This is a genomic window from Shimia sp., from assembly GCF_039969785.1.
GTDB lineage: Bacteria > Pseudomonadota > Alphaproteobacteria > Rhodobacterales > Rhodobacteraceae > Shimia.
In genome coordinates this window covers 56,402-250,695 of the sequence record NZ_JBDVNC010000017.1, presented here as the reverse complement: position 1 = coordinate 250,695, position 194,294 = coordinate 56,402, and the positions used below count along the sequence as shown (strand labels likewise).

Below are 194,294 nucleotides of genomic sequence, written 5' to 3'. Positions count from 1 at the left end.
AACAAGGCGATCGAGCATGTGCGCCTGCATCGGCCGGTGGCAATCGTAACGGACAAAGCGCAAGCGTACCGGCGCGTGATTCGTGAAATCAATCATCGCTATGATCCGCATTTTGAGAGTATTCGACACATCGATCGGAAGTGGCGAAACAATCTGAACAATCAAACGCGGACACGTAAATCATAAACAGCAAGGCGTAACGGGCGAAATCAAGTTTGTACGCGAACTGTTCGAAGCTGTGTGACCCAATGCATCGCATCGACGAGAATGCGGCCAAGCCTAATTAATGCAACAGTCCCTTGTAAAGTGGTGAGCCGTGATGGGTTCGAACCATCGACCTACTGATTTAAAGTACGTAGGTGACCTCGGTGGACAGTTTGTCCATCGTGCAAAACCCCAACAAAACAAGTGAAAAAGGTCGCACACCCACTGATTAGCGTTGCCTCTCGTGACAAGTCGCGGTACTTAGCCTTGCCCATCGGTTGCCCACCGAGACGATGGCAAAACTGCTACAACGAGGAAAACAAGCAATGACGAAATCCCACAACCAACCGCCAGAACTGTCGGTTCTGATCACCACCGACGGGTACATTGATCCCGACACCATGGTGGAGAACCCCGCCTTTTCGCGCGTGAGCGCAACAGCATCACACCCCGACGGCAGGGTGCAATCAATAGCCCAGGACGTAATCCAGGGCACACAGTTAGACGGCGTAAAATACGCGGCGCAGGCGATCCTCGACAACGACCACCTCGACATGACAGCCGACAGCAAAGTGCAGTGGCTGACAATTTCCGCCCTGTCCGCAGCGATAGCGAAAGAGTACATCGGAGAACGGGGCGACTTCACCTACACACTGACACTCGGCGAAATCATGAGCATGGGGGAAGCGTGATGAAGATCGACATCACAAAACCGCACGCCTTACGCGCAGCCCTGAAAGGAACACCCGAGGGCCAGCCGGTAGAAATCACCGACAAATTGACCGCAGGACTGAGCGCCAGGATACGCATGATCAACGGCGTGCCAGTCGGCCAATGGAACTGCCGCGTAACAATCGGCGGCAAAACAAAGCGCATCAGCCTTGGCAGTGTTGCCGAGATCACCGGAGAGCAAGCCAGACTTGCCGCCCTGCAGGCAAAAGCGACCGCCAAGGGGGGTCAGGCCATCGTGAGCGCAAGCACAGCAGCACGCACCACAGCAGCCGCGCAGGAGAAGCAGGAGAAGCAGGACGCAGTCCACAGCCTGACGTGGGCAGACGTTCTGTTTGCACCCCACGATGGCCCATCTGGCGAACGACAGGAAAGCTATCAGGCGCGGGTTTGGGACAAGAAACGATCCGGACGAGATGCCATCAACAGCATCAAGCGCCTGTTTGGCGACGACCTAAACAAGCCAATGGTGGACCTGACCCGCCACCGGATGGAAGCATTGTATCTGTCGCGCGCTGACACCGCCCCTCATGCCGCCGCGAACGCAGTCCGGTACTTCCGACCAGCATTTGTTCATTACGCCACCAGAGACTACCCCACCAACCGGGATGCGTTGGATTTGGTAGAAAGCCTGATGAAGCCGCCATCACGAGGCGGGCAATACGAGAAACCAACTCGGGATCGCGTTCTGACACCGAGCGATTGGACTGCACTGTGGAACGCAGCGCCAGAAACGCCAGCCGGATGGGCGATGAAGCTGGCAATGATGACAGGGGTCAGAAATAGGGAAGCATGTGCCTTGCGCGTGTCTGAAGTCGATCTGGAAAACCGGATCATCGAACTTCCTGCCACCAGATCAAAGAACAAGTCCCATTTCCGAGTGGTTCTCGGCGACAAAGCCATCGTCATCATCACGACGGCCATGCAGACCAACGCGGACCGGGGAATGGACACGGATTTAGTGTTCACCAACGACGGCACCGCCCCTGTCTGGCTCGGCGACAATGTGAAGAAAGCCATCGATCAGAACATTGATGTTGCCGATTGGCGGTTCCACGACTTCAGACGCGCCATGGCCAGCCATCTGGCCGAAAGTGGTGTTGATGACAGTCTGGTTGATCTGATGTTGAACCACGCAGCCAGCAAGAGCCGCAGCGGCGTGCTGGGGGTCTACAACCTCTCCGAAAAGATGGAGCAACGCCGCGTTGCCATCGCCAAGTGGGAACAGATCACAGACCGATGGATCACCGGCAAGAGCGCCAAGATAGTCAAGATTGGATAGGTCGCATGCCTGCGACTTTCCCACCCACTTAGTCCCAAACAGTGGGCAGGCCAGCAAAGTCAGGGGTGTGCAGGCACACACCTCGACGATGGGCTGAGAATGGGCAGGTTAAACTTCTTAATTCACAGTTTACAGCCGGATTCATGCCCGCCACCTTAGACACACATCAAATCACAGGAGGTTGAAATGAATACTCGAAAATGGACCCATGAGCGCCCGCTCATGGTAGTAGGTTGAGCGCCCCGCTCGAACAGAAAGGAGGGTCGCCACACTCAGACGCGACCCGCTTAGGGATTACCCTAACCCGCATCGAAAAGAAGTTGGAGAGTTTTCCACTTCTACTAGACATTGGCTCCTGCACCGCAGCGGTTAACGCCGTGATGCCGATCAGCGAAAATGTCATGCGCAAAGTGATGCGCGAAGGCAAAGGCGAACTTGTACCGCGCAAGCGATACGGCAAAAAACTCTTCTACAGCCGCGCGTTTATGGCTGGCGTGATCCTCGCGTTGGTTGAAGAAGGCATGTCAGACGTGTTCGTTGGCACCGATCCGGCATACGCCGCAGTGCGAGAGGGGCATTCACTGGCCGAAGCCCTCAAGCGCGGGGTGACGGCATGATTACATTCAGCATCAGCCCCAGAGGCCCAAGACGATGGCGCATTGAAGCGTTCACCGACACAGGCCTGCTTGGCGACATAAAAACCGAAGGCACCAGCATCGCGGCATGCATAAGGTTGGCGCAACAACTGCTGCATCGAGACCGCGTTTCTGTCGATAATCAAGTCAGGCTGCACCCATTGGACGTTCCAATCGGCCACGGCGACGACAACAGCGATCCGCCGGATGAAACGTCCATCGGAGAACTCACCAGCGGGGGCAGTGCGTGACCGCTCCTTGAGCATCACCACCCCTGCGCAATAAAAAAGCGCAGGCCCGAGGGCCCACGCGGAAAACATCAATCACGAGTGCTGAAAGATTAGCACTGCGAGGCCATCGGAGCAAGCGCACCCCCCAAAAAGGGACGCGCCAAATGGACGAAAATTACTTCACCGCCGAACAACTCACCGACAAGCTGGGTGGGCAATGGCAATACAATGTTGGACGGGCACCATGCCCAGCCCACAATGGCACCGACAACAATCTCGCAGTCAGTAACGGCGAAAACGGCATCCCCGTCCTGCATTGCCACAGCCACGGCTGCGACTTTCTGGATATTGTTGCTGCACTCCGCGATCGCGGCCTGAGGCCGGGACGAAATGCGGCGAACTATACGCCACCAACACCAGCGGAACGGCGACAGGCGGCGCAGAGCAAAGCTGACGATGAACAGGCGCGTATCAAGGTTGCCATGGGCCAGTGGAACGCGACAGTGCCGCTGGCAGGGACGCTGAGCGACCGTTACTTGCACCGGACGCGAGGCCGGGACGGCACAGGCGTAAAGGACCTGCGCCATCATCCGAAAATCTATTACTCCAAGACGGAATTCGCCCCGGCGCTCGTTGCAGCTATTCGCAACATCACCACTGGGAAAATCACTGGGGTCCACCGGACATTCCTGACCGAAACTGGCCAGAAGATCACGCGCACCGTGAAAGGCAGGCAAGCCAATGGCGCAATCATGCTCGACCCCATGGACAGTATCTCGACCGGGCTGGCAATTTGCGAAGGCATTGAAGACGGGCTGGCCATTCAGACAATCCAGCGCCCAGTTTGGTGTCTGATCAATAAGGGCGGCATTGCCAAGTTTCCCGTCCTGCCGGGTATCGAACATGTCACAATCTACGCGGACAATGATGAGGCGGGGCGAGGCGCAGCCGATGAGTGCCGATTGCGATGGACCAGCGCAGGCATCGACGTCACCGTCAGAATCGCAAACGGCGGCAAGGACGCAGATGAGGTGCTGCCATGAACAAGCAGCCATTCATCGATGAACACTATGAAGGCCAGCCGCAGGAGCAGACCCAAGTACCTTCAATCAGAAGGCGAAGCAATCGTGTCAGCGGGTTACGTGCCAACTTGGTAATAATGGGCAGTAAGTGGGCAAATAATTAAACTTCACCCAAGATGTAGGCATCCTCCCACACGCGCGGGTAGACTTCACCATCGCACACCGGAGGCCACGATGGCAAAGAAACCCACAGCCGCACAAGTCAAAAGCACAGCACTGAGCAAAGTGCGTGCACCAACACCGTCAGGCCGCTCTGGTTTGCGCCAATACTCTGGCACGGTACGCGAAGATTTCCTGCCAGAACTAACAGGCCGCAAAGGGCGTGAAATCTATTTGGAAATGTCCAGCAACTCTGCCGTGATCGGCGGGGCGATGGGGCTGCTTAAGAACCTATTACGCGCCGCTGATTGGCGTGTAGTTCCAGCCGATAATCAGGATCAGCGCGCGGTTGAAGCGGCGGAACTGATGGACGGCATGATCCACGACATGGCGATATCTTGGCCGGATCAGGTTGCCGCCGTGGCATCGTTCTTTGATTATGGTTTCAGCCTGCACGAAGTCGAATGGAAGAAACGAGAAGGCCGCAAAGCGGCCGGATCGAAATCGCAGCCTTCGCTCATGCAGCACTCTGACCGTCTCGGCTATTTACCGCAATGCAGCAGAAAAAGCGGTCGTTCGTTCTGGATGCAGCAAAATCTGTAGGGTCTATGACCGACATGCGGACATAACCGACCTTCATCAGTGCCCCAATTTTCGATGGTCGCCTCTGTGGCTTCTGGACCAGCTGACTGCATTTCAATACAGCAGTCATGACGATTGCAAATGGGGCAAGTAATGACGACGAAACCGCGCACACAAATTTTCATCAAGTTCTTTCTCCTGTGCGGGATTCTGGTCGGCTATTTTGGGTATCTCAGTTACGAATACGATGTCGCAACGGGTGGTGTGGCCGCACTGCTGACATGGAGTTTCTTTGTCCTGTGCACGCCTGTAGCTGACGCGGGCTTCCTTTTGGATTTCCCGCTTCGATTACTGTTCGGTATTCGCATGATGGTATCAGAGATTGCGGTCTGGATCGTCGCCCTTGGCATAAACGCAGCGACATTGTCTTTTGGTCCGAGCTACTACAAAACCACTATCCTGACCGAACTGCTGCACACTATATTTACGGAGCCTTTCCCGTATTGGGGTGTGATCGTACTATCAGGGTTAGGCACATTCCTATCGATCCGTTTTGGCGATGAGCTAATGGACGTCATGCATCATCGTGACAGAGCATTCTTCCATTCTCACCACTTCAAATATGAGTTGATACTGTTCGCCTTCTTCCTGATCGTAATTTTTGCTTACTACGAACTCATTTCTTCCATTGGGATAGACGCTGCCCTGAAATAATTTGAGCCTAAATCCATTGGCCAGCACTTCTGCTGTGGGCTCGCAGCCGCCTTGCGGCGGTGCGGCAGCATGCAGAAGATCCTCCACGTTTCTAAGCGAAAGCGGAAATCGGACATACATCATCACCGCAAGGCGGATAGCCATGTTGAAGAGTGCGAGATCGCGATGGTTATCAGCAAGTTCGAGGCGAACCCGGATCGCCCAAACATGTTTGGGTTTTAGCGGTAGCTTTTGACCGACGATCCGCCCTTTGTTCCAAGCGGGACGAAGTGCACGAATAGCAGGTAAGTTTGGTATTTCCATGACTGATCCTCCAATCCACCATGCCCACCCACAACGACAACCCGACGTTGACATCGCAACATATCACAAGATGCTGCGGCGCATCTGAAGTCCGGATAGAGCCCATTCTGTCGAATGCTGCACCCTGTACGAATGGATGCGATGTGCGGAAACGCGCCTTTCTTGATCTTTAACGATGCAGACATTGATCTGGCCATTGAGGGTGTCATGGCCAGCAAGTTTCGCAATGGCGGTCAGACATGCGTGTGCGCCAATCGGATTTACGTACAGAGCGGGATTTACGACACGTTCGCAGAACGGCTAAGCGCGCGGGTTGGATCGATGAAAATCGGGGATGGTTTCGGCGAGGGAGTTGAAATCGGCCCGATGATCAACGAGGCAGCAATCGGAAAAATCCAATCACATCTGGAAGACGCCACAAAACACGGCGGCAAAATTTTGGTTGGCGGCAAACGAAAAGACGCCAACTCGCTTCTCATCGAACCTGCGGTTGTTGCCAATGCATCCGCCGCAATGCTGGTTGCACAGGAAGAAACCTTCGAACCGGTTGCGCCGCTTTTCCGCTTCGACACCGAAGAAGAAGTGGTAACCGCGGCAAACGGTACGCCTTTTGGCCTGGCCTCATATCTTTTCACCAACGATCTGTCGCGAAGTTTCCGCGTTGGTGAAGCGTTGGAAACCGGAATGGTTTCGATCAATGTCGGTGGATTTGCCACGGAAGTCGCCCCGTTCGGAGGTGTCAAGGAATCCGGGCTCGGGCGTGAAGGGTCGCGTCACGGTATCGACGAATTCCTCGAGATAAAAACCTTCCACATCGGCGGAATCTGAAACATCTGACAGTTAAATCCCTGATACCAATGATGCCGAAATTCGTGTTAGTTTCATATGAAAGATGCGCCCTTCGCCGCTGTCCCTGAGAAAGAGTGCGAGTTCGCGTCGAAAGTGGCCGAAACAACAAGGAGATACAGATGGATATTCATGAGAAGCGGTCACGCTCCATTGTGGAAACAATGGGCAAAATCAAGAGTGCCCTGAGCGCCGGTTTAAGTGTCGAAGCGCTCAACCAGGCAAAAGCCCACCTCTCAGAGTTGGCGGCACAATCCGAATTATTTTCAGAAACGGATTTCCCCTGGCCGTCGGCTGAGGAAAACAACCACATGTATTGCATCTATCGCGGCGAAAATGGAGATATGGCGCTTTATGTCGACGTGTTACTGCAAGGTGCCGGCAGCACCCCTCATAATCACGGCAATTCTTGGGCGATCATATCCGGTGTTCGCGGGCGGGAGAAACACAACCTATTCCATCGCGTGGACGGCGGAGACGGGCCGGGTCAAGCCAAATTGAAACAGGCCGGGTCGATAACCATTGCAAGCGGCGAAAGTGTTTCTATGCAAGTTGGCGGCATTCATTCCGTTGAGACGGTGGATGACCAATCGGTGTTGATGTTGCATTGCTACGGTCGCGCATTCGAAGATCAAACCGCCCGGCTTGAGTTCGACATAGCGTCCGGCTCGTGTGCCTACGGTACAAGCGCGACGGGAGCAATTTCTGAATTCCCCCTTCATGAAAGTGCGCTGTCTTGAGCGCAACCACGATTTCAATTGAAGCGTTTCGGAATTTGTACGCCGGAAAAGACGAGTTTGCTGTCATTGATCCCCGCGAAGAACTGTTCTTTGCACGAGGTCATCTGTTTGGTGCAACGAACATGCCGCTCAGTCGGATGGAATTGGTGTTCGCAGCAGGGGTGCCAAATAAATCCACGCTAGTGGTCTTATGCGATGACGGCGAGGGTCACGCAGAGCAAGCTTCAGAACGCCTAACAGAAATGGGCTACGATAGCGTCAGCATCGTGGATGGCGGATTGCCAGCCTGGGCTTTGACGGGCGGCGCGGTGTTCAGCGGCGTCAACGTCCCCTCAAAAGCCTTCGGAGAAGTGGTCGAACGCGATCTTAAAACACCCACGCTTTCGGCTCCTGATCTGAAAGAAAAGCTCGATCGAAATGAAGAAATTTTGTTGTTGGATGCCCGCCCATTGGAAGAACACGAGCAGTATTGCATCCCTGGATCAGTCAGCTGCCCGAGTGCAGAAATGATCTTGCGCGCCGCTGAACTCCAGGAATATCGGAACAAAAGTATTGTGGTGCATTGTGCGGGCCGTACCCGCTCGATCATTGGAGCCCAAACGCTGATCGATTCCGGTCTGTTCAAATCTGTCAGGTCGTTGTGCAACGGAACGCCGGGCTGGGAATTCGAAGGTATGACAACAGAAAAGGGTAACCTGCGCGAGGCCGCGCGCCCGGAATTGGCAAGTGACATGGCCGTGTTAGCCGCCGAGGCAATACGAGCCAAATGGGAAATACCGGTTTTGGATGCACAGGCTCTGGCGATTTGGCGTGCAAAAGGGGACACACGTTACCTGTTTGATATTCGCGACGCAGCTGAATTTGCAGCGGGGCATGTAAAGGGCGCGAGACATATCGCAGGCGGCCAGCTGCTTCAAACAACCGATAGATATGTCGTCGTGCAGAATGCCAACATCGTGCTGATTGATGACGACGGAGTACGCGCGACCACCACGGCCATGTGGCTCAGGCGGATGGGATGGCACAAGGTCTCGACCTACCAGATGTTACCAGACACCGATTTATTGGAAACAGGAGTGCCTAAAACTGCACATCTCTCCAGCGCAGAACATGTGAGCGTTGGCGGTACATATTTGGCCTTACAATCGGCAAAAGCCTATATCTGTGATATTCGGCGAAGTTATGAATATCGACGCGGGCACATCCCTCAATCGGCGTATTTAACGCGGGCCGAACTGGAAAATGATCTGATTAAACTTCGGGAACAACGCCCCTTGATTTTAGTCTCAGATGACGATGCCTATGCTGCGTTGATGCTCAACGATCTTATCTCGTTGGGGCGATCTGCCAAAGTCTTGCAAGGGGGTATCACAGCGTGGCGTGCGGCGGGGCACCCAATTGAAACAGGAAATGGTTGGTTGCTGAGCCGCCCAATAGATACCTATTTTGAATCCGATCACTACGACGACTTTCAGGTGCACCTTCGAGAGCATCATGCCTATCTAAATTGGGAAATCGCCTTGATCGACCATATCGTCGGGGACCCGGCAGTGCGTTACGAAATCCGATAGCCATATCAACGTGTCTTCTTCCAGTCAGAGCTCGGAATGATGTCAAAAAAATCGATTTTCGACCACAAGATCAATCGCATCGGAACAGGATGCGAAAAATGGGACCAAATGGAAGGGAACTTTGGTATCCCAACGCCAGATGGGTTGGCAATGTGGGTTGCCGACACCGATTTTCTAGCCCCTGAGCCGGTGCAAAACGCGTTGCAGGCCCTCATGTCGCATGGGGTATACGGATATCATGGCGATGAGACCCAATATCTTGAGGCTGTTGTTTGGTGGATGCAGGAACGACACGGATGGAAGGTTGATCCAGCATCAATTTTTTCTGTGCACGGCCTTGTGAACGGTTTCGCTCTTTGTGTGGATACATTCAGCAACCCTGGAGACGCTGTTGTGTTGTTCACTCCTGTGTATCACGCTTTTGAACGGGTGCTTCAGGCTGCAGACCGCGAGATCACCACATGTCCATTGGTGAATAAAAGTGGACGCTATGAGTTGGATTTAGAAGATGCCGCAGCGCGGTTGACCGGGCGCGAGAAAATTCTCGCGATTTGCTCTCCGCACAACCCTGGTGGGCGAGTATGGCGCAAGTCCGAACTTGAAGCACTTGCGGAATTCGCGCGAAGGCATGACTTACTGATTTTGTCCGACGAAATACACCACGATTTGGTTTTTCCCGGCCATCACCACATTCCAATGGCGACAATCGCTGGTATCAAAGATCGCCTCGTGATGATGACAGCAGCGACCAAGACGTTTAATATAGCAGGTTGCCAATGCGGCAATGTGATCATCGATGCCCCCGAGCTCAGAAAGCAGTTTGCCAGACGATTGGTGGCACTAGGGGTTTCTGGCAACGTGTTTGGTGTCGAGCTAACTCGTGCCGCCTATTCACCGCAATCGCTACAATGGCTTGAAGAACAAATCAGCTATATCGAAGGTAACCGAGAACTTTTTGATTTAGGCGTGAACAAAATCCCCGGGGTGTCGTCGATGCATTTGGAAAGCACATACTTGGCGTGGGTGGATTTCAGCGAGACTGGGCTAAATCCTGACGAAATACGCAAAAAAGTACATGTAGACGCCCGGATTGCAGCAAATACCGGCCCGAATTTCGGACGCGGTGGATCGCACTTCATGAGGTTTAACTTAGGCACCCACAGATCGGTTGCCAGCGAGGCTGTCGATCGGTTGCACTCTGTCTTCAACTGGTGACTATCGAGGGTATCTTGACGCTTTCACCGCATCGTTTTCACACTCCCGGCCCGAGATGTATAAAGCTATGACCGCTTAGGGCTGGGAACGGTCATTTCACACGTCAGAATGAACGGCAGAAAAGTCCTGCAAAGAAGACCTTGGTGCTCTGTGCCGAAAGTGTCAGCAGGAAAGCCGTAATCACCACAATTTGCGGCGAAATTCGCCTTTCGCTGTAAGTATGGTTATGCCAGCCATTCAAATGCGGTGCGGATTTCGCAACACAGATTTCTGTCACGATAGTGCCAACCATAATACGTGGACGACCATGTAAATCACTATCATTGAACCAATAGTGTAGAATGTTGCTCGGGTCTCATGAGACCGCTTTGTCGCATAGGCCACGAAGTGCGCCAATCGCGCCATCACAAATCCATACATCAGCACTTGCGCGAGCCAAAGAGCCGGATCGACAGCAACGAACAACAGACCTGCGGCCAAGAACGCTGGGATGTTTTCAAGGTCGTTTCGGTGCATCCGACGCGAACGGTCGACATAATCGTTGACCTCCAATTGCTCAGGACTGGGATCCTTGTTGATAAGGCCTTTCTGCAAATCCTCGGGGCTGGCCAGGCCCGAATTGCTGCTTAGCATTCGGTAAACGGTCATCCAGCCCTGTAACATCACTTTCAGAACCACAATCGATCCAGCGATCGCATAGACTTCGAAAACCGGGTTTTCCATATTCAGAAGGTTCATTTTCTTCCCCTTTGCTAACAGCGTCAGCTTTCCGGCGACTAGACATCGCACATGGGTGACGAGATTTCGGCGGCACGCGTTCCAGTCTTTACTTACCGGTGGTAAGTGATGTATCTTACCATTGGTAAGTAGTCAATGGTCGTGATTATGCAAGATACAAATACAAATCAGAAAATCCTTATAATCGCACGGGAAATCCTCGCTTCAGAAGGGCTTGGCGCAGTCTCTTTCGACGCGATTGCGCGACGCCTTGAGCGGTCGAAACAAGCGGTTCTTTATTGGTATCCAACCAAGCGCGACCTGTTAGCGGCGATGTTTCTTCCATGGTTAAATGCGGAAATGGAAGCTGCCGAAGACGCAGTTTCCGTGGCCATGAACAGGGACCAAGCGGTCAGTTCCTTTGTCACTGCCATCGCAGGGTTCCATCTCGAAGATCTCGACCGGTTTCGTATGATGTATCTTGTGCCACAGACCATTGGTCAAAAGCCCCAAGGCAGGGCCAGTATGGTGACCGGTGACGAAGTCTATCAGGTCACTAACCGCCTATACGGCGCGTTGGCGGGTCACTTAGACGGAGATAATGAGACTGCACGAAAGGCTGCGGTCGCCATTCACTCTGCTGTTCTGGGGCTGGTTATGATGTTCGCTCTGACCAATGCACTGCAGGATCCTTTGAAACATTCCGAAACGGACTTGATTGAGGCAATGATTGCTTGCCTCATAGGAAGAAATTGACCAACTCGGGCATTGTCTACTGACACAAGTTTGATGGACGCGCCGTTTCGCAAGTTCGTCAAATCAAATCCAGATTTCTAATTCGCAAAGGGAGAAAACAGCAGTTGGAGTGCTTGCTTTGAGTATTCACAAAGTCCCCTTAGCAGCCACTCGTGCTCACAGCAGCGAAAGGCGGCTCTCCGCCCTTCCTGCCGAATGCTGCGGGCGCGAACTCAGAAATTGTGCACTTGCGGCGAACGGCTGGAAGGTCCGCGATCTGTGCGTTCATGCTCCGGGCAGCGAACGGCACGTTTTCCTAGAGCGGACACTTACGACGAGCGCGGCGAAGGTCTCAAGAGAGCCCGAAGCAGCCCGCTCAGATTGCGTGACCCTCGCAGATGCAGCATTGATCTGACAGGCGCCAACGGCCCCAAGCCGCCGCTGGCCAACCGATCTGGTGCCGCGCTGCAGCTTCACCAGACCTGCCATTCGTGCGCCGTGCAGCATTTTCAAAAGGCGAGTGACCGACATGCGGACCTAGTTGTTGTTCGGGACAACTCTCCAGAGGTCTACCTTTGGGGCAATGTGACCTATGGCCTAGTAGTTTCGTGTCCTGAATCCACCACCGGTTTGCGGTCCATGGCGGATCACGTGGAGAACGAACGGCCAGGTTGTTCGACGCGAGCCTGTTGCGACAGCAAACAGGTGTGATTTGCAAAGTTCGACCCAAAACCGCCTGCATTGCTTGTACGGTTCGACTCTTTTCGTCTTGATGTCGATGGCCCCGGTCCCCTTGGCGTTTCATAAACTTTGAGAGCCATTCCAATCTGTTCAGCAAGCCTGGCGTTCATTGCCGTCATTTGGTCAGCCACTATGGTCGTTTCAATCTGCAAACGGGCAGGTGAAGGGCCGCAATACCAAATCTCCTCCGTGAGACATTTATCTTCCCAAAGCTGGAAAACTCGCTACTCTGAATCTGTTAGGTCAGGACCACGAAAAATGTGGCGTTCCTATACTACTGGTTCAGCCAAAGGTGGCGGCGACAGTAAACAAAATGCGGGCATTGAGCTCGACCCAGGGAGGATTTCCATGAAGAGATTTAGCACGATTGCCGTGACGTCTATAATTGCGATGGCGGCAGGCGTATCTGCCGCGCAGGCCGACAAGCTGACGCTGTATTGCTCGGCGCAAGAAGACTGGTGCCAGCTTATGGCGCGTAGTTTTGAAGACGCAACAGGCATAGATGTGAACATGACCCGCAAGTCGTCGGGCGAAACATTCGCGCAGATCAAAGCAGAATCTGCCAATCCAAAAGGAGACGTTTGGTGGGGTGGTACAGGCGATCCTCACCTCCAAGCTGCCGAAGAGAACCTGACGATGGCCTACGTATCGCCGATGCGCGACCAGCTGCATAACTGGGCGATCAGTCAGTCGACATCCGCTGGCGACAAAACAATCGGGATCTATTCCGGCGCGCTCGGCTATGGTTACAACACCGATCTTTTGGCTGCGAACAACCTGCCCGAGCCATCGTGCTGGAAGGACCTTTTAAAGCCTGAGTACAAAGGCCACGTTCAAATGGCGAACCCCAACTCATCGGGAACGGCCTATACAACGCTTGCCTCTATGGTGCAGCTTTTCGGTGAAGACGAGGGCTTTGAGTTCATGAAAGGCCTTCACGCCAACATTAACCAATATACCAAGTCCGGCTCTGCTCCGATCAAGGCGGCTGGTCGTGGTGAAAACACCATCGGTATCGTTTTCATGCACGACGCTGTGAAGCAGGCTGTATCAGGTTTCCCTGTGAAGGTCGTCGCACCCTGTGAGGGGACAGGATATGAAATCGGTTCGATGTCGATTATCGAAGGTGCGCGAAATGAGGATGAAGCCAAGAAGTTCTATGACTGGGCTTTGTCCACTGATGCACAGAACCTTGCGCTGGAAGTGAACGCGTTCCAGGTGCCGTCGAACACTGGGGCCGAGACGTCAGCTTCTGCGCCAGATATGTCGACGATCACGCTGATCGACTATGACTTTAAGACCTATGGCTCGTCTGCCGAGCGTAAGCGTTTGCTTCAGAAATGGGACGAAGACGTCTCGACTTTGCCGCAGTAAAACTTGCGAAACACTTCAAGAGAAACGACCACCCATCCGGCCTTGATCTTTTGGATCGCCGCCGGGTGGGTCGGGTTCTGCCTTTTGCCTTGGTACGGGGTTGAAGACGGATTCTTTACGTTCGAATGGCTGATTGACGGCTATCCCTTTGATGAGGATTACGCGCCTGCGGCGTTTTTGATTGGACAGGGTGAAAAGCTCTGGCTGTGCCCGCTTGTTATCCCGCTGGTCACGTCGCTTTTTGCGCTTCGCCGCAAAAAGAGCGATCCGCTTTATGGAAAAATACTGATTGCGTCCGGGGGCATTGGCTTTGGTTGGTTGATTGCTCAGGGCTTTGGTATCGGCATAAGGGGTTTCAATTTCGAATGGCTTACGGCGCTGTTTGGAGACCTTGGCGACCGCCAGTTCGGTATGGGATACGGCGCGCTTTTGCTCGCGTCGGCGTACCTTTTCCTATTCACACAAGGCATCGCCGCACGGGGAGCTATTAACGGCGATGTCTTTGTAGTCAGCGCGATTGGTGGCGTGATCGTTATCGTCACGGTTTTCGTGTTCTTCCCGATCGCAAAGATGCTTTTGGCCGCTTTCATAACTGAGGAAGGTGGCTACTCTGCTTTTGTCTTTGCGTCCAAGTTTTTTGATGACCGTCTTTGGGGCCTCGGCTGCTTGTCTGGTGGGCGTTGTGGGGCCGCTTGGAATTCGCTTTTCCTCGCCATCACGGTTGGCATCCTGACCACTGTTCTGGGGTTGGTGTTCGCGCTTGTGGTGACGCGCTCGGGCTTCCGCTACAAACGGGCACTGCGAGCGTTGACGGTTCTGCCGATCATCACGCCGCCCTTTGTTATTGGCCTTGCCCTGATCCTGCTGTTTGGCCTGTCAGGGACGGTCACACAATTCTTTGCCGATCTGTTTGGTGTCCAGCCGACCCGCTGGCTCTATGGCATGCCCGGCGTGCTTATTGCACAAACGCTCGCCTTTACGCCCATTGCGTTCCTTGTCCTCATTGGCGTTGTCGAAGGGGTGTCTCCGTCGATGGAGGAGGCCGCGCAGACGCTGCGGGCGAACCGCTGGCAAACGTTCCGGACAGTTTCACTGCCGTTGATGCGGCCGGGGCTGGCAAATGCCTTTTTGCTTGGCTTCATTGAGAGCATGGCGGATTTCGGTAATCCGCTGGTTCTGGGCGGCAATTTTGATGTTCTGTCGACCGAGATATTCTTTGCTATTGTCGGCGCTCAATACGATCAGGGCCGCGCCGCCGTCCTTGCGATGGTGCTTTTGTTTTTCACGCTCTCCGCGTTCTACGCGCAGCGTATGTGGCTTGGCAAAAAGAGCTATACAACCGTTTCCGGCAAGGGCGACGCTGGCGTCCACCCATTGATGCCAAACGGCCTTGCTGTCCCGGTTTTCATTGCGGCGGGCTTCTGGGGTCTGTTCACGGTCGTTGTGTACGGCATGATCCTTTACGGCAGCGTGGTCGAACTTTGGGGCGTCAACAATACGCTCACCTTCAAACACTATGTCACCGCGTTCTCTGTGCGCTTCGAAGAGACAGGCATCCGCTGGACGGGCGCGGCATGGGATAGCTTCTGGACGACGATCTACATCGCTGCGGCCGCTGCGCCGTTGACGGCTGCAGTTGGTCTTATTACGGCATATCTGCTGACACGGCAGTCTTTCGCAGGCAAAAACGCGTTCGAGTTTGGCACAATGCTGAGCTTTGCGATCCCGGGAACGGTTATCGGGGTCAGCTACATTCTGGCGTTTAATGTGCCCCCGATTGAGATCACGGGAACGGGCATTATACTTATTGTGAGCTTCATCTTTCGAAACATGCCGGTTGGGGTCCGCGCAGGCATCGCTTCGATGAGCCAGCTCGACAGATCGCTGGACGAAAGCTCTCTCACGCTTGGTGCGAATTCGTGGCAAACCTTCCGGCGGGTGATCTTGCCGCTTTTGAAACCCGCAATTCTGGCAGCACTGGTTTACAGTTTTGTGCGCGCCATGACTGCGATTTCTGCCGTGATTTTTCTTGTATCTGCAGAGTACGATATGGCGACGAGCTATATTATCGGTCGTGTTGAGAACAACGATTACGGCCTTGCAATCGCCTATTCTACAACGCTGATTTTCGTCATGCTTGCAACGGTCGGCCTGCTACAGATGTTGGTCGGGCGGACGAAAATCGGACGCCGCACGCAATTCGGGGCAAAGGAACAAACATGAGCGAAAAACTTATTGCCAGCAAAGCCGCCCCGGTTCGTTTCGAGAACGTGACCAAAAGCTTTGGACGAGACGTTGTCGCTGTGGACAACATCGATCTGCATGTGGAGGCGGGCAAGCTTGTCACCTTGCTTGGGCCTTCGGGCTGCGGGAAAACGACGACGTTGCGTATGATTGCGGGTCTGGAAATGGCAACGTCCGGGCGCATTCTGATCGGCGACCGCGATGTTACTACGTTGCCTGCGACAGATCGCGATGTGTCGATGGTTTTCCAGTCCTATGCGCTGTTTCCTCATATGAGCGTGCTGGAAAATGTGTCTTATGGCCTGACTTTTTCTGGATACTCGAAATCGGAAGCGCGCGACCGCGCGCTGGCCGGATTGGAGCTTGTTGGGCTGAAGGGGTTCGATACGCGCTTGCCCAGTGAGCTTTCGGGTGGTCAGCAGCAAAGGGTCGCCGTCGCGCGTGCCTTGGTGTTGGAGCCGCAGGTTCTGTTGTTCGACGAGCCGCTGTCCAACCTTGATGCAAAACTGCGCCGTCAGGTGCGCGAAGATATCCGCGCCATTCAACAAGACCTTGGGCTTACGGTTGTCTATGTCACCCACGATCAGGAAGAGGCGTTGGCCGTCTCTGATGAAATCGTGGTTATGCGCAACGCATCCATCGCTCAGATTGGCACGCCGCGCAGCCTGTACGATGCGCCAGTTGATCGTTTTGTTGCGGATTTCATCGGAGAAGCTAACATCCTGCCCTGTACCATCGAGAGCTTGGATGGCGATATGGCGACAATTTCCATTGAGGGCTACGCTCATGTGCTCCCCGCCCGTGGGCTAGCGGTGGGCGCCGCAAAACTTGCTGTTCGCCCGTCCAGATTGGTGATTGGGGCGCAAGATGGATTCAAGGCGACCGTAGCCAAGGCGACCTATGTCGGTGTGCGGATGGAATACACGCTTGAGGCCAGTTTCGGTTCCATGTTCGCTGTCCACGAAGACGTGGAAACGCCGTTGGAAGTTGGCACTGACGTTACCGTCGGGTTCTCTCAAAAAGGGCCGGTCTTGCTGCCGGAGGCTTAATCGGTTTGCTTGAATGCGGTCTTGGAGAGCTCAAGTAGCTGATCAAATACGGCAGGCGTTCCCACAACGACACGTCCGCCATCGCGTATCATGTCGTCCGCGTTCTGCACCTCTACGCAGCCTCCGGCCTCGGCAACAATGAGTTGACCCGCAACGCAATCCCAAGCGTTCATGTGCTCTTCGGAGTACCCCAAAAGCCGCCCCGCTGCGACATAGGCCAAGGACAGAGCCCCCGACGCGTTCCGATAAAACATTGATCCTTCATCAACCAAAGCCGCAACGAGGCGAACAATCCCTTGGTTGTCCACTCGGTTGGAGTATCCGACGCCAACTGTGCCTTCGGAAATCTGCCGTGAACCTTTGAGTTTCAACGGCGCCCCATTCAGCTTTGCGCCTTGGCCTTTTACGGCGACAAACGTTTCGTCGTTTGCCGGATCGTGGATGACCCCGCACTCGGATTCAGCGCCGCGAACGCCTGCGACAACAACCGTCCAAGCAGGAATTCCGTTGATAAAGTTCGTGGTGCCATCGATTGGATCGATGACCCAGGTGAACCCAGAGGTACCAGGGGTCGGAGCGTGTTCCTCACCTACAATGGCATCTTCGGGAAAGGCCTTGGCCAACAGATCGCGCGTCAGCAACTCGACGTCGCGATCTGCCTGCGAGACAAAGTCCTGATGCCCCTTCTGGTCGATCACAAGTGTGTCTTGTTCACGGAAATACTTGAGAGCCAAACGCCCGGCTTGTTTGCAGATATCCTCTAGGACTTCAATTCTTTCTGGCATGCGTTCTACTCTCGCAGGGGAAGACTGGTTTTGCTCGGGCTACCACTGTTCTTGCGGCAAACCCAACATTCATTTTTTGGGGGGCACCTTTTAAGCGGTATTTGAATGTGGCACGGGCAGACACTTCAGTCAAAAATAGCGGCATCAGGCCATCGTAGTTTCCAGTTGGGAAAGGAAATAATTTCACGTCTGAGGTCGATCAATGCGGGCTTTAATTGGGATCGGAGTTTTAGGCGAACTCAGGCGATGAGGCCGTGAATTTGGGGTTGAATCCTTCGTTCGTAGCAGAAAACATTTATGCATTTTTCGGGCTCACAACCGCCTTGCGGCAGCGCAGAGGACACCTCAGTTTCAAGCGAATGTGGGTGTCGGCTTTCAACGTTGCGGTTTGACTAGTTCGCGCTTGCAGCGAATGTCCGCAATCCGCCGATTGTGTTGAAAAACTCCGAATTTCAGATGTCGCGATTTTTCGAAAGGAACCCGTGATACCGAAAAGTCAGATGAGTTTCGCCATGAGGCGCAGTGGGCTGCCACACGAGCAGAAGAAAGCTTATTTGGCCGAACCCCTCGCCTCGAAAAGTTAGTCGCGCTGTACGGACAAAAAATTCACCGATTTCGTCAAAAACGGAGTTTTTCAACAACATCCGCCCTTCCTGCTTCAGACCTCGCCGATGCTGTACTGCGCGCCAATGTCCTGAAAGTGCTGTGGTTTCAACGGGTCGCTGCAACACAGGCTTCAAATTTCTCGGCTGGTGTATGGTATTGCAAGGTCTTTCTGGGTCGTTCGTTGAGTTGGCGCGCGGTTGCGCTGAGTTCGGCCTGACTGAAGCCTGATATATCAATGCCTTTGGGGAAGTACTGTCTGAGAAGTCGGTTGGTATTTTCGTTACTGCCGCGCTGCCACGGAGACTGAGGATCACAAAAATAGACGTCGATCTTTGTGGCCATGGTGAATTTGCGATGCCCTGCCATCTCTGATCCGCGATCCCATGTCAGCGATTTGTAGAGCTCCTTGGGCAGCTTTCGCGCTTGCTTGATGAGGGCGGTAATGACGCTTTGAGTGTCCTTGTTCTCCACTTTCGTCAACATCACAAAGCGGGAATGGCGCTCGACCAGTGTGGCGATGTAGCTGTTGTTTGACCCCACGATTAGGTCGCCCTCCCAGTGCCCCGGCACGGCCCGATCCTCGACCTCAGGAGGGCGTTCGCTGATCGGAACAGCATCCTTGATCTTGCGCAACTTGAGCCCCTTTTGGGTCGCATGGCGCGACCGTCTGATTGCCCGTGGACTGCGCAGGCATTCCTGCAATTCCTTCTTCAAAACCCCACGGGATTGAACGTAGAGGCTGCGATAGATCGTTTCGTGGGACACGCGATTTTGCTCTTCGTCAGGGTGCTCCCGTTTGAGCCAACCGGCGATCTGTTCCGGAGACCACTTCAAACGCAGCTTCCGCGAGATCCAATGGCACAAGGGCGCGTTGAACGGGAGCTTGCAAAATTTGGGGCGTTTTGCGCAGTTCCAGGCACGCTGATCTGAATGTGCAGCGCGATATGCATTCCGTCCACCGTTGCGATGAACTTCTCGGCTGATCGTCGAGGGTGACCGCTTTAAAACCCGCGCAATGGCGCGAAGCGAACGCTTGGCTGAAAGACCACGCGAAATCTCCTCCCTTTCGATCAAACTTAGCGCAAGGCGGGACCTCCTGCGATCAGGTGGTCGGATGCCGCCGGTCGCTGCAAGGTGAGGAAAGACCGATGAAGACGCGCGATCAAAACAACGCCCAATCGAACTCATCGACTCTCCGCGTTGCCAGCGATCCCACATCTCCGACTTCTGTTCATCTGTGTAAAACGTCCGCGTCCGGTACTTCATCATCAACACTCCAACTTTCCAAAAAGATTAAAGTGTTGCGACGATCCGTTGAAACCGCAGCTGAGACCAGCCATTTGACGTGTTGCGCAGGAAGGTCCGCAATGGGCCGGAAGCAGTAGTTGGGCTGGTTCGTTGGTATGGCTGCTAAGTCCCGCGACATGTGAGTTCCTGCACCGTGCGGCGAAAGATCAGTTTGAGATCCGACGTGGGTGACCAGTTTGAACGGCTGCTCTGGTGAAACTCGCTGCACCGCAAAAATTGCGCCGCTGCAACTGCGAACAAATGCTGCGTCAGCAACATGCCCAAACATAAATGTCGGGAAAGTCCGCAACTCTTTCGTTGGCGCGTTGCGCAGCGAAAGTCTGCTTTGTGGCATTCGATGCTCCGAATTTTATAGGTCCAGAGCCCAGAGATATCGTGGGAGCCAAACACAAGACGACGACCATCCAGCGTGCGCGTGCAGTCTGTGTCAAATGCCAGAAGTATTTGGAGAAGACCGCAGGGAACAAATACAAAAACGAGTGGTGCTGCGGCAAAGACGAATGCAAGGCGTCTATCACCCGATGGCAGCGAATGGTCAGGTCAGATTAATATGAAGCACCTTCAAGACATATGAATGACAGCAACGCGCAGACTACGGCCTTCGTGAAGTTGGGTTTCCTGAAGTTCTAACGAGACACGCGGCCCTTACCGGACATCTAATGCACCGCTTGTCGCTGCGATGCAGCTTCCCCGAAGCGGACACAGGCAACAGAGCACAACAAATTGGAGAGCGGGTGAAGGCAAACGGACCAAAATCTGGCGCTCGTTGCTTTAGTACGCCTTGCAGATAGACCAAGCTTTAGCGATTGTAGACACATGACCAAGTTCGAAACTGATCTTGCGGCAATAATTGGCCGCCCGTCGAACCAAAGGCCATTTGTTTGCAAAGGTGATCCATCTGCTTCCGATATATGGATCGTGGGGTATAACGCGGCCACGGCTGGAGGTGATTGGTGGAGGTTTTGGTCTGCCGAGAGTGGTTTTGATTTCGCAGCTTGGCGCATGGATTATGATGGTGAACGGGCATTGCGCGGTAAAAACGCTTCTGCGACTCGATTGCGTATTGATCGGTTTGCAAATGCATTACCAAATATTCTCGAGACTAACATTTACGCAAGTCCATCCACTGCGATGGCGAACATGCCAGTCAGCACAACGGCTGCCTTTGATTTGCTTTTGGAGACTTTCAAACCCCGCGTAATTATTGCCCACGGTGTCCCTGCTGCAGAACATCTTCAAGATTGGTCAGGCGGAAAATTAATAACTTGCCCTCATCTCTCACGGGCAGGATATGCTGTGGTCGATAAAATCATTGAAGAGCTTTTGACGAACTAACAGTTTTCGTGGCGGTTACTCATTCTTGCTTCTGTGCACGCTGTTACTCTGGGTTGGTAGCAACCATTTGCACACCCAGTTGGAGATTTAATTCGGCGCAACTCTCGGCCCATAGCTGCCGAGCAAGAGGCAGCATGTCGCTGCGGTGCGGCTTCCCTGAACCGGTCATCTATGGCGTCGTGCAGCATGGTTGAGCAGGCTAAGGTCAGCAGTGCGAACAATCTGGCCGTTCGCTATTGCAGCAAACCAAATTTTTTATAACAATGGCTTACCTCCCAACTAACAGAACACTCATATATTTGTGAGTTACTTTCCAGCAATGCCAAAAAGCTCAAAAGACCGACGTGGATATCGAAAGACATCAGTGCAAGTTCAAATCGGCGAAAAAAAATTTCTGGATGGTCAATATCCGGTGACGACCCAAGGCCTGTAAAAAACCTGGATGGCAAGCCGTCGAGACGGGTCCGCGATGAGGATTCTCGCGCATACTTTAAGGACATTCAAGGATACTGGCGTCGCACGGACACTAATGTTGATGTCGACTTTGACAACCTATGTGCAGCAACACATGGCCACATACGCAGGTCAATCATATCTGACATAGAGTTTGAAATCTTTCATGATAAAATTCCTGACTGGGTGCACATGGCGGGCATTGAGTCCGAAAGCCGTGTCACGAAAACGCAATTTGAAAAACTAATTGCCGGATCAGCCAGCGATATAATATTGCATAAGTTTTTATACTTGCAAGATGTCCAAGGCCTTCTCACGAATATCCAGCGAACAAGCGCACAAGTCAGTCAAGTTGCCGGTGAGTTTTACGGAACATTGAATGACTGTGCTCCCTACCTCTACTCAAGTGACGAAACAGTTGGTTTACGATCTACAGTTGGCGCTGAGACTTCACTCCTGCATGCACATTTGGAAACCATCTTCGTTCGCATGAGGAGCTTACTGGACTATACTGTCAAAGTTTGGCTGGAAGCGGAGCGAGATGAAATTGATTATTCCAAAATCGTAAAACTTAAAGGTAAATCAAAGCAGTATGGAGACAAAGGATCACTCGCCATGAATGAGCGCGCAGGCACTCTTTTTGTGAAAGATGAACTTATTTGGACGATTTGCTCCATCAGAGATAGGATCGTGCACGACGGGCATTTAGACATTAGCGCTCGCTTGTATGAAAGCTTCAAACGTCACCGATTAGTTGAGCGTTTTGTTCTAATTCCTGACATGGCGGAAGGTCGCTTCGAGGTTTTCAAGAATAGATCAAACTTTTACGGACGTGATCACAAAATAAATCACGACATGCCCAGAATATACGACGATTTTTTTCAACGGATGCTAAATACCATTGGCGCTCTGCACGATCTGTATGCTTCGAAAAAAATTCGCTGAGCATCAAGGTCGTAAATAGGCTGGGCCCGGCCATCCAATGGCCGGGCCTCGATCGGTTTGATTTGACTTTTTTGGTATTTTTCTCTCCTTAACCCAACAGAGATGGGCACGTGCAGCCTAAAAAAGTTGGGAATTCTAGCCAGAACCTCGGCAATCCGACCTGTCTCACCGACCTCTTCGACGGATAACGCACAACAGCACGACCAGACAGCGTGGGACTAGGGGAATTTGGCGGTGATGGATGCAGGTTTGCCCACGCGCATCCATCACACCAGATCGTCTGCTACAACGAACGTGGCCGTTCAGGGCTTGAAACAACCACCTCTGAAACATAGCCCCCGAGAGGGAGAACCGCAATCACCACGGACTGTAACGCTCAACCGGGGTCGTGTGGTAAACGCAGGCCTCCTTGGCAGCATCCGAGTTGATGAACTGCGCCAGCGCATTATTCGCCAAGAGCGGCAACTCCCGCGCGTGTCCGAATACACCGTGCCCCTCAATGCCGCACCGAGGGCACCGCCATCGCACGCCAATGACGGTTCCGGCATGTTCAACGCCAGAATCAGGCGTCCACCAGACAGGGAACCTCTGACACCCCGGCAGGATTTCATCACGGATGGTAGATTGATCATGGATCAAGGTTAGATGGCTCATGGATATCTTTCTGTTCAAACGGCCAACCGGTGTGGCGTTTGAACAGACAGAAGTCAAATCACCCCGACAAATTGCCCGCCCTCTGCCCTTCCTACGATGGGCAGAGGGCAGGATGGGCAATTTAATGCCTAAGCCTTTGAAAAGTGGTGAGCCGTGATGGGTTCGAACCATCGACCTACTGATTAAAAGTCAGTTGCTCTACCAACTGAGCTAACGGCCCACTCTGTGGCGCGGTTACTATGCTGACTGTGGATAGCGGTCAAGGCGATTCTGAATAAAAAATTGACTCTACTGGAAACCGATCTGGAAGAGGCGTATATGCGCGCCATGAACACGCGTCAGGATAACAATTTACCCTTCATGAAAATGCATGGTTTGGGCAACGATTTTGTCGTTGTGGACGCGCGGGCGCGTGCTGTTGCCTTGACCAATCGCCAAATCACTGCAATCGCGCATCGCCACTGTGGGGTCGGGTTTGATCAACTGGCTGTCATCACTTCCGACAGCCATGATGGACACCTGACATTTTACAATGCCGACGGGTCTACATCTGCGGCTTGCGGCAACGCAACACGTTGTATTGCCAGACATATCATGGATGAAACCGGCCAGACCGCATTGCAACTGACCACAGATCGCGGCACGCTTTTGGCGCGGGATGCCGGGGGCGGGCTGACCTCTGTGAACATGGGACAGCCCCAGCTGGACTGGCGGGAAATTCCACTGGCGCAGGATGTGGATACGCGTGAATTGCCCATCGACGGCGCGCCGACGGCGACCGGCATGGGCAATCCGCATTGCACGTTTTTCGTCGACAATGTCGACTCGGTTGATCTGGACGCATTTGGCGCTGTGCACGAACACCACGCGCTGTTCCCGGAGCGCACAAATGTGCAGATCGCTCAGCTGATCGGCGAGGATCATATTCGCATGCGGGTTTGGGAACGGGGTGTCGGAATTACAATGGCCTCAGGGTCTTCGAGCTGCGCCACTGCCGTGGCTGCGGCGCGTCGGGGGCTGACCGGACGCAAAGTACAGATTGATCTGGATGGCGGCACTTTGTGGATTGATTGGGCCGACGATGGTGTCTGGATGACCGGGCCAACCATGCATGTGTTTTCCGGCGAATTTACGCAAAGCTTTCTGGAGTCGGCCTGATGGTCGCCGTGCCGCCAAAATTCACCACCCTTGGATGCCGGTTGAACGCCTATGAGACCGAGGCGATGAAGGCAATGTCTGATGAGGCCGGGCTGGACAATGCAGTTGTGGTGAATACCTGTGCGGTCACCGGCGAGGCCGTGCGTAAAGCCCGTCAGGAAATCCGCCGGCTGCGCCGCGAAAACCCGGATGCACGGATCATCGTGACAGGATGCGCCGCACAGACAGAGCCCGAAACGTTTGCAGGCATGCACGAGGTCGATTCGGTCATTGGCAATTCCGAAAAAATGCGGCCCGAAACATGGGCTGGCATGGCGGCCGATTTTATCGGTGAGACAGAGAAAGTCATGGTCGACGACATCATGTCAGTCACAGAAACTGCCGGGCACCTGATTGACGGTTTCGGCACCAGAAGCCGCGCCTATGTACAGGTGCAAAACGGGTGCGATCATCGCTGTACGTTCTGTATCATTCCGTATGGCCGCGGGAACTCGCGTTCCGTGCCAGCGGGCGTTGTGGTTGATCAGATAAAACGGTTGGTGGGCAAGGGTTTCAATGAAGTTGTGTTGACCGGGGTGGATCTGACCAGCTGGGGGGCGGACTTGCCTGCAGAACCCCGTCTGGGTGATCTGGTTCTGCGCATTCTGAAACTGGTGCCTGACCTGCGACGCTTGCGGATCAGCAGTATTGATTCGATTGAAGCCGATGATGCGTTGATGCAGGCCATCGCCACAGAACCGCGTCTGATGCCACATCTGCATTTGTCATTGCAACACGGTGACGATCTGATCCTGAAGCGCATGGCGCGGCGCCATTTGCGTGATGACGCCATTCGATTTTGCGAAGACGCGCGGAGATTGCGTCCTGATATGACGTTCGGTGCTGATATCATCGCCGGATTTCCAACCGAAACGGATGCGCATTTTGAAAATTCGCTCAAGCTGGTGACAGATTGCCATCTGACGTGGTTGCATGTGTTTCCGTATTCCAAACGCGACGGAACGCCTGCCGCAAAAATTCCCAATCAGGTCAATGGCACCGTCATCAAGTCTCGTGCGGCCCAATTGCGTGCTGCAGGGGAAGCTCAGGTGGAAAAACATCTGCTGGCGCAAATTGGGCGCAACCATCAGGTTTTGATGGAAAACCCGCATATGGGACGTACCGAGCAATTTGCGGAAGTCATATTCGATGCGGCACAGACCGAGGGCTCGATTGTGCTCTCCCGAGTTTCCGGACGGCAGGGGCATCAGTTGACGGTTTAAGCGGCGGCAGGGCTCCCGCCATCTTCGGGGCCTGACGGCCCCTGCCAGATGTTGGGCCGGGCCTCGCTTCGCTCGGCAAAAATGAGTATATATGGCAAAATGAAGATGGGGTTTTGCGCGATGGCCGATGCGGTTCTTTATAGTTTTCGTCGGTGCCCCTATGCTATTCGGGCCCGGTTAGCTGTGGCTGTCGCTGGTGTGGATGTTGAATTACGTGAAATTCTGTTGCGCGATAAGGCACCGGCGTTTCTGGCGACGTCGCCAAGTGGGACGGTGCCCTGTCTTGAGACGGCCGCAGGAGTTCTGGACGAAAGTCTGGATATCATGATCTGGGCCTTGCGTCAGAATGATCCCGATGGCTGGCTGGACATGCCAGAAGCGGGGTACGAATTGATCGACGAAGCCGATGGTCCGTTTAAGCGAGCGCTGGACAGGACCAAGTATCACACCCGGTATATTGGCGCCGACCCGGAAGTACAGCGGAGTTTGGCGATGTCCTTTCTGAACACGCTTGAAAATCAACTCGCCGCGCACCCATGGTTGTTTGGTGATGCACCTCGTTTGGCCGATATGGCGATCTTGCCGTTTGTTCGCCAGTTCGCATTCATTGACAAGCCGCGGTTTGATGCCGAGGCAGGCCCTGGAACACAGCGCTGGCTGAACGAATTCCTGATGTCAGACCTATTTCGGAAAACCATGCTAAAACTGCCTGTCTGGGCAGAGGGCGATCCAATGACCCGGTTGGATGGCGAGATACGACTGCCGCAGGATGCGGGGCGGACAACGTCCGCCCCACACTAAACCTGTGCGCCGTCAGGCGCTCATTTGGATCACGCTACTTCAGGTAACTCTGCTCTGCATCGGAGCAAATCAAGCGCGGCACTGGCCGCTTCACGACCTTTTTCGACAAAATGCGTGCGATAGATGTCGTTGTGATGGTCCGTGTCCTGATAGTGATGCGGTGTCAGCGACACTGACAACACGGGCACATTTGTCTCCAGCCCAGCCCGCATCAATCCATCGACAACAGCCTGGGCGACAAAGTCATGGCGATATATACCGCCATCTACCACAAACGCCGCGCAACAGACCGCTGCATAGCGCCCGCTGGCCGCCAGATTGCGCGCCATCAGTGGCAGCTCAAACGCACCCGGTACGTCGAACACATCAACCTGCGCCTTTGGAATGTTTTCGCAAAACCCATGCAGGGCCTGATCCACAATATCGGCGTGCCATTTCGCTTTGACGAAAGCAAATCGGGTGTGTGTCATATCATAACCTCCTTTAGTAACAGACACGTCACCCAAGGCGATCACGAACAATATGGGCACACCCAGAGGCGTCCCATTTGCACGTTCTCTTCCATCCGGACTATCACCGTCGGCTCCGGCATCTCACCGGATCTGCTGACACCTGGAGGTAGGTCCAGGCCGCTCGCGGGCTCGTGGCAACGTTGCCACATACCGCCGGTGGGGAATTTCACCCCGCCCTGAGAACGGGTTCATCTTGCCAATTTGTGTCGGTCGCTGCAACATCCGATCAAACTTTGGAGCGACCCTGAACATGCACCCGAATCCGGCCTTTCGCGCAGAGACACGCGATACCAATCTGGCCTTTGCCCGAGAGCGCGGCTTTGGCATGTTGACGATGTCGGGACCTGACGCACCGTTGGTGTCACATATCCCGTTTATTCAGTCCCAAGACGGTACAATGGCGGATTTGCACCTTGTCCGCTCAAACCCAATGGCGCGCGAGATTTCCGCGGGCACCCCGGTGCGGTTGGTCGTCAGCGGGCCAGATGCGTATGTATCACCCGACTGGTACGGGGTGGCGGATCAGGTGCCCACCTGGAACTATGTTGCCGTGCATTTGATTGGGACCATTGCGCCGCTGCCCGATGATATGCTGCCAGACCTGCTTGACCGGCTGTCGGCCCAGTTTGAGGCTCTGTTGTTGCCCAAACCGCCCTGGACACGCGGCAAAATGAGTACAGATGCCTTTGAGCGCATGCTGCGTATGATCCGCCCGTTTCGGCTTCAAATCTCGGATGTTCAGGGCACATGGAAGCTTGGGCAGAACAAGCCGCCAGAGGCCCGCAAAAGCGCGGCCATGCATATGAGCGCCGGTCCCGTTGGGGCGGACGTGCGTGTGCTTGCCAATCTGATGCAATCACCAATTTCAGAACCTGAACAAGGAAATGAGTAACCTCATGCAACTGATTTATTCGCCCGCCTCACCCTTTGTCCGCAAAGTTCACGTAACCCTTTTAGAGACCGGGCAGGCCGACGATGTAGAGCTGGTCGGGGTGCATACAACACCGGTGAACACAGCCCCAGAGGCCGCCGCTGCCAACCCGTTGGGCAAAATCCCGGCTTTGTTGCGACCCGATGGTCCGGCGATCTATGACAGCCGGGTCATTTGCCGGTATTTGTCAGCGCGCGCCGGTGCACAGCTTTACCCCGAGGATCGTATCTGGGATGTGCTGACGCTTGAGGCGACGGCGGACGGGCTTTTGGATGCGGCCGTGCTCATGGTCTATGAGCGGCGCGTGCGCCCGGATGAGATGGTATACACACCTTGGATCGAGGCCCAGTGGGGCAAAGTTCAGGGCGCATTGGACGTTTTGAATGAACGCTGGGTGAGCCACCTGATCGGACCGGACACCATGGCGCAAATCGCGGTGGGTTGTGCAATGGGATATCTCGATTTCCGGCACGGCGACCGTAACTGGCGTAAGGGGCGGGACGGTTTGGCCAATTGGTACGCCGATTTTGCGCAACGCGACTCTATGCTGGCGACTGTTCCGTCTGGCTGACACCGGCAACCTGGGCGTCACCAAACTCCTTCAGCCATAATTTTCCGCTCGGCGCGGGTGGAGCTGCAATACCCGCACTGGATGGCAATAGGAGCGTGGCTCAGGTGCTGATCACATGGCGCCTAAATATAGGATGTCATCTTATGATCACGTGCGAAATAGAGCTGCGCATATGTCACGCTCTTGTCGTCCAACCAAGTGGTCCGTTCGATGGAAAACAGAGCTGAATCAACCGGTGTTTTCAAAAACCGGGCGATTTCCTCTGATGCATTATAGGCAGAAAAAACCAGTTCGCCGGTGGTAAAGGGGACTTGCTGCAAGAGCCACTCATTTGGCCCGACATCTTCAAAATCAAAATCCTGAGCCGCCGGAACTACGTCAAGATTGACCCAGCGGTCCTCAAATTGGTACGGTTTTTTTCCGGCATAGTGCATGCATCTGATATGAAGAGTCGGGGCATTTTTGGCGACTTTGATCCGCTCGCGCAACCACGAGGGCGCCGGGATCACTTCGCGCTCTATCAGGCTGTAGGAATATACACCGCCGGCCTGTTCGACTTCTTCACGCACAATCGCAATTGAAAACTGGGCGCGACGGACTGGTGATTGTTTTACCTTGGTACCGGCTTTGCGCTTACGCTCCAGAATACCGTCATCAACCAGATCCCGCATGGCCCGGTTCATCGTTGCACGGGCGCATCCGAACTCTTTGGCCAGTTCGATTTCGCCTGGGAGGTTTGTGCCAAGGGGCCATGTGTTGTTCCGGATGCGACTAAGAATTTCCACTTTAATGTCGCGGTAGCTCGTGCGCATCAGTCAGCCTCAATGCCGTTATTATGTCTATCTATATGCGCAATAATAACCAGTTATGCAAGGATGGGCGGCGGCTCATAAGGTGGGCGAATGCCCGGCATAACTTCTCGATTATTGCGACTGTGACCGCGCTTACCTAATTTTGTGAAAACTGGTTAAAACCAGCTGTTTTGTAAGCAAGTCATAAGGAGACATGCTGTGCCTGAAGATGCTCAAGGCCAGTTAGTCAGAGGTGTGCACAACCTGCTGATCAATTGCGCAGCGTGCCAAAAGGGCGAAACGGTTCTAATTATTTATGAAACTGAAAAAGATGGATATTACGATCCAGAATTAGCACATGAGGTTGCAAGGGTTGCCGCTGACCTTGGATTTAAGCCAGAACTCTATGGTGTCCCGCTGAGTAAGGCGGCCACGGGTGTCAGACCAGATTTGGCGGCAAGAATTGAACAAGTCGACTGCGCTGTTTTTCTGGCACGTCTGGGCGATCAAATTCGATTTCACTCCAAGACTTGCGATACAACACAAGTCATGAGCTACGCGCTGGACCATGAGATGCTGGCCTCCTCATTTGGGGGAGCCAGCTATCTGGCATTTATCGAACTCAAAGCGCTCATTGACACCGCTGTGGCCAAGGCGCGCAACATCCATGTGACGTGTTTTATAAACAAGAAGCGGCGCACCACTTTGACGCTGGAGCGGTGGAGCATTTGGGAACCCGCGCATTTTGCATCTTCACACCTGTGGTGGGTATCCGCCCGGCGAATTCTCACTTAACGTTCTTGATCCGACAATACGCATCGACGGCGTGCCTGTTTGGAACCAAGGCCGCTTAGATCCGAATCTGCGTAAACTTTGATTTTGCACTGCTGTGCGCACACACAAACCAATAGGAAAACTGCGATTCCGCCGTCTGTTGAAAGGGCCGTACCAGTTGCTCGGCCTCAATGGCGTCCATCACCGAGGGGCACCGTCCTATCGCAGCATCCGATGCATTGATCGCCGCCCGAATGACCATATTGGCCTGTCCGAAAGACTGGGTTCCTTGCGGCACCGGCAGCTTGATCCCCAACTCTGTGGCCCAAAACTCCCAGTTTGAAAGATGCTCCGTCGCGACTTGTCCATCCTGCAAAGTGGTGTGATTGGCCAAGTCTTCTGGTGTCTTGATGTCTTGCGCCAGGCGCGGCGAACACACAGGATACATCCGCTCGCCCATAAGTTTTTCTGAATGCAGATTGGGGAAACCACCGGTGCTGTACGCAATGATTACGTCGGCTTCGCTCAACGTCGGGTCGAGGGATTTTGGGTCCGTCGACAGAGAGATTTGGATGCCCGGATGGCGGTCATTAAAGTCGAGCAACCGCGGCAAGAGCCAAACAAAGGCGAATCCCGGTGGGGCGGCAACCAAAAGCCCTTTGTTTGCTGATATTTTTGTATCCCGAAGGCTGTCACAAATGGTCTCGACCATGCCAAAACCGCTGCGTGCGGCATTGGCCAAACGTGTGCCGTTTTCTGTCGGAATGACCTTGGGGTTCTGGCGGATCAACAGCTGATGCCCCAGCCACTCTTCAAGTCGTTTTATGTGTTGACTAACAGCACTTTGCGAGATGTTGAGCTCGTCCGCCGCGCGCCCAAAGCCACGGAGCCTGACAACAGATTCCAATGTCCGAATTGCGTTGAAGGGCAGCGTTTTTAACATGTGTTGTTACTTAAACTAAGAAGCTGGATTGCCATAAAGTCTAAGGTAGACGTTTCCATGTTATGTCTATGCATTTTCAAAGGCAAGCCGTATGAGGCCAAGCCTCAAAACCAACTAATAGAAATGCAACCTGTCATCAGGTCAGCTAAAGTTAAGCATAAACAATAGGTGATGGTGCTACGTTGATCCAAGACCCAACTTGTCGATGACAAGACGCGAAATAGAGTACCCAATATTTCTACGCAATTGCTGGTATGTTGCTGGTTGGAGCAAGGATTACGGCCGTAATCCGAAGGCTCAGAAATTGCTAATTGAGAACGTCGTTTTCTATCGCCAGAATGACGGATCGCCCGTCGCGCTTGGGGACGCATGCCCGCATCGAAAGCTTCCCCTGTCGATGGGACAACTCGAAGGTGACAACGTTGTCTGTGGATACCATGGTCTGACATTTGACTGCACGGGGAACTGCACTGACTCGCCAACTCAGCGCGGCATGACTCCACGCCGGGCGGTGGTTAAATCTTACCCGGTAGTTGATCGCTACCGTTTGCTGTGGATCTGAGTGGGTGATCCTGAACTGGCAAACCCTGACGATATTTTTGAAATCGAAAATTATGACAATCCGGCTTGGGGCTACACCGATGGCGGTATGCTTCCTATCGCCTGCAATTATCTGTGGGTTTGCGACAATTTGCTGGATCCCAGCCATGTTGCCTGGGTCCACGTGACATCCTTTGCCGGGGCGGGCACGGGTGACGCGCCTTTGAAGGTGGAAAAAACGGATCGCGGTGTGATTGTTTCACGCTGGATTCACGGTCAGCCACCGTCGCCTTACTATAAGGATTTGGTGAAATTTAAGGACAACTGTGATCGCAAACAGCATTATGAGCTGTGCGTTCCGTCGACCGCCTTGAATAAATCCATCTATACGCCGGTCGGAACAGGTGGCGAAGACGCCCCCATGACCAATCAGACCTACGTCAACATTTCATACAATTTCATGACGCCGGTCGATGAAAACAACACGCAATATATCTGGTTCCAGCATCGCAACACAGATCCCAACGACGCCGACGTTTCAAAGAAAATGAACGACGGTGCGATTATCGCATTCAACGAAGACAAGGTCATTCTCGAAGCTGTTCACGCCAATATGGCCGAAATGGTCACGCCGAACATTGACCTGGGACTCGACCTTGGCGCCAAGACGTTCCGCAAGAAACTTCAGCGATTGATTGATGCGGAACAGGTTGAAATGGCGGAACCTGCGTAGTCAATGTGGCCGGTATCACCATATAAACGTTTCGACCGCGCAACCCCTGGACATCAAGGGTAGCGTTTTCGTTCAGGATGCCGATCAAAACGGCGCTCAGAAGTCCACCACAGCGCGGATCGATTTGCCAGCATGCATGAGGTCAAAGCCTTCCTTGATGTCCGCAAGTTTGGACTTAAGGGTGATCATCGAGATGATCTTGTTGCGTGGCGCGTCAGCCGAGCGGATGTTGATACAGAAGGGCCATTTTCAGATTTCGTGGATCTGACGCGTATTCTGACCGCGGTCTCGCCAAACGCGATGGATTTGGTCCACGAAACTGGTGTTCTTCATGCGTGTTCACGAAAACCATAGAAATTCGAAGGAAGGCTCTTGGTTCATTCACATTTGATTGACGGTCCGCAGACAGAACTCAATCTCATGTTCGATCCAGAACTGCTCAAGGGCTCGGCCGATGTGCGCCGCATCGCACGACCGGGTCAAGTGCGGAGCGTTTTCTTGTCGGACGACCCGCATACGGCACCGACGTGTTTGATGTTGCTGACAAACTTTTTTAAGCTCTCTGACCAAACCCCGATAGAGCTTGGTCACGACGATGCAGTGCTGGACCTTGTGATTTGTCCAGTGGATCAAAGCGTCGACATCAAGCTCTGCATCGCAGAGCGATAGTTGGCGATGATTTGGTCGCGTTTGATATGTCGGCCACCTTGGACAGCATGACGACCCGCAGACCAGACATCGGTGACAACGCGGTCCCGGCCTGCAAAACAAATCCCATCCAAAAGCTGGTGCAATTGCAACGCGCAGAGCGCCGGGTCGCTGCTGTCGATGGCCACAAGATCCGCCAGCGCGCCTTGAACGATTTGACCGGTGCCCCGGTTGAGCGCCTGCGCACCCCCCTTAGCTGCGCCGCAGTACAGCGTTTCGCCGACAGACCCGTCGCCCACCACCATGATATTGCGTGCGATGTCGCGCAGACGCTGGGAATACTCTAGTGTGCGCAGTTCTTCCGTCAGAGAAATCAGTATATTAGAGTCTGATCCAACGCCAAACGCCCCCCCATGCGCGAGGTAGTCGGGTCCGTTGAACGGCCCGTCCCCAAGGTTCGCTTCCGTGATCGGGCACAGCCCCGCAACCGCACCGGATTGGGCCATGTTCCGGGTTTCGGCCCCGGTCATATGGGTGGCATGGATCAGGCACCAGTTTGCATTCACCTCTGCATTGGCCAATAGCCATTCAACCGGCCGCGCGCCAAGCCAATCCGATATATCGGCAACCTCTTTGGGCTGTTCGGCGATATGAATATGGATCGGTCCGCGTTGGTGCGCCTGCAAAACCGCTGCCATATCATCGGGACTTGTGGCCCGTAACGAATGGGGCGCAATGCCGACCTGACAATCCTGCGAAAGCGCGCCGACAATGCCGCGCGCGCGCGCGGTCAGCTCATTGAACCGGTCAACAGAGTTGCCAAACCGGGCTTGGCCTGCTTCCAGCGGCGCTTTCCCGGCCCCACCGTATGTGTATAAAACCGGCAAATGCGTCAGTCCGATGCCCGTGTCAGCAGCCGCCGCCGCAATACGGCCCGACAATTCGCCAATATCGTCATAGGGTGTGCCGTCTGGCTGGTGATGAATGTAATGAAACTCACCAACACTGGCATAGCCCGCTTCTTGCATTTCCATGAACACAAGACTTGCAATGGCTTCTATTTGCTCGGGCGTCAGATGTTTGGTGAACCGGTACATAAGATCGCGCCAGGTCCAAAAGCTGTCTTTGCCCGCCTTGCGATATTCCGTCATGCCCGCCATGGCCCGCTGAAAACTGTGGCTGTGCAGGTTGGCAAGAGCAGGCAGCAACACATCGACCCGGGTGTCGCCGTCCTTGGGGGATTGGTCCGTGCTTATCTCTGAAATGCGGCCTTCTGCGCATGACAGACGCACATTTTTGGCCCAGCCGGTTGCGATCAGAGCTTGGTTTGCAAAAATCATTTTCGAACGACTCCCGGTTTTATGTATGGACATATAAATTATACGTGCGTACTTAGAAAGGGGCATTGAGGAAACTTGGATGAATTATATGGCCAAAAACACCCTATTCATCAATCTGACAGCGGCCACTATGGCGCATGACACGGCCCCCTATGGGTTGATTGAAGATGCGGCAATCGCGGTGGAAGCAGGTCGCATTTGTTGGGTTGGCCCCAAGGGCGATGTGCCAGCAGAATATAACACAGCAGACATTGTCGATCTTGAAAGGCGTTTGGTGACACCGGGGCTGATCGATTGCCATACCCACATTGTGCATGGCGGTGATCGGGCCGTTGAATTTGAAATGCGCCTGAACGGGGCAAGTTACGAAGAGGTCGCGCGCGCCGGTGGCGGGATCGTCTCAACCGTCAAGGCAACACGCGGCGCAAGCGAAGATACGTTGCTGTCGGATGCATTGCGCCGTGTGGATGTGTTGATTGCAGAAGGTGTGACCTGCCTTGAGATCAAATCCGGATACGGCCTCGATATTGAAACGGAGCTGCGCATGCTGCGGGTCGCGCACGCTATTCCGACACATCGCAATGTTCATGTGAAAACCTCTTTCCTCGGGGCGCACGCCACACCCCCTGAATACGCAGGCCGCGACGAAGCCTATATTGACGAGGTTTGCATACCCGCGCTGCGGGCCGCCCACGCCCAAGGGCTTGTCGATGTTGTCGATGGGTTTTGCGAAGGCATTGCCTTTGGCCCGGATCAGATCGCGCGGGTATTTGATGTCGCGACGGAACTTGGCCTGCCTGTCAAACTGCATGCAGAACAACTGTCCAACCTTGGTGGGGCCAGGCTGGCCGCCAGCTATGGCGCATTGTCCGCCGATCATATCGAATACCTTGACCAGGACGGCGTGAAGGCGATGAAAGATGCAGGCACCACAGCCGTCATCCTGCCCGGCGCGTTCTACACGTTGCGCGAAACGCAGGAACCGCCGATTGACCTGTTGCGCAAGCACGGCGTGCCGATGGCGATTGCCACGGATATCAACCCGGGCTCATCGCCGCTGAACTCGCTGTTGCTGACCCTGAACATGGGCTGCACCCTGTTCCGCATGACGCCCGAAGAAACCCTGCGCGGTGTCACCCAAAACGCGGCCCGTGCATTGGGCATGTCAGACGTCGGCGTTCTGGCCGCTGGCATGCGGGCAGATATGGCCGTCTGGGATATCAAACACCCCGCCGAGCTGTCCTATCGAATTGGCTTTAATCCGCTTCATTCTCGCATTTTCGGAGGCACATTGTGACCACACTGACCCTGACCCCCGGCGCGGTGACCTTGGATGATCTCGCGCAAATCTATTGGGAAGAGGCTTCTGTGCGGCTTGATCCGGCCTGCCGTCCCGACATTGAACGCGCCCACGCGCGTATCGCCAAGGCGGTCGCGGGCAACGACGCGGTTTATGGCGTGAATACAGGCTTTGGAAAGCTCGCCTCGGTCAAGATCGCGCCCAAGGACACGGCCACGCTGCAACGCAATCTGATCCTGTCGCATTGCTGCGGCGTCGGGCCTGCCATTCCACGGTCACATGCGCGTCTTCTGATGGCGCTCAAACTGCTCAGTCTAGGGCGTGGAGCCTCTGGTGTGCGTCTTGAAATCGTTGATCTGATCGAGGCCATGCTGGCCAATGGCGTGACCCCGGTTATTCCCGCCCAAGGTTCGGTCGGTGCCTCGGGCGACCTTGCCCCGCTGGCGCATATGGCGGCGGTTCTGATGGGTCGCGGCGAAGCAGAGCATAACGGTCAGGTCCTGCCCGGCGCCAAGGCACTTGCCGCAGCAGGTCTGACAACTGTTGAGCTTGGCCCCAAAGAAGGTCTGGCACTGATCAACGGCACACAGTTTTCCACCGCGCTGGCTCTAGTCGGTTTCTTTGGCGCGTGGCGCGCCGCGCATTCTTCGCTGGTGACATCTGCCATGTCGACAGATGCGATCATGGGTTCAACCGCACCCTTGCAGCCAGAAATCCACACGTTGCGCGGCCATCAAGGTCAGATTGATGCGGGCACTACAATGCGCGCAATGCTGGCAGGTTCGGAAATCCGTGACAGCCATCGGGGCGATGATGCGCGTGTCCAGGACCCCTATTGCATTCGCTGTCAGCCACAGGTGACAGGCGCGGCGATGGATGTCTTGCGCATGGCGGCACGTTCGCTTGAGATCGAAGCCAACGCGGCAACAGACAACCCGCTCGTGCTGATCGGCGCGGATATGATTGTCTCTGGCGGGAACTTCCATGCCGAGCCCGTTGGTTTTGCCGCTGATATGATCGCGCTGGCGATTGCTGAAATCGGGGCCATTGCACAACGTCGCGTTGCGCTTATCGTTGACCCTGTGCTCAGCTTCAATTTGCCGCCCTTCCTGACTCCCAATCCGGGTCTCAACAGCGGCTATATGATTGCCGAAGTCACCACCGCTGCCTTGATGAGCGAAAACAAACATCTGGCAAATCCCTGTGTGACCGACAGCACACCGACATCCGCCAATCAGGAAGACCACGTCAGTATGGCCGCCCATGGCGCACGCCGACTTGGGCCAATGGTCGAAAATCTCAACCGTATTCTGGGTGTGGAATTGCTGTGCGGTGCACAAGGGATCGACTTTCGGGCCCCCTTGAAAACCAGCGCACCGTTGCAAAATGTGGTGGCCCGTGTGCGCAAGGATGTCGCTGCACTGGAAGACGACCGCTTCCTCGCACCCGATTTGGAAGCCGCTGCACAAATGATTGCCTCAGGTGACATTCTGACAGCTGCAAATATCGACATGCCACAGGTCTCGTTATGACCCCCGTCGAAGTCACCCGGGGCGACAGCCCGATTGTGCTCGGCCTGCCCCACACAGGTACGCATGTTCCCGACGAAATCTTCGCGGCCCTTAATGAACGCGGGCGCGGGTTGGATGATACGGATTGGCACATCCACACATTGTATGATGGGCTTCTGCCTGACGTTACATCCGTGCGCGCCACGTTCCACCGCTATGTGATTGATGCCAACCGGGATCCTTCAGGTGTCTCGCTGTATCCCGGGCAAAACACCACCGGTCTGGTTCCGCTCACCGATTTTGACGGCCACAATATCTGGACAATCGCGCCCGATGACACCGCCGTAAAAGCGCGTCAGGCAGCGTTCCACACACCCTACCATGCGGCCTTGCAGGCAGAGCTTGACCGTGTGCGGGCCACGCATGGGTTTGCCATCCTTTATGACTGTCATTCGATCCGCTCTGACATTCCATTCCTGTTTGAAGGCATTTTGCCCGACTTCAACATCGGCACAAACCTTGGCACCACCTGTGCGCCCGAAATCGAAAGCATCACGCAGGACATCTGCGCCAATGCCCCGGGGTATTCATCCATCACAAACGAGCGCTTCAAAGGCGGCTGGACCACGCGCCATTATGGGCGCCCCTCAGAAGGGTTACATGCGATCCAAATGGAACTGGCCCAAAGCACCTATCTGACCGCCGAGAAAGCCCCATGGACCTATGACAACACCAAAGCGGCAAAGCTGCGCCCGCACCTCGTTTCTATTCTGACAAAACTGGCTGATTTGGCCCCCACCTTGAAAGGCGTATCATGAGCGATCCTCGCAAAAATACCCGTGACATCTTTCCGGCAACAGGGACGGACATCACCGCGAAAAGCTGGCTGACCGAAGCGCCAATGCGGATGTTGATGAACAACCTGCACCCGGATGTGGCAGAAAACCCGCATGAGCTGGTGGTCTATGGCGGCATTGGCCGCGCGGCCCGCACGTGGAAAGACTTTGATCTGATCGTTAGCGCCTTGCGCGACCTGGAAGAGGATCAGACCCTTCTGGTGCAATCCGGCAAACCGGTTGGCGTGTTCCAAACCCACAAAGATGCGCCGCGTGTGTTGATCGCCAACTCAAATCTTGTGCCTCACTGGGCCAATTGGGATCACTTTAACGAGCTCGATAAAAAGGGGCTGGCCATGTACGGCCAGATGACGGCGGGGTCCTGGATTTACATCGGATCCCAAGGCATCGTTCAGGGCACCTATGAAACCTTTGTCGAGGCTGGTCGTCAGCACTACGGCGGCGACCTGAAAGGCAAATGGGTTCTGACAGGCGGGCTTGGTGGAATGGGCGGCGCTCAGCCTTTGGCGGCTGTGATGGCAGGGGCCTGTTGTCTGGCGGTTGAGTGTAATCCTGACAGCATCGATTTTCGCTTGCGCACCCGCTATGTGGACGAGCGCGCCGACACGCTGGACGACGCGTTGGCCATGATTGACAAATGGACAGCAGCAGGCAAAGCCAAATCGGTTGGCCTGTTGGGCAACGCAGCGGACGTGTTTGCCGAAATCGCGGCCCGGGGCGTGCGCCCTGACATGGTAACCGACCAAACCTCCGCACATGACCCGATCAACGGCTACCTGCCGCAAGGCTGGACCATGGCGCAATGGAAAGAAAAACGCGAAAGCGATCCCAAAACAGTTGAGGTCGCGGCGCGCGCCTCGATGCGCGTGCATGTTCAGGCGATGATTGATCTGCAAAAAATGGGTGTGCCGACATTCGACTACGGCAACAACATCCGTCAGGTCGCGCTGGAAGAAGGCCTTGAAAATGCGTTTGATTTCCCGGGCTTCGTACCAGCCTATATCCGCCCGCTGTTTTGCCGTGGCATTGGCCCGTTTCGTTGGGCGGCACTGTCTGGCGATCCAGAAGACATCTACAAAACCGACGCCAAGGTCAAAGAAATCCTGTCCGGGGACAAGCATTTGCACAACTGGCTGGACATGGCGCGCGAACGTATCGAGTTTCAGGGCCTGCCGGCTCGTATCTGCTGGGTTGGTCTGGGCGTGCGTCACAAACTGGGCCTCGCCTTCAACGAAATGGTGCGCACAGGTGAGCTGAGTGCCCCAGTTGTCATCGGTCGTGACCATCTTGATTCAGGCTCTGTTGCATCGCCAAACCGCGAAACCGAAAGCATGAAAGACGGCTCTGATGCTGTGTCCGACTGGCCACTGCTAAACGCGCTGCTTAACACAGCCTCCGGCGCGACATGGGTGTCGTTGCACCACGGCGGGGGCGTCGGCATGGGCTTTTCGCAGCATTCGGGCATGGTGATCTGTTGTGACGGATCCGAAGACGCAGACCGCCGTATTGGCCGCGTGTTGTGGAACGACCCGGCCACAGGTGTCATGCGCCACGCCGATGCCGGATACGACATCGCCAAAGACTGTGCCCGCGAAAACGGCCTCAACTTGCCGGGTATTTTGTAACGTCCGTCAAAAAGGTCAGGTTATGGCATGTACCGTTATCGCCAGTGCCGGACAGTTTCGGACAGATCAGCGTGCAACTCATCCGGGCGGCAAGCGATTGTGCCCCGCCAAAGCTTGCACAAAGGGTCTGTGTCACACCGGTGTCTCCAAGGCACACAGCTTTTGACCGTTGACCCGCCAAATGCGCCACGTGACTATAGCTTGGCAAAAAACTGATCGAGACCGGGAAAGCTGTCGTGGCCTCTGTTGTGGCCGACCCTAAGACTGATCTAAGGACATTACTCTAACGCCAATCGCCAAATGTATGTAGAGGGCCCATGATGACTGATATTGCCCAACGCGTTGATATGCATTCACATTTTTACGGCGGCGGCTTGCTCGAAACATTGATGTCACGCACCGAACGCCCCTATTTGCGCACCCGTGAAGATGGTGCACTAATGATGGTTGCGATGAATGGCGAATTTGAATTCACCGATCATTATCACGACTATCGCGTCGGATTGAACCTTATGAAAGCTTCCGGGCTGACACATCGGTTGCTCACGTTTCCCGGCGCGCTTGGTGTAGAACTCTTGCCAGCCAACGAAATAGCCGAGGCGATCTCGACCTATAACTCCTTTCTGGCGCAACTCACCGGGGAAACCGATGGCGCGTTGATCGGTCTGGCGGGGGTGCCGTTGGCGGATATGGATTTGGCCTGCGCCGAGGTCATTCGCATTCGGCGCGATCTGGGCCTGCCGGGCATTATTCTACCGTCAAATTACTTTAACTCGCTTACCGAGGCAGACGCGCTGCGCCCGCTGCTGCAAGCCGCCAATGAATATGGCTGCCACATCATGTTGCATCCGGGTTTGAAAGTTGACGAAGACCTGCCGCCGCGCCCTGCCGACAATGTGCAATATCGCCTGTCAGCCGTCGAACTGCAATCCAGTGCCTCGCAAATCGCTTTGACCGTGATCCTGTCCGACATGCTCGAAGAGTTTCCCAATATAACCTTTCAGGTGGTCAATCTGGGCGGCACCTTGCCCTTTATCTTTGAGCGCATCGAAAGCATCGCGCGTCATCGCTCTCCTGATGAACCTTTTCCAACAGATCGCTTGCGGCGCCTTTGGTACGATTGCGCCTCACTCGGCCCGCGCGCCTTAGAGGCTGCGGTGCAGCTGTATGGGGCAGATCGTCTGATGCTGGGGTCTGACTATCCAATCTTCAAGGACGACCCTTATGCACATGCCCTTGTGCCCGCAAACCTGAGCCAGGCGGACAAAGAACAGATTCCGTGGAAAACTGCCCATGGTTTGTTCACCAAACTGGACGCGCTGCGCCAGACAAAGCTGCACGGCAGCTGAGAACTGCCTGTGGCATGCACGTGGCCCTTGATGACTGATGAGGCCCGCTTGTCTTTTATGGGGGACATTTGCATTAGCTGACCCATGCCGTTTCAATCTGCTGGTTTTTCCTGCGCGCCCTGACATTCCTTAAGTTTGGTCAATCCGGCGCTGGAACCGGCAAGGTCAAGCTCTTCCTGACCGCCCTTTTCACCAATGATCGTGACTGAATGCCGTCGCCCAAATTCCGATGCAAATTCTGGATTGTTAAAAAACGCATAGCCGCCGGGCACATCATCCTCGATAACGCCGACAACTGCGCCCTGAAAACGTGAGTCGCCAAAATCGAAAATCACGCTGCCCTTGTCGTCCGCTTCGATCTGTGTCCAACCGGGATTAAAGGCTGACATAAAGGCGCCCTCTTCGTTTGGGACATACCCGATCCGCACCATCGTGCCGCTGTCAAAACTGCGCTGCATAAAGCACCCGTTGCCCGACGCTTCGTCAACTCTGACCACCCAGTCACCAGATTCGCCCCATTCGCTAAAAGGCTGGGCCGCGCATGCGCCACCGACAAGAATAATCAGGCTGGACAGGGTCTTAATCACAGTTCTGCTCCCTTAGGTTATCAATACAAGGACCACTATGACCTCTGCCGATCCAATCGCAAAACGCTTTTGATATTCCGCAAATGCCATACATGTCTTTGACGTATCGCCTTGTATGTGTAGCATCAGTTCTATCAAGGGGAGACGGGCGCATCATCTGATGATTGCGCCTCACAAAAGGGCGAACACAAATGCGGGCCATATTACTGAGCTTAAGTATCTTATTGTTCAGCTGGTTTGGGTTAAATTCGCCGGTCCTGTCACAAGAAAAGTCCGAGGCGGAAGCTTCCGAACAGGTTGAACCGACAGACAGCGTGTACTCGCACCCCGTAATTGTTGATGGAGAGGAATTGTTTGTTGTCCGCGGGTCGACAGCTCTCCCGGCGATTGAACGGGCGGAATCCGTTGCAGAACGTATTATTTCGGTCGCCGAAAGCAGCCAAGCTGAACTGGTCAATGTTGATATTCGGCCGGGAGAACTTGGTCGGATGATCTATGCCGACAACATAATGATAACGGTTACAACAGCCTCTGACGCCGAGTTCGAAGAAATGGACATTGTGGTTTTGTCAGAATTACAGGCCGAGGCGATCCGCAACACCATTCTGATGTACCGGACCAATCGCACAGACGAAGCGTTTGCTCAAAGCACGTTTACAGCGTTCGCGTGGTCAGCCGTTTTTGCAATCTATTGCACCATATTGCTGTTGATGCGCAAACGCGTATCCCGGCTGGTCGCGCGCATTGTAGAACGCCGTTTTCACGTTGTTCAGGCCGCAACTCAGGACGTCCTTCAGGCCAAGGCTGTTTCAAATCTCGTCAAATTCTTTGTACGTGTCTTTCTGGATGTACTGCTGTTTACCGGGTTTTATTATTATCTCAGCTTTGTCCTGCACTCGTTTCCAAACACGAAACCTATCGCCGCGCTGCTGATACGCTATGTGACCGACCCGATTTTGGAATTGATGTTGGGGCTGGTTGGGTATTTGCCTAACCTGATCACGATTGCCATCATCGTCGCAGTGACGCGTTGGATCATCAAAGGTGTAAGGCTGTTCTTTGAGAACCTTGATCAGGGCACAATCACGCTCAAGAATTTTGAACCGCATTGGGTTTGGCCAACGTACAATCTGATCCGCCTGTCGCTGGTTCTGACATGTGCGGTGATTTGTTTTCCCTATATTCCCGGGTCTAATTCTGCTGCATTTCAGGGCCTGACCATTATGGTGGGCGTGATGGTTTCGCTTGGGTCAAACTCTGTAATTTCCAACGTGCTGGCCGGTTTGTTCGTTCTCTATAAACGCAGCATGAATGTCGGGGATCGCATCCGCGTTGGCGAACACTATGGCGATGTCATGCAAATCCGGTTGATGGACACTTACCTGAAATCCGTCAAAAACGAACTGATCAGCATTCCCAACGCAACTCTCGTGTCATCCGAGGTGATCAACTATTCCTCCAAGATCGATGGCAAGGGGCTGTTGTTGCACACCACGGTTGGGATTGGCTACGAAGAGCCGCGCAACAAGGTTGAGGCGATGCTGATCGAAGCCGCTCATCGCACCAACGGGCTTAAGAAATCGCCTGCCCCATTTGTGCTGGTAACCGGGCTGGCAGATTTTGCCATGAATTATCAGATCAACGCCTTTACCACTCGCGGCTCTTCACTGCCGCTGATCTTGTCGGACCTTCACAAACATATTTCGGATGTCTTTAATGAAAATGGCGTTCAGATCATGACCCCATCCTACGAAGCAGACACACCTGAACTTAAGATTGCCGAAACCAATTGGGATGGCGAACTGGCTGGCGCGGACAAAGCGTAGGCCTGCCAAGCCCTTGTATTTGAAGACAGTTTTAGAAAGCAATTGACCATGTCCAAAACAATAATCACCGTCGGAAAATGGATCACGATCCTAGTGATCGTACTGGCAGCGATCGCGTGGCTGGTATTGGCCAGTCCTGTGTTCAGCTCGGTTCGTAAATCTATGGTCGAAACCTTACTGAGCAATCAAATTGGTCAGGCTTTTGAAATATCCGGCGATGTGCGCATTACGCCCCGGCGCATCGCGCGGCTTCATATCAGTGAAGCCCAAATTCCCAGCACAACAATCGACGGCGTAATATTGGCGGAACTTGGGTTGTTGGAACTGGACCTTGACTTGCCCGCCATATTGGCCGGACGCATCGGCCTGGACAATCTGGTGATCGATGGGCTGCAAACCAAATTGATCACCACGCAAGACGGGACAACCAGCTGGGTCAAATCACAAGCCACTCCCGATAAACCCGAAGCCGAAACAGAAAAGGGTGAAGAGAACGAAGGATCGATTCTGACGTTTCTCTCGACCAAGACAATCACATTCACCAACCTTGGTCTGCTGATTGAAAATCAAACATCCGGGTTCACATTTGATTTCGCGCTGGGCAATGCCCAGCTGGAACAACAAGAAGGCGGGCAGCTGGCCACGTTCAAGGGGAAGGGGACAGTCAACGAGGAAGAGTTTGAGTTGACGGGGAATTATCCACGCGACGCTCCTTTCACGCATAACGTTTCATTTGGGCAGATTGAGCTGACGTTCAACGGTGAAACGATCCCCGAAACCGAGGGTGGCGGCTATTTCGCCCAACTCGAACTGGACACCGGTGAAATTGGCGAAATCTTCGACATCTTTGGCCTTAAGCGCAGCATTGAGGGCAACGGTGATCTCAGCGCCAGGATCACCCGCCAACAAGGATTGTTAGCAGTCGAAGGCCTCTCATCAAGGTTTGACCTGAGCGAAGGGCAGGAAATCAATATTTCCGGGGACATCGGAAATGTTCATACCCGCGAAAATGTCGATGTCCGCATCGATGCGCGCCTGCACCCCGAAGGCGCGCCACCGGCCAAAGCGGAATCTCTCAAAGACCTCAAGCTGGCTGGCATCAATACACGCATCGTCAGCGACGCCGACGGTCTGGAGTTTGACGAACTTATCATCCTGACCAACGCGTTTGAACAAGGCCTCGACCGTGTGGGGCCAATCACCATCGGCAAGCTCTACCGATCTCCCGACGAGACCCTTGGTGTGCGTGAAATCACGCTTCAGGTGGGTCCGCTGGAGGACCCCTATGTTACAGCAGCCGGGTCAGTTGGCGATGTTTTCAAGTTCAAAGACGTTTCTTTTGACGGCACATTGTCTGGCCCGTCATCCTTGTTGCTCAAGGCGCTTTCCGAAGAAGACGCCGCCCGGTTCGGACGGGTCAGCGCAGAGTTCGCTATTTCCGACGCCTCGGGCGCTCTGGGCCTGGAACAGCTCAGCGCGCGGGCAGAGGACACTGACCTGTGGTCCTTTGAAGCCGATGTGTCAGCTGAAGACGTCGCCAAACTGGGTAAGGTCATCGCCAGCCTCAATTTCGGCATCTCCGATCCCGAAACCTTCCTGACCGCGCTTCAGGTTGATCCGGTCAAGGTCGGCGCGCTGGATTTGGCGTTGGATGTAAAGACAGAAGGTCCAGACATCGATTTCGCAGCAGCGTTTAAGGCCGGAGGCAGCGACATTTCAACTAACGTCTCGTTTGATCTGTCTCAGGACATCAATGTCATTCGCGGCGCCATCGAAAGTGGCCGGATGCAGCTCGCTGACATTCGCGACGGCACCAAGGCCATCGTCGCAATCTCAAAATCAAACGATGCGCGCAAGTCAGAGGAACCTGAGGAGAAGGCAGAAGAACCTGCCCCCGATGATGGCAAACCTCCACTTCAACCGCTTGTGCTTAAAGACGAAGAACAAGGTCTCCTGAGCCCGAAACGAATTCTGACCAAAACCGATCTCGACATCTCCGTAGAGCTTAAGGAATTTGTGGGCGACAAAGGTGTTTCTTCGATGTCCAGCCGTCTGGTTGCGGATCAGGGTCAGATCGAAGCAGGCCCAATGGAGCTGCATTATGGAAACGGTTTTTTCAAAGTTCACGCCGATATGGATGCCGTGAATAATCCAGAGCTTTTGAATATCGACGGCGCCACCAGCGGCTGGGACTTCGGCAATATTCTGGATGCTGTCGGGCTGGGCATTCAGGCAAGCGGCACATTGGGCGCGAGTTTCGATGTGTCCGGGAATATCACATCTGGCAAGCAATTCGCGCGCTCTCTGGCCGGGTCAGCCTCGGTGAATATGGGCAACGGCAAGATCGCGACAAGCCTTTTGGAGCTGGCCGGGTTGGGCGTTTTTCCGTGGCTGTTCTCACAGGAACGTTCTGCCGGGGAAACCGAAATAGTTTGCGTCAGAGCACCGGTTCGGATCAACGCTGGCCGGGTTGGATTTGATCAGGTTGTCGTCGAAACCCGCAGCGTTCAACTTGTCGCGCGTGGCGAAGTGAACTGGGTGGGTGACACCATTTCCGTGCGCGCAGAACCGCGTCGGGTTGGCAAACCGCTATCGCGCAGCGCATGGCCGATTAGCGTCAGCGGCAAGCTTTCTGATCCAAAATTCAAACCGGATGTCGGCGGGTCGCGCAGCAAACGGGCGGATGGCGCGGATCAGATGCCCGACGATCGCAAACCCTGCGTGCCGGACATCTTTCAGTTAGAGTAAAGGCGCTTATTTCGGTGGCGAGTCCGGCTTTTCTTCGGTCTCGCCAACATCGGTCGCTGTCGCCTCGATGACCTCATCATCCCCGCCGATGCTATCTGCGACGTCTTCATCGACAGCTTCGCTCATCTCTTCGGCCTGATCTTCCAGCGCGCCAACAATCAACGGCAGCATTTCCACACCGGTGCCACTGCGCGCTTCTGCTTCCGGCGGTGCGGTCCAGCTGAGCGTGTCAAAGTGATGGCAATTCTCGCAGGTTGGCACCCATTCGGCATGGATATTGTTGCAGTTGCTGCACACCCATTGCGGCCCACGTGGCGAGGTCAACGCCTTGGCAAGGAACCCCTTGATCACTGCGTCTTTCGCACCCTCGCCGCGTTCGATCGCCGCCATAATGGTCAGCGATCGTTGGGTTGGGTCGTTTTCATACAGATCGCCCAGCGCGCGACGTGCTTCGGGGAAATCCTCAGCCGCGATGTTCAGCTCTGCCATCAACATTCTGGCTTCGGGATGGTCCGGGTTCGCTTTGATCAATGCTTTGAACCGTTTGATGCGTTCGGCTGGCGTTTCATCCGGCGCAATCTCGGCAAAGGCTGCGGCCAGGTCCGGGTGCGCTTGTGCATCCCATGCTTTCTTCAAAAGCCGTGTCGCGTTGCGGGGTTTGCCCTGTTCAATATAGCCACGCGCCGCCATAACCGCGGCCGGAACCAAATCCGGTGACAGCCGGTTCGCCTCAATCGCGCGCTCGCGCATTTCGATTGAGCTGCCCTCTTCCATCACATCTCTGGCTTCGCCCAGCGCCAGGACCGCATCCCGGCGTCGATGCACATCACGTGGCAAAGACCCGTGCTTAAGCTTGGCATTCAGCGTCCCACGTGCCCCGCTCCAGTCTTTGGCGTCGGTTTGAAGACGCAACAACATGTCCTGAACTTCTTCGTGGCGTGGCTTCAGCGCAAACGCCGTTTCCGCCAGCTTCAGCGCAACGTCAGTTTTGCCCTCGGTCAGCTTCTGCTTCATCAACCCGCGTACACCCACAAACCGCGTGCGCTTGTCTTCAAGGAGTGTCTTATAAACCTCCTCAGCTTTGCGCTTGTCGCCGCTCATTTCTGCCGCTTGCGCCGTGATCAGATTGGTCAGCTCGGGCTGCTTCAAATAACGTTCAGCCCGGCGCGCTTTTTCCATCGCCGCACGACCTTCGCCAGACGCCAGTGCCATCAAACCTTCGCTCAGCGCCTGATACCCTTTGCGTTCACGATTGCGGTCGAAATACCGGCTGATCGCGGTTTCATCCCCGTTCAGGAACTTCAACACCGCCACCAAAAGCGCGACCAGCTTGATCGCCACCCACACCAGGACGACAAGCGCAATCAGCGCCAGAACCACTTCGAACGGGCTCAGCGAATATTCGGACCCGGCAAACGTGATCATCACGCCGCCGTCGCTCTCTAACAGGTGAACGGATCCATAGGTCAGACCGGCAATGACGGCGACAAAGGCAAGTATTTTTAGCAACGACCAGAGCATGAAATGACCTTTAGTTGGTGGTCAGGCTTTGTGCCAAATCTTCGGCAGCCTGCGTAGCGGCAAGACGGGTGGCGGCAACAGCTGTCCACTCCGACATAACAGTTTTCGGCCCCTCGGCCAGCGAATCCAGTTCTTCCAGCGCAGCGCTCAGACGCCCTTCGCGCACCGCCGCTTCTACGCGGCTCAGAATGGCGTCGGTATCCGTGCCTTCTTTGGGCTCAACAGACCGCGCACCAAGATGGTTCTTAAAGAAATTCCCCAACTTGCTGCCTTCTGCATCATCCACCTTATCCTCACGCGCTTTGGCAAGCGCAGCGCGGGCGTTGTCCGGATATGTTTCGGCAAGCGCTGCCAAAGTGATCACACCATCATCGGCATATGTTTCCAGCACTTCAGGAACGTCGCGTCCCGTGGCCGATCCAAAATCGACAATCGCAGCGCGATAGGGCGACCCGGAATCCAGCGCAGCCACAATCCGCGTGACTGCTGAGCGCGCCAGCGCAGATTTCGCCGACAAATCCGCCTTGTCCTTCAATTCGGCCGCTTCGGCTTTTTGCGCCGAAACCAATTCCTTCAGGTCTTCGACTTCCCGCTCATAGGCGGCAATTGCCGCAGCGGACAAACCTTCGTTCAATGGGCGCTTTTCAATGTCGGTCAGACGTTGTTCGAACGCCCCCACCCGATCGCCCAGCGCGGACACTTGTGCCTGAAGATCATCTGCCGTCGCCGTCAAAGGCGCCAACGCGGCCGCGGCATCTCGTGCCGCCCCGGCGGTTCCGGCAATCTCTTCCTGACTGGTGCGCAGCGATGTAATCTCGCCCGTTTGCGCGTCAATCTGCTGGCGCAACTCGGCCAAGGCCTGTTCGCTCTTGGCGCCAAATCCCAGCTGATCACCAAAATAAAACGCGACTCCAAACCCAAGCCCGGCTGCAATAACACCCCCCAGAACCAGCGGAACAAATCCACTCTTTCGCGGCTCTTCGGCCTGAACAGGAGCATAAGCCGCACCTGTTTCAGCTATCTCAGGCTGTGGCGTGACCTCTTCGATGTTGTCATGCTCGGGTTCTGCTGGTTCTTCACTACTTAATTCTGCGACATCTTCCGTCACATAATCATCCAGAGCGGCACCAGATTCGGCCGCTTCATCAGTCACTTCTGCATCTGACAGGTCCGGTTCGACTTGCGGTTCCTCGATCTCAATCGGCTCTTCGGCATCCGCCTCATCTTCGTTAGTTTCGTCAGACGCCGAAATTTCTTCAATTATTTCAGCATCTTCGATTTCTTCAACTTTCGGCGTTTCCGCCTCAACCTGATCTTCTGCCGGTTTGTCGGTCTTATCAGATTTACCCAACTGTCGCCCTTTCGAATCCGGTCTAAATATATCCTTCGCCCAATAGCTTAGGCGAGGTCGGTGTTGTCCTCAATGCGGCAGTCTGTATTGAACAAACTTGTCACAACCTTAAGCATTGAATTTGCATCCGGTCGTTCCGCTAAAATCAACGTATCACAATCTATGTCGCGAAATTCATCGGCAACAGCGTGGCTGATTGCCACAATACGCAATGGTGCGCGAAACGGGGCATCGCGGGCAAGCAACTTTGCCGTGCGCGGCGAAAAAACTGGCAATATCACCGGCATATCCTGCGCCAGGACTGTTTTTGCATCAGCATTCAATGCCAAAGCGTTTTGCCGATAAACCACCGCCTCCTGCGTTTCGATGCCACCCTCTGACAATCGCGCAGCAAGATCGCCCCGCGTGTGTTCCCCGCGTATATGTAATAATGGCCCATTAACCTGATCCGCAAACACCCGGGCCGTCAAAGCCTGAACATCGCCGCCCGCTGACACGGCCTGCCAACCCAGCACACTTGCAGCTTTGGCTGTCGCGTCCCCAACGCACCATGCGGGCAAATCGCTCTGCCCCATCGCAGCAACACCATTTCGGGATGTGAACAACACGCCGCGATACCCTTGGATTTTTGGCGGTGACAAATATTCAATCTCCAACAACGGAGAGATCACCAGCCTTGCCTGCACCCCGGCTTGCGAAAGACGCAGGGCAAATTCCTGCGCCGCGGCCTCGGGGCGTGTTATCAAAACAGAAGAGGCAAAGTCATTCATCAAGGCGCCGGGATTGTTTGAACCGTCCTCTGGTGTTACCTGCCGTTAATCAGCGACGCAACGACAAGGATCAGGTTCTGACCGATGACAGGCACTCTTACCATTCTCGGATTGGAAAGCAGCTGCGACGACACAGCCGCCGCCATCGTACGCCAGACCGAAACCGGCGCTCCTGAAATTCTCGCCAATATTGTGCATGGTCAAACCGATCTGCACGCGCCATTTGGGGGCGTGGTTCCGGAAATCGCGGCACGGGCCCATGCGGAAAAGCTGGATTTCTGCGTCGAAGAAGCGCTTGCCGCCTCTGATCTGTCACTACAAGACATAGATGCCATCGCCGTCACCGCCGGACCGGGGCTGATTGGCGGCGTGCTTTCCGGTGTCATGTGCGCCAAAGGGCTGGCCACCGGATTGGGGCTGCCTTTGGTGGGTGTGAACCATCTTGCCGGTCATGCCCTGACCCCGCGTCTGACCGATCAGGCCGCGTTTCCCTATCTGATGCTGTTGGTGTCTGGCGGGCATTGTCAGTTCCTTATCGCGCAGGGTCCGGATAACTTTACGCGTCTTGGCGGCACCATCGATGATGCCCCCGGCGAGGCATTTGACAAAACCGCACGGCTGTTGGGTCTGCCTCAGCCGGGCGGCCCCGCCGTTCAAAAACAGGCGCAAACAGGCGACGCCAAACGGTTCAGGTTCCCGCGTCCTTTGTTGGATCGCCCCGGATGTGACATGTCTTTTTCCGGACTGAAAACGGCTCTGTTGCGTACGCGCGATGCTGTGATTGCGGAGAAAGGCGGGTTGACCCATCAGGATCGCGCCGATCTTTGCGCCGGCTTTCAGGCGGCTGTAGTGGATGTTCTGGCCGAAAAAACCCGCCGCGCCCTGGATCAATACCTGGCCATCTCACCGTCTCAACCGCTTTTGGCCGTGGCCGGGGGTGTTGCTGCAAATACCGCTATTCGGGCAAGGTTAGAGACTGTTTGTGCGGACAATGGCACGATATTCACCGCCCCGCCGCTGGCGCTTTGCACTGACAATGCCGCAATGATCGCCTATGCGGGACTTGAACGGTTCCGGGCAGGTGCGCAAGATGACATGACCCTCGCGGCCCGCCCGCGCTGGCCTTTGGACAAAACCGCGCCTGCATTGCTGGGCGGTGGCAAAAAAGGAGCCAAAGCATGAGCATTGCAGTGATCGGCGCAGGCGCATTTGGCACCGCATTGGCGATTTCCATGGCCCGCGGCGGCGGTGATGTTGCACTTTGGGCACGTGATATTTCATCCCTGCAAGAGACACGTCAAAGTCCGCGCCTGCCCGGCGTCAACTTGCCCGATTCAGTCTCTGTTACAGCTGAACTTGACGAAATTGCACAGGCAGACACATTGCTTTTGTCAGTTCCGATGCAAAGCATGTCCAGCGCCCTGTCACAGATTTCCGCTCCGCTGGATGGCAAATCACTTGTGGCCTGCTGCAAAGGTATCGATCTGGCATCACTGACCGGTCCGGCAGAGGTGTTGCGGCAGAAAAAACCTCTGGCCACAGCCGCTATTCTGACGGGTCCCAGCTTTGCCGCCGACATCGCGCGCGGCCTTCCCACCGCATTAACACTGGCTTGCGAAGACGATGAAATCGGGCAGTCCTTGCAACTACAATTATCCACCCCTGCCCTTCGGCTTTATCGCAGCACGGATGTGGTTGGCGCAGAACTGGGTGGCGCGCTTAAAAATGTCATCGCGATTGCCTGTGGCGCTTGTATCGGACAAGGTATCGGCGACAGCGCCCGCGCCGCGCTTATGACACGGGGATTTGCCGAAATGACCCGCCTCGCGATCCATCTGGGCGCACGCCCGGAAACGCTGGCTGGTCTGTCAGGCATGGGTGATCTTGCGCTGACATGCATGTCGGAACAATCGCGAAACTATCGCTTTGGCCTGTCGCTTGGTCGGCAGGAACCGTTTGATCCCGGTATCACCGTCGAAGGCGCCAAAACCGCCGAGGCAGTGACCCGCCTTTCTCAGCAGGTCGGGCTGGACATGCCTATCTGCAAAATGGTCTATCATCTGTCGACAGGCCAGGTCAGCGTGACCGACGCCATTCGCACACTGTTATCTCGCCCCCTGAAAGAGGAATAAACCATGCGCATTGCCCTTATTGCCAAAGACAAACCCGGCGCTCTCGACATTCGCAAAGCCAACCGCGACGCGCATGTGGCCTATCTGAGGTCCAGCGGCGAGGTGGTCGAAATGGCCGGGCCTTTTCTGGATGATGACGGCAATATGTGCGGATCGCTGATTATTCTCAACGTTCAGGACATGGCCGAGGCCGAAAAATGGGCCGCCAACGACCCCTACAAAGCGGCCGATTTGTTTGCGTCTGTCGAACTGTCTGCCTGGAACAAGGTTCTGGGGTGATGCGCTACTGGCTTTTCAAATCTGAGCCCTCAACCTGGAGCTGGCAAAACCAGCTCGACAAAGGTGAACAGGGCGAAGAATGGGATGGGGTGCGCAATTATCAGGCCCGGAATTTCATGCGTGACATGGCCATCGGGGATCGCGGCTTTTTCTATCACAGCCAGAAAGAGAAATCCGTGGTTGGCATCGTCGAAGTGTGCGCCCAGGCGCATCCTGACAGCACCACCGACGACGACCGTTGGGAATGTGTCGACATAAAAGCCGTCGCGCCCTTTTCAAACCCGGTGTCGCTGGACATGATCAAGCTCGACCCACGTCTGACGGAAATGGTTCTCGTTAAAAACTCCCGATTGTCCGTGCAGCCGGTCAGCGAACAGGAATGGAACGTGATTTGCGAACTGGGTGGCGTCACGCCCTGACCTTAGCGCCATGCTATGGCCCAATCGCTCACGAACAGGAGACCAAGCATGGAAATTCTCAGCGTTGTTGCCGCCGCACTGGCATCCTACATATTTGGCTCAATCTGGTACATGAGCCTCGCGCAGCCCTGGATGCAGGCCGCCGGGGTTGAGGCTGACGAGTCCGGTCGCCCGGTAAATTCAGGCGGCGCTATGATCTATATTCTTGCCTTTGTCTGCGCCCTTGTGGTGGCTGGCATGATGCGCCACATCTTTTCGCTTTCAGGCATCGACACACCCATCAAGGGCCTTATGTCCGGGCTGGGTCTGGGACTGTTTTTGGCAGCCCCCTGGCTAGTGACAAATTACATGTTTGCCGGACGCAGCCGCACGTTGATGTTGATCGATGGCGGCTATTCCACAATCGGATGCACCATCATGGGATTGGTTCTGACGCTGATCTGAACAAAGGTTGGGTGAGTGATAACGGGGGCCCGGCAAAACACCAGAACCCCCGCGCCCCACGTGCTCCCTACTCACCACACGCGAATTCAAATTTAGGTTCCGGCCATCCTAGCCCGTTGATATGACACTAGCGCAAATCGGCGAGTCGCTTCAAATGGCAAGTGTTTACAATGTGATTTGAATTGCAAAACGCCCGATCCAATGGCCGGGCGCTTCATACTGCAACTGTTATGGGCCTCAGCCGTAAACAGATTCTTTTTTGAAATGCTTGGTCAGCATGTAGTAGACAACCGCACGATATTTGTTCCGTTCGCTCCGGCCATATGTCTCGATCACCGAGTTGATACCGTCCATTAGCTCGGCGCCATCCGAAAGCCCCAACTTCTTGATCAGAAAGTTGTTTTTCACGGTGTCCAGCTCGCCTTCTTGCGTGGCAGCAACAGTCGAAGCATCGTCGTTGTAGATCGCCGGACCACACCCAATGGTGACTTTCGTCAGCAGGTCCATATCGGGATCCATCCCGCATTTATTTTTCAGATCATCCGCATATTTGGCGATCAGATCGTCACGTTTGCCCATTATTAAGTCTCCCTTGCGACAGGACATCCCCCGCCCATGACCAAATCCACGGCGGCTCTGACTGGCAGGTTAGACATTCCACCAAACATCACAAAGGGAAAATGCGACGGCGTTTCCCCTTTGGACGCTCATTTGGGAAACAGCAACGTTATGATCAGCCGCCCGTTGCCAATCGTGAACAACTTGGACACTGTCACGTTGATTGGCACAGCGGCGCAGGTCCAACTTCACAAAAAAAGAGTCCAAAGCGCGATGCCCCGGACCCTTTTTGCAAAATTTAAATGCGATCAGTAGCGGTAGTGTTCTGGCTTGAACGGCCCGTCAACCGACACACCGATGTAATCAGCCTGCTCTTTTTGCAGCGATGTCAGCTTGGCACCAATTTTTGCCAGATGCAGCCGGGCGACTTTTTCATCAAGATGTTTGGGCAGGATATAAACGTCGTTCTTATAGTCGTCGCCCTTGGTGAACAGCTCGATCTGCGCCAGCACCTGATTGGTGAACGACGCAGACATCACAAACGAAGGATGCCCGGTCGCATTGCCAAGGTTCAGCAAACGGCCCTCAGACAACAGGATCATGCGGTTGCCGGAAGGCATCTCGATCATGTCCACCTGTTCCTTGATGTTGGTCCATTTGTGGTTTTTCAGATTGGCGACCTGAATTTCATTGTCGAAATGGCCAATATTGCCAACAATCGCCATGTCCTTCATTTCGCGCATGTGCTCGATACGGATCACGTCTTTGTTGCCGGTTGTGGTGATAAAGACATCCGCGCTGGCGACTTCGTCTTCCAGCGTGGTGACTTCAAACCCGTCCATTGCCGCCTGCAACGCGCAGATCGGATCAACTTCAGTCACCTTCACACGGGCACCGGCACCCCGGAGCGACGCTGCCGAGCCTTTGCCGACATCGCCATAACCACAGACAATAGCGACCTTACCGGCCATCATCGTGTCGGTGGCGCGGCGGATACCGTCCACAAGGCTCTCTTTACAGCCGTATTTGTTGTCGAATTTCGACTTGGTCACGCTGTCATTCACGTTGATGGCGGGGAAAGGCAGCTCGCCACGTTTCACCAGGTCATAAAGACGGTGCACACCCGTGGTGGTTTCCTCAGAAACACCCTGGATCTGGTCGCGCATTTTGGTGAACCAACCGGGTGTGGCGGCCATCCGCTTGCGGATCTGCGCGTGGATGGCTTCTTCTTCTTCCGACTGAGGCACGCCCAGAACGCTTTCATCCGCTTCGGCATTGGCCCCAAGCAGAATGTACAGCGTGGCGTCTCCGCCATCGTCCAAAATCAGGTTTGGGCCTTCCGGGAACTGGAACGACTTGTCCAGATAATCCCAATGCTCTTCAAGCGACTGACCCTTGATCGCAAACACAGGCACGCCAGATTTGGCAATTGCGGCTGCCGCATGATCCTGCGTTGAGAAGATGTTGCACGACGCCCAACGCACATCCGCGCCCAGCGCGGTCAGCGTTTCAATCAGAACGGCGGTCTGAATTGTCATGTGCAGTGACCCGACAATCTGAGCACCCTTCAAAGGCTGGCTTTCACCATACTCTTCACGCAGCGCCATCAGGCCCGGCATTTCTGTCTCGGCAATGTCCAGCTCTTTACGGCCGAACTCGGCCAGGTTGATGTCTTTTACGATATAATCGGTCGCCATCGCGCCCAGCTCCTTAAGCAATGTCTCTGTGGTTTGTGCCCAGATAACACTGCAAAGGCGCTTCTTCAATGCTGCCTAGCTTGGGGTGTCTGACAACGTCGCGACAGCTTCGCGCTGAAACCAGTCTGTTCCGGCGGCAACAACGCAGGATACGCCCTGCGGATTGGTTACGATCACCGTGAATGTGCCCGAGTCCTGCGACGACCAGACCTCGACCATGGTTGTGGTGCGCTGCGCTTTTTGCAGGCCACCGGCGGTCAGTGCTTCGGAATATTGAGATTGCAAACGATCCACCACAACGTCCCGCATTGCACAGTTTGCGGCATATGCGGGCGGCGCGGTGGCGGCCATACCAAATAACAGGGCGGATGCGATCACTCTCTTAAACATGACGGTCTCCTTCTCATGACGGCTTCAGTGAGGGGGAGACACGCGGGAGGAAGCATAACGTGCCCCCCTCGCTAAAGATGTCGGTATCGCGCGGCGTGATTTCAAAACACACCAAGTCACATTCACGTCGGCAGCACGCGATCCGTCACTCGAAAACCATGCGCCCCAATTGTGGCTTTTTCTGGGCAAACCGTCATTCTTGTCGTATTGCGTCGTCTGATCCCGTCTTGCATACTGCGCGCGGACGTTATCGAATTCAGGCGCATTGCCAATGTCAGAGCCCACCCCGACACATCGCAAGGCGCTGGTGTTTTGCGTCAACGAACGCGACCTTTCTCTGGCGCTATTTGCATCTCACCGCGCCGCGACGGTCTCTGAAAATCGTGATTTCGACATTTTGATCTGCTCGCTTGATCCGCTGGAAATTCCCGAAGAATTATCCGCGCTCAATATCCGAAATTTGACCCTAAACCTGCAGGAAACGCTCGAGAACGCGGAATTTACAACCTCGTGGCTGGCGCTGGTCGCCTATCTGCGCCTGTGGGTCCCGGACTATTTTCGCGGCACATATGATCGCATACTCTACACTGACGCGGACACATGGGTGGCAACACCTGATCTGACACGTCTGTTTGATCTGGATCTCGGCTGTCATGCCGTCGCGGGTGTGATGGACCGATCCCAGCTTGGCACGCCGGATCAGCCTGTTCTGGATTTTCAGGAATGTCAGATCAATTGTACCAAATATCTCAATTCCGGCGTGCTGCTGATGGATACAGCCCAGTGGCACAAGGCCGGAATTCTGGATCGCGCATTGGCGGCCAAGCACCTGCATCCCAGCTACACCTATCACGATCAGTCCTTGCTGAACCTCGCGCTTCAGGGCGATTTTGCCGAACTCAGCCCGATCTGGAACTGGCAATGGCCCCATTCCCACCCCCGTTTTACGCGCACCATCACCCCCGGCATTCTGCATTTCACCGGCCATCCGAAACCGTGGATTGCCCGCAAAAAGAAAACCACATACGACGCGCATATCATCGAAGCCTATCATCAGTTCTTTCAGGAATTCGACCTGCCTCAACGGTTTCCCACTTCCAGCCCACAAGGGCACCGAAACGGTCTTGTGAACCGCGCCGCATTTGAGGCCAGACAGCTGCTTGACCGTCCCAGGTTGCGCCAGATGATGGCACGTTACCCCGATCCGTGGAAAGCAAAGGTATAGCATTGCCCCCACCGCCCCGCGTCGGCTAACCATGACGTAATACATCGCAAAAGGAATGTTCCGTGGCACGTGCATGGCAACGTATGCTTTCTGGTCGCAGGCTGGATCTGCTTGACCCCACCCCGGTGGACATCGAAATCGAAGACATCGCGCATGGCCTGGCGTTTGTCGCGCGCTGGAATGGTCAGACACAGGGCGAATATGCTTATTCCGTAGCTGAACATTCGCTATTGGTCGTTGATCTGTTTGCCCGCATGTACCCGGCCGCGCCGCCCAAATGGCACTTGGCCGCGCTGTTGCACGACGCCCCGGAATACGTGATTGGCGATATGATATCGCCGGTCAAAGCCGCCGTTGGTCCCGATTATGGTAAGCTGGACGATAAACTGATGGCCGCCATTCACATCCGGTTTGGCCTGCCTGCCGAAACACCCAAGACCATCAAGGCCCAAATCAAGCGCGCCGACCGGGTCAGCGCCTGGATGGAGGCCGTCCAGATCGCCGGGTTTTCAACCAGCGAAGCCAACAAGCTGTTTGGCAAACCAGACCCCAAGATCACCGAAGGACTGACCATTCAGTTGCGCCCACCTTTAGAGGTGCGCGCCGCCTATACCAAACGTCATCATGAATTGCTGGAGCTGCTATGACATTGATTGTCCGACGCGCGGGGTCGCTTGATTGCGGCGCCATGGCAGATCTGCTGAACCAGATCATCGAGATCGGCGGCACCACCGCAATGACCACCCCGATTACCCGGTCGGAACTGTCCTCGTGGATGGCGTCTGATACGGATCAGTCCGCGTGGCACATTGCCGAAGATGACACCGGTGCGCTGCTTGGGTTTCAATGGATCGCTCCGAAAACTGGTTTGCCGGCCGAAGCCTGCGACATTGCGACCTTTGTTCAGGTCGGCCGGACCGGTCTTGGCACCGGATCGGCGCTATTTGACGCAACCCGCGCCGCAGCCCGGCAATTGGGATATGGCTGGATCAACGCCACCATCCGCGCCGACAATTCCAGCGGGTTGGCGTATTATCAAAGTCGTGGGTTTGACAACTATCAGCTCACGCCAAACGTGCCGCTTGGCACCGGTCAGGTCGTGGATCGGGTCAGCAAACGATACAATCTCTGACACATATGTGCGAAACGTTAAGGACCTTGGTGCCCTGGGTGCACCGATGGAATACCGACGCAATACCGGCGTTTTGCCGATAGGCAAAAACACCTTTTTCAGAATAGATTAAGGCCGGTTTTCAGCGCGGCGAACGTTTCGCCAGAATGCGCTGCAATGTCCGGCGATGCATGTTCAGACGCCGCGCCGTTTCGCTCACATTGCGGTCACACAGCTCATAGACCCGCTGGATATGTTCCCAACGCACCCGGTCCGCGCTCATTGGATTTTCCGGAGGCGGAGGAAGCTCTCCTTCGCGGCTCAGCAGGGCATTCATGATGTCGGCAGCGTCTGCTGGCTTGGACAAATAATCCGTCGCGCCAATCTTGACCGCAGCCACCGCCGTCGCAATCGCCCCATAGCCGGTCAGCACAACCACGCGCGAACTTTCGCGTTTCTCGCGAAGCACTTCGACCACATCCAGCCCATTGCCGTCTTCCAGTCTCAGATCAACAACCGCATATGCTGGCGGGCGGGCAGTCGCTATGGCGCTTCCAGCTGCTACAGAAGACGCTGTCTCGACCTCGAAACCCCTTTTTTCCATAGCCTTAGCCAGTCTACGCAGGAACGGTTCGTCATCATCCACTAACAATAGTGACTTGTCCGGTCCAATCTCCCGCAGTTCTGGTTCAGCCATGCACTTGCCCCCATAGATCTATTTCCCAAGTTTTAACTTGGCTCAGGCCCGGGGTCAAACACCGTATCTATTTACATGTTTTCGACAAAGCACCCGACACGCTCTGCCATCTTCTCAGGTGTCACATCCCGTTTGAAGTATTCAACAAACCCATGCTCCGGCAAAGTCAGATAGGTAAATGTCGAATGATCCACCAGATAGAATTCGTCATTTTCATCCGACGAGTCCTGCTTGCGATAATAGGTGCGATAGGCCTGGCTCGCGGCTTTGATCTGTTCGGGTGATCCGGTCAAACCCAACATACGAGGATGCAGATAGTCGGTAAACTCCGCCATCACCTCGGGTGTATCGCGACCCGGATCAATCGTCACCATAACGGGTTGCACCATCACACCCTGAGTCTCAAGGATTTCAACGGCTTCCGCGTTACGGGATGTGTCCATAGGGCAAACATCAGGACAGTAGGTATACCCGAAATAGATCAGCGACGGTTCGGCCAGAACCTCTTTTTCTGTCACCGTCTCGCCAGTCTCGCTCACCAATTCAAACGGACCACCGATAGCAGCTGTTCCGCCTGCGACCTGACCTTGACGACATTGTGCAAACTGATCGCCATCGCCTTTTCCACGCGATACGAACCAAATTCCTGCCAGTGCAATGATCGTGGCAAAAACGGCAATAATGGCGGCTGTACGAGCCATGTGAGCACCTCTGGCAAAGTCATATTGAATGATTGTCATCCGAGACCTAACAATTGATCCGGCAGAGACAAGAGGAAAGGCGCACGATGACGGATTTTTCATCCGAACTTCTTTCAGGGGAGCGGCGCAGCAATTGGATTCGTCTGCGCACGATCATTCTGGTGCGCTGGGTCGCGATTTTTGGTCAGATTGTTGCTCTGGTGATCGCCCAGTTTACATTCGACCTCGAACAGGAATTTGGCCTTTGCTATCTGGCCGTCGGAATATCGGTCATCGGCAATTTGATAGCGATGTTCGTTTTTCCTGAAAACAAGCTGCTCTCTGAAACGGAAAACAGCTTTATGATCCTGTTTGACCTTTTGCAGCTGTGTTTTCTGTTGTTTCTGACCGGCGGGCTGAACAACCCGTTTTCCGTGCTTGTCGTTGGACCCGTGACCATTTCGGCCTCCGTGCTCTCCGTGCGGTCTACTTTGGTGATTGCCACATTGGCCATCGCCTTTGTCACTGTCATGCTCGAATACTATCTGCCATTGCGCAGCCAAGAGTTTTTTATTCTGCGCATTCCCGATGTATTTCTGTTCGGAAACTGGGCCGCGATTGTAATCGCGATCCTTTTCAGCTCGGTCTATTCGCGGCGTGTTGTTTCGGAAATGTCGTCCATGTCCGGCGCCCTTGCCGCCACGCAGATGGCGTTGGCACGTGAACAAAAGCTGACCGATCTTGGCGGCGTGGTGGCTGCTGCCGCGCATGAACTGGGCACACCGTTGGCCACCATCAAACTGGCCAGCGCAGAATTGATGGACGAGCTGGAAGATCGGCCTGAGCTAAAAGAGGACGCGTCGTTGATTCGCGAGCAGGCGGATCGGTGTCGCGACATTCTCAAATCGATGGGGCGCGCCGGCAAAGATGACCTGCAGCTGAAAAAAGCGCATCTCTCGACGATACTTGAAGATGCAGCAGAACCACATCTGATGCGCGACAAGAAAGTAAATTTCGAACATCTTGATCCAGAGCACGCCCCAATGGTTCTCAGACGGCCAGAGATTATTCACGGGCTGCGCAATTTGATCCAAAACGCTGTCGATTTTGCGGAATCTACAGTTTGGATAGAATCAGAATGGACCGAAACAACAGTTTCCGTACGCATAATGGACGACGGCAGCGGATATCCATCGCATTTGATCGGTAGGATTGGCGACCCATTTGTACGACGTCGAAGAACTGAACGGGATCGCCAACAACGCCCGGGATACGAGGGCATGGGTCTTGGGTTATTTATCGCCAAAACCTTGCTGGAACGAACCGGTGCCGAACTAAGTTTTGCCAACGGGTCATACAACTATTCCCCGCGCAAGGACGAGCCGTCACGCACCGGCGCAATCGTCGAAGTGGTCTGGCCAAGGCATCTGATCGATGCGTTGCATGGAGAATTTGCAATTAAAATGGGAGAAAACCCGATCTTATCTGATTAGGCCAAACTGTTAACGCGCTGTTAACCACACCTCTTTCAATCTGTGTCAATATTATTTGGCAAACAGGCGCGCTAATGACCGAGCCCGGGCTTATTCCTTTTCTGATCGCGCCGCTCGCCAGCGCATTTTTGGTCTGCTCTATTCTCTGGCTGATACGGCGGTTGCAGCAGCGCGAAATGGCTCCGCCACCACCATCGGACTCGGCGCCGGACAGGACAGCGATTTACCTGTTCAACGCAGGTGTCTTGACTGATGCAAATACAACCGCGCTCGAAATAGTGACTCAGCATGAAAATCCGGAATTCGGCTGGCATGATTTGACCGAACAGCTTGCCAACCGGTTTCCCAGCTTTCCAACATCTCAAGGAACAGAAAACGGGAACAGCAGCACGGTTTTGCGCGCGCGCGATCCGTCTGATCCAGCTGTTGTCATAATTGATCAATGGGGGAACACCGCGCGCGTTACTTTAGAGCACTCGGCGAATTACGAAGCTTCGCTAGAGAGCCCGACCTGGAAGGCCATTTTCGATGCACCCAATCCGATTTGGCAAACTGATAAAGAAGGGACAATAACCTGGCGCAATGCCGCCTATGACGCGCTGGCCGGTAAGCTTGAAAGAAGTGGTACTCAAGATTGTGCCACAATTTTCGAATTTGATCCAAATACTCAAAGTGGCGAACCCGTTCGAACTGCGGTCACAAATCTTGCAAATGATCGCACCTATTGGTTCGACGTGGCCAAGGTCATTTCTGAAGACCGCATTATGCACTATGCGACGGATGCAAATGCCATTGTGAACGCCGAGATCGCGCAACGCAATTTTGTCCAGACTCTCACAAAAACATTCGCCCAGCTTTCGATTGGATTGGCGATATTTGACCGCAACCGCCAGTTGGCTCTGTTCAATCCCGCCTTGATTGACCTTACGGTTTTGCCTGCCGATTTTCTGTCTTCAAGGCCCAGTTTGCTGTCGTTCTTTGACTGCCTTCGGGAAAAGCGCGTGATGCCTGAGCCAAAAAATTATGCCTCATGGCGCGAACAAATAGCAGAGCTTGTGGTTGCCGCATCCGACGGACGATATGCCGAAACATGGACTTTGCCGTCGGGTCTGACCTATCGCGTTACAGGAAGGCCGCACCCAGATGGGGCAATCGCTTTTCTGTTCGAAGATATCAGCGCTGAAATCTCGTTAACACGGCGATTCAGATCCGATGTAGAACTGGGTCATTCTGTTATTGACGCTCTGGAAAGTGCGGTTGCCGTTTTCTCATCAACCGGCGAACTCAGAATTTGCAATTCGGCATATCGTGCGCTCTGGCTGTCCGATCCGGACACAAGCATTGCCGAATATACGCTTCGCGATGCGTTGCCGCTATGGAAGTCTCACGCCAGGCAATCTGATATTTGGCAAAAACTGCAACATGCCATCATGTCAAACGAGAACCGGTCTGAATGGTCGGAACCTGTCACGCTAAAATCCGGAACCCAGCTTAATATCCGAATTATTCCGTTAGGGCAGGGCGCAACCATGGTCAAATTTTGCGCGGCCAATGTGTCTGGGTATGCTGCTCCGACCCCGGTTCCTGCGGACTAGAGCATTATGGTCCTTGCAGGCGCAGCCCGGACCGGTAATCTTGCGCCATGTCGCGCAAATCGCTGTCTCTTTCTCTGTCTTCACCTGATGCAACCGCCGCTCTCGCCGCGCGGTTTGCCTCTGCATTAGGACCCGGAAATGTTCTTTTGCTTCAGGGCGACATTGGCGCCGGAAAAACCCATTTCGCCCGCGCGTTAATTCAGACATTGCTGACAGTTCCAGAGGACGTCCCGTCACCAACCTTCACGCTGGTCCAGACCTACGACACCCGCTCCGGAGAACTTTGGCATGCCGATCTCTATCGGCTGACATCTCCCGACGAAGTTATTGAACTTGGTCTCGTCGATGCCTTTGAAGAGGCTATTTGCCTTGTTGAATGGCCGGACCGCCTTGCAGACTTATTCCCTGAATCTGCGTTGATGCTCGAATTCGAATTGTCGCAACACGAAGGACATCGATCGCTAAAGTTGAGTTGGTCAAACCCGGGTTGGGATCACATAGTTCGGACAGCAACATCGTGACGCGAAAACTCCAGATAAACGAATTCCTGCACGATTGCGGTTGGTCATCTGCGCGCCGCGCGCCGCTGGCGGGTGACGCCTCAAACCGCAGATACGAGCGATTGACGTTACCGTCTGGCAATCGCGCTGTGCTTATGGACGCCCCGCCCGGCAAAAATGACTCCGTCGACCCGTTTGCAAACATCGCGCAGCATCTGACAAATGCCGGGTTTTCCGCACCTCGCATCTACGCAAAAAGCGCGGAACTGGGCCTTTTGCTGCTGGAAGATTTGGGTGACGCTCTGTTTGCCCGACTTGCAATCGACAATCCCGACCTTGAACTGAGCCTTTATCAGGCAGCAACCGACGTGCTGATCGACCTGCGCAAAGCCCCTGCGCCAACAGGTCTCGTTCTTTTTGATGCAGATCGTCTGACGGGCATGATAGACTTGTTTTTCGATTGGTATATGCGTGGTTGCGGGCTTGAATCCGATGAATACAAAACCTCTGTTTCATCGAGCATTCATGAAATCCTGCGACGCGTCGAGCCGCCCAACCCGGTTTTGATTTTGCGGGATTATCACGCCGAAAACCTGATCTGGTTGCCGGAGAGACATGGCGTTGCACGTGTTGGCCTGCTTGATTTTCAGGACGCGGTCATCGGGCACCCCGCTTACGATCTTGTTTCGCTGCTTCAGGACGCGCGCCGCGATGTTTCTGCGGATCTGGAGCAAAAATTGATGGCGTATTATCTCGACGCCACAGAACTGGACCGCGCTCACTTTGAAACGGCGTATTTTGCCTTGGGGTTGCAGCGGAACATGCGAATCCTCGGAATTTTTGCGCGTCTTTCGAGACTGCAGAGCAAACCCCACTACATCGACTATATTCCTCGGGTCTGGTCTTATCTGACCCGCACCGTTCAACACCCCAGTCTCACACCTGTTCGAGACTTCTTTTTGTCCGAACTTCCGGCGCCAACACCCGCACTCTTACAAAAGCTGAAAGACGCATGATCCAACGCCCCCAAACGGTAATGATGTTTGCAGCTGGCTTTGGCACCCGGATGGGGAACCTGACCGCAACGCGCCCCAAACCATTGCTCAAAGTAGCCGGAACCCCTTTGATTGATCACACTCTAAACATGGTGCGCGCCGTAAATCCGCTCCGGATCGTGGTGAACACTCATTACCTTGCGGATCAGATAGAACATCACCTGAAAGATCAGAATATTGACCTGTCGCCTGAACTCCCCGACGTTCTGGAAACGGGTGGTGGCTTGAAGCACGCGCTGCCATTGTTGGGCGCTGGCCCAGTTTACACAACCAACACAGACGCCATTTGGGCCGGTCCTAACCCGTTCAGCCTGGCTTTGGAACATTGGGACCCTGACAGGATGGACGCGCTGGCGGTTTGCATTTCGCCCGAAAATACCGTTGGTCACACTGGCGCCGGCGACTTTGTGCTGGGATCAGACGGCACGATAAGACGGGGCCCGGGCCTGATTTATGGAGGCATACAAATCCTTAAGACAGAAGGTTTGAATGACATTTCCGACAAGGTATTTTCTCTCAACCGGCTTTGGGATCACATGATCCGGGATCGTCGGTTTTTTGGTGTCGCATATCCCGGAAAATGGTGCGACGTCGGGTCCCCGCAAGGCATTGAGCAGGCCGAAACACTCTTGAAAGCACACCATGTTTGAGCCGTCAGAGACACCGCGCGTATACGCCGTTCCACCGGGCGCAGACTTCCCTGCGGTTCTGGTTAAAGGTCTGACAAACCGGATGGCCTCGCGATCCCCCGGGGAAATGGCGCGTGTGCAGTTGATCGTGAACACGTCACGCATGGCACGGCGGGTCAAAGCCCTGTTTGACGCCGGGCCAGCAATGTTGTTGCCCCGGATCGAGCTTTTGACAGATATCGGGCGTGGCGCGGCGGCTGACCTGCCCGCGCCTGTTTCCCCGGTCCGAAGAAGGTTCGAGCTGATCCAGCTGATCAGCCAACTTTTGAAGCAGCAGCCCGACCTTGCCTCGCGCGCATCAATTTATGATCTGGCCGACAGCCTTGCCGGTCTTATGGACGAAATGCAGGGCGAGGGCGTTCCATTCGACGCCATCGAAAAATTGGACATTTCCGATCAATCCGGCCATTGGGCACGCGCCAAGACGTTTCTGAGCATTGTTCAGCACTTTCTGGACGACACCGATCAGGCACCAGACGCACAAACTCGCCAGCGGCACATCGTGCAAGCCCTGATCCAATCATGGGACCAGGCGCCGCCATCCCACCCGGTAATTATTGCGGGATCGACTGGTTCACGTGGCACAACCATGTTGTTGATGCGTGCAGTTGCCCAGTTGCCTCAAGGCGCCATTGTTCTTCCCGGTTTTGACCAAGACATGCCCGCGTCTGTTTGGGAACATCTGTCTGATCCACTCAGCAGTGAAGATCACCCGCAATTCCGGTTCCGCAAACTTTTGGAAACGCTCAGCCTTTCGGCTCCAGGCGTGGCACAATGGGCTGACACGGCGCCGCCTTGCCCGGAACGCAACCGTTTGGTTTCGCTCGCATTACGCCCCGCACCCGTTACCGACCAATGGCTGTCCGATGGCCCGTCGCTAAGCAATCTTGAAGAGGCCACCGCAAAAGTCACGTTGATCGAAGCGGCCTCGATGCGGGAAGAAGCGTTGGTAATTGCATTGCGATTGCGACAGGCGGCAGAGGATGGGCAAACGGCTGCGTTGATCACCCCGGACCGAATGCTGACCCGGCAAGTGTCAACCGCGTTGGATCGGTGGGATATAGAGCCGGACGACAGTGCGGGTACGCCGCTGCAACTATCGCCGCCGGGCCGGTTTCTGCGCCATGTGGCCGCGCTAACATTGCACAAACTGACCTCTGAAATGCTGCTGACATTGTTAAAGCACCCGCTGACCCATAGCGGCGACAACCGCGGCCCGCATCTCAGAAACACGCGCGAACTGGAATTATGGCTGCGGCGCAAGGGTGTTACTTTTCCAACGCAGCTTGATTTTGAATTGTGGGCCGTGACGCAAAAACAAGAGGTCGAAGATTGGCTTGCGTGGCTATCGGCCTTTTGTGATCTTGAGTCTCAGGGCACGCTTTCGCTGTCTGATCGGCTGACTGCGCATATTGATCTGGCCGAGCGCATTGCGCAGGGGCCCGGCGACGGGTCCGGCGCGCTTTGGGATAAAAAAGCCGGCCAAGAAGCCCGCAAACTTGTGGATGAGATCTCAGAAAACGCAGGGGTGGCCGGTCCTGTTTCGGCGCTTGATTACACCGATTTGTTTGGTGCAATCCTGTCCCGATCAGAGGTGCGCGACCGGGACAGCGGGCATCCGGATATCCTGATCTGGGGCACGCTCGAGGCCCGTGTGCAAGGCGCCGATCTGGTGATTTTGGGCGGCCTGAACGAAGGCAGCTGGCCCGAAGCGCCAACGCCCGATCCCTGGCTCAACCGCAAAATGCGTCACGACGCCGGGCTATTGCTGCCTGAGCGCCGGATTGGCCTGTCGGCGCATGATTTTCAGCAAGCCGTCTGTGCCCCCGAGGTCTGGATCTCGCGATCTGTTCGCTCTGATGAGGCTGAAACCGTTCCGTCACGATGGATCAACAGATTGATAAACCTATTGGGTGGCCTGCCGGACCAGGGTGGAGAGACCGCCCTATCTGACATGCGCCGCCGGGGGGATCACTGGCTTGGGTTGGTACAGACAATGGAGGATTTTGAACCGACCGCAGCCGCGCCACGCCCGTCTCCAACACCACCACCAGCATCGCGGCCCAACCATCTGTCCGTTACTGAAATTAAACGGCTGATCCGCGATCCTTATGCGATCTACGCAAAACATGTGCTCAGACTTCGGGCCCTGAACCCATTGATGCGCACCCCTGACGCCTTGTTAAGGGGTATCGTCGTGCATGAGGTTCTCGAAGAATTCATTCGGGGTGCGGGCGACCCGGACGCAATCAACAAAGACCGGTTATTGCGGATTTCAGAGACTGTTCTGGCGCAAAACGTCCCATGGGCCACGGCAAGAACGCTTTGGTCCACGCGGTTGAACCGGTTATCTGACCACATTATCGCGGGCGAAAAACAACGGATGAACAAGGCGGCCCCAATCGCGTTTGAATGTTCTGCAACCGGGCGCATTGACTCACTTGATTTCACCTTGACGGCCAAGGCAGACCGCATCGACAAAACTGATGATGGTCGGTTGGTCCTGTATGACTACAAAACCGGCGCCCCTCCATCCCGCGATCAGCAGATATTTTTTGACAAACAGTTGCTGCTGGAAACCACATTGGCCGAGCGGGGCGACTTTAAGGATTTGGGGCCCGCCATGGTTGCCGACGCCATCTATATCGGCCTTGGCAGCTCCCCCAAAGACCAGCCAGCGCCGCTTGACCACAGCTCTGCACAACAGGTTTGGGACGAATTTGTCGACCTGATCACCTGCTATAGCGTCGAAGGTAAGGGGTTCACATCACGCCGTGCCATGCACTCAGATGCGGATGCCGGGGATTACGATCAACTGGCACGGTTTGGCGAATGGGACGCCACCGACGAAGCCGTTCCCGAGGATATGACGTGATGATGCGCAACGATGCAACGGAACGACAGGTTCAGGCCGCGAGTCCCGGCGACAGCACGTGGCTCTCGGCCAATGCGGGGTCGGGTAAGACCCGTGTTCTGACGGACCGCGTCGCGCGCCTGTTGCTGAACGGCGTCCTTCCGCAACACATTTTGTGCCTGACCTACACCAAAGCCGCCGCCAGCGAGATGCAAAACCGGCTGTTCAAACGGTTGGGTGCGTGGGCGATGAAGAACGACGCCGATCTGCGCGCCGAACTGGTCGAGTTGGGTGTCGATGGCAAAATCAGCAAACCCGAGCTTAGAGAGGCGCGCACATTGTTCGCGCGCGCCATCGAGACCCCCGGCGGGTTGAAGATCCAAACCATCCACTCATTCTGCGCTGCGCTCTTGCGTCGGTTTCCGCTGGAGGCGGGTGTTTCTCCGTTATTCACCGAAATGGAAGACAGGGCATCAGCACTGCTTCGCCATGACATTGTTGATCAGATGGCAGGTGGAAAAGACGCACAAGTGGTGCACGATCTGGCGCGGCATTTTACCGGCGAATATCTGGACGATCTGACCGCCGCCATCATTCGCAACGCGGAACTGTTTCGCGGTCCAACTGATCTTGCCAAGCTACATGACGCATTTGGGGGCGATCCGTCTCTGGATGAATCCGGGCTTGAGAAATCCGTTTTTCTGGGCGGCGAAGTTGCCCTGATCGCTGATCTGATCACAGCCTGCCGGGCAGGCGGGGTGCGCGATCAGGCTGCTGCTGACAAACTGTCGATGCTGTCCGACCTGAACTTACAGGCGCTTCCAATACTGGAAAGCGTCTTTTTGAGCGGAAAAGGCGCGAAAGAGCCGTTTACCGCCAAGATCGGCACGTTTCCAACTAAGAAAGTTCAAAAGGACAATGCGTCCTTGATGGATCGCGTCGAAGACCTGATGCGCCGCGTCGAAAGCGCGCGTGACCCGCGACTTGCCTTAAATGCGGTCCGTCGCAGCGAAGCGTTGCACGTATTTGGGCACCGCTTTCTGCAGCTTTATGAACACCACAAACAACAGCGCGGCTGGCTGGATTTTGACGACCTCATTTTGCGCGCACGCGCCCTTTTGAACGACCCGACCGTTGCAGAATGGGTTCTGTATCGTCTGGATGGCGGCATTGATCATATTCTGGTCGACGAGGCGCAGGATACCAGCCCAGCGCAGTGGCAAGTAATTGAACGGCTGGCGCAAGAATTCACTAGCGGCAGCGGCGCGCGTTCCGATGTTGAGCGTACCATTTTTGTTGTGGGTGACAAAAAGCAATCGATTTACAGCTTTCAGGGCGCTGATCCTGCTGAATTTGACAGGATGTGCCAAGAGTTCGCCGCGCGTATGCAGCCCTCTGGTCATCAACTTCAACGCCTCAGTCTGGAATATTCCTTTCGGTCGTCTTCGGCCATTCTTGGGTTGGTTGATACCTGTTTCGAAGGCAAACACGGCGCCGGTTTCCCGCGCGAAAACAAACATCGCGCCTTTCAACACAACATGCCGGGTCGGGTTGATCTTTGGCCGGTTGTCGAGCCCGGAGAGAAATCTGAAAAGTCCGATTGGTTTGATCCTGTCGACCGTCTGGGCGAAACGCATCATACAGTTGTCTTGGCGGAACGTATCGCTGACGAAATCAAGCGGCTCATTGATGCAAAAGAGACTATTCCGGCGCAAAAGCTTGATTCTGGGATGTATTCCCAGCGCCCGGTTCAAGCCGGGGATTTCCTGATCCTGGTCCAAAGACGGTCCGAGCTGTTTCATGAAATCATCCGCGCGTGCAAATCCCGAGACCTTCCAATTGCGGGGGCTGACCGACTAAAGGTTGGCGGCGAAATGGCCGTACGAGATCTGGCGGCCTTACTGTCTTTCCTCAGCACACCCGAAGACGATCTTGCACTTGCCACGGCATTGCGGTCTCCGATTTTTGGATGGTCCGAACAGATGTTGTTCGATCTGGCACACCGTCGACCCAAAGGGTTTCTTTGGGAAGAGCTTAGAAAACGGCGCGAAGAATTCCCCAAAACGCTGTCGATTATTGATGACCTTCTCAGCCAGACCGACTTTTTGCGCCCCTATGACCTGATCGAACGCATTTTGACCCGCCACGCCGCGCGGCGAAACCTGCTCTCTCGTCTGGGGTCCGAAGCAGAAGACGGCATTAACGCGCTATTGTCCCAAGCGCTGGCTTATGAATCCAGCGCCGTGCCCAGCCTGACAGGGTTCCTGTTGTGGATGGAAACCGACGATCTGGAAATCAAACGCCAGATGGATAGCGCCGGAAACCGCATTCGCGTCATGACTGTGCATGGCTCCAAGGGCTTGGAATCACCCATTGTCATCATGCCGGATACTGCCAAAAGGCTGGTCAGAACGGACGCGCCCATTGTTCCGCTGCAGGGCCAGGCAGCATGGAACATGCCTGCTGATCTCGCACCTCGCAACCTGTTGGACGCGCGCGAAACCATGATGAATGCCCAGCGCGCTGAACGCTTGCGGCTGCTTTATGTGGCCATGACCCGGGCTGAAAAATGGCTGATTGTCGCCGCTGCCGGGGATTTGGGCAAAGACGGCCAAAGTTGGTACGACATTGTGCGCGACGGCATGACACATATCGGCGCTGAGCCTTGGCAATATGCGGGCGGACCGGGGTTGCGATATGCACTTGGGGACTGGTCCGGCCCGATTGTTTCGTCAACGACAGACGCGACACGCGCGCAAACGGTATTGCCTGATCGCTTTATCCGCCCGGCGCCCGAACCCCAGCGCCCTGCGCCTCTGTTCAGCCCGTCCGACCTTGGCGGCGCCAAGGCGTTGCCCGGTGATTTAGGGCAGGATGAAGAACAGGCAAAGCAATACGGCACATGGATACATCTGCTGCTGGAACACTTGCCTGTGGCCGCAAAAACAGAATGGCCCGCGTTGGCCCGGCACCTGCTCAAGTCGGACACAGCTCCCATCGACCCAACCGTGTTTGACGACCTGTTGTCCGAAGCATCCCGCGTTTTGGAAACCGAATCTTTCGCTCACATCTTTGATCCAAAAACGCTGGCCGAAGTGCCGATTACAGCAAATCTCGGCGCGGGTCGGCTCAGTGGGATTATCGATCGGTTGATTATCCACCCCGATCGCGTGATTGCCGTGGATTTCAAATCTAACCGGAATGTCCCCGGGTCCCCGGATCAGGTTCCAGACAGTCTTTTGCGGCAGATGGGGGCCTATACGCATGGGCTGGCTCAGATTTTCCCGCAACATCGCATCGAAACCGCCATCCTTTGGACAAGGACGGCACAATATATGGTGTTACCACACGATCTTGTGACAAATGCGCTGACCGCATCAGGGTACCTTGACGCTCGCCCAGAGGCTCCTTAGGTTCATCCAACCCAATTCCATTCAGGAGACCTTTCATGGCAACCGTTGCTGTCACCGATGCCACCTTTGACGAAGAAGTAAAAAATTCCGACGTGCCCGTCGTTGTGGATTTCTGGGCCGAGTGGTGCGGACCCTGTAAGCAAATTGGGCCGGCGCTGGAAGAACTCTCTGCAGAGCTGGAAGGCAAAGTAAAAATTGCCAAGGTTGACGTGGATTCAAACCCTAATGTCGCCGCATCAGTTGGCGTGCGTGGCATTCCTGCGCTGTTCATTTTCAAAGACGGTCAGGTCATTTCAAACCGCGCTGGCGCCGCTCCTAAAGCGGCCCTGCAAAGCTGGATCGAAGACTCGATCTGATCTTTTTAGAGATTACCGAAAGGGCGCCTCTGAAAAGAAGGCGCCCTTTTTCGTGCCTAAGCTAAACCGGCCAGCCCAACGCGCTAAATCTTGTCCGGATTTTCTCTTCGGCTTCAGGTCGCCCTGCGTTGATCGACATTTTTTGAAGAAACCACCAGACATACCCGGCAAAGTCAGGTACCGGCCCACGCACGGCGTCAAATGCGCCTTCTACTCCCAAGCGGCCCACATCTGCGGTAATGTGGTGAAAATCGATATTGGCAAATGTCACGCACGGCTTGCCGAAAAAGAACCCTGAAAACCCGACGCTTGAATTTTCAGTCACCACATAATCACAACGTGGCAACAGGCTCTCCATCTCGCCCATGCGCAATTCCAGCCGATCAAACTTTGCATCCAGCGCTTCAAGCGCTGCAAAATCCTCTTCAGAATAGGTTTCCTTGGGATGCAGTGCTGCGATCACGCGTCTTTTTGGCTCGTGGAGCAATGTTTGCCGGATCATCTCTATCGGGCTGCAGGATTGAAAGGACCGACATTGCGTAAGCCGCCCCTGCAGCGGAATATAGACAAATCCGTCCCAGCCAAAGGTCTTCATGGCATCTGAAAACAGACGTTTTTGCCAGAACAAATAAAACTGGCGGGCAACATCAGCGTCAATCGCATCGGGATCAAACCGCGCCTTGGCAGCGTCCCAATGCCACCGCTCATTTGTGCGCTCGATCTGCCAAAAGGGGTAATAATACGCCCGTCGAACAGTCACGGAATTCCGCGCCAATGGTTCCTGCATGTGAAACAGCGAATATCCCGGCGCAAAGGTGTTGGTTAAATCCGGGCTCAGGTACTCGGCCCGAAACCCCGCATCGGCCAACACCGACGCGACCTTGTTCAGGAAATTATGTTCCCCTGCTGCCGCGCTTTGCCGAAGCCCGTCAGGCAGGTAAAACCGAATGCTTTTTTCGCCCATCATGTGGCCGACGCTATGCCGACAAAACCGCCACGACAAGGCCCGCCCTTGTGCCTGCGCCCCTGCAGCCTCATATAGGTCGTCGAGTTAACAGGAGTACGTCATGGCGGAAGATCAGTTTCCCGGTTGGCACGGCACCACAATCATCGGTGTCAAAAAAGGTGGAGAAGTTGTGATTGCGGGTGATGGTCAGGTATCCCTTGGCCAGACCGTCATCAAAGGCACGGCGCGCAAGGTGCGTCGGCTTAAACCGGGTGGGCACGACGTGGTCGCCGGGTTTGCCGGGTCGACCGCCGATGCATTCACTTTGTTGGAACGTTTGGAGATCAAGCTCGAAGCGACACCCGGGCAGCTGGCACGAGCCAGCGTTGAGCTGGCCAAAGACTGGCGCACTGACAAATATCTGCAAAAGCTTGAGGCGATGCTGATTGTTTCAGACGGCACCGATATCTTTGTGATTACCGGGGCCGGCGACGTTTTGGAGCCCGAACATGATGTGACCGCAATTGGATCCGGCGGCAACTATGCACTCGCCGCTGCACGCGCATTGATGGACACGGACCATGACGCCGAAACAGTTGCGCGCAAAGCGATGGCCATCGCTTCTGACATTTGTGTCTATACCAATGGCAACCTGACTGTCGAAAAGATCGGCGGCTAGGATGTCTTGTCGGAAAAACTGATGATGAGTGCCGCACCCTGCTTATCGAGATTGACGCTCGGGGCGGTAAATTGAAACCCGGAGGAGAAGGCCGGGCGCCGATAAAACGGCAGCCGCTTACTGACTCCGGTGAAGACGTGGAAGAAACCAAATGACAAACCTGACCCCCCGCGAAATCGTCAGCGAACTTGACCGTTTTATCATCGGTCAGAAAGACGCCAAGCGCGCCGTGGCCGTGGCCCTGCGCAATCGCTGGCGCCGCAAACAGCTAAGCGATGATTTGCGCGATGAAGTTTATCCCAAGAATATCCTGATGATTGGCCCCACCGGTGTTGGAAAAACCGAAATCAGCCGTCGTTTGGCCAAACTGGCCCGCGCGCCTTTCATTAAAATCGAAGCGACTAAATTCACCGAAGTTGGATATGTCGGGCGTGACGTGGAACAAATCATTCGTGATCTGGTTGATGCCGCGATTATCCAGACCCGCGAAACCATGCGCGAAGACGTCAAGGCCAACGCACACCGCGCCGCCGAAGAACGTGTGATTGAGGCCATTGCCGGGGAGGACGCGCGCGAAGCCACGCGTGAAATGTTCCGCAAAAAGCTAAAAACAGGCGAGCTGGACGACACTGTCATCGAACTGGAAGTGTCCGAAACTTCAAACCCGATGGGCGGCATGTTCGATATTCCCGGACAACCCGGCGGGCAAATGGGCATGATGAACATTGGCGAACTGTTCGGCAAGGCGCTTGGCGGGCGGACCGTCAAACGCAAGATGAGCGTTTCGGAAAGCTACGAGGTGCTGATTTCTGAAGAAGCCGACAAATTGCTGGATGATGAGACCGTCACACGCGCCGCACTGGAAGCGGTTGAACAGAACGGCATCGTGTTTCTGGATGAGATCGACAAGGTTTGTGCCCGGCAAGAGGCGCGCGGCGGTGACGTCAGCCGAGAGGGTGTGCAGCGAGACCTGCTCCCATTGATCGAGGGCACAACCGTCAGCACCAAACACGGTGCGGTCAAAACGGACCACATCCTGTTTATCGCATCTGGTGCGTTCCACATCGCAAAACCGTCTGATCTGCTGCCCGAACTTCAGGGGCGTTTGCCGATCCGGGTAGAGCTTAGAGCGCTGACAGAGGAAGATTTTGTGCGCATTCTGACCGAAACCGACAATGCGCTGACGCTGCAATATACCGCCCTGATGAACACCGAAGAGGTGGTTGTCACGTTTACCGAAGACGGTATCAAGGCGTTGGCAAAAATTGCGGCTGATGTGAACCAGTCCGTTGAAAACATTGGCGCACGCCGCCTTTACACTGTTCTGGAACGCGTGTTCGAAGAACTCAGCTTTTCGGCACCAGACCGGTCGGGTGAAGAAATCACGGTCGACGCGCAATTTGTCGATAAAAACCTCGGAGAACTTTCTAAGTCTGCCGACCTGAGCCGCTACGTGCTCTGAACCCCTTGCGCTTTGCGTGGGCGCCGTCATTGTGGCGCCCATGTCTGGTACCTCAATCTCTACATTAAAATTTCTACGTGAAAACGCGCCATTTCTGGCCGCCGGCGCGTTGTTGTCATTTATGTCGAGCTTCGGGCAAACATTTTTTATCTCAATTTTTTCTGGCGAAATCCGCGAAACCTTTGGGTTGTCCAATGGCGATTGGGGTCTGATCTACATGTTTGGCACAGGCGCATCGGCGGTTGCCATGCTGTGGGCTGGTGGATTGGCTGACAAGGTGCGCGTCGGCGTGCTTGGCGTCGCTGTGATTGGCCTGTTGGCTTTGTCTTGCTTTGCTATGGCTCTAAACCGGTGGGTGCTATTGCTGCCGCTTGTGGTGTTTTCGCTGCGTCTGATGGGGCAGGGGATGAGCAGCCATGTGGCTTTTGTCGCTATGGTGCGCTGGTTTGTGGCGACACGCGGGAGGGCGCTGGCAACAGCCACGATGGGCTTTATGACCGCCGAAGCCATGATGCCTCTGACCTTTGTCTGGCTCAAAACCTATTTCGATTGGCACACGCTTTGGTTCGGATGCGGCCTGTTTTGTATCCTGATGATGCCCGCTCTCTACTCGCTGTTGCGCAAAGAACGGAATCCTAAAAGCGTAGCGTCAGAATCGTCCGTCCGGGGTATGTACGGACGGCACTGGACAAGGGCCGAGGTCCTGCGTCACCCGCTTTTCTGGTCAATCGCACCCGCACTTTTGGTTTTTCCAGCTTTCGGTACTGCCTTTTGGTTTCATCAGGTACATTTCGCCGAGATCAAGGGCTGGGCACACTTGTCATTGGTTGCTGTTTTTCCGTTGGGGACCATCACATTTGCGTTGTCTACCATCTTTTACGGCTGGGCGATTGACCGATTTGGTGCCGCGCGCCTAATGCCTGTGTACCTGTTGCCTCTGGTTGCGGCATTTATAGTGCATGCTTATGCTCCCAATGTTGGTTGGGTTGCTTTTGGCGTGGTTCTCATGGGAATGGCCGGAGGTGGGCAAGCGACATTGCCCAATGCAGTCTGGGCTGAATTTTATGGCACGGCCCATCTGGGCTCGATCAAATCTGTCGTGGCAGCTGTGATGGTTCTTGGGTCAGCTATTGGACCTGGGCTGTCTGGATGGCTCATCGATCTTGGGGTTCCGTACGAAAATCAGCTTCTGGGATTTGCAGTGTGTTTCGTAATGGCCAGCATTGTTATGGTCGGTCCTATTCACAGGGCACACGTGAAACTATCGGCGACGGCTTAGATAAACGTAATACGCGCCACCACCACCGTGCTTCAAATGTGCTTCAGCAACCTGCAACACAACAGACCGGAGCGGGGGCAGGGCAAGCCACTGAGGCACCTGATGTTTTAGAACTCCGCGCCGCGTTGGGATGGGTCCTTCATCACGCCCGGATTTGCCTTTACCCGTAATCACCAGAACCAGACGTTTGCCTTCTGAATGCGCGCGCATCAGGAACCCGGTCAAGGCAGGATGCGCCTGATCGATCGTCATGCCGTGTAGATCAATCTTGCCTTCGGGCACCAGTTTGCCGCGCTTAAGGCGGGTAAACGCCTTTTTGTCCATCTGGACCGGTTGTTTGGCCAATCTTTCAGACATCGGCGGCACATATTCGTTTGACGGCAGCCGCGTGGCCGCCCGGGCACCCACCTGAAACTCCGGTATGCGCACCTGCGGTGTCTTGACGGGCTTAGGTTTTGGTCTGGGCAGTTGTTGCTGTTTCGATCGCTCCGGGTGCATACGATGGGCACTATCCGTCACTTTGCGCCACAGGGCCACCTCATCGTCTGTCAGTTTGCGCCTGCTCACAAAATAGACTCCGGTAACATCGCATAGGCGCGCTGAATCGGGAACAAAACAATCATGCGGCCCTCGTCTTTGAGCTTACCCGCTGCCTTTCCGGCGGCGTCCCCAGTGCCAAAAAACACATCCGCGCGTTGTGCGCCCTTGATCGCAGACCCGGTATCTTGCGCAATCATCAATCGCCTCAGCGGATTTTCGCCGTCTTTTTCAACCCAGACCGGCGCACCAAGTGGTGTGTGCTTAGGGTCGACCGCCACAGATCTCATGGTCGTTATCGACCGATTCATCGCGCCAAGCGGGCCCTGTTCAGGTGGCACGCGATTAACAGTGCGAAAAAAAACATAGCTGTTGTTGTGGCGAAGCAGCTCGGCCCCATCGACCGGATTTCGGCGCACCCAGTTCTTAATCACCTGCGCACTGACCTGATGCGCATTGTACACGCCACGCCGCACAAGTTCGACTCCGATCGACCGATACGGGTGGCCATTCGCACCGCCATATCCAACCCGAATATAGGACCCGTCAGGCAACCGAATGCGACCCGATCCCTGAATTTGCAAAAAGAACAGCTCGACCGGATCATCAACCCAGGCAATTTCCAAACCCCGGCCCGACATCACACCAGAGGTTTCAATGTCCCGTCTTGTCATCCAGGTTCTAGCCGATTTCGCCTCAGGTGGCATGCGATATAGCGGATACTGATACCGCCCGCCGGGTGACCGCGCGCCATCCAGTTCCGGCTCAAAATACCCGGTAAACAAACCCGGCGCGCCGTCTTCAATCAAAACAGGACGAAAAAGCAGCTCAAAGAAATTGCGCGCGTCCTTGATGCCCGTCGCAGCAGCGCAAATTGTCTGCCAATCCGGGGCATCAAAATCCATGCACGTGTTCAGAAACACCTGTCGCGCAGATTCGTGATCGTCCTGCGCCCACCCATCAAGGTCTTGGAAAGACAGGATTTTCATCGTTGTTTCGGACACAGCACTGCCTCCGGCCATCACCAGGACAGCCGCAAGCGCCGCCCGAAACGTGCGGATCATTCGCCAGTGGCAACAAGCTGCCAGTTAGGATCGTTTGACCCCATACCGCGGGCAAAGGTCCAAATATCCTTTTGCCGCTTGATCTGGCTTTCGCTGCCTTCCACGATCTCTCCTGCGCGGTCCCTTACAACATAGGTCAGTTCACCGACAAACCGCACAGCAATTTCGCCTTCGCGTGACGTCTTATCAAACCGCGCTTCATGCAGCGTCATTTCCCGCACGCCAACAAATTCGCTTTGAATTGTCAGGCCCTGTTTTTCACGGGCCTCAACAACCTCGGCAAAGGTTTCATAGACATCCGAACCCAGAAACGGCTTGATCGAGGCAAGATCACCTTTTTCAAATCCCATAAGGATCATCTCATAGGCCCCTCGAGCGCCCTGAAGGAAATCGCTGACGCCAAAGCTCGGCTCTGCAGATTTCATCGATGCCAAAGCCAGCGCGGAATCACTGCCTTCTTCGGCGTGATCCAGAATATCGCGATCTGGTCCACCCTCTATAACTTCCAGCTCGGGCCCACGACGTTCCGCAGGTTGCTGAGAAACCTCACGGGGGGCTTCATATCCGTCTCGGGTACCTAAAACATTCTTCAGTCGCAGGATCAGGAAAATGGCAATACCGGCTAAAACCAGCAACTGCAAAATGGATGAATTCATTTCGACCTCAGGTTGGGCATGGAAACACGTTGTTACGGCACTTATGTAAGTCACCAGCAAGGTCAAGTCCACCTTGGCGGAAAGTCCTATGGAGTAAAGAAATCATGTGGCTGCTTTTGATATTTGTTGCCGTACCATTGATCGAAATCGCGTTGTTCATTCAAGTTGGTGGTTTAATTGGCCTTTGGCCAACTTTAGGCATCGTTCTTTTGACCGCGATTGCCGGAACTTGGTTGGTCAGAACTCAGGGCGTCATGGCCATTGGCAATCTGCAACGCTCGTTTTCGGAACTCAATGATCCGACAGAACCGCTAGCCCATGGTGCAATGATCTTGATTGCGGGTGCTCTCTTGTTGACTCCGGGCTTTTTTACGGATTCCGTCGGATTTGCCCTGTTGATGCCGCCAGTTCGCATGGCTGTCTTTGGGTATTTGCGCAAACGCGTCAGCGTCAAAAGCTTTTCGATGGGCGCGACAAGCCAAACACAACGTCCATCTGCACGTGCGGACATTATCGATGGCGAATTTTCCGAGGTTGAAACACCAAAAAAACCAACCCACCAGCCCTCGGAATGGACAAAGCATTGAGGCTCTGCTTTTGAACTGATAAAGCAGTTCAAATCTGATTTTTAGGAGACACAGATGGCAGAGAACGGCAACGGCGCAGAGCAGGGTGCAGCAGAAGCGCCTCAAGTCAAAATGAATGTATTGGCGCAGTACATTCGCGACATGTCATTTGAGAATATTCTGGCACAAAAAGGCGGCGGCGGAAATGCGCAGCCCGACATTCAGGTTCAGGTAAATCTGGATGCCAAAAAGCGCACGCCCGATCACCAATTCGAAGTGATGACAAAGCTGAACATCGTCGCCAAAAATAAAGACGACAGCGCGGAAATGTTCATCCTCGAACTGGAATATGCAGGGGTTTTCCACATCGAAGGCGTGCCGGAAGAGCAATTGCACCCGTTTTTGCTGATCGAATGCCCACGTCTGTTGTTCCCATTCCTGCGCCGGATCGTCAGCGATATAACCCGCGATGGTGGCTTCCCGCCATTGAATTTGGAAACCATCGATTTCATGGCGTTGTATCGCAGCGAAGTTGCGCGGCGCGCAGCCGAAGCCACGCCTGAAGTGACCAACTGATACCAGATGACGGGCGCTGCCGCTCAGGCGGCGCCTATCCTTGCTTGTTCCAAAGCGCCGTATCTCCCATTTTTTCGACAAATGCCTGATGGGCTTTTTCTTCATCCGCTGTCAAACGGGATGCAAGAGGCGTTGGTCGCTTGGTCGGTCGCCATTCAGACTGAGGGCTTGCCGCGTTCTGACTGCTTGAGCCAGTGGCCAGCACCAGATCCGGTTGGCGCCCGCCAATAAGCTCCAGATAGACATCAGCCAGAATTTCGGAATCCAACAACGCGCCATGCAGCGTACGGTTCGAATTGTTGATGCCAAACCGTCTGCACAACGCATCCAAAGACGCCGGAGAGCCGGGAAATCTCTTCCGTGCGATCGCAAGCGTATCAATCGCCTGTTCCCATGGGATTTGGGGTAGGCCAAGCCAGCGCAACTCGGCGTTCAGAAATTTAATGTCAAAGGACGCATTGTGGATTACCAGCTTTGCGTCACCGATGAAGTCCAGAAACTTCTGACCTACTGCGCTGAACAACTGTTTGTCGCGCAGCGTCACGGCACCCGGTTCAGGTGGTTGCGGCGGTTCAAGAAGGTCCGGGCCAATACCATGCACCTGAAAAGCATCCATCGGCATGGTCCTTTCCGGGTTCATGTATTCGTGAAACGTCTTTCCGGTCGGCAAATGGTTAAACAGCTCGACGGCTCCGATTTCGACAATCCGGTCTCCTGATTCCGGATCAAAACCCGTGGTTTCCGTATCCAAAACGATTTCACGCATCTGCCATCCACCCTTTGATCGTCTCAACTATTTTGAACACCTGCTCACGCGCGTGTTCAGGTGTATCTGTTTCGATTACGAAATCAGACCGCGCCCGTTTTTCTTTGTCAGGCAATTGTTTGGCGCGGATTTGTTCAAACTGCTCTTGGGTCATCGTACCGCGTTCCATAACCCGCATTTTTTGAATTTCGGGTGAAACAGTGACACATATAACCGCATCCATGTCGACATGGCCATTGCCTTCAAACAACAACGGAATGTCAAAAACCACGATATCGACCGTGGCACTTTCAAAGAATTTCGCCCGATCAGCAGCAACCAGCGGGTGCACAATCTGTTCCAGGGTTTCGAGAATGCTGGCGTCTTTCCGGATCATTTCTTTCAGACGGCCGCGCGACACGGCCCCATCAACAATGGCGTCGGGCAAAACATAACGAATGGGCCCAACCGCAGCGCCGCCCTTCGAATACATCCGATGCACCGCCGCATCCGCATCCCAAACTGCGCATCCGGCTTCGGCAAACATGTAGGCGGTGGTGGACTTGCCCATGCCAATCGACCCGGTCAGACCCAATCGAAAGCTCATGACAATATCGCCTGACGGGTTTCATCATCCACAACGGGACGTCGGCCAAACCAACGCTCAAACCCGGGCACCGCCTGATGCAACAACATGCCCAAGCCATCTACTGTCACGCATCCACGCTCTGCAGCGAACTCAAGCAGCGGTGTTCGCATCGGCGTATAAACCAGATCGGTGACAACGGTCTGGCTATGCAATCCGTCCAGCGGCACCCGCAACTCCGGTTTTCCGGTCATGCCCAACGATGTGGTGTTTACCAACGTGGCCGCTTTCTCAAGAATATTGCCCGCCTGAACCCATTCAACCACCGAAACACGGGCGCCAAAGTCTTCGCGCAGCTTTTCAGCCCGTACACGTGTGCGATTGGTCAGCAAGATTTCGGGGACACCCGCATCCAGAAGCGACGCAATAATTGCCCGCGCTGCGCCACCCGCACCTAACACAACCGCCGGTCCCGCGCTGGCTTCCCAATCTGGCGCACCCTGCCTTAGATTTTCGATAAACCCATAGCCATCGGTATTGTCCCCCAAAATGGTCCCGTCATTGCGAAAAATCAGCGTATTTACAGCACCAATCAGCGTTGCGCGATCCGTCACCTGATCAACATATTCCATCACACGTTCTTTGTGCGGAAGCGTCACATTGGCGCCCACAAATCCCATTCGCGGCATGGCTTTCAGAACAGACCGCAGATCAGCTGCCTCAACCTCTAAGGGCACATAATGACCGGTCAGGCCGTATTTTCTCAACCAATGACCGTGTAGTTTTGGCGACTTGGAATGTGCAATCGGGTCTCCGATCACCCCGGCCAACGGAATCGACGGCAAAGTCATTGTGGCAGCTCTCCTTGCAATGTCAGATAGGACAGTATTTCAACAAGAGGCATCCCAAGAACCGTAAAATAGTCGCCATCCAGCTTTTCAAACAGACGCACACCTTCAGATTCAAGCATATAGCCACCAACACAATGTTGAACACTTTCCCAGTTCCTGTCGAGGTACGCATTCAAATAACTATCGCTAAAGTTCCGCATGAAAAGTCGGGCAACACCAACAAACCGCCAAAGCGGCTCTCCGTCTTTGTAAATCACCGCCGCCGACAACAACATGTGCCGCTGCCCGCGCAGTTGAAGCAATTGCGCCCGCGCATCATCTTTGCTGGTCGGTTTCGAAAACACCGTCCCTTTGAAATCCAAAACCTGATCGCATCCTAAAACCGTTGCGCCTGGCATCTTTGCGCTCACTTTGCGCGCCTTGGACTCTGCCAACACATCCGCGATGTCGCGGGGCGACGCACCCTCTGCTTCCAAAGACCGGCGGATCATGTCTTCATCCACCCGGGCCTTTGCGACCTCAAATGACACGCCCGCATTTTTCAGCAATTGCGCCCGAATGGACGACCCGGACGCAAGGATCAAACTGGATGCCATGTGGATATCCCCGTGGAAAAGCTTGAGGGTTTCTTAAGCATTATCACTGGAAAGTTAAGGCGTCATTTTTCTGCTGGGGACAGGTCGCATGTTTCACGACCCGTCGTGGGTTTTTTGCACAGTGGATGAGGATAACTTTTCGCCGTGGATGAACTAAGAGCATACAGTTTCATCGACAGGTTTTTCCACAGGCAATATTTCTCCAAAAATCCGCAAATGTTTGATAATACGTAAATAAATCAAGAAGCATTCGCGTTCTCCCACCTCAGGATTCTACGCAGGAAACCGTGGATAACTGCCGGGACAACTCAATAATCCCAAGAAATCCCTGACACTACTTAATCATCATCCTTTTCTATATTTCTTTATTTATTTAAGAGGGGCTGAGAAACGGAACAAGGAACATAGAGAGATGGGTTACTTTCTTGTCGACATCTATCCATACGTTCTGACCTTCCACATCATCTCTGTGATCTCGTGGATGGCGGGTCTGTTTTATCTGCCACGCTTGTTTGTCTATCACACTGAGCGTGCCAAAAAGGGTGATACCCTTGATGAAACGCTCAAGATTATGGAGTTCAAGCTTCAGCGCTACATCATGGCCCCGGCAAGCGTCGCTGCATGGGCCGCAGGCCTGGTTTTGGTGTTCACCCCAGGGATTGTCGATTGGAGCGCTGTGTGGCCGTATACCAAAGCTTTTGCCGTTCTATCGATGACCGTGTTTGATCATTGGCTCATGCAGATGCGCAAAAAGTTCGGGCGCGATGAAAATACGCTGACTGGGCGGCAGTTCCGATTGATGAACGAAGTGCCAACCGTTCTGATGGTTATTATTGTTGCGTCTGTGGTCATAAAATTCTGATAGAATTGACTCTGAACGCCACAGCCCTTACATAGCGCTTAACAGGCCCGTCCGGGCCATGTGTCTTCTATTTTACAGACAAAACGACCTGCCCGTTGCGGCAGACACAGGATATTTCCATGACACAAGAAACACTGGCTTTGGGTTATCTCAAGTCAAAAAGCCCCAAAGACCTTCTGTCCATGGCGGAAGAGCTGGAAATCGAAAACGCCTCGACCATGCGTAAAGGCGAAATGATGTTCCAGATTCTGCGCGAACGTGCGGATGAAGGTTGGGAAATTTCAGGCGAGGGCGTGCTTGAAGTGCTCCAGGACGGATTTGGTTTCCTGCGCGCACCTGAGGCCAACTATCTGCCGGGCCCTGACGATATTTACGTCTCGCCAGATATGATCCGTAAGCATTCGTTGCGCACCGGGGATTCGATTGACGGCGTGATTAAAGCGCCAGAAGAAAGCGAGCGCTATTTCGCGTTGACGAATGTTATGCAAATCAATTTTGAGCCGCCCGAAAAGGCCCGGCACAAGATTGCGTTTGACAACCTTACGCCGCTTTACCCCGATGAACGTCTGAATATGGAGATCGAAGATCCCACAATCAAAGACCGTTCCGCGCGGATTATCGATCTGGTTGCGCCAATCGGTAAAGGTCAGCGGTCGCTGATCGTTGCACCGCCGCGTACTGGTAAAACGGTTCTGTTGCAAAACATTGCGCATTCGATCGAAGCCAACCATCCGGAATGCTATCTGATTGTTCTTCTGATCGACGAACGGCCAGAAGAAGTGACCGACATGCAGCGTTCTGTGAAGGGCGAAGTGATCTCGTCCACCTTTGATGAACCAGCAACCCGTCACGTTGCCGTGTCTGAGATGGTGATCGAAAAAGCCAAGCGTTTGGTCGAGCATAAACGAGATGTTGTTATTCTTCTCGATTCAATCACAAGACTTGGTAGAGCGTTTAACACTGTTGTGCCGTCATCAGGTAAAGTTCTGACCGGTGGTGTCGACGCAAACGCGCTGCAACGCCCCAAACGTTTCTTTGGTGCTGCCCGGAATATCGAAGAGGGCGGATCGCTGACGATCATCTCAACTGCGCTGATTGATACCGGTAGCCGTATGGACGAAGTTATCTTCGAAGAATTCAAAGGTACGGGTAACTCGGAAATCGTTCTGGATCGTAAGGTTGCAGACAAACGCGTCTTCCCGGCCATCGACATTCTCAAATCCGGCACACGGAAAGAAGAACTGTTGGTCGACAAGGTTGATCTGGCTAAAACCTTTGTTCTGCGTCGGATTCTGAACCCGATGGGCACCACAGATGCTGTTGAGTTCCTGATTTCGAAACTCAAGCAGACCAAGTCCAACTCTGAGTTCTTTGACTCTATGAACACCTAAGGTTTGTGCGATGGCCTATGTGCCGGAAACAATTTTCGCCTTGGCAACGGCCCCCGGTAAAGCGGGGGTCGCTGTCGTTCGTATATCCGGATCTTTGGCCGCGCAGGCTGGGTGCGCGCTTTTTGGCAAGTTGCCAGAGCCGCGTGTCGCGACATTGCGATCCCTGAAAGACCAGAAAGGCGGGGCGCTCGATCAAGCCCTCGTTCTCTTTTTTCCTGAGCAAAACAGCTTTACCGGTGAAGAAGTGATCGAGCTGCATTTGCACGGCTCTGTTGCCGTTGTGAACGCAGTTCTGCGCGAATTGTCTTCGATTTCGGGTTTGCGGCTTGCCGAACCTGGTGAATTCACCCGCCGCGCTCTCGAAAATGGATGTCTTGACCTTGCACAGGTCGAAGGCCTTTCCGATCTGATCGAGGCGGAAACCGAAGCCCAGAGACGTCAGGCCTTGCGAGTTCTGTCGGGGGATCTGGGTGGATTGGCAGATGGTTGGCGTACGCGTTTGATCCGTGCTGCCGCACTGTTAGAGGCGACAATTGATTTCGCTGACGAAGAAGTGCCCGTCGATGTGTCGCCAGAAGTGCGCGAATTGCTTGGATCTGTGCGCAGCGAATTGCTGACGGAAATCTCGGGCGTTGAGACGGCAGAACGCATCCGGACTGGATTTGAAGTGGCCATTCTCGGCGCACCAAATGTTGGAAAATCCACACTTTTGAATGCTTTAGCCGGCCGGGAGGCCGCTATTACGTCTGAATACGCTGGCACGACGCGCGATGTTATCGAAGTACGTATGGACCTGAACGGTCTTCCTGTAACGTTGCTGGACACCGCTGGCTTGCGAGAAACTGAAGACCATGTCGAAGGTATTGGAATTGCCCGCGCGCGTGAAAGAGCCGACGCAGCCGACTTGTGTGTCTTCCTGGTGGAACATGGCAAGGCTCCAGAATTCGAGTTGCGGGATAATGACATCCTCCTCACGGCCAAGGCGGATGAGGTTGATGTTACCGAAAACTCAGTTTCCGGGGTTACAGGGCAGGGTGTTAGCGCGCTGGTGCAACGGATAACATCGGTGCTGTCCGAACGGGCGGGCCGCTCAGGTATTGCCACCCGAGAACGTCATCGCTTTGCAATGATCCGTGCAAGGGATAATCTTGAAGCTGCGGATCAGGTTTTGGCGCTTGGACCAGATCATTACGAAATTACCGCAGAAGAGTTGCGCAGTGCGATTCGGGCTTTGGATTCGATTGTTGGTCGCGTAGATGTCGAAAACCTATTGGATGAAATCTTTTCGAGCTTCTGCATTGGCAAGTGAGGAGTGTTTCACGTGAAACATTTTGAAGTTATTGTTGTTGGTGGTGGTCACGCGGGCGCAGATGCAGCGCATGCGGCGGCGCGCATGGGTGCGAATACCGCGCTTGTCACGCTCAAGAAGTCCGGTATCGGCGTTATGTCTTGCAACCCTGCCATTGGCGGCCTTGGAAAAGGCCATCTCGTTCGGGAAATTGATGCGCTTGATGGTCTTATGGGGCGTGTGGCGGATCAGGCCGGTATTCAGTTTAGACTGCTAAATCGTCGAAAAGGACCAGCAGTCCAAGGCCCACGCACGCAAGCAGACCGCGCCATCTATCGCGAATCGATGCTTGCTGAGGTTCTTAAAACAGAAAACCTCACCGTGATTGAAGGCGAAGTTGCTGACTTCATTATGACTTCTGGGGCCGTTACAGGCGTTGTCTTGGCGGACGGTACCGAAATTCCGGCCATAGCAGTCGTGTTGACCACCGGCACATTTTTGCGCGGAGTCATACATATTGGCGATGTTTCCAAACCGGGCGGACGCATGGGGGATGACCCTTCCATCAAGTTGGCTGAGCGTATTGATGGCTTCAATTTGCCCCTTGGCCGTTTAAAGACAGGAACTCCACCGCGCCTGAATGGCAAGACGATCAATTGGGATGTGCTTGAAGCACAACCCGGCGATGTGGACCCAACAATGTTCTCATTTCTGAACAAGGTCCCATTTGCCAGGCAGATTTCCTGCGGAATTACGCATACGAACGAACACACGCACGACATTATCCGGGAAAACTTAAGCCGGTCTGCCATGTACGGGGGGCACATCGAAGGCGTCGGGCCGAGATATTGTCCTTCTATAGAAGACAAAATTGTTCGGTTTGCCGATAAAACCTCTCATCAGATATTTCTTGAACCCGAAGGGTTATCCGATGACACGGTTTATCCAAACGGCATCTCAACATCCCTGCCAGTGGATGTGCAGGAATCCTATGTAAGATCCATTTTCGGATTGGAATCAGTCGAGATTCGCCAGCCGGGATACGCTATCGAATATGATTATGTCGACCCGCGCGCCCTGGATGCGTCTTTGCGGCTCAAAACCGTGCCCGGCCTTTACCTCGCGGGTCAAATAAATGGCACGACGGGCTATGAAGAAGCAGCGGCTCAGGGATTGGTGGCAGGGTTGAACGCCGCTTTGACCGCGCAAGGCAAAGAGCCCCATCATTTTAGCCGATCAGATAGCTATATAGGTGTAATGGTCGACGATCTGATCACCAGAGGCGTGACTGAACCCTATCGCATGTTCACTTCCCGTGCAGAATTCCGGCTGTCCTTGCGTGCCGACAATGCTGATCAACGACTGACCCCAATTGGTATAGAGCTTGGGCTTGTTGGTTCAGCGCGTCGGGATGTCTTTCTGGACAAACGCGACCGTCTGGCATCAGGAAAAGCGCTTTTGGATGAGGCAATTTTTACGCCGAAACAGCTAAAAGCCGCCGGAATAGCCGTAAATCAGGATGGTAATCGCCGTTCTGCCTTTCAAATACTGGCATTTCCGGATGTTGGCTTTCGGGAAATCTTGCCTCTCGACGAACAGTTTCAGTCTGTAGACCACGAAGTTCGCCTGCAGTTAGAACGGGATGCGTTGTACGCAAATTATATCGACCGTCAAATGCGGGATGTGGAAATGATCCGGCGCGACGAAAACCAAAAAATACCAGAGGGTTTCGACTACTCTTCAGTCGTCGGACTTTCCAACGAGCTCAAGACGAAACTTGGGCACGCACGTCCGGGAAATATTGCCCAAGCGGGGCGTGTTGATGGAATGACACCAGCAGGCTTAACGCTGTTATTGGCGAAGCTTCGGCAGGCCAAACGCGAGAAGTCAGCGTAATGTTGGAATCTGAACAGGTCATGCAGGATCTGAATGTTTCACGTGAAACAAAAGAGCGCCTGCGAATTCTTGCCGATCTGCTGACCAAATGGAATCCACGGATCAATTTGGTTTCAAAGTCTACTCTTAACACGCTTTGGTCTCGCCATGTCCTCGATTCAGCACAGATCTACAACTTGGCGACAGGGCCCTTTGTTCATTGGGTCGATCTAGGTAGCGGCGGCGGTTTCCCTGGTGTGGTAGTTGCAATTATGGCCGCAGAATCAAACGCTTCTGGCGCAGTGACAATGATCGAAAGCGATCAAAGAAAATGCGCATTTTTACGCACAGTGCTGAGAGAAACCGGTGTTTCCGCAACTATACTGTCTGAACGTATCGAAAAGGCGCACCCACAAGAGGCCGATATCTTGTCCGCAAGGGCCCTGGCTGATCTCAGCACGCTTTTTGGTTTTGCTGAACGCCATTTGAGCAAAAACGGTACCGCACTACTTCCAAAAGGCGCGAATTGGCAGAAAGAGGTTGAGGCCGCACAGCAGGCGTGGTCTTTCGATCTTGAAGTGATACAAAGCATTACAGAACCCGAAGCAGTCGTTTTAAAGGTCGGAGATATCAGTCGTGTCTGATCCCACGCGCCCCAAAGGGCCAAAAATAATCGCAATCGCAAACCAAAAAGGCGGTGTCGGAAAAACCACAACGGCGATCAATTTGGCTGCGGCTTTGACCGAACAAGGCAGTCGCGTGCTTGTTGTCGATCTTGACCCTCAGGGAAACGCGTCAACCGGGTTGGGCATCGAAATGGATGCCCGCGAATATACGACTTATGATTTGTTGTTGGATGACGCGTCTTTGGACGATGTTATTCTGCCGACAGAAAAAGACGGTATGTCAATTATTCCGGCGACGGTTGACCTTAGTTCAGCTGACATTGAATTGATTGCCAATGAAAAACGAAGCTTTCTGTTGCACGACGCATTGCGCCAGCCCGCGATGGACAAATTCAACTGGGATTTCATACTGATAGATTGCCCACCGTCGCTCAACCTATTGACCGTCAACGCGATGATTGCAGCACATTCCGTGCTTATTCCGCTTCAAAGCGAGTTCTTTGCGTTGGAAGGCCTGTCGCAACTGATGCTGACAGTACGCGAGGTTCGGCAATCGGCAAATGCCGGCTTGCGGATCGAAGGTGTGGTGTTGACGATGTATGACGCGCGCAACAATCTTTCCCAGCAGGTCGAACAGGATGCGCGCGATAATTTGGGTGAACTGGTGTTTGACACCAAAATCCCCCGAAATGTGCGGGTATCTGAGGCGCCTTCATTTGCTCAGCCGGTTCTCGACTATGATCCTGCGTCAAAAGGGGCTGAGGCGTATCGCACGTTGGCAAAGGAATTGGTGGCAAAGAACTTAAGAACCGCCGCGTAAGAAAGGCAAACCATGGCAGATAAGAAAAAAACACGCGGATTGGGGCGCGGGCTAAGCGCACTTATGGCGGACGTCACCGATGATCAGGTTCAAAATGACGTCGACGCATCGCAACGGGCAGATATCTACGTCCCAATTGAGAAAATTGTCCCAAACCCGGATCAGCCGCGTCGAGAATTTACGCAGGACCAACTGGATGATCTGGCTAATTCAATCCGCGAAAAAGGCGTTATTCAGCCGCTCATTGTTCGAAAACGGGATGAAAACACGTTTGAGATCGTCGCAGGCGAACGCCGGTGGCGGGCCTCGCAAATGGCGCAATTGCATAAACTGCCCGTCATTGTGCGTGAATATGACGATACCGAAGTCCTTGAGATCGCCATTATCGAGAACATTCAACGCGCGGACCTGAATCCAGTAGAAGAAGCGATGGGTTATCGCCAGCTGATGGACAAGTTTGGTCATACCCAAGAGCGCTTGTCCGAGGCTTTGGGAAAAAGCCGCAGCCATATCGCCAACTTGATGCGCCTTTTGCAGTTGCCTGATGATGTACAAGACATGCTGAAGCGCGGGGATCTGACAGCGGGTCACGCAAGGGCGTTGATCACCACGGAAAATGCGTCCGAGTTGGCGAAAAAGGTGCTCAAGGGCGCCCTGTCTGTACGTCAAACTGAAGCTCTGGTTAAGAAATCAGTAAGTCCCACGCCAGAACCACGTCCCAAACAGGTGAAGGTTAAGAAAGATGCCGACACGGTTGCGCTTGAGGGTGATTTGTCTGCCAATTTGGGCATGAAGGTCGAAGTAGATCACAAAGTCGGCGGCGAAAGCGGGCAACTAACGATTCAATACACTTCGCTGGACGACCTTGATGAGCTGTGCCGAATTCTCTCGGCTAACCGCTAGGGCGCGTCCAGATAAAGATCAGAACACAGCTTAAAACCACGGCCTGAATGATCAGGACTGTGGTTTTAAGTGAAAGCGCCAACGACACACCAAACACCAGCAAAATCGACACGGTTGCAATCCTTTTTGCGGCCGGGCCAATGGCGCCGCGGGATTGCCAATCTTCAATGGGCGGTCCAAGAGTTGGGTGGGACAACAACCAATTATGCATCCGTTCAGAAGATCGCGCAAAAAAGAACGCGGCCAACAATAGAAACGGGACGGTTGGCAAAAGCGGCAGGATCACACCTATAGCGGCAAGACCAACACACAAAATTCCCAAACTGGCCCAGATAAACCGCATTTAATCCAACAACAGCTCGGTCAAAACAGAATTCAACACCATTCTCCCCGAAGGCTGTACCTTAAGTCTTTGATTATCAATGCTAATAAGTCCAAGCTCAAGCAAAGCGTCAACCCTGTTACCCGACATTTCACGACCCGCCAGAGATTGATAGCGTCCAAGATCAACACCTTCGCTCAACCGCAACCCCATCAACAAAAATTCAGCGGCCTGTCCTTCCAGGTCAACCGCGTCGCGCACGGACTCACCATTTCCGGCCTCTGCCATGTCTAACCATTTGGTGGGGTTTCGCCAATTTTCAATGGCCAGCCGGTTTCCGTTGATGGTTAACCGCGCATGAGCTCCGGGGCCGATGCCAGCGTAATCTCCATAACGCCAATAAATCAGGTTGTGGCGTGACTCAGACCCTGTTTCTGCGTAATTTGACACTTCATACGGCAATCTACCGGCCTTTGCGCACATGTCCTGGGTCATTTCGTACATGTCTGCGGCTAAATCATCTTCCGGCAACCCGCGTAGCTTTCCGCGCGCATAGCGATCCCCAAAAGCGGTGCCGGTTTCGATTGTCAGCTGGTACAATGACAAATGATCAATCGACATTGCCAACGCTTCGGTCAGCTCAGTCTTCCAGTCATGCAAAGTTTGGTCCTGGCGCGCATAAATCAGATCAAAACTGACCCGATCAAATGTAGTTCTGGCAATTTCAAAAGCTTTGCGGCCCTCTGCGACCGTGTGAATGCGCCCAAGACGTTGCAGGTCGCGATCATTCAGGGCCTGAATACCCATTGAAATGCGATTAACGCCGCCATCGCGATACGCGGCAAACCGTCCGGCTTCAACGGAACCGGGATTGGCCTCTAACGTTATTTCCAGTTCATTTGCAGAAGGCCACAGTGTTCGAACGTGGTCCAGTATCCCGGCAACAATGTCCGGGTCCATCAAACTGGGCGTTCCGCCACCAAAGAAGATGGAACTCAGAACGCGACCCTTGGTCTCTTCCGCGACCCGGTCCAGTTCGGAGATATAGGCCCTAAACCACCTTAATTGGTCGATTTTTGGGGCAACATGACTGTTAAAATCGCAATAGGGACATTTGGCCTGACAGAACGGCCAGTGGATATAAAGGCCAAAGCCCCCGTTTTGCCAGTCTTCAGCCAAAACAGCCTGCTACAAACTGCGCGACAGCAAGGCCGCGGTGGCTGATCTTGTTCTTTTCCCAACGATCCATTTCGGCAAATGTCACATCATGGCCTTCTGGAACGAACATCGGATCATAGCCAAATCCGTCTTTTCCACGGATGGGCCAGACAAGATGCCCGGGCGCCGTGCCTTCGAAAACTTCGTCATGACCGTCTGGCCAGGCCAGAACCAAAGTGCTGCGGAACTGGGCCAACCATGGTCTTGCTGTGTTTGCAGCAATCAATTCGTCATGTGCACGTGTCATGGCCATCAGAAAATCACGGCCATTTCCGGTTTCAGCCCAATCGGCGGTATAAACTCCGGGCGCACCGTTTAAACCGTCAATTGTGATACCGCTATCATCCGACAGCGCCGGCAAACCTGTCGCTTTGGCTGCGGCATGAGCTTTGATCCGGGCGTTTCCGACAAAGGTGTCTTCTGTTTCTTCCGGCTCGGGCAAGTCCATTTCGGCAGCTCCCACCACCTTGACGCCAAATGGCGCAAGGAGGTGCGAAACTTCTTCCAGCTTGCCCTTGTTGTGGGTCGCAACCAAAAGCGTATCGTCTCGGAATTTGCGGGTCATGCCACCGCAGCCAACTGGGCCGCGACCAGCTCATCGACGCCTTTTTCTGCCAGATCAAGCAGTTGGTTCATCTGATCGCGGGAATAGGTGGACCCTTCGGCGCTCATCTGAACTTCGATCAGTTGTTTGTTGGCCAACATGATAAAGTTGCCATCCACACCCGCTTCGGAATCCTCCGGGTAATCCAGATCCAAAACCGGCTGACCAGCGTAAATACCGCAAGATACAGCGGCGACTGGCGACACAAGCGGATCGGAAATCACAACACCTGTTTTCATCAGCTTGTTCACGGCCAGCTTCAGCGCAACCCACCCACCGGTGATCGATGCACAACGTGTTCCGCCATCAGCTTGGATAACGTCGCAGTCTACGGTGATCTGACGTTCGCCCAGGGCAACGCGATCAACACCTGCGCGCAGCGACCGCCCGATCAAACGCTGAATTTCAACGGTACGTCCGCCTTGTTTGCCTGCCGTTGCCTCGCGTCGCATGCGAGAGGTGGTCGAGCGCGGCAGCATTCCGTATTCCGCAGTCACCCAGCCCAGCCCAGAGCCCTTGATAAACGGGGGCACCCGATCTTCGATTGTCGCGGTGCAAAGCACATGCGTATCGCCCATTTTGATCAGGCACGATCCTTCGGCGTGTTTGGTAACGCCGGCTTCGATCGAGACCGACCGCATTTCATTCAACTGTCTTCCGGACGGGCGCATGGCAGATTTCCTCATAACTATTTAGGCAAGGGCATACTCGGGCGGGCAGGGGCTGCGCAACCCCGATTGACCTTTGCCGCTCACGGCCTTTAATGGCATTGGGAAGACACAGACATGACAAACAGCTCAAAACTCCTCGAAGACCTGAACGACCGCTCGCGCGAGGTGTTTCGCCAGGTGGTCGAAGGGTATCTTAATACCGGCGACCCGGTTGGCTCGCGCACGTTGACCCGCACGCTCAGCGAAAAGGTCAGCGCCGCAACCGTGCGCAATGTGATGCAGGACCTTGAATATTTGGGCCTTCTGGACAGCCCGCACGTTTCTGCAGGCCGCATTCCGACCCAATTGGGCTTGCGGATGTTTGTGGATGGCATTTTAGAAATCGATGATCTTGATCAGGACGATCAGTCCAAAATTGACGCGACGTTAGGCAACAATTCGGGCGACGTCGGCACCATGCTGGACCGGATCAGCACGGCGCTTTCTGGCGTAACCCACAGCGCATCCCTTGTTCTGACACCGAAACATGAAGCTCCGATCAAACACATCGAATTTGTCAGCCTGGGCCAGGACAGCGCTCTTGTGGTTCTGGTTTTTGCCGACGGTCACGTCGAGAACCGGATCTTCACACCGCCGCCCGGCCAAACGCCAAGCTCGATGCGTGAAGCCGCCAATTTCCTTAATGCCGTTGCCGAAGGTCGTACCTTGTCCGAGTTGCATTTGGCAGTGCGCGAGGAAATCAAAAACCGCCGTCAGGAAATCGACAGTCTGGCGCGCGATCTGGTGGAAAATGGCATGGCGCTTTGGGCCAACGAAGGGGACCAAAACGAACGTTTGATTGTCCGGGGCAGGGCGAATCTTCTGGGAACCGAGGAAGAGGAACTGGACCTCGAACGCATCCGCACGCTGTTTGATGATCTGGAACGCAAGCGCGACATCGCTGAATTTTTGGATCTTGCCGAACAGGGCGACGGTGTGCGCATTTTTATTGGCTCTGAGAACAAACTTTTTTCACTTTCGGGTTCCTCTTTGGTCGTGTCTCCTTATATGAACGCTGATCGAAAGATTGTGGGCGCTGTTGGGGTCATCGGACCCAAGCGCCTGAACTATGGTCGTATCGTGCCGATTGTGGATTACACGGCACAGCTGGTCGGAAAACTGATATCTGACCGGGGTTAGAGGTGAGAAATGGCAGAGCCGAAAGAAAACGAGTTTCTGGACGATATTGAAGAAGCCGAAGCCGAAGAATATGCGCAGAGTCTTGATGATCTGGCAGACGAGGCAGTCGAGCTTGATGAATTGCGTGCCGAACGGGATCAAATGAAAGACCGTTGGATGCGCGCCCTTGCGGATGCAGAAAATTCCCGCAAACGCGGCGAACGCGCCCGGCGCGAAGCAGAGCAATATGGCGGTTCCAAGCTGGCACGCGACATGTTGCCTGTGTTTGACAACATGAAACGTGCCGTTGAATCGATCACTGAGGAACAAAAAGCATCCTCAGCCGCTCTGATCGAGGGCCTCGAGCTGACAATGCGCGAGCTTTTGAACACGTTCTCCAAGCACGGCATCGACATGGTCTCGCCCGAAGTCGGTGACAAATTCGACCCGAAAATGCACGAAGCGATGTTCGAAGCCCCCTTGCCGGGCACCAAGGCAGGTGAAATCATTCAGATATCTGCCGAAGGCTTTATGTTGCATGACCGCCTGTTGCGGCCAGCCAAAGTCGGCGTTTCGTCAAACCCCGGCTAAACAGCCCCTGACAAAAATGTTAGAAAGCCTCTGTCATTGACGGAGGCTTTTTCTTGCGCGCATTTCTCAGAATTCTGACCGTGGTTTTTCTCGCAACCGCAACGGTGGTTCAGGGCCAGACCTATCCGGATTATCAGGAACTCTTTGTTAACGATTTTGCGGACCTTCTGAACGACGAAGAAGAGCAGGGCATTCGCACCAAACTTGAACGGCTTCGTACAGAAAGCGGTATCGAATTCACGGTTGTGACGATCCCCCTAATGTCTGACTTCGATCACAATGGCGCGATCGAACCCTTCGCGACGGGGCTTTTCAATTATTGGGGCGTCGGCGACGCGACGCGAAACGACGGCGTGTTGATGCTGGTCTCTCGTTTTGATCGAAAAATGCGGATTGAGGTTGGTTCCGGCTATGCGTCGTCCAAGGATGCGCCGATGAAAGCCATCATCGATGACGAAATTCTGCCCCGGTTTCGCGATGATGACTATGTGCGCGGCATCCAGGATGGCGTAACGGCCGTCATCCTCAACCTGACTGGTTCGCTGCCGGGTGAACAGGGGATGAACGGGTTTCAGAAATTCTTGGCCAAGATCAAACGCGGGATCGACGCGCTTGGCGAATGGCTCCTCCTGATCCTCGCGCCGCTTCTGGCAATACCGGCGCAACTGTACCGACGCTGGCAGCGCAACAAACCTCGGATCTGTCCAACGGACGGTGCCAGGATGACGCGCCTTTCCGAACAATGGGAAGACAGCCACCTACAACAGGGGCAAATCACCGAAGAACGCCTTAAAAGCGTTGATTATGACGTCTGGGAATGCCCAAAATGCGACCATCAAACCGTAGAGGGCTACCGCGCATGGTTTTCTCAATATGGGGCATGTCGCTCTTGCGGCTTTCGAACAGTTGAGGGCGACACGACAATTATTACATCTGCCACGACCAGCTCTACCGGTCTTAAGCGCATCGATTATCAATGCCACCACTGCCACAATACCTGGAGCGCAACGCGCACAATCCCCAAGAAATCATCTTCCAGTTCCTCGTCGTCCAGTTCGTTTGGCGGTGGCTCTTCATCCGGAGGAGGGGCGTCTGGAAGCTGGTAAAGTTATCCTGATAGATCTTTCAGTTCGTAAAGCAAATCCAACGCCTCTCGTGGTGTAAGAGCATCTGGATGAATATCATCTAGTCTCTGTTCCAGCAGATTTGGCTCCGGTTTCACAGCCACAACGGGCGCAGGGCTGGCTGCAAACAACGGCAAATCGTCAATCAACGCCTTGTGCGCCGGCCCTTCACGTTCGCCCTTTTCCAGGGCCTCCAGCACCACGCGGGCACGTTCGACAACCACTTTCGGCAATCCGGCCAGCTGTGCGACCTGAACGCCATAAGACCGATCCGCTGCGCCCTGCTTTACTTCATGCAGGAAAATGACCTCACCTTCCCATTCGCGCACGGTCACGGTCGCATTGGCAACGCCGCTCAGCTTGCCAGCCAGTTGCGTCATCTCGTGATAATGCGTCGCAAAAAGCGCGCGTGATTTGTTCATGTCATGCAGATGTTCAAGCGTCGCCCAGGCAATCGACAACCCATCATAAGTCGCCGTTCCACGTCCGATTTCATCCAGAATGACCAATGCACGGTCATCTGCCTGATTCAAAATGGCGGCGGTTTCGACCATTTCCACCATGAATGTCGACCGACCCCGCGCCAGATCGTCAGATGCGCCAACCCGGCTGAACAGCTGGCTGACCAACCCGATACGAGCCGAGGATGCCGGAACAAAGCTGCCCATCTGCGCCAACAAGGCGATCAATGCGTTTTGCCGTAAAAACGTCGATTTACCCGCCATGTTTGGACCAGTTAACAGCCAAATACTGGCTTGATCCGCACCTGACAGATCACAGTCATTGCCCACAAACGGCTCACCCGTCTGTTTCAGCGCGGCTTCAACGACTGGATGTCTCCCGCCTTGGATCGAAAAATCTTTACTGTCATTCACATCCGGGCGGCACCAGCTTTCCCCAATCGCCAGCTCGGCCAATGCGCAGCCCAAATCAATTTCTGCCAACGCTCTGGCCGCTGTCGCGATCTGCCCGGACACGTTTAAGACAGCGCCTTTCAGGCTGTCATAGAGCCGCTTTTCAATCTCCAGCGCGTGATTTCCAGCGTTCAGAATGCGCGTTTCAAGCTCGCTCAACTCGACCGTGGTGAATCGCACCTGATTGGCTGTGGTCTGACGATGGATATAAGTTTCAGACAACGGCGCGGACATCATCACGTCGGCATGTTTCGCCGTTGTTTCGATAAAGTACCCCAAAACATTGTTGTGCTTGATTTTCAGCGAAGAGACACCGGTTTGCTGCGCGTATTGCGCCTGCATACCAGCAATCACACCACGCCCTTCGTCCCGCAATGTGCGGCTTTCGTCCAGTTCTGCGTTATATCCCGGCGCAATGAACCCACCTTCCCGGGCCAATAGCGGTGGCTCAGCGATCAGCGCCTGTTCCAACAGCGTCAAAAGATGATCATGCCCTTCCAACGCGGCCAAAGCATTTCCGACGACCTTCGGAATTGTATCCGGATAGGCGCTCGTCGCGATTTCCTGAGCCTGGCCCAACGCATTTCTGATCGCGGCCAGATCACGCGGGCCGCCACGATCCAACGACAGGCGCGACAATGCCCGGTCCATATCGGGTACCTTGCGCAACATATCCCGCAGATCACGCGCCACGGAACGATGCTCAGAAAAATACGAAACCGCGTCCAATCGGGCATGAACAGTCTCTAATTGAATAGAAGGTGAGGATAACCGCTGTTCCAACAGCCGCGCGCCACCTGCCGTCAATGTCCGGTCGATCACAGACAAAAGCGACCCGCTTCGCCCCCCGGACAACGCATGTGTCAGCTCAAGATTGCGACGTGTGGCGGCATCAATTTGCATGACAGACGCAGCGGCCTGTCGCACCGGGGGTTGAAGCAGAGGCAGCTTGCCCTTTTGCGTCAGGTCCAGATAATCAACAATTGCGCCCAACGCGCCGGTTTCAGCGCGGCAAAACGTGCCAAATGCCTCAAGCGACGTTGTCTTAAAGACTGCTGCAACACGTTTTTCGGCATGGCTGGAATCAAATGATCCACGTGACATCGGCGTCATTGGCACGCCCATATCAGAGACTATTTCAGCCAATTCTGTCTCTGATCCTTCAGCCACCAAAAGCTCAGAAGGTGCCAATCGAGCCAATTCCGGCCCCAACCGGACCGGAGGGATTGGCATAACAAACAATGCACCGGTCGAAATATCCGCCCAGGCCAAGGCAGCTTCATCGCGCACAACACCGTATGCGGCCAGAAAATTGTGCCGCCTTGCATCCAACAGTGAGTCTTCGGTCAGCGTGCCGGGCGTGACAAGTCGCACAACTTCGCGGCGCACAACCGCCTTGTAACCGCGCTTTTTCGCTTCGGCGGGGCTTTCCATTTGTTCACAAACGGCGACGCGAAACCCTTTGCGGATAAGGGTCAGAAAATATCCCTCGGCGGCGTGATGCGGCACGCCACACATTGGAATTTCCGCCCCTTCGTGTTTGCCGCGTTTGGTCAACGCGATATCCAGCGCTTCAGCCGCCGCGATCGCGTCGTCAAAGAACATCTCGTAAAAATCGCCCATCCGGTAGAACAACAACGCATTTGGATATTGCGCTTTGATCTCCAGAAATTGCGCCATCATTGGCGTGACGCCAGATTTGCCTGCACTCAACGGATCAACCCCCAAGGTGATTGGCCTCAAGGTCTATCAAACTTGCGACCCCGGCGAAAACCCGAAAACGCGTCGATCTGGCATGGACAAGGCGGATTTGATTTGCTCGACTGAACCTGACCAATACAAGGACTCCAGTATGGCCATTTACAACCTCGGATCGATCAATGCGGACCATGTTTACCGTGTGCCGCACCTGCCCGGGCCGGGGGAAACGCTGTCCGCAAACGAATTGTCCCGGGGCCTTGGTGGAAAAGGTGCCAACATGTCTGTTGCCAGCGCCCGGGCCGGTGCGCATGCCGTTCATATCGGCGCTGTCGGAACAGATGGCACATGGGCGGTTCAGCGTTTGACAGAATTTGGCGTCGATACGCGCCATATCGCGACATTGCCGGGCACGCCAACCGGGCATGCAATCATCAATGTGGATAACAACGGCGAAAACGCGATTGTGCTGTTTCAAGGTGCCAATCACGCGATTCCACACCAAGCTCTCACTGCCGCGTTGACCGAGGCTTCACCCGGCGACACGCTATTGATGCAAAATGAAACATCACATCAACGCGAAGCGGCTGACATTGCGCGAAAACTTGGCCTGTTCATCGCCTACGCCGCCGCACCCTTTGACGCAGAGGCCACCGCGGCTGTTCTACCGTTGCTTGATTTCCTGATTCTGAATGAAGTTGAGGCGCAGCAACTGGCGCAAGCGACAGGCAAGAACCCCTCGGATCTTGGCGTGCGTGACGTCATTATCACACTGGGGTCAAAGGGTGCACGGTGGTTGCACGATGGGGCATCGCGTGATTTCCCCGCGTTCCCCGTCACGCCGATCGATACCACCGGCGCCGGGGATACATTCACGGGCTATGTCCTGGCAGCCCGTGACAGGGGATTATCTATGGAACAGGCCATCACACTGGCCAGCCGCGCTGCTGCGATCATGGTGACGCGTGCAGGCACGGCAGACGTTATTCCCGATCTTAAGGATGTAACTGAAACCCGGTTCTGAAACCTTGGGGAGTCAATGCCCGACAAACGGCGCGGCATTTCCCCAAAGCTGCTTCACGCGCTTGTCGCGCCCACACGCCTCGCGATACCGCTTATATGCCGAAGATTGTTTCTTGGGACCAAACCGGGTCAACACAATCTTGGTGCCCTTGTAGTAATCCTGATGATATGCCTCTGCTTTGTAGAATTTTTTGGCAGGCAAGACAGGTGTTACCACTTTGCGTTTCAGTGCAACTTCGGCTTCTTTCTTGGCACGGTCTGCTGCTTGCTTCTGAGCGTCATTGGAGAAAAAAACAGCTGTGCGATAGCTGTCTCCGCGGTCGCAAAACTGGCCCCCAGCATCCGTGGGATCAACTGACCGAAAAAACATGTTCAGAATTTGGTCACGGCTGACCTTGCCGGGGTCAAACTTGATTTCGACCGCTTCGTAATGTCCGGTTCCGCCCCGTGTGACATCCTTGTAGCTTGGGTTTTTTGTTGTGCCACCTGTATATCCGGATACGGCCGATTTTACGCCCGGCACGCTTTCGAAATCGCTTTCAACGCACCAGAAACAGCCGCCCGCGACGACAAGCGTTTCGGTTCCTGCGGCATGGGCGCGATGCCCCTGTATGCCCGCTCCGATCAGGATCAGCGCGAACAGAACGAAACTTTTGAGATTTTGAAACTTTGACATGTTGCATACTCCGTTAAGAACACGCTGCGCCCTAGCGCGTCCAAGCGCAACGGGGCGACATCAAATGTCACGGCTTGGTGAATACGTTTTACCGCTTGGCGACCTGTCTTAGATTCACTAGCGTCGCTTCAACCCGTCTGGCGCACCTACGCGTTGCAGACGCAACACCGACGTAATACCGACAGGAGATTTGCGCTTGAAAATCGCCATGTGGAGCGGGCCGCGAAATCTCTCGACGGCCATGATGTACAGCTTTGGCAACCGCCCGGATTGCGCCGTTGTTGATGAACCTTTTTATGCGGCCTATCTCAAACTGACCGGGCTGGATCACCCAATGCGAGACGACATTCTTGCCAGCCAATCGCAAGACCCAGATGATGTGGCAGCGATGCTTTCAGGCGCCAACCCAGAGCAAAAAACGCATTTCTATCAAAAACATATGACCCAGCACATGGTTCCCGGTGTGCCGCGAGATTGGATGCGCGGAGCGGTCAACGTGTTCCTGATCCGCCACCCGGCCCGGGTGATCGCCAGCTACGCGGCAAAACGCGAAAATCCGACGCTGGACGACATCGGCTTTCGCCAACAGGCAGAGCTGTTCGATCTGGTCAAAAGCTGGGGTCAAACACCGGTTGTGATCGACAGCCACGACATTCGTCAAAACCCCGAAATCATGTTGAATAAACTGTGTGATTCCATTGGGATAGACTATCTGACCGACATGTTGACATGGTCCAAGGGCGGCCATTCCAGCGACGGTGTTTGGGCGAAACACTGGTATGGCGCAGTCTGGAATTCGACGGGTTTTGCCGGGGCCGAGGGGCCATTGCCGGATGTCCCTGAACCACTTCGTCTTGTTCTGAACGATGCCTTGCCGCTTTATGAAAAAATGCTGACTGCAAAGCTGGCCTGAGCCGGGCTCACCCTATTTCAACAACTGCGCCAGCTTCATCGCGACACCCATGTCGCCCGAGATTTTCAGCTTTCCCATCATCACACCGGTCATGGGATTCAGCTTGCCTGTCAGCAGCTTAACAAGGTTGTCAGCGCTAATCTTGATCGTGCAATCGGTGTCCTGATCCTGCATCGACGCGACGCCGTTGCTCAGCACAACAACCCCGTCACCACCACAGTCAAACTTCATCGACCCGTCAAAAGCTTTGGACGCCAGCTCGGTTTGCATCCGTTCGACAACCTTCTCCAGCATGTTCAACCTCACAAAAAATGCCCGCCTAGTGACTAGGCGAGCATCTCAATTCTCTCAACGGTGACGTGGCTTCCGCTTACTTTCCGACACGCTTGTTGCGCATCGCGATCAGCTTGAGACGCAAGGCCTGCAACTGAATAAACCCGGCTGCGTCCTTCTGGTCATAAGCGCCCGCATCTTCTTCAAAAGTGACGTGCTCTTCTGAATAAAGCGAGTGATCCGACCAGCGACCAACCGTGGTGGCCATGCCCTTGTACAGTTTCACACGGGTCACACCGGTCACGTGTTCCTGGCTCAGATCGATGGCGGCCTGCAGCATTTCACGCTCGGGCGAATACCAGAAACCGTTATAGATCAGCTCTGCATATTGCGGCATCAGCTGGTCTTTCATGTGCATCGCGCCGCGATCCATGGTGATGGATTCGATGCCACGATGGGCTTCGATCAGAATGGTACCGCCGGGCGTTTCATAGATGCCGCGCGATTTCATTCCAACAAACCGGCCTTCGACCAGATCAAGCCGGCCAATGCCGTGCTTGCGGCCATATTCATTCAGCGCGGTCAGCATCGTGGCCGGGCTCATCGCCTCGCCGTTGATCGAAACGGGATCACCTTTTTCAAAGCCGATCTCAATAAATTCCGGCGTGTCTGGTGCATCTTCGGGATGAACCGTGCGCTGGAAAACATAGTCGGGCGCCTGAACAGCAGGGTCTTCCAGAACCTTGCCTTCGGACGAGGTGTGCAACAGGTTTGCATCCACCGAGAATGGCGCTTCGCCGCGTTTATCCTTGGCAATCGGGATCTGGTTTTGTTCAGCAAAGTCCAGCAAACGCGTGCGAGAGGTCAAATCCCATTCGCGCCATGGCGCAATCACTTTGATATCCGGATTCAGCGCGTATGCTGCCAGTTCAAACCGGACCTGATCGTTGCCTTTGCCGGTCGCACCGTGCGCCACAGCGTCGGCACCGGTTTCTTCGGCAATTTCGATCAAACGCTTTGAAATCAGCGGACGGGCAATCGATGTGCCCAGCAGGTAAAGACCTTCGTACTGTGCGTTGGCGCGAAACATCGGGAACACAAAGTCGCGCACAAACTCTTCGCGCACATCTTCGATAAAGATGTTTTCGGGTTTGATCCCCAACAGCTCGGCCTTTTGGCGGGCTGGTTCAAGCTCTTCGCCTTGACCCAGATCGGCGGTGAATGTCACCACTTCACAGTCATATTCGGTTTGCAGCCATTTCAGGATGATCGAAGTATCAAGGCCGCCGGAATAGGCCAGAACAACTTTTTTGGGTGCGGACATGTCAGTATCCCTCATGCGTGTATCGCAGGCGCGATATCGGTTTTTGCGCCGTAGGGCAAGGGACGGTCGGCACAGAGTCGAAAAACCCTAAGACCGCGGCGGTCTAAATGCCGCTTAACGGCACAGCGCCCGAGAAATCCCGGGAAATTCTGATGCAATTCGAAAGCGGGGTTTGTCCCTTAATCAAACCATGTGACAACCCAATCAGTTCGCCCGGACAGCGCGTCGCGGCGCCAAGAGCATCGACAAGTGGCACCCCAACCCTAGTGTGCAGCAGATGCAGGGCAGTGGTCAGATCCAGATCTGCCCCGGCAAGGGTGCCATCTGCCAGAATTAGACGTCCGTTATCACGAGTGATACGCCGCCCTTCCAATTCAAACTCGGTCAGATCGGTGCCCGCTACTGCCATGGCATCACTGACCAGAAAAAACTGACCCGGCCCGGTTTTGGCCTTCCATGCGGCTTTCATGGATTCGTGATGCACATGGATGCCATCCGCGATCAAACCGGCAGATACCCCACCACTCGCAAGAACGGCACCCACAAGCCCGGGTTCGCGATTGCCAAGCTGGCTCATTGCGTTGAACAAATGGGTCGCACAACGCGCACCGGCCTTTATGTATTCGCGGCAGGTTTCAAAATCCGCATCCGTGTGGCCAAGCGAAACAAGTATGCCCGCATCTGTCAGCGTTGCGACCTGGGCCAAACTTACGCTTTCCGGGGCAAGCGTCATCTTCAATACGGGCAGCCTTTGCCTGGCTTCCAGCAGCATTTCGACATCTGATGCACCCATTGGGCGTATCATCGCCGCGTCATGTGCGCCTTTGCGCGCCACTGACAAATGAGGCCCTTCCAAATGTAAACCAGCGATTCCTGGCACCCCGGCTCGAATGGCCTCAATTGTTGCACTGATGGCCTGCCGTGATTTGTCGGCTGTGTCGGTGATCAGCGTGGGCAAAATGGTCGTCGCCCCCAAACGACGATGCGCTGCTGCGATCCGTTGCAGCGTTGCAACCGACGGATCATCGTTGAACATGACCCCATCACCGCCATTCACCTGCAAATCCACGTAACCAACGGACAAAATATCGCCCTCAAGGTCGATCACTCTGCCGGGGTTGTGCGCTGTGCCGGTCGGCAAAAGGGCGTGAAAAACGCCGTCGTGAAATTGCACGGCGCGGGCGTCGTGCAAATCTGTGCCGTCAAAAACGGGGCCGCCGAAATAGGTGATCACATTGTTAGTCATACTGTCTCTGTCACCTTTTTCAAATGCCGTGGAAAATCAGGGTCGATCCCCCGAGACAAGGCCACAGACTCAACCATTCCATAGAACGAAATGATTGTGGCAATTGGATCGGTCAACCAATGTGCGGTACGTACATGTGGCAAAACAGTTGCGTGCGATACTTTGGATGTGGCGGCAAAAACGCGCGCGCCTTTGGATGCCAACGCGTCCGCCACTTCGGCCAGACTAGATTCCGCAGCATCCCCTGCCGCAAACCCAATGACCGGGAAACCCAGTTCGAAAATCGAAACAGGCCCATGAAGCACCTCAGCCGACGCCATAGGCTTGCGCAGAACCAGCTCGCTTGCGTATTTCAAAAAGGTACAGGCATGATCTGATGATCCGCGTGCAACCGACAAAAGAAACGGCGGATTGACGTTGCGGGCAGATCGCGCCACCTTTCGGATGATGTCCCCTCCAAGTGTCAAAAGCCTTTCGACGGCCTCGGGAATTTCAACAATATCCCGGCGCAACTGGGTGCGGTCTTGGGGCATCTGGTGTCCTTTCTGTGAGACAGTCGCGGCTCGGTGACAAGTCATAGGCGTCGTCGCGATTGAACTTAGTGCGGGCCTGCCGTGTGTCTTAGCCACTGTCTGGGCGACAAAAACCCGGTAATTTCCATGTCAGGTTTCCTTTAGCCTGTCCCGCGCAAGATCAATGGCGCCTTCCAGCGGGCTGGCCTTGGGGCTTTGAATGGCGTGTTGCATCACGCTTGGCAAATACGGCGCGTAATGCGGACCAATTCCGCCGGTCAAACACAGTGCCATACCCCGTTGAAATCCAATCTGTTCTAGGTTCAGCGCCAGAATGACTGCCGCGTTCCGCATGACCTGCACCGCGTTTTGATCACCGCTTTCAGCCAGCGATGTTACCATAGGCGCCAGCGATCCAAATTCGGCCGGAGTTGCAGTTCCGGCAAAAGCAACAATTCCGGGTGCGCCTTTAAATTGCGACAATATCGACTTAGTAATCTCTGACGACGGTAAAAACCCGTCAACGTGCTGAAGCGTCACGTTCAACGCCATGCGCCCTACCCACTGGGCCGAGGCCTCGTCACCCAAAACGGACCCCCATCCGCCACTCAATCGAACATTTCCTTCGGTTTGGGCCGCAAAGAACGATCCGGTTCCGCAATGTGCGACAACACCGTCATCTTTACCCAAGGCACCACGCAATGCCGAATGTCGGTCATCAGCGTATTGCGCATTTGAAAAAGGCAACGCCGAGTCCAGTTGCGAGACGATTTCTGGGCCGGTGACTCCGGCCAATCCAACAAAGGCAGGAAGCGCTGAGATTGCCTGTACGGGTAGATCACATTCTATCGCGAGCTTTTGTAGCCCCCCCTGTAGGCAGGAGATTGCTGCGTCGAAGTCCGTTGAGACATTGGCAGAACCAGCCTCGACGATATGGTGCTTTGCCCCGTTCGCAATTGCAATTCGGCAACGCGTTCCGCCACCATCGATAGCCAAAACAAGGGATTTGTCCAAATCTGTCATACAGATACCTATATAATACCTTTCAGCAACGGCATAGTCTGGGCAATACCAAAGCGCGCTCAGTATGTAGCGTGTGAACCTCGAATATTGGAATGGTGAAATTTGGTTTCATAAAGGTATGTTCATTAAATTGATCAGGTCACGCTAGAGACGGTAAAAGCGACGAAACGATAGTGTCGTAAATCCCTGTTTAGTTGATAGTGCCCCATGGACCGGACGCAACCAATCTGCAATCTCTGCAAATTGCCGATCTGCAGGTTCGCAATGTCGAAATGGCAGGCGGAAACCTAGCCAACGGAACGCCGAGATTGATGCTATGTTTTGATGAGGTTCTTACGATTGCTGGTCCGGATAGCGCGCGTGACGTAGTTGCTCGCGAGGTTCTAACAGGGAGTTTTGACGGCGCGTGAAGACGACGTTGTTCTGGCCGAACAATGTGAGCTGTTGATGTACACGCTGCGTTAAAGCCTAAGCATCGTGGGGTCTCATATCGGTTGCGAAACTTCTTATAGCGGCGCCTGTAAGGCGACGATTGAGGCCATGTCGGTCACCATCAGGCTTTTGGAAGAAAATCCAAACCCCTGCGAAGAGGAAGTTCGCTTTGGGATGGTGGGCAATATCTGCCGCTACACCGGGGCCAGAACATCATGAAGCCCATTCAGGCGGCCGCGTCTGACGTGAATACAGCAATGGAATTGCCCGCCATTGTCGACCCGTGTGATCGCGTCTTGATATTGGCGGTGGAACTGCCAGCAAGATGTGTGCTGGCCCGATCATGAATTTGCGACATCCTGGGTCTTGGCGTGCAAAAATTCTGCGATGAACAGAAATACTGAACTTAATTCACCGCAAAGCAGTAGAACAGCCCGTCGCCTCCCGTTCGCCACAGGTTTTCAAGGCCACACCCGCGCGATGGGTGCGCAGTGCCCCAGGATGTTGGATTAGACCCGCCGCCTGTTCGGTCGTGGTGGCCAACCATGGCAGAGCTATCAGAAGACGCGCTGGTCCAGTCATCGCAGGCTGGGCCGACAAACAGGCCCTCTGTGGTTGAACCGGTCAGGATGTCATGTCGGTTGGGTCTATCGCCGCGGCCGTTAATGACTTCACCTGTTTCGCTGATGGACGTTACCTTGGTTAGATTGTTGGCATCTGCGTCGTGCAACTGCGCGACGCTTTGCGCAACGACGACGCCTTTCGCGTTGGCCCACGGCCCTGCGCCAATACGGTCACGCGCGTTTTCGGAGCTGGACGACAAATAGGCAGCCCATGTCTTACCGGTGATCCCTGCGGCTTTGGCCAGTGAAGTGCAATGGGCATCAGCGCCTGCAAGGCCCCCCAAATTGCCGCCATTGCCAGGGTTAACGCTGGTAATGAAAAAACTGGTGTTGGCGTCTTGCGCGGATGAGCCAACAGCAAGGCAAACGGCGGATGCCGCAAATGCCAGAACTTTGAGCTTCATGGGAAACCTCCATTTTGTGAATGGTCTTTGGGCGATCTCGATCAAGATCACGCCGATCTATCCGTTATTGCGGCTTCAAACGGCTATGTTTTCATTTCTTTTTGCTTGGTGCTTTTTCTTCAAAAACTATGACGAATGAGCGTTTTCCAGAAACGTCTTTGCACGACCCGTCCAACCCGGTGGCAAGCCGTGACCGCCGTCATGCAGATCAATTCGGACTGGCGCTCGGGTGCAGGAAACGTCCCAAACACGGCTTCTAAAGTCTTCGTCAATGTCGATCTGGTCTGGTTTTGAGTGACATCCGTTCGCATTTCGTGCGCGTTCTAGCGCGGTCCACACGCTGCCCTGATGCCAATCGCGTATCCCACGACCTTCCAACGGGACCTGCCCGTCGGCAAATCCGTGTACTTGCATGATCGGCAAGTCTACTAAGCCGCTGCAATCGGTACTGTTTGGCTGGCGCAAAGCTCCGGCGACGCTGACCATTCCCGACAATCTGTCGCCTGCTTCGCAAGCCAGGAGCCAGGCCATGGACCCTCCTGCCGAAAACCCACTGGCATAAAGTCGGGAAGTGTCGAGGTTTCCATGTGATTCAGCATCGGCAAGCGCCGCGAAAGTGAAGGCGACATCATTGCGACCCGAGCCGTCGCGGCCCGGAAAGAAAAAACGCTCTGGATTGCGGCCAGCCCGGGTCTGCCCATTGGGGGCAAGCAAGGCATAGCCTTGATCAAGAAAATCACGCTGTAAACCGCCGCTCCGGTGAATGGAGCCCCCATTGCTGTTTGCGCCATGAAACCAGATCAGGACGGGATGCGGGCCGTCACCTTCGGGCAGGTTCAGGTAGTAACTTCCACCATCGATGTCGCACGGAGCATCAGGCCCGCAATCTTGTGCGACCGCAGCACCCGCTGTCCATGCGGTAATCAAAGCGAGTAATAACCGCATGAGTTTGATCCTTTAAAACGTGAAACTGCAGTCGGACGTCAGTTGAGTGCGCCGCTTTCGTTCAACGAGCGCGCCGCGCCGGCGATATTGGCAGCACGCCAGTCAAAGCCCAGCCAGCTCGAATACTCATTAAAAGTCAGTTCTTCTTGCAGCTCTTCTACTGACTTGCCCGCTTGCAGACCGGCCAGCACCTCAGCCCGCAGAGTTTCCATATATATCACGACCTCGGCCACGTTTTCATGGGTGCCAACGTTGCCATGCCCGGGCGAAAGAATGTCAAAGTCCAGTGAGCCGACTTTGCGTACCTGATCGGTCCAGTCGTCGATATTTGCGTTTGGCATATCGCGGAACGGCAATCGGCGAGGCGCCATAGCATCCACGACAAACGCCACGTTTTCGGGACGCACGACAACCGCCATTAGGTCAGTCCCGTGCCCAGCGCCCAAATATGTGAACTCAAATGTTTTGTTGCTAACCGTCAGGCTGTCTTCATCCGCGACCCGGTGGTCAACAGTAACCCCCACAATTTTATCGGGCGCATTCTGGTGCGCGACAATCTCGGCTGTGTCCTCAAACACTTCGCCACCAGACGCGTGATCGGCGTGCGAATGGCTGTAGATCAAATGCGTCACCGGCAAGTCGGTCTTCTTGGCAATCTCAGCTTCAAGCCAGGAAGACGCGGCTGCGTTGATCGGATCGGCCACGACCACACCCGAGTCAGTAAAAACAACAAGACCGAAGTGAGCGTTGTTTTGCCAGCGATATACATCGCCTTCGACATTTATCAGCGCCCGCTTCGCGTCTTGCGCAGAAGCGGCGTTGATAAGTGACACCAAAACGAATGTGGCGAGGGTAATTGCCTTCATGACGATCTCCTTGGTCCGTCACTATGGTAAGGGTTTAGCAGAAACCGGCCAATCACGATTAGGAGAGAGCCAGATGTCCAGCATCCGAACTCATAACTAAAATATCGCGGTCGCTACGAGCGCTATGACTGAGAGAAAGAGGGTTGGGCATCTGTCGTAGCGGGTTGCAAGGCGGCGCCAATCTTTGAACTTGCCGAACATTCTCTCGATCACGGCCGGGCAATGCATTGTGCAGCACGGAAAAATCAGTGGGCCCCGGATTCAAGGCAACGGCGCATAAGAAACGCTTCGAAATCCCTAATTCTTATGCTTTTTAGGTGGTTATTTTACATAATTTCTGATGGACGTGAGACACATCAAGCGGAAATAGTTTCCCGCTCTAATAACAGGTGCCGGAAAAGCTGTTCAGCTTGAGACTTATCGGCATGTTCATCCAAAATCACAACGATACTAGTGCCTTTTTGAGCAGTGTTTATTTCGCGTGGTGGATCAAATGCCTGCCCGACCGCTTGAAGGATCACTGTGCGTTGTTCGTCCGATACGTGGATGACGCCTTTCATGCGAAGCAACTGTTCGCCGTAGCGTTTCAACAAGTGTGCTATCCACGCATTGATTGCGTGTGACGTCTGCGAAGCCTCCGTCTGCAAACAGAATGAAAACGGTGTATTATGGTGGTGAGCCCCCGAGGCCATCATTTCGGTCGTTGTCTCCAAATCACGTTCATTTGCACGCATGCAGTCAAAAGCTCTCTGAGCGGTGACCGGGTCGTCAATTGAGGAATGCAGAACCGGCGCGACGGATTGCTGCCCCAAGATCGCGTTTAGATCCGCAATTTCTGTTGGGTCCAGTTTGTCTTTTCGCGTGACGATTAGAACATCGGCGCAGGCGATCTGACGGATCGAAATAGGCTGGCTTTGCAAAAGCCGAACACAGGTGGTGCCATCAACTACGGTAATGACATTGGGGCAGGAAAAACACGATGCAAGAATTGGATCGGACAAAAACGTGTACAAAACCGGCACTGGATCGGCGATACCGGTGGTTTCAATAACCAGTCGATCGAACGCCTGAATTTCGCCCCGCGCCCGTTGGCCAAGCATGTCGTGAATTTGACCAACCAGATCGTCTTGCCTTGAACAGCAAATACAACCATTTTCCAACAATAATACGCCCTGAACAGCACCGTCCAACACATGCTGGTCAATCCCGATGGCACCCAATTCGTTGACAATCACCGCTGTATTGCTCCAATCTGGCCCTTTCAGCCAGCATTCAAGCAGCGTGGATTTACCCGCGCCTAAAAACCCCGTTACAATTGCAACGTCGATTGGTTCATTTAGCATTCTATCGCTGTCCTATAGTGTGTTTTGAACAACGCGCCCGGCCTGCACGATCAGTTTCAAGTTCTCTTCATTTTTCACGACGACATCAATGTCCTGTGTCGGATCGCCGTCATACAGCAAGAAATCTGCATGGGCACCTTCGACAATGACGCCAATCTGACCGGCCATTTTGACGAGGTCAGCTGCAACATTCGTTGCCGAGCGCAGAATTTCCAAGGGTGTCTGGAATAGATTACGCAGCTCGAATTCACGTAACTGATAGACATGCATTTGCCCAAGCAGGTCAGTCGCAAACGCCATTTTTACACCGGCCGCGTGTGATTTGGCGTGGTTGACCTTACCAGCCTCAACAACTTCCCATGTCTTTTCAATCATGCTTTCCGGCAGCCCGATCTCACGACCGATTTCTGCCGCGACTTCATGGGTGGACATTGTCGGAACAAGAAAAGCATCTTTTTCCAACAATAAATTGCGTGTGCTGTCATCTATCAGGTTGCCGTGCTCGATCGAACGCACACCAAGCTTAAGGGCGCGATTTGCAGCACGTGCAGTATAGGCGTGACCGAATACATAAATATTGGCGGCTTCGGCCTCTTCGACGGCAGCAGCAATTTCATCAAGGCTGAACTGCGTTGAATCAATGCGGTCAGTCGGTGAAGACGCGCCACCAGACAACATGAGCTTTATGTGATTGGCCCCGCGACGGATCTCGTCCCGGCATGCTTTGCGGACCTCGGTTACGCCATCGCAAATACGGCCCAAGCCAGGGCAGCAATAGCAAGACTGGAACAAGTCTTCGCCCGGTCCGCGCATATCGCCGTGGCCGCCGGTTTGTGACAGAGCTTTGCCGCCGAACAGCAAACGCGGACCTCTGATTATTCCCTCTTTCTGGGCGCGTGCCAGCCCATGATCTGCACCGCCCGCGTCGCGCACCGTTGTAAAGCCGCGCGAAAGCATTCCGGACAAAATATCACCGGCCCGCGCGCTGGTGTAAAAAGGCGACCAGCGCGAAAGCTCCGCAAAGTTGAAAGTGGCTGCCGTTACATGGACGTGGCAATCAATAAAGCCAGGGAGCAGGTATGCGCCTTTTGCATCAACCGTTTCGACGCCAGGTGCCACCACTTTGCTTTGATCAACGGATTCAATAATTCCGTTGCGCACCAATACGGACGTTTTGGGTGTGCTTTCGCCAGTCTCCAGATCAATGAGCCGGGCATTTGTTATCAGTAGATCAGACATTTAAGGTGTTCCGTCGTAATTTTGGGCTTCGATTGCTGTCAAAAGAGTCAAAGGCGCTACAAACGCTTTGGCATGGTTGAATGACACAGTATTGAAGGCGTTCAGTTTGGCCAGCAAGTTCACGGTCCCCAACAACACGCCCTTGAATTCCATTCTCAGATTGATGGCACAGCCAAACCCGTGGTCGATGATCGCATCTGCGTCCGGAAACGCGCGATGGAGCGCTGCGGGGTCTGGTGAAAACAGATGGCGTTTTTCAAAAACTATTGCGGTTTCCCATCCAGTTCCTGCCATGCTCTTAACGACACCAACCGGATACTGGTCTTCTTGGTTAGAGAATATTCGACGCAGGACTGTGTGTGGCTCAAGCAAAGAAACCGCGAAATAACACGGCCCAATCAGCCCCTGAATCGGGTCGAGAAAGCTTGAATATCCAGCGTTTCCGTCAATCAAATTACCCGACAGTTGATCCAGCGCATTAGATATGGGGCCGGAGAGCGTCACGTGGATTTCTCCCTGCTGACGAGCATGTTAGAATAATTCCACATTTGAATCTGATGGTTACAATACATGAGCGTTACCTTGATAAGATCAGCTCAGGAAGCCAAAGCGCAATCTGAGGAAAAACTGCAAGCACTGCAGCGCCGATGCACATCAACACGAAGAATGGAAAGGCGTTCCACGCGACTGTCAAAATACTTTTGTCAGTCAGGCGTTGCAGAATAAACAGGTTAAACCCGATGGGCGGCGTGATTTGCCCAAGTTCGATCATGATGACAAGGAACACGCCAAACCAGAGCGGATCGATCCCGGCCGTCACAATCAACGGCAACGTAATTGGCAGGCTCATTACAGTGATCGATACACCGTCCAGGAAAAGGCCAAGAATGATGTAGAAAACGGCAAGAACCAAAATGAGCTGGTATTGGTCCAGTTCAAGTCGTGAGATCATTTCAGAGGTTTGTTGGGGAACTCGAAGATAGCCCATTGTCGTCGACAAAACGGCTGCGGCAGCCAACAACGAGCAAATAACGGCTGAAAGCTTGATCGCGCCATACAGGGAATCGTAAAGAACTGATCGGCTAAGCTGTTTCTGGGCTCCCGTCAGAATTAAGGTCGCAAAAACACCTACGGCAGCGGCCTCGGTTGGGGTCGCGATGCCGCTATAGATGGATCCGAGCACCAGAAACACCAAAAGGCCGATCGGCAACAGATCAATTATAGATTTGGCAAGAACAGGCAGCGTCAGCTTGATGTCGGTGGCTGGCGCGATTTCGGGATTGACCGCAGCGCGCAGCATTACGTAGCCAGAATAAAGACCGGCAATCATCAAACCCGGCAAAATACCCGCCGCAAAAAGTTTGGCGACCGAAACCTCTGCCAGAACTCCGTACACGATCATCACAATCGAAGGCGGGATCAAAAGACCAAGGCTGCCAGCGCCTGCCAAAGACCCTATCGCAAGCGATTCATCATATCCGCGGGTCTTCAATTCTTTGATTGTGATCTTGCCAACCGTCGCTGTGGTCGCTGCGCTGGATCCGCAAACCGCCGCAAACAATGTGCACCCCATGATATTTGTATGAAGCATTCGCCCGGGTGCAAGGTTCGCTATCGGGGCCAGCCCGTCAAAAAGACGCCGTGAAATATCGGTTCGAAAGATCAATTCGCCCATCCACACGAACAACGGGATCGCTGATAATTCCCACGCGCTTGAAGCTCGCAAAATGATCGTAGAATTGATCACGCCGGTTTTCAGAAACGTGAAATCCAGGATGAAAACAAAAGAGAGTGCTGAAACAAGCAACAGGGCGATAAATATCCATACCCCAAAGCCAAGCGCCGCGATGAGCATCACCAAAACGGCGATAGCGACTTCTACAGATGACATGTCATGTATCCTGTTGTCGGAGCTGAGCGGTCAAATCAGCGGTCTCCGGCAAACGACCTGTGATGGCCTGAAGAAGATGGACGGACATCTGCAATCCGAAACTGATCAGACCAAGCACGACTAAGAGCTGCGGAATCCAAAGAGGTGTTTCCAAAAGAGACGTTGAGGTGGTCCCACGCTCCCAGCTGCGTAAAACCGTTCTGGTTAAAAACCAGACCAGAAAGCCCACAGTGGACAACCCCAGAAATGCGCATGTGCCTTCGATAAGGCGTCTCATTTTGGGACCCAAAAACTCCAAGATAAGACCAACGCGAATTAATTCGCCGTCACGCAAAGCGGCGCCCAGTCCAAAAAAAGCCGCTGCGGCCGTGGCGTAGCCCACGAATTCCTCAAGCACAAAGGTCGATTTGGAAAAGGCGTTTCGCAAGACAATTTCTGTCAAAATGTGGCAAACCATCAGTACTACACATAACATCGCAGCATGCGCAGACAGGGACGTTACCCGATCAACGAACCGTTCATATTGGGTCATCAAATGCGCGTCTCCAGTTGCAAGTTCCCAAGGCATGCGCCCGCACGCCTTGGGAGAAGATTGTTACTTCATCTTAGCTTTGAAATCTTCGACGATTGCGGCGCCATCGGCTCCTGATTTTTCAAGCCAGCTTTCCATCGAAGCGTCCGACGCTTTGACCAGCGCTTCCATCACATCCGCAGGCACATCTTCGACAACTGCGGTGTCGTTTTCTCTCAGCACGCCGTAATTTTCCTGTAAACGCTCTGCGAGAAGCCCCCACTGACGATCTACAGTTTCTTGCGCGGCTTGGCGCACGGCAGCCTGTTCTGCTTCGCTCAGCGCCTCAAATGCATCGAGGTTCATGTGGATTACGTTGACAGGTGTAGTGTAGTTCAAAGCAAGATAGTTTGGCAAAAACTCCCAAAGCTTTGAATTTACGCCTCCTTCTGCCGAGGTTACGGCAGCGTCAAGGGCGTTGGTTGCAAGTTGGGGCATCACATCACCCCAGGACAGTTGCAACGGCGCCGCACTTGCATTCTGGAAAACGATCGTCGCATTTGCATCGGCCACACGAACTTTCAGGTCCTTCAAGCTGGCCGTGTCTGCGATAGGATCCCGTGACCACAGGCCTGATGGAGGCCAAGGCGAGGAAAACAAATATACTTGGTTGTTGGCCGAGAAAATCTTCTCATAGTGCTCAGCAAGTACTTCTTCCAATGTTTTTGCCGCCTTTTCTGATGTCACGACAAAGGGCTGTGACGGCAGAAGGAAGATCGGATCGACGCCAGACAGCTGCCCGATAAAAGTGTTTGCTATGTCAATTGCGCCATCTGAAACCGCAAAAAAGTGGTCGGCTGATTTGTATCCAAGCCCACCGCCAGGGAAGTAATCGATCCCAACTGCTCCGTTGGTCAACTCGCCCACACGTTCAAGAAAAAACCTGTCACCATCAGCCTGAAAGCTCGAGTCGGCATATTCGTTCGCCATATTCAGCTTGCTTTCTGCAAGCGCGGTTTGTGTCGTACCGAATAGGGCGGTTGCGGATAAGACCGCTAAGATACGGTTTCTGATTTTCATTTGATGTGTCCTTCCAGACTGGTTCTGTGAACATTTTACGTGGTCATACTTATTTGGTTGCCGACTGCGCGATGCGTTCGGACCGGGGTCGCGATGCATCCGAAAATACTCACAACCCTCACTTCCACGTGCGCCACGATCGGAAGCGCTCTTCTTTTTTCAACCCTTCCGCATTTTGTTCCTGACACGCCGAGGATTGAGTATTCCGAGTCACTCAGAGCCACCCACAAACGCGCAAAAGAACAATTGGATTTTTTTTGTATAATTGTATCCAGTAGCTTTGATGACAATCTACGGCCAGTCAAGCAAAATTCTGCAAGCCTTGCTTTTGGTGGTGTGCACCTTAAGCAGGACGCGCGGACACCAGCCCTCTGGATCGCAATCAAAAGGGGACGAACTTGCAGAATTCAGACGGATCTAGTGGGCAGATAAAAGATCTACACGCCTTTCAGGACGTTTGAGCTTTCTTACGGTCTCAAGCGGGCGTTTTGAGTTTCGTACTTAGCTGATATTTATTGCCAAAAAGCGTTCCGCCCACGTTTTGTTCGGCGCATTTAGCGGCTCATTTGGGTCGCTTCAGCTGGGTTTGCTTTTTTCTTCCAAAGACTGAACCAGGCTTTCCCCCGCTTCGAGTATGTGCTGATTGAGCAGCTTCAAAGCAGTTTCGGAGTCGCGGTCCCGGCAAGCTTTCAACAGCGCGCTATGCTCTCTCTGCGCCTTTTCGAATGTTTTGCTGATCAAAAGTTCGAGACGAATATAGCGTTCTACCTGTAGGTTTATTCCATGCACAATGGAAAGCGTTTGTGTACGTTTGGCCGGCAAATAGAGCTTTCTGTGAAACTCCCAATTCAAGGCGCCCCAACCGTTAATGTCTCTTTCAAGATATGCCTTGTCCAGCTCACCAAGGACCCGCGCGGCACCATCCAGATCTTCTGAAGTCATGTTTGGAATGGCATGTTCCAGCAAAATGCATTCAAGTGTTGCTCTGAGTTCAAACAACTCCATAGCCTGTTCCGCGGGCATTGCAGCCACGACTGCGCCTTTATGAACTTTTGTCACAATAAGCCCGGCCGCTTCAAGCTGGCGAAACGCTTCGCGCACCGGCATCCGGCTACATTCATACTCTTCCGCAAGCGCTTCTTGGATCAACGCCTCTCCCGGCTTGAATTCACCGTTTAAGATACGCTCTCTGAGGGACTCCGCGAGGATTTCAGGAAGGCTTTGCCGCTTGATGCGGTGAGCCTTTTTCAAATGAGTTTCGGATTTCATTTTGCGTCTACCAGCACTCTGACTCTTGGATCCAATAGTCAGAGTGCCATAATTGTACGCGCACCGCCATATGAAACATTGGCCCGAAAGAGCTCCGCCACCACACCGAAAATTCGGAACGTGATGCCCGCCAGGCGACGTGTAGGCTCTTGCCGTCAAGAAACCAACGAAGGCGCAAGGACAGGCAGTTACCGGACTAGGATCCGCCTGCACCTCAAAACCTTAACACTGTAAAACGGATCAGAGTGTTTTCAGTTTTTCGATGGCGTCCTTGATGGTGGCAATTACCGAGTCACGCTCGGCGCCGATCAACGGCAATCGCGGCGCACGCACCCATTCTGGAGCCCCATAAACGAGGTGTTCCGCCATCTTGATATACTGAACAAGCTTTACGTCTGTATCCAGATGGAACGAGGGTGTCAGAACCTGATACAGCTTGCGGGCCTGCGAATAGTTTTCTTCCTGACACAGATTGAAAAGCTTAACGCATTCAGCAGGCCAAGCATTTGTCATGCCCGAAACCCAGCCCGTCACGCCAAGTGCACAACTTTCAACAATAAGATCGTCGACACCGCAAAACAGGCTAAAGCGATCGCCAAAGGCAATATACATGTCCGTTACGCGGCGAATATCTCCTGTTTCTTCTTTGATGCAGATGATTTCGGGCTGATCGACCAGTTCCTTCAAAACATCGACAGTACAATCAACACCATAAGCAATGGGATTGTTATAGATCATGATCGGCAACGGTGTCGCTGCGGCGATACCTTTATACCACGCGACGGTTTCGCGATCATCGGTGCGATAGCCAAGGCTAGGGAATACCATCAAACCCTGTGCGCCGCAGTCCTGATAGATTTTTGCAGACTTTTTGGCGCGGTCCAGTGTCGTTTCGGCCAATCCGGAAAGAACCGGCACACGCCCCCCGGCAGTTTCTACGGCAGCCTTGATAATTGCTTTGCGCTCTTCCATTTCCATGGATGCGTTTTCGCCCAACATCGGCAGAACAATGATCCCAGAAACGCCGTTCTCGATGAGCCGTTCTATACTGGATTGTGTAGCACTGATGTCGACGCTGCCGTCTTCGTTTAATTTTGTTGTGACGGCGGGAAATACGCCTTTCCAGATAGTCATTATTATTCCTTTCGAGGTCAAAAGTGCAATTTCATGTCCCAAACCGGTTCATTGAATAGCGCCATTTATCGCGCGGGCACGCGTCATCAGAACTGATCAAACTATGTATTCTTGGTTCTACACCGTAGAAACTCAGACGTGATCCTGCTTCGGCTTTAAACTGGATCCAATCTACAGTTGTCAATCAAATTTTCCAGTGTAGAATTGGATCAGGACTTTCACCTTGAGAGACGACAGGTTCATGAAGCAAAAAAAGGTAGCCATTATCGGCGCTGGAATTGTCGGCTTGGCCTGCGCTTGGCATGTCCAGCAATCCGGGCACAAAGTGGTCCTTATTGACCCCGATCCCAAGGCCGACAAAGCATCTTATGGGAATGCGGGTGGGATCGCCGTGACAGAAATTGTACCTGCTTCTACGCCGGGCGTCTTTCTCAAAATTCCGAAATGGCTGTTGGACCCGCTTGGTCCTTTAAGTCTACGGTGGGCTCATGCACCCAAACTTATTCCGTGGATGATCCGGTTTTCAAAGGTGAGCACCCATTCAGAAATGCAGAGACTTGCCAGCGCACTCTCAGCTTTGAATGCGCGCACCTATGATGATCTTACTCCCCTTTTGGAGAATACAGGTCTGTCAGACAAACTCTATAATTATGGCGCCCTGACCGTATATGAAACTGAAGCAGCCTTTGATGCCGATGCGGCTGAATGGGACCTCAAGCGTAAACACGGTATTGAATGCGTTCCCATGAGCGGCGATGAGGCTCGCCAACTTGAGCCCGCCCTTGGAGCGGTTGTCAAAAAAGCGATGTTCACACCGCAATGGTCTCAGGTATCGGATCCGATAGAAATCCACAACGGTATTTTGGAAACGGTATTACGCCTTGGGGCCACGGTCATTCGTGGTTCAGGCAAACGGATCACCACGACACAGACTGGGTTACAGATTGAATGCGACGCTGGTAAACGGGTGGAGGCCGACCAGATCGTGATTGCTGCTGGGGCCTGGTCCAAATCACTGGCAGCCACAATAGGAGACCGCGTGCTGCTTGAAAGCGAACGGGGATACAACACTACCATTGCGGCGCCGGGCATAGACGTCACTCGCGAAATCATCTTTGCAGAACGCAAATTTGTTGCCACACCACTTTCAACGGGCCTTCGCATTGGCGGTGCAGCGGAATTTGGAGGGCTTTCCTCCGTAGCCAATCACAAACGCACCGACGCATTGGTTAGGCTCGCAAAACGGTACCTTCCCGATCTGGATGACAGCCAGGGTGAAAAGTGGTCAGGGCACCGGCCTGCGACACCAGACAGCCTTCCCGTCATCGGGCGTTCGCCGAATGTCCCAAATGTCATCCACGCCTTCGGACATGGTCACCTTGGCCTGACACAAGCCGCAACCACAGGCAGGCTTGTTGCAGATATCATTGACGAAAAACCTCCACATATTGACCTAACACCATATCGCATCGAGCGTTTTTAATCCGGAGTTTGACTTTTGAGACATACCTTCTTTTGTGTGGACGCTCATACTTGCGGAAACCCCGTGCGTGTTGTTGTCGGTGGCGGGCCACAGCTGCCATCCGTTTCGATGTCAGAAAAACGCGAGATCTTCCAGCGAGACCACGATTGGGTTCGACAGTCACTGATGTTTGAGCCACGCGGTCATGATGTGATGTCCGGGACTATTCTATACCCCTCCTCGCGCGAAGATTGTGAAATTGGCGTTCTGTTTATCGAAGTCAGTGGCTGTCTTCCGATGTGTGGGCACGGAACAATCGGGACCGTCACTGCCGCATTAGAAGAAGGTTTGGTTGTTCCAAGAGAACCGGGAAAGCTCTCGATTGAAACCCCGGCTGGCAAGGTCGACATCGAATATGTCCAGAGCGGAAACTATATTGAGCAAGTGCGCCTGTTCAACGTCCCCGCATACCTTCACGCCCAAGGTGTCATCATCGCTGTTGAGGGCATAGGAGATTTGAAAATCGATCTGTCATATGGCGGCAATTATTATGCCATAGTTGAACCACAGGAAAACTGGGCTGGCCTTGATCATATGTCCGTCAGCGACATTCAACGCCTTAGCCCCTTGGTACGCGCGGCAGCACAAGAAAGCCTTTCTCCCAAACATCCGGAAGACGCCCGTATATGCGGGGTAAGTCACGTCATGTGGTGTGATGCGCCAAAACAGCCAGGCTCTGATGCGCGTAACGCGGTTTTTTATGGCGAAAAGGCAATAGACAGATCTCCATGTGGCACCGGATCTTCTGCCCGCATGGCGCAACTGCACGCACGCGGACGCCTCAAGGCAGGTCAGAATTTCACACATGAGAGCATCATCTGCACGACGTTCGATTGCAGGATTGAGGGCACCACAAAACTAGGCAAATTCGACGCAATCCTGCCCAGCGTCGCTGGTTGGGCGCGCGTCATTGGCCATAATACAATCTTTGTCGATGATCGCGATCCCTTGATGAAGGGATTTCAGCTCCGGTAGCAGACGGCGCAAACCCCTACATTACAGGGCGCAGTGATTCGTGTTTGGTCTTTGGATGGCCAATATGTCCAAAACAGGTATTGAAGAACGTGTGATCTGAACTGCCGCCGCGCCTGATTTAAGAAACCCCCAAGGCCCTTTCCGAAAACCAGCGTCGGCGCGCCGTGATCTGGGGTGTGATCGTGCGAGAGCCATAGGGTTTTTTGACGAACCACTTTCCAATCTTGATGCTGCCTTGCAGGGACAGTTGCATTGGTCAGCCCACTTACCCAAACTTGGCGCTTTTAAGTTAAATATACCGTACAAATCCACGCTTAGGCATTACCGCTTTCCGCGTGACATCATCTTGTGCGCAGCGCGTAAGTGTCTTTGTTGTCCGTTGTCGTATCAAGATGTTGTCGACCTTCTCACCGAACGCGGCATCGCGGTTGAACGATCAACGGCTTCCACCCCTCCAATCACACGACCAAGGCCTAACAACGCAATAGTTCCATAGCGATCATGCCGCAGCCAGCTTGTCCTGAAACTCAGTTTTGGAATCGCCAAACGATTGCAGGATTTTAGTCAGATCGACTGTTTCCGCCTTGCCGCTGGCGGCGGCCACTTCTCCTGCCTGACAAAGCAAGGAAAACGCCTGAAACCCAAGGTTCAGAGCGCTGCCCTTAAGAAAATGTAAATCCGCTTCGAGCATGGCGAGATCAGGCTTGGTTTTCAGCCGAACGATCACTTCTTCGACTTCGTCCAAAAACAATTCGACAACCTCGCCGAAATCCTCTGCGCCAATCTCCTCCTGAAGCTCCTTCACACGGTCCCAGTTGATCATGAAAACCTCCGTCATCAATGGATCATTGCCGAGAATTGATTAACAAAACCTGCTTACTGTGGATTTGAATATTCTCAATTTTACGTTTGACCTGTCGTTAACAGGCTATGCATTAGACCTGTCGGGATTACCGCCTACGACAGCGATTAAAAGGTCTCGAGTTTTGCTAATGTCTCCTGCTGCGGACAGCGACCCAGAACAGGCTCAAAATGCCGACCCCGGCGCAATTCGTCGGGTGTTGTTGGTGGACGACTCACGTGTTCAGCGCCGCATTCTTAGCGTCTCACTAAAACGGGACGGGTACGAGGTTATCGAGGCGTCTTCGGGTCAGGAAGCACTGGAAATATGCAAGACCACCCGGCCGGACCTTGTATTGTCAGACTGGATGATGCCAGAAATGAATGGCCTGGAATTCTGTCGTGAATTTAGGGCGTTACCCGGTGATGAATATGGGTATTTTATCCTTCTGACGTCCAAAAGCGAAAAGGCAGAGGTGGCGCAAGGTTTTGACTCCGGCACGGACGACTTTTTGACCAAGCCGGTCAACGCGTATGAGCTGCGCGCGCGGATCAGCGCCGGAGAGCGTATATTGCGAATGCAAAGGGAGCTGACCGAAAAGAACCGGGTGATTTCAGACACGCTGGACGAACTGCAACGAGTCTATGATTCGCTGGATATGGATTTGATCGAAGCCAAAAAGCTTCAGCAATCCTTGGTGCCGGACCGATTCCGGGATTTCGGCACAGCGGCGGTGTCTTTGTTGCTGCAATCGTCCGGGCATGTGGGTGGCGATCTTGTTGGCCACTACCGGATCAGCGATACGCGCGTCGGGCTGTATTCCATCGATGTGTCCGGCCACGGTATCAGCTCTGCCCTGATCACGGCGCGACTGGCAGGTTACCTGTCATCTTCCTCACCCGAACAGAATGTTGCCATGCAAGCCCTGCCAGACGGATCGCATGTTCATCTTGAACCCCGGGAAGTCATCGCGCGCCTGAATGAAATCACCCTAGGCGAGATGGAGACGGAACATTATTTCACCATGCTTCTTGCCGACGTTGACCTTGAAACTGGTCGCATTGTGATGTCACAGGCGGGTCACCCGCATCCTCTTGTGCAGCGCGCCGACGGCTCGATCGAACAAGAGGGTCCCGGCGGTCTGCCCGTCGGTCTGATCCCGGGAGCTGAATTTACGCAGTTTGAGGTGACGCTGGCCCCGGGGGATCGTCTGATGATGTTGTCTGATGGCGTAACCGAATGCCCGGATGGCACCGGACAAATGCTGGGCGAAGAGGGGTTGGAAAAACTGGTCGCGGACCTGACCGGACAAGACCTTGAGAACATGCTTCAGGCGATTGTCTGGCAACTGGACACATATTCCGGCGGTCAGGGATTCCCAGATGATATATCGGGAATCCTGTTTGAATTTCGCGGTTAGCGCAAAAACTGGCTGGCGAAATAACGATCACCGGAATTACCCAGCAATTCGACCGCTGCCTCTACTGATACCCAATGCGCTGTGTGGCCCGCTTCGGAAGGTGGGCCAATGCGGTGCGCTGGGCGGGCCAGATAAATGGTGCACAGCTTTTCCGCCCACATGTCGTATTCTGGCATAAACACAAACCGACGACACGCACCCAGCCGTCTGGGCTTTGTCATGGTCCAACCTGTCTCCTCAAAAACTTCGCGGTGCAATGCAGAAACAGGAGACTCCCCGGGATCAATACCGCCGCCGGGCAACTGAAATTCGTCGTCGGGTTCATCCTGATACGTCAACAACATGCGATCGCCCTTTAGCAGAACCGCATAGGCCCCAGGGCGCATCTTGTATCTGATGTCACGTCTTGGTGGTTGTCCGAACCGAGGTATCATCGGATTCACCCCTTTTTGTTACCCTTGTCGCCCTTATATAGTCGCGGTATGGCAAAGAAAGGCCGATAAGGAAACTCCATGACTCTTGGAACCAAAATTGCCTGGGATGACACCGTTTTGCCGTTCCAGCTTGATAATTCTGATATGCGCGGGCGTGTCGCCCGTTTGGATGGCGTGCTTTCGGGGGTGCTGAAACAGCATGATTATCCCCCTCAGGTCGAAGCGTTGGTTGCCGAAATGGCGCTGCTGACGGCGTTGATCGGCCAAACAATCGAGCTGCGTTGGAAACTGTCATTGCAGGTCCAGTCCAACGGCCCGGTCCGCATGATCGCAACAGACTATTATGGTCCCACAGACAAGGGCGAACCGGCCCGGATTCGTGCCTATGCGACCTATGACGCGGATCGCCTGACCGACGACGCCCCGTTTGAACAGCTGGGAACCGGATATTTTGCGATCCTGATTGATCAGGGCAAGGGCATGAAGCCCTATCAAGGCATCACCAGCCTGACCGGTGGTTCGCTTAAAGCGTGCGCCGAGGCGTATTTTGCCCAATCCGAGCAACTGGCCACCCGGTTTTCGCTGCGGTTTGGAAAATCCATTGAGCCCGGTGTGCCGGAACATTGGCGCGCAGGCGGCGTCATGCTTCAACATATGCCCAAAGCGTCACCGCATGTGTCCGGAGAAGGCGGAAGTGGCGAGGGTGGCATTCTGCTGGCGCAAGACATCCTGAATGAGGATGACAGCGAGAACTGGAACCGGGTGAACATCTTGCTGGATTCTGTTGAAGATCTCGAAATGATCGGCCCAACCGTGGCGCCAACCGATCTCTTGGTGCGTCTGTTCCACGAAGAACAACCTCGCGTTTATGACGCCCAGCCGGTCAAGTTTGGCTGTACCTGTTCCGAAGACCGCGTGCGTCAAAGCCTGTCGATCTATTCGGTCAAAGACATCCAGAAAATGACAACTGACCAGGGCCGCGTGACAGCAGATTGCCAGTTTTGCGGCGCCCACTACGATCTTGATCCCAAAACCGTTGGCAAAGACGCGCCAGAGGTTAATGGTGGCTGATCCACTTGCCCCTCTTTTGCGCGCGCTTAACTGCTCAACCGGGACATCGTCGGATTTTGATCTGAACCCTGATGTTGTATTGCCTGCAGGGCGTAAACTGCGCCCGGCTGGTGTTCTGATCCCGATTGAGATGCGCGCAAACGTGCCACATGTCATCCTGACCAAGCGCAGCTCGCATCTCAAACACCACCCCGGTCAGATTGCATTTCCGGGTGGCAAACAGGATGAAGGTGACGCGGATGTCATCGCTGCTGGCCTGCGCGAAGCCCGCGAAGAGATTGGCTTGCCTGAAAGCAATGTCGAAGTGATGGGCACGTTGCCGACCCACGAAACCGTCACCAGCTTTACAGTAACGCCCGTTTTGGGCCGTGTTAGAGACGCATTTGACATCATTCCTGAACCCGGTGAAGTCGAAGAAGTGTTTTCCGTACCTTTGGCGCATGTAACAGATCCGGCTCGGTTTTCGATCCAGTCGCGCCGTTGGCAGGGCAGTCGGCGCAGCTATTTCACCGTGCCATTTGGACCCTACTACATTTGGGGCGCAACAGCGCGCATTCTGCGCGGATTAGCGGACCGGATACACAGTCTATGAAGGTTGAAGGTGATTGGCTCAGATCGCCCGCCACCCAGGACGTTTGCCGGATGTTGACAGGGGCCGGTTTTCAGGCGCTGTTTGTTGGCGGCTGTGTGCGAAACGCGCTGTTAAACGCGCCGGTGAACGACATCGATCTGTCAACCGACGCAACTCCCTCTCGTGTCGTTGCTTTGGCCAAGGCCGCTGGGCTCAAGGCCATTCCGACAGGGATTGATCATGGCACGGTCACCGTTGTCTCTGATCACATAGCGCATGAAATCACGACGTTTCGCAAAGATGTTGAGACTGACGGGCGACGTGCCGTGGTCGCGTTTTCCCAAAGCGTCGAAGACGACGCACGCCGCCGCGATTTTACGATGAACGCGCTTTATGCGAATCCTGACGGGCAAGTTATCGACCCGCTTGGTGGTTTGGTCGATCTGGTAAATCGGCGGGTTCGGTTCATTGATGATGCCCAGCAACGTATCCGCGAGGATTATCTGCGTATCCTTCGGTTCTTTCGGTTTCACGCGTGGTACGGTGATCCCGAGGGAGGCATGGATGCCGACGCACTTGCGGCGATCGCCGGGCAAATTGATGGGATCGATACCCTGTCGCGCGAACGTCTTGGATATGAGATGTTGCGCCTGCTGAGCGCCCCGGATCCTGCCCCCGCTGTGGCGGCGATGCGCAGCACCGGTGTAGTGAATGCCGTTTTGACAGGTGCGGATGATCGTGGTCTTGCTCCTCTGGTGCATTTTGAATCAGAACTTCTGGTTCAGCCCGATGCACTGCGTCGGCTTGCCGTGTTGGGCGGAACAGCTGTTTCAGATTCGCTGCGTTTGTCCAAAAAACAAACCCGACAGCTTTCGATCCTGATACGTGGGATCGAAACAACCGAAAAACCCGCAGCATTGGGGTATTTGTTTGGGGAACAAACGGCGCTTTCAATTCTAGCGCTTAGGGCAGCAGTTTTCGAAATGCCACTTCCGCCGAACGCGGCCGCAGATGTTGAGCGTGGGTGCCGAGCCGAATTCCCTGTCAAAGCAGAAGATTTGATGCCCGCTCACTCCGGCGCTGACATCGGATCTGCTTTGAAGCTGTTGGAAACCCGCTGGATCGACTCGGGCTTTAAGCTTGATCGCACTGCGTTGCTGTCCTCGCTATATCGCTAAGCGGCGCACGTACCGTATTTTGATGGGGCAATTCGTGCAACAATCCCACCAATGGCACCGACGCAATACCGACGCTGTGCTGACAGGATGCCGAAACCATAATCGGGCTGGAATCGATACGTTTTGACTCTATGTTCATATCCGAAAGGCGGGTCACTACAGAAGTAATAATCTGTCCCCGCTGGAGCTGACCGATTGCGTCCGGGTTTCCTTGTGTCACTAATATACTGTCGTGGGTGCTGCACAGTATCTGGCGGTGAAGCAGGAATTTCTCAGTTAACTCCGTTTCTTTTCACTAAAGATCGGAGTGTGCAGATATGGCGCCACTGATGAGATTGTCCCGCATCAGGCGTTGGCTCAAAGAACCCTTGGGAACTGCGATGTCAGCCAGATAAGTTGTGCGCGCTTTTGCATTGGCTCGTGTGATTTGCAATGCGGTTTCCGCTGACACCGGCTCAAATTTCACGTGATCACCGGCTCGTTTCTGGCTCAGTTTATCAAGGTCATCTGTAATGACTGTCGCGATTTTAGGATATCCGCCAGTGGTTTGATGGTCGGCAAGCAAGACAGTTGGAACGCCATCACCGGCCACTTGGACTGACCCAACGAGGATTGGTTCGGATGGAATGGACAAGGCGCCGGCAAGTTCAAGTTTCGGCCCGGACAGGCGGACTCCCATTCGGTCAAAGGAACTGGTCAAGGCATAGCTTTGGGACAGGAATGTCTCGATGGATTCCTTTTTGAAAAACCTGTCCTGTGGTCCCTGAACCACGCGGATATTGTGATCGTTAGAAGGGAAACCGGGCCTACTGATGTCTCCGTGCCGGTCTTCGCGTACTTGTGCGTTGACGACCTGAATGTCGCCCCCGCTCATAAGCTGCCCGCCTCCAAAACCAGATGCCGAATGGGTCGCCGTGTGATCTAACCATTTCGGCGCAATCACGTCGCCCGCAAATGCTAAGTAAGTCCAGCTCCCTTTTTTGCCAGCACGAACCGTCAGCGTTTCGCCTTTCTGAAGTGCAAAAACGGTCCAATTGCCCAAACGTTCACCAGCGCGGTCGATCAGAAAACTGCCTCCCGCGATTGCCAGCGAAACGGCACCTTCCGTACATTTTAGCACCAGCCCGCCAATTGAAACCTCGACAGCTGTACTGTTTGGCGGATTCCCTAAGGCGACATTGGCCGCTTTGAGTGCCAGACGATCCATTGGTCCCGATGCCGGCACGCCAAAACGCATCTTACCCGGACGCCCGCCGTCCTGATAAGTGACCAGCGGGCCCGCAAATGCAACCCGAAGTGACGCTTTCTTCATGTCACACGACCTAGGGTCTGATTGTCAAATGTGGCCCGATCAATGCGTCGAAATTTTACGCGATCCCCAACATCAAAGAGGAATGGTCGGACTGGGTCATTTGTAAGAATTTCAGTTGGTGATCTGCCGATGATCGTCCAGCCGGTTGGCATGGTCAGGGTCGTAACAAGGCATTGCGGGCCTGCGATGATAACGCTCCCTGCTGGAATGCCGCGAACGGCGGCGGGTTTTCGCGGCACTTGCAACAGTTCTGGAACGCCGGACAGATAGGCATACCCAGGTGCAAAGCCATACATTCCGACCGTGTAATCGCCAGATAGATGCATGTTGGTAATAGCGTCCGGGGTCATGCCGGTTGCTTCGGACAAAGCGGTCAGATCAGGCGCCAGATCATCCTCGTAACAGATCAGAACTTCGCGCTGGGCGCCTTCTGTTTTCGACCCTACATCCGCACCAAACAGCGCTCGGATTGCGGTTTCCATCTCGTGGTGGTCGGTTACCAACGGGTCAAATTCTGCGAGGAGATTAACGAAAGCCGGAACAGTTTCACGCAATCCCAAGGGAGGGTTGGCGGCGATAGCCTGATCAAGCTGCAAAACCCTTGCCGTCAGGGCATCACTGATTTCAGATCCAAGCTGAACCAGCAATGCGTGGTCTGCGACAGGGTAGAAGGAAGCCGTTTGCATGCTCAGGGATTCAGAAATGATTGAAACTGCACGCCCTCTGCTGTGAGGCGATGTTGAATTTCACGAGCCATTGCAACTGCGCCTGAACTGTCTCCATGAACACAGATCGAATGCGCCAGCAGTTTGATTGGATCGCCGTCAATCACCGGCATTTTGCCTGTCTTCAGATATCCAATCAAGCGGTCTGTTGCCTCTTTGGCATCGTGGATCATCGCGCCTTGGGTGCCACGCGGTACAAGCTGTCCAGACTTCAAATAGCCACGATCAGCAAAAATCTCTGAATAGACCGGAACACTTGCAGCCCGTGCAGCCTGTTCAAGACAAGTGCCCGAAATTGCCAGAATAGGGAGTGCCGAATCAATCATTGTGACAGCTTCAACGATGGCCTGCGCCACATCCATATCCCGCGCAGCAAGGTTTGCCAGAGCTCCGTGTGGTTTGACATAGCGCACGGGTACAGGAACCAAAGACGCAACGGCCTTCAGCGCGCCGATCTGAGCTGCGACCATGCGGCCAATTTCTGACGGAGTCATGGGGATGAGTCGTCGGCCAAATCCTTCGCGGTCATTGTAGCCGGGATGTGCGCCAACAGTCACGCCGTGCTGTTTGGACAGCCTTAGCGTTTCGAACATCGTTTCTGGATCGCTGGCATGTCCACCGCAAGCTATGTTTGCACTATTTACCAGCGTCAACATGGTTGCATCGTCGCCCATGCCCCATGGTCCAAAACCTTCTCCGAGGTCTGAATTCAAGTCAATTTGCATGCCACCCTCCTGGCCTTAGAAAACGTATCTGTGTTCCCGGCGTGGAACGAAGTAGTTGAGTACTTGGCGCGTCTTGCCAATTTGGATCGCTTTGATCCCATCAAGTCAGTTCAACGTGACCACAATTCTGATGCTAGTTTTCGACTGTTCGGCTACCGAAGTCGATCCACTATGAGATGAAATTTGCAATAACCATCACAATTGCTGGAAACATGGCCAGCAAACCTTAAAAAACCGGAATGACGCGCGGGTGATCTTTACGCTTCCCGTTGTCCTATCAAGATGTCGTCGATTTTCTGGCAGCGGAGGATATCTTAGTTGGTCGATCGACCATGTCCCGGTGGGTTCAGAAGCTTGGCCCTGAATTGGCCAAACGAACCGAAAAGAACCTGCGGCGAGTGAGCGAACTTTTTCAGCGTTCCGAGAGAAATTACCTTTATGGCGTCGGACACTCAGGCAGAGCGTGCCTAAGAAGACTCCACCAAACATCTCGTTTAAAAATTGACACGCGTTCAGGACTGCTGCAGCATAACAAGGCAAACGACGATGGAGGGTGCAAAATGTATCGCGGGATCTGGTTCAGCTGAGCCCATTCGACCGCTAGTGTGGGCCGGTTGGCGCGCCATGACATCTTGCATTTCACGTTTCAGGTACCTCCATGTTCAAGTTTTTCGAAAACCTCGTAGACCCCTATTGCATCTATGAAGAAGAAGATCGGCCTCCGACACGTTTGTGGCCATTCATGTCCCGTTATATGCGGCCTTTTCGCCGTGTGTTTTGGGCCGCAGCCATCATGTCCATTGTCGTTGCCGCGGTCGAGATTGGGTTGATTGGCTATATGGGCCGCATTGTGGATTTGCTGGCCGGAGACCCGAGGCAGGTCTGGGCCAGTCACAAGGGCGAATTCATTGCGGTGGCCGTCTTTGTGTTGGTGCTGCGCCCGGCGCTTCAGGCTCTGGATGTGCTGTTGCTGAACAATACCGTCCTGCCAAATCTGGGAACGTTGATCCGGTGGCGGGCCCATAAACATGTTTTGCGTCAATCCGTTGGCTGGTTTGAGAACGATTTTGCCGGTCGAATCGCTAACCGCATAATGCAAACGCCGCCCGCCGCTGGTGAGGCCGTGTTTCAGGTCTTTGACGCAATCACGTTTTCGATTGCCTACCTGATCGGTGCAGGCATTTTGTTGACCGATGCTGATCCGCGATTGTTGATACCTATGCTGATCTGGGTTGGCCTTTATGGCTGCCTGGTCACGTGGACGGTTCGACGGGTTGGCCCAGCGTCTAAAATTGCGTCCGACGCCCGGTCTCAAGTCACCGGGCGGGTTGTGGATGCTTATACGAATATCCATTCGGTAAAGCTGTTTGCGCATAATAACCGGGAACTGGATTACGCCAGGGATGCGATTGAACATTCACGTCAAACGTTTCAGTCCGAAATGCGGATTTACACGTTGATGGATGTAACGCTGGTTGTGCTGAACGGCTTGCTGATTGTTGCCGTTGTCGGCTGGGCTTTTTGGCTGTGGATGCAGGGCGAGGCGTCGGTTGGTGTCGTTGCGGCAGCGACAGCGCTGACATTGCGTTTGAACGCCATGACGGGTTGGATCATGTGGGCGTTGACGTCATTCTTTCGTCAGCTTGGCGTGGTGGCGGAAGGCATGGAAACGATTGCCCAACCCATTGATCTTGTTGATGATCGGGATGCCGGGTCGCTTCGGATGGCTGACGGAAAGATAGAGATTCAATCCCTTTCGCATCATTATGGGCGCGAAACGGGTGGGCTGGATCAGGTGTCGCTGACCATTCGGCCGGGCGAAAAAATTGGCCTGATTGGTCGATCTGGCGCCGGAAAATCGACGTTGGTTAAGCTGTTGTTGCGGTTCTACGACGTGGAGCAGGGTAGGATTATGATTGATGGTCAGAACATTGCCAAAGTCACACAGGACAGTTTGCGCGATATGATTGGCATGGTGCAGCAGGATAGTTCATTGCTGCACCGATCCGTGCGCGACAACATTCTTTATGGATTGCCCAATGCCAGCCAGGATCAGGTGATAGCAGCGGCCAAGAAGGCAGAAGCGCATGATTTCATCCTTGATCTAGAGGATCAGCATGGACGCACCGGGTACGACGCTCAGGTTGGCGAACGCGGGGTCAAGCTGTCCGGAGGTCAGCGTCAACGTATCACTTTGGCGCGCGTTATCCTCAAGGATGCCCCGATCCTGTTGTTGGATGAGGCGACAAGCGCGTTGGACAGCGAAGTCGAAGCCTCCATTCAGGAAACGCTGTACGGCATGATGGAAGGTAAAACTGTGATCGCAATCGCGCACCGCCTGTCGACCATTGCTCAAATGGATCGCATTCTGGTGATGGATCAAGGTCGGATTGTGGAACAGGGCACGCATTCTGAACTGCTGGCCAAAGAGGGGCTTTATGCAGGTTTCTGGCAAAGACAGTCCGGTGGGTTTCTGAATGCCGACGAAGTTGCTGAGTAGATGTTTGACCCCATACCCGGCGCCAGTGTAGGTGCCGGGTATGACCAATTTTGAGATTGAAAGACTGGGCCACCAAGGCGACGGGATTGCACCGGGGCCAGTGTTTGCAGCGCTGGCTCTGCCGGGTGAGGTTGTGACGGGAACGCTTGATGGTTCGCGTCTGACAGACATGAAGGTTGTCACGCCGTCGGATGACCGAGTGAAACCACCGTGCCGCCATTATCGGGCGTGTGGTGGATGCCAGCTACAGCATGCGTCTGACGATTTTGTTGCCAACTGGAAAGTGGATGTCGTACGTCAAGCGCTGGCCGCACAATCGCTGGAGGCCGAGCTTCGTCCAATTGTTACCTCATCCGCCCAGTCCCGGCGGCGGGCTGTTTTTTCCGCGCGCCGCACGAAAAAGGGGGCGATGGCCGGGTTTCACGGGCGTGCATCTGGTGTGATTTCCGAAATCCCGGATTGCCAGCTGTTGGACCCGGCATTGATGCCGGCCGCTCAAATTGCAGCGGATCTGGCCCGCATTGGTGGATCACGCAAAGGCGAACTCAGCGTAACGGCGACCTTATCACAAGTGGGGCTGGATATCTCCGTGACCGGAGGCAAACCGCTGGATGGTCCGTTGATGTCGATCCTGGCGCAGGAAACTGAACCGTTGAACCTTGCGCGTCTGACATGGGATGGCGAAACAATCACCACGCGAAACCCGCCTTATCAGAGTTTCGGAACCTCCAGAGTTGTACCGCCTCCGGGCGCGTTTTTGCAGGCAACACCTCAAGGAGAGGCAGCACTTGTTTCGGCTGTAGATCAGGCAATCACAGAAGGTGAAAAGGGGCTCGATCTGTTTGCAGGTTGTGGGACTTTCACACTGCCTTTATCAACGCGTTTCCAGATGCACGCTGTCGAAGGCGACAAGGCAATGGTGGATGCGCTGGACGCTGGCTGGCGTATGGCAAACGGTTTAAAAGAGATCACAACCGAGGCACGTGATCTTTTCCGCAGTCCGATTTTTTCCGGCGATCTGAAATACGATTTTGCTGTCATCGATCCACCGCGTGCAGGCGCAGAAGCACAAATTGCTCAGCTGGCACAGTCTCAGGTCGAAGCCATCGCGTTTGTGTCCTGTAACCCAGTGACATTTGCCCGCGACGCAGCCACATTGGTGCGGGGGGGATATAAGTTGGAATGGATACAGGTTGTTGACCAGTTCCGCTGGTCCTCGCATGTCGAACTGGTTGCCCGATTTGTCAGACAGTGAATTTTCACACAGGCGTGAAGCGCCAAGCGGGTGTTTTTTTGCTATAAACGCGCCATCAAAGAAGCCGGTAACGGACAAGGGGCCCTGTCGATGCGTATAATGAACCTACTATTGGTCGCGGTTATGGCAGTGACTTTGGCAAGCTGTTCGAAATTCAAAACCTACAACGGACCAGAAGTAACGCGTATTCTTGTCTACAAAGAAGACCGCAAGATGTTCCTGATGCATCATGACAAGGCGCTCAAGGTATATGATGTCGACCTGGGCTTTGCGCCCTTGGGGCACAAGCAAGTCGAAGGTGACGGTCGCACGCCCGAAGGGGACTATTATGTTGACCGGCGCAATCCGAACAGCCAGTTTTATCTGTCAGTTGGAATTTCATACCCAAATGCTGCTGATCGGGCTTATGCGCACTCGATAGGAAGGTCTCCCGGCGGAGATATCTTTATTCACGGGCGCCCGAAGCTCTATCGAAACGGCAAAGAAGACTGGACCGCAGGATGTATTGCGGTGACAGACAGAGAGATGCGTGACGTTTATGCGATGGTCAATAAGGGAACGTTGGTGTCGATTTACCCTTAACGTCCAGCCACATAGACAGGTCCGCGCTCTCCCATCACCATTGTCCACCAGATCTTGCCGTTCCGTTCCTGGAACCACGCGAAACCGAAATCCTGGGCGCTGGGATCAAGAATGACGGAACGGGTGTCTTCCTGTTCCATCCACGCGGCCAGAGTTTCCATTTCGGTTTCATAGGTTTCGGAAATGGTCTCACCGACCAGCTTGCCTGAATATCCTACACGGGCAACGCGATCCAGCGGGCTGGATCCGTCTGAACCAAAGTGCCAGGGCCGGTTTTGCAGTGCCATGTCCTGCGAATGAGTAGCGGCAGCAGCATTCAGCTGACCATTCAACTCAACCGTACCGGCGCCTGACGCCTGTCGCAGAACATTAATTGAGTCCAGGACGCGATATTGGATTTTCGAGGTCGCACCCGAAGAGATTCGGTACTGCTTGGCGCCACTTGAGCCCCCGGACGAGTCACATGCCGCTAAACCCAGAACAGCAATCAAAAGAAGGGCAATCGAACGCATGATGTCTCCGTGCACCAGTTAAATGTTTGAACATGGTCTAACCTGCATAACGTTGCCTTGAAAACCCACTTCGGCGTGACTTTGCCGCAATGACGGTTGATTGATTTGCGACTGAGACATTCTGGCAATAATGTCGCGCAATCATAGTCACAGTTTTTCTGGAGCGTCACATGACGGATCATCGGTCACATAAATTCGGCCGCCGCAGTTTTCTTGCGTCCGGGGCCGCATTTCTGAGCACCCCGGCGCTTGCGCAAACCGAATCGGGCACAACTGAAGTCGAGCGCGACCTCGGCGAAGCAGTAGTCCGCAACATTTCAAGCTTTCGGTCCCTCGAATGGCAGCCCTATTTTTCGAACCTGAACAATGGTGCCGTTTTGGTCGACGTCACGTCGCGCGCGCTGCATTATTGGTCAGGGGATGGGTCGGTTTACAAACTGTACCCGACGTCAGTTCCTCTTACCGAAGACTTGACAAGACGCGGACGCACCAGTGTTGTGCGTAAAGTCGACGGCCCTAGCTGGCGCCCGACACCGTCTATGAAAAAACGAAACCCGGAATGGCCGGACTATGTGGGCCCGGGTCCTGATAACCCATTGGGCACACACGCGCTTTATCTGGGCTGGACATATTACCGGATCCACGGGACGCACGACACGCGCAAAATTGGGCGCCGGTCTTCGAACGGATGTATTGGTTTGTATAACGAACACATCTCTGAGCTTTTCGAATTGGCCAAAGTGGGCACTCAAGTGTTGCTAATTTGACGACATTTGCACGACAAGGCCCCGAATAGCCAAATGTTGGCTTTGCAATTGTGGGGTTTTGTTGTTTAGACAAGACACGAGGTAAGTCTTGGGTGCTTAACGTCGTCCTCATTTGTGACGTTGGGCTAATTCTGGAGGATACTATGAAGAAACTAGTTCTCGCTGCTGCGTTGACTGCTGCTGCTTCGACCGCATTTGCTGGCTCGATGGCTGATCCGGTTGTTGAACCCCCGGTAATTGAAGAAGCTGCTAGCAGCTCTTCTTCGGGTGTTTGGGTGCCGCTTCTGCTGCTGGTAATTGTTGCCGGTGCTGCTGCTGCTGCGTAAACAGCTCACTATCAAAAAGATCGGAAAGGGCGGGGCAAATGCTCCGCCTTTTTCACTTTTAGGGATGATCTCAGGTGGCGATGTACGCGCCTATTCGACCCAACCGCACAAGTTTTCAGAGATGATCTCCGACAACGCGTGAATATGACCTGCCGAATCGTTGAGGCAAGGTATGTAGGTAAAGCCCTCTCCACCGGCGTCTTCAAAACTCTCTTTGATCTCTTCATTGATCTCTTCGAGTGTTTCGATGCAGTCAGAGGAAAATGCAGGCGCAATGACCGCGATGTTCTTTTTGCCATCTTCCCGTGCCAATCGGGCAACTTCGTCGACAGTGTAAGGTTTCAACCACTCTTCCGGTCCAAATTGCGACTGAAATGTTGTGGTCAGCTCTGTGGATTCCCACCCCAACCGTTCTTTCAGCAACCTTGTCGTTTTTTGGCATTGGCAGTGATAAGGGTCGCCCTCCAACAAATACCGTTGTGGCATTCCATGGTACGAAACAACCAACAAATCCGGGCGTTTATCGAGGTTGGCATAGGCAGCCTCAACCGAGGCGGCCAGCGCGTCAATATAAACAGGATGTGACGAATAGGCAGGCACAGTTCTTGCGGCTGGCTGCCATTTTTCATTCATCAGAGCGCGGAAAAATTCGTCATTCGCAGTTGCTGTCGTGGCGCCCGCATATTGGGGATAAAGCGGAAAGAATAGGATACGTTCGCACCCGGCAGCCACCATTTCGCGCAGTTTGGATTTGGTCGAAGGGTTGCCATACCGCATGCAAAAATCGACCATGACCTGATCGCCAAACCGAGTTTGCATCTCGGATGAAACCTTTTCAGCCTGATTTCTGGTGATCGTCATAAGCGGGCTCTCGTCGCGTGTTTTGTCCCAAATCGATTCGTAGGCTTTGCCGCTGGAAAAAGGCCGTTTTGTCAAAATTATCAGCTGCAAAAGTGGTTGCCACTTCCAGGCCGGGTAATCGATAACCCGTTTGTCTGACAGAAATTCGTTCAGATATCTGCGCATGGGCCAATAAGAATAGTCGTCCGGAGTGCCCAGATTGGCAATCAGAACACCGGTTTTTCCCCGTGGAACCTGTGGGTGATCTGCGGGCGCGTTTTCTGGTCGTTTGGCTTTATTCATAGCTATTTTTGGTCCGTATGTTTGTCTGGACGACGGCCTTAAGCTCCAGGCAATTTTGTTTCTGAAGCGCCAAGCGCGTCGGCTAGGCGTGCGTTTGCTGATCCGGGGCGCAAAGGTCGTGGCTGGCTGGAATCCGGTGACCAACCCAATAGAAAAATCAGCTCGAATGTTGCCGGAATGCGTCCCTGGTTCATGAATTCCTGTACGTAAACTTCGGCGGCGCGGATCAAAACCTGACGTCCCGTCGAGCGCCGCAACCGGTTGGTTAATGCGTTTGTTTCGCCCATCGTGCGTAGATCGCGCATGACATGCCACGGCGTTTCATAAGTTGCCGTCAGTGTCACAGCATCCGCCACCGGTAGCGCCAGACCGGCGCGTTGTAGCAGCGATCCCATGTCGCGGATTTCGGCCATCGGTGCGACACGTGGTGACATTCCGTTTGTCACCTCCACCTCGGCCTGACCCAGGGCAGCCCGCAATTCGTGCAACGTTTGCCCGCCAAAAGCCGCCCCAAGGAACAACCCGTCCGGCATGAGAGCGCGCCGGCATTGAATGATTTGCCCAACCGGGTCGTTTGCCCAATGCAATGACATCGCATGAACCACAAGGTCATGCGCCCCGGCTTGCAAATCCAGCGTGTCAGTGTCGGCAACAACGCGTGCCTCTGGCATGAACTTGCGCCAGATATCCGGGAATCCAGTGACGATGGCTGGGTTCTTAAACCTCTTGTTAACCAAGGTCAGGCGATCCTGAAGTTCCTCGATGGCTGCGTGATGCAAGAACATGCCCGAATCCAAATCGGCGCGTGCGCGATTTCTAAGCAATGCGGTCCTGTCTGTAATCTGGGGGGTGTTCTGCATAATGCGGACAATACTGCGATGATTCACAAGTTTCAAACAGCCTTGCGAGTTGTTTATCCGTCTCGTTGTGTGGGCTGCGGAGCGCATGTGGACAGCGATTATGGACTGTGTGGACAATGCTGGGCCCAGACCCCGTTTATTGGCGGTTTGGTTTGTGATGCCTGCGGTGTTCCATTGCCCGGTCAGGATGATGGCCATCGCGCTTATTGCGATGATTGTATGAAGTTTGACCGACCATGGGTTCGGGGCCGGTCCGCGCTGGTTTACCAGGGTGCCGCGCGAAAACTGGTTTTGGCTCTGAAACATGGCGATCGGCAGGACACAGCCATGCCTGCAGCCAAATGGATGGCAAATGCAGTGCGCCCGATACTGAAGAAAAACATGATTCTTGCACCAGTTCCGCTGCATTGGCGCCGTATGATCGCGCGTCGATACAATCAGGCAGCCTTGTTGGCGCGGGCGTTGGCGAAGGAACTGGATTTACCGCATTGTCCGGATTTGTTGATCCGGCCGCATCACACACAAACAACAGAAGGGATGGGTCTGGCAGAACGTTTCGAATCTCTGGCCGGATCAATTGAGCCTCATCCCAGACGCCTGCACCGCATGGCCGGTCGCCCGGTTTTGCTGGTTGATGACGTAATGACCACGGGTGCCACTTTGTCCGCCGCAACCCGGGCTTGTCTGGTCGGTCGTGCGAGTGACGTGTGCGTGATCACACTGGCGCGCGTTGCAAAGGATGCATAAATCCCCCACAAACAAGGCATACATGGGGAAATGGAAATGCAACCAATCGAGATTTACACCAGTCCGCTTTGCGGGTTTTGTCACGCGGCTAAACGGCTTTTGAAGACAAAGGGCGCTGATTTTTCGGAAGTCGATGTCTTTCGCAATCCGGATCGCAAGCCGGAAATGATTCAGCGTGCGAATGGGGGCCGGACTGTGCCTCAGATATTTATTGGCGATCTTCATGTTGGCGGGTGCGACGATCTTTTTGAATTAGAGCGTTCCGGCAAACTTGATGCGTTGTTGGCCGCCTGATGACAACGCGGATTGCTCTTCTTCAACTGACATCGTCTGACGACCCTGCGGAAAACCTTGAAAACGTTGGCGCTCTGCTGGCTGAGGCCAAGGCAGGCGGGGCGGAGTTTGTCTTAACACCAGAGGTGACAAATTGCGTGTCGACCAGCCGCAGTCATCAGATGGCGGTTCTAAACGAAGAAAACGACGATCCAACGCTAGCAGCTTTGCGAACACAATGCCGGGAGCTTGATCTCTGGCTTCTGATTGGCAGCCTTGCGATCAAGACGACAGATTCCGACGGTCGTTTTGCCAACCGGTCCTTTCTGATCGATAATTTGGGTCAGATTGTTGCGCGATACGACAAAATCCACATGTTCGATGTCGAGGTCACGCCAGAAGAAACCTATCGCGAATCTGACGGGTATCGCCCCGGGCAACAAGCTGTCGTGGCGGAAACGCCATTTGGTAAGGTCGGTTTGACAATCTGCTATGATGTGCGGTTTTCCTATCTGCATCGCGCTTTGGCAAAGGCAGGCGCGCAAATTCTAACTGCTCCAGCGGCGTTTTCGCATGTTACGGGCGCCGCCCATTGGGAAATTTTGCTGCGTGCCAGAGCCATCGAAACTGGTTGTTTTGTGTTGGCGCCTGCCCAAACGGGGCGTCATAATGCCAGCCGCGGGCAGAAACGCCAAACCTATGGGCACTCTCTTGTTATTGCACCTTGGGGTGAAGTTCTTTCTGACGCCGGCGAGGCCCCCGGCATTACCTATGTTGATATCGACCTGAATATGGTTGAGAAAGCCCGGCAGAAGGTGCCAGCCCTAGCACATGACCGAAAAGTTGACGGACCCTGAATGAGCGACAGCAAAGGCCTTGCGATTACTTTGTTTGGCGAGATCCTGATGGCGGATCAGCTTGCCCGATCCCGGCTGTCCAAAGTTCTGCCCAAGGGCATGGAGCTGTCGCATTTTACAGTTCTGAACCATCTAGACCGTGTGCACGCCGAGCGAAGCCCCGCACAACTGGCCAAAACATTTCACGTCACACGCGGGGCCATGACCAACACGTTGGGTAAACTTGAGCTTGCCGGATATGTACATATTCGCCCGGATTGGGATGATGCCCGGCGCAAAATGGTGGCGATTAGCCCGGCTGGTCGCAGCGCAAGAGATGCGGCACTGGCCGGGATTGCGCCGCTGGTCAGCGACATTGTTGAACAATTGGGCGAACGGCGAGTCAGGTCCGCGCTGCCCATATTGCGTGAACTGCGTGTCCGGTTGAGCGACGACGGCTAATATTCAGGCAGGTTTCAAGCTGCTGGTCACGTAGTTGACGCTTAAATCCTGCGCCGAAATCGACCAGCTCCATGCAATAGGGTTAAAGACAAACCCTTTGCGGTCCACGGTTGTCACACCGGATTTTTGAAGCATGTCGACAAGTTCGTCTGGAGTAATGAACTTGTTCCATTCATGCGTGCCTTTGGGCAACCACCGCATGACGAATTCTGCACCCAATATCGCGACTGCAAAGCTTTTGGCGTTGCGATTGATGGTTGAGCAAAGATGTAATCCACCCGGTTTTAGCAACTGCTGACATGCGGTCAGATAGCTTTGCGGGTCGGCGACGTGTTCGACAACTTCCATATTCAAAACAATGTCAAATTGCTCGCCCGCTTCTGCCATCGCTTCGGCAGTCGTGTGGCGATAATCGATCGTCAGGCCGGATTGTTCCGCGTGAACCTGAGCAACGGGTATGTTCCGCGGCGCCGCATCTGCGCCGGTCACAGACGCGCCCAGCCGCGCCATCGGTTCGGACAACAGTCCGCCACCACAACCGATATCCAGCAATCGCAACCCCCTGAACGGTTCAGGGTCTGACAAGTTGCGATTGAATTCCGCCGCAATCTGCGTCGTAATATAGTCGAGACGACACGGATTAAGCATATGCAGCGGCTTAAATTTACCCTTGGGGTCCCACCATTCGGCGGCCATCGCTTCGAATTTGGCAACTTCGGCGGGATCAACGGTGGTTTGAGAGGCTTGCATTTTGATTTATCCATGGTCAATTGGGATGTCTCAACCTTATAGGAAGGACATGGACAGAAACTCCGGCCAAAAGCGCGCAGTGCACTATCTTTACCCTCCGGTCGAACCATTTGACCAGAGGCGCTTGGACGTGGGTGATTGTCATAGTGTGTATTACGAACAATCGGGCAATCCGGATGGAATTCCGGTGATTGTTGTTCATGGAGGTCCCGGTGGTGGTTGTAGCCCTGCAATGCGGCGCTATTTTAACCCCAAGTATTTTCGCATCATACTGTTTGATCAACGCGGATGTGGACGTTCGCGCCCGCACGCCAGCACCGACGCCAATACGACATGGCATCTTGTTGCGGACATGGAGCGTATTCGGGCCGCGCTTAACATCGACAGCTGGATCGTTTTTGGAGGCAGTTGGGGCGCTACTTTGTCGCTGATTTACGCACAGACACATCCAAATCACGCAATGAGTTTGGTTCTGCGTGGTGTGTTTCTGATGCGTCAGTCCGAGCTGGACTGGTTTTATGGTGGAGGCGCTGGCCAGTTTTGGCCAGAAACGTGGAAACGGTTTATTGATCTTGTCCCTGAAGACGAAAGAGATGATCTGATAACAGCATATCACTCTCGACTGTTTTCGGGTGATCGCGAGACCGAAGTGAGATTTGCGCGCGCTTGGGCCAGCTGGGAAAATGCACTGGCATCGGTCTATTCGAACGGTTCAGGTGGTGAGCCTCCTGCAGATTATGCCCGCGCTTTTTCGAGGCTCGAAAACCACTATTTCCTGAACAAGGGATTTCTGGAAACGGATGGGCACATTCTTGAGAATATGCACCGAATTCAGGATATTCCCGGTTATATTGTTCAGGGTCGTTATGACATGATTTGCCCACCCCGGTCGGCATTTGAGCTTTCAGAACTCTGGCCTGCTGCGGATTTGCGTATGATTCGAAATGCCGGGCATGCGCTGAGCGAACCCGGGATTAGTTCTGAACTGGTTCGAATCATGGATGAATTGGCGCACAACCTGCAAAACGTCTGGACAAAGTAGCTTTTAGGCCGTCTGGTTTGTGCGTGATTTAGCTTGGAATTGGCTGGAGTAGGATCAATGTCGAGAATTAGCAGACGTAGCTTGTTGACCAGCGGTGCAGCTGCTGGTGTGCTGGCTGCGTCCGGAATGGCATTGATGGCGGCGCCCAAACAAGGCGGGGTTTTGCGTGCCGCTGTTGCTGGTGGACGTCGCGCACATAACTGGGACAGCCGGACTCATGCCGGATTGTTCATGATGATCGCGGCCCACGGAGCGGTGTTCGATTGCCTGACCGAAGTTGGTGCGGACGGTGCCTTGCGCGGAGAGCTGGCGGAAAGCTGGGAAGCCAGCCCCGACGCCCGTGTCTGGACATTCAATCTGCGCAAAGGTGTGCAATTCCACAACGGCAAGGCGTTTGGTGCGGATGATGTGCTTGAATCGATGGCCGTGCACATGGGCGCAGGGAATTTGTCGCCTGCCGGGCCGTTGCTATCGTCTGTCACAGGTCTGCAAAAAGTAACGGATCATCAGGTTCAGTTTCATCTGGTAGCAGCCAACGCAGACTTTCCCTATTTGTTGGCCGACTATCATCTGATCATCTATCCGGCTGGTCTGGTCGAACTGGCGATGGAAAACGGAATCGGTACCGGACTTTACAAAGTTGAGAGTTTTGAGCCCGGTAAACGTTTGATGGCTCGGCGGGTCAGCGCGCATTACAAAGGTTCTGCAGCGGGCTTTTTTGATGAACTTGATATCGTCAACATGGATACCGACCGGGAACGCATGGACGTGCTTTTGGATGGCGACGTTGATGTGATTGGTCAAGTCCCGCCCCGTTTTGCGACGCAATTGACGGCGACGCGGGGCGTGAATGTATCGCGGGTGTCTGGCAACCAGCACTATCAGTTCTCAATGCAGGCTGGCGTCTCGCAATCAGATCAATTTCACTTGAACCAGGCGCTCAGGCACGGTGTCGATCGGGAAAAGTTTCTAAAGACGATCCTGAGCGATTTTGGCCAGGTCGCGGCAGACACGCCCATCGGCCCAGCCAACCAGTATTTCTCCAAAGATATCTCTGCAGTTCCGTTTGATACGGACAAAGCGCAGTTTCATTTGCGAAAATCCGGCGTCGATAGGGCTGCACTGGTTCAGTCTGGATATGCGTTTCCAGATGCCGACATCGCAGGGAACTTTTTGCGGGATGGTCTTGGACATATTGGATTATCTGTAGACAGCAAAAATGGCCACGCAGGTAGTGCTATTCAGATGAGCAATTCACATGGCCGGGCAACAGAAGATTGGGTTCTGTCTACGTACTATTCCAGGAACGCACCATGGAACCTAAGCAACTGGCAACATCCTACCTTCCAAAACCTACTGCTGTCCGCCCGCTCTGAACTAAACGCAAACCGGCGGCGCACGCATTATCAAGACTTGCAAAAACTACTTCGAGACGAGGGACCCGTTGGCGTTCCTGTCTTTGCGGATTACGTTTTTGCGAGCCAAAAAACGGTTGCTCGTCCGGCAGCAATGGGCAACCTGTCAACGCTGGACAGCGCCCGTTTGGCCGAGCGTTGGTGGCGCGCATAACGGGCGTTTCAGTTCGGCCTTGCAGACTCAGTAAATGAGACGTATATCCCCTGACAACAGCGGCGCGCTCGGGTCCTGACCTGACGCTCCACCGGGAAAGATCGACGGGCCGCGCGCCCGTTTTTTTGTGTTTGGAACACGTAGATGAGTGATCTTATTGCCAAAGCGGCGATTGACCGCAAACTGGCTGACATCATAACCCCTGTCATTGAAGACATGGGGTTCGAACTGGTGCGCTTGCGCCTGATGGGTGGCAATACTCATACCCTGCAGATCATGGCGGAACAGCCCGGTGGTGGGATCGAAGTTGATGAATGCGCGGCGATTTCTAACGCTGTCAGTGCGACTTTGGATGTCGAAGACCCGCTGTCAGACTCCTATGTATTGGAGGTTGGCAGCCCCGGCATTGACCGCCCTCTGACGCGTCTCAAAGATTTTGAGACGTATGAGGGCTATGACGCCAAAATCGAAACCAATGAACTGATTGATGGACGCAAGCGGTTTAAAGGTGTGTTGGCAGGTGTTGAAGGCCAGGAAGTGCTGATCAACATTGTCGACAAAGGCGAACCGGTAACCGTCGGGTTGCAATTTGACTGGCTGGCAGATGCCAAGCTGGTGCTGACCGACGAGTTGATCAAAGAGATGCTGAAAGCACGAAAAGACGCTGGCATCCTGAATGAAGACGAATTTGACGATATCGAGACTGAAGAGTCCGAGGAGGAATAAAGATGGCAATTACCTCTGCAAACCAGCTGGAACTGCTCCAGACAGCCGAGGCCGTGGCCCGCGAAAAGATGATCGACCCTTCTTTGGTCATCGAAGCGATGGAAGAGTCTCTGGCGCGCGCTGCAAAGTCGCGGTACGGCGCCGAGATGGACATTCGTGTCGCAATCGACCGCAAAACCGGCAAGGCGACATTTACGCGCGTGCGTACAGTTGTAGAAGACGATCTGCTGGAAAACTACCAGGCTGAGTTCACTGTTGAGCAGGCCAAGCAGTACATGGAAGCCCCTGCCGTTGGCGATGCATACGTCGAAGAAGTACCTCCAGTTGAGATGGGTCGCATTGCTGCGCAGTCTGCCAAACAGGTGATCTTGCAAAAGGTGCGCGAAGCCGAACGGGATCGCCAGTTCGAAGAGTTCAAGGATCGCGCGGGCACCATTATCAACGGCGTCGTCAAACGCGAAGAATATGGCAATGTCATCGTTGATGTTGGCCGTGGCGAAGGCATTCTGCGTCGCAATGAAAAAATCGGCCGCGAAAGCTATCGCCCGAACGATCGTATCCGGTGCTTTATCAAAGATGTGCGCCGGGAAACACGTGGTCCACAGATTTTCCTGAGCCGCACAGCGCCTGAATTCATGGCCGAGCTGTTCAAAATGGAAGTGCCTGAAATCTACGACGGCATTATCGACATTAAGGCAGTTGCCCGTGACCCGGGTTCTCGCGCCAAGATTGCCGTGATTTCATACGACGGTTCAATTGATCCCGTTGGCGCCTGCGTTGGTATGCGTGGTAGCCGGGTTCAGGCCGTCGTAAACGAATTGCAGGGCGAAAAGATCGACATCATTCCATGGAATGAAGATCAGCCAACATTCCTCGTGAACGCTTTGCAGCCAGCCGAAGTCACCAAGGTGGTTTTGGATGAAGAAGCCGGAAAAATCGAAGTTGTTGTACCTGATGAGCAACTGTCGCTGGCAATCGGTCGCCGTGGTCAAAACGTGCGTTTGGCATCTCAGCTAACGGCGTTGGACATCGACATTATGACCGAAGCCGAAGAATCCGAACGCCGCCAGAAAGAGTTTGAAGAGCGCACTCAGCTGTTTATGCGCACACTGGACCTGGACGAATTCTTTGCACAGTTGTTGGTTTCCGAAGGCTTCACCAATCTTGAGGAAGTGGGCTATGTCGAAGTTGACGAGCTTCTGGTTATTGATGGCGTCGACGAAGGTACAGCGGCCGAATTGCAGGCCCGTGCGCGCGATTTCCTCGAAGCGCAGAACCGTGCAGCGCTTGAAGCTGCCCGCGAATTGGGTGTCGAAGACAGCCTTGTTGGATTTGAAGGCCTGACGCCTCAGATGATTGAAGCGTTGGCGAAAGATGGCGTTCTGACGCTGGAAGATTTTGCAACTTGCGCCGATTGGGAGCTTGCGGGCGGCTGGACAACCGTGGATGGCGAGCGCGTCAAAGATGACGGTATTCTCGAACCATTCGATCTAAGCCTGGAAGATGCACAAGATTTGGTAATGACAGCGCGGATCGTTTTGGGCTGGGTGGATCCAGCCGATCTTGTAGCTGAAGAAGAAGTACAAGACGGCGAAGAAACCGGCGAAAAGGAGGCTGAGGCCTGATCTCAGGCCTCAGAGGCTTGACATGGGACGCGGTGGTCGACCCAAAGAAAAGGCGGATCAGCCTGAACGCAAGTGCATCGCGACCGGCAAGGTCGCGCCGTGCAGTGGAATGGTGCGTTTTGTAATTGGCCCTGAAGGTCAGGTTTTTCCTGACCTCACTGGCAAGCTACCTGGTCGCGGCATCTGGGTGACAGCTGACCGGCAAGCGATATCAAAGGCGGCAGGCAAAGGGCTTTTCGCACGCGCTGCCAAAACTCAGGTGAAAGTTTCGACGCGGCTGGTCGATGAAGTCGAAAAGCAACTGGCCCGGCGGGTCGTTGAACTGATCAGCCTGTCGCGCAGATCAGGCAGCGCAATCGCTGGATACGAAAAAGTAAAAGACTGGTTGATCAAGGAGCAGGCGGAAATCCTGTTGCAGGCATCAGACGGTTCAGGACGTGGAAAAAGCAAACTTCGTCCGCCTTACGGGGGCAAACACATCGACTGGCTAACGGCAGACGAATTGGGTTTGGCATTTGGGAGACAAACTGTGATACATGGAGCGCTTGCGTCTGGCGGACTCGCTCAACGTGTTGTAGAGGAAGCCCAAAGATTAAAAGGCGTACGCGGAATTGCGGTGGCAGGGGCCACCGGGAAGGAAAAGACAGCTAGATGAGCGATAACGACAGTAAAAAAACCTTGGGTCTGCGCGGTGGAAGCCGACCTGGCAATGTGAAGCAAAGCTTCAGCCATGGGCGGACCAAGAATGTCGTGGTGGAAACCAAGCGAAAGCGTGTCGTGGTTCCTAAACCAGGCGCGGCCAAGCCGGGTGCACATTCGGCTAAGGGCGCGGGTGATCCCGCGCGCCGTCCGGCTGGAATTTCTGACGCGGAAATGGAACGCCGGCTAAAAGCGCTTCATGCGGCGAAGGCCCGTGAGGCCGAAGAAGTTGCGAAACGCGCCGCCGAAGAAAAGGCGCGCGCAGAAGATCGTGAGCGTCGCCGGCAGGAAGCCGAGATTAAAGAACGCGAGCAGCGCGAAGCAGAAGAGCGCGCGCGCAAAAAAGCGGAAGACGAAGAGCGCAAGCGCACCGAAGCTGAGGAAGCTGCCAAACGCGCGGCCGCCGAAGCAGCTGCAGTGGTTGCCAAGCCCAAACACGATGCACCTTCACGTGCTCCGGCAAATAAACCATTGCCTGCGTCAACGCCTCGCAAGAACGAACGTGAGCAACGTCAGAACCGCAGCAAAGGTCGTGATGACGGACGCCGTTCGGGTAAATTGACACTGAACCAGGCTTTGTCTGGCGAAGGTGGTCGTCAAAAGTCTTTGGCGGCAATGAAGCGTAAACAGGAACGTGCCCGTCAAAAGGCAATGGGCGGCCCGGTTGAGCGTGAAAAGGTGATTCGCGAAGTTCAGCTTCCCGAAGCAATCGTCGTGTCTGAACTTGCAAACCGTATGGCCGAACGAGTCGCCGATGTCGTGAAGTCGCTCATGAAAATGGGCATGATGGTTACTCAGAACCAGACAATTGACGCGGACACCGCTGAATTGATCATCGAAGAATTCGGGCACAAAGTTGTGCGCGTTTCGGACTCTGACGTTGAAGATGTGATCGAAGATGTCGAAGACAAGGTTGAAGACCTTGTTTCCCGCCCACCGGTCATCACCATTATGGGACACGTCGACCACGGTAAAACATCCTTGTTGGATGCCATTCGTGAAGCGAAAGTTGTAGCAGGCGAAGCTGGCGGCATTACGCAACACATTGGTGCATATCAGGTCAAAACCAAAGACGGTGCGATTCTCAGCTTCCTCGACACACCCGGACACGCGGCCTTTACGTCGATGCGCTCTCGAGGCGCCCAGGTGACGGATATTGTTGTGCTTGTGGTTGCGGCGGACGACTCGGTCATGCCGCAGACTGTTGAGGCCATCAATCATGCCAAAGCTGCTGGCGTGCCGATGATCGTTGCAATCAACAAGATTGACCGCCCTGCGGCAAATCCGGATCAAGTACGTGCAGAATTACTTCAGCATGAAGTGATTGTTGAAAAGATGTCTGGTGAAGTTCAGGACGTCGAAGTTTCTGCAATCACCGGTCAGGGGCTGGACGAACTTTTGGAATCCATCGCGCTTCAAGCCGAAATTCTTGAGTTGAAAGCGAATCCGGGCCGTGCCGCACAAGGCGCTGTAATCGAAGCCCAGTTGGACGTTGGACGTGGCCCGGTTGCTACGGTTCTTATTCAGCACGGTACTCTTCGTCAGGGTGATATCTTTGTTGTAGGCGAACAGTACGGACGAGTCCGGGCTCTAATCAACGACAAGGGCGAACGCGTTCAGGAAGCTGGACCGTCGGTTCCCGTCGAGGTTTTGGGTCTGAACGGCACACCGGAAGCAGGTGACGTTCTGAACGTGGTCGACACTGAAGCACAAGCGCGTGAGATTGCTAACTACCGTGAACAGGTTGCGAAAGACAAACGCGCTGCGGCGGGTGCCGCAACCACTTTGGAGCAACTGATGGCTAAGGCGAAGGAAGACGAAAACGTCGCCGAATTGCCTATTCTGGTCAAAGCAGATGTTCAGGGATCGACTGAAGCCATTGTTCAAGCAATGGAGAAAATTGGTAACGACGAAGTCCGCGTGCGTGTACTGCACTCCGGTGTGGGCGCCATTACGGAAACGGATGTGGGTCTGGCCGAAGCCAGCGGCGCACCGATCATGGGCTTTAACGTTCGCGCAAATGCATCAGCCAGAAACACGGCTAACCAGAAGGGCGTCGAGATTCGGTACTACTCGGTCATCTATGATCTTGTGGATGATGTAAAAGCCGCCGCGTCTGGACTGCTGTCTGCAGAAATTCGTGAAAACTTTATTGGCTACGCAGAAATCAAAGAGGTCTTCAAGGTCTCCGGTGTTGGCAAAGTCGCGGGTTGCCTAGTCACAGAAGGCGTCGCACGCCGTTCCGCAGGAGTGCGTTTGCTAAGAGACAACGTGGTAATTCACGAAGGAACACTGAAAACTCTGAAGCGCTTCAAAGATGAAGTTTCAGACGTTCAATCTGGTCAGGAATGCGGTATGGCGTTCGAAAACTACGACGATATTCGCGCAGCGGATGTTATCGAGATCTTCGAGCGTGAAGAAGTTACGCGTACGCTTGCCTAAAATAGAAAAGGGGCCGTAAACAACGGCCCCTTGTCAATTTCTATTCCCGTGAATTGGTGGGATATCAGGTACTTTCCGACGTAATTGGAAAACCAGAATAAATCTGTTTGCCCACACGTACCAGGATTCTACCTCCGCGAAGTTTCTTTACGAAGGTTCCCTGGATGGAAACACTGCTGCCCACCGTGATAGTCCTAAGCATGTCAAAATTCCCCAGTTGTTTGACAGTGTGGATATAGTCGGTGTTAGTTCTGCTTCAACATTATCGATGCCGCAGTAATTCTAGATTAGTATAAATTTTCGTTTCTAAAAGTTTAATTTTCCCCCAAAAACCCACTAAATGTAGCATAATCGCACAAAATATAGTCTAATTTTCTAAACCCAGTCCCTAATTATAGGGACAAGCGGAATATCTGCGGGGGGCATCTTGAATTCTCGAAGGTTTTCAGGCTTCGACCATCGCAATTTTTGCCCCTCGATTGGAGTCGGAGTACCTTCCCATTTTCGGCAGATAAAGAGTGGCATCAGCAGATGGAAATCGTCATATTTGTGCGATGCAAACGTTAACGGAGCAAGGCAGCTTTCCCAAGTATTGATACCAAGCTCTTCCTCCAGTTCGCGAATTAATGCATCCTCCGGGGTTTCGCCAGCCTCGACTTTTCCGCCGGGAAATTCCCACAACCCGGCCATAGATTTTCCCTGAGGGCGCTGTGCCAAAAGAACTCTACCGTCAACGTCAACAAGAACGACGGCAGACACCAGAACCGTTTTCATGAACGGTAGTCCGCGTTGATCGTAATGTAGCCATGTGTCAAATCGCAGGTCCACACCGTCGACTGTGATTTGCCCAAGCCAAGATCAATCGAAATTTTCAGGTCTTGGTTTTGCATATAGGACGCGCCGTCATCTTCGTGATAATCTGGCGAGACCCAGCCATTTTCTGCAACAAGTATGTCGCCAAATCTAATGGCTAACCGATCCCGGTCAGCTGGGGCTCCGCTTTTACCGATGGCCATCACAACGCGCCCCCAATTCGGATCTTCGCCCGCAACAGCCGTTTTAACCAAGGGAGAATTGGCAATCGCAAGTGCATGGGTTTTCGCATCTTCTTGTGACGCTGCACCTGTCACTTCGATTTCCAAAAATTTGGTCGCGCCTTCGCCGTCCCGAACGACCTGATGCGCCAGATCAAGCATGACACCATGCAATGCGTCACGGAATGCAGCTGACTCTGCGCCAACTTCGACCTCAGACGCGCCAGTGGCTGCCAACAGTAATGTATCAGATGTGGACGTATCGCTATCGACGGTGATGCTGTTGAATGTAGTTTCTGTCAATTCCGACAGCATGGATTGCAGGACGTCTCGATCAACCCTGGCGTCGGTAAATATATACACCAGCATCGTCGCCATGTCTGGAGCGATCATGCCGGACCCTTTTGCAATTCCGGCAATCCGAACGATTTGTCCGTCGAGACTAATTTCGATCCCAGCGCCCTTGGCGAAGGTGTCCGTTGTTCGGATGCCGTCGGCGGCGTCCTGAATAGCAGCGTCGGAAAGGTTTTCTTTCAATTCCAGCAGTTTTGACGTGATGCGAGAGTGCTGCAGTGGCTCACCGATCACTCCGGTTGACGACGAAAACACCCGCGATTCCGGTAGATCAAGACAGTCCGCAACCGCGCTTGTGACAGCATAAGTTGCGTCGGTCCCGTTTTTCCCAGTGAAGGCATTTGCATTCCCGGCATTCACGATAATTGCGGCACCGTCATCACTGTCCAAACCGATTTTCGATTGGCAGTCCAACACGGGTGCAGCCCGGGTCGATGATTTTGTAAAAACACCGGCTAGGGCTGTTCCCGATGCCAATCGGGCCAGCATCACGTCTTTGCGTCCCTGATATTTTACCCCGGCCTCAACAGCGGCAAATTCAACGCCTCTGATGACTGGCAACTCGGGAAATTTTTCGGGGGCGAGAGGCGAGATGTGCTGGATCTTTGCCATGTGTCAGTCCTTAGCGTTTTCTGGAGCAAGCAGGTCGCTGCGTTGAATTATGTCGGCATCAAATTGCTCTGAACCGCTTCGGTCGATTGTCGCTTTGCTGGTTAGCTCAGTAACATATTCGTCAACGGCTTTTGTTTGCAGGTCGGAAAAAATCTGATCTTTGACTTCCTCAAATGACGGTGCCTGTTGTTTGCGCTTGTCATTCAGGATGATCAGGTGCCATCCGAATTGTGTCTGAACAGGTTCTGAAACGGCACCAACAGCAAGGGTCATTACTGCATCTTCAAAGGGCTTCACCATTTGCCCTTGTCCAAACCAACCAAGTGATCCCCCGGAAGGTCCGGATGGGCCTGTTGATTTTTCCATGGCGGTCTCGGTAAAGTCTGCACCGGCTGCCAGGCTTTCTTTAACAGCATTCGCTTCTTCTTCGGTTTCCACCAAAATATGGGATGCGTTAAATTCAGGAGCGCCTTCGAAATCCGCGAATTGCGCGTCATATGCGGCCTGAATGTCTGAATCAGTGGGTGATTTCTCTACAATCACCTCCTGAAGAACTTCGGCAGCCAACAAAGACCGGCGTTCGTTCTTCAGGGCAATTTCCACCCGTTGTGGCACAACACCGTCCAACTCTTGTGAAAGAGCTGTTTGTTGAATCAGCTGGTCCAGAATGCCCTGGAATAGCACGTCGGGCGACAATGACTGATATTGTTCCGGAAGCGCCGCCCGAACCGCGATCATTTCGCCAAGTGTGATCGCCTGACCATTGACGTCAGCGACGACTGTCGAGATGTCAGGTGCGTCTTCTGCCAGCGATGGCGAAGCAATAAGCATGGACACGGCTACCGCGCGCAATAATTTGAGGTGTTTCGACATCGTTTGGTCCTTGGCTTAGGCCGCGCGGTCTGGCGGCGTTGACACTGTTACTGACGCCCCTTACATCGCTTTGAGGCTGAGGCAAACCGCCTGTTTGTTCGTTTGTAGGAGCAGGGCGTCGGGTCGGCAAGCAACTGCCTCTCACACAAGCGTCAACGAAGGACAATGTCATATGCTCGGAATGGGAAAACTTGCCAAAAAGGTATTCGGAACGCCGAACGACCGAATGGTAAAGGCAACGCGCCCTATCGTGGCCAAGATCACGGCGCTTGAGCCCGAATTTGAGAAACTTTCGGACGAAGAGATCAAAGCAAAAACGGCAGAGCTTTCTGAGCGCGCCAAAGGTGGCGAAAGTCTCGATGGCCTGCTTCCAGAAGCATTTGCTAACTGCCGAGAGGCTGCGCGGCGCGCCCTTGGCCTGCATGCTTTTGAAGTCCAGCTGATGGGCGGCATATTCCTGCATCAGGGCAACATTTCGGAAATGAAGACGGGTGAAGGAAAAACGCTCGTTGCGACGTTCCCGGCTTATCTGAACGCGTTGATGGGCAAAGGTGTGCACGTTGTCACCGTAAACGATTACCTCGCTCGTCGCGATGCCGACTGGATGGGAAATGTGTTTGCTGCTTTGGGCATGACCACCGGGGTTGTCTATCCACAACAGCCCGATGGCGAAAAGCGCGCGGCCTATGCCTGTGACGTGACATATGCGACCAACAACGAGCTGGGCTTTGACTATTTGCGCGACAACATGAAAAGCGACTTGCGCGAGATGTCTCAGCGCGAGCATTTTTATGCCATTGTTGATGAAGTCGACAGTATTCTGATCGACGAAGCCCGGACGCCTTTGATTATCTCTGGCCCCGCTCAGGACCGTTCTGAATTGTATGTCGCTATCGACAAACTGATTCCGGACCTGTCGGACGAGCATTTCTCGCTGGACGAAAAAACCCGGAACGTCACCTTCACCGATGAAGGTAATGAATTCCTCGAAGAGCATCTGCGCGCACGCGATTTGTTGCCAGAGGGACAAACGCTTTACGATCCTGAAAGCACGACGATTGTGCACCACGTGAACCAGGGCCTGCGCGCGCACAAGCTGTTCACGCGGGACAAAGACTATATCGTGCGCGATTCTCAGGTCGTTCTGATTGACGAATTTACCGGACGGATGATGGCCGGACGTCGTCTTTCTGATGGGCTTCATCAGGCCATCGAAGCCAAGGAAGGCTGTGACATTCAGCCTGAAAACGTGACATTGGCGCAGGTCACATTCCAGAATTACTTCCGCCTTTATGACAAACTGGCCGGAATGACCGGAACCGCCGCAACCGAAGCTGACGAATTTGCCGAAATTTACGGGCTGGGCGTTGTGGAAGTTCCAACCAACCGTCCGATTGCGCGTGTTGACGATGACGATGCTGTCTATCGTACCGGCCGCGAGAAATTCGAAGCAGTTGTTGAGACGATCAAAGAGGCCAACGCCAAAGGTCAACCAATTCTGGTTGGTACAACGTCGATCGACAAATCCGAGTTTCTGAGTGAGCTGCTTACGACTGCGGGCATCAAACACAATGTTCTGAACGCGCGTCAGCACGAGCAAGAGGCCCAGATTGTTGCCGATGCCGGAAAATTGGCTGCCGTTACAATTGCCACCAACATGGCGGGTCGCGGAACCGATATTAAACTGGGCGGTAATGTCGAGTTTAAGATTCTGGAAGCGATTGCCGCAAATCCAGACGGCGACCATGAAGCTATTCGCACACAGATCGAAACCGATCATAAGGGCGACGAGCAAGCCGTGATCAAAGCAGGTGGTCTGTTTGTTCTGGCCACAGAGCGTCACGAAAGCCGCCGGATCGATAATCAGCTGCGTGGCCGTTCAGGTCGTCAGGGTGATCCGGGTCGCTCTTCGTTCTTCCTGAGCCTTGAAGACGATTTGATGCGCATTTTCGGATCCGAGCGTTTGGACAAAGTTCTCTCGACGCTGGGCATGAAAGAAGGCGAAGCAATTGTTCACCCTTGGGTTAACAAGTCTCTGGAACGTGCACAGGCCAAAGTCGAAGGGCGCAACTTTGACATTCGTAAACAGTTGTTGAAATTCGATGACGTGATGAATGATCAGCGCAAGGTGATCTTTAACCAGCGCCGCGAAATCATGGATGCCGAAGATCTTTCTGAAATCGCCCAGGACATGCGCCATGATGTGATTGCAGATTTGATCGATCAGCACATGCCACCCAAGTCATATGCAGACCAGTGGGACACAGAAGGGCTTTATGCTTCGTGTATAGAAAAGCTGGGCCTTGATGTGGCGGTCATTGAATGGGCCGATGAAGAAGGTGTCGACGACGAAGATATCCGGGAACGTCTTGAAAAGGCGAGCGACGAAATGATGGCCAAAAAGGCCGTTGGCTTCGGACCCGAGGCCATGCGCATGGTTGAAAAGCAGGTTTTGTTGCAGACAATCGACAGCAAGTGGCGCGAACATTTGCTCATGCTGGAACATCTTCGGTCTGTCGTTGGTTTCCGTGGTTACGCACAGCGTGATCCGCTGAACGAATACAAGAATGAATCTTTCCAGTTGTTTGAACACATGCTCGACAGCTTGCGCGAAGAGGTCACAACGACACTCTCACGTATCCGCCCGATGACCGACGAAGAACAGCAACGTCTGGCTCTTGAGATGGCGCAGCAACAGGAAATGCTCAAGGATGCAGGCGCAAGACCTGCAGCCGCTCAACCACAGGAAGCTCAGGATGAAGCGGTTGCCGGCTTTGACGAAAATGACCCTTCCACATGGGGAAATCCGGGGCGAAATGAGAATTGCCCATGTGGTTCCGGCAAGAAGTTCAAGCATTGTCATGGCCGCTTGAGCTAAGATCAAGAGCCAGAGAATGAGCAAAAGGGCGCCATATGAGCGCCCTTTTTTAATGGGAAACCACATTCCGAGGGGCAGCGATTGGTTTGGAGCGCGGAATGTCAAATGTTAAAAACGTGTACCGAAGATATGCTCTGGCCGGAGCAACATTCTCGGTCGCTATATCCATCGGATTCTTTATGCAAAGCAGTGAGGCCAGCCAGGCCCCGGTTTTGCCAAAAACGTCGAATTTGTTGAATTCTGTCGCGGCGGAAAATGTCAGCCTCCCGGGTTCTAAGGTTAAGCCTCAGGCAGGATCGGCCAAAGTGCTGCCGTCTATGCCTCAGGAGAACGTGACCCATGCAAACCTGCCGGAACTGCCTGTCGTTCTTGTCGTTTCAAAAGACGCGCCGGTCGGCCTTTTGCCTCAGGAAGAGACTGCGCCCGCGCTGGGATGCAAAAGTGAGCTGTTGGCCAGCCCGGCTGCAGCCGCAATGGTCGAGCTTGTGTTGCACGCACCATGCCAGTCAGGGGAGCGGGTAACGTTTCACCATGAAGGCATGCGTTTTACGCAAGTGGTTGGGCAAGACAGTACATTGAAACTCAAAGTGCCTGCTTTGGCCGAGAACGCCTTGTTTGCGGCGGCTTTTCCAAATGGCGATGGCGCAATTGTATCAATCCGAGTGGATACCTTGTCATTTTACGACCGCGCCGTTGTTCAATGGAAGGGCGAGGGCGGAATGCAACTGCACGCGCGGGAGTTCGGAGCGGCTTATGGTAGCGAAGGCCATGTCTGGAGCGGTTCCCCGCGCAGCGTGACGGCTGTTTCCGGAGGAGCCGGTGGGTTTCATACCCGAATGGGCGACACTTCGGTACCCGAGGCCTATAAAGCCGAAGTCTACACATTCCCGACCGGAACGACCAAAAACATAGGTTCCGTAGACGTAACCGTCGAGGCGGAAATTGACGCGGGAAACTGTGGCAAGCGGATTGAAGCACAGTCGATTGAAGTTCAGATCGGAAAAGTGCCAGTTGTTCACGATCTAAACCTCGAAATGCCCGGTTGTGACGCCGCAGGTGAATTTCTGGTGTTGAAAAACCTTCTCCAAGACCTGACAATCGCGCAGAATTAAAGTCTGCAAGTCAGGAACAGACATGTTTCAATTTCGTGCGGCGATTATCGCCGCACTATTCCTTTTTTTGAACGGATTTTCTGCTGTCGCACAGGATGTGACGCTGACGTCTCATGATGGCGCTGTGGAAATCACCGGCACATTGCTTGGTTTTGACGGCGAGCTTTACCGTGTCGATACGGTGTATGGCGAACTTACCGTCGACGGCACAGGCGTTCAGTGTGAGGGGCCGGGTTGCCCTAACCTGCTAAATTATGTCGCCGATATTTCTGTATCAGGATCATCGACAATGGCAGAGCTGCTCATGCCAGCCCTGCTTGAGGCATTTGCGCTTAGAGAAGGGTATTCCGTCGAACGTATTGGTGACACGGTTACCCGATTTGAATATCACCTTATCGCCATTGACACAGGTGAGAAGCGGGCCAGGTTTCGGTTCCATGCCAGCAATTCTGACGAAGGATTCGCAGATCTTTTGGCCGATGAGGCCGACATTGCCATGTCCTTGCGTGAGATACGTCCGCGCGAGGCCCAGTTGGGTTTTGAAGCCGGATTGGGCGACATGACAGAGGCAAATCGCAGCCGGGTTCTTGCGCTGGACGGCATGGTGCCAGTGGTGTCCGCAAGCAATCCTGTGACTTCGATTTCACTCGAACAGCTGGCGCGTGTCTTTTCGGGAAAAATCACCAACTGGCAGGAATTTGGCGGGCCCAATGCGCCAATAACCACACATTTGATTGATCCGAGATCCGGGTTGGCGCAGGCGGTTGAAGACCAGCTTATGGCACGCGCGAGGGTGCCATTTTCGGAAGACATCGTGCGCCATGACCGAAATATCTCGTTAATCTCAGCGGTACGAAGGGACCCGTTTTCAATTGGAATCGCCAGCTATGCCGAAACCGGGGCGACTAAAAAACTGATGTTAACAGGTAGTTGCGGATTTTCGCTCTCTGCGTCGCGACGCACGATCAAAACCGAAGACTATCCTTTGAATGCACCGATGTTTTTGTATTTCCCGGCCCGGAGATTACCAAAACTGGCAAGGGATTTCCTGTCCTACACCAGAAGCCCTTCAGCGCAGATTGTGATCCGGCGGGCTGGATTTGTGGATCAGTCGCCTGAGGAGGTTCCGATCAATTTGCAAGGTGACAGGTTTGCCAATGCAATTTCATCGGCGGGTTCAGAAGTGCCGCTGGATGAACTGCAGCGCATGACAACCTTCTTGTCAGACTTAAATCGATTGACCACGTCTTTTCGATTTCAGACAGGATCAACCAGCCTGGACGCTCAGTCACGTTCCAACGTTCAGCAGCTCGCACGAGCGTTGGAAGCGGGCATTTACGATGCGAGGCGGCTTGTTTTTGTGGGGTTCTCTGACGGGGAAGGTCCAGCAACAGCCAACCGAAACATTGCCTCAAAGCGTGCCGCGGTTGTCAGGGATGCTGTGATTTCGGCGGCGGAGACGGCGAACCTTGAGCGTTTGAATCTGGAAGTTGTGGCCTTTGGTGAGGCAATGCCAATGGCGTGTGACGACAGCTCGTGGGGGCGTCAGGTCAACCGGCGCGTCGAGATTTGGGTGCGGTGAACTTAAAGCAAACCTTCTGACCGAAAGCTCAATTCCCGGGATTTTCCAATGATAAGGTGGTCGTGAAGGGTCAGCCCCAACGCTTGTACGGCCATTTGAATCTGCTGTGTCATGCTGATGTCAGACTCCGACGGGGTGGGGTCACCGGATGGGTGATTATGCACTAAAATCAAGGCACTGGCATTCAATTCCAGAGCGCGTTTTGCGACCTCACGCGGGTAGACCGGGACGTGGTTGACTGTGCCTTGTGCCTGCTCTTCGTCGGCGATCAGAGTGTTTTTGGTATCCAGATACAAAACCCGGAATTGTTCGATGTCACGATGCGCCATGGTGGTATGGCAATAGTCCAGCAGCGCATCCCAACCTGACAGCACCTGCCGCTGCATCACTCTGGACCGGGCGAGCCGGTGGGCCGATGCTTCGATAATTTTCAATTCGACAATCACAGCGTCTCCGACGCCGCTCACTTCGCGCAGGCGTGCCACAGGAGCAGACATGATGCCGTTGAAATCCCCGAATGTTTCCAACAAGTTATGCGCAAGCGGTTTTACGTCCCGCCGGGGAATGGCGCGAAATAAAACCAGTTCCAACAGTTCGTAATCGGGCATTGCCAAGGCACCACCGGACAGGAAACGTTCGCGCAGACGTTTGCGGTGATCGGCAATATACGAGGGAAGCTTGCCGGTTGGCAGTGGCGTCACGGGGGCTTCGTCCTGATCAAACAAGGGCAGGGGCATTTCCGAAAATGACTGATTATCCGACATATTCGAAAGCGTGCCGGATCATGGTGAAAGAAACGTTAACCCGAGAAAACGTTAACGCCAGATCAAGCGTCGGCCCACCGTCGGTATTATGTCGGTATCGCGTCGGTGTGGTGGATGAGCGCAAAAGCGCGTTAACGTTGAGTAGGGGCTTGTGGGCACCCGGCATTGGTGGGAAACTTTGGCCCAACTCCAGAACACAATACCAAAACACTTGGACAGGATTTTCTCATGCGGACCATTTTATTATCCCTTCTCGCGATGGCGGCTTTTACAGCCCCTGCGACTGCGCAGACCCTTGAGCGCATCAAAGAGACGCAAACGCTTAATCTGGGGTATCGGGTGGATGCCGCACCGATGTCTTACCGGTTCGACTCTGGTGAGCCTGCGGGCTATACACCGCTTCTTTGCGTAAAAGTGGCGCAGGCGATCACCAATCACCTGAAGCTTGAAAATCTGGATGTTCAATTTGTTCCGGTTGATGCCGCCAACCGGTTTGAAAAAGTTGCAAGTGGCGAAGTTGACTTGCATTGCGGTGCCGCGACGATCACCCTTGAACGTCGCGCGTTGGTAGATTTTTCGATCCCGACCTTTGTTGATGGTACGTCGCTTTTGCTGCGTAAAGACGCAGCGGAACAGTTCTCGGATCTGGCAGGCAAAAAGCTTGGCGTGCGCCGTGACACGACCACGGAAACTGCGTTGGTGAATTCGCTGACAGGGGCCGCCGTGGTGGCCGAGGTCGTGCGTTTTGTTGAGCATGACGCCGGTATGAAGGCGATGGAAGCAGGAGAGATCGACGCGTATTTTGCCGATCAATCCATTCTGGTTGGGCTTTATTCCAACAGCGAAAAGGCAGCCGAGTTTAAGATGTCGACTGATATCCTGACCGTCGAGAAGCAGGGTCTTGCAATGGCACGTGGCGATTCCGAATTTCGTCTGGTTGTAGACCGGGCTTTGTCGAATTTGTATTCGACTGGCGAAATGCAGCAGGTGCTGAAAGAGGCAATTCCCAGCCTGACACCCGGCATTGCATTGCAGGCGATGTATATGCTGGCGCCCGTTCTGGACTAGTACCCATCATAATAAACGCAAAAAAGGCGCGCCGTTGTGGCGCGCCTTTTTCGTTTCTGTAAGTCCGTTCAGAAAGTCACTGAAACGGGTCTGTTTCAGCCCTTCATGCTGTCCCAAAAATTCTTGACCGATCTGAAGAATGTGCTGCTTTCGGGGTTATTCTCTTCTGAAAGATCTTCGAATTCGCGCAGCAATTCTTTTTGGCGAGAGGTCAGGTTCACCGGCGTTTCAACTGCCAGTTCGATCATCATGTCGCCAGCACCACCACCGCGCAGGGCGGGCATGCCCTTGCTGCGCAGGCGCATCTGGCGGCCCGACTGAGACCCGGATGGGATTTTGACCCGGCTGCGACCACCGTCAATTGTGGGCACTTCGATGTCGCCACCCAAAGCTGCGTTGGTCATAGAGACAGGCACGCGGCAAAAGAGGTTTGGACCTTCTCGTTCGAAAATCTTGTGCGGCGCAACTTCTATAAAGATATAGAGATCGCCGGTGGGCCCACCACGCATGCCCGCCTCGCCTTCGCCAGCCAGCCGGATACGTGTGCCGGTTTCAACGCCAGCGGGGATATTGACCGACAGCGCGCGGTCTTTTTCGACACGGCCCTGACCGCCACACCCATTACATGGGTTTTTGATGATCTGACCCAGCCCTGAACAGGTCGGACAGGTGCGTTCTACGGTAAAGAAACCCTGTTGCGCGCGCACTTTGCCCATACCCGAACATGTGGGGCATGTGGTTGGCTCGGCGCCGCCTTCGGCACCCGAGCCGGTGCATTTTTCGCACTGAATGGAGGTTGGCACATTGATGGTTTTCTGCATGCCGGAAAACGCGTCTTCCAGCGACACACGCAGGTTGTAACGCAGGTCAGCGCCACGCGCCGCGCGTTGACGTCCACCGCCGCCGCGCTGGCCCATGAAGTCGCCAAAAAGATCGTCGAACACGTCAGAAAAGGCACTGGCAAAGTCGCCCTGACCACCGGGGTGGCCACCGCGTGGACCGCCGCCCATGCCGCCTTCGAAGGCCTGATGACCAAAGCGGTCATAGGCCGCCTTTTTCTCGGCGTCCTTCAGAATTTCATAGGCTTCGTTGGCCTCTTTGAACTGGCTTTCTGCATCGGGGTTGTCAGCGTTGCGGTCGGGGTGCAGTTCTTTGGCTTTTTTGCGAAAGCCTTTTTTAATTTCGTCCGCGGAAGCCCCTTTGCTGACGCCAAGCACCTCGTAGAAGTCACGTTTTGCCATGGGTTACTCCTGTGGCACGGACTGAAAAGGGCCGACCCGGCAATCGGACCGGCCCCATTTTCAGTTCCGATGATGCGCCATTAGCGCTTGTCGCCGTCCAGATCTTCGAAATCGGCATCGACGATGTCGTCTTCGCTTGGACCGGCATCCGCAGCGGTAGGCTCGTCACCGGCCTCTGCCTGGCTGGACTTGTAGATCGCTTCACCCAGCTTCATGGCCGCTTCGGTCACGTTCTGAATGCCAGATTTGATCTTGTCAGCAGCGGCGTCCTCTTTTTCGAGGTCGTCTTTCAGAGCTGCGATGGCCAGCTCGATGGCTTCGACAGTGGTCGGGTCGACCTTGTCGGAATGCTCTTCCACGGACTTTTCAGTCGAGTGGATCAGCGATTCAGCCTGGTTACGGGCTTCGATCAGCTCGCGGCGTTCTTTGTCCGACTCGGCGTTCTCTTCGGCGTCTTTGACCATCTTTTCGATGTCGTCATCCGACAGACCACCCGATGCCTGAATGGTGATCTTCTGCTCTTTGCCGGTGCCTTTGTCCAAAGCGCCAACCGACACGATGCCGTTGGCGTCGATGTCAAAGGTCACTTCGATCTGTGGCATGCCGCGGGGGGCAGGCGGGATGTCTTCGAGGTTGAACTGGCCGAGGATTTTGTTGTCGGCAGCCATTTCACGTTCACCCTGGAAACAGCGGATGGTCACGGCGTTCTGGTTGTCTTCTGCAGTCGAGAAGATTTGCGATTTTTTGGTCGGGATCGTGGTGTTGCGATCGATCAGGCGGGTGAAAACGCCACCCAGAGTTTCGATGCCCAGCGACAGCGGAGTCACGTCCAGCAGAACCACGTCTTTGACGTCGCCCTGAAGAACACCAGCCTGAATGGCGGCGCCCATGGCAACAACTTCGTCCGGGTTAACGCCTTTGTGGGGCTCTTTACCGAAGAACTTGGTCACTTCCTGAATGACGCGCGGCATGCGGGTCATACCACCAACCAGAACCACTTCGTCAATCTCACTTGCGGACATGCCAGCGTCTTTCAACGCAGCCTGACATGGCTTGAGCGATGCTTTGACGAGGTCGCTGACCAGCGATTCCAGCTTGGCACGGGTCAGTTTGATGACCATGTGCAGCGGTGTACCCGAAGATGGGTCCATCGAGATGAACGGCTGGTTGATTTCGGTCTGTGACGCGCTCGACAATTCGATTTTGGCTTTTTCGGCAGCTTCCTTGAGGCGCTGCAGTGCCATTTTGTCTTTGGTCAGATCAACGTTGTGTTCTTTTTTGAACTCGCCCGCCAAGTAGTTGACGATGCGCATGTCAAAGTCTTCACCGCCCAGGAATGTGTCGCCGTTTGTCGACTTCACTTCGAACAGGCCGTCGTCGATTTCCAGAATGGTCACGTCGAACGTACCGCCGCCAAGGTCATAAACGGCGATGGTGTGGGTTTCTTCTTTGTCCAGACCATAGGCCAGCGCGGCAGCTGTTGGCTCGTTGATGATCCGCAGCACTTCGAGGCCAGCAATCTTGCCAGCGTCTTTGGTGGCCTGACGCTGCGCGTCGTTAAAGTATGCAGGAACGGTAATCACGGCTTGCGTGACGTCTTCGCCTAGATAGCTTTCAGCGGTTTCTTTCATCTTGCCGAGAATGAAGGCCGAAATTTGCGACGGGCTGTATTTCTCGTCTCTGGCTTCGACCCAAGCATCGCCATTGCCGCCGTTGATCACGGAGAAAGGCATGTTCTTTTTGTCTTTGGCCAGATCGGAATCGTCGAACCGACGACCAATCAGACGTTTAACGCCGAAAACGGTGTTTTCCGGGTTGGTGACGGCCTGGCGTTTTGCCGGCTGGCCTACAAGGCGCTCGTCATCTGTGAAAGCGACGATTGACGGGGTGGTGCGGGCACCTTCCGCGTTTTCGATCACTTTTGGTTGCGAACCATCCATGATGGCAACGCAAGAGTTTGTTGTACCGAGGTCGATACCGATTACTTTGCTCATTTTCGATCCCTTCTAAATTAAGGCGATTTCATCAGGTCCGGACCCGTTATGGCATCCGTGCCCGATCCACTTAGCAGCAGCCCTTGCAAGCCGCTACGCTTCGGAGGGTATATAGGGAGGTCAAAATGCCCGTGCAAGCGTCTGAACGCCGGGTTTGGTTGTAAATTCCACCATTTTTGCCCGCATTTGTCATTGAGGGGCGTTAAGCCATGAACACATCGTTAAACATTCGGGGATTCGCGCTGTTTCAGACGTATTTGGCATCGGACGCGCAGGTGGCGTTGATCGATGCATTACGGGATGTCGTCAGGCAGGCGCCAATGCGTGCACCGGTAACAAGATGGGGCAAACCCATGAGCGTCCGGATGACCAGCGCGGGCCGGGTTGGATGGATTTCAGATCAGCAAGGGTATCGATATGAACCAACGCAAAGCGATGGGTCAAAATGGCCGTCAATCCCTGATCAGGTGCTGCGACTTTGGCGCGATGTGACCAGGCTGGACCGTGACCCTGACTGTTGTTTGATCAATTATTACGGAGAGGGCGCGCGGATGGGGCTTCATCAGGATAAGGATGAAGGAAATTTCCAATGGCCGGTGGTGTCGGTGTCGTTAGGGGATGAAGGCCTGTTTCGCATGGGCGGAACCGAGCGGGGCGGAAAGACAGACTCGGTCTGGTTGCGATCTGGCGACGTTGTGGTGATGGGCGGCGCGGCGCGGTTGGCCTATCACGGGGTTGATCGCATACGGTTTGGGTCGTCGCGCCTGTTACCAGATGCAGGGCGGATCAATCTGACATTGCGTGTGGTCGATGCCGACGGCGCGCAATCCTAGTACGAGGTCAAAGAGCAGCAGCCCGAGAGCAACGCCGTCTCACCTTCATTATGATAGAGAACATCGACGGCCAGCCCATAGTCCCTGTCGGACATGCCGTCATTGCATGCTTCCTGGCTCAGAACAGCTGAGCTTTCGGCGAACCGGATAGCATATCGGCCGGGATGATTGTGGGATCTGAACATCAGGCCCGCGGGATGCTGTGTGTCAGGCTCTGCCATTTCAGAGAATTGTGCCTGTTGCCCCTGAGTGACGTCGAGCGACCAGAAGGGTTCTGTTCCAAAGCAGGCGAACCCGCGCGCCAAAAGGTAGTCGGGATTATCAATCTGACGCTTTAGAAATCGCATGGATACCCAGCCAGACCGTTCACCTGCATTCACCTGACCCCATGTACCGGTGTCATTGATTGCAATGATTTCGACGTCGGCCTGTTGATGGGACAAAGTGCCGATAATGTCCGAAGCGCCGGAGGCGTCGGAGCGAACATTCAGAACATCGTCTGAAGCCACGCCAGTCACATCAAACAGCGCCGGAAAAGAGTCGGCCCGCCCAATCGACGCGCAGAGCACAAAAAGGAGAGAAAGGAATCGGATCACCGCCGAGCGCCCCAGCTGACCGAGACATGTTTGCGCGTGTAGAATTCGCCCATCAATCCAAGCATTAACAATATCGTAGCGACAACGAGTGGGTATGTGATCGTGCTGTTACGGGGGTAGTAATTGATGAAAGCATATCCGCGCGCCTGATCAATACAGTGAAACAACGGGTTCCAATCAAACATATTGAGCATGAACGTTGGCAAGGTGTTGGCCACGAACATCTTGCCCGACGCGATCATGTTTGCGCGCTGATACACGGTGCTGGCAATGCTGACAAAGGTTGGGAACCACGGTTTCAAAGCGAGCAACACCATACCAATGCCGATTCCGGCAAACCACGCCAGCAACAACATGCCAAACGCGCCAATTGGATCGTCAATTTCGATCGGCGTTACGGCGGCGTGATAGATGAACAGAATGGCAAATAGCGACAACACCTGAATATAAAGCGTGCCCAGCGCAGCAGAGATAATCGAGATAATTGTGTTCATTGGCGCGTGTTTCATCATCGGAGAGCTTGGGCCCTCGGATCCAACGACAGCACCAAGAGTTTTGGTGTGAGTCAGAAACAGAAAGATGCCAGACATCAGATAGATCAAAAAATCGCCACGCAGTGCCGCACTGCGCAATCCAAGAACGGTGAACATCACGTAAAAGGCGATCACAAATATGAACGCCTGAAGCATGTTGATAAGGATCGACAAAATCGCATTGCCGTGCGACTTGCGCACGTTTCTGACGATGGAATGATATACCAGTTCGGCAATGTTGACTGCCGACTGAATCGTCGTTCTGGGGACCGATTGTTGAAACATCGCCTCTGCCGTCCGCGGATTGTCGCAGTTATGTCAGGGAATTCTTGATGATCCCTTACCATGCAAGCATAAGGGGCAAATCGATGCAATTCAACCAAAGCCCTTAAAGGAGAAGAGATTTGGACTATGACCAGTTGATCCCGGTCATTCGCAAGCTGGCCATCGAGGCCGGAGCGGTGATAATGGATATTTATAACTCCGATGATTTTGACGTGAAGGTCAAATCCGATGACAGCCCTGTGACGGCAGCCGACGAAGCGGCGGATGTATTGATTTCGGCCGGTCTTCGTGCCGCTTTCCCCGATGTGATGCTGGTCACAGAGGAACAGTCCGAGAGCCATACTGCAAAGGGCGACACATTCCTGATTGTCGATCCTTTGGATGGTACCAAAGAGTTCGTACATCGGCGCGGCGATTTTACGGTCAATATTGCTTATGTCGAAAATGGCGTTCCGCAGCGCGGCGTTGTGTATGCACCGGCAAAGAACCGGATGTTTTTCACGCAGGCCGATGGGCAGGCGGTTGAAGAAACCGGTGCGTTTGATCCGGACACCGTCGGCGATGTTACGCCAATGAAGGTGGCCAATTCCGACAATGCGGCATTGCTGGTCGTTGCGTCGAAATCGCACCTGACGGATGAAACCAAGGACTATATCGCCAAATATGACGTCGCGGATTTCAAAAGCGCTGGTTCGTCGCTTAAATTCTGCCTTGTTGCGACTGGCGAAGCTGACATCTATCCGCGCGTTGGCCGCACGATGGAGTGGGACACAGCCGCAGGGCATGCCGTGTTGCTGGGTGCGGGCGGACAGGTGGTGCGGTTTGATGACCACACAACGCTGACCTATGGCAAAGAGGATTTCGCCAACCCTTATTTTATCGCTTATGCTCCGGGTGTGAGCCTTAAGGAGGCCTGATGTCCGTTCTGATCGTCATTCCTGCGCGCTACCAATCCAGCCGGTATCCCGGCAAACCTTTGGCTGAACTCAAAGGCGCAACCGGGATTTCAAAAAGTCTGGTACAACGGTCGTGGGAAGCCGCGATTGAGGTGCAAAGTGTTGACCGTGTGGTCGTGGCGACGGATGATGATCGAATACGGGCCGCCGCAGAGGGGTTTGGCGCCGAAGTGGTGATGACCTCGTCGTCCTGTTTTAACGGGACGGAACGCTGTGCTGAGGCATTTGATAATCTCGGGGGCGGGTTTGATATTGTGGTCAATCTGCAAGGTGACGCCCCCTTGACCCCCGCCTGGTTCATCGAGGATCTGGTAACGGGCTTGCGCAATGACGCGATGGCCGAGGTGGCGACACCTGTATTGCGTTGTGACGGACGGGCGTTGAACGGGTTTATTGAAGATCGCAAGGCGGGGCGCGTCGGCGGCACGACGGCGGTTTTCACCAAAGATTGCCACGCGCTCTACTTTTCAAAAGAAGTGATTCCCTACACGTCTGAAACCTATTCCAATGATGCGGCGACGCCGGTGTTTCACCATGTGGGTGTCTATGCGTATCGCCCCGCCGCGCTGGGCGCATATCCACGGTGGAAGCCCGGCCCTCTAGAAAAACTGGAAGGCCTGGAGCAACTGCGGTTCATGGAGCATGGACGGCAGGTTTTGTGCGTGGAAGTTGAGGCGCGCGGGCGTCAGTTCTGGGAACTGAACAATCCCGAAGACGTGCCCCGGATCGAGGCGATGATGGCTGAGATGGGAACGCCGTGACATCACACCCGGTCAGCGTTGTGGTGGTCAGTCGGGGACGTCCGGCGGCGCTGAAACGGTGTCTGACCGGGGTTTCGCAGCTGGCCTATGAAGCGTTTGAAGTGATTGTCGTCACGGATACAGAAGGGTTAGAGGCGGTTGCAGCGTTACCCTTTGGAGATCAGATCAAGACCGTTCCGTATCACGACGCCAATATTTCAGCCGCCCGCAACCGTGGGATTGCACAGGCGGCAGGCGAAATTGTGGCCTTTATCGATGATGATGCTGTACCGGAAACCGGGTGGCTGTTTCACCTGATTGCTCCGTTTGCGGATGCCGAAGTTGCTGCGGCCGGTGGATTTGTGCGCGGTCGCAACGGTATTTCGATGCAATGGGCGGCGCAGAGCGTTGACCGGACTGCGGCGACGGAGCCTATTACAATTGACTCCCGCCGACCCGTCGTTCTGCACCCAAACGAAGGGCGCGCGATCAAAACCGAAGGTACAAATATGGCGGTCCGGCGCGATATTCTGGCCGAGATGGGCGGGTTTGATCCTGCGTTTCATTATTATCTGGATGAAACCGACCTTAACCTGCGATTGGCCGCGCGTGGTTTGGCGACGGCCATTGTCCCTCTGGCCGAAGTACACCACGGGTATCTGGAAAACAAACAGCGTACCAATGCACGCGTGCCACGCGACCTGTTCGAGATCGGCGCCAGTCTGGCGGTATTCCTGCGCAAGCACTGTCCAGAGACGCAGATTACATCGGTGTGGAAAGGCTTTCGCGCGGCACAACGCAAGAGAATGCTTAAGCATATGGTTCGGGGTGACGCGTTACCGGGTGACGTGCGGCGTATCCTACGGCGCCTGTCCAAGGGGTATTCCGAGGGTCAAAACCGTAGTTTCGGGTCGCTTGCGGCAATTGTTCGATCAGCCGACGGGTTTAAGCAGATGCCCGGGAATGCCCATGTCGCCAAGGTTGTAGCCGGCCGGCGATGGCAACGTAAATCTGTTCGATCACAGGCGGAATCGCTGATTGGGCAAGGGATTGTGCCGTCAGTTTTCCTGTTTAGCGCCACCGCGCTTTTTCATCGTGTCAGGTTTGACGATGCCGGATATTGGGAGCAAACCGGCGGTCTGTTTGGTCGATCCGATCGTGATCAGAAACTGTTCCGGCTGACCCGCTTTGCAAAACGACTGAAACTGGAGACGCTACGGGTTGCGGATCAGCGTCTGCTGTCAGATGAGTAGCAGGTAATTTCGGTTTGAGGACATCGCCATGACACAACGTACCGCTCTTGTTACGGGAACCGCTGGGTTTATCGGCTTTCACACGGCGCGTCGTTTGTTGAAGGACGGATGGAAAGTGATCGGTCTGGATGCGATGACCGACTATTATGATGTGGCTCTGAAAGAGCGTCGTCATTCGATCCTGTTGCAAAACGCTGGTTTTCAGGCCGTGATCGGACGTTTGGAAGAGCCGGGGCTGTTGATGCGTCTGTTTGAAGAGCATCGCCCGGATGTGGTTATTCATTTGGCGGCGCAGGCCGGAGTACGGTACTCGATCGATGAGCCGAGGTCTTATGTTGAGGCGAACCTGATCGGCACATTTGACTTGTTAGAGGCGGCACGGGCCTATCCGCCGCAGCATATGTTGCTGGCGTCGACCAGTTCTGTCTATGGGGCGAATACAGAGATGCCTTATGCGGAAACGCATAAGGTGGACATGCAGATGTCGTTTTATGCCGCGACCAAAAAGGCGAATGAGGCGATGGCCCATTCCTATGCACATCTTTACAACCTGCCGACTACGATGTTTCGGTTTTTCACGGTTTATGGTCCGTGGGGTCGACCCGATATGGCGTTGTTTAAATTTACCAAGGCGATTTTGGCTGGCCAAGCGATCGATATTTACAACCACGGCGACATGCGTCGCGACTTTACCTATATCGACGATCTGGTGGATGGGATTGTGGCGTTGATTGAGGCCGTACCGTCAGGGCCGGCAATCCGTGACACACCCAGCGAGATTGACAGTCTGAGCGAAGTCGCGCCTTGGCGTGCGGTGAATATCGGCAATGGGAACTCTGTTCCGCTGATGGCGTTTGTTGAGGCGATTGAACAAGCAATCGGCAAGAAGGCAGAGAAGAATTTTTTGCCGATGCAGCCGGGCGATGTTCCGGCAACGTGGGCTTCGGCTGATTTGTTGCAGGAATTAACAGATCAGCGCCCGGTTACGCCAGTTGCGACTGGCGTTGGCAAATTTGTCGACTGGTATCGAGACTACTACGGGGCCTGATCAGCTTTCGCCGACAACGGTCAGTATCTCTGACTCGGAATCTGCGGATTCCACCCAGCGAAGCACGGTCGCACGCAAAAGCTCCGAATCCCGGCTATCTATGGATTTGCGTAGGTCTTGCAATGCGTTGGCGATTTCCAGTTCAGACCAGTACTTTTCCTGAGCCCGCAGAATCTTGGGATGCGGTGTCGTCAACATGTCGCTGCCAATCAGCAATTCTTCGTGCATCTTTTCACCCGGCTGAAGTCCGGTGAAAAGGATTGGGATGTCGCCGTTCGGATTGGTTTCGTCGCGCACCGAGAATCCAGAGGCCTGGATCATCTGTCGGGCCACTGAAAGGATCGACACAGGCTTGCCCATGTCCAGCACGAACACGTCGCCGCCGCGCGAAAAACTTCCTGCCAGCAGAACCAGCCGAACTGCTTCGGAACGGGTCATGAAATAACGAGTGACTTCGGGATCCGTAACTGTCACAGGGCCACTATTTCGGATTTGCTCTTCGAACAATGGAATGACAGAGCCTGACGAACCCAAAACGTTGCCAAACCGAACCATTGAAAGCTTGGTTGTCTGGCTGCGGGTGGCGAGGTCCTGAACTACCAGTTCGGCCATTCGTTTTGTCGAGCCCATCATTGACGTGGGACGTACGGCCTTGTCAGTGGACACAAGAATAAACCGAGAGGCGCCTGCACGGATGGCTTCTTCGGCTACAACGCGGGTTCCCAGAACATTGTTTCTGAACCCTTCGAAGCAATTCGTTTCAACCAGATTCACATGTTTGTAGGCGGCTGCATGAAACACGACGTCAATCTGGTGCGTGATCAGAGTATCACGCACGAGTTCGGGCTGCGTAACTGACCCTAAAACAGGCACGACCTTTATACCGGCCGAAATTCCTTCAAGCTCTTTAACGACTTTGTAGAGCGCAAATTCACTGTGATCCATGACCACCAGTTCAGACGGGTTACACCCGATAATCTGCCGGCACAATTCAGACCCAATCGAGCCGCCGCCTCCAGTGACAAGAATCCGACGATTTTGGTAAGCGCTGCTGGCAGCTGGCAAATCCGATTCAAGCGCGTCGCGGCCAAGTAGGCTGGACAATTCAACGGGGGCAATGCGCGGCGCCTCTTCTCCCCGCAACACCATGTCTGCGAATGACGGCAATGCCAGAACTTCGCAATTCAGCGTACTTAGCCTTTTGGCAAGATGGATTCGCACGGATTGTTCGACCGAGGGCATCGCAAGAATAATACGTTCAATCCCGACGCGTTTTACAAGCATGGGAATGCTTTCTGGAGGATGCACTCGCATTCCGGCGACAGAGAGTTTTTGCAGCGCCGGATTGTCATCCACAAAGCAGGCAGCTTCGAACTCATCGTCGGTCTGAAGTGCGGCCGCCAATTGTTGCCCGGTTTGGCCGGCCCCGTAGATCAGCACACGTTTGCGCTTTTTTTCGCTTGAGTAAATTCGCAGAACGACTTTTCGGAGCAAAATGCGCCCGTAAACGGACATGACTGAAAACAACAGACAGAACACAACCAATGTCGGGGCATCGACGCTGGATTTCGGCCCGCTGACAAGCGTCATGAACAACCCGACGAGCCCGAACATGCCAGCCATAGTGATTGTGCTCGCAATGTCATCCATTCCATAAGCGTTTAGCTTAATCCGGTGTAATCCGAACATATGGATGACGGTGGCGGCGAGCGGTACAAAAAACAAAAGATACCACATTGACGACCAGAGTTCGGAAATCGACACGCCCCCGTTGGTCAGCACTATTTGCGCCAAAGCAAAAGCTGCGATCAACCAGAACAGGTCAAGGGCCATCAAAACATGGCCTTTTTGAGCGCGCGTCATTGAGGTGATAAGTTTATAAAACATGGCCTTTTTTCCCGGCTTAAAAGCGCCAGAGCTAAAATTTTTTTGCCTGTATTCTTTTTGTTCTAAGGATGAAAGAAATACCACTCGGCGCCCTTATAGCACTGAATTTCCAGCATTCCTAGATGTTCAACTCTTAATCGACCTGGGTCGGTTACCGACGGCGGAAATTTGCTGTTGAGTGCCGAGGCAAGAGCCGTGATCCCCATTTTCTTGCCGACGTTCGCCAGCAACATATTGCGAAAAACATGACAGCAAGATAACGGGATGTTGTTATTGTAGGACACAGTTTCTAAAACGTGCATGAGTACACAACATTTTGCTGTTTTGAGCGTCTGTATAACGTTATGAAGTGGCCAAAGAACTTGAAGGCAGTGTTGATGGGGCGCAATTTTGGACTACTTTTAGCAGTCGTCGGCTGCGTCGTGCTGACTGCCTGCAGCCTTCCTCGCGGTGCAGCGGTTAAGGGCGAAGTTATCGGGCCAAACGTCCTGCCAGAGGATGTGTCCGTTGAAGAAGTGACACGCGCTTCGGTAGGTCAGCTGTCAACTTGGCCTGAAACAGGATGGGATGGGCATTACCACTGGTTTAATCGTGATGTCGGTCCCAGCTCCAATTTGATAAGGGCCGGAGACCAGATCGTTCTGACAGTGTGGGACAATCAGGAGAACTCTTTGCTGCTTGGGCCGGAACAACGTTTTGTTCAAGTTCAACCGACGCCGGTATCGGCATCTGGTGCGGTCTTTGTTCCATATGTTGACAGCATTTTGGTTGGCGGGCTTACCGCGTCTCAGGCGCGCGAAGTCATTCAGCAAAAACTGGCACCGATTGCACCGTCGGCGCAGGTTCAGATTGAGGTTTTGCCCGGAACAAAGAATTCCGTGGATGTGGTATCTGGTGTAAGTAAGCCGGGACCGATCACATTGACCGGTCGGGATGTCTCGATTTTATCCGCACTTGCCAAAGCCGGGGGTATTCACGATTCTGTTCTGAATCCTGTGGTACGCCTTATCCGCAATGAGAAACGGTACGACATTCCGGCGAACAGCTTGTTCGAAGACCCAAAGAAAAATGTAATTCTGAGAGGCGGCGATCAGATTATCGTCGTTGAGGAACAGCGTTACTTCGTCGCGGTCGGCGCCACCGAAAAAGAAGAACTTGTGTATTTCCATCAAGAAGACATCTCAGCAATGGAAGCTGTATCTTTGCTTGGTGGTCTGCAGGACGCACGCGCAAACCCTCAGGGGTTGTTGATTTTGCGGCAGTATCAGCAGTCCGACATAAAGCTGAACGGCGGCGGGCCAAAATCTCAGTGGGTTGTTTTCGAGTTTAATCTAACAACGGCTGATGGGTTGTTTGCTGCCCGAAACTTTGATGTGAATCCCAGGGATTTGGTGCTTTCTACTGAGTCGGCGGTGAAGCCTGCGCAAGCTGTTTTCGCCCTGTTGGGGACGCTGATAGCATTGAACAACTTTAGTAACTAAACATCTTGAGGTGAACTAGGCCGGCAGCGTGTGATCTATTGTCTTTTCCTTCTTGATATCGAAGGCGGAAAAGGGCTGATGCGTTTTTGATCAAGCCGCGTTACACATTGCGTGTTTTCGCGAGTTTTGGTAAACTTCGGCCGATTGGTGGCGGTCAGATATTAAATATAGGATAATTGACAAATGCGGGCAAGAATTACGAAGGCAATTTTTCCAGTTGCTGGTCTGGGGACGCGATTTCTCCCTGCGACAAAATCGGTTCCCAAGGAAATCATGACCCTGGTTGACCGGCCGCTTATTCAATACGCAATTGATGAGGCGCGCGAAGCCGGCATTAAAGAATTTATCTTTGTGACCTCACGCGGCAAAAGCGCGCTGGAAGACTACTTTGATCACGCCCCCCACCTGGAAGAAGAGCTTCGCCGAAAAGGCAAAAATGAGCTTTTGAGCGTGCTCGAAGAAACCTACATGGAAAGCGGTGCAATCGCATATATCCGCCAGCATAGAGCGCTGGGTTTGGGTCATGCCGTGTGCTGTGCGCATCGGTTGATCGCAAATGAACCATTTGCTGTCATCCTGCCAGACGATGTTATTGCTGGTGAAACAGGGTGTCTAAAGCAGATGGTCGACGCCTATCAAGAAACTGGCGGTAGTATGGTTGCCGCGATGGAAGTGCCGCCGGAAAAAGCATCCTCCTATGGTGTGCTTGATGTCAAAGAAGACATGGGATCCTTGGTGTCCGTAAATGGCATGGTGGAAAAGCCCGAGGCGGGAACGGCTCCGTCCAACCTCGCGGTCATTGGACGATACATTCTGACCCCTGATGTGCTGCGAACTTTGCGGAACCAAGAATCAGGCAAAGGCGGAGAGATCCAGCTGACTGATGCGATTGCCGCTGAAATCGAGCGAAAGCGGAATGTCTACGGATACCGCTTTGTTGGTCAGCGGTATGATTGTGGGTCCAAAGCCGGCTTCCTTCAGGCGACTGTGGCGTTTGGTCTGGCGCGTGAAGATTTGCGGGATGAGCTGGCGGCCTATCTGGAAGAGATGGTCGCGACTCGTAAGGCCGCTCAATAAACAAGGGATTTCAGAGCATGAAAAATGTGCTTGTAACTGGCGGCGCCGGGTATATCGGGTCGCACGCCTGCAAGGCGTTGCGCGCAGCCGGGTTTACACCTGTCACTTTTGATAACCTGTGCACAGGCTGGAAAGACGCCGTAAAGTTCGGTCCGTTTGAGCAGGGCGATTTGTTGGATCGCGCGCGTCTGGACGAGGTTTTTGCAAAATACGCTCCGGTTGCGGTCATGCATTTCGCGGCGCTGAGCCAGGTCGGCGAAAGCATGAAAGAACCCGGTCTCTACTGGCGGAACAATGTGGGCGGGTCTCTTTGTCTGATCGAGGCCGCCGTCGCAGCAGGGTGCGAAAACTTTGTCTTTTCATCGACGTGTGCCACCTATGGCGAGCACGACAATGTCTTGCTTGATGAAACTGTCGAACAACATCCGATCAACGCATACGGCGCTTCTAAGCGCGCCATCGAAGATATGCTGAAGGATTTTGAAGGCGCAAACGGCCTGCGTCATGTGATCTTTCGCTATTTCAACGTGGCAGGTGGTGATCCTGATGCAGAAGTTGGCGAATTTCACCGACCTGAAACGCATCTGATCCCTTTGATGCTGGACGCGATTGAAGGCAAGCGGGACGCGCTTACCATTTTTGGTACTGATTATGAAACGCCGGACGGTACGTGTATTCGCGACTATGTGCACGTTTGCGATCTGGTCGATGCGCATGTTCTTGGCCTACGCTGGTTGATCGACGGAAAAGACAGCCAGGTGTTTAATCTGGGTACCGGAAGCGGATTTTCGGTGCGCGAGGTGATCCACCATTCGAACACCGTGACCAACCGCGAGGTGCCTTATAATGAAGGCCCGCGGCGTCCGGGTGATTGTACCAAACTGGTTTCCGGCTCGACACGTGCCGAGAAAGAACTAGGTTGGACGCCAACGCGATCGACAATGGAAACCATGATAGCAGATGCATGGAGATGGCACCAAAACGGCCATTACGACAAGTAATCCGCCTGCCCGCCTGCTAGAGCTAACGCGGGTTTTGGGTGTTGCCGGTGCACGTCCGTCCGGAGTGGATCGTGTTTGCTTGGCCTATCTGAAAGCTGTCGTTGAGGCGCCTGAGCCTAGTTTTGGACTTGCCCGCACTCGGTTAGGGTTTGTGCTGATCGATAACGATGGCATGCGGGGCTTGCTGTTGCGGCTAGAGCAGCGAGTTCCGTGGGGTACGCCGGACCTGCTGTCAAAACTGCTCAGAAAATCTAAAGATTTCAGGCAGATCACAGAATCCGATTTGCGACGACTTTCGATTGCTCGTTGCACTCCGGCCCGATTAGGGAGGATGTTGCAACGCAATGTGCCGCCCGGAACAGTATATCTGAACGTCGATCAGGCCAATTTTTCGCAAACGACCCTTGCTGCCATCAAGACAGTGCCGCATGCACAGGTGTCCATTTTTTTGCATGACGCTATTCCGCTGGACTATCCTGAATATCAAACGCCGCAATCAATCGAGCGATTTCGTGGGTATTTGTCCGCAACGCAAATGTATGCGGATATGATCCTGACCAACTCGGATGTGTCAAAGGACGCCATTGAGCGGCATTTAGATCGCACTCGGCGGACACCGTCAATTGAGGTTGCGCATCTGGGAGTAGATACCGATTTTTTCCAATCCGTAAACAATCCAGTGATGCCAAACATACCAGGTCCGTATTTTGTCTGTATCGGTACAATTGAACCGCGCAAAAACCACGTGTTGCTTTTGGATGTTTGGGACCGAATGGCAAAGTCTTTGCCAATGGATGACATGCCCCATCTGGTCATATGTGGGCGAAGAGGCTGGATGGTAGATGACTTGACTGCGCGGTTGGACGCGTCCCCTTTGAAAGGGGCCTTTGTGCACGAGTTCAACGATCTGGACGACGACGCCCTGTTTTCCATGCTGCGCGACGCGGCGGGGCTGGTTTTTCCCAGCCTTGCCGAGGGGTATGGTCTGCCGCCAGCCGAAGCTGCGGCAATGGGTGTTCCTGTGATCTGTAGTGATTTACCAGTTTTGAGGGAAATTCTGTCAGATTATCCCATTTACGCAGGGGTTTCGGACAGTTATTCATGGGAGAAGGCCATAAGGTCTTTGGCAAAGGCACACCGGGCGAATAAGAAACCGGATGGGCAGACCGGAAAGCGATACTCTCCTGCAACGTGGGAGGCGCATTTCAACACGGTCTTAAAGGTGACGTAATATGTTCCTGCTCTGAATTTTGACAGGGCACGGTGAGGGTAAAGGAAACGGATTGGGCGTCTGGCGTTCATATCAGCTGCGATTTGCACGGCGAATGCGATTGGTTCGGGCCATACGCAAACGTCGCGAGCTGCGGAGCATTGCGGACCGTACCGGAAAGATCAAACCCAACGATTTGTTGTTGTTTTCGACGCAACGCAACGAGCAGGTCAGGCTACCATATTTTCTGGAGTATTACCGGAACAAAGGCGTCAATCATTTCCTGTTCGTGGACAATGATAGCAACGACGGATCGCTGGAGTATCTGGCAGAGCAACCTGACGTTTCCGTATGGCACACGCGCCATTCTTATAAGAAATCGAAATATGGTGTGGATTGGCTGAACTGGCTGCAGCTACGCTATGCACACGACCATTGGTGCCTTGTTGTCGATCCGGACGAATTCTTTATATATCCGTTCTGTGACACACGCCCGATTACGGCGCTCACGGATTGGCTTGATGCCAGTTCGATCAAATCGTTCAGCGCTATGTTGCTGGATATGTATCCTCGCGGACCGATCACAGAACAACCCTATCATGCCGGTCAGGACCCGCTTGATATTGCCTGTTGGTTCGATGCCGGCAACTACACGATGACGAAAAACGCGGCTTACGGAAATCTGTGGATACAAGGCGGCCCGCGGTCGCGTGTGTTTTTCCCGGACAACCCGGAGCTGGCACCCGCGCTGAACAAGGTGCCTTTGGTTAAATGGAACCGACGCTATGCCTATGCCAGTTCGACCCACATGCTGTTGCCGCGTGGTTTGAATCAGGTGTTTGACGAATGGGGTGGTGAAAAGGCGTCGGGTCTTTTGTTGCACACCAAGTTTCTGGACACGTTTACGGTCAAAGCGGACGAAGAATTGGAGCGCAAGCAGCACTACGCGGCCAGCGTTGAATATCTGGCTTATGCGCAACGGCTGCGCGACAACCCGGAACTGTGGTGCAAGTGGTCTGAAAAATACATCAACTGGCGCCAGCTTGAGATTCTGGGGCTTATGTCCAAAGGAAACTGGGCATGAGCGTTGGCATCCTCATGCTGGTCCACTCGGCCTTTGATCGCGCGGAACAGGTGGCGCGGCATTGGACCAAATACGGCTGTCCTGTTGTGATCCATGTGGATGCCACCGTGAAACCACGCGCATTCAAAAAGTTTTCCAAGGCACTGGCTGATGAGCCGGATATCCGGTTTTGCAAGCGGCATCGTTGTGAATGGGGGGCCTGGGGCCTTGTGGCGGCATCGCAATCCGCTGCGGAACTGATGCTGACCGAGTTTCCGAAGGTGCGGCATGTGTATTTGTCATCCGGGTCATGCCTGCCGCTGCGCCCGGTTCAAGAGTTGAAAGATTATCTAAAGGCACGGCCACGTACCGACTTCATCGAAAGCGCGACCACGGCGGATGTGCCGTGGACCGTCGGTGGTTTGGACAATGAACGGTTTACGCTGCATTTTCCGTTTTCGTGGCGCAAGCAGCGGTATCTGTTCGACAGATGGGTCGATATTCAGCGATTGTTGCGCATCAAGCGTAAGATCCCGCACGGGATTGTGCCGCATATGGGGTCGCAGTGGTGGTGTCTGACCCGGCAAACACTGTCGGCAATTTTGCAAGACCCCGAGCGTGAGACGTTTGACAAGTATTTCAAACGCGTCTGGATCCCGGATGAGAGCTATTTTCAGACTCTGTCGCGGCTGTATTCCACCAACTTCGAAAGCCGGTCTTTGACGCTATCCAAGTTTGATTTCCAGGGCAAACCGCACATCTTTTATGACGATCACCTACAATTGCTCAGACGGTCGGATTGTTTTGTGGCGCGCAAGATCTGGCCTCAGGCGAACCGGGTGTATGACGGGTTTCTGCGTGACCCAGAAGGCGCCATTAAAATGAGCGAACCTAACCCGGCCAAGATTGACCGGATTTTTGCCAAAGCCGTCGAGCGTCGCACCAAGGGTCGTACGGGTTTGTATATGCAGAGCCGTTTTCCCAATGACGGGTGGGAAAATGGTATGACTTTCGGTCGGTATTCGGTGTTTCACGGGTTCTCCGAATTGTTCGAAGACTTTGAAACATGGTTGTCCAAGACCACGGGAGCGCAGGTGCATGGGCATTTGTTCGCGCCGGAACGGGCCGAGTTTTCGGGCGGGCAGAAAGTGATAAATGGCGCCTTGGGGGATTCCCCGAAAGGGCGCGACTATAATTCGATCGCCTTTCTGACCAGCCTGATCTGGAACACGCGTGGCGAACGGCAGTGTTTTCAGGTCGGACCAAGGGACGAAGGCGCGCCGGTGTGGTTTATCGCCAAAGACCCAAATGCTCAGGTGTCGATGATCAGCGGCGCGTGGGCGTTGCCGTTGTTTAAGTCCAACAGAAATTTTGCAGACATTCGCAAAGAAGCAGCGCGTTTGCAAAAGCTGGAGAATGATCAGCTTTGGGCACTGCGGTCGCCCTATGCAAAGGCGCGGGTTCGCATCTGGACGATGGCGGAGTTTATCGAGGCGCCTATGGAGCCTTTGCAGGCCATTATCGATGAGATTGGCACAGGCAGCCAACGTCGGCTTGCCGAGGCACCCCATATGACAGATCTGACCGGGTTTGGGCAGTTTCTGCAAAATCTCAAAAATCAGGGGATGCATCCTTATCTAATGGGTGATTTTCCGGTGGACTCGCCTGAAAACGAACAGAAAAAACCACCGCGCAAACCCTATTTGGTGCAGTAATAACCCATGTCCCGTAAATTTGATTATTTTGTTGTGTTTGCAGAAATGCGCACCGGTTCTAACTTTTTGGAAACGAACATCAACGCGTTTTCGGGCTTAAGTTGCCATGGTGAAGCGTTCAATCCGCATTTTATCGGCTACCCAAACAAAGATGACATACTGGGCGTCACGCTGGATCAGCGCACTGCTGACCCGACCCAATTGTTGACGGCGATCAAGTCTCAGACGGATACGCTGGCCGGGTTTCGGTTTTTTCACGATCATGATCCGCGCGTGCTGGATGATGTTTTGAATGACCCGCGCTGCGCCAAGATTGTGCTGACGCGCAATCCATTGGACAGCTATGTTTCGTGGAAAATTGCGCAGGCGACAGGGCAATGGAAACTGACCGATGTGCGCCGCCGCAAAGATAGCAAAGTGCGTTTTGATGGGGTGGAATTCAAACGTCACGTTGAAGACTTGCAGGATTTTCAGGTTTCGCTGATGAAATCGCTGCAGCTTAGCGGCCAGACTGCGTTTTATGTCGCCTACGAAGACTTGCAGGACGTGCAGGTCATGAATGGGCTGGCCTCCTATTTGGGTGTCGACGAACGTCTAGACGCGCTGGACCGGTCCTTGAAGCGTCAGAACCCCAGCCCGCTTTCGGAAAAAGTGTCGAACTTTGGAGAGATTTCGACTGCATTGGGCGAGTTGGACCGGTTTAATCTGAGCCGTACGCCAAATTTTGAACCGAGGCGCGGACCGGTTGTCCCGACATACATTGCTGCGGCTGTGGCTCCTCTAATGTTTCTGCCACTACGATCCGGGCCTGAAGCCGAAGTTATGCGTTGGTTGGCAGGGTTGGATGGCGTGCCCGTTGACGGGTTGCTGACCAACTTCAATCAAAAGGCGCTGCGACAGTGGAAACGTGGCAATTTGGGTCATAGAACGTTCAGCGTTGTTCGCCATCCTGCGCTGCGGGCACATCACGCGTTTTGCGAACGAATTCTGGCATCAGGAGAAGGCAGTTTCCGCAAAATCCAGAATACCCTGCGGCAGGTTTTCAAAGTTCCGTTACCTCGGGATGCGACAAGCGATGAATATGACGTTGCGGCACATAAGGCCGCTTTTCTGGGATATCTGAGGTTTGTGAAGGCGAATCTGGCCGGACAGACCAGCCTTAGGCAAGACGCACACTGGGCGACCCAGTCTGGCGCACTGAGAGGGTTCGGAGAATTGGCCTTGCCCGACATGATTATTCGAGAAGCGGACATGCAGACGCAATTGCCAGCGCTGGCCAAGCAAGTTGGTCGCGCAGACGCACCAGAACCAGAGTTAGGTGGATTGGGTCAGCCCTATTCGCTGGACGAAATTTATGACGACGAAATCGAAGCGTTGGTCAGCGATATCTACCAGCGCGACTACTGGATTTTTGGATTTGATCGGTGGAAATGAAGGCGTCAGGCCACCTGATCAGGCGGCCTGAACCTTGTCTGTTTCCGTTAGGATGGTGAACAACGTTCCCGCATCCTGATTGGCACGCAGCTTGGCGCAAATCGCGCTTTCCCGCAGCCGACGAGACACTTGTGCCAATGCCTTAAGATGATCTACACCTGCTTCTTCGGGCGCGAACAAGGCAAAGGCGATGTCAACCGGCTGTCGGTCTACCGCGTTGAAATCAACAGGCTTTTCCAAAAGAATAAAGGCGCCAACGACACTTTCGATCGACTCCAGTCGGGCATGTGGCAAAGCTACGCCATGTCCCACACCCGTTGGTCCCAGGTTCTCACGTTCTTGCAGGGCTTCGACGACATATGACGCTTTGAGCGCATAAGCTGACGCAGCGAGGTCGCCGAATTCCTGCAGCAACCGCTTCTTACTGGAAGCGGAAGTAACAACTTTAACCGCCTCTGGTTTGAGGATCGATGAAAGGTCCATTATGCCTGTATCTCCGGATGGGGTGTCAGACACCCCACCTTTTAATTTTGCGGATCAATCCACCCGATATTACCGTCGTCACGACGATATACCACGTTCAACCCGTCTTTCCCCTCGTTCTTGAAAACCAGGACCGGTGCCCCTGCAAGCTCCATTTGCATGACCGCTTCGCCGACGCTCAGAGATTGAATTTTTGATTCCATCTCAGCGACGATTACGGGCTGGAGCGTTTCAGGCTCGGATTCCTCGGCTTCCACTTCTGGCGCGAGGATATACGAGGACGCGCCGAAAAGTTCAACCGGTTCTGAACGATCCCGGTGATGGTCTTTTAATCGACGTTTGTAACGACGTAATTGTTTTTCCATTTTATCGCGGCAATCGTCAAATGCGGCGTAGATTTCTGTGGCGTGAGCCTTGGCCTGTGCGGTCAACCCGGTCGACAGGTGGACCGTGGCTTCGCAGACATATTCATGTGCGCTTTTTGAGAAAATTATATTCGCATCGGTCGGCCGTTCTGCATATTTGTTCACCACTGAGCCAAGCTCGTCTTTGACGTGGGTCTGTAGGGCATCGCCGATGTCGATGTGTTTTCCGGTGATTTGGTAGCGCATCCTGTCTCCTTTTCGATGACATGTCGGACCAAGGGCGTGCGAAAGCCCAGGTTATTATTAGGTCCGAATGCTGGTAATCGACATTCTCCAGCCTTGCGTTTGACCGGGCCTTTTCTGAAAGACCGCGAGACTCGGCGCATTGATTGGCAGAAATGTCATACTGTATATTTGAGGATCACAGGGCCTGAGTGTCAATGATATGAATCCATTTTTCGGCGGAAATTCACCGTTTTCGGATTCAGGAAATCCTGAAATTGTCCCCAAGATAGACGCGGCGGACGTTTTCGTTTTGCACAACGTCGTCCGGTGTTCCCGACATCAAAACTTTGCCGTCGTGCAGAATATAGGCCCTGTCCACGATCTCTAACGTCTCGCGCACATTGTGATCTGTGATCAACACGCCGATGCCGCGTTTCTTTAGATCTGCGACCAGATGGCGAATGTCGCCAACAGAGATTGGGTCGACGCCCGCAAAGGGTTCGTCAAGCAACAGATACTTTGGGTTAGCGGCGAGACACCGGGCGATTTCAACTCGGCGACGCTCCCCGCCTGACAGCGCCAGCGCAGGGGCGCGGCGCAAGTGTTCGATAGAGAATTCTGATAACAGCTCTTCCAGCCGCTCACGGCGCTTGTGGCGGTCTTTCAGTGTGATGTCGAGAATGGCGGTAATGTTGTCCTCGACAGAAAGGCCGCGAAAGATCGACATCTCCTGAGGAAGATAACCTATCCCCAGCTTGGCGCGTCGGTACATCGGCAATGTCGTGGCGTCGCGCCCGTCAATGCTGACATGACCGCCTTCGGGGAATACCAGCCCGGCAATTGCATAGAACGCCGTGGTCTTGCCGGCGCCGTTTGGTCCCAAAAGTGCAACAACTTCGCCACGGTTCAACTCCATGGAAAAGTCGCGGATGACAACGCGTTTGCGATAGGCTTTGCGCAGATTATCAACCCGCAATCCGGATTGTCCCTCAGTGACAGCAAGTTTCGGTTTGGCCATAGTTATTCGGTCCTGAGCACAGTTTTAACCCGGCCGTGCATTTCTGCAGTATTGTCCTGAAGGTTAATTGTCATTTCGTCTGCTGTCACAGTGTTCGCGCCCTGCACAACGGTGACGTTACCCGTCATAACGACGGTGCCGGTTTCGATGCTGTAATCCGCCTTGTCAGCCTCGGCGACATCTTCGCCCTGAACCAACAATACGTCACCGTTTGCAACCAGTCGCGCGATGCCCTGAGCATCTTCGCGATAGTGAACATTTACTTTGTCAGCGGACATGCGCATTTCGCCCTGCGCGATGTGGACATTGCCGTTGAACACGGCGCTGCCATCGTTTTGGTTAACGGACAAGCTGTCTGCCGTCACCTCGACTGGGACATTTGAGTCTTGCTCCATTTCCCCAAATGCAACTTTGAGGCCTTGAGCAGTTAGTATGGCCGGGAACGTGGCCAGAGTAATAATCAGCAGCGAGCGCAGCAGGAGCACGTGTCACCTCGTAGTGTGTTTAGGTGTGTATACCAGTTTCACACCTTTTGTGAAAAACAAATAGATATCATCTGAGTTGTCAGCAGGGCGCAGGGCCATCCGGCCTGCGGTCAGTGTGCCCATTGGGCCCTCGACCAGAACATCGGCGCCGCTTTCTGCCCGAATTTCGGCAAGGCTGAAGATCATCATCTCGGTATTTATCGCGTAATCCGAAGAGGTTGTCAGAACGACGTCGCCTTCAAGAACCACTTCCTGAAACTCTCCATCAGCAACGCCTTGGTTGGCGATGGCCGTGTATACCTTGTCGTCCAGTGTTTTGATGCGGGCAGTCACATTTACGGCAATTGTACTTTTCGGCGCTTCCGGGTCGGGATGCGCGGTTTCCGCCGTCAGGGCGACTTCATGTCCCTGACTGGTCTGACCGGCGAAATAGGGCGCTGTCACCTGTTGCGTACGCAACCTTTTTTCCAGCTCGATTTTGGCAAATGGTAAGGAGCCATCAAGGTCGATATTGCGGGGCACCAGAAACAATGTGCTTAGCAAACCCAGTGCCGCAAGTGGAAGTATCACCTTGAGCCAAGTGACAAGTTGGGAATATGTGAACGGCACCTGCACCGGATCAGCCCAGCCCCGCGCGCAGACAATCATGGATATGCAAGAGACCTATGGCGTTGCCGGGACCATCCGGGTCGACGACAAACAGGCAAGTGATCTTGCGCTTGTTCATAATGGCCACGGCCTCTTCGGCAAGCGCGCCGGGGGCGATGGTCTGTGGTGCGCTGGTCATGACATGCGCAGCCGTATGGTCAAGCAGCCCGTCCATATGACGCCGCAAGTCACCGTCGGTGATGATGCCAATCAAGGCGCCTGTATCATTTGTGACACCGGAAACGCCAAAACCCTTTTGGCTGATTTCAATAAGCACATCTGCCATCGGCGCGTTGGCTGAATTCTGAGGAAGCCTATCTCCGTCATGCATCAGGTCACGCACGCGGGCCAGCCGTGCCCCCAGCTTGCCGCCCGGATGGAATTCGCGAAAATGTTCTGGTGTAAATTGGCGGTGCTCCATGATGGCAACGGCCAAAGCATCCCCCAGTGCCAGCGTCATTGTGGTCGAGCTGGTGGGCACGATGCCCGTGCCACATGCCTCATCGGCTTGCGGCAGGATCAGGCCGATATCACATTGACGGATCATGGTGGACTCTGCGCGGCTGGCGACGCCAATCAGCGGGATGTCGAACCGACGCGTATAGGCCACCAGATCGGCCAGTTCCGGTGTTTCTCCCGAGTTGGACAGAACCAGCACAACGTCGCCCTGGGTCATCATGCCCAGATCGCCGTGGCTGGCTTCGGCGGGGTGTACAAAATGGGCTGGCGTTCCGGTTGACGCAAAAGTCGCGGCAATCTTTCGAGCGATGTGGCCCGATTTCCCCATGCCCGAAACAATCACCCGGCCCCTGACGGACATCAACAGTTCGACGGCGTCTGCGAACTCCTGCCCGAGCCCGGCTTCAAGCCGGGTCAGCGCCGTTGCTTCGGTGGCGATCACACGGCGGGCTGTGTCCAGAAATATCTGTTTGTCAGCGTCGGTCATCAGTGTGCAAAAATGTCTTGTTCAGGCCACCCGGCCAAATCCAGGCGGGCGCGTGTTGGAAGAAACTCGAAACAGGCCTGCGCCAGATCGGTGCGCCCTTCGCGGTCCAGTCGTTTGTTCAGCTCGTCCCGGAGTTGGTGCAGATACAGTACATCCGACGCCGCGTAGTCGAGCTGTGCAGTGGTCAATGTCTCGGAACCCCAGTCGCTCATTTGCTGGTGCTTGGAAATGTCGACGTTCAACAATTCCTGCAGCAGATTTTTGAGCCCGTGCCGGTCGGTATAAGTGCGGATCAGTTTGGACGCGATTTTGGTGCAATAAACGGGCGCCGTCAGTGCGCCAAAGGCATTGTACATGGCGGCAATGTCAAAGCGTCCGAAATGGAACAGCTTGAGCACGTCAGGATTTTCGAGCATGCGGCACAGATTGGGCGCGCTGGTCTGGCCTTTGGCCACCTGCACAAGATGGGCATTGCCGTCACCGCCGGACATCTGGATGACGCACAGCCGGTCACGATGCGGGTTAAGCCCCATCGTTTCGCAATCGATGGCCACAACAGGGCCAAGGTCCAGCCCGTCGGGCAGATCGTTTTGGTACAGGAAATTCGCCATAGAAACCTCGAAGCATCAGTTGCCTAGCACTTACGGGTTCTGACGCGCCGTTTCAATGTTTGTCGGCAAGAGGTTAAGATTGCAGGATTGTCCGGAGGGTTGGAAAAACGATGCGCCCGGACTGGTGGGTATCGGCTTTACGATGGTCAGCGTGATACCTACAAACGCGATATGAATGACACGATTTCCCAGTCCGTAGAAAACGAACTGCAGCAGCTGGCTACAGCCCATGCCGCCGGGACTGCGCCGCGCATTGAGCGGGTAGAAGTTGGGGAGCATGTGTATTGGATCAAAAGGCCGGAAAGGCTGAACTGGCGTTTCAGGATACAAAAGGGCGATCCGCGCGCCGCTTTTGAGCGAGAGCGTTTGGCCTTTCATGAGATGAACGCAGCCCATGCGCCCGTGCCCGTTTTGTGCGTCGAAGGTGATGATTATCTGGTTCTGCCTGACAGCGGAATGGACTTGCGAACATTGCTGCAATTCGAAAGTTCGGCGACTGTCCGTCGGGATGTGTTGTTAAAGGCGGGGCGTGCGTTGGGACAGTTTCATAGCCTTGGCTTTAGCCATGGCCGCCCCAGCCCCAAGGACATGTGCCTGTCCGGCGATGAAATCCTGTTATTGGACTTCGAACGCTACAAGCGTGCCAATAACACTCCCAAGGGGCACGCGCGCGACCTTGTGGTGTTTGCCTTTAACGTCACGGCGCATTCTCCGATCATGTATGACGACATGCCCGACGTGTTGGATGTATATCGGCAAGAAGCACCGGACGGGACATGGGAGTTGGCACAAGTGTGGTGCCGGCGTGTGCGTTGGGCCGAAGGGCTGACCAAACCTGCCCAATGGCGCAAAGGCAACCGAGGGCGCGAATTCAAAGCAATTCCACGACTTTTTGATCTGTTTTTGGGCGAAAAAGCCTCGCGCTAATACTCTTTGGTTTAAGTCGCGCCTGCGTCAAAGGTATTGAGTGCATCAATTTGGGGTCGCTCATATCGATCCAGCGCAAGCATAACCTGTCGGCGGGCCTGTGCGCCGGGCCAGTTTGGGGGCAACAGCAAGTCCGCCAGAATATTTTGCCGCAGGATCAACCGTCGCCAATGATGCAGGATTACAAGCCGCATTGCGGTTCTGTCTGTAAGCGTTGGCGGCATCGGCGCCTTCAACGCTGCCTTGACCGCTTTCTCAAGGGCGGCATATTCCTGTTGCAGAGCATAAGGCGCGACGCTGTCGATGATCCAGTCGGGGGTGTTTTGAGGTGAGAAATCTAAGGTCAGACAATCTCTGGGAAACTGCGCAGGACCGGTGACAATGGCCACGCGGGCAGACAGGGCGACGCCTTCTTCTGGCAGGCAGTCTGCAAATTCTGCCGCGGGCATCTGTGGCGGCGCCATGAGCATCGTCATGGGAACGCCTTTGTGTTGGTCCTTGCTGTAAATCTGGTCACGTACAGATTCGGACATTAGCCGACCCTGATCAGACAGGTAATAGTTTGACGTGCGCCCATCCCGTTGCGCTCTGATCCAGCCATCGCGTTTGAGGCGGTGCAGGGCGACTCGTAGGGCCTGATTATTGATACCCAGTTTTCCGACCAACACGTTCAGAGTTCGACTAGGAATAAAATCATCCGGGTTCTGGCATAGGTCGCCCAGAATCGTAACAACCACTGACCAAACGCGGATTGGACCGCAGTTTGCGATTTTATAGATGTCTGGTTTCAACTCAGTATCCGGCATGGCGGAACAGTAGACGGCGCAGGTTGGGGGCTCAAGAGTTGTGGTTGCGCAATGGCTTTAACAGCAGTGAATACGGGCCCAACTTTATGCTGTTTGATGACGTCGAACACATTCAAAAAACAAGATAAAACCAATGTCGGCAGCGCGTCGGTATGCCATCGGTATTCTGTCGGTTTTAAAAGTGATTACAGATTCAGCAATTGAATTGACCAACGTCAAGTCATCAGGGCTCGGGCGATTCTAGACAGGGCTTCAACCTGAAAAGGAAGAGGTCCAAAATGCGTGCCAATGCGGCCCATGACACAAGGTCCGCCCGGCGTGGTTTCGCCGGATGGCATGCTGTGTCTGTGGCGTTGGCGACACTGGCCTTGTTGATGCAGTTGGTTGTGCCGTCTTTGGTACAGGCAGCCGTTGCCAACGGGGCAAGCTGGATCGAGATTTGTTCCGAGGCGGGTGCGGTGTGGATTGAGGTGGCCGAAGAGGACACCCCGGACGCATCGGGCGATACGCCAAAGCATAGCGAATGCCGCGACTGTTCCCTCTGTGCAGTTGCGTCATATGCGGCCGATCCGTCGGTCGCAAAAGAGTCCGGCCCTGCGCCCGCATATTGCGTCCATGTTGTGGGTGCAGGTCGCCGGATATTCCTAAACAGACAGTATGAACGCCCGTTAACCCGGGGCCCGCCGATCGTGGCCCCAGATAACGTGGACCGCGCGCAGTCCGCATTTCCAGCGCCCATTTTCCAAAGAGGAGGTGCGCTGTGAAAGCCAAGCGCGCAATTTTTTCCTGGCTTAGTGCCGTTGTCCTGATTCTGAGCGCTATTGTGGCCGCAGAGGCCCGCGCGGACAGCCTGGCCAGTTTTCTGCCTGACATTACACCCCAAGAGCTGGTCCCCGGCGCGGATGCATTTGGCCCCGTGCGCGAGGACGTCAAAGTTGCGCCTGTTCTGAAGGATGGCGAGACGATTGCCTGGGCTTTTCTGACTTCGGATTTTGTGGGAACAACCGGCTATTCCGGCAAACCCATCCATGTGGTTGCGGCGATTGACGCCGACGCGGTGTTGACCGGGGTAAAGTTGGTCAAACACAGCGAACCAATTGTTCTGATCGGCATTCCCAATTCCAAAATGGTCGCGTTGACCGAGAGCTATGCCGGGCTGGACCTGAAAGTTGAAGCCGCGACAGGTGGCGAGGGGCACGATCTGGACATCATTTCCGGTGCAACAGTCACTATTATGGTGATTGATGATAGCCTTGTGCGTGGCGGTATCAAAGTGTCGCGCGCGCTGGGGCTTGGTGGATTGTCACCGGTACAGGTTGGCCCCAAGCGAGAGTTGGACCTGAGCAAAGATACTGTCGCGGACTGGGAAACGCTTGCGGGTGACGGGTCGGTACGGCGCATGACGCTGGATGTGGGGCAGGTCAATGATGCCTTTGCAGAAACCGGCGACGCGCGCGCGATTGCGCGGCCTGAAGCAGGCGATCCGGGTGACACGTTTATCGACATGCATATGGCGCTGGTCAGCGTGCCCAGCATTGGGCGCAGCCTTTTGGGTGACGCGGAATACGAAAACCTGACCGAGTGGCTGGAAGAGGGCGAACAAGCTATTCTGGTGCTGGGGCGCGGGGCGTACAGTTTTAAGGGTTCGGGATATGTGCGGGGCGGCATCTTTGACCGTATCCAGCTTATTCAGGGCGATAATTCGGTCCGTTTCTTTGACAAACAACAGCACCGTCTGGGTGAGGTTGCCGCCGAAGGTGCGCCATCGTTTACCGAGCTGGACCTGTTCAAAATTCCGGCCAATAGCGAATTTGATCCGGCAGAGCCGTTTCGGTTGCAGTTGTTGGTTCAACGGTCTGTTGGCGCGCTGGATCGCGTGTTTCTGACATGGGACCTTGGCTACAAGCTGCCGGAAACCTATCTGTTGCCCGCTCAGGCGCCAAGCGTGGTCGAAGATGCGACCGCCGAAGCCGCAGCCAAGTCGGCCTTGTGGAAACGCATCTGGAACGACAAGACGTTCGAGATTGGTGTGCTGGGTGTCATGCTGTTGGTGCTGACCGGTGTGTTCTTCTTTCAGTTTCAGGCAACCGCAAATGCGCGCGTGTTTTACTGGTTCCGCATTGGATATCTGAGCGTCACGCTGGTGTTTCTGGGGTGGTACGCGAATGCGCAGCTGAGTGTTGTAAACCTGATGGCGTTGGCAGGCAGCCTGCGCGGTGGGTTTAGCTGGGATGCGTTCCTGATGGATCCGCTGGTGTTCATCCAGTGGTTTGCCGTGGCCGCCAGCCTGTTGTTCTGGGGGCGTGGTGCCTACTGCGGATGGTTGTGCCCGTTTGGCGCGCTTCAAGAGCTGCTGAACAAGGCTGCGCGGGCGTTGAAAGTGCCACAATGGACGCTGCCATGGGGATTGCACGAACGTCTGTGGCCGCTGAAATACATGATTTTCCTCGGGCTGTTCGGGCTGAGCATGGTGTCGATCCCGCTGGCTGAACAATATGCCGAAGTCGAGCCGTTTAAGACGGCGATCATTCTGAAATTCGTGCGCGACTGGCCGTTTGTGGTGTTCGCCGTGATCCTGTTGCTGGCAGGTCTGTTCATCGAACGGTTCTATTGCCGCTACCTGTGCCCGCTTGGCGGCGCGCTGGCGATCCCGGCCCGTATCCGCATGTTTGACTGGCTGCGCCGGTACAAAGAATGCGGCAGCCCGTGCCAGACCTGTGCCAATGAATGTCCGGTTCAGGCGATCCACCCAACGGGTGAGATCAATCCTAACGAATGTGTCGACTGTCTGCACTGTCAGGTGCTGTACCAGTCGGATGCGAAATGTCCGGTTGTCATCCGCCAGTTGAAGCGGCGGGAGAAAACCGGGTCGGCGGAGATCAAGATTCCGACCAAGGCTCCGCCAGCCAATCACCCTAATGCAAAAACGACGATAACTTCTTGAAGGAGGGAACCATGTCTGAAGAAGTGAAAAAAGGGCTAAGTATGACCCGTAGAGGTATGCTGGGCGCGACTGCCACGGGGGCCGTGCTGGCCTCGGGCGTTGGTGCCGGGCTGCTGGGAAGTGCGACCCAAGCACGGGCTGCGGGCGGCAAATTTGCCCTCGAACCCGGTGAGCTGGACGAATATTACGGCTTTTGGTCTTCGGGCCAGACCGGCGAATTGCGCATCATGGGTGTGCCGTCCATGCGTGAATTCATGCGTGTGCCAGTGTTCAACCGTTGCTCGGCCACGGGCTGGGGTCAAACCAACGAGTCGCTGAAAATTCTCACCGAGAACCTGTTGCCCGAAACCAAAGAGTTTTTGGCAGCCAACGGCAAAGTCACCTATGATAATGGCGATTTGCACCACCCGCATATGTCGTTCACAGACGGCACCTATGACGGTCGCTATCTGTTCATGAACGACAAGGCCAACACGCGTGTTGCCCGTGTGCGTTGTGACGTTATGAAGTGCGACAAGATCATCGAAATCCCCAACGCGATGGATATTCACGGCCTGCGGCCGCAGAAATTCCCACGCACCGGGTATGTCTTTGCCAATGGCGAGCACGAAGCGCCGCTGGTCAATGACGGCAAAATCCTTGATGAACCAGATCAGTATGTGAACATCTTTACCGCGATTGACGGCGACGAGATGGAAGTTGCATGGCAGGTGATCGTGTCGGGCAACCTCGACAACACCGACTGTGACTATCATGGCAAATATGCCTTCTCGACGTCGTACAACTCGGAAATGGGTATGAACCTGGCCGAGATGACCGAATCCGAGATGGACCACGTGGTTGTGTTCAACCTGAAAGAAATCGAAGCCGGAGTGGCTGCTGGTGACTATCAGGAACTGAAGGGTGTGAAAGTGATTGATGGCCGTAAAGGTCAGAACAAGAACTACACCCGCTATATCCCAATCCCGAACTCGCCCCACGGCGTGAACGCGGCACCGGATAAAAAGCACATCATGATCAACGGTAAACTGTCGCCAACTGTTTCGGTGATTGACGTTGATAAAGTCGAAGCGCTGTTCACAGACAATGCAGACGAGCGTTCGGCCATCGTGGCAGAGCCTCAGCTGGGTCTTGGCCCTCTTCACACTGCCTTTGACAACAAGGGCAACGCCTATACCACGCTGTTCCTGGACAGCCAGATTGTGAAATGGGACATCGCCAAAGCCATCGAAGCCTATGCCGGGTCTGACGTTGATCCGATCCTGGACAAAGTGGACGTGCAGTATCAGCCGGGTCACAACTCGACCTCGATGGGTGAAACTGCTGATGCCGACGGCAAGTGGCTGATTTCGATGAACAAGTTCTCGAAAGACCGCTTCCTGAACGTAGGCCCTCTGAAGCCGGAAAACGAGCAGTTGATCGATATCTCGGGTGACAAGATGAAGGTGGTCCACGATGGCCCGACCTTTGCCGAGCCACACGATTCGATCATTGTGCACCGATCCAAAGTGAACCCGGTCGACGTTTGGGACCGCAACGACCCGATGTGGGCCGACGCGCGGGCACAAGCCGAGATTGATGGCATCGACATTGATGACTATCAGGACACTGTGATCCGTGATGGCAACAAAGTACGCGTCTGGATGTCGAGCCAGGCACCGAACTTTGCGCTGGAAAGCTTTACTGTGAAGCAAGGCGATGAGGTCACTGTTTACGTCACCAATCTGGATGACATCGACGATCTGACCCACGGCTTCTGCATGGCGAACTTTGGCGTCGCGATGGAGATCGGTCCGCAGGCAACTGCGTCTGTGACCTTTGTGGCCGAGCGCCCCGGTGTGCACTGGTACTATTGCCAGTGGTTCTGCCACGCGCTGCACATGGAAATGCGCGGTCGCATGTTTGTTGAGCCTCGCGGAGCGTAAACAAGATGAAACGGTTCCTGTCTGTCCTGCTGATCCTGCTGGCTGCCCCTCTTGGGGCTGCCGAATGGGATGTGCCGGTTCAGGCAGGCGCCATTTCGCAAACATTGGCCAAGGCGGCGGACGGAGACGTTCTTCGCCTTGGTCCCGGCACCTATCAGGAAAACGTGGTGCTGGATCGGGCCGTCACGCTGGACGGGCAGGGCCATGCCACCATTGACGGGCAGGGCAACGGCACCGTGATTTCCGTGACAGGCGACGACGTGGTTGTGACCGGTGTGACCGTGATTGGGTCCGGGTCAGATCATGGAACAATCGACAGCGGTATCAAGCTGACCAAAACCGCCACGGGTGTGGTGGTGCGCAATAATGTGGTGCTGGGCAATCTGTATGGCATCGACATTCACGGCGCCAAAAAGGTGCTGGTGCAGGGCAATGTGATCGAAGGCCGGCAGGACCGGCGCATGAATGACAGGGGCAACGGCATTTATGTCTGGAATGCCCCCGGTGCCGTGGTGGACGGCAATGACGTTCGTTGGGGCCGTGACGGGATTTTCGTAAATTCAAGCCGCCGCAACATTTTCAAAAACAACCGGTTCCGCGATTTGCGGTTCGCGGTGCATTACATGTACGCCAATGACAGCGAAGTCACCGGCAACGTGTCGATCGGCAATGATCTGGGCTATGCGGTGATGTTCACCAGCCGGGTCAAGGTGATCGGCAATGTGTCCATCGATGACCGCGAACATGGCGTGATGTTCAACTATGCCAATGACAGCGTGATCCGCGACAACTATGTGCGCGGCGCCAAAGCGAAATGCACGTTCCTGTACAATTCGAACAAGAACGATTTTTCCGGGAACTGGTTTGAAGGCTGCGCGATTGGCATTCACTTTACCGGGTCCTCAAAGAACCAGATCGTTGGCAATAATTTCGTGGCCAACCGCACACAGGTCAAGCTGGTGTCGACCGATTGGTTTGAGTGGTCCGTAGAAGGCCGGGGCAATTACTGGAGCGATAACGCCGGGTTTGATGTAGATGGCGACGGCGTGGCCGACGCACCGTTTCGACCCAATGACAGCATGGATCACGTGTTGTGGACCCAGCCTGCCGCCAAACTGTTGATGGGATCGCCCGCGGTGCAACTGGTGCGCTGGTCGCAAGCGGCCTTTCCGGCGCTGTTGCCGGGTGGGGTGATCGATTCAAACCCGCTGATGAAACCGCAGATGCCCGAAGCGGGCAGAAAGGTGGAAGACAATGGATAAGAGAAACGCGCAAACAGGCTCTGATCCGGTACTGGTACTTAATGGACTGAACAAATTTCGCGGCAACACGCAGGTGTTGCACGGTGTTGATCTAAAGCTGTTTCCCGGGGAACGCGTGGCGTTGCTGGGGCATAACGGCGCCGGGAAATCGACCCTGATCAAGGCGGTTTTGGGTCTGATACACGCCGAGGGCGGCGAAATATCGATCTGTGGCCACAAGCCGGGCAGTGGTAAGGCGCGTGCAGCCACCGCGTTTTTGCCCGAAGCCGTTTCATTTCACCCCGCGCTCACGGGACACGAACAGTTGGGCATGTTTGCCCGGCTGGCCGGGGTGAAGGCCGATCTGGAAGGATTGTTGACGCGCGTCGGACTGGGGGACGCGATGAAACGCCGGATCGGTACTTACTCCAAAGGCATGCGACAACGACTTGGGTTGGCTCAGGTTCTGTTGGGGCGCCCAAAACTGGCCTTGCTGGATGAGCCGACAAGCGGGCTGGACCCAATTTCGCGGCAGGATCTGTATGCCATCATCGATGAGCTGGCCGCACAAGGCACAGCCGTATTGATCGCGTCGCACGCATTGACCGAGGTCGAGGCGCGCACAGACCGGATTGCGATTATGCGCAAAGGTGTCCTGGTGGCAGATGATACCTTGCAAGGGCTCAGCGCGCAGGCCGGATTGCCGACGCGGGTGCGTATTCGTGCCAGCGAAGATGCCGCGGCGCTTGCCGCACAAACCGGCGGACGGCGCATCAATGGCGCGTCGGTCGAAATTGAAATTCAGGCGGCCGCCAAGATGTCTACGCTGCGCGAGATCGCCGCCATGGGGGATGCCGTGGCGGATCTGGAGATCACGCCACCCCGGTTGGAAGACCTGTATCGCCACTATGCAAAGGAGGCACGGCAATGACCCGTTTCCTGGCCATCGCGCAATGTGAAATGCGCATTCTGCGGCGCAATCGCTGGCTGTTTATGGCGACGCTGATCATGGTGCTGTTTGCGCTGGCGCTAACCTTTGCCGGCAGCGCGCCCACTGGTTCGCTTGGGGTGGATATGCTGACTGTATCGGTCGCGTCCATGACCACATTGTCGGTGTATCTGGCGCCGCTTCTGGCGTTGATGATTTCGTTTGATGCCGTCGCGGGCGAGGCCGAGCGTGGGTCGCTGGGATTGCTGTTGTGCTATCCGGCGGGGCGGGGCGAAGTGCTGTTGGGTAAGTTTGTCGCTCATTTGACTGCCCTGGCCATTGCGATGGTGATTGGCTTTGGCTGTGCCGGGGCTGTGGCCGCGTATATGGGGGGCGCTGGCGCGGACAGTTTGTTGGCGCTGGGCCGGTTGATCGCCACATCGATCCTGTTGGGCGCGGTGTTTCTGACGCTGGGCTATCTGGTGTCATCTCTGTCTCGTTCCTCGACCGCAGCGGCGGGCATGTCGGCTGGGCTGTGGCTGATCTTTGTGGTGCTTTATGACCTTGGTTTGTTGGGCGCAGTGGTGATGGATTCGGGCGGATGGTTTACGCAATCGCTGTTTCCATGGCTGATGGTTGCCAACCCGGCGGATGCGTTCCGGGTGTGGAATATCGCCGGGTCCGAAGGCGTTGCCCTGTCCAGCGGCATGGTTGGCGCGGCGCGGGCTTTGCCGGTTTGGGCGGCGCCATTATCGCTGATGATCTGGCCGTTTCTGGGATTTGTCGCTGCGCGCGGCGCTTTTCGGAGGGTTGAGCCATGAGGATCATACTTGCTCTGATGGCAGCGCTGGCGCTGGGCGCGTGCAAGGAAGACGTCGCCAAGGCACCACCTGCTCCGATGGAGCTGAGTGAGGACGCGCTTAGCTTTTTTTGTCAGATGAACATTGCCGACCATGGTGGCCCCAAGGGGCAGATCCATCTGGATGGGTTCCCGGTGCCGCTGTTCTTTGCGCAGGTGCGCGACATGGTGGCTTATCTGAAAAGCCCGGAGCGGGACGCAGAGATTATAGCGGTTTATGTCAGCGATATGGGTGTGGCGCCCAGCTGGGAAGAACCCGGACTTAACAACTGGATCGCGGGTGAGGACGCGAACTTTGTTGTGGGCGCGCCTGTGCGAGGAGGCATGGGCGCCCCGGAAATCGTACCCTTTGCCACAGCCAGCGACGCCGAAGCGTTTGCCTTGCGCTGGGGCGGAGAAGCCATGTCGCTGGACGACATTCCAAGTGATGCGGCCATCGGTGCCGTGGATACGAACCTGACGCTGGAGACCCCGTCATGACCCTGATGAACCGCCGCCGATTTCTGACGATTGCTGCGGCTTGTGCTGCGGTGCCTGCCGGGGCCATGTCGGTCGAAACGGCCACCTGGCGCGGACAGGCCATGGGGGCCGGTACAGTGATGAAGCTAGCCGGAATGAGCCAGTCCCAGGCCGTGCCGATCTTTGAGATGGTCGAGGCCGAGCTGCGACGCCTGGAAGCGATTTTCAGCCTGTATCGGGAAAGTGAACTGGTTCGGGTGAACCGCGATGGACGGCTGACCGCGCCGTCATCCGAGCTCCTTGAGGTGCTTAGCCTTGTGGATGGCTTGCATCGGGCAAGCGGTGGCGTGTTTGACCCAACTGTTCAGCCGATGTGGCTGGCCCATGCTGAACAGCGTGATGTGCGGGCCGTCCGGGCGGCGGTTGGCTGGGATCGCGTTGGGTTTGACGCGGCGCAAGTGGTTTTGGACGGTGACGGTATGGCGCTGACGCTGAACGGGGTTGCACAGGGCTATGTCACCGACAAAATCACCGCGCTATTGCGCGCGCAGGGATTGCGGGACGTGTTGATGGATATGGGCGAGGTTGCTGCCTTAGGTCAGCGCGCAGACGGTGCTGCGTGGGACGTTGGTATCGCGGACCCGGACGGAAGGGTTTTACAGCGGTTGCAGATGCGCGACCGTGCTTTGGCGACATCTGCCGTGCGTGGCACGGTGCTGGGGGGCAGAGCGCATATTCTGCACCCTGACGGAAAAGCTGCCGAACAGGCTTTGGTGTCTGTTTCCGCACCACGCGCCGTTGTGGCGGATGGCCTGTCCACAGCGTTGTGTCTGATGAGCAAGACCGACGGTGCTGCGATGGTGGCGCAATATTCAGGGGCTCGGGTCGAGGCGATGCTGTAATCCCGCCGCGCGCCAAAAGCAGGCGCTCATTTTGACCAAAAGAAACCCCGGTCCGCACGAGCTGGACCGGGGCTTTTTCTTGTTAGTCTTGAATTTACAGATCAGGCAGCGGCGACATCCGTGGACCGGAGCCAGGTTAGCACTACATCTGGCTCAGCCGTCAGGCAGGTGGCCTGACCGTCGCAGAATTCCTGAAACGCATCGATATTCAAAGCGTTGGTGCCCACAAGAACCGGAATGTCGCGCGACAACGCTTCGCCGATCAATTCGCGAAACCCGCGCCCTTCGGCTTCGTGTTTGCCGAATTTGTTGATGATCAGCAATTCGGCATCCTGCAAGCGGGGTATGGTTTGCGCCACAGCGCGTTCCAGCGCGTCCGTGTCCAGACGACAGCCGCGTGCGTTCTGGCCGAGGTTCTGGCTGATACGAAAAACGTCGCCATCGGGCAGAACGCGTACGTCCATGTCACATTTGGTGGCGTTGGGGTTGGGCGTATCGATCTGGGTTGTCCCGACAACACGCACACCGTTGTCGATCAGGGTCTGTGCTGCCTTGGCCAGCAGCAGATTAACCTGTCCGGTCTTGTCAGATTGAACATAGGCGAGCTTCATCGGAATCCCCTGATACGGATCAGGGCGCCAGACGCGCCCCGAGAGTTTTGCAATCTGTGTGGTCCTTGCGTCAGACCGTTGTGCCCTTGATGCGAATGGCGCACCCAAGCGCACCGGCAAGGATGCCAACAGCCACAGCGATGAACAAGTCCATAAATTCAACGCTGGCCATATCGAACCCGGCAAAACCCAGCGTTTCTACAAGACCGACGATGCCGCCCAGTGCAGCCGCCAGGATTAAGTTGCGGGTGGCAAGACCAAGGGTCAGGCCCAGAATGCCTGCGAGGCCAAGAATATTTCCGGCAATTGTGCCGAGTAGGTCAAGCATAGGATCAGCCTCCGGGTGTTTCTTTGACAGACGGGTTCAGATAGCCACGGATTGCATTGGCCTGGGCCACGGCGTCTTTGTGTTGCTGCGATCCGGTTTCCATCGACAATTCCTCGACGACGCGTTTGTACTCTTCCGCGTAGCCTTCGGGCAGATTGTGCGCGATGCCCTGATGGCAGTCGATACAGGTCATAGAGTTGTCGATCGCGCGCTGGTGTTCTTTGGCAGCGCGGGTTTCCTGAATGGTAAAGTCCATATAGTCGAAGTTATGACAGTTCCGGCATTCGCGGCTGTCGGACTGCTTCATCTTTTTCCACGTCTGGGATGCCATTTTCAGGCGGTGATCTTCGTATTTTTCAGGTGTGTCGATGGTGCCCATCAGCTCGTGATAGATGTCTTTAACTGCCATCACTTTGGCTTTGACCTTGTGGTTCCATTCCTTGGGCACGTGACAATCCGAACAGATCGCGCGCACGCCCGAGTGGTTGTTGTAGTGGATCGTTTCCCGATATTCGCCCAG

191 protein-coding genes, 1 tRNA gene, 3 pseudogenes and 1 riboswitch (1 of these 196 cut by a window edge) are annotated in these 194,294 nt (G+C 54.3%); of the genes and pseudogenes, 113 read left to right on the top strand and 82 right to left on the bottom strand.

Annotation, left to right across the window (positions count from 1 at the left end):
- From ABJI08_RS09395 to ABJI08_RS09360, 8 genes are all read left to right on the top strand, one after another.
- The coding region (locus ABJI08_RS09395; protein ID WP_348401564.1) for a DDE-type integrase/transposase/recombinase at positions 1–186 on the top strand (186 nt) is incomplete at its 5' end.
- Between the two features lie 311 nt (positions 187–497).
- Positions 498–896 carry a hypothetical protein gene (locus tag ABJI08_RS09390; RefSeq protein ID WP_348401563.1) on the top strand — a complete coding sequence of 133 codons (399 nt, stop codon included), beginning with the start codon at positions 498–500 and terminating at the stop codon, positions 894–896.
- Positions 896–2,215: a tyrosine-type recombinase/integrase gene (locus tag ABJI08_RS09385; protein ID WP_348401562.1), complete on the top strand. Its 1,320-nt coding sequence runs from the start codon at positions 896–898 to the stop codon at positions 2,213–2,215. The genes ABJI08_RS09390 and ABJI08_RS09385 overlap by 1 nt, the downstream gene beginning before the upstream one ends.
- 380 nt (positions 2,216–2,595) lie before the next feature.
- A complete protein-coding gene (locus ABJI08_RS09380; RefSeq protein ID WP_348401561.1) occupies positions 2,596–2,832 on the top strand; it encodes a hypothetical protein in 237 nt (78 codons plus the stop codon).
- Positions 2,829–3,101, top strand: coding sequence for a hypothetical protein (locus tag ABJI08_RS09375; protein ID WP_348401560.1), 273 nt, complete (start codon positions 2,829–2,831; stop codon positions 3,099–3,101). The genes ABJI08_RS09380 and ABJI08_RS09375 overlap by 4 nt, the downstream gene beginning before the upstream one ends.
- Before the next feature lie 143 nt (positions 3,102–3,244).
- On the top strand, positions 3,245–4,123 hold the full coding sequence (locus ABJI08_RS09370; RefSeq protein WP_348401559.1) for a toprim domain-containing protein: 879 nt from the start codon (positions 3,245–3,247) through the stop codon (positions 4,121–4,123).
- Positions 4,124–4,336: 213 nt separating this feature from the next.
- Positions 4,337–4,864: a hypothetical protein gene (locus ABJI08_RS09365; protein WP_348401558.1), complete on the top strand. Its 528-nt coding sequence runs from the start codon at positions 4,337–4,339 to the stop codon at positions 4,862–4,864.
- Positions 4,865–4,996: 132 nt separating this feature from the next.
- On the top strand, positions 4,997–5,557 hold the full coding sequence (locus ABJI08_RS09360; RefSeq protein ID WP_348401572.1) for a hypothetical protein: 561 nt from the start codon (positions 4,997–4,999) through the stop codon (positions 5,555–5,557).
- A gap of 69 nt (positions 5,558–5,626) precedes the next feature.
- Here the strand turns inward: ABJI08_RS09360 and ABJI08_RS09355 are convergent.
- A pseudogene (locus ABJI08_RS09355) lies at positions 5,627–5,860 on the bottom strand (hypothetical protein); the annotation flags it as partial.
- A gap of 114 nt (positions 5,861–5,974) precedes the next feature.
- Between ABJI08_RS09355 and ABJI08_RS09350 the strand changes: the two are divergent.
- The 4 genes from ABJI08_RS09350 (at position 5,975) to ABJI08_RS09335 (ending at position 10,232) form a co-directional block, all read left to right on the top strand.
- Complete coding sequence (locus tag ABJI08_RS09350; protein ID WP_348401557.1) at positions 5,975–6,688, top strand: aldehyde dehydrogenase family protein; 714 nt, start codon at positions 5,975–5,977, stop codon at positions 6,686–6,688.
- Between the two features lie 140 nt (positions 6,689–6,828).
- Entirely contained in the window at positions 6,829–7,446 is a 618-nt protein-coding gene (locus ABJI08_RS09345) for a cysteine dioxygenase family protein (protein ID WP_348401556.1), read from the top strand.
- A complete protein-coding gene (locus tag ABJI08_RS09340) occupies positions 7,443–9,017 on the top strand; it encodes a rhodanese-like domain-containing protein (RefSeq protein ID WP_348401555.1) in 1,575 nt (524 codons plus the stop codon). Before ABJI08_RS09345 ends, ABJI08_RS09340 begins: the two co-directional genes overlap by 4 nt.
- A 39-nt stretch (positions 9,018–9,056) precedes the next feature.
- Positions 9,057–10,232 carry a PatB family C-S lyase gene (locus ABJI08_RS09335; protein ID WP_348401554.1) on the top strand — a complete coding sequence of 392 codons (1,176 nt, stop codon included), beginning with the start codon at positions 9,057–9,059 and terminating at the stop codon, positions 10,230–10,232.
- Positions 10,233–10,505: 273 nt separating this feature from the next.
- Here the strand turns inward: ABJI08_RS09335 and ABJI08_RS09330 are convergent, their stop codons facing one another.
- Entirely contained in the window at positions 10,506–10,970 is a 465-nt protein-coding gene (locus tag ABJI08_RS09330) for an MAPEG family protein (protein WP_348401553.1), read from the bottom strand.
- 147 nt (positions 10,971–11,117) lie between these two features.
- Here ABJI08_RS09330 and ABJI08_RS09325 point away from each other — a divergent pair, with 147 nt between their 5' ends.
- From ABJI08_RS09325 to ABJI08_RS09310, 4 genes are all read left to right on the top strand, one after another.
- Positions 11,118–11,705, top strand: coding sequence for a helix-turn-helix domain-containing protein (locus ABJI08_RS09325; RefSeq protein ID WP_348401552.1), 588 nt, complete (start codon positions 11,118–11,120; stop codon positions 11,703–11,705).
- 1,068 nt (positions 11,706–12,773) lie between these two features.
- The gene (locus tag ABJI08_RS09320; protein WP_348401551.1) at positions 12,774–13,799 is read left to right on the top strand and encodes an ABC transporter substrate-binding protein; all 1,026 of its coding nucleotides are present in this window, start codon (positions 12,774–12,776) and stop codon (positions 13,797–13,799) included.
- A 3-nt stretch (positions 13,800–13,802) separates the two neighbouring features.
- Positions 13,803–16,022, top strand: a complete 2,220-nt coding sequence (locus ABJI08_RS09315) for an iron ABC transporter permease (protein WP_348401550.1) — start codon at positions 13,803–13,805, stop codon at positions 16,020–16,022.
- The gene (locus ABJI08_RS09310; RefSeq protein WP_348401549.1) at positions 16,019–17,092 is read left to right on the top strand and encodes an ABC transporter ATP-binding protein; all 1,074 of its coding nucleotides are present in this window, start codon (positions 16,019–16,021) and stop codon (positions 17,090–17,092) included. The genes ABJI08_RS09315 and ABJI08_RS09310 overlap by 4 nt, the downstream gene beginning before the upstream one ends.
- Here ABJI08_RS09310 and ABJI08_RS09305 read toward each other — a convergent pair.
- The 3 genes from ABJI08_RS09305 to ABJI08_RS09295 all read right to left on the bottom strand — a co-directional run bounded on the left by ABJI08_RS09305 (position 17,089) and on the right by ABJI08_RS09295 (position 20,125).
- The gene (locus tag ABJI08_RS09305; RefSeq protein WP_348401548.1) at positions 17,089–17,877 is read right to left on the bottom strand and encodes an inositol monophosphatase family protein; all 789 of its coding nucleotides are present in this window, start codon (positions 17,875–17,877) and stop codon (positions 17,089–17,091) included. The genes ABJI08_RS09310 and ABJI08_RS09305 overlap by 4 nt on opposite strands.
- A gap of 711 nt (positions 17,878–18,588) precedes the next feature.
- Positions 18,589–19,749 carry an IS30 family transposase gene (locus ABJI08_RS09300; protein ID WP_348401547.1) on the bottom strand — a complete coding sequence of 387 codons (1,161 nt, stop codon included), beginning with the start codon at positions 19,747–19,749 and terminating at the stop codon, positions 18,589–18,591.
- Positions 19,715–20,125, bottom strand: a complete 411-nt coding sequence (locus ABJI08_RS09295) for a hypothetical protein (protein ID WP_348401546.1) — start codon at positions 20,123–20,125, stop codon at positions 19,715–19,717. Before ABJI08_RS09295 ends, ABJI08_RS09300 begins: the two co-directional genes overlap by 35 nt.
- Before the next feature lie 482 nt (positions 20,126–20,607).
- On the opposite strand from ABJI08_RS09295, the gene ABJI08_RS09290 reads away from it, so the two are divergent.
- A complete protein-coding gene (locus ABJI08_RS09290; RefSeq protein ID WP_348401545.1) occupies positions 20,608–21,126 on the top strand; it encodes a hypothetical protein in 519 nt (172 codons plus the stop codon).
- 645 nt (positions 21,127–21,771) lie between these two features.
- Positions 21,772–22,524, top strand: coding sequence for a hypothetical protein (locus tag ABJI08_RS09285; RefSeq protein ID WP_348401544.1), 753 nt, complete (start codon positions 21,772–21,774; stop codon positions 22,522–22,524).
- 357 nt (positions 22,525–22,881) lie between these two features.
- Here the strand turns inward: ABJI08_RS09285 and ABJI08_RS09280 are convergent, their stop codons facing one another.
- Together ABJI08_RS09280 and ABJI08_RS09275 are read right to left on the bottom strand one after the other, a co-directional pair.
- On the bottom strand, positions 22,882–23,178 hold the full coding sequence (locus ABJI08_RS09280; RefSeq protein WP_348401543.1) for a hypothetical protein: 297 nt from the start codon (positions 23,176–23,178) through the stop codon (positions 22,882–22,884).
- 144 nt (positions 23,179–23,322) lie between these two features.
- Positions 23,323–23,398 (bottom strand) — tRNA-Lys (locus ABJI08_RS09275).
- A 98-nt stretch (positions 23,399–23,496) separates the two neighbouring features.
- Between ABJI08_RS09275 and dapF the strand changes: the two genes are divergently transcribed.
- From dapF to ABJI08_RS09260, 3 genes are all read left to right on the top strand, one after another.
- Entirely contained in the window at positions 23,497–24,336 is an 840-nt protein-coding gene (dapF, locus tag ABJI08_RS09270; RefSeq protein WP_348401571.1) for a diaminopimelate epimerase, read from the top strand.
- Positions 24,336–25,598: a tRNA (N(6)-L-threonylcarbamoyladenosine(37)-C(2))-methylthiotransferase MtaB gene (gene mtaB / locus ABJI08_RS09265; protein ID WP_348401542.1), complete on the top strand. Its 1,263-nt coding sequence runs from the start codon at positions 24,336–24,338 to the stop codon at positions 25,596–25,598. Before dapF ends, mtaB begins: the two co-directional genes overlap by 1 nt.
- Positions 25,599–25,679: 81 nt before the next feature.
- Positions 25,680–26,399 (top strand): glutathione S-transferase, encoded by a 720-nt coding sequence (locus ABJI08_RS09260; RefSeq protein WP_348401541.1) that lies wholly within the window; start codon positions 25,680–25,682, stop codon positions 26,397–26,399.
- A gap of 29 nt (positions 26,400–26,428) precedes the next feature.
- Here the strand turns inward: ABJI08_RS09260 and ABJI08_RS09255 are convergent, their stop codons facing one another.
- Positions 26,429–26,869 (bottom strand): 6,7-dimethyl-8-ribityllumazine synthase, encoded by a 441-nt coding sequence (locus ABJI08_RS09255; RefSeq protein ID WP_348401540.1) that lies wholly within the window; start codon positions 26,867–26,869, stop codon positions 26,429–26,431.
- A 79-nt stretch (positions 26,870–26,948) separates the two neighbouring features.
- A riboswitch (FMN riboswitch) is annotated at positions 26,949–27,099 on the bottom strand.
- 62 nt (positions 27,100–27,161) lie between these two features.
- Here ABJI08_RS09255 and ABJI08_RS09250 point away from each other — a divergent pair.
- Together ABJI08_RS09250 and ABJI08_RS09245 are read left to right on the top strand one after the other, a co-directional pair.
- Positions 27,162–27,803: an FMN-binding negative transcriptional regulator gene (locus ABJI08_RS09250; RefSeq protein WP_348401539.1), complete on the top strand. Its 642-nt coding sequence runs from the start codon at positions 27,162–27,164 to the stop codon at positions 27,801–27,803.
- Between the two features lie 4 nt (positions 27,804–27,807).
- Entirely contained in the window at positions 27,808–28,413 is a 606-nt protein-coding gene (locus ABJI08_RS09245) for a glutathione S-transferase (RefSeq protein ID WP_348401538.1), read from the top strand.
- A gap of 122 nt (positions 28,414–28,535) precedes the next feature.
- Here the strand turns inward: ABJI08_RS09245 and ABJI08_RS09240 are convergent, their stop codons facing one another.
- Positions 28,536–29,225 carry a GntR family transcriptional regulator gene (locus tag ABJI08_RS09240; protein ID WP_348401537.1) on the bottom strand — a complete coding sequence of 230 codons (690 nt, stop codon included), beginning with the start codon at positions 29,223–29,225 and terminating at the stop codon, positions 28,536–28,538.
- A gap of 198 nt (positions 29,226–29,423) precedes the next feature.
- Between ABJI08_RS09240 and ABJI08_RS09235 the strand changes: the two genes are divergently transcribed.
- Complete coding sequence (locus ABJI08_RS09235; RefSeq protein WP_348401536.1) at positions 29,424–29,999, top strand: hypothetical protein; 576 nt, start codon at positions 29,424–29,426, stop codon at positions 29,997–29,999.
- Between the two features lie 55 nt (positions 30,000–30,054).
- On the opposite strand, the gene ABJI08_RS09230 is transcribed toward ABJI08_RS09235, so the two are convergent.
- Positions 30,055–30,921, bottom strand: a complete 867-nt coding sequence (locus ABJI08_RS09230; protein WP_348401535.1) for a LysR substrate-binding domain-containing protein — start codon at positions 30,919–30,921, stop codon at positions 30,055–30,057.
- Positions 30,922–31,126: 205 nt separating this feature from the next.
- Between ABJI08_RS09230 and ABJI08_RS09225 the strand changes: the two genes are divergently transcribed.
- The 3 genes from ABJI08_RS09225 (at position 31,127) to ABJI08_RS09215 (ending at position 32,863) form a co-directional block, all read left to right on the top strand.
- On the top strand, positions 31,127–31,483 hold the full coding sequence (locus ABJI08_RS09225; protein ID WP_348401534.1) for a Rieske 2Fe-2S domain-containing protein: 357 nt from the start codon (positions 31,127–31,129) through the stop codon (positions 31,481–31,483).
- Complete coding sequence (locus ABJI08_RS09220; RefSeq protein ID WP_348401533.1) at positions 31,484–32,194, top strand: RHO alpha subunit C-terminal catalytic domain-containing protein; 711 nt, start codon at positions 31,484–31,486, stop codon at positions 32,192–32,194.
- A 420-nt stretch (positions 32,195–32,614) separates the two neighbouring features.
- The gene (locus ABJI08_RS09215; RefSeq protein ID WP_348401532.1) at positions 32,615–32,863 is read left to right on the top strand and encodes a hypothetical protein; all 249 of its coding nucleotides are present in this window, start codon (positions 32,615–32,617) and stop codon (positions 32,861–32,863) included.
- On the opposite strand, the gene ABJI08_RS09210 is transcribed toward ABJI08_RS09215, so the two are convergent.
- The gene (locus tag ABJI08_RS09210; protein ID WP_348401531.1) at positions 32,824–34,182 is read right to left on the bottom strand and encodes a formimidoylglutamate deiminase; all 1,359 of its coding nucleotides are present in this window, start codon (positions 34,180–34,182) and stop codon (positions 32,824–32,826) included. The two genes, ABJI08_RS09215 and ABJI08_RS09210, sit on opposite strands and share 40 nt — an antisense overlap.
- 88 nt (positions 34,183–34,270) lie before the next feature.
- Between ABJI08_RS09210 and hutI the strand changes: the two genes are divergently transcribed.
- From hutI to hutU, 4 genes are read left to right on the top strand one after another with little or no spacing between them, the layout of a single operon-like run.
- Positions 34,271–35,479: an imidazolonepropionase gene (gene hutI, locus ABJI08_RS09205; RefSeq protein ID WP_348401570.1), complete on the top strand. Its 1,209-nt coding sequence runs from the start codon at positions 34,271–34,273 to the stop codon at positions 35,477–35,479.
- Entirely contained in the window at positions 35,476–37,014 is a 1,539-nt protein-coding gene (gene hutH / locus ABJI08_RS09200; protein ID WP_348401530.1) for a histidine ammonia-lyase, read from the top strand. The genes hutI and hutH overlap by 4 nt, the downstream gene beginning before the upstream one ends.
- A complete protein-coding gene (gene hutG / locus ABJI08_RS09195; RefSeq protein WP_348401529.1) occupies positions 37,011–37,811 on the top strand; it encodes an N-formylglutamate deformylase in 801 nt (266 codons plus the stop codon). The genes hutH and hutG overlap by 4 nt, the downstream gene beginning before the upstream one ends.
- Positions 37,808–39,475, top strand: coding sequence for a urocanate hydratase (hutU, locus tag ABJI08_RS09190; protein WP_348401528.1), 1,668 nt, complete (start codon positions 37,808–37,810; stop codon positions 39,473–39,475). The genes hutG and hutU overlap by 4 nt, the downstream gene beginning before the upstream one ends.
- On the opposite strand, the gene ABJI08_RS09185 is transcribed toward hutU, so the two are convergent.
- Positions 39,453–39,611 carry a hypothetical protein gene (locus ABJI08_RS09185; protein WP_348401527.1) on the bottom strand — a complete coding sequence of 53 codons (159 nt, stop codon included), beginning with the start codon at positions 39,609–39,611 and terminating at the stop codon, positions 39,453–39,455. The two genes, hutU and ABJI08_RS09185, sit on opposite strands and share 23 nt — an antisense overlap.
- A gap of 184 nt (positions 39,612–39,795) precedes the next feature.
- On the opposite strand from ABJI08_RS09185, the gene ABJI08_RS09180 reads away from it, so the two are divergent.
- On the top strand, positions 39,796–40,824 hold the full coding sequence (locus ABJI08_RS09180; protein ID WP_348401526.1) for an amidohydrolase family protein: 1,029 nt from the start codon (positions 39,796–39,798) through the stop codon (positions 40,822–40,824).
- A gap of 92 nt (positions 40,825–40,916) precedes the next feature.
- Here the strand turns inward: ABJI08_RS09180 and ABJI08_RS09175 are convergent, their stop codons facing one another.
- Positions 40,917–41,411: a hypothetical protein gene (locus tag ABJI08_RS09175; RefSeq protein ID WP_348401525.1), complete on the bottom strand. Its 495-nt coding sequence runs from the start codon at positions 41,409–41,411 to the stop codon at positions 40,917–40,919.
- Between the two features lie 191 nt (positions 41,412–41,602).
- On the opposite strand from ABJI08_RS09175, the gene ABJI08_RS09170 reads away from it, so the two are divergent.
- Together ABJI08_RS09170 and ABJI08_RS09165 are read left to right on the top strand one after the other, a co-directional pair.
- On the top strand, positions 41,603–43,237 hold the full coding sequence (locus tag ABJI08_RS09170) for a mechanosensitive ion channel domain-containing protein (RefSeq protein ID WP_348401524.1): 1,635 nt from the start codon (positions 41,603–41,605) through the stop codon (positions 43,235–43,237).
- A 48-nt stretch (positions 43,238–43,285) separates the two neighbouring features.
- On the top strand, positions 43,286–45,985 hold the full coding sequence (locus ABJI08_RS09165; protein ID WP_348401523.1) for an AsmA-like C-terminal region-containing protein: 2,700 nt from the start codon (positions 43,286–43,288) through the stop codon (positions 45,983–45,985).
- Between the two features lie 6 nt (positions 45,986–45,991).
- Here the strand turns inward: ABJI08_RS09165 and ABJI08_RS09160 are convergent, their stop codons facing one another.
- The 3 genes from ABJI08_RS09160 to ABJI08_RS09150 are packed head-to-tail and all read right to left on the bottom strand — an operon-like array spanning position 45,992 to position 49,627.
- Positions 45,992–47,506, bottom strand: a complete 1,515-nt coding sequence (locus ABJI08_RS09160; protein WP_348401522.1) for a heme biosynthesis HemY N-terminal domain-containing protein — start codon at positions 47,504–47,506, stop codon at positions 45,992–45,994.
- A gap of 10 nt (positions 47,507–47,516) precedes the next feature.
- A complete protein-coding gene (locus tag ABJI08_RS09155; protein WP_348401521.1) occupies positions 47,517–48,857 on the bottom strand; it encodes a hypothetical protein in 1,341 nt (446 codons plus the stop codon).
- A gap of 47 nt (positions 48,858–48,904) precedes the next feature.
- A complete protein-coding gene (locus ABJI08_RS09150; RefSeq protein ID WP_348401520.1) occupies positions 48,905–49,627 on the bottom strand; it encodes a uroporphyrinogen-III synthase in 723 nt (240 codons plus the stop codon).
- Positions 49,628–49,711: 84 nt separating this feature from the next.
- Between ABJI08_RS09150 and tsaD the strand changes: the two genes are divergently transcribed.
- The 5 genes from tsaD to ABJI08_RS09125 are packed head-to-tail and all read left to right on the top strand — an operon-like array spanning position 49,712 to position 52,901.
- Positions 49,712–50,809, top strand: coding sequence for a tRNA (adenosine(37)-N6)-threonylcarbamoyltransferase complex transferase subunit TsaD (gene tsaD / locus ABJI08_RS09145; protein WP_348401519.1), 1,098 nt, complete (start codon positions 49,712–49,714; stop codon positions 50,807–50,809).
- Positions 50,806–51,759: an NAD(P)H-dependent glycerol-3-phosphate dehydrogenase gene (locus ABJI08_RS09140; protein WP_348401518.1), complete on the top strand. Its 954-nt coding sequence runs from the start codon at positions 50,806–50,808 to the stop codon at positions 51,757–51,759. Before tsaD ends, ABJI08_RS09140 begins: the two co-directional genes overlap by 4 nt.
- Positions 51,760–51,762: 3 nt before the next feature.
- Positions 51,763–52,038 carry a YciI family protein gene (locus ABJI08_RS09135; protein WP_348401517.1) on the top strand — a complete coding sequence of 92 codons (276 nt, stop codon included), beginning with the start codon at positions 51,763–51,765 and terminating at the stop codon, positions 52,036–52,038.
- Positions 52,038–52,457: an EVE domain-containing protein gene (locus ABJI08_RS09130; protein ID WP_348401516.1), complete on the top strand. Its 420-nt coding sequence runs from the start codon at positions 52,038–52,040 to the stop codon at positions 52,455–52,457. Before ABJI08_RS09135 ends, ABJI08_RS09130 begins: the two co-directional genes overlap by 1 nt.
- 48 nt (positions 52,458–52,505) lie before the next feature.
- Positions 52,506–52,901: a DUF1761 domain-containing protein gene (locus tag ABJI08_RS09125; protein WP_348401515.1), complete on the top strand. Its 396-nt coding sequence runs from the start codon at positions 52,506–52,508 to the stop codon at positions 52,899–52,901.
- Positions 52,902–53,138: 237 nt separating this feature from the next.
- Here ABJI08_RS09125 and ABJI08_RS09120 read toward each other — a convergent pair whose 3' ends face one another.
- From ABJI08_RS09120 to ABJI08_RS09110, 3 genes are all read right to left on the bottom strand, one after another.
- A complete protein-coding gene (locus ABJI08_RS09120; RefSeq protein WP_348401514.1) occupies positions 53,139–53,480 on the bottom strand; it encodes a DUF2853 family protein in 342 nt (113 codons plus the stop codon).
- Between the two features lie 287 nt (positions 53,481–53,767).
- Positions 53,768–55,156 carry an adenosylhomocysteinase gene (gene ahcY, locus ABJI08_RS09115; protein ID WP_348401513.1) on the bottom strand — a complete coding sequence of 463 codons (1,389 nt, stop codon included), beginning with the start codon at positions 55,154–55,156 and terminating at the stop codon, positions 53,768–53,770.
- A 75-nt stretch (positions 55,157–55,231) separates the two neighbouring features.
- On the bottom strand, positions 55,232–55,546 hold the full coding sequence (locus ABJI08_RS09110) for a hypothetical protein (RefSeq protein ID WP_348401512.1): 315 nt from the start codon (positions 55,544–55,546) through the stop codon (positions 55,232–55,234).
- Between the two features lie 271 nt (positions 55,547–55,817).
- On the opposite strand from ABJI08_RS09110, the gene ABJI08_RS09105 reads away from it, so the two are divergent.
- From ABJI08_RS09105 to ABJI08_RS09095, 3 genes are all read left to right on the top strand, one after another.
- Entirely contained in the window at positions 55,818–56,771 is a 954-nt protein-coding gene (locus tag ABJI08_RS09105; protein ID WP_348401511.1) for a glycosyltransferase, read from the top strand.
- A gap of 83 nt (positions 56,772–56,854) precedes the next feature.
- The gene (locus ABJI08_RS09100; protein ID WP_348401569.1) at positions 56,855–57,418 is read left to right on the top strand and encodes an HD family hydrolase; all 564 of its coding nucleotides are present in this window, start codon (positions 56,855–56,857) and stop codon (positions 57,416–57,418) included.
- Positions 57,415–57,903, top strand: a complete 489-nt coding sequence (locus ABJI08_RS09095) for a GNAT family N-acetyltransferase (RefSeq protein WP_348401510.1) — start codon at positions 57,415–57,417, stop codon at positions 57,901–57,903. The genes ABJI08_RS09100 and ABJI08_RS09095 overlap by 4 nt, the downstream gene beginning before the upstream one ends.
- 121 nt (positions 57,904–58,024) lie before the next feature.
- On the opposite strand, the gene ABJI08_RS09090 is transcribed toward ABJI08_RS09095, so the two are convergent.
- Positions 58,025–58,579: an ActR/PrrA/RegA family redox response regulator transcription factor gene (locus ABJI08_RS09090; RefSeq protein ID WP_348401509.1), complete on the bottom strand. Its 555-nt coding sequence runs from the start codon at positions 58,577–58,579 to the stop codon at positions 58,025–58,027.
- A gap of 71 nt (positions 58,580–58,650) precedes the next feature.
- Complete coding sequence (locus tag ABJI08_RS09085) at positions 58,651–59,280, bottom strand: SCO family protein (protein ID WP_348401508.1); 630 nt, start codon at positions 59,278–59,280, stop codon at positions 58,651–58,653.
- 86 nt (positions 59,281–59,366) lie between these two features.
- On the opposite strand from ABJI08_RS09085, the gene ABJI08_RS09080 reads away from it, so the two are divergent.
- The 8 genes from ABJI08_RS09080 (at position 59,367) to trxA (ending at position 71,214) form a co-directional block, all read left to right on the top strand.
- Complete coding sequence (locus ABJI08_RS09080; protein WP_348401507.1) at positions 59,367–60,752, top strand: ActS/PrrB/RegB family redox-sensitive histidine kinase; 1,386 nt, start codon at positions 59,367–59,369, stop codon at positions 60,750–60,752.
- Positions 60,753–60,826: 74 nt separating this feature from the next.
- Entirely contained in the window at positions 60,827–62,347 is a 1,521-nt protein-coding gene (locus ABJI08_RS09075; protein ID WP_348401506.1) for a PAS-domain containing protein, read from the top strand.
- A 47-nt stretch (positions 62,348–62,394) separates the two neighbouring features.
- On the top strand, positions 62,395–62,868 hold the full coding sequence (gene tsaE, locus ABJI08_RS09070; RefSeq protein WP_348401505.1) for a tRNA (adenosine(37)-N6)-threonylcarbamoyltransferase complex ATPase subunit type 1 TsaE: 474 nt from the start codon (positions 62,395–62,397) through the stop codon (positions 62,866–62,868).
- Positions 62,865–63,863 (top strand): phosphotransferase, encoded by a 999-nt coding sequence (locus ABJI08_RS09065; RefSeq protein ID WP_348401504.1) that lies wholly within the window; start codon positions 62,865–62,867, stop codon positions 63,861–63,863. The genes tsaE and ABJI08_RS09065 overlap by 4 nt, the downstream gene beginning before the upstream one ends.
- 20 nt (positions 63,864–63,883) lie before the next feature.
- Complete coding sequence (locus tag ABJI08_RS09060; protein WP_348401503.1) at positions 63,884–64,552, top strand: nucleotidyltransferase family protein; 669 nt, start codon at positions 63,884–63,886, stop codon at positions 64,550–64,552.
- Positions 64,545–67,466: a double-strand break repair protein AddB gene (addB, locus tag ABJI08_RS09055; protein ID WP_348401502.1), complete on the top strand. Its 2,922-nt coding sequence runs from the start codon at positions 64,545–64,547 to the stop codon at positions 67,464–67,466. Before ABJI08_RS09060 ends, addB begins: the two co-directional genes overlap by 8 nt.
- Complete coding sequence (addA, locus tag ABJI08_RS09050; RefSeq protein ID WP_348401501.1) at positions 67,463–70,858, top strand: double-strand break repair helicase AddA; 3,396 nt, start codon at positions 67,463–67,465, stop codon at positions 70,856–70,858. The genes addB and addA overlap by 4 nt, the downstream gene beginning before the upstream one ends.
- A gap of 35 nt (positions 70,859–70,893) precedes the next feature.
- Entirely contained in the window at positions 70,894–71,214 is a 321-nt protein-coding gene (gene trxA / locus ABJI08_RS09045) for a thioredoxin (RefSeq protein WP_348401500.1), read from the top strand.
- A gap of 61 nt (positions 71,215–71,275) precedes the next feature.
- Here the strand turns inward: trxA and ABJI08_RS09040 are convergent, their stop codons facing one another.
- A complete protein-coding gene (locus tag ABJI08_RS09040) occupies positions 71,276–72,181 on the bottom strand; it encodes a hypothetical protein (RefSeq protein ID WP_348401499.1) in 906 nt (301 codons plus the stop codon).
- Positions 72,182–72,281: 100 nt separating this feature from the next.
- On the opposite strand from ABJI08_RS09040, the gene hslV reads away from it, so the two are divergent.
- The 3 genes from hslV (at position 72,282) to ABJI08_RS09025 (ending at position 75,580) form a co-directional block, all read left to right on the top strand.
- Positions 72,282–72,839 (top strand): ATP-dependent protease subunit HslV, encoded by a 558-nt coding sequence (hslV, locus tag ABJI08_RS09035; RefSeq protein WP_348401498.1) that lies wholly within the window; start codon positions 72,282–72,284, stop codon positions 72,837–72,839.
- 151 nt (positions 72,840–72,990) lie between these two features.
- Complete coding sequence (hslU, locus tag ABJI08_RS09030) at positions 72,991–74,301, top strand: ATP-dependent protease ATPase subunit HslU (protein WP_348401497.1); 1,311 nt, start codon at positions 72,991–72,993, stop codon at positions 74,299–74,301.
- 40 nt (positions 74,302–74,341) lie between these two features.
- Positions 74,342–75,580 (top strand): MFS transporter, encoded by a 1,239-nt coding sequence (locus tag ABJI08_RS09025; protein ID WP_348401496.1) that lies wholly within the window; start codon positions 74,342–74,344, stop codon positions 75,578–75,580.
- Here the strand turns inward: ABJI08_RS09025 and ABJI08_RS09020 are convergent.
- From ABJI08_RS09020 to ABJI08_RS09010, 3 genes are read right to left on the bottom strand one after another with little or no spacing between them, the layout of a single operon-like run.
- The gene (locus ABJI08_RS09020) at positions 75,563–76,147 is read right to left on the bottom strand and encodes a Smr/MutS family protein (protein WP_348401495.1); all 585 of its coding nucleotides are present in this window, start codon (positions 76,145–76,147) and stop codon (positions 75,563–75,565) included. The two genes, ABJI08_RS09025 and ABJI08_RS09020, sit on opposite strands and share 18 nt — an antisense overlap.
- A complete protein-coding gene (locus ABJI08_RS09015) occupies positions 76,144–77,181 on the bottom strand; it encodes a murein transglycosylase A (RefSeq protein ID WP_348401494.1) in 1,038 nt (345 codons plus the stop codon). Before ABJI08_RS09015 ends, ABJI08_RS09020 begins: the two co-directional genes overlap by 4 nt.
- A complete protein-coding gene (locus ABJI08_RS09010; protein WP_348401493.1) occupies positions 77,178–77,837 on the bottom strand; it encodes a Tim44/TimA family putative adaptor protein in 660 nt (219 codons plus the stop codon). The genes ABJI08_RS09015 and ABJI08_RS09010 overlap by 4 nt, the downstream gene beginning before the upstream one ends.
- A 104-nt stretch (positions 77,838–77,941) precedes the next feature.
- Here ABJI08_RS09010 and ABJI08_RS09005 point away from each other — a divergent pair, with 104 nt between their 5' ends.
- The gene (locus ABJI08_RS09005) at positions 77,942–78,424 is read left to right on the top strand and encodes an FxsA family protein (protein ID WP_348401492.1); all 483 of its coding nucleotides are present in this window, start codon (positions 77,942–77,944) and stop codon (positions 78,422–78,424) included.
- Between the two features lie 54 nt (positions 78,425–78,478).
- Positions 78,479–78,979: a protein-export chaperone SecB gene (secB, locus tag ABJI08_RS09000; protein ID WP_348401491.1), complete on the top strand. Its 501-nt coding sequence runs from the start codon at positions 78,479–78,481 to the stop codon at positions 78,977–78,979.
- 34 nt (positions 78,980–79,013) lie between these two features.
- Here secB and dnaQ read toward each other — a convergent pair whose 3' ends face one another.
- The 4 genes from dnaQ to ABJI08_RS08980 are packed head-to-tail and all read right to left on the bottom strand — an operon-like array spanning position 79,014 to position 81,757.
- Positions 79,014–79,745: a DNA polymerase III subunit epsilon gene (dnaQ, locus tag ABJI08_RS08995; protein WP_348401490.1), complete on the bottom strand. Its 732-nt coding sequence runs from the start codon at positions 79,743–79,745 to the stop codon at positions 79,014–79,016.
- Positions 79,738–80,331: a dephospho-CoA kinase gene (gene coaE, locus ABJI08_RS08990; RefSeq protein WP_348401489.1), complete on the bottom strand. Its 594-nt coding sequence runs from the start codon at positions 80,329–80,331 to the stop codon at positions 79,738–79,740. Before coaE ends, dnaQ begins: the two co-directional genes overlap by 8 nt.
- Positions 80,328–81,161, bottom strand: coding sequence for a shikimate dehydrogenase (locus ABJI08_RS08985; protein WP_348401488.1), 834 nt, complete (start codon positions 81,159–81,161; stop codon positions 80,328–80,330). Before ABJI08_RS08985 ends, coaE begins: the two co-directional genes overlap by 4 nt.
- Positions 81,158–81,757: a Maf family nucleotide pyrophosphatase gene (locus ABJI08_RS08980; protein WP_348401487.1), complete on the bottom strand. Its 600-nt coding sequence runs from the start codon at positions 81,755–81,757 to the stop codon at positions 81,158–81,160. Before ABJI08_RS08980 ends, ABJI08_RS08985 begins: the two co-directional genes overlap by 4 nt.
- 412 nt (positions 81,758–82,169) lie before the next feature.
- On the opposite strand from ABJI08_RS08980, the gene ABJI08_RS08975 reads away from it, so the two are divergent.
- The 7 genes from ABJI08_RS08975 to ABJI08_RS08945 all read left to right on the top strand — a co-directional run bounded on the left by ABJI08_RS08975 (position 82,170) and on the right by ABJI08_RS08945 (position 89,522).
- A complete protein-coding gene (locus ABJI08_RS08975; protein ID WP_348401486.1) occupies positions 82,170–82,619 on the top strand; it encodes a CopD family protein in 450 nt (149 codons plus the stop codon).
- Positions 82,620–82,738: 119 nt separating this feature from the next.
- Positions 82,739–84,010: a transcription termination factor Rho gene (gene rho, locus ABJI08_RS08970; RefSeq protein WP_348401485.1), complete on the top strand. Its 1,272-nt coding sequence runs from the start codon at positions 82,739–82,741 to the stop codon at positions 84,008–84,010.
- 10 nt (positions 84,011–84,020) lie between these two features.
- Positions 84,021–85,319 (top strand): tRNA uridine-5-carboxymethylaminomethyl(34) synthesis GTPase MnmE, encoded by a 1,299-nt coding sequence (mnmE, locus tag ABJI08_RS08965; RefSeq protein ID WP_348401484.1) that lies wholly within the window; start codon positions 84,021–84,023, stop codon positions 85,317–85,319.
- A gap of 12 nt (positions 85,320–85,331) precedes the next feature.
- Positions 85,332–87,194, top strand: coding sequence for a tRNA uridine-5-carboxymethylaminomethyl(34) synthesis enzyme MnmG (mnmG, locus tag ABJI08_RS08960; RefSeq protein ID WP_348401483.1), 1,863 nt, complete (start codon positions 85,332–85,334; stop codon positions 87,192–87,194).
- Positions 87,194–87,817 (top strand): 16S rRNA (guanine(527)-N(7))-methyltransferase RsmG, encoded by a 624-nt coding sequence (rsmG, locus tag ABJI08_RS08955; RefSeq protein WP_348401482.1) that lies wholly within the window; start codon positions 87,194–87,196, stop codon positions 87,815–87,817. The genes mnmG and rsmG overlap by 1 nt, the downstream gene beginning before the upstream one ends.
- Positions 87,810–88,619 carry a ParA family protein gene (locus ABJI08_RS08950; protein ID WP_348401481.1) on the top strand — a complete coding sequence of 270 codons (810 nt, stop codon included), beginning with the start codon at positions 87,810–87,812 and terminating at the stop codon, positions 88,617–88,619. The genes rsmG and ABJI08_RS08950 overlap by 8 nt, the downstream gene beginning before the upstream one ends.
- A 12-nt stretch (positions 88,620–88,631) precedes the next feature.
- The gene (locus tag ABJI08_RS08945) at positions 88,632–89,522 is read left to right on the top strand and encodes a ParB/RepB/Spo0J family partition protein (protein WP_348401480.1); all 891 of its coding nucleotides are present in this window, start codon (positions 88,632–88,634) and stop codon (positions 89,520–89,522) included.
- Here ABJI08_RS08945 and ABJI08_RS08940 read toward each other — a convergent pair.
- Genes ABJI08_RS08940 through rph form a run of 4 tightly spaced genes read right to left on the bottom strand, consistent with a single transcriptional unit; the run spans position 89,512 to position 92,337 of the window.
- Positions 89,512–89,865: a YbaN family protein gene (locus ABJI08_RS08940; RefSeq protein WP_348401479.1), complete on the bottom strand. Its 354-nt coding sequence runs from the start codon at positions 89,863–89,865 to the stop codon at positions 89,512–89,514. The two genes, ABJI08_RS08945 and ABJI08_RS08940, sit on opposite strands and share 11 nt — an antisense overlap.
- A complete protein-coding gene (gene hemW / locus ABJI08_RS08935) occupies positions 89,866–91,023 on the bottom strand; it encodes a radical SAM family heme chaperone HemW (RefSeq protein WP_348401478.1) in 1,158 nt (385 codons plus the stop codon).
- Positions 91,016–91,627, bottom strand: coding sequence for an RdgB/HAM1 family non-canonical purine NTP pyrophosphatase (rdgB, locus tag ABJI08_RS08930; protein ID WP_348401477.1), 612 nt, complete (start codon positions 91,625–91,627; stop codon positions 91,016–91,018). The genes hemW and rdgB overlap by 8 nt, the downstream gene beginning before the upstream one ends.
- The gene (rph, locus tag ABJI08_RS08925; RefSeq protein WP_348401476.1) at positions 91,624–92,337 is read right to left on the bottom strand and encodes a ribonuclease PH; all 714 of its coding nucleotides are present in this window, start codon (positions 92,335–92,337) and stop codon (positions 91,624–91,626) included. Before rph ends, rdgB begins: the two co-directional genes overlap by 4 nt.
- A 114-nt stretch (positions 92,338–92,451) precedes the next feature.
- Between rph and hrcA the strand changes: the two genes are divergently transcribed.
- Genes hrcA through ABJI08_RS08910 form a run of 3 tightly spaced genes read left to right on the top strand, consistent with a single transcriptional unit; the run spans position 92,452 to position 95,192 of the window.
- Positions 92,452–93,516: a heat-inducible transcriptional repressor HrcA gene (gene hrcA / locus ABJI08_RS08920; RefSeq protein WP_348401475.1), complete on the top strand. Its 1,065-nt coding sequence runs from the start codon at positions 92,452–92,454 to the stop codon at positions 93,514–93,516.
- Positions 93,517–93,525: 9 nt separating this feature from the next.
- The gene (locus ABJI08_RS08915; RefSeq protein WP_348401474.1) at positions 93,526–94,086 is read left to right on the top strand and encodes a nucleotide exchange factor GrpE; all 561 of its coding nucleotides are present in this window, start codon (positions 93,526–93,528) and stop codon (positions 94,084–94,086) included.
- Positions 94,087–94,139: 53 nt separating this feature from the next.
- Entirely contained in the window at positions 94,140–95,192 is a 1,053-nt protein-coding gene (locus tag ABJI08_RS08910; protein WP_348401473.1) for a TPM domain-containing protein, read from the top strand.
- Between the two features lie 2 nt (positions 95,193–95,194).
- Here ABJI08_RS08910 and mutS read toward each other — a convergent pair whose 3' ends face one another.
- Positions 95,195–97,807 (bottom strand): DNA mismatch repair protein MutS, encoded by a 2,613-nt coding sequence (gene mutS, locus ABJI08_RS08905; RefSeq protein ID WP_348401568.1) that lies wholly within the window; start codon positions 97,805–97,807, stop codon positions 95,195–95,197.
- A 169-nt stretch (positions 97,808–97,976) separates the two neighbouring features.
- On the opposite strand from mutS, the gene ABJI08_RS08900 reads away from it, so the two are divergent.
- Positions 97,977–98,846 (top strand): ribokinase, encoded by an 870-nt coding sequence (locus ABJI08_RS08900; RefSeq protein ID WP_348401567.1) that lies wholly within the window; start codon positions 97,977–97,979, stop codon positions 98,844–98,846.
- 12 nt (positions 98,847–98,858) lie between these two features.
- On the opposite strand, the gene msrA is transcribed toward ABJI08_RS08900, so the two are convergent.
- Positions 98,859–99,521: a peptide-methionine (S)-S-oxide reductase MsrA gene (gene msrA, locus ABJI08_RS08895; protein ID WP_348401472.1), complete on the bottom strand. Its 663-nt coding sequence runs from the start codon at positions 99,519–99,521 to the stop codon at positions 98,859–98,861.
- Positions 99,522–99,717: 196 nt separating this feature from the next.
- Between msrA and ABJI08_RS08890 the strand changes: the two genes are divergently transcribed.
- The gene (locus ABJI08_RS08890; RefSeq protein ID WP_348401471.1) at positions 99,718–100,434 is read left to right on the top strand and encodes an HAD family hydrolase; all 717 of its coding nucleotides are present in this window, start codon (positions 99,718–99,720) and stop codon (positions 100,432–100,434) included.
- Positions 100,435–100,446: 12 nt separating this feature from the next.
- Here the strand turns inward: ABJI08_RS08890 and ABJI08_RS08885 are convergent, their stop codons facing one another.
- The 18 genes and pseudogenes from ABJI08_RS08885 to ABJI08_RS08800 form a co-directional block, all read right to left on the bottom strand.
- Positions 100,447–100,728, bottom strand: coding sequence for an SCP2 sterol-binding domain-containing protein (locus tag ABJI08_RS08885; RefSeq protein WP_348401470.1), 282 nt, complete (start codon positions 100,726–100,728; stop codon positions 100,447–100,449).
- A 76-nt stretch (positions 100,729–100,804) separates the two neighbouring features.
- A complete protein-coding gene (locus ABJI08_RS08880; RefSeq protein WP_348401469.1) occupies positions 100,805–102,031 on the bottom strand; it encodes an argininosuccinate synthase in 1,227 nt (408 codons plus the stop codon).
- Between the two features lie 103 nt (positions 102,032–102,134).
- Entirely contained in the window at positions 102,135–103,277 is a 1,143-nt protein-coding gene (gene nagA, locus ABJI08_RS08875) for an N-acetylglucosamine-6-phosphate deacetylase (RefSeq protein ID WP_348401468.1), read from the bottom strand.
- Positions 103,274–103,810, bottom strand: coding sequence for a hypothetical protein (locus tag ABJI08_RS08870; protein ID WP_348401467.1), 537 nt, complete (start codon positions 103,808–103,810; stop codon positions 103,274–103,276). The genes nagA and ABJI08_RS08870 overlap by 4 nt, the downstream gene beginning before the upstream one ends.
- A gap of 129 nt (positions 103,811–103,939) precedes the next feature.
- Positions 103,940–104,812 (bottom strand): BadF/BadG/BcrA/BcrD ATPase family protein, encoded by an 873-nt coding sequence (locus tag ABJI08_RS08865; RefSeq protein WP_348401466.1) that lies wholly within the window; start codon positions 104,810–104,812, stop codon positions 103,940–103,942.
- A 658-nt stretch (positions 104,813–105,470) separates the two neighbouring features.
- A complete protein-coding gene (locus ABJI08_RS08860) occupies positions 105,471–105,602 on the bottom strand; it encodes a hypothetical protein (protein ID WP_348401465.1) in 132 nt (43 codons plus the stop codon).
- A gap of 48 nt (positions 105,603–105,650) precedes the next feature.
- Positions 105,651–106,271 carry a hypothetical protein gene (locus tag ABJI08_RS08855; protein ID WP_348401464.1) on the bottom strand — a complete coding sequence of 207 codons (621 nt, stop codon included), beginning with the start codon at positions 106,269–106,271 and terminating at the stop codon, positions 105,651–105,653.
- A gap of 126 nt (positions 106,272–106,397) precedes the next feature.
- Entirely contained in the window at positions 106,398–107,216 is an 819-nt protein-coding gene (locus ABJI08_RS08850; protein ID WP_348401463.1) for a dienelactone hydrolase family protein, read from the bottom strand.
- A 38-nt stretch (positions 107,217–107,254) separates the two neighbouring features.
- Positions 107,255–108,082, bottom strand: coding sequence for an MBL fold metallo-hydrolase (locus ABJI08_RS08845; RefSeq protein WP_348401462.1), 828 nt, complete (start codon positions 108,080–108,082; stop codon positions 107,255–107,257).
- 96 nt (positions 108,083–108,178) lie between these two features.
- Positions 108,179–108,292: pseudogene (locus ABJI08_RS08840) on the bottom strand (transposase); the annotation flags it as partial.
- A 146-nt stretch (positions 108,293–108,438) separates the two neighbouring features.
- Positions 108,439–109,425, bottom strand: coding sequence for a GTP-binding protein (locus ABJI08_RS08835; RefSeq protein WP_348401461.1), 987 nt, complete (start codon positions 109,423–109,425; stop codon positions 108,439–108,441).
- Positions 109,426–109,437: 12 nt separating this feature from the next.
- Entirely contained in the window at positions 109,438–110,664 is a 1,227-nt protein-coding gene (locus ABJI08_RS08830; protein WP_348401460.1) for an amidohydrolase family protein, read from the bottom strand.
- On the bottom strand, positions 110,665–111,168 hold the full coding sequence (locus ABJI08_RS08825; RefSeq protein WP_348401459.1) for a hypothetical protein: 504 nt from the start codon (positions 111,166–111,168) through the stop codon (positions 110,665–110,667).
- A 73-nt stretch (positions 111,169–111,241) separates the two neighbouring features.
- Positions 111,242–112,555: a TRAP transporter large permease subunit gene (locus ABJI08_RS08820; protein WP_348401458.1), complete on the bottom strand. Its 1,314-nt coding sequence runs from the start codon at positions 112,553–112,555 to the stop codon at positions 111,242–111,244.
- A gap of 1 nt (position 112,556) precedes the next feature.
- Positions 112,557–113,123, bottom strand: coding sequence for a TRAP transporter small permease (locus ABJI08_RS08815; RefSeq protein WP_348401457.1), 567 nt, complete (start codon positions 113,121–113,123; stop codon positions 112,557–112,559).
- A gap of 27 nt (positions 113,124–113,150) precedes the next feature.
- Entirely contained in the window at positions 113,151–114,245 is a 1,095-nt protein-coding gene (locus tag ABJI08_RS08810; RefSeq protein ID WP_348401456.1) for a TRAP transporter substrate-binding protein, read from the bottom strand.
- A 477-nt stretch (positions 114,246–114,722) separates the two neighbouring features.
- Entirely contained in the window at positions 114,723–115,415 is a 693-nt protein-coding gene (locus ABJI08_RS08805) for a GntR family transcriptional regulator (protein ID WP_348401455.1), read from the bottom strand.
- Between the two features lie 240 nt (positions 115,416–115,655).
- Entirely contained in the window at positions 115,656–116,549 is an 894-nt protein-coding gene (locus tag ABJI08_RS08800; protein ID WP_348401454.1) for a dihydrodipicolinate synthase family protein, read from the bottom strand.
- A gap of 241 nt (positions 116,550–116,790) precedes the next feature.
- Between ABJI08_RS08800 and ABJI08_RS08795 the strand changes: the two genes are divergently transcribed.
- The gene (locus ABJI08_RS08795) at positions 116,791–118,032 is read left to right on the top strand and encodes an FAD-binding oxidoreductase (RefSeq protein ID WP_348401453.1); all 1,242 of its coding nucleotides are present in this window, start codon (positions 116,791–116,793) and stop codon (positions 118,030–118,032) included.
- A gap of 15 nt (positions 118,033–118,047) precedes the next feature.
- Positions 118,048–119,046, top strand: coding sequence for a 4-hydroxyproline epimerase (locus ABJI08_RS08790; RefSeq protein WP_348401452.1), 999 nt, complete (start codon positions 118,048–118,050; stop codon positions 119,044–119,046).
- 499 nt (positions 119,047–119,545) lie between these two features.
- On the opposite strand, the gene ABJI08_RS08785 is transcribed toward ABJI08_RS08790, so the two are convergent.
- Complete coding sequence (locus tag ABJI08_RS08785; RefSeq protein WP_348401451.1) at positions 119,546–119,869, bottom strand: Hpt domain-containing protein; 324 nt, start codon at positions 119,867–119,869, stop codon at positions 119,546–119,548.
- A gap of 169 nt (positions 119,870–120,038) precedes the next feature.
- Here ABJI08_RS08785 and ABJI08_RS08780 point away from each other — a divergent pair, with 169 nt between their 5' ends.
- Positions 120,039–121,307 carry a SpoIIE family protein phosphatase gene (locus ABJI08_RS08780; RefSeq protein WP_348401450.1) on the top strand — a complete coding sequence of 423 codons (1,269 nt, stop codon included), beginning with the start codon at positions 120,039–120,041 and terminating at the stop codon, positions 121,305–121,307.
- Here the strand turns inward: ABJI08_RS08780 and ABJI08_RS08775 are convergent.
- A complete protein-coding gene (locus ABJI08_RS08775; RefSeq protein WP_348401449.1) occupies positions 121,304–121,741 on the bottom strand; it encodes an NUDIX hydrolase in 438 nt (145 codons plus the stop codon). The two genes, ABJI08_RS08780 and ABJI08_RS08775, sit on opposite strands and share 4 nt — an antisense overlap.
- A gap of 78 nt (positions 121,742–121,819) precedes the next feature.
- Between ABJI08_RS08775 and ABJI08_RS08770 the strand changes: the two genes are divergently transcribed.
- The 3 genes from ABJI08_RS08770 to ABJI08_RS08760 are packed head-to-tail and all read left to right on the top strand — an operon-like array spanning position 121,820 to position 124,561.
- Positions 121,820–122,812, top strand: a complete 993-nt coding sequence (locus tag ABJI08_RS08770) for an Hsp33 family molecular chaperone HslO (RefSeq protein WP_348401448.1) — start codon at positions 121,820–121,822, stop codon at positions 122,810–122,812.
- Positions 122,802–123,404 carry a CoA pyrophosphatase gene (locus ABJI08_RS08765; RefSeq protein WP_348401447.1) on the top strand — a complete coding sequence of 201 codons (603 nt, stop codon included), beginning with the start codon at positions 122,802–122,804 and terminating at the stop codon, positions 123,402–123,404. Before ABJI08_RS08770 ends, ABJI08_RS08765 begins: the two co-directional genes overlap by 11 nt.
- Entirely contained in the window at positions 123,401–124,561 is a 1,161-nt protein-coding gene (locus ABJI08_RS08760) for a CCA tRNA nucleotidyltransferase (RefSeq protein ID WP_348401446.1), read from the top strand. Before ABJI08_RS08765 ends, ABJI08_RS08760 begins: the two co-directional genes overlap by 4 nt.
- Positions 124,562–124,856: 295 nt before the next feature.
- On the opposite strand, the gene ABJI08_RS08755 is transcribed toward ABJI08_RS08760, so the two are convergent.
- From ABJI08_RS08755 to ABJI08_RS08745, 3 genes are read right to left on the bottom strand one after another with little or no spacing between them, the layout of a single operon-like run.
- On the bottom strand, positions 124,857–125,873 hold the full coding sequence (locus ABJI08_RS08755) for a biotin-dependent carboxyltransferase family protein (protein WP_348401445.1): 1,017 nt from the start codon (positions 125,871–125,873) through the stop codon (positions 124,857–124,859).
- On the bottom strand, positions 125,870–126,559 hold the full coding sequence (locus ABJI08_RS08750; protein ID WP_348401444.1) for an allophanate hydrolase subunit 1: 690 nt from the start codon (positions 126,557–126,559) through the stop codon (positions 125,870–125,872). The genes ABJI08_RS08755 and ABJI08_RS08750 overlap by 4 nt, the downstream gene beginning before the upstream one ends.
- A 2-nt stretch (positions 126,560–126,561) precedes the next feature.
- The gene (locus ABJI08_RS08745) at positions 126,562–127,323 is read right to left on the bottom strand and encodes a 5-oxoprolinase subunit PxpA (RefSeq protein WP_348401443.1); all 762 of its coding nucleotides are present in this window, start codon (positions 127,321–127,323) and stop codon (positions 126,562–126,564) included.
- 658 nt (positions 127,324–127,981) lie between these two features.
- On the opposite strand from ABJI08_RS08745, the gene ABJI08_RS08740 reads away from it, so the two are divergent.
- The 3 genes from ABJI08_RS08740 (at position 127,982) to ABJI08_RS08730 (ending at position 131,660) form a co-directional block, all read left to right on the top strand.
- On the top strand, positions 127,982–129,823 hold the full coding sequence (locus ABJI08_RS08740; protein ID WP_348401442.1) for an ABC transporter ATP-binding protein: 1,842 nt from the start codon (positions 127,982–127,984) through the stop codon (positions 129,821–129,823).
- Positions 129,824–129,863: 40 nt separating this feature from the next.
- Positions 129,864–131,078, top strand: coding sequence for a class I SAM-dependent RNA methyltransferase (locus tag ABJI08_RS08735; protein ID WP_348401441.1), 1,215 nt, complete (start codon positions 129,864–129,866; stop codon positions 131,076–131,078).
- A gap of 90 nt (positions 131,079–131,168) precedes the next feature.
- The gene (locus ABJI08_RS08730; protein WP_348401440.1) at positions 131,169–131,660 is read left to right on the top strand and encodes a L,D-transpeptidase family protein; all 492 of its coding nucleotides are present in this window, start codon (positions 131,169–131,171) and stop codon (positions 131,658–131,660) included.
- Here ABJI08_RS08730 and ABJI08_RS08725 read toward each other — a convergent pair.
- Complete coding sequence (locus ABJI08_RS08725) at positions 131,657–132,172, bottom strand: CAP domain-containing protein (RefSeq protein WP_348401439.1); 516 nt, start codon at positions 132,170–132,172, stop codon at positions 131,657–131,659. The two genes, ABJI08_RS08730 and ABJI08_RS08725, sit on opposite strands and share 4 nt — an antisense overlap.
- A gap of 170 nt (positions 132,173–132,342) precedes the next feature.
- Between ABJI08_RS08725 and ABJI08_RS08720 the strand changes: the two genes are divergently transcribed.
- Together ABJI08_RS08720 and ABJI08_RS08715 are read left to right on the top strand one after the other, a co-directional pair.
- Positions 132,343–132,939 carry a L,D-transpeptidase gene (locus ABJI08_RS08720; RefSeq protein ID WP_348401438.1) on the top strand — a complete coding sequence of 199 codons (597 nt, stop codon included), beginning with the start codon at positions 132,343–132,345 and terminating at the stop codon, positions 132,937–132,939.
- Between the two features lie 143 nt (positions 132,940–133,082).
- The gene (locus ABJI08_RS08715; RefSeq protein ID WP_348401437.1) at positions 133,083–133,265 is read left to right on the top strand and encodes a hypothetical protein; all 183 of its coding nucleotides are present in this window, start codon (positions 133,083–133,085) and stop codon (positions 133,263–133,265) included.
- Between the two features lie 90 nt (positions 133,266–133,355).
- On the opposite strand, the gene hemH is transcribed toward ABJI08_RS08715, so the two are convergent.
- Positions 133,356–134,408, bottom strand: a complete 1,053-nt coding sequence (gene hemH / locus ABJI08_RS08710) for a ferrochelatase (RefSeq protein WP_348401436.1) — start codon at positions 134,406–134,408, stop codon at positions 133,356–133,358.
- 38 nt (positions 134,409–134,446) lie between these two features.
- Positions 134,447–135,268: a methyltransferase domain-containing protein gene (locus ABJI08_RS08705; protein WP_348401435.1), complete on the bottom strand. Its 822-nt coding sequence runs from the start codon at positions 135,266–135,268 to the stop codon at positions 134,447–134,449.
- Positions 135,269–135,286: 18 nt separating this feature from the next.
- On the opposite strand from ABJI08_RS08705, the gene ABJI08_RS08700 reads away from it, so the two are divergent.
- The 4 genes from ABJI08_RS08700 to ABJI08_RS08685 are packed head-to-tail and all read left to right on the top strand — an operon-like array spanning position 135,287 to position 137,586.
- A complete protein-coding gene (locus ABJI08_RS08700) occupies positions 135,287–136,015 on the top strand; it encodes a ComF family protein (protein WP_348401434.1) in 729 nt (242 codons plus the stop codon).
- A gap of 36 nt (positions 136,016–136,051) precedes the next feature.
- A complete protein-coding gene (grxC, locus tag ABJI08_RS08695) occupies positions 136,052–136,309 on the top strand; it encodes a glutaredoxin 3 (protein WP_348401433.1) in 258 nt (85 codons plus the stop codon).
- Complete coding sequence (locus ABJI08_RS08690; RefSeq protein WP_348401432.1) at positions 136,309–137,145, top strand: carbon-nitrogen hydrolase family protein; 837 nt, start codon at positions 136,309–136,311, stop codon at positions 137,143–137,145. Before grxC ends, ABJI08_RS08690 begins: the two co-directional genes overlap by 1 nt.
- Complete coding sequence (locus tag ABJI08_RS08685; RefSeq protein ID WP_348401431.1) at positions 137,146–137,586, top strand: MarR family transcriptional regulator; 441 nt, start codon at positions 137,146–137,148, stop codon at positions 137,584–137,586.
- Positions 137,587–137,589: 3 nt separating this feature from the next.
- Here ABJI08_RS08685 and ubiG read toward each other — a convergent pair whose 3' ends face one another.
- Positions 137,590–138,336 carry a bifunctional 2-polyprenyl-6-hydroxyphenol methylase/3-demethylubiquinol 3-O-methyltransferase UbiG gene (gene ubiG, locus ABJI08_RS08680; RefSeq protein ID WP_348401430.1) on the bottom strand — a complete coding sequence of 249 codons (747 nt, stop codon included), beginning with the start codon at positions 138,334–138,336 and terminating at the stop codon, positions 137,590–137,592.
- A gap of 49 nt (positions 138,337–138,385) precedes the next feature.
- On the opposite strand from ubiG, the gene pip reads away from it, so the two are divergent.
- From pip to infB, 6 genes and pseudogenes are all read left to right on the top strand, one after another.
- Positions 138,386–139,378, top strand: coding sequence for a prolyl aminopeptidase (gene pip / locus ABJI08_RS08675; RefSeq protein WP_348401429.1), 993 nt, complete (start codon positions 138,386–138,388; stop codon positions 139,376–139,378).
- Between the two features lie 57 nt (positions 139,379–139,435).
- Positions 139,436–140,947, top strand: a complete 1,512-nt coding sequence (locus ABJI08_RS08670; RefSeq protein WP_348401428.1) for an ABC transporter substrate-binding protein — start codon at positions 139,436–139,438, stop codon at positions 140,945–140,947.
- 144 nt (positions 140,948–141,091) lie between these two features.
- Positions 141,092–141,673 (top strand): ribosome maturation factor RimP, encoded by a 582-nt coding sequence (rimP, locus tag ABJI08_RS08665; protein ID WP_348401427.1) that lies wholly within the window; start codon positions 141,092–141,094, stop codon positions 141,671–141,673.
- 2 nt (positions 141,674–141,675) lie between these two features.
- Positions 141,676–143,298 carry a transcription termination factor NusA gene (gene nusA, locus ABJI08_RS08660; protein ID WP_348401426.1) on the top strand — a complete coding sequence of 541 codons (1,623 nt, stop codon included), beginning with the start codon at positions 141,676–141,678 and terminating at the stop codon, positions 143,296–143,298.
- A gap of 22 nt (positions 143,299–143,320) precedes the next feature.
- A pseudogene (locus tag ABJI08_RS08655) lies at positions 143,321–143,949 on the top strand (RNA-binding protein).
- Positions 143,950–146,439, top strand: a complete 2,490-nt coding sequence (gene infB / locus ABJI08_RS08650; protein ID WP_348401425.1) for a translation initiation factor IF-2 — start codon at positions 143,950–143,952, stop codon at positions 146,437–146,439.
- A 375-nt stretch (positions 146,440–146,814) separates the two neighbouring features.
- Here infB and mutT read toward each other — a convergent pair whose 3' ends face one another.
- From mutT to ABJI08_RS08635, 3 genes are read right to left on the bottom strand one after another with little or no spacing between them, the layout of a single operon-like run.
- Positions 146,815–147,213, bottom strand: coding sequence for an 8-oxo-dGTP diphosphatase MutT (mutT, locus tag ABJI08_RS08645; RefSeq protein WP_348401424.1), 399 nt, complete (start codon positions 147,211–147,213; stop codon positions 146,815–146,817).
- Entirely contained in the window at positions 147,210–148,439 is a 1,230-nt protein-coding gene (argJ, locus tag ABJI08_RS08640) for a bifunctional glutamate N-acetyltransferase/amino-acid acetyltransferase ArgJ (RefSeq protein ID WP_348401423.1), read from the bottom strand. The genes mutT and argJ overlap by 4 nt, the downstream gene beginning before the upstream one ends.
- Before the next feature lie 3 nt (positions 148,440–148,442).
- On the bottom strand, positions 148,443–149,312 hold the full coding sequence (locus tag ABJI08_RS08635; protein WP_348401422.1) for a peptidylprolyl isomerase: 870 nt from the start codon (positions 149,310–149,312) through the stop codon (positions 148,443–148,445).
- 172 nt (positions 149,313–149,484) lie between these two features.
- On the opposite strand from ABJI08_RS08635, the gene secA reads away from it, so the two are divergent.
- The 3 genes from secA (at position 149,485) to ABJI08_RS08620 (ending at position 154,884) form a co-directional block, all read left to right on the top strand.
- A complete protein-coding gene (gene secA, locus ABJI08_RS08630) occupies positions 149,485–152,190 on the top strand; it encodes a preprotein translocase subunit SecA (protein ID WP_348401421.1) in 2,706 nt (901 codons plus the stop codon).
- A 98-nt stretch (positions 152,191–152,288) separates the two neighbouring features.
- A complete protein-coding gene (locus ABJI08_RS08625; protein ID WP_348401420.1) occupies positions 152,289–153,302 on the top strand; it encodes a hypothetical protein in 1,014 nt (337 codons plus the stop codon).
- Positions 153,303–153,324: 22 nt separating this feature from the next.
- Positions 153,325–154,884, top strand: a complete 1,560-nt coding sequence (locus tag ABJI08_RS08620) for a phosphate ABC transporter substrate-binding/OmpA family protein (RefSeq protein ID WP_348401419.1) — start codon at positions 153,325–153,327, stop codon at positions 154,882–154,884.
- A gap of 2 nt (positions 154,885–154,886) precedes the next feature.
- Here the strand turns inward: ABJI08_RS08620 and radC are convergent, their stop codons facing one another.
- Positions 154,887–155,648 (bottom strand): DNA repair protein RadC, encoded by a 762-nt coding sequence (gene radC / locus ABJI08_RS08615; protein ID WP_348401418.1) that lies wholly within the window; start codon positions 155,646–155,648, stop codon positions 154,887–154,889.
- A 228-nt stretch (positions 155,649–155,876) separates the two neighbouring features.
- Here radC and ABJI08_RS08610 point away from each other — a divergent pair, with 228 nt between their 5' ends.
- On the top strand, positions 155,877–156,716 hold the full coding sequence (locus tag ABJI08_RS08610) for an amino acid ABC transporter substrate-binding protein (protein ID WP_348401417.1): 840 nt from the start codon (positions 155,877–155,879) through the stop codon (positions 156,714–156,716).
- A gap of 95 nt (positions 156,717–156,811) precedes the next feature.
- Here the strand turns inward: ABJI08_RS08610 and dnaJ are convergent, their stop codons facing one another.
- Together dnaJ and dnaK are read right to left on the bottom strand one after the other, a co-directional pair.
- The gene (dnaJ, locus tag ABJI08_RS08605; RefSeq protein ID WP_348401416.1) at positions 156,812–157,957 is read right to left on the bottom strand and encodes a molecular chaperone DnaJ; all 1,146 of its coding nucleotides are present in this window, start codon (positions 157,955–157,957) and stop codon (positions 156,812–156,814) included.
- Positions 157,958–158,037: 80 nt separating this feature from the next.
- Positions 158,038–159,951 carry a molecular chaperone DnaK gene (gene dnaK, locus ABJI08_RS08600; RefSeq protein WP_348401415.1) on the bottom strand — a complete coding sequence of 638 codons (1,914 nt, stop codon included), beginning with the start codon at positions 159,949–159,951 and terminating at the stop codon, positions 158,038–158,040.
- 209 nt (positions 159,952–160,160) lie between these two features.
- Here dnaK and ABJI08_RS08595 point away from each other — a divergent pair, with 209 nt between their 5' ends.
- Positions 160,161–160,784: an alpha-ketoglutarate-dependent dioxygenase AlkB gene (locus ABJI08_RS08595; protein ID WP_348401414.1), complete on the top strand. Its 624-nt coding sequence runs from the start codon at positions 160,161–160,163 to the stop codon at positions 160,782–160,784.
- Here ABJI08_RS08595 and ABJI08_RS08590 read toward each other — a convergent pair.
- Together ABJI08_RS08590 and ABJI08_RS08585 are read right to left on the bottom strand one after the other, a co-directional pair.
- On the bottom strand, positions 160,781–161,380 hold the full coding sequence (locus ABJI08_RS08590; protein ID WP_348401413.1) for an SH3 domain-containing protein: 600 nt from the start codon (positions 161,378–161,380) through the stop codon (positions 160,781–160,783). The two genes, ABJI08_RS08595 and ABJI08_RS08590, sit on opposite strands and share 4 nt — an antisense overlap.
- A complete protein-coding gene (locus ABJI08_RS08585; protein WP_348401412.1) occupies positions 161,377–162,198 on the bottom strand; it encodes an ABC transporter permease in 822 nt (273 codons plus the stop codon). The genes ABJI08_RS08590 and ABJI08_RS08585 overlap by 4 nt, the downstream gene beginning before the upstream one ends.
- 119 nt (positions 162,199–162,317) lie before the next feature.
- Here ABJI08_RS08585 and cysQ point away from each other — a divergent pair, with 119 nt between their 5' ends.
- Genes cysQ through ABJI08_RS08565 form a run of 4 tightly spaced genes read left to right on the top strand, consistent with a single transcriptional unit; the run spans position 162,318 to position 166,195 of the window.
- Positions 162,318–163,115 carry a 3'(2'),5'-bisphosphate nucleotidase CysQ gene (gene cysQ, locus ABJI08_RS08580; RefSeq protein ID WP_348401411.1) on the top strand — a complete coding sequence of 266 codons (798 nt, stop codon included), beginning with the start codon at positions 162,318–162,320 and terminating at the stop codon, positions 163,113–163,115.
- Complete coding sequence (locus ABJI08_RS08575; protein WP_348401410.1) at positions 163,115–163,915, top strand: manno-octulosonate cytidylyltransferase; 801 nt, start codon at positions 163,115–163,117, stop codon at positions 163,913–163,915. Before cysQ ends, ABJI08_RS08575 begins: the two co-directional genes overlap by 1 nt.
- Positions 163,912–165,147 carry a glycosyltransferase gene (locus ABJI08_RS08570; protein ID WP_348401409.1) on the top strand — a complete coding sequence of 412 codons (1,236 nt, stop codon included), beginning with the start codon at positions 163,912–163,914 and terminating at the stop codon, positions 165,145–165,147. The genes ABJI08_RS08575 and ABJI08_RS08570 overlap by 4 nt, the downstream gene beginning before the upstream one ends.
- A gap of 28 nt (positions 165,148–165,175) precedes the next feature.
- Positions 165,176–166,195, top strand: coding sequence for an NAD-dependent epimerase/dehydratase family protein (locus ABJI08_RS08565; protein ID WP_348401408.1), 1,020 nt, complete (start codon positions 165,176–165,178; stop codon positions 166,193–166,195).
- On the opposite strand, the gene ABJI08_RS08560 is transcribed toward ABJI08_RS08565, so the two are convergent.
- The gene (locus tag ABJI08_RS08560; RefSeq protein ID WP_348401407.1) at positions 166,196–168,082 is read right to left on the bottom strand and encodes a nucleoside-diphosphate sugar epimerase/dehydratase; all 1,887 of its coding nucleotides are present in this window, start codon (positions 168,080–168,082) and stop codon (positions 166,196–166,198) included.
- Positions 168,083–168,504: 422 nt separating this feature from the next.
- On the opposite strand from ABJI08_RS08560, the gene ABJI08_RS08555 reads away from it, so the two are divergent.
- The 7 genes from ABJI08_RS08555 to ABJI08_RS08525 all read left to right on the top strand — a co-directional run bounded on the left by ABJI08_RS08555 (position 168,505) and on the right by ABJI08_RS08525 (position 177,063).
- Complete coding sequence (locus tag ABJI08_RS08555) at positions 168,505–169,563, top strand: polysaccharide biosynthesis/export family protein (protein ID WP_348401406.1); 1,059 nt, start codon at positions 168,505–168,507, stop codon at positions 169,561–169,563.
- Positions 169,564–169,746: 183 nt separating this feature from the next.
- Positions 169,747–170,640: a UTP--glucose-1-phosphate uridylyltransferase GalU gene (gene galU, locus ABJI08_RS08550; protein WP_348401405.1), complete on the top strand. Its 894-nt coding sequence runs from the start codon at positions 169,747–169,749 to the stop codon at positions 170,638–170,640.
- A 17-nt stretch (positions 170,641–170,657) separates the two neighbouring features.
- Positions 170,658–171,641 carry a UDP-glucose 4-epimerase GalE gene (galE, locus tag ABJI08_RS08545; protein ID WP_348401404.1) on the top strand — a complete coding sequence of 328 codons (984 nt, stop codon included), beginning with the start codon at positions 170,658–170,660 and terminating at the stop codon, positions 171,639–171,641.
- Entirely contained in the window at positions 171,601–172,872 is a 1,272-nt protein-coding gene (locus ABJI08_RS08540) for a glycosyltransferase family 1 protein (RefSeq protein WP_348401403.1), read from the top strand. Before galE ends, ABJI08_RS08540 begins: the two co-directional genes overlap by 41 nt.
- Positions 172,873–172,966: 94 nt before the next feature.
- Complete coding sequence (locus ABJI08_RS08535) at positions 172,967–173,935, top strand: glycosyltransferase family 2 protein (RefSeq protein ID WP_348401402.1); 969 nt, start codon at positions 172,967–172,969, stop codon at positions 173,933–173,935.
- Entirely contained in the window at positions 173,932–175,629 is a 1,698-nt protein-coding gene (locus ABJI08_RS08530; protein ID WP_348401401.1) for a beta-1,6-N-acetylglucosaminyltransferase, read from the top strand. The genes ABJI08_RS08535 and ABJI08_RS08530 overlap by 4 nt, the downstream gene beginning before the upstream one ends.
- 6 nt (positions 175,630–175,635) lie before the next feature.
- Positions 175,636–177,063 (top strand): nodulation protein NodH, encoded by a 1,428-nt coding sequence (locus tag ABJI08_RS08525; RefSeq protein ID WP_348401400.1) that lies wholly within the window; start codon positions 175,636–175,638, stop codon positions 177,061–177,063.
- A gap of 18 nt (positions 177,064–177,081) precedes the next feature.
- Here ABJI08_RS08525 and ABJI08_RS08520 read toward each other — a convergent pair whose 3' ends face one another.
- The 7 genes from ABJI08_RS08520 to ABJI08_RS08490 form a co-directional block, all read right to left on the bottom strand.
- Complete coding sequence (locus tag ABJI08_RS08520; RefSeq protein WP_348401399.1) at positions 177,082–177,546, bottom strand: PTS sugar transporter subunit IIA; 465 nt, start codon at positions 177,544–177,546, stop codon at positions 177,082–177,084.
- A gap of 41 nt (positions 177,547–177,587) precedes the next feature.
- The gene (gene raiA, locus ABJI08_RS08515; RefSeq protein ID WP_348401398.1) at positions 177,588–178,157 is read right to left on the bottom strand and encodes a ribosome-associated translation inhibitor RaiA; all 570 of its coding nucleotides are present in this window, start codon (positions 178,155–178,157) and stop codon (positions 177,588–177,590) included.
- A gap of 238 nt (positions 178,158–178,395) precedes the next feature.
- A complete protein-coding gene (lptB, locus tag ABJI08_RS08510; RefSeq protein WP_348401397.1) occupies positions 178,396–179,154 on the bottom strand; it encodes an LPS export ABC transporter ATP-binding protein in 759 nt (252 codons plus the stop codon).
- A 2-nt stretch (positions 179,155–179,156) separates the two neighbouring features.
- Entirely contained in the window at positions 179,157–179,639 is a 483-nt protein-coding gene (gene lptA / locus ABJI08_RS08505) for a lipopolysaccharide transport periplasmic protein LptA (RefSeq protein WP_348401396.1), read from the bottom strand.
- A gap of 3 nt (positions 179,640–179,642) precedes the next feature.
- Positions 179,643–180,287: a hypothetical protein gene (locus ABJI08_RS08500; protein ID WP_348401395.1), complete on the bottom strand. Its 645-nt coding sequence runs from the start codon at positions 180,285–180,287 to the stop codon at positions 179,643–179,645.
- Positions 180,259–181,233, bottom strand: a complete 975-nt coding sequence (locus ABJI08_RS08495; protein WP_348401394.1) for a KpsF/GutQ family sugar-phosphate isomerase — start codon at positions 181,231–181,233, stop codon at positions 180,259–180,261. Before ABJI08_RS08495 ends, ABJI08_RS08500 begins: the two co-directional genes overlap by 29 nt.
- Positions 181,233–181,844, bottom strand: coding sequence for a ribonuclease D (locus ABJI08_RS08490; RefSeq protein ID WP_348401393.1), 612 nt, complete (start codon positions 181,842–181,844; stop codon positions 181,233–181,235). The genes ABJI08_RS08495 and ABJI08_RS08490 overlap by 1 nt, the downstream gene beginning before the upstream one ends.
- Positions 181,845–181,943: 99 nt before the next feature.
- Here ABJI08_RS08490 and ABJI08_RS08485 point away from each other — a divergent pair, with 99 nt between their 5' ends.
- Positions 181,944–182,771 (top strand): hypothetical protein, encoded by an 828-nt coding sequence (locus ABJI08_RS08485; RefSeq protein WP_348401392.1) that lies wholly within the window; start codon positions 181,944–181,946, stop codon positions 182,769–182,771.
- A gap of 11 nt (positions 182,772–182,782) precedes the next feature.
- Here ABJI08_RS08485 and ABJI08_RS08480 read toward each other — a convergent pair whose 3' ends face one another.
- Positions 182,783–183,577 (bottom strand): PaaX family transcriptional regulator C-terminal domain-containing protein, encoded by a 795-nt coding sequence (locus ABJI08_RS08480; protein ID WP_348401391.1) that lies wholly within the window; start codon positions 183,575–183,577, stop codon positions 182,783–182,785.
- A 278-nt stretch (positions 183,578–183,855) separates the two neighbouring features.
- Between ABJI08_RS08480 and ABJI08_RS08475 the strand changes: the two genes are divergently transcribed.
- The 8 genes from ABJI08_RS08475 to ABJI08_RS08440 are packed head-to-tail and all read left to right on the top strand — an operon-like array spanning position 183,856 to position 192,835.
- Positions 183,856–184,341: a DUF2946 family protein gene (locus ABJI08_RS08475; RefSeq protein WP_348401390.1), complete on the top strand. Its 486-nt coding sequence runs from the start codon at positions 183,856–183,858 to the stop codon at positions 184,339–184,341.
- A complete protein-coding gene (locus tag ABJI08_RS08470) occupies positions 184,338–186,521 on the top strand; it encodes a 4Fe-4S binding protein (RefSeq protein ID WP_348401389.1) in 2,184 nt (727 codons plus the stop codon). The genes ABJI08_RS08475 and ABJI08_RS08470 overlap by 4 nt, the downstream gene beginning before the upstream one ends.
- 11 nt (positions 186,522–186,532) lie before the next feature.
- Positions 186,533–188,446 (top strand): TAT-dependent nitrous-oxide reductase, encoded by a 1,914-nt coding sequence (gene nosZ, locus ABJI08_RS08465; protein ID WP_348401388.1) that lies wholly within the window; start codon positions 186,533–186,535, stop codon positions 188,444–188,446.
- Between the two features lie 5 nt (positions 188,447–188,451).
- Entirely contained in the window at positions 188,452–189,708 is a 1,257-nt protein-coding gene (locus tag ABJI08_RS08460) for a nitrous oxide reductase family maturation protein NosD (RefSeq protein ID WP_348401387.1), read from the top strand.
- Entirely contained in the window at positions 189,701–190,618 is a 918-nt protein-coding gene (locus ABJI08_RS08455; protein WP_348401386.1) for an ABC transporter ATP-binding protein, read from the top strand. The genes ABJI08_RS08460 and ABJI08_RS08455 overlap by 8 nt, the downstream gene beginning before the upstream one ends.
- Positions 190,615–191,436 (top strand): ABC transporter permease subunit, encoded by an 822-nt coding sequence (locus tag ABJI08_RS08450; RefSeq protein WP_348401385.1) that lies wholly within the window; start codon positions 190,615–190,617, stop codon positions 191,434–191,436. Before ABJI08_RS08455 ends, ABJI08_RS08450 begins: the two co-directional genes overlap by 4 nt.
- Positions 191,433–191,954: a nitrous oxide reductase accessory protein NosL gene (locus ABJI08_RS08445; RefSeq protein ID WP_348401384.1), complete on the top strand. Its 522-nt coding sequence runs from the start codon at positions 191,433–191,435 to the stop codon at positions 191,952–191,954. The genes ABJI08_RS08450 and ABJI08_RS08445 overlap by 4 nt, the downstream gene beginning before the upstream one ends.
- On the top strand, positions 191,951–192,835 hold the full coding sequence (locus tag ABJI08_RS08440) for an FAD:protein FMN transferase (RefSeq protein WP_348401383.1): 885 nt from the start codon (positions 191,951–191,953) through the stop codon (positions 192,833–192,835). Before ABJI08_RS08445 ends, ABJI08_RS08440 begins: the two co-directional genes overlap by 4 nt.
- A 101-nt stretch (positions 192,836–192,936) precedes the next feature.
- Here the strand turns inward: ABJI08_RS08440 and ABJI08_RS08435 are convergent, their stop codons facing one another.
- The 3 genes from ABJI08_RS08435 to ABJI08_RS08425 form a co-directional block, all read right to left on the bottom strand.
- Positions 192,937–193,446, bottom strand: coding sequence for a DUF2478 domain-containing protein (locus ABJI08_RS08435; RefSeq protein ID WP_348401382.1), 510 nt, complete (start codon positions 193,444–193,446; stop codon positions 192,937–192,939).
- A gap of 70 nt (positions 193,447–193,516) precedes the next feature.
- Positions 193,517–193,774 (bottom strand): hypothetical protein, encoded by a 258-nt coding sequence (locus ABJI08_RS08430; protein WP_348401381.1) that lies wholly within the window; start codon positions 193,772–193,774, stop codon positions 193,517–193,519.
- 4 nt (positions 193,775–193,778) lie between these two features.
- Positions 193,779–194,294, bottom strand: the 3' portion of a protein-coding gene (locus ABJI08_RS08425) for a NapC/NirT family cytochrome c (RefSeq protein WP_348401380.1). Its footprint extends 210 nt past the window's final position; only the last 516 of its 726 coding nucleotides appear in the window; its start codon lies off the right edge, out of view; the stop codon is at positions 193,779–193,781.

Excerpts from the sequence above, each read along its gene's own strand:
- ABJI08_RS09390 (WP_348401563.1), top strand. The coding sequence starts at position 498 with ATGGCAAAACTGCTACAACGAGGAAAACAAGCAATGACGAAATCCCAC.
- ABJI08_RS09385 (WP_348401562.1), top strand. The coding sequence starts at position 896 with ATGAAGATCGACATCACAAAACCGCACGCCTTACGCGCAGCCCTGAAA.
- ABJI08_RS09380 (WP_348401561.1), top strand. The coding sequence starts at position 2,596 with ATGCCGATCAGCGAAAATGTCATGCGCAAAGTGATGCGCGAAGGCAAA.
- ABJI08_RS09375 (WP_348401560.1), top strand. The coding sequence starts at position 2,829 with ATGATTACATTCAGCATCAGCCCCAGAGGCCCAAGACGATGGCGCATT.
- ABJI08_RS09370 (WP_348401559.1), top strand. The coding sequence starts at position 3,245 with ATGGACGAAAATTACTTCACCGCCGAACAACTCACCGACAAGCTGGGT.
- ABJI08_RS09365 (WP_348401558.1), top strand. The coding sequence starts at position 4,337 with ATGGCAAAGAAACCCACAGCCGCACAAGTCAAAAGCACAGCACTGAGC.
- ABJI08_RS09360 (WP_348401572.1), top strand. The coding sequence starts at position 4,997 with ATGACGACGAAACCGCGCACACAAATTTTCATCAAGTTCTTTCTCCTG.
- ABJI08_RS09350 (WP_348401557.1), top strand. The coding sequence starts at position 5,975 with ATGCTGCACCCTGTACGAATGGATGCGATGTGCGGAAACGCGCCTTTC.
- ABJI08_RS09345 (WP_348401556.1), top strand. The coding sequence starts at position 6,829 with ATGGATATTCATGAGAAGCGGTCACGCTCCATTGTGGAAACAATGGGC.
- ABJI08_RS09335 (WP_348401554.1), top strand. The coding sequence starts at position 9,057 with ATGTCAAAAAAATCGATTTTCGACCACAAGATCAATCGCATCGGAACA.
- ABJI08_RS09330 (WP_348401553.1), bottom strand. The coding sequence starts at position 10,970 with ATGAACCTTCTGAATATGGAAAACCCGGTTTTCGAAGTCTATGCGATC.
- ABJI08_RS09325 (WP_348401552.1), top strand. The coding sequence starts at position 11,118 with ATGCAAGATACAAATACAAATCAGAAAATCCTTATAATCGCACGGGAA.
- ABJI08_RS09320 (WP_348401551.1), top strand. The coding sequence starts at position 12,774 with ATGAAGAGATTTAGCACGATTGCCGTGACGTCTATAATTGCGATGGCG.
- ABJI08_RS09310 (WP_348401549.1), top strand. The coding sequence starts at position 16,019 with ATGAGCGAAAAACTTATTGCCAGCAAAGCCGCCCCGGTTCGTTTCGAG.
- ABJI08_RS09305 (WP_348401548.1), bottom strand. The coding sequence starts at position 17,877 with ATGCCAGAAAGAATTGAAGTCCTAGAGGATATCTGCAAACAAGCCGGG.
- ABJI08_RS09300 (WP_348401547.1), bottom strand. The coding sequence starts at position 19,749 with ATGAAGTACCGGACGCGGACGTTTTACACAGATGAACAGAAGTCGGAG.
- ABJI08_RS09295 (WP_348401546.1), bottom strand. The coding sequence starts at position 20,125 with ATGCCACAAAGCAGACTTTCGCTGCGCAACGCGCCAACGAAAGAGTTG.
- ABJI08_RS09290 (WP_348401545.1), top strand. The coding sequence starts at position 20,608 with ATGACCAAGTTCGAAACTGATCTTGCGGCAATAATTGGCCGCCCGTCG.
- ABJI08_RS09285 (WP_348401544.1), top strand. The coding sequence starts at position 21,772 with ATGGCGGGCATTGAGTCCGAAAGCCGTGTCACGAAAACGCAATTTGAA.
- ABJI08_RS09280 (WP_348401543.1), bottom strand. The coding sequence starts at position 23,178 with ATGAGCCATCTAACCTTGATCCATGATCAATCTACCATCCGTGATGAA.
- dapF (WP_348401571.1), top strand. The coding sequence starts at position 23,497 with ATGCGCGCCATGAACACGCGTCAGGATAACAATTTACCCTTCATGAAA.
- mtaB (WP_348401542.1), top strand. The coding sequence starts at position 24,336 with ATGGTCGCCGTGCCGCCAAAATTCACCACCCTTGGATGCCGGTTGAAC.
- ABJI08_RS09260 (WP_348401541.1), top strand. The coding sequence starts at position 25,680 with ATGAGTATATATGGCAAAATGAAGATGGGGTTTTGCGCGATGGCCGAT.
- ABJI08_RS09255 (WP_348401540.1), bottom strand. The coding sequence starts at position 26,869 with ATGACACACACCCGATTTGCTTTCGTCAAAGCGAAATGGCACGCCGAT.
- ABJI08_RS09250 (WP_348401539.1), top strand. The coding sequence starts at position 27,162 with ATGCACCCGAATCCGGCCTTTCGCGCAGAGACACGCGATACCAATCTG.
- ABJI08_RS09245 (WP_348401538.1), top strand. The coding sequence starts at position 27,808 with ATGCAACTGATTTATTCGCCCGCCTCACCCTTTGTCCGCAAAGTTCAC.
- ABJI08_RS09240 (WP_348401537.1), bottom strand. The coding sequence starts at position 29,225 with ATGCGCACGAGCTACCGCGACATTAAAGTGGAAATTCTTAGTCGCATC.
- ABJI08_RS09230 (WP_348401535.1), bottom strand. The coding sequence starts at position 30,921 with ATGTTAAAAACGCTGCCCTTCAACGCAATTCGGACATTGGAATCTGTT.
- ABJI08_RS09225 (WP_348401534.1), top strand. The coding sequence starts at position 31,127 with ATGACAAGACGCGAAATAGAGTACCCAATATTTCTACGCAATTGCTGG.
- ABJI08_RS09215 (WP_348401532.1), top strand. The coding sequence starts at position 32,615 with ATGTTCGATCCAGAACTGCTCAAGGGCTCGGCCGATGTGCGCCGCATC.
- ABJI08_RS09210 (WP_348401531.1), bottom strand. The coding sequence starts at position 34,182 with ATGATTTTTGCAAACCAAGCTCTGATCGCAACCGGCTGGGCCAAAAAT.
- hutI (WP_348401570.1), top strand. The coding sequence starts at position 34,271 with ATGGCCAAAAACACCCTATTCATCAATCTGACAGCGGCCACTATGGCG.
- hutG (WP_348401529.1), top strand. The coding sequence starts at position 37,011 with ATGACCCCCGTCGAAGTCACCCGGGGCGACAGCCCGATTGTGCTCGGC.
- hutU (WP_348401528.1), top strand. The coding sequence starts at position 37,808 with ATGAGCGATCCTCGCAAAAATACCCGTGACATCTTTCCGGCAACAGGG.
- ABJI08_RS09180 (WP_348401526.1), top strand. The coding sequence starts at position 39,796 with ATGACTGATATTGCCCAACGCGTTGATATGCATTCACATTTTTACGGC.
- ABJI08_RS09170 (WP_348401524.1), top strand. The coding sequence starts at position 41,603 with ATGCGGGCCATATTACTGAGCTTAAGTATCTTATTGTTCAGCTGGTTT.
- ABJI08_RS09165 (WP_348401523.1), top strand. The coding sequence starts at position 43,286 with ATGTCCAAAACAATAATCACCGTCGGAAAATGGATCACGATCCTAGTG.
- ABJI08_RS09160 (WP_348401522.1), bottom strand. The coding sequence starts at position 47,506 with ATGCTCTGGTCGTTGCTAAAAATACTTGCCTTTGTCGCCGTCATTGCC.
- ABJI08_RS09150 (WP_348401520.1), bottom strand. The coding sequence starts at position 49,627 with ATGAATGACTTTGCCTCTTCTGTTTTGATAACACGCCCCGAGGCCGCG.
- tsaD (WP_348401519.1), top strand. The coding sequence starts at position 49,712 with ATGACAGGCACTCTTACCATTCTCGGATTGGAAAGCAGCTGCGACGAC.
- ABJI08_RS09140 (WP_348401518.1), top strand. The coding sequence starts at position 50,806 with ATGAGCATTGCAGTGATCGGCGCAGGCGCATTTGGCACCGCATTGGCG.
- ABJI08_RS09135 (WP_348401517.1), top strand. The coding sequence starts at position 51,763 with ATGCGCATTGCCCTTATTGCCAAAGACAAACCCGGCGCTCTCGACATT.
- ABJI08_RS09130 (WP_348401516.1), top strand. The coding sequence starts at position 52,038 with ATGCGCTACTGGCTTTTCAAATCTGAGCCCTCAACCTGGAGCTGGCAA.
- ABJI08_RS09125 (WP_348401515.1), top strand. The coding sequence starts at position 52,506 with ATGGAAATTCTCAGCGTTGTTGCCGCCGCACTGGCATCCTACATATTT.
- ABJI08_RS09120 (WP_348401514.1), bottom strand. The coding sequence starts at position 53,480 with ATGGGCAAACGTGACGATCTGATCGCCAAATATGCGGATGATCTGAAA.
- ahcY (WP_348401513.1), bottom strand. The coding sequence starts at position 55,156 with ATGGCGACCGATTATATCGTAAAAGACATCAACCTGGCCGAGTTCGGC.
- ABJI08_RS09110 (WP_348401512.1), bottom strand. The coding sequence starts at position 55,546 with ATGTTTAAGAGAGTGATCGCATCCGCCCTGTTATTTGGTATGGCCGCC.
- ABJI08_RS09105 (WP_348401511.1), top strand. The coding sequence starts at position 55,818 with ATGTCAGAGCCCACCCCGACACATCGCAAGGCGCTGGTGTTTTGCGTC.
- ABJI08_RS09100 (WP_348401569.1), top strand. The coding sequence starts at position 56,855 with ATGCTTTCTGGTCGCAGGCTGGATCTGCTTGACCCCACCCCGGTGGAC.
- ABJI08_RS09095 (WP_348401510.1), top strand. The coding sequence starts at position 57,415 with ATGACATTGATTGTCCGACGCGCGGGGTCGCTTGATTGCGGCGCCATG.
- ABJI08_RS09090 (WP_348401509.1), bottom strand. The coding sequence starts at position 58,579 with ATGGCTGAACCAGAACTGCGGGAGATTGGACCGGACAAGTCACTATTG.
- ABJI08_RS09085 (WP_348401508.1), bottom strand. The coding sequence starts at position 59,280 with ATGGCTCGTACAGCCGCCATTATTGCCGTTTTTGCCACGATCATTGCA.
- ABJI08_RS09080 (WP_348401507.1), top strand. The coding sequence starts at position 59,367 with ATGACGGATTTTTCATCCGAACTTCTTTCAGGGGAGCGGCGCAGCAAT.
- ABJI08_RS09075 (WP_348401506.1), top strand. The coding sequence starts at position 60,827 with ATGACCGAGCCCGGGCTTATTCCTTTTCTGATCGCGCCGCTCGCCAGC.
- tsaE (WP_348401505.1), top strand. The coding sequence starts at position 62,395 with ATGTCGCGCAAATCGCTGTCTCTTTCTCTGTCTTCACCTGATGCAACC.
- ABJI08_RS09060 (WP_348401503.1), top strand. The coding sequence starts at position 63,884 with ATGATGTTTGCAGCTGGCTTTGGCACCCGGATGGGGAACCTGACCGCA.
- addB (WP_348401502.1), top strand. The coding sequence starts at position 64,545 with ATGTTTGAGCCGTCAGAGACACCGCGCGTATACGCCGTTCCACCGGGC.
- trxA (WP_348401500.1), top strand. The coding sequence starts at position 70,894 with ATGGCAACCGTTGCTGTCACCGATGCCACCTTTGACGAAGAAGTAAAA.
- ABJI08_RS09040 (WP_348401499.1), bottom strand. The coding sequence starts at position 72,181 with ATGATGGGCGAAAAAAGCATTCGGTTTTACCTGCCTGACGGGCTTCGG.
- hslV (WP_348401498.1), top strand. The coding sequence starts at position 72,282 with ATGGCGGAAGATCAGTTTCCCGGTTGGCACGGCACCACAATCATCGGT.
- hslU (WP_348401497.1), top strand. The coding sequence starts at position 72,991 with ATGACAAACCTGACCCCCCGCGAAATCGTCAGCGAACTTGACCGTTTT.
- ABJI08_RS09025 (WP_348401496.1), top strand. The coding sequence starts at position 74,342 with ATGTCTGGTACCTCAATCTCTACATTAAAATTTCTACGTGAAAACGCG.
- ABJI08_RS09015 (WP_348401494.1), bottom strand. The coding sequence starts at position 77,181 with ATGATCCGCACGTTTCGGGCGGCGCTTGCGGCTGTCCTGGTGATGGCC.
- ABJI08_RS09010 (WP_348401493.1), bottom strand. The coding sequence starts at position 77,837 with ATGAATTCATCCATTTTGCAGTTGCTGGTTTTAGCCGGTATTGCCATT.
- ABJI08_RS09005 (WP_348401492.1), top strand. The coding sequence starts at position 77,942 with ATGTGGCTGCTTTTGATATTTGTTGCCGTACCATTGATCGAAATCGCG.
- secB (WP_348401491.1), top strand. The coding sequence starts at position 78,479 with ATGGCAGAGAACGGCAACGGCGCAGAGCAGGGTGCAGCAGAAGCGCCT.
- dnaQ (WP_348401490.1), bottom strand. The coding sequence starts at position 79,745 with ATGCGTGAAATCGTTTTGGATACGGAAACCACGGGTTTTGATCCGGAA.
- coaE (WP_348401489.1), bottom strand. The coding sequence starts at position 80,331 with ATGAGCTTTCGATTGGGTCTGACCGGGTCGATTGGCATGGGCAAGTCC.
- ABJI08_RS08985 (WP_348401488.1), bottom strand. The coding sequence starts at position 81,161 with ATGACTTTGCCGTCGATTCCGTTGGCCGGGGTGATCGGAGACCCGATT.
- ABJI08_RS08980 (WP_348401487.1), bottom strand. The coding sequence starts at position 81,757 with ATGGCATCCAGTTTGATCCTTGCGTCCGGGTCGTCCATTCGGGCGCAA.
- ABJI08_RS08975 (WP_348401486.1), top strand. The coding sequence starts at position 82,170 with ATGGGTTACTTTCTTGTCGACATCTATCCATACGTTCTGACCTTCCAC.
- rho (WP_348401485.1), top strand. The coding sequence starts at position 82,739 with ATGACACAAGAAACACTGGCTTTGGGTTATCTCAAGTCAAAAAGCCCC.
- mnmE (WP_348401484.1), top strand. The coding sequence starts at position 84,021 with ATGGCCTATGTGCCGGAAACAATTTTCGCCTTGGCAACGGCCCCCGGT.
- rsmG (WP_348401482.1), top strand. The coding sequence starts at position 87,194 with ATGTTGGAATCTGAACAGGTCATGCAGGATCTGAATGTTTCACGTGAA.
- ABJI08_RS08945 (WP_348401480.1), top strand. The coding sequence starts at position 88,632 with ATGGCAGATAAGAAAAAAACACGCGGATTGGGGCGCGGGCTAAGCGCA.
- ABJI08_RS08940 (WP_348401479.1), bottom strand. The coding sequence starts at position 89,865 with ATGCGGTTTATCTGGGCCAGTTTGGGAATTTTGTGTGTTGGTCTTGCC.
- rdgB (WP_348401477.1), bottom strand. The coding sequence starts at position 91,627 with ATGACCCGCAAATTCCGAGACGATACGCTTTTGGTTGCGACCCACAAC.
- rph (WP_348401476.1), bottom strand. The coding sequence starts at position 92,337 with ATGCGCCCGTCCGGAAGACAGTTGAATGAAATGCGGTCGGTCTCGATC.
- hrcA (WP_348401475.1), top strand. The coding sequence starts at position 92,452 with ATGACAAACAGCTCAAAACTCCTCGAAGACCTGAACGACCGCTCGCGC.
- ABJI08_RS08915 (WP_348401474.1), top strand. The coding sequence starts at position 93,526 with ATGGCAGAGCCGAAAGAAAACGAGTTTCTGGACGATATTGAAGAAGCC.
- mutS (WP_348401568.1), bottom strand. The coding sequence starts at position 97,807 with ATGATGGCGCAATTTCTGGAGATCAAAGCGCAATATCCAAATGCGTTG.
- ABJI08_RS08900 (WP_348401567.1), top strand. The coding sequence starts at position 97,977 with ATGGCCATTTACAACCTCGGATCGATCAATGCGGACCATGTTTACCGT.
- msrA (WP_348401472.1), bottom strand. The coding sequence starts at position 99,521 with ATGTCAAAGTTTCAAAATCTCAAAAGTTTCGTTCTGTTCGCGCTGATC.
- ABJI08_RS08885 (WP_348401470.1), bottom strand. The coding sequence starts at position 100,728 with ATGCTGGAGAAGGTTGTCGAACGGATGCAAACCGAGCTGGCGTCCAAA.
- ABJI08_RS08880 (WP_348401469.1), bottom strand. The coding sequence starts at position 102,031 with ATGTCCGCACCCAAAAAAGTTGTTCTGGCCTATTCCGGCGGCCTTGAT.
- nagA (WP_348401468.1), bottom strand. The coding sequence starts at position 103,277 with ATGACTAACAATGTGATCACCTATTTCGGCGGCCCCGTTTTTGACGGC.
- ABJI08_RS08870 (WP_348401467.1), bottom strand. The coding sequence starts at position 103,810 with ATGCCCCAAGACCGCACCCAGTTGCGCCGGGATATTGTTGAAATTCCC.
- ABJI08_RS08865 (WP_348401466.1), bottom strand. The coding sequence starts at position 104,812 with ATGACAGATTTGGACAAATCCCTTGTTTTGGCTATCGATGGTGGCGGA.
- ABJI08_RS08860 (WP_348401465.1), bottom strand. The coding sequence starts at position 105,602 with ATGTCGCAAATTCATGATCGGGCCAGCACACATCTTGCTGGCAGTTCC.
- ABJI08_RS08855 (WP_348401464.1), bottom strand. The coding sequence starts at position 106,271 with ATGAAGCTCAAAGTTCTGGCATTTGCGGCATCCGCCGTTTGCCTTGCT.
- ABJI08_RS08850 (WP_348401463.1), bottom strand. The coding sequence starts at position 107,216 with ATGCGGTTATTACTCGCTTTGATTACCGCATGGACAGCGGGTGCTGCG.
- ABJI08_RS08845 (WP_348401462.1), bottom strand. The coding sequence starts at position 108,082 with ATGAAGGCAATTACCCTCGCCACATTCGTTTTGGTGTCACTTATCAAC.
- ABJI08_RS08835 (WP_348401461.1), bottom strand. The coding sequence starts at position 109,425 with ATGCTAAATGAACCAATCGACGTTGCAATTGTAACGGGGTTTTTAGGC.
- ABJI08_RS08830 (WP_348401460.1), bottom strand. The coding sequence starts at position 110,664 with ATGTCTGATCTACTGATAACAAATGCCCGGCTCATTGATCTGGAGACT.
- ABJI08_RS08820 (WP_348401458.1), bottom strand. The coding sequence starts at position 112,555 with ATGTCATCTGTAGAAGTCGCTATCGCCGTTTTGGTGATGCTCATCGCG.
- ABJI08_RS08815 (WP_348401457.1), bottom strand. The coding sequence starts at position 113,123 with ATGCCTTGGGAACTTGCAACTGGAGACGCGCATTTGATGACCCAATAT.
- ABJI08_RS08810 (WP_348401456.1), bottom strand. The coding sequence starts at position 114,245 with ATGCATCGCGACCCCGGTCCGAACGCATCGCGCAGTCGGCAACCAAAT.
- ABJI08_RS08805 (WP_348401455.1), bottom strand. The coding sequence starts at position 115,415 with ATGAAATCCGAAACTCATTTGAAAAAGGCTCACCGCATCAAGCGGCAA.
- ABJI08_RS08800 (WP_348401454.1), bottom strand. The coding sequence starts at position 116,549 with ATGACTATCTGGAAAGGCGTATTTCCCGCCGTCACAACAAAATTAAAC.
- ABJI08_RS08795 (WP_348401453.1), top strand. The coding sequence starts at position 116,791 with ATGAAGCAAAAAAAGGTAGCCATTATCGGCGCTGGAATTGTCGGCTTG.
- ABJI08_RS08785 (WP_348401451.1), bottom strand. The coding sequence starts at position 119,869 with ATGATCAACTGGGACCGTGTGAAGGAGCTTCAGGAGGAGATTGGCGCA.
- ABJI08_RS08780 (WP_348401450.1), top strand. The coding sequence starts at position 120,039 with ATGTCTCCTGCTGCGGACAGCGACCCAGAACAGGCTCAAAATGCCGAC.
- ABJI08_RS08775 (WP_348401449.1), bottom strand. The coding sequence starts at position 121,741 with ATGATACCTCGGTTCGGACAACCACCAAGACGTGACATCAGATACAAG.
- ABJI08_RS08770 (WP_348401448.1), top strand. The coding sequence starts at position 121,820 with ATGACTCTTGGAACCAAAATTGCCTGGGATGACACCGTTTTGCCGTTC.
- ABJI08_RS08765 (WP_348401447.1), top strand. The coding sequence starts at position 122,802 with ATGGTGGCTGATCCACTTGCCCCTCTTTTGCGCGCGCTTAACTGCTCA.
- ABJI08_RS08760 (WP_348401446.1), top strand. The coding sequence starts at position 123,401 with ATGAAGGTTGAAGGTGATTGGCTCAGATCGCCCGCCACCCAGGACGTT.
- ABJI08_RS08755 (WP_348401445.1), bottom strand. The coding sequence starts at position 125,873 with ATGAAGAAAGCGTCACTTCGGGTTGCATTTGCGGGCCCGCTGGTCACT.
- ABJI08_RS08750 (WP_348401444.1), bottom strand. The coding sequence starts at position 126,559 with ATGCAAACGGCTTCCTTCTACCCTGTCGCAGACCACGCATTGCTGGTT.
- ABJI08_RS08745 (WP_348401443.1), bottom strand. The coding sequence starts at position 127,323 with ATGCAAATTGACTTGAATTCAGACCTCGGAGAAGGTTTTGGACCATGG.
- ABJI08_RS08740 (WP_348401442.1), top strand. The coding sequence starts at position 127,982 with ATGTTCAAGTTTTTCGAAAACCTCGTAGACCCCTATTGCATCTATGAA.
- ABJI08_RS08735 (WP_348401441.1), top strand. The coding sequence starts at position 129,864 with ATGACCAATTTTGAGATTGAAAGACTGGGCCACCAAGGCGACGGGATT.
- ABJI08_RS08730 (WP_348401440.1), top strand. The coding sequence starts at position 131,169 with ATGCGTATAATGAACCTACTATTGGTCGCGGTTATGGCAGTGACTTTG.
- ABJI08_RS08725 (WP_348401439.1), bottom strand. The coding sequence starts at position 132,172 with ATGCGTTCGATTGCCCTTCTTTTGATTGCTGTTCTGGGTTTAGCGGCA.
- ABJI08_RS08720 (WP_348401438.1), top strand. The coding sequence starts at position 132,343 with ATGACGGATCATCGGTCACATAAATTCGGCCGCCGCAGTTTTCTTGCG.
- ABJI08_RS08715 (WP_348401437.1), top strand. The coding sequence starts at position 133,083 with ATGAAGAAACTAGTTCTCGCTGCTGCGTTGACTGCTGCTGCTTCGACC.
- hemH (WP_348401436.1), bottom strand. The coding sequence starts at position 134,408 with ATGAATAAAGCCAAACGACCAGAAAACGCGCCCGCAGATCACCCACAG.
- ABJI08_RS08705 (WP_348401435.1), bottom strand. The coding sequence starts at position 135,268 with ATGCAGAACACCCCCCAGATTACAGACAGGACCGCATTGCTTAGAAAT.
- ABJI08_RS08700 (WP_348401434.1), top strand. The coding sequence starts at position 135,287 with ATGATTCACAAGTTTCAAACAGCCTTGCGAGTTGTTTATCCGTCTCGT.
- grxC (WP_348401433.1), top strand. The coding sequence starts at position 136,052 with ATGCAACCAATCGAGATTTACACCAGTCCGCTTTGCGGGTTTTGTCAC.
- ABJI08_RS08690 (WP_348401432.1), top strand. The coding sequence starts at position 136,309 with ATGACAACGCGGATTGCTCTTCTTCAACTGACATCGTCTGACGACCCT.
- ABJI08_RS08685 (WP_348401431.1), top strand. The coding sequence starts at position 137,146 with ATGAGCGACAGCAAAGGCCTTGCGATTACTTTGTTTGGCGAGATCCTG.
- ubiG (WP_348401430.1), bottom strand. The coding sequence starts at position 138,336 with ATGCAAGCCTCTCAAACCACCGTTGATCCCGCCGAAGTTGCCAAATTC.
- pip (WP_348401429.1), top strand. The coding sequence starts at position 138,386 with ATGGACAGAAACTCCGGCCAAAAGCGCGCAGTGCACTATCTTTACCCT.
- ABJI08_RS08670 (WP_348401428.1), top strand. The coding sequence starts at position 139,436 with ATGTCGAGAATTAGCAGACGTAGCTTGTTGACCAGCGGTGCAGCTGCT.
- rimP (WP_348401427.1), top strand. The coding sequence starts at position 141,092 with ATGAGTGATCTTATTGCCAAAGCGGCGATTGACCGCAAACTGGCTGAC.
- nusA (WP_348401426.1), top strand. The coding sequence starts at position 141,676 with ATGGCAATTACCTCTGCAAACCAGCTGGAACTGCTCCAGACAGCCGAG.
- infB (WP_348401425.1), top strand. The coding sequence starts at position 143,950 with ATGAGCGATAACGACAGTAAAAAAACCTTGGGTCTGCGCGGTGGAAGC.
- mutT (WP_348401424.1), bottom strand. The coding sequence starts at position 147,213 with ATGAAAACGGTTCTGGTGTCTGCCGTCGTTCTTGTTGACGTTGACGGT.
- argJ (WP_348401423.1), bottom strand. The coding sequence starts at position 148,439 with ATGGCAAAGATCCAGCACATCTCGCCTCTCGCCCCCGAAAAATTTCCC.
- ABJI08_RS08635 (WP_348401422.1), bottom strand. The coding sequence starts at position 149,312 with ATGTCGAAACACCTCAAATTATTGCGCGCGGTAGCCGTGTCCATGCTT.
- secA (WP_348401421.1), top strand. The coding sequence starts at position 149,485 with ATGCTCGGAATGGGAAAACTTGCCAAAAAGGTATTCGGAACGCCGAAC.
- ABJI08_RS08625 (WP_348401420.1), top strand. The coding sequence starts at position 152,289 with ATGTCAAATGTTAAAAACGTGTACCGAAGATATGCTCTGGCCGGAGCA.
- ABJI08_RS08620 (WP_348401419.1), top strand. The coding sequence starts at position 153,325 with ATGTTTCAATTTCGTGCGGCGATTATCGCCGCACTATTCCTTTTTTTG.
- radC (WP_348401418.1), bottom strand. The coding sequence starts at position 155,648 with ATGTCGGATAATCAGTCATTTTCGGAAATGCCCCTGCCCTTGTTTGAT.
- ABJI08_RS08610 (WP_348401417.1), top strand. The coding sequence starts at position 155,877 with ATGCGGACCATTTTATTATCCCTTCTCGCGATGGCGGCTTTTACAGCC.
- dnaJ (WP_348401416.1), bottom strand. The coding sequence starts at position 157,957 with ATGGCAAAACGTGACTTCTACGAGGTGCTTGGCGTCAGCAAAGGGGCT.
- dnaK (WP_348401415.1), bottom strand. The coding sequence starts at position 159,951 with ATGAGCAAAGTAATCGGTATCGACCTCGGTACAACAAACTCTTGCGTT.
- ABJI08_RS08595 (WP_348401414.1), top strand. The coding sequence starts at position 160,161 with ATGAACACATCGTTAAACATTCGGGGATTCGCGCTGTTTCAGACGTAT.
- ABJI08_RS08585 (WP_348401412.1), bottom strand. The coding sequence starts at position 162,198 with ATGTTTCAACAATCGGTCCCCAGAACGACGATTCAGTCGGCAGTCAAC.
- ABJI08_RS08575 (WP_348401410.1), top strand. The coding sequence starts at position 163,115 with ATGTCCGTTCTGATCGTCATTCCTGCGCGCTACCAATCCAGCCGGTAT.
- ABJI08_RS08565 (WP_348401408.1), top strand. The coding sequence starts at position 165,176 with ATGACACAACGTACCGCTCTTGTTACGGGAACCGCTGGGTTTATCGGC.
- ABJI08_RS08560 (WP_348401407.1), bottom strand. The coding sequence starts at position 168,082 with ATGTTTTATAAACTTATCACCTCAATGACGCGCGCTCAAAAAGGCCAT.
- galU (WP_348401405.1), top strand. The coding sequence starts at position 169,747 with ATGCGGGCAAGAATTACGAAGGCAATTTTTCCAGTTGCTGGTCTGGGG.
- galE (WP_348401404.1), top strand. The coding sequence starts at position 170,658 with ATGAAAAATGTGCTTGTAACTGGCGGCGCCGGGTATATCGGGTCGCAC.
- ABJI08_RS08540 (WP_348401403.1), top strand. The coding sequence starts at position 171,601 with ATGCATGGAGATGGCACCAAAACGGCCATTACGACAAGTAATCCGCCT.
- ABJI08_RS08535 (WP_348401402.1), top strand. The coding sequence starts at position 172,967 with ATGCGATTGGTTCGGGCCATACGCAAACGTCGCGAGCTGCGGAGCATT.
- ABJI08_RS08530 (WP_348401401.1), top strand. The coding sequence starts at position 173,932 with ATGAGCGTTGGCATCCTCATGCTGGTCCACTCGGCCTTTGATCGCGCG.
- ABJI08_RS08525 (WP_348401400.1), top strand. The coding sequence starts at position 175,636 with ATGTCCCGTAAATTTGATTATTTTGTTGTGTTTGCAGAAATGCGCACC.
- ABJI08_RS08520 (WP_348401399.1), bottom strand. The coding sequence starts at position 177,546 with ATGGACCTTTCATCGATCCTCAAACCAGAGGCGGTTAAAGTTGTTACT.
- raiA (WP_348401398.1), bottom strand. The coding sequence starts at position 178,157 with ATGCGCTACCAAATCACCGGAAAACACATCGACATCGGCGATGCCCTA.
- lptB (WP_348401397.1), bottom strand. The coding sequence starts at position 179,154 with ATGGCCAAACCGAAACTTGCTGTCACTGAGGGACAATCCGGATTGCGG.
- ABJI08_RS08500 (WP_348401395.1), bottom strand. The coding sequence starts at position 180,287 with ATGATTGTCTGCGCGCGGGGCTGGGCTGATCCGGTGCAGGTGCCGTTC.
- ABJI08_RS08495 (WP_348401394.1), bottom strand. The coding sequence starts at position 181,233 with ATGACCGACGCTGACAAACAGATATTTCTGGACACAGCCCGCCGTGTG.
- ABJI08_RS08490 (WP_348401393.1), bottom strand. The coding sequence starts at position 181,844 with ATGGCGAATTTCCTGTACCAAAACGATCTGCCCGACGGGCTGGACCTT.
- ABJI08_RS08480 (WP_348401391.1), bottom strand. The coding sequence starts at position 183,577 with ATGCCGGATACTGAGTTGAAACCAGACATCTATAAAATCGCAAACTGC.
- ABJI08_RS08475 (WP_348401390.1), top strand. The coding sequence starts at position 183,856 with ATGCGTGCCAATGCGGCCCATGACACAAGGTCCGCCCGGCGTGGTTTC.
- nosZ (WP_348401388.1), top strand. The coding sequence starts at position 186,533 with ATGTCTGAAGAAGTGAAAAAAGGGCTAAGTATGACCCGTAGAGGTATG.
- ABJI08_RS08460 (WP_348401387.1), top strand. The coding sequence starts at position 188,452 with ATGAAACGGTTCCTGTCTGTCCTGCTGATCCTGCTGGCTGCCCCTCTT.
- ABJI08_RS08455 (WP_348401386.1), top strand. The coding sequence starts at position 189,701 with ATGGATAAGAGAAACGCGCAAACAGGCTCTGATCCGGTACTGGTACTT.
- ABJI08_RS08450 (WP_348401385.1), top strand. The coding sequence starts at position 190,615 with ATGACCCGTTTCCTGGCCATCGCGCAATGTGAAATGCGCATTCTGCGG.
- ABJI08_RS08445 (WP_348401384.1), top strand. The coding sequence starts at position 191,433 with ATGAGGATCATACTTGCTCTGATGGCAGCGCTGGCGCTGGGCGCGTGC.
- ABJI08_RS08440 (WP_348401383.1), top strand. The coding sequence starts at position 191,951 with ATGACCCTGATGAACCGCCGCCGATTTCTGACGATTGCTGCGGCTTGT.
- ABJI08_RS08435 (WP_348401382.1), bottom strand. The coding sequence starts at position 193,446 with ATGAAGCTCGCCTATGTTCAATCTGACAAGACCGGACAGGTTAATCTG.
- ABJI08_RS08430 (WP_348401381.1), bottom strand. The coding sequence starts at position 193,774 with ATGCTTGACCTACTCGGCACAATTGCCGGAAATATTCTTGGCCTCGCA.